At 45.1% G+C, this 230,686-nt stretch carries 224 protein-coding genes and 1 tRNA gene (2 of these 225 only partly in view); 104 read left to right on the top strand and 121 right to left on the bottom strand.

All coding sequences use genetic code 11. The annotated features are described in order from the left end of the window. Positions 1-730 carry the 5' portion of a glycoside hydrolase family 130 protein gene (locus EWM62_RS05120; protein ID WP_129875582.1) on the bottom strand. It extends 320 nt beyond the left edge of the window, so only the first 730 of its 1,050 coding nucleotides appear in the window; its start codon is at positions 728-730; its stop codon lies beyond the left edge, outside the window. Between the two features lie 212 nt (positions 731-942). On the opposite strand from EWM62_RS05120, the gene EWM62_RS05115 reads away from it, so the two are divergent. Continuing rightward, positions 943-2,928 carry a PAS domain S-box protein gene (locus tag EWM62_RS05115; RefSeq protein WP_129875581.1) on the top strand — a complete coding sequence of 662 codons (1,986 nt, stop codon included), beginning with the start codon at positions 943-945 and terminating at the stop codon, positions 2,926-2,928. Between the two features lie 39 nt (positions 2,929-2,967). Here the strand turns inward: EWM62_RS05115 and EWM62_RS05110 are convergent, their stop codons facing one another. Beyond that, the gene (locus EWM62_RS05110; protein WP_129875580.1) at positions 2,968-3,903 is read right to left on the bottom strand and encodes a DUF6624 domain-containing protein; all 936 of its coding nucleotides are present in this window, start codon (positions 3,901-3,903) and stop codon (positions 2,968-2,970) included. Positions 3,904-4,042: 139 nt separating this feature from the next. Here EWM62_RS05110 and EWM62_RS05105 point away from each other — a divergent pair, with 139 nt between their 5' ends. Next, positions 4,043-4,375 carry an ArsR/SmtB family transcription factor gene (locus EWM62_RS05105; RefSeq protein ID WP_129875579.1) on the top strand — a complete coding sequence of 111 codons (333 nt, stop codon included), beginning with the start codon at positions 4,043-4,045 and terminating at the stop codon, positions 4,373-4,375. 1 nt (position 4,376) lies between these two features. Continuing rightward, positions 4,377-4,811, top strand: coding sequence for an SRPBCC family protein (locus EWM62_RS05100; protein ID WP_129875578.1), 435 nt, complete (start codon positions 4,377-4,379; stop codon positions 4,809-4,811). Positions 4,812-4,875: 64 nt separating this feature from the next. Here the strand turns inward: EWM62_RS05100 and EWM62_RS19230 are convergent, their stop codons facing one another. The 4 genes from EWM62_RS19230 to EWM62_RS05085 all read right to left on the bottom strand — a co-directional run bounded on the left by EWM62_RS19230 (position 4,876) and on the right by EWM62_RS05085 (position 7,453). Next, positions 4,876-5,406, bottom strand: a complete 531-nt coding sequence (locus EWM62_RS19230; protein WP_162499780.1) for a hypothetical protein — start codon at positions 5,404-5,406, stop codon at positions 4,876-4,878. A gap of 98 nt (positions 5,407-5,504) precedes the next feature. Next, the gene (locus EWM62_RS05095; RefSeq protein ID WP_238989283.1) at positions 5,505-6,059 is read right to left on the bottom strand and encodes a DUF6428 family protein; all 555 of its coding nucleotides are present in this window, start codon (positions 6,057-6,059) and stop codon (positions 5,505-5,507) included. Between the two features lie 54 nt (positions 6,060-6,113). Continuing rightward, positions 6,114-6,443 (bottom strand): ArsR/SmtB family transcription factor, encoded by a 330-nt coding sequence (locus EWM62_RS05090; RefSeq protein ID WP_129875576.1) that lies wholly within the window; start codon positions 6,441-6,443, stop codon positions 6,114-6,116. A 65-nt stretch (positions 6,444-6,508) separates the two neighbouring features. Then, a complete protein-coding gene (locus EWM62_RS05085) occupies positions 6,509-7,453 on the bottom strand; it encodes a Smr/MutS family protein (RefSeq protein WP_129875575.1) in 945 nt (314 codons plus the stop codon). A gap of 130 nt (positions 7,454-7,583) precedes the next feature. On the opposite strand from EWM62_RS05085, the gene EWM62_RS05080 reads away from it, so the two are divergent. Further along, positions 7,584-8,087 carry a DUF892 family protein gene (locus EWM62_RS05080; protein ID WP_129875574.1) on the top strand — a complete coding sequence of 168 codons (504 nt, stop codon included), beginning with the start codon at positions 7,584-7,586 and terminating at the stop codon, positions 8,085-8,087. A gap of 215 nt (positions 8,088-8,302) precedes the next feature. Next, positions 8,303-10,195 carry a M1 family metallopeptidase gene (locus tag EWM62_RS05075; protein ID WP_129875573.1) on the top strand — a complete coding sequence of 631 codons (1,893 nt, stop codon included), beginning with the start codon at positions 8,303-8,305 and terminating at the stop codon, positions 10,193-10,195. Between the two features lie 233 nt (positions 10,196-10,428). Here the strand turns inward: EWM62_RS05075 and EWM62_RS05070 are convergent, their stop codons facing one another. After that, on the bottom strand, positions 10,429-10,794 hold the full coding sequence (locus EWM62_RS05070) for a YtxH domain-containing protein (RefSeq protein WP_129875572.1): 366 nt from the start codon (positions 10,792-10,794) through the stop codon (positions 10,429-10,431). Between the two features lie 151 nt (positions 10,795-10,945). On the opposite strand from EWM62_RS05070, the gene EWM62_RS05065 reads away from it, so the two are divergent. Continuing rightward, positions 10,946-11,188 (top strand): hypothetical protein, encoded by a 243-nt coding sequence (locus EWM62_RS05065; RefSeq protein WP_129875571.1) that lies wholly within the window; start codon positions 10,946-10,948, stop codon positions 11,186-11,188. A 312-nt stretch (positions 11,189-11,500) separates the two neighbouring features. Here the strand turns inward: EWM62_RS05065 and EWM62_RS05060 are convergent, their stop codons facing one another. The 4 genes from EWM62_RS05060 to EWM62_RS05045 all read right to left on the bottom strand — a co-directional run bounded on the left by EWM62_RS05060 (position 11,501) and on the right by EWM62_RS05045 (position 15,927). Next, entirely contained in the window at positions 11,501-11,695 is a 195-nt protein-coding gene (locus EWM62_RS05060; RefSeq protein WP_067057762.1) for a cold-shock protein, read from the bottom strand. Between the two features lie 100 nt (positions 11,696-11,795). Then, the gene (locus tag EWM62_RS05055) at positions 11,796-12,935 is read right to left on the bottom strand and encodes a GAF domain-containing protein (protein ID WP_129875570.1); all 1,140 of its coding nucleotides are present in this window, start codon (positions 12,933-12,935) and stop codon (positions 11,796-11,798) included. 364 nt (positions 12,936-13,299) lie between these two features. Then, on the bottom strand, positions 13,300-14,517 hold the full coding sequence (gene lysA, locus EWM62_RS05050) for a diaminopimelate decarboxylase (RefSeq protein ID WP_129875569.1): 1,218 nt from the start codon (positions 14,515-14,517) through the stop codon (positions 13,300-13,302). A gap of 99 nt (positions 14,518-14,616) precedes the next feature. Further along, a complete protein-coding gene (locus EWM62_RS05045) occupies positions 14,617-15,927 on the bottom strand; it encodes an aspartate kinase (RefSeq protein ID WP_129875568.1) in 1,311 nt (436 codons plus the stop codon). An 88-nt stretch (positions 15,928-16,015) separates the two neighbouring features. On the opposite strand from EWM62_RS05045, the gene EWM62_RS05040 reads away from it, so the two are divergent. From EWM62_RS05040 to EWM62_RS05015, 6 genes are all read left to right on the top strand, one after another. Then, positions 16,016-17,425 carry a phosphohexomutase domain-containing protein gene (locus tag EWM62_RS05040; protein ID WP_129875567.1) on the top strand — a complete coding sequence of 470 codons (1,410 nt, stop codon included), beginning with the start codon at positions 16,016-16,018 and terminating at the stop codon, positions 17,423-17,425. Between the two features lie 224 nt (positions 17,426-17,649). Beyond that, on the top strand, positions 17,650-18,171 hold the full coding sequence (locus EWM62_RS05035; RefSeq protein WP_129875566.1) for an RNA polymerase sigma factor: 522 nt from the start codon (positions 17,650-17,652) through the stop codon (positions 18,169-18,171). Further along, positions 18,152-18,421, top strand: a complete 270-nt coding sequence (locus EWM62_RS05030; protein ID WP_129875565.1) for a hypothetical protein — start codon at positions 18,152-18,154, stop codon at positions 18,419-18,421. The genes EWM62_RS05035 and EWM62_RS05030 overlap by 20 nt, the downstream gene beginning before the upstream one ends. Positions 18,422-18,439: 18 nt before the next feature. Beyond that, positions 18,440-19,126 carry a ClpP family protease gene (locus tag EWM62_RS05025; RefSeq protein WP_129875564.1) on the top strand — a complete coding sequence of 229 codons (687 nt, stop codon included), beginning with the start codon at positions 18,440-18,442 and terminating at the stop codon, positions 19,124-19,126. A 490-nt stretch (positions 19,127-19,616) separates the two neighbouring features. Continuing rightward, on the top strand, positions 19,617-21,017 hold the full coding sequence (locus EWM62_RS05020; protein WP_129875563.1) for an alpha-L-fucosidase: 1,401 nt from the start codon (positions 19,617-19,619) through the stop codon (positions 21,015-21,017). Positions 21,018-21,120: 103 nt separating this feature from the next. Beyond that, positions 21,121-22,422 (top strand): zinc dependent phospholipase C family protein, encoded by a 1,302-nt coding sequence (locus EWM62_RS05015; RefSeq protein ID WP_129875562.1) that lies wholly within the window; start codon positions 21,121-21,123, stop codon positions 22,420-22,422. Here the strand turns inward: EWM62_RS05015 and EWM62_RS05010 are convergent, their stop codons facing one another. Genes EWM62_RS05010 through EWM62_RS05000 form a run of 3 tightly spaced genes read right to left on the bottom strand, consistent with a single transcriptional unit; the run spans position 22,423 to position 33,867 of the window. After that, positions 22,423-23,163 (bottom strand): 4'-phosphopantetheinyl transferase family protein, encoded by a 741-nt coding sequence (locus EWM62_RS05010; RefSeq protein ID WP_129875561.1) that lies wholly within the window; start codon positions 23,161-23,163, stop codon positions 22,423-22,425. It abuts the gene before it with no gap. 20 nt (positions 23,164-23,183) lie between these two features. After that, positions 23,184-27,215, bottom strand: coding sequence for a non-ribosomal peptide synthetase (locus tag EWM62_RS05005; protein WP_129875560.1), 4,032 nt, complete (start codon positions 27,213-27,215; stop codon positions 23,184-23,186). A gap of 1 nt (position 27,216) precedes the next feature. Beyond that, positions 27,217-33,867, bottom strand: a complete 6,651-nt coding sequence (locus tag EWM62_RS05000) for a polyketide synthase (RefSeq protein ID WP_129875559.1) — start codon at positions 33,865-33,867, stop codon at positions 27,217-27,219. 413 nt (positions 33,868-34,280) lie between these two features. Here EWM62_RS05000 and EWM62_RS04995 point away from each other — a divergent pair, with 413 nt between their 5' ends. From EWM62_RS04995 to EWM62_RS04985, 3 genes are all read left to right on the top strand, one after another. Continuing rightward, positions 34,281-34,919 (top strand): hypothetical protein, encoded by a 639-nt coding sequence (locus tag EWM62_RS04995; protein WP_129875558.1) that lies wholly within the window; start codon positions 34,281-34,283, stop codon positions 34,917-34,919. Positions 34,920-35,083: 164 nt separating this feature from the next. After that, positions 35,084-35,398, top strand: coding sequence for an ArsR/SmtB family transcription factor (locus EWM62_RS04990; protein ID WP_129875557.1), 315 nt, complete (start codon positions 35,084-35,086; stop codon positions 35,396-35,398). Between the two features lie 2 nt (positions 35,399-35,400). Next, positions 35,401-35,895 (top strand): SRPBCC family protein, encoded by a 495-nt coding sequence (locus EWM62_RS04985; protein ID WP_129875556.1) that lies wholly within the window; start codon positions 35,401-35,403, stop codon positions 35,893-35,895. A 45-nt stretch (positions 35,896-35,940) separates the two neighbouring features. Here the strand turns inward: EWM62_RS04985 and EWM62_RS04980 are convergent, their stop codons facing one another. The 3 genes from EWM62_RS04980 to EWM62_RS04970 all read right to left on the bottom strand — a co-directional run bounded on the left by EWM62_RS04980 (position 35,941) and on the right by EWM62_RS04970 (position 38,763). Beyond that, positions 35,941-37,428, bottom strand: coding sequence for a serine hydrolase domain-containing protein (locus EWM62_RS04980; protein ID WP_129875555.1), 1,488 nt, complete (start codon positions 37,426-37,428; stop codon positions 35,941-35,943). Between the two features lie 112 nt (positions 37,429-37,540). Continuing rightward, positions 37,541-37,837, bottom strand: coding sequence for a PH domain-containing protein (locus tag EWM62_RS04975; RefSeq protein WP_129875554.1), 297 nt, complete (start codon positions 37,835-37,837; stop codon positions 37,541-37,543). 62 nt (positions 37,838-37,899) lie between these two features. After that, positions 37,900-38,763 carry a glycoside hydrolase family 25 protein gene (locus EWM62_RS04970; protein ID WP_129875553.1) on the bottom strand — a complete coding sequence of 288 codons (864 nt, stop codon included), beginning with the start codon at positions 38,761-38,763 and terminating at the stop codon, positions 37,900-37,902. 76 nt (positions 38,764-38,839) lie between these two features. Here EWM62_RS04970 and EWM62_RS19225 point away from each other — a divergent pair, with 76 nt between their 5' ends. Continuing rightward, positions 38,840-39,001: a hypothetical protein gene (locus tag EWM62_RS19225; RefSeq protein WP_162499779.1), complete on the top strand. Its 162-nt coding sequence runs from the start codon at positions 38,840-38,842 to the stop codon at positions 38,999-39,001. An 11-nt stretch (positions 39,002-39,012) separates the two neighbouring features. Here the strand turns inward: EWM62_RS19225 and EWM62_RS04965 are convergent, their stop codons facing one another. Then, positions 39,013-39,276: a hypothetical protein gene (locus tag EWM62_RS04965; RefSeq protein ID WP_129875552.1), complete on the bottom strand. Its 264-nt coding sequence runs from the start codon at positions 39,274-39,276 to the stop codon at positions 39,013-39,015. Positions 39,277-39,374: 98 nt separating this feature from the next. Here EWM62_RS04965 and EWM62_RS04960 point away from each other — a divergent pair, with 98 nt between their 5' ends. Further along, positions 39,375-39,614: a hypothetical protein gene (locus tag EWM62_RS04960; RefSeq protein WP_129875551.1), complete on the top strand. Its 240-nt coding sequence runs from the start codon at positions 39,375-39,377 to the stop codon at positions 39,612-39,614. 37 nt (positions 39,615-39,651) lie between these two features. On the opposite strand, the gene EWM62_RS04955 is transcribed toward EWM62_RS04960, so the two are convergent. The 3 genes from EWM62_RS04955 to EWM62_RS04945 all read right to left on the bottom strand — a co-directional run bounded on the left by EWM62_RS04955 (position 39,652) and on the right by EWM62_RS04945 (position 42,491). Continuing rightward, a complete protein-coding gene (locus EWM62_RS04955) occupies positions 39,652-40,491 on the bottom strand; it encodes an SGNH/GDSL hydrolase family protein (RefSeq protein WP_129875550.1) in 840 nt (279 codons plus the stop codon). A 130-nt stretch (positions 40,492-40,621) separates the two neighbouring features. After that, positions 40,622-42,235, bottom strand: coding sequence for an eCIS core domain-containing protein (locus EWM62_RS19460; RefSeq protein WP_203234991.1), 1,614 nt, complete (start codon positions 42,233-42,235; stop codon positions 40,622-40,624). Between the two features lie 182 nt (positions 42,236-42,417). Beyond that, positions 42,418-42,491: transfer RNA gene (locus EWM62_RS04945), tRNA-Arg, on the bottom strand. A gap of 457 nt (positions 42,492-42,948) precedes the next feature. Between EWM62_RS04945 and EWM62_RS04940 the strand changes: the two genes are divergently transcribed. After that, positions 42,949-43,809: an N-acetylglucosamine kinase gene (locus EWM62_RS04940; RefSeq protein WP_129875549.1), complete on the top strand. Its 861-nt coding sequence runs from the start codon at positions 42,949-42,951 to the stop codon at positions 43,807-43,809. 143 nt (positions 43,810-43,952) lie between these two features. On the opposite strand, the gene EWM62_RS04935 is transcribed toward EWM62_RS04940, so the two are convergent. Then, positions 43,953-44,648, bottom strand: a complete 696-nt coding sequence (locus EWM62_RS04935) for an NUDIX hydrolase (RefSeq protein ID WP_129875548.1) — start codon at positions 44,646-44,648, stop codon at positions 43,953-43,955. A 130-nt stretch (positions 44,649-44,778) separates the two neighbouring features. Here EWM62_RS04935 and pfkA point away from each other — a divergent pair, with 130 nt between their 5' ends. From pfkA to gap, 3 genes are read left to right on the top strand one after another with little or no spacing between them, the layout of a single operon-like run. Continuing rightward, positions 44,779-45,765: a 6-phosphofructokinase gene (pfkA, locus tag EWM62_RS04930; protein ID WP_129875547.1), complete on the top strand. Its 987-nt coding sequence runs from the start codon at positions 44,779-44,781 to the stop codon at positions 45,763-45,765. Further along, entirely contained in the window at positions 45,765-46,613 is an 849-nt protein-coding gene (locus tag EWM62_RS04925; RefSeq protein WP_129875546.1) for a hypothetical protein, read from the top strand. The genes pfkA and EWM62_RS04925 overlap by 1 nt, the downstream gene beginning before the upstream one ends. Before the next feature lie 7 nt (positions 46,614-46,620). Next, a complete protein-coding gene (gene gap, locus EWM62_RS04920; protein ID WP_129875545.1) occupies positions 46,621-47,616 on the top strand; it encodes a type I glyceraldehyde-3-phosphate dehydrogenase in 996 nt (331 codons plus the stop codon). Positions 47,617-47,691: 75 nt separating this feature from the next. On the opposite strand, the gene EWM62_RS04915 is transcribed toward gap, so the two are convergent. Further along, positions 47,692-50,097: an ABC transporter permease gene (locus tag EWM62_RS04915; protein WP_129875544.1), complete on the bottom strand. Its 2,406-nt coding sequence runs from the start codon at positions 50,095-50,097 to the stop codon at positions 47,692-47,694. Positions 50,098-50,324: 227 nt separating this feature from the next. On the opposite strand from EWM62_RS04915, the gene EWM62_RS04910 reads away from it, so the two are divergent. Beyond that, complete coding sequence (locus EWM62_RS04910; protein ID WP_129875543.1) at positions 50,325-51,203, top strand: polyphosphate kinase 2 family protein; 879 nt, start codon at positions 50,325-50,327, stop codon at positions 51,201-51,203. 222 nt (positions 51,204-51,425) lie between these two features. Here EWM62_RS04910 and EWM62_RS04905 read toward each other — a convergent pair whose 3' ends face one another. The 5 genes from EWM62_RS04905 to EWM62_RS04885 all read right to left on the bottom strand — a co-directional run bounded on the left by EWM62_RS04905 (position 51,426) and on the right by EWM62_RS04885 (position 61,063). Continuing rightward, positions 51,426-51,617: a hypothetical protein gene (locus EWM62_RS04905; protein WP_129875542.1), complete on the bottom strand. Its 192-nt coding sequence runs from the start codon at positions 51,615-51,617 to the stop codon at positions 51,426-51,428. Positions 51,618-51,619: 2 nt separating this feature from the next. Continuing rightward, positions 51,620-53,785, bottom strand: coding sequence for a 1,4-alpha-glucan branching protein GlgB (gene glgB / locus EWM62_RS04900; RefSeq protein ID WP_129875541.1), 2,166 nt, complete (start codon positions 53,783-53,785; stop codon positions 51,620-51,622). 250 nt (positions 53,786-54,035) lie between these two features. Continuing rightward, a complete protein-coding gene (locus EWM62_RS04895) occupies positions 54,036-56,450 on the bottom strand; it encodes a glycoside hydrolase family 31 protein (protein WP_129875978.1) in 2,415 nt (804 codons plus the stop codon). 222 nt (positions 56,451-56,672) lie between these two features. Then, positions 56,673-58,388: an alpha-amylase family protein gene (locus EWM62_RS04890; RefSeq protein ID WP_129875540.1), complete on the bottom strand. Its 1,716-nt coding sequence runs from the start codon at positions 58,386-58,388 to the stop codon at positions 56,673-56,675. Between the two features lie 362 nt (positions 58,389-58,750). After that, positions 58,751-61,063: a glycoside hydrolase family 65 protein gene (locus EWM62_RS04885; RefSeq protein ID WP_129875539.1), complete on the bottom strand. Its 2,313-nt coding sequence runs from the start codon at positions 61,061-61,063 to the stop codon at positions 58,751-58,753. A 208-nt stretch (positions 61,064-61,271) separates the two neighbouring features. Here EWM62_RS04885 and EWM62_RS04880 point away from each other — a divergent pair, with 208 nt between their 5' ends. Then, positions 61,272-62,363 (top strand): hypothetical protein, encoded by a 1,092-nt coding sequence (locus EWM62_RS04880; RefSeq protein WP_129875538.1) that lies wholly within the window; start codon positions 61,272-61,274, stop codon positions 62,361-62,363. A gap of 117 nt (positions 62,364-62,480) precedes the next feature. On the opposite strand, the gene EWM62_RS04875 is transcribed toward EWM62_RS04880, so the two are convergent. Both EWM62_RS04875 and pyrR read right to left on the bottom strand, forming a co-directional pair. Beyond that, positions 62,481-63,404 carry an aspartate carbamoyltransferase catalytic subunit gene (locus EWM62_RS04875; protein WP_129875537.1) on the bottom strand — a complete coding sequence of 308 codons (924 nt, stop codon included), beginning with the start codon at positions 63,402-63,404 and terminating at the stop codon, positions 62,481-62,483. A gap of 165 nt (positions 63,405-63,569) precedes the next feature. Next, positions 63,570-64,115 (bottom strand): bifunctional pyr operon transcriptional regulator/uracil phosphoribosyltransferase PyrR, encoded by a 546-nt coding sequence (pyrR, locus tag EWM62_RS04870; protein ID WP_129875536.1) that lies wholly within the window; start codon positions 64,113-64,115, stop codon positions 63,570-63,572. 136 nt (positions 64,116-64,251) lie between these two features. Between pyrR and EWM62_RS04865 the strand changes: the two genes are divergently transcribed. Further along, on the top strand, positions 64,252-66,984 hold the full coding sequence (locus tag EWM62_RS04865) for a carboxypeptidase-like regulatory domain-containing protein (RefSeq protein WP_129875535.1): 2,733 nt from the start codon (positions 64,252-64,254) through the stop codon (positions 66,982-66,984). A gap of 6 nt (positions 66,985-66,990) precedes the next feature. Here EWM62_RS04865 and EWM62_RS04860 read toward each other — a convergent pair whose 3' ends face one another. The 3 genes from EWM62_RS04860 to EWM62_RS04850 form a co-directional block, all read right to left on the bottom strand. Next, the gene (locus EWM62_RS04860) at positions 66,991-67,869 is read right to left on the bottom strand and encodes a glycosyltransferase family 8 protein (RefSeq protein ID WP_129875534.1); all 879 of its coding nucleotides are present in this window, start codon (positions 67,867-67,869) and stop codon (positions 66,991-66,993) included. Between the two features lie 121 nt (positions 67,870-67,990). Next, the gene (gene rpsA / locus EWM62_RS04855) at positions 67,991-70,000 is read right to left on the bottom strand and encodes a 30S ribosomal protein S1 (protein ID WP_129875533.1); all 2,010 of its coding nucleotides are present in this window, start codon (positions 69,998-70,000) and stop codon (positions 67,991-67,993) included. Between the two features lie 202 nt (positions 70,001-70,202). Beyond that, positions 70,203-70,880 carry a hypothetical protein gene (locus tag EWM62_RS04850; RefSeq protein ID WP_129875532.1) on the bottom strand — a complete coding sequence of 226 codons (678 nt, stop codon included), beginning with the start codon at positions 70,878-70,880 and terminating at the stop codon, positions 70,203-70,205. Positions 70,881-71,057: 177 nt separating this feature from the next. Between EWM62_RS04850 and tyrS the strand changes: the two genes are divergently transcribed. From tyrS to EWM62_RS04835, 3 genes are read left to right on the top strand one after another with little or no spacing between them, the layout of a single operon-like run. Beyond that, positions 71,058-72,341 carry a tyrosine--tRNA ligase gene (tyrS, locus tag EWM62_RS04845; protein ID WP_129875531.1) on the top strand — a complete coding sequence of 428 codons (1,284 nt, stop codon included), beginning with the start codon at positions 71,058-71,060 and terminating at the stop codon, positions 72,339-72,341. A gap of 37 nt (positions 72,342-72,378) precedes the next feature. After that, on the top strand, positions 72,379-72,873 hold the full coding sequence (gene parS, locus EWM62_RS04840) for a type II RES/Xre toxin-antitoxin system antitoxin (RefSeq protein WP_129875530.1): 495 nt from the start codon (positions 72,379-72,381) through the stop codon (positions 72,871-72,873). Beyond that, positions 72,873-73,325, top strand: a complete 453-nt coding sequence (locus EWM62_RS04835; RefSeq protein ID WP_129875529.1) for an RES family NAD+ phosphorylase — start codon at positions 72,873-72,875, stop codon at positions 73,323-73,325. The genes parS and EWM62_RS04835 overlap by 1 nt, the downstream gene beginning before the upstream one ends. Before the next feature lie 78 nt (positions 73,326-73,403). On the opposite strand, the gene EWM62_RS04830 is transcribed toward EWM62_RS04835, so the two are convergent. Together EWM62_RS04830 and EWM62_RS04825 are read right to left on the bottom strand one after the other, a co-directional pair. Next, positions 73,404-74,066 (bottom strand): PH domain-containing protein, encoded by a 663-nt coding sequence (locus tag EWM62_RS04830; RefSeq protein ID WP_238989282.1) that lies wholly within the window; start codon positions 74,064-74,066, stop codon positions 73,404-73,406. A 60-nt stretch (positions 74,067-74,126) separates the two neighbouring features. Beyond that, entirely contained in the window at positions 74,127-75,113 is a 987-nt protein-coding gene (locus tag EWM62_RS04825; RefSeq protein WP_129875527.1) for a long-chain-fatty-acid--protein ligase, read from the bottom strand. Between the two features lie 139 nt (positions 75,114-75,252). On the opposite strand from EWM62_RS04825, the gene EWM62_RS04820 reads away from it, so the two are divergent. Next, positions 75,253-75,927: a lipid-binding SYLF domain-containing protein gene (locus EWM62_RS04820; protein WP_129875526.1), complete on the top strand. Its 675-nt coding sequence runs from the start codon at positions 75,253-75,255 to the stop codon at positions 75,925-75,927. A gap of 50 nt (positions 75,928-75,977) precedes the next feature. Here EWM62_RS04820 and EWM62_RS19220 read toward each other — a convergent pair whose 3' ends face one another. Beyond that, positions 75,978-76,118, bottom strand: coding sequence for a hypothetical protein (locus EWM62_RS19220; RefSeq protein ID WP_162499778.1), 141 nt, complete (start codon positions 76,116-76,118; stop codon positions 75,978-75,980). 19 nt (positions 76,119-76,137) lie between these two features. Between EWM62_RS19220 and EWM62_RS19215 the strand changes: the two genes are divergently transcribed. Further along, positions 76,138-76,284 (top strand): hypothetical protein, encoded by a 147-nt coding sequence (locus EWM62_RS19215; RefSeq protein WP_162499777.1) that lies wholly within the window; start codon positions 76,138-76,140, stop codon positions 76,282-76,284. Positions 76,285-76,286: 2 nt separating this feature from the next. Here the strand turns inward: EWM62_RS19215 and EWM62_RS04815 are convergent, their stop codons facing one another. Next, entirely contained in the window at positions 76,287-76,490 is a 204-nt protein-coding gene (locus EWM62_RS04815) for a sigma factor (protein ID WP_129875525.1), read from the bottom strand. 122 nt (positions 76,491-76,612) lie between these two features. On the opposite strand from EWM62_RS04815, the gene EWM62_RS04810 reads away from it, so the two are divergent. Next, positions 76,613-77,071 (top strand): hypothetical protein, encoded by a 459-nt coding sequence (locus EWM62_RS04810; RefSeq protein WP_129875524.1) that lies wholly within the window; start codon positions 76,613-76,615, stop codon positions 77,069-77,071. Between the two features lie 246 nt (positions 77,072-77,317). Here EWM62_RS04810 and EWM62_RS04805 read toward each other — a convergent pair whose 3' ends face one another. From EWM62_RS04805 to EWM62_RS04785, 5 genes are all read right to left on the bottom strand, one after another. Beyond that, positions 77,318-77,866 carry a hypothetical protein gene (locus EWM62_RS04805; RefSeq protein WP_129875523.1) on the bottom strand — a complete coding sequence of 183 codons (549 nt, stop codon included), beginning with the start codon at positions 77,864-77,866 and terminating at the stop codon, positions 77,318-77,320. 3 nt (positions 77,867-77,869) lie between these two features. After that, positions 77,870-78,208, bottom strand: a complete 339-nt coding sequence (locus EWM62_RS04800) for a hypothetical protein (protein WP_129875522.1) — start codon at positions 78,206-78,208, stop codon at positions 77,870-77,872. Positions 78,209-78,211: 3 nt separating this feature from the next. Continuing rightward, positions 78,212-80,644, bottom strand: a complete 2,433-nt coding sequence (locus EWM62_RS04795) for a penicillin acylase family protein (protein WP_129875521.1) — start codon at positions 80,642-80,644, stop codon at positions 78,212-78,214. Between the two features lie 112 nt (positions 80,645-80,756). After that, the gene (locus tag EWM62_RS04790; RefSeq protein ID WP_129875520.1) at positions 80,757-81,320 is read right to left on the bottom strand and encodes a thermonuclease family protein; all 564 of its coding nucleotides are present in this window, start codon (positions 81,318-81,320) and stop codon (positions 80,757-80,759) included. Between the two features lie 146 nt (positions 81,321-81,466). Then, positions 81,467-81,820, bottom strand: a complete 354-nt coding sequence (locus EWM62_RS04785; RefSeq protein ID WP_129875519.1) for a VOC family protein — start codon at positions 81,818-81,820, stop codon at positions 81,467-81,469. A 96-nt stretch (positions 81,821-81,916) separates the two neighbouring features. Here EWM62_RS04785 and EWM62_RS04780 point away from each other — a divergent pair, with 96 nt between their 5' ends. Next, the gene (locus EWM62_RS04780) at positions 81,917-82,171 is read left to right on the top strand and encodes a (2Fe-2S) ferredoxin domain-containing protein (RefSeq protein ID WP_129875518.1); all 255 of its coding nucleotides are present in this window, start codon (positions 81,917-81,919) and stop codon (positions 82,169-82,171) included. Here the strand turns inward: EWM62_RS04780 and EWM62_RS04775 are convergent. Both EWM62_RS04775 and EWM62_RS04770 read right to left on the bottom strand, forming a co-directional pair. Further along, entirely contained in the window at positions 82,168-82,698 is a 531-nt protein-coding gene (locus tag EWM62_RS04775) for a ferritin (RefSeq protein ID WP_129875517.1), read from the bottom strand. The genes EWM62_RS04780 and EWM62_RS04775 overlap by 4 nt on opposite strands. A 124-nt stretch (positions 82,699-82,822) precedes the next feature. Next, a complete protein-coding gene (locus tag EWM62_RS04770; RefSeq protein ID WP_129875516.1) occupies positions 82,823-83,191 on the bottom strand; it encodes a hypothetical protein in 369 nt (122 codons plus the stop codon). Positions 83,192-83,289: 98 nt separating this feature from the next. On the opposite strand from EWM62_RS04770, the gene pgmB reads away from it, so the two are divergent. Then, positions 83,290-83,940: a beta-phosphoglucomutase gene (gene pgmB, locus EWM62_RS04765; protein ID WP_129875515.1), complete on the top strand. Its 651-nt coding sequence runs from the start codon at positions 83,290-83,292 to the stop codon at positions 83,938-83,940. A 32-nt stretch (positions 83,941-83,972) separates the two neighbouring features. Further along, positions 83,973-84,695, top strand: coding sequence for a subclass B1 metallo-beta-lactamase (gene bla, locus EWM62_RS04760; protein WP_129875514.1), 723 nt, complete (start codon positions 83,973-83,975; stop codon positions 84,693-84,695). Between the two features lie 40 nt (positions 84,696-84,735). On the opposite strand, the gene EWM62_RS04755 is transcribed toward bla, so the two are convergent. Both EWM62_RS04755 and EWM62_RS04750 read right to left on the bottom strand, forming a co-directional pair. Continuing rightward, positions 84,736-85,101: a hypothetical protein gene (locus EWM62_RS04755; RefSeq protein WP_129875513.1), complete on the bottom strand. Its 366-nt coding sequence runs from the start codon at positions 85,099-85,101 to the stop codon at positions 84,736-84,738. 103 nt (positions 85,102-85,204) lie between these two features. Continuing rightward, positions 85,205-87,619 (bottom strand): ABC transporter permease, encoded by a 2,415-nt coding sequence (locus EWM62_RS04750; protein WP_129875512.1) that lies wholly within the window; start codon positions 87,617-87,619, stop codon positions 85,205-85,207. A gap of 297 nt (positions 87,620-87,916) precedes the next feature. On the opposite strand from EWM62_RS04750, the gene EWM62_RS04745 reads away from it, so the two are divergent. Next, positions 87,917-89,131 carry a multiheme c-type cytochrome gene (locus EWM62_RS04745; RefSeq protein WP_129875511.1) on the top strand — a complete coding sequence of 405 codons (1,215 nt, stop codon included), beginning with the start codon at positions 87,917-87,919 and terminating at the stop codon, positions 89,129-89,131. A 57-nt stretch (positions 89,132-89,188) separates the two neighbouring features. Here EWM62_RS04745 and EWM62_RS04740 read toward each other — a convergent pair whose 3' ends face one another. The 7 genes from EWM62_RS04740 to bglX form a co-directional block, all read right to left on the bottom strand. After that, a complete protein-coding gene (locus EWM62_RS04740) occupies positions 89,189-90,739 on the bottom strand; it encodes an FG-GAP repeat domain-containing protein (protein WP_129875510.1) in 1,551 nt (516 codons plus the stop codon). Between the two features lie 15 nt (positions 90,740-90,754). Further along, complete coding sequence (locus tag EWM62_RS04735; protein ID WP_238989281.1) at positions 90,755-92,074, bottom strand: vanadium-dependent haloperoxidase; 1,320 nt, start codon at positions 92,072-92,074, stop codon at positions 90,755-90,757. A gap of 17 nt (positions 92,075-92,091) precedes the next feature. Continuing rightward, positions 92,092-95,667, bottom strand: coding sequence for a VCBS repeat-containing protein (locus EWM62_RS04730; RefSeq protein ID WP_129875508.1), 3,576 nt, complete (start codon positions 95,665-95,667; stop codon positions 92,092-92,094). A 79-nt stretch (positions 95,668-95,746) separates the two neighbouring features. Then, complete coding sequence (locus EWM62_RS19455) at positions 95,747-96,769, bottom strand: RagB/SusD family nutrient uptake outer membrane protein (RefSeq protein WP_203234999.1); 1,023 nt, start codon at positions 96,767-96,769, stop codon at positions 95,747-95,749. Then, the gene (locus EWM62_RS19450; protein ID WP_203234989.1) at positions 96,721-97,581 is read right to left on the bottom strand and encodes a RagB/SusD family nutrient uptake outer membrane protein; all 861 of its coding nucleotides are present in this window, start codon (positions 97,579-97,581) and stop codon (positions 96,721-96,723) included. Before EWM62_RS19450 ends, EWM62_RS19455 begins: the two co-directional genes overlap by 49 nt. A gap of 30 nt (positions 97,582-97,611) precedes the next feature. Continuing rightward, positions 97,612-100,857 (bottom strand): SusC/RagA family TonB-linked outer membrane protein, encoded by a 3,246-nt coding sequence (locus EWM62_RS04720; RefSeq protein ID WP_129875507.1) that lies wholly within the window; start codon positions 100,855-100,857, stop codon positions 97,612-97,614. Between the two features lie 792 nt (positions 100,858-101,649). After that, complete coding sequence (bglX, locus tag EWM62_RS04715) at positions 101,650-103,959, bottom strand: beta-glucosidase BglX (RefSeq protein ID WP_203234988.1); 2,310 nt, start codon at positions 103,957-103,959, stop codon at positions 101,650-101,652. A gap of 185 nt (positions 103,960-104,144) precedes the next feature. Here bglX and EWM62_RS04710 point away from each other — a divergent pair, with 185 nt between their 5' ends. From EWM62_RS04710 to EWM62_RS04695, 4 genes are all read left to right on the top strand, one after another. After that, positions 104,145-104,906 (top strand): NUDIX hydrolase, encoded by a 762-nt coding sequence (locus tag EWM62_RS04710; RefSeq protein WP_129875506.1) that lies wholly within the window; start codon positions 104,145-104,147, stop codon positions 104,904-104,906. Between the two features lie 151 nt (positions 104,907-105,057). Further along, positions 105,058-105,918 carry a YitT family protein gene (locus EWM62_RS04705; RefSeq protein ID WP_129875505.1) on the top strand — a complete coding sequence of 287 codons (861 nt, stop codon included), beginning with the start codon at positions 105,058-105,060 and terminating at the stop codon, positions 105,916-105,918. A gap of 153 nt (positions 105,919-106,071) precedes the next feature. Continuing rightward, positions 106,072-106,803 (top strand): DNA-formamidopyrimidine glycosylase family protein, encoded by a 732-nt coding sequence (locus EWM62_RS04700; protein ID WP_129875504.1) that lies wholly within the window; start codon positions 106,072-106,074, stop codon positions 106,801-106,803. A gap of 142 nt (positions 106,804-106,945) precedes the next feature. Then, a complete protein-coding gene (locus EWM62_RS04695) occupies positions 106,946-107,131 on the top strand; it encodes a hypothetical protein (protein ID WP_129875503.1) in 186 nt (61 codons plus the stop codon). 13 nt (positions 107,132-107,144) lie between these two features. Here the strand turns inward: EWM62_RS04695 and EWM62_RS04690 are convergent, their stop codons facing one another. After that, on the bottom strand, positions 107,145-108,470 hold the full coding sequence (locus tag EWM62_RS04690; protein WP_162499776.1) for a serine hydrolase domain-containing protein: 1,326 nt from the start codon (positions 108,468-108,470) through the stop codon (positions 107,145-107,147). Positions 108,471-108,608: 138 nt separating this feature from the next. Further along, entirely contained in the window at positions 108,609-109,256 is a 648-nt protein-coding gene (locus tag EWM62_RS04685) for an ankyrin repeat domain-containing protein (RefSeq protein ID WP_129875501.1), read from the bottom strand. 105 nt (positions 109,257-109,361) lie between these two features. Here EWM62_RS04685 and EWM62_RS04680 point away from each other — a divergent pair, with 105 nt between their 5' ends. From EWM62_RS04680 to EWM62_RS04670, 3 genes are all read left to right on the top strand, one after another. Beyond that, complete coding sequence (locus EWM62_RS04680) at positions 109,362-109,892, top strand: hypothetical protein (RefSeq protein WP_129875500.1); 531 nt, start codon at positions 109,362-109,364, stop codon at positions 109,890-109,892. Positions 109,893-109,975: 83 nt separating this feature from the next. Beyond that, the gene (locus EWM62_RS04675) at positions 109,976-112,546 is read left to right on the top strand and encodes an FtsK/SpoIIIE family DNA translocase (protein WP_129875499.1); all 2,571 of its coding nucleotides are present in this window, start codon (positions 109,976-109,978) and stop codon (positions 112,544-112,546) included. Between the two features lie 80 nt (positions 112,547-112,626). Then, entirely contained in the window at positions 112,627-113,298 is a 672-nt protein-coding gene (locus EWM62_RS04670) for a LolA family protein (RefSeq protein WP_129875498.1), read from the top strand. Positions 113,299-113,322: 24 nt separating this feature from the next. Here the strand turns inward: EWM62_RS04670 and EWM62_RS04665 are convergent, their stop codons facing one another. From EWM62_RS04665 to EWM62_RS04650, 4 genes are all read right to left on the bottom strand, one after another. Next, complete coding sequence (locus EWM62_RS04665) at positions 113,323-114,240, bottom strand: DUF72 domain-containing protein (RefSeq protein WP_129875497.1); 918 nt, start codon at positions 114,238-114,240, stop codon at positions 113,323-113,325. A gap of 117 nt (positions 114,241-114,357) precedes the next feature. Beyond that, the gene (locus EWM62_RS04660) at positions 114,358-115,119 is read right to left on the bottom strand and encodes an SDR family oxidoreductase (protein WP_129875496.1); all 762 of its coding nucleotides are present in this window, start codon (positions 115,117-115,119) and stop codon (positions 114,358-114,360) included. 219 nt (positions 115,120-115,338) lie between these two features. Then, positions 115,339-115,725 carry a helix-turn-helix domain-containing protein gene (locus EWM62_RS04655; protein ID WP_129875495.1) on the bottom strand — a complete coding sequence of 129 codons (387 nt, stop codon included), beginning with the start codon at positions 115,723-115,725 and terminating at the stop codon, positions 115,339-115,341. A 264-nt stretch (positions 115,726-115,989) separates the two neighbouring features. Beyond that, on the bottom strand, positions 115,990-117,603 hold the full coding sequence (locus EWM62_RS04650; protein WP_129875494.1) for an amidase: 1,614 nt from the start codon (positions 117,601-117,603) through the stop codon (positions 115,990-115,992). 131 nt (positions 117,604-117,734) lie between these two features. Between EWM62_RS04650 and EWM62_RS04645 the strand changes: the two genes are divergently transcribed. The 3 genes from EWM62_RS04645 to EWM62_RS04635 all read left to right on the top strand — a co-directional run bounded on the left by EWM62_RS04645 (position 117,735) and on the right by EWM62_RS04635 (position 123,219). Next, a complete protein-coding gene (locus tag EWM62_RS04645) occupies positions 117,735-119,168 on the top strand; it encodes a helix-turn-helix domain-containing protein (RefSeq protein WP_129875493.1) in 1,434 nt (477 codons plus the stop codon). A gap of 140 nt (positions 119,169-119,308) precedes the next feature. Next, positions 119,309-121,369, top strand: a complete 2,061-nt coding sequence (locus tag EWM62_RS04640; RefSeq protein WP_129875492.1) for a hypothetical protein — start codon at positions 119,309-119,311, stop codon at positions 121,367-121,369. 92 nt (positions 121,370-121,461) lie between these two features. Continuing rightward, the gene (locus tag EWM62_RS04635) at positions 121,462-123,219 is read left to right on the top strand and encodes a DUF2961 domain-containing protein (protein WP_129875491.1); all 1,758 of its coding nucleotides are present in this window, start codon (positions 121,462-121,464) and stop codon (positions 123,217-123,219) included. Here EWM62_RS04635 and EWM62_RS04630 read toward each other — a convergent pair whose 3' ends face one another. The 3 genes from EWM62_RS04630 to EWM62_RS04620 form a co-directional block, all read right to left on the bottom strand. Further along, a complete protein-coding gene (locus EWM62_RS04630; protein ID WP_129875490.1) occupies positions 123,220-123,729 on the bottom strand; it encodes a hypothetical protein in 510 nt (169 codons plus the stop codon). A gap of 66 nt (positions 123,730-123,795) precedes the next feature. Next, positions 123,796-124,299 carry a hypothetical protein gene (locus EWM62_RS04625; RefSeq protein WP_129875489.1) on the bottom strand — a complete coding sequence of 168 codons (504 nt, stop codon included), beginning with the start codon at positions 124,297-124,299 and terminating at the stop codon, positions 123,796-123,798. Continuing rightward, complete coding sequence (locus tag EWM62_RS04620; protein WP_129875488.1) at positions 124,296-125,585, bottom strand: alkaline phosphatase family protein; 1,290 nt, start codon at positions 125,583-125,585, stop codon at positions 124,296-124,298. Before EWM62_RS04620 ends, EWM62_RS04625 begins: the two co-directional genes overlap by 4 nt. 169 nt (positions 125,586-125,754) lie before the next feature. Here EWM62_RS04620 and EWM62_RS04615 point away from each other — a divergent pair, with 169 nt between their 5' ends. Together EWM62_RS04615 and EWM62_RS04610 are read left to right on the top strand one after the other, a co-directional pair. Next, a complete protein-coding gene (locus EWM62_RS04615; RefSeq protein WP_238989280.1) occupies positions 125,755-126,720 on the top strand; it encodes a glycoside hydrolase family 5 protein in 966 nt (321 codons plus the stop codon). A 49-nt stretch (positions 126,721-126,769) separates the two neighbouring features. Further along, positions 126,770-127,228 (top strand): hypothetical protein, encoded by a 459-nt coding sequence (locus tag EWM62_RS04610; protein ID WP_129875486.1) that lies wholly within the window; start codon positions 126,770-126,772, stop codon positions 127,226-127,228. Here EWM62_RS04610 and EWM62_RS04605 read toward each other — a convergent pair. From EWM62_RS04605 to EWM62_RS04595, 3 genes are all read right to left on the bottom strand, one after another. Beyond that, a complete protein-coding gene (locus tag EWM62_RS04605) occupies positions 127,225-127,647 on the bottom strand; it encodes a BLUF domain-containing protein (RefSeq protein ID WP_129875485.1) in 423 nt (140 codons plus the stop codon). The genes EWM62_RS04610 and EWM62_RS04605 overlap by 4 nt on opposite strands. Before the next feature lie 80 nt (positions 127,648-127,727). Further along, positions 127,728-128,489 carry an MBL fold metallo-hydrolase gene (locus EWM62_RS04600; RefSeq protein ID WP_129875484.1) on the bottom strand — a complete coding sequence of 254 codons (762 nt, stop codon included), beginning with the start codon at positions 128,487-128,489 and terminating at the stop codon, positions 127,728-127,730. Further along, on the bottom strand, positions 128,486-128,758 hold the full coding sequence (locus tag EWM62_RS04595; protein ID WP_129875483.1) for a hypothetical protein: 273 nt from the start codon (positions 128,756-128,758) through the stop codon (positions 128,486-128,488). Before EWM62_RS04595 ends, EWM62_RS04600 begins: the two co-directional genes overlap by 4 nt. A 182-nt stretch (positions 128,759-128,940) precedes the next feature. On the opposite strand from EWM62_RS04595, the gene EWM62_RS04590 reads away from it, so the two are divergent. Further along, positions 128,941-130,074: an acyltransferase family protein gene (locus tag EWM62_RS04590; RefSeq protein WP_129875482.1), complete on the top strand. Its 1,134-nt coding sequence runs from the start codon at positions 128,941-128,943 to the stop codon at positions 130,072-130,074. A gap of 43 nt (positions 130,075-130,117) precedes the next feature. On the opposite strand, the gene EWM62_RS04585 is transcribed toward EWM62_RS04590, so the two are convergent. Beyond that, a complete protein-coding gene (locus EWM62_RS04585; RefSeq protein WP_129875481.1) occupies positions 130,118-130,339 on the bottom strand; it encodes a PspC domain-containing protein in 222 nt (73 codons plus the stop codon). 1 nt (position 130,340) lies between these two features. Then, positions 130,341-131,627, bottom strand: a complete 1,287-nt coding sequence (locus EWM62_RS04580; RefSeq protein WP_129875480.1) for a DUF2851 family protein — start codon at positions 131,625-131,627, stop codon at positions 130,341-130,343. A gap of 189 nt (positions 131,628-131,816) precedes the next feature. Here EWM62_RS04580 and EWM62_RS04575 point away from each other — a divergent pair, with 189 nt between their 5' ends. Continuing rightward, the gene (locus EWM62_RS04575) at positions 131,817-133,118 is read left to right on the top strand and encodes an MFS transporter (RefSeq protein ID WP_129875479.1); all 1,302 of its coding nucleotides are present in this window, start codon (positions 131,817-131,819) and stop codon (positions 133,116-133,118) included. Positions 133,119-133,252: 134 nt separating this feature from the next. On the opposite strand, the gene EWM62_RS04570 is transcribed toward EWM62_RS04575, so the two are convergent. The 9 genes from EWM62_RS04570 to EWM62_RS04530 form a co-directional block, all read right to left on the bottom strand. Then, positions 133,253-133,942, bottom strand: coding sequence for a DUF1345 domain-containing protein (locus EWM62_RS04570; protein ID WP_129875478.1), 690 nt, complete (start codon positions 133,940-133,942; stop codon positions 133,253-133,255). A gap of 142 nt (positions 133,943-134,084) precedes the next feature. Next, entirely contained in the window at positions 134,085-134,282 is a 198-nt protein-coding gene (locus EWM62_RS04565; RefSeq protein ID WP_129875477.1) for a YwbE family protein, read from the bottom strand. A 111-nt stretch (positions 134,283-134,393) separates the two neighbouring features. Then, complete coding sequence (argH, locus tag EWM62_RS04560) at positions 134,394-135,728, bottom strand: argininosuccinate lyase (RefSeq protein ID WP_129875476.1); 1,335 nt, start codon at positions 135,726-135,728, stop codon at positions 134,394-134,396. Between the two features lie 242 nt (positions 135,729-135,970). Then, complete coding sequence (locus EWM62_RS04555; protein WP_129875475.1) at positions 135,971-137,035, bottom strand: M20 family metallo-hydrolase; 1,065 nt, start codon at positions 137,033-137,035, stop codon at positions 135,971-135,973. Between the two features lie 378 nt (positions 137,036-137,413). Beyond that, positions 137,414-137,764 carry a single-stranded DNA-binding protein gene (locus tag EWM62_RS04550; protein ID WP_129875474.1) on the bottom strand — a complete coding sequence of 117 codons (351 nt, stop codon included), beginning with the start codon at positions 137,762-137,764 and terminating at the stop codon, positions 137,414-137,416. A 99-nt stretch (positions 137,765-137,863) separates the two neighbouring features. After that, complete coding sequence (locus tag EWM62_RS04545; protein ID WP_129875473.1) at positions 137,864-138,235, bottom strand: response regulator; 372 nt, start codon at positions 138,233-138,235, stop codon at positions 137,864-137,866. 230 nt (positions 138,236-138,465) lie between these two features. After that, positions 138,466-139,119 (bottom strand): response regulator transcription factor, encoded by a 654-nt coding sequence (locus tag EWM62_RS04540; protein WP_129875472.1) that lies wholly within the window; start codon positions 139,117-139,119, stop codon positions 138,466-138,468. A 133-nt stretch (positions 139,120-139,252) separates the two neighbouring features. Next, positions 139,253-140,503, bottom strand: coding sequence for a DUF2130 domain-containing protein (locus tag EWM62_RS04535; protein WP_129875471.1), 1,251 nt, complete (start codon positions 140,501-140,503; stop codon positions 139,253-139,255). Positions 140,504-140,714: 211 nt separating this feature from the next. Then, positions 140,715-142,355: a gliding motility protein RemB gene (locus EWM62_RS04530; protein ID WP_129875470.1), complete on the bottom strand. Its 1,641-nt coding sequence runs from the start codon at positions 142,353-142,355 to the stop codon at positions 140,715-140,717. A gap of 235 nt (positions 142,356-142,590) precedes the next feature. Here EWM62_RS04530 and EWM62_RS04525 point away from each other — a divergent pair, with 235 nt between their 5' ends. Continuing rightward, a complete protein-coding gene (locus EWM62_RS04525) occupies positions 142,591-145,611 on the top strand; it encodes a DUF2723 domain-containing protein (RefSeq protein ID WP_129875469.1) in 3,021 nt (1,006 codons plus the stop codon). 68 nt (positions 145,612-145,679) lie between these two features. Here the strand turns inward: EWM62_RS04525 and EWM62_RS04520 are convergent, their stop codons facing one another. From EWM62_RS04520 to EWM62_RS04505, 4 genes are all read right to left on the bottom strand, one after another. Then, positions 145,680-146,120 carry a lipocalin-like domain-containing protein gene (locus EWM62_RS04520; protein WP_129875468.1) on the bottom strand — a complete coding sequence of 147 codons (441 nt, stop codon included), beginning with the start codon at positions 146,118-146,120 and terminating at the stop codon, positions 145,680-145,682. A gap of 83 nt (positions 146,121-146,203) precedes the next feature. After that, entirely contained in the window at positions 146,204-146,665 is a 462-nt protein-coding gene (locus EWM62_RS04515; protein ID WP_129875467.1) for a DinB family protein, read from the bottom strand. 44 nt (positions 146,666-146,709) lie between these two features. Further along, entirely contained in the window at positions 146,710-147,201 is a 492-nt protein-coding gene (locus EWM62_RS04510; protein WP_129875466.1) for an isoprenylcysteine carboxyl methyltransferase family protein, read from the bottom strand. A 4-nt stretch (positions 147,202-147,205) separates the two neighbouring features. Next, positions 147,206-148,264: a type III polyketide synthase gene (locus tag EWM62_RS04505; RefSeq protein WP_129875465.1), complete on the bottom strand. Its 1,059-nt coding sequence runs from the start codon at positions 148,262-148,264 to the stop codon at positions 147,206-147,208. Positions 148,265-148,389: 125 nt separating this feature from the next. On the opposite strand from EWM62_RS04505, the gene EWM62_RS04500 reads away from it, so the two are divergent. The 3 genes from EWM62_RS04500 (at position 148,390) to EWM62_RS04490 (ending at position 150,190) form a co-directional block, all read left to right on the top strand. Then, positions 148,390-149,166, top strand: a complete 777-nt coding sequence (locus EWM62_RS04500; protein WP_129875464.1) for a DNA-formamidopyrimidine glycosylase family protein — start codon at positions 148,390-148,392, stop codon at positions 149,164-149,166. 225 nt (positions 149,167-149,391) lie between these two features. Beyond that, a complete protein-coding gene (locus EWM62_RS04495) occupies positions 149,392-149,868 on the top strand; it encodes a ferritin-like domain-containing protein (RefSeq protein WP_129875463.1) in 477 nt (158 codons plus the stop codon). 1 nt (position 149,869) lies between these two features. Then, complete coding sequence (locus tag EWM62_RS04490) at positions 149,870-150,190, top strand: hypothetical protein (protein ID WP_129875462.1); 321 nt, start codon at positions 149,870-149,872, stop codon at positions 150,188-150,190. A 616-nt stretch (positions 150,191-150,806) separates the two neighbouring features. On the opposite strand, the gene EWM62_RS04485 is transcribed toward EWM62_RS04490, so the two are convergent. From EWM62_RS04485 to EWM62_RS19210, 3 genes are all read right to left on the bottom strand, one after another. Next, positions 150,807-151,484: a YoaK family protein gene (locus EWM62_RS04485; RefSeq protein ID WP_129875461.1), complete on the bottom strand. Its 678-nt coding sequence runs from the start codon at positions 151,482-151,484 to the stop codon at positions 150,807-150,809. 152 nt (positions 151,485-151,636) lie between these two features. Beyond that, positions 151,637-152,026 carry a hypothetical protein gene (locus tag EWM62_RS04480; RefSeq protein WP_129875460.1) on the bottom strand — a complete coding sequence of 130 codons (390 nt, stop codon included), beginning with the start codon at positions 152,024-152,026 and terminating at the stop codon, positions 151,637-151,639. 39 nt (positions 152,027-152,065) lie between these two features. Then, positions 152,066-152,698 (bottom strand): HAD family hydrolase, encoded by a 633-nt coding sequence (locus tag EWM62_RS19210; protein WP_162499775.1) that lies wholly within the window; start codon positions 152,696-152,698, stop codon positions 152,066-152,068. Positions 152,699-152,907: 209 nt separating this feature from the next. Here EWM62_RS19210 and EWM62_RS04470 point away from each other — a divergent pair, with 209 nt between their 5' ends. Continuing rightward, the gene (locus tag EWM62_RS04470; RefSeq protein WP_129875459.1) at positions 152,908-153,783 is read left to right on the top strand and encodes an AraC family transcriptional regulator; all 876 of its coding nucleotides are present in this window, start codon (positions 152,908-152,910) and stop codon (positions 153,781-153,783) included. After that, the gene (locus EWM62_RS04465) at positions 153,780-154,223 is read left to right on the top strand and encodes a DUF983 domain-containing protein (RefSeq protein WP_129875458.1); all 444 of its coding nucleotides are present in this window, start codon (positions 153,780-153,782) and stop codon (positions 154,221-154,223) included. The genes EWM62_RS04470 and EWM62_RS04465 overlap by 4 nt, the downstream gene beginning before the upstream one ends. 425 nt (positions 154,224-154,648) lie before the next feature. On the opposite strand, the gene EWM62_RS04460 is transcribed toward EWM62_RS04465, so the two are convergent. Then, on the bottom strand, positions 154,649-155,005 hold the full coding sequence (locus tag EWM62_RS04460; RefSeq protein ID WP_129875457.1) for a response regulator: 357 nt from the start codon (positions 155,003-155,005) through the stop codon (positions 154,649-154,651). An 82-nt stretch (positions 155,006-155,087) separates the two neighbouring features. Beyond that, entirely contained in the window at positions 155,088-157,703 is a 2,616-nt protein-coding gene (locus tag EWM62_RS04455; RefSeq protein ID WP_129875456.1) for a PAS domain-containing sensor histidine kinase, read from the bottom strand. A gap of 391 nt (positions 157,704-158,094) precedes the next feature. Here EWM62_RS04455 and kaiC point away from each other — a divergent pair, with 391 nt between their 5' ends. The 5 genes from kaiC to EWM62_RS04430 all read left to right on the top strand — a co-directional run bounded on the left by kaiC (position 158,095) and on the right by EWM62_RS04430 (position 163,002). Beyond that, complete coding sequence (kaiC, locus tag EWM62_RS04450; protein ID WP_129875455.1) at positions 158,095-159,846, top strand: circadian clock protein KaiC; 1,752 nt, start codon at positions 158,095-158,097, stop codon at positions 159,844-159,846. Then, positions 159,846-160,136: a circadian clock KaiB family protein gene (locus EWM62_RS04445; RefSeq protein WP_129875454.1), complete on the top strand. Its 291-nt coding sequence runs from the start codon at positions 159,846-159,848 to the stop codon at positions 160,134-160,136. Before kaiC ends, EWM62_RS04445 begins: the two co-directional genes overlap by 1 nt. A gap of 18 nt (positions 160,137-160,154) precedes the next feature. Then, positions 160,155-160,481: a circadian clock KaiB family protein gene (locus tag EWM62_RS04440; RefSeq protein ID WP_129875453.1), complete on the top strand. Its 327-nt coding sequence runs from the start codon at positions 160,155-160,157 to the stop codon at positions 160,479-160,481. A 3-nt stretch (positions 160,482-160,484) separates the two neighbouring features. Then, a complete protein-coding gene (locus EWM62_RS04435; protein WP_129875452.1) occupies positions 160,485-162,131 on the top strand; it encodes a PAS domain-containing sensor histidine kinase in 1,647 nt (548 codons plus the stop codon). A 76-nt stretch (positions 162,132-162,207) separates the two neighbouring features. Further along, positions 162,208-163,002, top strand: coding sequence for an enoyl-CoA hydratase/isomerase family protein (locus EWM62_RS04430; RefSeq protein ID WP_238989279.1), 795 nt, complete (start codon positions 162,208-162,210; stop codon positions 163,000-163,002). Between the two features lie 76 nt (positions 163,003-163,078). Here EWM62_RS04430 and EWM62_RS04425 read toward each other — a convergent pair whose 3' ends face one another. The 3 genes from EWM62_RS04425 to EWM62_RS04415 all read right to left on the bottom strand — a co-directional run bounded on the left by EWM62_RS04425 (position 163,079) and on the right by EWM62_RS04415 (position 164,721). Then, a complete protein-coding gene (locus EWM62_RS04425; protein WP_129875451.1) occupies positions 163,079-163,414 on the bottom strand; it encodes a hypothetical protein in 336 nt (111 codons plus the stop codon). Positions 163,415-163,508: 94 nt separating this feature from the next. Further along, positions 163,509-163,802, bottom strand: a complete 294-nt coding sequence (locus EWM62_RS04420; RefSeq protein WP_162499774.1) for a chaperone modulator CbpM — start codon at positions 163,800-163,802, stop codon at positions 163,509-163,511. Between the two features lie 4 nt (positions 163,803-163,806). Further along, a complete protein-coding gene (locus tag EWM62_RS04415) occupies positions 163,807-164,721 on the bottom strand; it encodes a DnaJ C-terminal domain-containing protein (RefSeq protein ID WP_129875449.1) in 915 nt (304 codons plus the stop codon). Positions 164,722-164,839: 118 nt separating this feature from the next. Here EWM62_RS04415 and EWM62_RS04410 point away from each other — a divergent pair, with 118 nt between their 5' ends. From EWM62_RS04410 to EWM62_RS04390, 5 genes are all read left to right on the top strand, one after another. After that, positions 164,840-165,919 carry an acyltransferase gene (locus EWM62_RS04410; RefSeq protein WP_129875448.1) on the top strand — a complete coding sequence of 360 codons (1,080 nt, stop codon included), beginning with the start codon at positions 164,840-164,842 and terminating at the stop codon, positions 165,917-165,919. Between the two features lie 140 nt (positions 165,920-166,059). Next, positions 166,060-166,395 (top strand): cupin domain-containing protein, encoded by a 336-nt coding sequence (locus EWM62_RS04405; protein ID WP_129875447.1) that lies wholly within the window; start codon positions 166,060-166,062, stop codon positions 166,393-166,395. 53 nt (positions 166,396-166,448) lie between these two features. Continuing rightward, positions 166,449-166,958, top strand: a complete 510-nt coding sequence (locus EWM62_RS04400) for a GNAT family N-acetyltransferase (protein ID WP_129875446.1) — start codon at positions 166,449-166,451, stop codon at positions 166,956-166,958. 266 nt (positions 166,959-167,224) lie between these two features. After that, on the top strand, positions 167,225-167,584 hold the full coding sequence (locus tag EWM62_RS04395; protein WP_129875445.1) for a DUF1493 family protein: 360 nt from the start codon (positions 167,225-167,227) through the stop codon (positions 167,582-167,584). A 50-nt stretch (positions 167,585-167,634) separates the two neighbouring features. Next, complete coding sequence (locus EWM62_RS04390) at positions 167,635-169,617, top strand: glycoside hydrolase family 97 protein (protein WP_129875444.1); 1,983 nt, start codon at positions 167,635-167,637, stop codon at positions 169,615-169,617. A 20-nt stretch (positions 169,618-169,637) separates the two neighbouring features. On the opposite strand, the gene EWM62_RS04385 is transcribed toward EWM62_RS04390, so the two are convergent. Continuing rightward, complete coding sequence (locus tag EWM62_RS04385; RefSeq protein WP_129875443.1) at positions 169,638-170,195, bottom strand: YdeI/OmpD-associated family protein; 558 nt, start codon at positions 170,193-170,195, stop codon at positions 169,638-169,640. 155 nt (positions 170,196-170,350) lie between these two features. Here EWM62_RS04385 and EWM62_RS04380 point away from each other — a divergent pair, with 155 nt between their 5' ends. Next, complete coding sequence (locus EWM62_RS04380; RefSeq protein ID WP_129875442.1) at positions 170,351-171,550, top strand: ROK family protein; 1,200 nt, start codon at positions 170,351-170,353, stop codon at positions 171,548-171,550. A gap of 52 nt (positions 171,551-171,602) precedes the next feature. After that, positions 171,603-171,959: a hypothetical protein gene (locus tag EWM62_RS04375; RefSeq protein WP_129875441.1), complete on the top strand. Its 357-nt coding sequence runs from the start codon at positions 171,603-171,605 to the stop codon at positions 171,957-171,959. A gap of 75 nt (positions 171,960-172,034) precedes the next feature. On the opposite strand, the gene EWM62_RS04370 is transcribed toward EWM62_RS04375, so the two are convergent. The 6 genes from EWM62_RS04370 to EWM62_RS04350 form a co-directional block, all read right to left on the bottom strand. Further along, positions 172,035-172,835: an alpha/beta hydrolase gene (locus EWM62_RS04370; RefSeq protein WP_129875440.1), complete on the bottom strand. Its 801-nt coding sequence runs from the start codon at positions 172,833-172,835 to the stop codon at positions 172,035-172,037. Positions 172,836-172,939: 104 nt separating this feature from the next. Continuing rightward, positions 172,940-173,599, bottom strand: a complete 660-nt coding sequence (locus tag EWM62_RS04365; RefSeq protein WP_129875439.1) for an MBL fold metallo-hydrolase — start codon at positions 173,597-173,599, stop codon at positions 172,940-172,942. A 48-nt stretch (positions 173,600-173,647) separates the two neighbouring features. Then, positions 173,648-174,292: an HAD family hydrolase gene (locus tag EWM62_RS04360; protein WP_129875438.1), complete on the bottom strand. Its 645-nt coding sequence runs from the start codon at positions 174,290-174,292 to the stop codon at positions 173,648-173,650. A gap of 61 nt (positions 174,293-174,353) precedes the next feature. Then, positions 174,354-174,506 carry a hypothetical protein gene (locus EWM62_RS19205; protein ID WP_162499773.1) on the bottom strand — a complete coding sequence of 51 codons (153 nt, stop codon included), beginning with the start codon at positions 174,504-174,506 and terminating at the stop codon, positions 174,354-174,356. A 171-nt stretch (positions 174,507-174,677) separates the two neighbouring features. Further along, positions 174,678-174,881 carry a hypothetical protein gene (locus EWM62_RS04355; protein WP_129875437.1) on the bottom strand — a complete coding sequence of 68 codons (204 nt, stop codon included), beginning with the start codon at positions 174,879-174,881 and terminating at the stop codon, positions 174,678-174,680. A gap of 88 nt (positions 174,882-174,969) precedes the next feature. Further along, positions 174,970-175,452 carry a VOC family protein gene (locus tag EWM62_RS04350; RefSeq protein ID WP_129875436.1) on the bottom strand — a complete coding sequence of 161 codons (483 nt, stop codon included), beginning with the start codon at positions 175,450-175,452 and terminating at the stop codon, positions 174,970-174,972. A 131-nt stretch (positions 175,453-175,583) separates the two neighbouring features. On the opposite strand from EWM62_RS04350, the gene EWM62_RS04345 reads away from it, so the two are divergent. The 3 genes from EWM62_RS04345 to EWM62_RS04340 all read left to right on the top strand — a co-directional run bounded on the left by EWM62_RS04345 (position 175,584) and on the right by EWM62_RS04340 (position 176,894). Next, positions 175,584-176,237 (top strand): Pr6Pr family membrane protein, encoded by a 654-nt coding sequence (locus EWM62_RS04345; RefSeq protein ID WP_129875435.1) that lies wholly within the window; start codon positions 175,584-175,586, stop codon positions 176,235-176,237. 194 nt (positions 176,238-176,431) lie between these two features. Then, positions 176,432-176,593 (top strand): hypothetical protein, encoded by a 162-nt coding sequence (locus EWM62_RS19200; protein WP_162499772.1) that lies wholly within the window; start codon positions 176,432-176,434, stop codon positions 176,591-176,593. Between the two features lie 37 nt (positions 176,594-176,630). Next, positions 176,631-176,894: a hypothetical protein gene (locus EWM62_RS04340; RefSeq protein WP_129875434.1), complete on the top strand. Its 264-nt coding sequence runs from the start codon at positions 176,631-176,633 to the stop codon at positions 176,892-176,894. A gap of 50 nt (positions 176,895-176,944) precedes the next feature. Here EWM62_RS04340 and EWM62_RS04335 read toward each other — a convergent pair whose 3' ends face one another. Continuing rightward, complete coding sequence (locus EWM62_RS04335) at positions 176,945-177,793, bottom strand: glycoside hydrolase family 16 protein (RefSeq protein ID WP_129875433.1); 849 nt, start codon at positions 177,791-177,793, stop codon at positions 176,945-176,947. 105 nt (positions 177,794-177,898) lie between these two features. Between EWM62_RS04335 and EWM62_RS04330 the strand changes: the two genes are divergently transcribed. Both EWM62_RS04330 and EWM62_RS04325 read left to right on the top strand, forming a co-directional pair. After that, positions 177,899-178,171 (top strand): hypothetical protein, encoded by a 273-nt coding sequence (locus tag EWM62_RS04330; protein WP_129875432.1) that lies wholly within the window; start codon positions 177,899-177,901, stop codon positions 178,169-178,171. Then, entirely contained in the window at positions 178,120-179,148 is a 1,029-nt protein-coding gene (locus tag EWM62_RS04325; RefSeq protein WP_238989278.1) for a metallophosphoesterase, read from the top strand. The genes EWM62_RS04330 and EWM62_RS04325 overlap by 52 nt, the downstream gene beginning before the upstream one ends. A 201-nt stretch (positions 179,149-179,349) precedes the next feature. On the opposite strand, the gene EWM62_RS04320 is transcribed toward EWM62_RS04325, so the two are convergent. Continuing rightward, positions 179,350-180,363, bottom strand: a complete 1,014-nt coding sequence (locus EWM62_RS04320) for an ABC transporter ATP-binding protein (RefSeq protein ID WP_129875431.1) — start codon at positions 180,361-180,363, stop codon at positions 179,350-179,352. A gap of 217 nt (positions 180,364-180,580) precedes the next feature. On the opposite strand from EWM62_RS04320, the gene EWM62_RS04315 reads away from it, so the two are divergent. Continuing rightward, positions 180,581-180,793 (top strand): hypothetical protein, encoded by a 213-nt coding sequence (locus EWM62_RS04315; protein ID WP_129875430.1) that lies wholly within the window; start codon positions 180,581-180,583, stop codon positions 180,791-180,793. Positions 180,794-180,803: 10 nt separating this feature from the next. Here the strand turns inward: EWM62_RS04315 and EWM62_RS04310 are convergent, their stop codons facing one another. The 4 genes from EWM62_RS04310 to EWM62_RS04295 all read right to left on the bottom strand — a co-directional run bounded on the left by EWM62_RS04310 (position 180,804) and on the right by EWM62_RS04295 (position 184,476). Next, entirely contained in the window at positions 180,804-181,313 is a 510-nt protein-coding gene (locus EWM62_RS04310) for a GNAT family N-acetyltransferase (RefSeq protein ID WP_203234987.1), read from the bottom strand. A gap of 6 nt (positions 181,314-181,319) precedes the next feature. Next, entirely contained in the window at positions 181,320-181,700 is a 381-nt protein-coding gene (locus tag EWM62_RS04305) for a helix-turn-helix domain-containing protein (RefSeq protein ID WP_129875429.1), read from the bottom strand. A 47-nt stretch (positions 181,701-181,747) separates the two neighbouring features. After that, positions 181,748-181,933, bottom strand: a complete 186-nt coding sequence (locus EWM62_RS04300; RefSeq protein WP_129875428.1) for a type II toxin-antitoxin system HicA family toxin — start codon at positions 181,931-181,933, stop codon at positions 181,748-181,750. A 146-nt stretch (positions 181,934-182,079) separates the two neighbouring features. After that, complete coding sequence (locus tag EWM62_RS04295) at positions 182,080-184,476, bottom strand: glycoside hydrolase family 3 C-terminal domain-containing protein (RefSeq protein WP_129875427.1); 2,397 nt, start codon at positions 184,474-184,476, stop codon at positions 182,080-182,082. A 172-nt stretch (positions 184,477-184,648) separates the two neighbouring features. Here EWM62_RS04295 and EWM62_RS04290 point away from each other — a divergent pair, with 172 nt between their 5' ends. Both EWM62_RS04290 and EWM62_RS04285 read left to right on the top strand, forming a co-directional pair. Continuing rightward, positions 184,649-185,101, top strand: coding sequence for a DUF2147 domain-containing protein (locus EWM62_RS04290; protein WP_129875426.1), 453 nt, complete (start codon positions 184,649-184,651; stop codon positions 185,099-185,101). A 63-nt stretch (positions 185,102-185,164) separates the two neighbouring features. After that, entirely contained in the window at positions 185,165-185,635 is a 471-nt protein-coding gene (locus EWM62_RS04285) for a DUF2147 domain-containing protein (RefSeq protein WP_129875425.1), read from the top strand. A gap of 74 nt (positions 185,636-185,709) precedes the next feature. Here EWM62_RS04285 and EWM62_RS04280 read toward each other — a convergent pair whose 3' ends face one another. Both EWM62_RS04280 and EWM62_RS04275 read right to left on the bottom strand, forming a co-directional pair. Then, complete coding sequence (locus EWM62_RS04280; protein WP_129875424.1) at positions 185,710-186,285, bottom strand: YceI family protein; 576 nt, start codon at positions 186,283-186,285, stop codon at positions 185,710-185,712. A gap of 98 nt (positions 186,286-186,383) precedes the next feature. Next, entirely contained in the window at positions 186,384-187,172 is a 789-nt protein-coding gene (locus EWM62_RS04275; protein WP_129875423.1) for an alpha/beta fold hydrolase, read from the bottom strand. Positions 187,173-187,289: 117 nt separating this feature from the next. Between EWM62_RS04275 and EWM62_RS04270 the strand changes: the two genes are divergently transcribed. Then, positions 187,290-187,922, top strand: coding sequence for a hypothetical protein (locus EWM62_RS04270; RefSeq protein WP_129875422.1), 633 nt, complete (start codon positions 187,290-187,292; stop codon positions 187,920-187,922). A gap of 168 nt (positions 187,923-188,090) precedes the next feature. On the opposite strand, the gene EWM62_RS04265 is transcribed toward EWM62_RS04270, so the two are convergent. Together EWM62_RS04265 and EWM62_RS04260 are read right to left on the bottom strand one after the other, a co-directional pair. Further along, entirely contained in the window at positions 188,091-189,194 is a 1,104-nt protein-coding gene (locus EWM62_RS04265; RefSeq protein WP_129875421.1) for a Gfo/Idh/MocA family oxidoreductase, read from the bottom strand. A gap of 69 nt (positions 189,195-189,263) precedes the next feature. Continuing rightward, complete coding sequence (locus EWM62_RS04260; protein ID WP_129875420.1) at positions 189,264-190,079, bottom strand: N-acetylmuramoyl-L-alanine amidase family protein; 816 nt, start codon at positions 190,077-190,079, stop codon at positions 189,264-189,266. A gap of 216 nt (positions 190,080-190,295) precedes the next feature. On the opposite strand from EWM62_RS04260, the gene EWM62_RS04255 reads away from it, so the two are divergent. The 6 genes from EWM62_RS04255 to EWM62_RS04230 all read left to right on the top strand — a co-directional run bounded on the left by EWM62_RS04255 (position 190,296) and on the right by EWM62_RS04230 (position 195,006). Continuing rightward, on the top strand, positions 190,296-190,628 hold the full coding sequence (locus EWM62_RS04255) for a hypothetical protein (protein WP_129875419.1): 333 nt from the start codon (positions 190,296-190,298) through the stop codon (positions 190,626-190,628). Positions 190,629-190,785: 157 nt separating this feature from the next. After that, positions 190,786-191,487 carry a tRNA (5-methylaminomethyl-2-thiouridine)(34)-methyltransferase MnmD gene (gene mnmD / locus EWM62_RS04250; RefSeq protein ID WP_129875418.1) on the top strand — a complete coding sequence of 234 codons (702 nt, stop codon included), beginning with the start codon at positions 190,786-190,788 and terminating at the stop codon, positions 191,485-191,487. A gap of 103 nt (positions 191,488-191,590) precedes the next feature. Then, positions 191,591-192,394, top strand: coding sequence for a nucleoside triphosphate pyrophosphohydrolase (gene mazG, locus EWM62_RS04245; protein WP_129875417.1), 804 nt, complete (start codon positions 191,591-191,593; stop codon positions 192,392-192,394). A gap of 66 nt (positions 192,395-192,460) precedes the next feature. After that, entirely contained in the window at positions 192,461-192,886 is a 426-nt protein-coding gene (locus EWM62_RS04240) for a hypothetical protein (RefSeq protein WP_129875416.1), read from the top strand. A 142-nt stretch (positions 192,887-193,028) separates the two neighbouring features. After that, a complete protein-coding gene (locus EWM62_RS04235; RefSeq protein ID WP_129875415.1) occupies positions 193,029-193,583 on the top strand; it encodes an RNA polymerase sigma factor in 555 nt (184 codons plus the stop codon). Beyond that, entirely contained in the window at positions 193,576-195,006 is a 1,431-nt protein-coding gene (locus tag EWM62_RS04230; protein ID WP_129875414.1) for a porin family protein, read from the top strand. The genes EWM62_RS04235 and EWM62_RS04230 overlap by 8 nt, the downstream gene beginning before the upstream one ends. Positions 195,007-195,085: 79 nt before the next feature. On the opposite strand, the gene EWM62_RS04225 is transcribed toward EWM62_RS04230, so the two are convergent. Further along, positions 195,086-196,306, bottom strand: a complete 1,221-nt coding sequence (locus tag EWM62_RS04225) for an ABC transporter permease (RefSeq protein WP_129875973.1) — start codon at positions 196,304-196,306, stop codon at positions 195,086-195,088. A gap of 85 nt (positions 196,307-196,391) precedes the next feature. On the opposite strand from EWM62_RS04225, the gene EWM62_RS04220 reads away from it, so the two are divergent. From EWM62_RS04220 to tnpA, 3 genes are read left to right on the top strand one after another with little or no spacing between them, the layout of a single operon-like run. Then, a complete protein-coding gene (locus tag EWM62_RS04220) occupies positions 196,392-197,636 on the top strand; it encodes an exo-beta-N-acetylmuramidase NamZ family protein (RefSeq protein WP_129875413.1) in 1,245 nt (414 codons plus the stop codon). A 26-nt stretch (positions 197,637-197,662) separates the two neighbouring features. Beyond that, positions 197,663-198,580 carry a methionyl-tRNA formyltransferase gene (fmt, locus tag EWM62_RS04215; protein ID WP_203234986.1) on the top strand — a complete coding sequence of 306 codons (918 nt, stop codon included), beginning with the start codon at positions 197,663-197,665 and terminating at the stop codon, positions 198,578-198,580. Positions 198,581-198,587: 7 nt separating this feature from the next. Further along, complete coding sequence (gene tnpA / locus EWM62_RS04210; protein ID WP_129875412.1) at positions 198,588-199,049, top strand: IS200/IS605 family transposase; 462 nt, start codon at positions 198,588-198,590, stop codon at positions 199,047-199,049. Positions 199,050-199,283: 234 nt separating this feature from the next. Here tnpA and EWM62_RS04205 read toward each other — a convergent pair whose 3' ends face one another. From EWM62_RS04205 to EWM62_RS04195, 3 genes are all read right to left on the bottom strand, one after another. Beyond that, on the bottom strand, positions 199,284-199,931 hold the full coding sequence (locus EWM62_RS04205; protein WP_129875411.1) for a hypothetical protein: 648 nt from the start codon (positions 199,929-199,931) through the stop codon (positions 199,284-199,286). Between the two features lie 59 nt (positions 199,932-199,990). Next, positions 199,991-200,827: an aminotransferase class IV gene (locus tag EWM62_RS04200; RefSeq protein ID WP_129875410.1), complete on the bottom strand. Its 837-nt coding sequence runs from the start codon at positions 200,825-200,827 to the stop codon at positions 199,991-199,993. A 98-nt stretch (positions 200,828-200,925) separates the two neighbouring features. Further along, a complete protein-coding gene (locus tag EWM62_RS04195; protein WP_129875409.1) occupies positions 200,926-201,981 on the bottom strand; it encodes an RluA family pseudouridine synthase in 1,056 nt (351 codons plus the stop codon). Between the two features lie 78 nt (positions 201,982-202,059). Here EWM62_RS04195 and EWM62_RS04190 point away from each other — a divergent pair, with 78 nt between their 5' ends. The 4 genes from EWM62_RS04190 (at position 202,060) to EWM62_RS04175 (ending at position 206,449) form a co-directional block, all read left to right on the top strand. Continuing rightward, complete coding sequence (locus EWM62_RS04190) at positions 202,060-202,968, top strand: 1-aminocyclopropane-1-carboxylate deaminase/D-cysteine desulfhydrase (RefSeq protein ID WP_129875408.1); 909 nt, start codon at positions 202,060-202,062, stop codon at positions 202,966-202,968. Positions 202,969-203,215: 247 nt separating this feature from the next. Further along, positions 203,216-204,538, top strand: coding sequence for an L-lysine 6-transaminase (gene lat / locus EWM62_RS04185; RefSeq protein WP_238989277.1), 1,323 nt, complete (start codon positions 203,216-203,218; stop codon positions 204,536-204,538). A gap of 165 nt (positions 204,539-204,703) precedes the next feature. Beyond that, positions 204,704-205,144, top strand: a complete 441-nt coding sequence (locus EWM62_RS04180) for a hypothetical protein (RefSeq protein WP_129875406.1) — start codon at positions 204,704-204,706, stop codon at positions 205,142-205,144. Positions 205,145-205,471: 327 nt separating this feature from the next. Beyond that, complete coding sequence (locus tag EWM62_RS04175; protein ID WP_129875405.1) at positions 205,472-206,449, top strand: IS110 family RNA-guided transposase; 978 nt, start codon at positions 205,472-205,474, stop codon at positions 206,447-206,449. A 183-nt stretch (positions 206,450-206,632) separates the two neighbouring features. On the opposite strand, the gene bshB1 is transcribed toward EWM62_RS04175, so the two are convergent. Genes bshB1 through EWM62_RS04160 form a run of 3 tightly spaced genes read right to left on the bottom strand, consistent with a single transcriptional unit; the run spans position 206,633 to position 208,493 of the window. Further along, positions 206,633-207,358: a bacillithiol biosynthesis deacetylase BshB1 gene (bshB1, locus tag EWM62_RS04170; protein ID WP_129875404.1), complete on the bottom strand. Its 726-nt coding sequence runs from the start codon at positions 207,356-207,358 to the stop codon at positions 206,633-206,635. Positions 207,359-207,371: 13 nt separating this feature from the next. Then, positions 207,372-207,875 carry a glutathione peroxidase gene (locus tag EWM62_RS04165; RefSeq protein ID WP_129875403.1) on the bottom strand — a complete coding sequence of 168 codons (504 nt, stop codon included), beginning with the start codon at positions 207,873-207,875 and terminating at the stop codon, positions 207,372-207,374. Next, positions 207,876-208,493, bottom strand: coding sequence for a DUF4294 domain-containing protein (locus EWM62_RS04160; protein WP_129875402.1), 618 nt, complete (start codon positions 208,491-208,493; stop codon positions 207,876-207,878). It abuts the gene before it with no gap. 107 nt (positions 208,494-208,600) lie between these two features. Between EWM62_RS04160 and EWM62_RS04155 the strand changes: the two genes are divergently transcribed. The 8 genes from EWM62_RS04155 to EWM62_RS04120 all read left to right on the top strand — a co-directional run bounded on the left by EWM62_RS04155 (position 208,601) and on the right by EWM62_RS04120 (position 215,519). After that, complete coding sequence (locus tag EWM62_RS04155; RefSeq protein WP_129875401.1) at positions 208,601-210,823, top strand: RelA/SpoT family protein; 2,223 nt, start codon at positions 208,601-208,603, stop codon at positions 210,821-210,823. Between the two features lie 142 nt (positions 210,824-210,965). Continuing rightward, positions 210,966-211,436, top strand: a complete 471-nt coding sequence (locus EWM62_RS04150) for a Fur family transcriptional regulator (RefSeq protein ID WP_129875400.1) — start codon at positions 210,966-210,968, stop codon at positions 211,434-211,436. Between the two features lie 2 nt (positions 211,437-211,438). Continuing rightward, positions 211,439-211,732, top strand: a complete 294-nt coding sequence (locus EWM62_RS04145; RefSeq protein ID WP_129875399.1) for a DUF6922 domain-containing protein — start codon at positions 211,439-211,441, stop codon at positions 211,730-211,732. After that, on the top strand, positions 211,687-212,316 hold the full coding sequence (locus EWM62_RS04140; protein WP_129875398.1) for a nucleotidyl transferase AbiEii/AbiGii toxin family protein: 630 nt from the start codon (positions 211,687-211,689) through the stop codon (positions 212,314-212,316). Before EWM62_RS04145 ends, EWM62_RS04140 begins: the two co-directional genes overlap by 46 nt. Beyond that, on the top strand, positions 212,316-213,593 hold the full coding sequence (locus tag EWM62_RS04135; protein ID WP_129875397.1) for an adenylosuccinate synthase: 1,278 nt from the start codon (positions 212,316-212,318) through the stop codon (positions 213,591-213,593). Before EWM62_RS04140 ends, EWM62_RS04135 begins: the two co-directional genes overlap by 1 nt. A gap of 76 nt (positions 213,594-213,669) precedes the next feature. Beyond that, entirely contained in the window at positions 213,670-214,938 is a 1,269-nt protein-coding gene (locus EWM62_RS04130) for an anthranilate synthase component I family protein (protein ID WP_238989276.1), read from the top strand. Between the two features lie 54 nt (positions 214,939-214,992). Then, positions 214,993-215,229: a hypothetical protein gene (locus tag EWM62_RS04125; RefSeq protein WP_203234985.1), complete on the top strand. Its 237-nt coding sequence runs from the start codon at positions 214,993-214,995 to the stop codon at positions 215,227-215,229. Next, positions 215,211-215,519, top strand: coding sequence for a PIN domain-containing protein (locus EWM62_RS04120; RefSeq protein ID WP_129875395.1), 309 nt, complete (start codon positions 215,211-215,213; stop codon positions 215,517-215,519). Before EWM62_RS04125 ends, EWM62_RS04120 begins: the two co-directional genes overlap by 19 nt. A 69-nt stretch (positions 215,520-215,588) precedes the next feature. Here EWM62_RS04120 and EWM62_RS04115 read toward each other — a convergent pair whose 3' ends face one another. The 5 genes from EWM62_RS04115 to EWM62_RS04095 form a co-directional block, all read right to left on the bottom strand. Then, positions 215,589-216,338, bottom strand: coding sequence for a YqjF family protein (locus EWM62_RS04115; RefSeq protein ID WP_129875394.1), 750 nt, complete (start codon positions 216,336-216,338; stop codon positions 215,589-215,591). Between the two features lie 242 nt (positions 216,339-216,580). Next, positions 216,581-217,384 (bottom strand): M48 family metallopeptidase, encoded by an 804-nt coding sequence (locus EWM62_RS04110; RefSeq protein ID WP_129875393.1) that lies wholly within the window; start codon positions 217,382-217,384, stop codon positions 216,581-216,583. Between the two features lie 6 nt (positions 217,385-217,390). Then, on the bottom strand, positions 217,391-218,038 hold the full coding sequence (plsY, locus tag EWM62_RS04105) for a glycerol-3-phosphate 1-O-acyltransferase PlsY (RefSeq protein WP_129875392.1): 648 nt from the start codon (positions 218,036-218,038) through the stop codon (positions 217,391-217,393). A gap of 148 nt (positions 218,039-218,186) precedes the next feature. Continuing rightward, on the bottom strand, positions 218,187-219,029 hold the full coding sequence (gene nadC / locus EWM62_RS04100; protein WP_129875391.1) for a carboxylating nicotinate-nucleotide diphosphorylase: 843 nt from the start codon (positions 219,027-219,029) through the stop codon (positions 218,187-218,189). A gap of 41 nt (positions 219,030-219,070) precedes the next feature. Beyond that, positions 219,071-219,469, bottom strand: coding sequence for a DUF4783 domain-containing protein (locus tag EWM62_RS04095; protein WP_129875390.1), 399 nt, complete (start codon positions 219,467-219,469; stop codon positions 219,071-219,073). Between the two features lie 65 nt (positions 219,470-219,534). On the opposite strand from EWM62_RS04095, the gene gpmI reads away from it, so the two are divergent. Both gpmI and EWM62_RS04085 read left to right on the top strand, forming a co-directional pair. After that, positions 219,535-221,088 (top strand): 2,3-bisphosphoglycerate-independent phosphoglycerate mutase, encoded by a 1,554-nt coding sequence (gene gpmI / locus EWM62_RS04090; RefSeq protein ID WP_129875389.1) that lies wholly within the window; start codon positions 219,535-219,537, stop codon positions 221,086-221,088. Beyond that, the gene (locus tag EWM62_RS04085; protein WP_129875388.1) at positions 221,075-221,632 is read left to right on the top strand and encodes a hypothetical protein; all 558 of its coding nucleotides are present in this window, start codon (positions 221,075-221,077) and stop codon (positions 221,630-221,632) included. The genes gpmI and EWM62_RS04085 overlap by 14 nt, the downstream gene beginning before the upstream one ends. Here EWM62_RS04085 and EWM62_RS04080 read toward each other — a convergent pair. Further along, the gene (locus EWM62_RS04080; RefSeq protein WP_129875387.1) at positions 221,629-222,255 is read right to left on the bottom strand and encodes a tetratricopeptide repeat protein; all 627 of its coding nucleotides are present in this window, start codon (positions 222,253-222,255) and stop codon (positions 221,629-221,631) included. The genes EWM62_RS04085 and EWM62_RS04080 overlap by 4 nt on opposite strands. 264 nt (positions 222,256-222,519) lie before the next feature. Here EWM62_RS04080 and EWM62_RS04075 point away from each other — a divergent pair, with 264 nt between their 5' ends. The 5 genes from EWM62_RS04075 (at position 222,520) to EWM62_RS04060 (ending at position 228,411) form a co-directional block, all read left to right on the top strand. Further along, the gene (locus tag EWM62_RS04075; protein ID WP_162499771.1) at positions 222,520-223,614 is read left to right on the top strand and encodes a DegT/DnrJ/EryC1/StrS family aminotransferase; all 1,095 of its coding nucleotides are present in this window, start codon (positions 222,520-222,522) and stop codon (positions 223,612-223,614) included. 188 nt (positions 223,615-223,802) lie between these two features. Further along, complete coding sequence (locus EWM62_RS04070; RefSeq protein WP_129875385.1) at positions 223,803-224,126, top strand: hypothetical protein; 324 nt, start codon at positions 223,803-223,805, stop codon at positions 224,124-224,126. 1 nt (position 224,127) lies between these two features. Then, positions 224,128-224,265: a hypothetical protein gene (locus EWM62_RS19195; protein ID WP_162499770.1), complete on the top strand. Its 138-nt coding sequence runs from the start codon at positions 224,128-224,130 to the stop codon at positions 224,263-224,265. Positions 224,266-224,621: 356 nt separating this feature from the next. Then, positions 224,622-227,099, top strand: a complete 2,478-nt coding sequence (lon, locus tag EWM62_RS04065; protein ID WP_394342847.1) for an endopeptidase La — start codon at positions 224,622-224,624, stop codon at positions 227,097-227,099. Between the two features lie 349 nt (positions 227,100-227,448). Further along, entirely contained in the window at positions 227,449-228,411 is a 963-nt protein-coding gene (locus tag EWM62_RS04060) for a lipid A deacylase LpxR family protein (protein ID WP_129875383.1), read from the top strand. Here the strand turns inward: EWM62_RS04060 and arfB are convergent. Then, positions 228,408-228,818, bottom strand: coding sequence for an alternative ribosome rescue aminoacyl-tRNA hydrolase ArfB (arfB, locus tag EWM62_RS04055; protein ID WP_129875382.1), 411 nt, complete (start codon positions 228,816-228,818; stop codon positions 228,408-228,410). The two genes, EWM62_RS04060 and arfB, sit on opposite strands and share 4 nt — an antisense overlap. A gap of 118 nt (positions 228,819-228,936) precedes the next feature. On the opposite strand from arfB, the gene cmk reads away from it, so the two are divergent. Further along, positions 228,937-229,611, top strand: coding sequence for a (d)CMP kinase (cmk, locus tag EWM62_RS04050; protein WP_129875381.1), 675 nt, complete (start codon positions 228,937-228,939; stop codon positions 229,609-229,611). Positions 229,612-230,138: 527 nt separating this feature from the next. On the opposite strand, the gene EWM62_RS04045 is transcribed toward cmk, so the two are convergent. Both EWM62_RS04045 and EWM62_RS04040 read right to left on the bottom strand, forming a co-directional pair. Further along, positions 230,139-230,591 carry a deoxycytidylate deaminase gene (locus tag EWM62_RS04045; protein WP_129875380.1) on the bottom strand — a complete coding sequence of 151 codons (453 nt, stop codon included), beginning with the start codon at positions 230,589-230,591 and terminating at the stop codon, positions 230,139-230,141. Positions 230,592-230,685: 94 nt separating this feature from the next. Beyond that, position 230,686 carries a 1-nt sliver of an MFS transporter gene (locus tag EWM62_RS04040; RefSeq protein ID WP_129875379.1) on the bottom strand. The gene runs 1,757 nt beyond the window's last position, so a 1-nt sliver of its 1,758-nt coding sequence is all that appears in the window; its start codon lies off the right edge, out of view; its stop codon straddles the right edge of the window (only 1 of its three bases is visible, at position 230,686).

The following is a 230,686-nucleotide window of genomic DNA, read 5'->3' as shown; positions in this document are numbered from 1 at the left end:
CACGGGCGCTGTCCCACATGCCCGGCCGGGTTTTAACAATACATTTATGGTTGCCCCAGTGGTCGCCATCGGGCGATTGGGCTATCCAGATATAGTTGCCGCCAATATCTACACTGCTGGGCCGGTGCAGGGCATAATACAATCCGTTTATTTTCTCTTCAAAAATGGCGACGTCCTTGTTATGCGGTGGCAATATCATCCCATGCGATTGAAAGGCTTTCCAATCGGTTGTGGTACGCATGCCCACGCCCACCCCGCTATCAGATACGGCGGTAAAAGTTAAATAATACGTTCCTTGCAAACAGGTAACCCGGCAATCTTCAATCCCGAAGGTTTGCAGCGGGCCGCTGCCAAATAATTTATTATAATCCTCCGGCTCGGTAAAATGCACGCCATCATCGCTGTTAAGCAGGCGCAGGTGCGATAAGGTGGTGAGGTAATCTACCCCCTTATACCTTACTACCCTGGCATCGGTAGCTATCAGGTCGGCATCATCCAGGGCAATTTCCATGATCTGCGTATCGCCGGTTGCGGTCAGTATCGGGAAGGATACATGTACCTCGCTTTGCTGCGGGCGCTCGGCAACCCTCACCAATAGCCATATCTTGCCATCAAACCTAAAAACACCGGGGTTTAATAAACAGGCTATATGCAGGCCTTCGCTGGTGGCTTTAAGGTCTTTTGGCGCCAATAAGGGGTTTTGCGGGAAACGTTTTGCAATATCTGCCATAAATAGTTGTTATGTATCCCTAACATTTTTGCCTCTTAATGGTTTATATCTAACATCAATTACTTTTTTGGAATAGTGTTGGCAGATAACTCTGCCAAGTATATTACCCGTTGCCTTTTCTATTTTTATGATGAAGTAATTATATTTACACATTTTGGGAATGGTTTCATATTTATATAGTGACACCGCCGAAACCATACACTGCAAAAGAAATGACAAACCCGGTAGCGAACACACAACTATCTTATGCCCATTTTAATACCCTGCCCGTTGCCGTGTACACCTGCGACAATGACGGCCATATCACATCGTTTAACGATGCAGCGGTTAAATTATGGGGGCGCACCCCTGAAAAAAACAGCGAGCTATGGACCGGTGCCAAAAAAATATTTACAACAGATGGGCAAGCCCTTCCTTTAGATACCTGCCCTATGGCACGGGTTTTAAAAGGCGGCGATGCTATTAACGGCGAAGAAATTATTGTAGAACGCCCTAACGGAACACGCCTGAACGTATTAACGCACCCCGTACCTGTATTTGATACGGAAGGCCGCCTTACAGGCGCTATCAATACACTATTAGATGTTACTGAACAAAGAAACAGCGAGCGCAAACAGGCTATGCTGGCCTCTATAGTTACCACATCAGACGATGCCATTGTAAGTAAAACACTGCAGGGCATCATTACCAGTTGGAACGGTGGTGCGGAACAATTATTTGGGTACACCGAAACCGAGGCTATAGGCAGCCCCATCACCATGCTGATACCGCACGAACGGCTACAGGAAGAAACCGAAATACTAACTAAAATAAGAAACGGCGAAAAAATTGAACATTACAAAACTTACCGCTTACATAAAAACGGTTTCGAGATCCCGGTTTCTTTGGCCATATCGCCCATTAAGGACCTGAAGGGTAAGGTTATCGGCGCATCAAAAATTGCCCGTAATGTTTCTAAACAGCAAATGGCCGAAAATACACTGCAGCAATATGCCGAAAACCTGGAGGTGCTAAACTCTATTGGCAAAACCATATCAGAAAAACTGGATGTGCAGGAGATACTGCAAAAAGTTACTGATGCCACCACTACCCTTACCGGAGCGGCTTTTGGCGCATTCTTTTATAACAAGCTGGATGATCAGGGCGAATCGTACATGCTGTACACGCTATCGGGTGCGCCGCGGGAGGCATTCGAAAAATTTGGCATGCCGCGCAACACTGACGTTTTTGCGCATACGTTTAATGGTTTAGGTGTGGTGCGGGTTGATGATATTACCAAAGACCCGCGCTATGGCCATAACCGCCCGCATTACGGCATGCCTAAAGGGCATTTGCCTGTAGTAAGTTACCTTGCTGTACCGGTTATGTCAAAAAACGGCACAGTTATAGGCGGGTTATTTTTGGGCCACCCCGAGGTTGCCCGGTTTACCCGTGAGCACGAAACGCTGGTATCTGGCGTGGCATCGCAGGCCAGCGTTGCGCTTGATAACGCTAAATTATACGAGGAGATCCAGGTACTCAACTCAAAAAAGGACGAATTTATAGGCCTTGCCAGCCACGAGCTAAAAACCCCCATGACCAGCCTTAACGGCTACCTGCAAATTATCGACCGCAGCCTGGCAGCCGATGACAGGAATAAAACGTTTATTCAAAAAGCGCTATCGCAAATAAACAAACTGTCCGACCTGATATCAGACCTGCTTGATGTTTCTAAGATAGAGGCCGGTAAGCTGCCGTTCTCTTTCAGTGAGTTTAACCTGCCGCACCTGGTTGATGAAGTGGCCGACCTGATGCAGTATTCAACCAAATCGCACCGGATAATTATTTGTTCGGATATTGACGAACTGCTTGTTAACGCCGATAAGCAACGGATAGAGCAGGTGATCATCAACCTGATATCAAACGCCATTAAATATTCGCCGCAGGCCGACCTGATCAATATCTCTGTATCAAGATCAGAAGATAAAGCAACAGTAACCGTACAGGATTTTGGCCTTGGTATAAGCAAGGAACAACAGGAACGTATTTTCTCGCGCTTTTACCGTGTGGACGACCTGGCATCGCATATCTCTGGCCTGGGCATAGGCTTATACATCAGCCACGAAATTATTGCCCGCCACCAGGGCCGGCTGTATGTAGAAAGCGAACCCAGCAAAGGTTCAACTTTCAGCTTCGAGATCCCGCTTAAACAGGGTTAATTACAGCACCGCACTTTTAGTGCGATGCTGTACTATTTATTATTGTTCGGGTACGGTGTAATCCAAACCAAAGCGTTTGGCGTAATCTTTTAGCGGCTCTAAACCTACTTCGGCGCGGCGCTTATCTACGTTAGGTTCATCTTCAATAGGGTCAAATTTCATTTTACCCTCTGCATCAGACCGTAGCTGGCTGCCATACAATTGCTTTTTCCCTTCGCGCACGTTTATACGGTCTTCCAGCATAGCCAGGCTGGATGCCCTCAGCTTTTTGCTTTTTACGGCCTCGCGCATAAGGGGTAAGTATTGCTTTTGAGTGGCAAGGTCGGCGTGCTGTATTACCAAAAACAGGGTAACTGTACCTAAAGCGCCAACTTCATCGGGGCCTGCCCAACCATGCTTATCCAGTATCTTTTTCACCTTCATCAGGTTAACGGAATCCTGCAAAGCTATAGTTTTAAAAAGCTCTTTTACCTGCGGCGACTGCAGTCCATAGATCTTAGCCAGGCTGTCTATTTTTTTACGCCCGCTCTGGTCGTCGGCATAAATGGTTTCCAGTTCTCTCACCAGCGGCTTGTTTAGTTTTTCCTCGGCCTTCTCTTTATTTTTAGCCACCGTAGCAATCAGCGTTGCCCAGCGTTTATTGTTATGCAAGCTGTTCAGGTCGGTATCGGTAGTGATGTGGGCGTAGTTGTTGTATGCCATTAGGTTTACAACACGGTCTAACTGGTAAAACGCGCTATCGGCATTACCGGCCAACGCCCACGAACAGGCTGCGTTATACCTGTCGTCGCTAAACCCTTTCCACCCATTAACTTTAAACGCGTTGGTATAAGTTTGTGCCGATGCCCGGTAATTTTTTGCCTCGTATAAGGCAAATGCTTTTTTAATTGAATCGGGATAACCCCCGGTGTTTTGCGCCAGCGCTGTACGAAACAGCATTAAATTGACGGCGATAATTGCGATTACAGTTCTCATGATATGTTTACATTTAATTTTGTTACGAAACTATCGTAATTATACGAATATTTCGTAACAACAAAAAATATTTAACATTTGTTTGCGTAACCAAAAGGTATCATATACATTTGCGTAACCGAACGGTAACACATATAAAATGAGACGAGATGTATTCCAGGCCATTGCCGACCCTACCCGGCGCCAGATCATAAACCTGCTTGCCGCGCGGCAGATGAACCTGAACGCCATTGCAGATAGCTTTGAGATAAGCAGGCCTGCAATATCAAAACACATTAAGATACTTACCCAGTGCGGGCTTATTACCATTAAACAGCAAGGCCGCGAACGCTATTGCCGGGCCGAACTTAAAAAGCTGGAACAGGTGGCTAAATGGACAGGCCAGTACCGCGCATTCTGGACCGGTAAACTGAATGCCCTGGAAGACTTTTTGGATAACGAGCAAATTGAACAAAAACCAAAACTTAAATAACATGGAAGCAAAACCATTAATAGTTGAGCGTACGCTTAACGCCCCGGTAAGCCGCGTTTGGCAGGCCTTAACCGATAACGAAAAAATGAAGAAATGGTATTTTCAGCTGGAAAGCTTTGAGCCGCGCGTTGGCTTTGAGTTTAGCTTTAGCGGGCAGGGCAGCAAGGGCGAAAAGTACACGCATAATTGCCGCATTACCGCTGTGGAACCCGAGAAGAAACTGAGCTACACTTGGGTTTATGAGGGTTTTGATGGTCATTCGGAAGTGAGTTTTGAATTGTTCCCCGAGGGGGATAAAACGCTTGTACGCATTACGCATACCGGGCTGGAAACCTTCCCACAGCACGGGCCGGATTTTGCCGTGGAAAGCTTTACCAAAGGCTGGAACCACATACTGGGCATCAGCCTGAAGGAGTTTGTTGAAAAGGAAGATTAATAAAAAAAAAGACCGGTGAAAGCATACGCTTTACACCGGTCTCGCATTTATACATATTATTTTATTACCTGCCTGTACGCGGCACAGTTGGTGCTGGTGGCGGGGTTGTAGTTGGTGTTGTTGGCACCTGGTTTGGGGTAGCCGGAGGCGTACCTGTTGGTGTTGTAGGTGTAGCCGGCGGCATGGTTGGTGCAGTTGGACTGTTTGGCACCGTTGGGTTTGTTGGCACCGTTGGGCTTGTTGGCACAGTCGGACTGGTTGGTAGAGTTGGATTAGTAGGGCTGGTTGGCTGTGTAGGGTTAGTTGGTGTTATAGGGTAACTTGGGTTAGTAGGGTTTGTTGGGTTATTTGGTATAGTAGGTGTGGTAGGGCTTGTTGGGCTCTGCGGGTTTGTTGGGTTTGGCGCTATTGGTGATGGCGGTGTTGTAGGATTAGTTGTTTTTGGGGCCTTTTTCTTTTTAGGCACAGTATCCTGATTAACGGTTAAATTACCGGTTGAAAATTTTGCTTTGTGTGTGTTGTGTCCTTTTGCCGCCGCATAATTAAATGCACATGCGGCAATAGCCGTCGCCATTATTAAACTTAACTTTTTCATGGTATATATTATTTAATGGTTTATATTTATTAACTATAGAATAACATATACTATGCCAAAGAGTCCAATCAGAAGAAAATAAAAAATAACAGGATTCATTAACAGCATCCCGAGCCCGGCGTGCAGCACGCATCGGCAGTAAGGTTTTGTAATTGTATCAATGGTTTGGTTTCTGTAACCGGGCTACAGCATTCATCACCTTTTTCGTCCGGGCCGCAATTGCCGCCGCGTTCTACGGCCTTGCATTGTACCGTATCGGCACGCAGGTCAACCACCAGGTTATCGGCATCAATTATTAATGCTTTAGGCAGCATCTGGCGGGTATCAAACCGCGTATTACCAAACTCTATCTTCACTATCCCATCAGGATTTAAAGGCAACGCCTTTTCTACAACATGGATAATTGAAAGTGCTTTGCTTACCTGCATTGCCCTTTCCTGCTGCTCGCCTTGTGGTTCATATAACTGAACAATGACTTCTGTCCAGCTATTCAGCACCCCGCCGCAATCAACAGATGTTATGGGTGCCTGTTTAACTTCGGTAATGTGATAAGCGGCATCAACCCATTGGTTTTGGGCATATTGAAATTGCAGTATAAGATCGGGGTTTGCCTGTAGCTGCTGTTTAAAATCAATCCATTTTAAGTTTTCCATCATTATACAGTTTAAAATCAATCGCAATATTACGATTGATTTGGTTAAAAAATTTTAGCAGCAATTATTCGCGCCCTTATACGACGCGAACAGCGTATTTATTTCGTTTTGCAGGTTCTTCCAGGCAATGGGTTCGATGCAGTAGCAAATGCTCACCCCTTCTATAGTGCCTTGTATCAGCCCGGCATTTTTAAGCTCTTTTAAATGCTGCGATATGGTCGCCTGGGCCAAACCCAGTTCGTCTACAAGGTCGCCGCAGATACAGGCGTTGGTTTTTAGAAGATGCTGCAATATGGCAACACGCGCCGGGTGTGCAATTGCTTTTAGTTGCAGCGCCAGCTTATTCTGTTCCTGGTTAAATATTGCTGTTTTGGTAATGCCCATATATCAATCGCAATATTACGATTAATAATTAAAAAACAAATACTCTAATAATAAATTCAGCAAACTTACTTCAACACCACTTTCGTAGCACCGTACCCAAACTTCTCTTTCCGGGCATCCATAAAGGTTTGCACCTTGGGGTGCTTGCTTAGCAATTTATGCAGCTCGTGTTTCAGTATGCCGTTACCTGTACCGTGGATGAAAGTAATATCGGGCATCTGGTGCACTATGGCGGCATCAAGCGCCTTTTTGAAGTGATCGGTTTGGATGTTCAGGATCTCGCTGCTGCCTAAAAACTGGTAGTCGTCGCGCAGTTTTTCTATATGCAGGTCAAGCTCGCTTACCGGTTTGGCAACGATTTGCGTTTTTTCTTCGGCAGGTTTAAAAAAACTTTCCTTTAGTTTTTCGGCATCAATGATCAGTTCGGGTTCATCCAGCTGTATCATCCAGCCCTGCTGTTTTATAAAGGGCACCATCTTTTTAGCGCCTGCAAAATCCTTCGCCTTAAATTGCTGGCTTACATTCAAAGGGGTTACCGATGGCTTGTTTTGTTTGGTATAAAACAAAACCTGGAAAATTAGCTTTGGCCATAACTGCAGGTCGGATAGTTTAGCGGAGTAAACTTTAGCTACGCCGCTTGGTTCGATAACGCCGGCAAACTCGCCTTTGTTATCTTTTTGCTGCTGAGCGGTAACCGAGGCAAGCAATTGGTATGAAGTTTCGTTCACAAGGTATAAATGCACCAGCGCCTGTGCCTTTACATCGGCCACAACGGCTATGTGTACACCTTTGCTTTTAAACTCGCCGGTTGGTTTTGCCTGGGGGATATACTCTTCATCGTGGCTTTGGGCGCCGTGGCCATGCACATAAGTTACTTTACTGGCCAGTACCGGTATCTCAAAATCATCCTCAACGGTAACACCTATCATCTGCTCGTCGATTATTTTGGTTACATAGCCTTCCAGCTTTTCATCAACAAAGCGCACAAAATCGCCTAATTTATATCTCATACTGCAATAATAAGCAGCATTCATTAATAAACCATACGCCAATTATTAAACTTACCTTTAGTATATAATTGTTTCTTTATTGAAAAAGAAAACAGATTTTTGTGTTAGCCGATCACGATTAATTAAGCATATGGAACCCAAGACCCCTAAAACCCCGGACGCGCCTTTTTTAAAGCAGATTTTCCTGCATCATTTAACCCGCATATACAACGGCAAGTGTTTTTTACGCGACAGGACATCGCACCTTATGGGCCTTGCATCGTTTAAAGCCCTTGAACTGGCCATTGGCGAATTTGGGGGCGATGTAAAAAAACAAATAGAACGCATGGAAGAAATTTATAAGCTGATAGGCGAAAAACCTTCTGCCGAAGTTTGTAACCCCATCAGGTCTATTATAAAAGATGAATTTTGTTTAGACGATGGACAAGACGTGCCCCTGTTGAACGACCTTGACATTATGCTTTACCTGCAGATACTGGAGCATATCAACATTACATCGTACCGCATGCTTATTATGATTGCCAAGCTGCTGAAGTATGACGAAGTAAAACAATTGCTGACAGAAAACTTTGATGAATCGGCAGATAACGACAAGCTGTTTACGCTGATAGCTAAAGAATATGTAACGGGGTAAACGTTAAAAATCCGTATAAATAACAAAACCGGACCATAAGGCCCGGCTTTATATAGTTATTTAATACCCCTACTAAAATAACTTGATACAAAGGAAAATAATTAAACGCCCGCAAACAAGCGTTCATTGTAACAATTCGTTTACCTGAATAGTCATAACAGATACCGATATATAACCTACATTTGTTTTACTGATCTTATAAAAACTTATCATTTATGTTAAAAAAAATCCTGCTTACCGCAGCTTGCAGCGTAGCGCTGTTACAATTACAGGCGCAAAGCCTTTACATGCCACGTGATATTAAAAAGGCATTTGATAACGGCACCCGCAGCGCCGATGGCAAACCCGGGGCCAAATACTGGCAAAACCACGCGCGTTACAATATCTCGATAACGGCAGCCCCGCCTTTAAGCACCGTAAAAGGCACCGAAACTATTACCTACATCAACAACAGCCCGGATACCTTAAAAAGGCTGAACATGAAACTGATCCTGAACATACACCGCCCCGGCTCGGCCAGGATGGGTGATGCCGGGCCTGATTATTTAACTTCGGGCATCCAGGTAGATACTTTTCGTGTTGGCGGCCAAAAACGCCCTTGGAACAACGAGCAGGCATCATCTACCAACTTTGGAGTTGCCTTGCCAAAACCACTGATGCCGCACGACTCGGTACAGATGAGCATTGCCTGGCACTTCGACGCTTCAAAACAAAGCGGCCGCGAGGGGCAGATAGACTCCACCAGTTATTACCTGGCTTATTTTTACCCGCGCGTATCTGTATATGATGATTACAACGGCTGGGACCGTGTAGCTTTTACCGACGCGCAGGAGTTTTACAACGATTTTAACGATTACACCCTGAATGTTACCGTACCAAAAAACTTTGTGGTTTGGGCTACCGGTACCTTACAGAACCCAACACAGGTATTACAAAAAGAATATGCCGACCGCCTGCAACGGTCAATGACCAGCGACAGCACTATTCATGTGGCTACCATTGATGAAATTACAGGCAACAAAGTTACGGCGCAAAACGCCATGAACACCTGGACATGGACGGCAACCAACATCAGCGATGTGGCTGTTGGCCTAAGCAACCATTACATTTGGGATGCGGGCAGTGTTATTGTTGACCAAAGCACCGGCAGGAGAGCAAGCATGCAGGCTGCCTACTCGGTTAAGGGTACCGATTTTAAACAATCTGTACAATATGGCCGTAACGCTTTAGGCTGGTTTAGCCACAACTGGCCGGGCGTGCCTTATCCGTTCCCAAAAATGACGGCGTTCCAGGGCTTTGCCGATATGGAATACCCGATGATGGTGAACGACAGCCAAATGGGCGACCCGGGCTTTGCACAGCTTGTGCAGGACCACGAGATAGCACACACCTGGTTCCCTTTTTACATGGGTATCAACGAAACCCGCTTCGCGTTTATGGACGAGGGCTGGGCTACCACCCTTGAGTACCTGATAGGCACCGCCGAAAAAGGCAAAGCTAAAGCCGATGCGTTTTACAAACAGTTCCGTATCAACGGCTGGATCAACAACCGCTCCAGCAACCAGGATATCCCGGTTATCACCCAAACCAGCGAACTAACCACCGGTTACGGTAACAATGCTTACGGCAAACCGTCGTTAAGCTACCTGGCCTTAAAAGATATGCTTGGCGACGACCTGTTTAAAAAAGCCCTGCATGGCTACATGGACCGCTGGCATGGTAAACACCCTGTTCCATGGGATTATTTCAACTCGATGAGCAATGTATCGGGCCGTAACCTTACCTGGTTCTTTAACAACTGGTTCTTCACCAATTACTATAACGACCTGGCTGTTAAAAATGTAGTTACCGGTAAAGATGGCTACACGTTTACAGTTGCCAACATAGGCGGCTTTGCAATTCCGTTTGATGTGGTTGTAACTTATGTCGACGGCACTACAAAAACCATGCACCAAACGCCTGCCGTTTGGGAGAAGAACCAGAAACAAACGCTGGTTACCTTTAAATCGGTAAGGGGCAAAAGCTTAAAATCTATCGCTTTAGATAACGGTATTTATATGGATGCTAACATGAAGGATAACACCTGGGCACCTGCTGCTAAAAAGTAAGCTACCCTGGTTTGATATTGAAAACGCCCGGCCGTAGGTTGGGCGTTTTTTGCGCTTCATTTTTACGCGTCTACAAACATGTCATTGCGAGCGATAGCGTGGCAATCTCATAGGACAATCGGATATGCTGAGATTGCCGCGTCGCTATCGCTCCTCGCAATGACATTATTTTAAACCAAAAAGCCCTCCCAACTTTCGTCGGGAGGGCTTTTACACATGTATGGTTAAATACCTTACGCGTTCTGGATAGAATTATTCCAGTCGTTAGCGGTACTTTTTACTTTTGATTTGGCAGCATCAGCGCCGTTTTCAGCATAGCTGGTTGCTTTTGACCTTGCGCTGTCAATAGCATCGTCGGCATCATTCACCGCTCCCGAGAACCTCGATTTTACAGAATCAACCGTGTTGCTGGCGTATTCTTTAACGTTATCGGCAGTGCTCTGCGCTTTGTTTTTTGCTTTGTCAACAAGGTCGTTTACATAATCAGCAATGTCGCCTCTTAGTTCTTCACCTTTTTCTGGGGCCAATAATAATCCTAAAGCGGCGCCCGCTGCAGCACCCACTAAAAGTGCTGCTATAATTTTTGCTTGATCTTTCATGTTATTTACTTTTTAGTAGATGATTTGTACATAGGTTAACAAATACCATACCGCACTGTTTAAATTATTTACATTAAGTTTAATAAAGCACATTTAGGGATGATATCCATTTATATCCACACGGGGCACGGTTTTAGCTATCAGGGGCGTTATGGATATAACCTCCCTGATAGATTCTACACGATCGGTACATTTCCGTAAAATGTTTTACCTGATAACTATTGTACTGGCTATAGTGCTGATTGTACTTAAATATCAACTGCTGCCTTATATTAACAGGAAGGAAAGCTTAGCCGACAGGCTGCTGCGACGCATTTTAGACACTTTGATAATTATACTGTTTATAACTATCGCACTGGCAACGGTAACTTTCTGGATGAGCGGCAACGAATAAAATTTCTTGCTGTCCCACTAAATATTACACAAACGAGAAATCTTAGTTAAATAATTGATAATCAATATTTTATTGATTTGACTTTTGCTAAAAAATAGTCAAAATAAAATTATAAATAATTGATTATTAATTGGTTGCAATTTCAAAAGGGTGTCCCACTCATTTCTGAATGGGACACTTTGATTTCGGATTTTAGAATTACGATTTCGGATTCTGTTCCCTCCCTACGGCAAAAAGTAAAATCATAGCACAAAAAAAACATCCGCCTTATGGGCGGATGCTTTCTGTAACATTTAGTGGATTAATATATAATTAAACAACCTTTACGTTTACTGCGTTTAAGCCTTTTCTTCCGTTTTCTACTTCGAACTCAACTTTATCGTTTTCACGGATTTCGTCGATCAGACCTGTTGAATGAACAAATACATCGGCACCGCCACCATCTGGTGTGATAAAGCCAAAACCTTTTGTTTCATTGAAAAATTTTACTGTTCCTTCTTTTTGCATTACTTTATTTATTATTAAAGTGCGCAAGGTAGGCATAATTATCCACATTACAGCAAAAGTGCTTTAAACGCGGGTGATACGGATGTTATTGATATATGAATTACGCTACAACAGCCAGGTGCCGGCCATGCAGGGTATTCTCAGAATCCTTAACAATGCCGCGGATCTTTTCGTCCAGCTCGTTAACGGTAAGTTCCATCATATCAAAATAGTTGAAGGAAACATTTTCCATTTTGATGAGGTCCATAATACCTAACAGCGATGCCACCGGCCGGCGCAGCTCGTGCGATTGGATAATGGCTATGCGGTTAAGCGCCTCATTCTGGACATTGATATAGGCTTCCTGCTTTTTATGATGGGTAATATCTGTAGAGTTTAGCGCCACGCCTATTACATCGCCCGTTTTATTCCTTACAGGGATAAAGGTGGTAACCTTCCAGCAGGCGTTTGTGGTGCCCGGCATCAGCATCCACTCGCGCTTTATCGACCGGCCCGTAAGGGCTATGCTAAAATATTTTTTAAACTGGTTTAATATAGTTGGGTCGGTAAAATCCAGCAGGCAATCGCCATGTGATATTTTACGGCGGTAAGCAGCTTTAATAAAGGCTGCGGCAGATTTGTTAAAGGCAAGCACTTCGTAATTACGGCCAACCAATATATGGGTATCGTTAGAGCTATCAAAGATCGCCTTCAGCTTCAGCTCAGATTCGCTTATGGCGGTTGCATGCTTCAGCTCTTTTTCGCGTTGTTCTGCAAGCGTGTTCAGGCTCCAGTTAAGTTCCATTAAATTAACAACCTGTTTGCCCATTACCTGTAGCGCTTTTTGCTGATGGGGGGTTAACTCTCTCGGCTGCATATCTATCACACACAAGCTGCCAATGGCGTAACCATCTTTGGTTATTAAAGGCGCGCCGGCGTAAAAGCGTACAAATGGTTCGCCGGTAACCAGCGGGTTGGAGCAGTGCTCCGGGTGGGCTTGCAGATCGCCAATTATGTTTAAGTGCTGGTGTTTAATGGTGTTGTTGCAAAAAGACATCCCCCTGGGTGTGCATTCCACCTCGGTACCAACCGATGCCTTAAACCATTGGGTATCGTTATCAAGCAGGGTTACAAGGGCCACCGGTGTGCCGCAAATTTGGGCTACCAGGGCAACAATCTCATTCAGATCGGTAGTAATACTTGTATCAAGTTGCTTAAACCTTTCTACAGCCGTAAGGCGTTGTTGCTCGGTATATTTCATTTATAGGCAGGTTGAATAATATATTTATCTAACTAACTAAAAAACTTTCATTTATACAGGCAATATGCAAAATTGTTTACAGCCGCGGTATAATAATAATTATTCTAATAAGGAATATTATAAATACGATAATAATACCCCCGCGGTTTGCGCCGAAGCATGCTAATTTTATCTCCACAAAAAAAGCCCCGAAAGCGTTAACCAACGGGACCTTGCTAAATACCTTAATACAACGTATAACCACTATCGTGATATTAATTATTTAGCCACTCGATCTATAAGACTACCTGCTTATAACCAATCAAAAAAGCTTGTATAATTAATATACGCTTATAACGCGGGTATGGTTTGCTGTGGATATAACTTATTCTGAATAAACCGATTGCACCTGGTCGCGCAGGTTATAATGCGATGCCATAACCTCGCCGTAAGCGCCTGCCGTGCGTATGGCGATCAGGTCGCCACGATACGATTGCGGCAAGTCAACATCTTTCCTAAAGCAATCCGTGCTTTCGCATATTGGGCCTACAACATCGTATTTTATTGGGGGTGCGGGGTGCGGGGTGTTCGGTGCGCCGTCATGCGCCACTTCTCCATCCGGCTCTCCGCTCCTCTCTCCCCGCTCCCTGCTCAAATTCTCAATAGCATGGTACGCCTGGTAAAGCATAGGGCGCATCAGTTCCGTCATGCCGGCATCCAGTATTAAAAAATTCTTTTTCTGGCCGTTCTTTACGTAAAGCACCCTCGATATTAATGATGCCGATTGTGCAACCATGGCGCGGCCAAGTTCAAAATGCACCTCCTGGCCCGGTTTAACCTTCAGGAATTTGCTGAACACTTTAAAGTAGCTTTCAAAATCGGCGATGCCGTTGGTATCGGGGTTATAATAATCAACGCCCAGGCCGCCGCCGGTGTTTAATACTTTTATCGCGAAGCCGTGGTCTTCAAACCAATCCTGCATTTCGTTAATGCGGGTACACAGGTTGCGGTAAACCTCCATATCGGTAATTTGTGAGCCGATGTGGAAGTGGATGCCTAAAAATTTAAGATTGGCGCATTTGCGCAGCGTTTCGGCCACATCATTTAGCTGCCAGGTGTTGATGCCGAATTTATTTTCGTCGAGCCCGGTAGTAATAAAATGGTGGGTATGCGCATCCACATTGGGGTTGATACGGATGGCGATGCCCGCAACTTTGCCCTTATCCGCAGCTAATCCGTTGATAATTTCCAGCTCCTGAACCGATTCTACGTTAAAGCAGAAGATATCAGCATCCAGCGCCAGGTTAATTTCCTTATCAGATTTACCTACACCTGCAAACACCACCTTGCCTTTATCAAAGCCATGCTCTAATGCCGATTTCACCTCGTTACCGCTTACGCAATCGGCACCAAAACCAAAAGTTTGGATCATATCCACCACCTTTGGGTTAAAGTTAGCCTTCATAGCATAATGCACATGAAAACCATATTTTGACGATGCATCCCTGCAGGCATCAAGCGTTTGCCGCAAAACACCCATATCGTAATAATAAAATGGTGTTTCGGTATCGTTAAAGCGCTGTATAGTATTGTTGTTGAACATGTAGCCCCCTCTAAATCTCCCCCGATAGGGGAAACTTTTATTTATCTTAATTGAACAATTCTAATGCCCTCTCCTTCGGAGAGGGTTGGGAGAGGCTTCCTAAAACAGCCTGCTATGCAAACTCCTCAAAACCTCTACCTTGTCTTCTGTTTTTACCAGTAAACTCATATTATGGTCGCTGCCACCGTATGATATCATCCTTACCGGGATGTGTTTTACCGCTTCCAGTACGCGCGCCGCGTAACCGTGCTTTTCGGCACCAAAATCGCCAACTACACAAATAATGGTATGGTTTACATCAATATCTACCGAGCCATAAGCGCCAAGTTCTGTGGTAATCTCGCCCAGGTAAGTGGTATCGTCAATGGTTAACGATACCGCCACCTCTGATGTGGTGATCATATCTATCGATGTGCGGTAACGCTCGAACACCTCGAACACACGGCGCAAAAAGCCATGCGCCAGCAACATGCGGCTGCTTTGGATCTTAACGGCGGTAATGCCATCCTTTGCCGCTATCGATTTGATCTTATCTGTTTCGCTGGTGTTTGTTATCAGCGTACCGGCAGCCTGCGGGTCCATGGTGTTCAGCAACCGCACCGGGATCTTATACTTTTGCGCCGGGAACACGCTTTGCGGGTGCAGGATCTTTGCCCCAAAGTAGGCCAGCTCGGCAGCCTCGTCAAACGATAACTGGGCGATGGGTTTGGTATTGCTCACAATGCGCGGGTCGTTGTTGTGCATCCCGTCGATATCCGTCCAGATCTGAACTTCTTCGCTGCGGATGCCTGCCCCTATTAATGATGCGGTATAATCGCTGCCACCGCGGCGCAGGTTGTCTATCTCGCCAAAGGCATTACGGCAAATAAATCCCTGTGTGATGAACAGGTTCACATCCGGGTGTTTGTCCAGTAACGGGGTAAGCTCGGTAGTAATATGGTCAACTATGGGTTCGCTGTCCTCGTCGGTCTTCATAAAATCAAGCGCCGGTAATAAAACCGATGGTACGCCAATTTCTTTCAGGTAGATATGATACAGCGTGGTTGACAGTAACTCGCCCTGCGCTAAAATAATTTTATCCTCTATGGGGGTAAACAGGTCGTTGGCAAAACTGCTCAACAGCCTAAAGTGGTAATCAATAACCTCTTTACCCTGCTCAAATGTTTCGGGCTTTTTTAAAAGCTCCTTAATAACAGCCTCGTACTTATCCTTTAATATGGCTATTAAAGATGCTGCCTTCGCCTTATCGTTTGTAAGGTAGGCCTGGCCTATTTCTACTAAATTATTGGTAGTGCCCGACATGGCCGACAGCACCACAATTTGCCTCTCCTGGGGGTTAATTATATCCAGCAGCTTCTGCATACGGGCAGCACTCCCGACCGATGTTCCGCCAAATTTTAAAACTTTCATTATTTGTTTCCGTTTACCATAAAACATTAATATTCTTGTATGAATATTGAGGCGCTAAAAATAGGATTTTAAACCACTTATATCTAAAATGAGCAAAATAAAATTTGGAACAGATGGCTGGAGAGCGATCATTGCCGACGACTTTACCGTTGAGAACGTAAAACGAGTGGCCTATGCAACCGCATTGTGGCTGAAACAAAACTTCGAAAAACCAAGCGCCGTTGTAGGCTGCGACCCGCGTTTTGCAGGGCCTATGTTTGCAGATGTTACCACTTGCGTACTGGCATCGCAGGGCATAAAGGTTTTCCGTGCCGAAAACATGTTCATATCAACCCCGATGATATCATTGGGTACTGTGCGCAAACAGGCATCTGCCGGTATCATTATTACGGCAAGCCACAACCCGCCTGCTTATAACGGATATAAGATAAAGGCCTTTTACGGCGGCCCGGCCACACCGGATGATATAGAGAAGGTAGAGTCGCAGATCCCGGATACCATCAACCTGGAGCTAAAATCGGTTACGGATTACGTTACTGATGGCCTGGTTGAGTACATTAATCTTGAAGATATGTACGTAGAGCATGCCGAAGCCAGCTTTGATATTCCTGCCATTCGCGATAGCGGCTTGCAGTGGGCATACGATGCCATGTACGGTGCCGGCCAGAATGTGATGCGCCGCCTGTTCCCCGATATTACCTTTTTACATGCTGATTATAACCCAAGTTTTGACGGCCAGGCCCCCGAGCCTATCCAGCGCAACCTGCAGGAGTTTGAACAATTGATCAAACTATCTGAAGGCGAAATTGCCGCCGGTTTGGTTACCGATGGCGATGCCGACCGGATTGGTTTATACGACGGCGAAGGCAACTTTGTAGATTCGCACCACATCCTTCTATTGCTGATCCATTACATGTATAAAGTAAAAGGCGAAAAGGGCGAGGTTTACTCCACCTTTTCGTGTACCAGCAAGATCCAAAAGCTTTGCGATGCTTACGGCTTGAACAATACGGTTACCAAAATTGGCTTTAAATACATTTGCGACCTGATCGTTAATAGCGGCAAACCTTTTATGGTGGGCGGCGAAGAATCGGGCGGTATCGCGGTTAACGGCCACATCCCCGAGCGCGACGGCGTTTGGATAGGGCTGATGATATGGGAATTTATGGCCAAAAGCGGCCGCAGCCTGCAAGACCTGGTACAGGAAATTTACGATGTGGTTGGCAAATTTGCCGTAGAGCGTTACGACCTGCACGTTACCGAAGAAAAGAAACAACAGATCATCAGCAACTGTAAAAGCGGTTTCGCTGCTTTTGGCAACCTGAAAGTAACCCGCACCGAAGACCTTGATGGTTATAAATTCTTCTTTGAAGACGAAACCTGGGTAATGATCCGCCCATCTGGTACAGAGCCGGTGCTGCGTGTTTACGCCGAAGCGCCAAGCACTGCCGAGTCGTTTAAGATATTGGATATTGTTAAAGCAGATCTATTGAAATAATTAGATTTGACAACTTTTGAAAAGTTGTCAAATCTTTAAATATAAAGGCTTGCTTCGGCAAGCCTTTTTTGTGGCCTCTCCCCGGCCCTCTCCTTCGGAGAGGGAGGCAAAAGAAAGTTTTTAAGTCCTCTCCTTCGGAGAGGGTTTGGGTGAGGCCAAAATAATTTCTAATTTTCCGGTGATATATCACCCCATCCGCACACATAGTATTAAACGCAGGTATCATGGTAAAAACGGCAAACAGGGAACAATCACTAATGGAGCTTTACAAAAGCGCCTTCCCGGCGGTGGCTAAGTATGTGGCCAGGCTGGGCGGTTCATTTGATGATGCCAGGGACGTGTTCCAGGATGCGCTGGTGATTTATTATGAGAAAGCTGTTTGCGGCAATTTAAACGCCGCGGATGATAAAGCTTATTTGTTAGGCATCGCGAAGCACCTTTGGTTTAAAAAGTTCAGGGAGGGCAATGGCACCGTGCCTTTGCATGATGAGCTGCTCAACCTTGCCGATGAAGCCGAAGGGCAGGTTTCAACCAACAAAGTATTACAATACCTGCAAACTGCCGGCAAACGCTGCATGGAGCTGTTAAGCGCCTTTTATTACGATAAATTACCAATGAAGGAAGCTGCCGAACAATTTGGTTACGCCGGCGAACGCTCGGTTACCGTACAGAAATACAAATGCCTGGAAAAAGTAAGGGACACCGTTAAACAACGATCATTAAGCTATGCGGACTTCATTGAATAACATCAAAGAGATTGACGACCACGTGCTGGGCCTTGCCACCCCGCAGGACGGCCTGTTGTTTGAGGCGAAGATGATATTGAACCCCCAACTTAGGGCTGATGTATTTTGGCACAAACAAACCCTAAGCCTGGTGCAGCAATACGGCCGCACGCAATTACGCGCCGATATCGAGGCGATACATAACCAACTTTTTACCCAACCGGAGCATCGAAGCTTCCGCCAAACTATCCTGCGCTTTTTTAAACGCTAACCTTTAAATTTTTGAAAAATGAATACCAACGAGTTCCGCAAATACGCGGTGAGGCACCGCCATGTCCAAAGTTTACATGTAGACAGGTTTATAGCGCAGGTAAACAACAGTTGCATAACGGCCATGACACCTGCCATTATGGAGGAGCGGCAAATGAACATTACCCAGATGGACGTATTCTCGCGCCTGATGATGGACCGCATCATCTTCCTGGGAACAGCTGTCGACGACCATGTGGCCAATATCATCCAGGCGCAACTGCTGTTCCTGCAATCAACCGATGCTAAGCGCGATATCCAGATCTATATCAACTCGCCGGGTGGTTCGGTTTATGCCGGGCTGGGTATTTACGATACCATGCAATTCATCTCGCCCGATGTTGCCACCATTTGTACCGGTATGGCGGCATCCATGGCGCAGGTATTGCTGTGCGCAGGCACTAAGGGTAAACGGGCTGCCCTTCCCCACTCCCGCATCATGATGCATCAGCCGTCGGGCGGCGCGCAGGGTATGGCATCAGATATCGAGATAGCCGCTGTGCAAATCGCCAAAATGAAAAGGGAGCTTTACGAGATCACAGCAAAACACACCGGGCAGGATTACGAAACCGTTTACCACCTGTCCGACCGCGACCACTGGATGATAGCCGCCGAAGCCCTGGAATTTGGAATGATTGATGAGATTTTGGGTGCAAGGGAGAAATAGAATTATATCTAAAACCATTTGTCATGCTGAGCGATAGCGAAGCATCTATTCGCAGATATGCATCTCCGCCAAGCACAGTTCGCTAATAGATCCTTCTCTACGTTCAGGATGACAAAAAAGAAAATCTCCCGTCCTCGCAGGGTCTTCTGCAAGAGACCCTGCGCCCTCATGCAATTTACTATTTCAGGATGCAGGCTGCTTGTTGATGACAACACCACAAGGGCGGAAAGAATGTTAGCATATCTACTGAATTAAACAAAAACCGCACCTATCCATAGCAATTAAACTAAAGGTAATGGTGGCACTACTATGTCAGTAATAAATACGATAAGATATTTATTATCAATTATTTACAAAAACTAACAACATGTGTGCAATCGTGAACGTGAACATTTTCCGCCTACTTACCTCAGATTTTACAACTTTTAGAAAGTTGTCAAATCTTTACCCAATAATCGCTTACTTTGGGTTTACCATCTGCGTTCATCCCATGAAGAGACTACTTACCGCTATCATCCTGCTTACAGGCATCATTTATAAAACATCGGCACAAAATAACGAGGTGGTTACCACTACGGCCAATTACACTTCGCTGCAGCAAAAATTTGTAGACCTTAAGTTTGGGATGTTCATCCACTTTAACATGCCGACCTACATGGATGCCGACTGGCCCGACCCGGAAGCGCCTGCATCGGCATTTAACCCCACAAAACTAAACGCCGACCAATGGGCCAAGGCCGCCAAAAGCGCCAATATGACCTACGGCTGCCTTACCACCAAACACCACAGCGGCTTTTGCATCTGGGACACCAAAACCACAGATTATAACGTAATGAACAGTCCGCTGAAGCGGGATGTGGTAAAGGAATATGTGGATGCCTTCCGCAAGAACGACCTGAAGGTGATGCTTTATTACAGCATCCTGGATACGCACCACAAACTACGCCCGCATAGCATCACCCAAAAACATTTTGAAATGGTGAAGGCGCAGCTTACCGAGTTGCTGACCAAGTATGGTAAGATTGAAGCGATTATTATCGATGGCTGGGATGCGCCGTGGTCGCGTATTAGTTATGACGATATCAACTTTGAAGATGTTTACCATCTCATTAAATCTATCCAGCCCGATTGTGTGCTGATGGATCTTAACGGCGCCAAATACCCCGCCGAAGGCCTTTTTTACAGCGACATTAAAACCTACGAGATGGGTGCCGGTCAGAGGATCTCCAAAGAGAATAACATTATGCCATCTTTAGCGTGCCTGCCCCTGCAAAGCAGCTGGTTCTGGAAAACAAATTTCCCAACTACAGCGGTAAAGGATCCGGCTAAAATGGTTACCGAGCTTACCACCCTAAACAAAGCCGATTGTAATTTCATCCTTAACGTTGCCCCAAACCGCGACGGTTTGTTTGACGATAACGCCCTGGTGGCTTTAAAAGAGATAGGCAAACTCTGGAAAAACGACGGCCCGGCGCCAAAGCTGGCTGCAACCGGCGCGCCTATCATATCCAGCAACCTGGCCAAAAACAAACCATCAAACTCCAGCTGGAGCGAGGATATGGATATTATGGATTTCGCTAACGATGATGATTTCACCACCTCGTGGACATCGAGCGCTACGGTTAAAGCACCCTGGTACGAGATCGATTTTGGCCACGATACGGAGTTTAACACTATTGCCATTACCGAGAAGAAACCAAACATCACCGCCTACCATTTAGAATACCTGCAAAACGGCGTATGGAAACCTATCCTGGAAGGCAACACTACTTCCCGCGTAAAGATCCATCGCTTTAACCGCGTTTGGGGTACCAAAGTGCGCATCATCATCGATAAAGCCGAAGGCCAGGTTTCGATTGCGGAGTTTGGGGTTTATAACGAGCGGAGGTAGACGGCTACACAAAACAGCGTAACGTAACTATTACATCATTTGGATGCTTATTTAAAACCATTGCCTGTATATTACCGTTTATCGCATAGTTTAACCAGTGTTCATGTCAGCCGTTCTTAAGTCGTTCCGTAAATACTTCTTTGTTACCATACTATTTTCGCTTAGCGGCTTAACTACAAAGGCATACTCCATATTGGCCCACGAGGCTATCATCGATGCTTCTTGGAAACCGGTGCTGATGCCCTTGCTTAAACAAAAATATCCCGACGTTACCCGCGAACAGTTGCTGATGGCCCACTCCTACGCTTATGGGGGCAGTATTGTGGCCGACATGGGTTACATGCCCTTCGGTAACGGCTTTTTCACCGACCTGGTGCACTACGTGCGCAGCGGCGATTTTATACAAGCCCTCCTTAACGATGCGCAAAACCTTAACGAATATGCCTTCGCGCTGGGTGCGCTATCGCATTACATGGCCGATAAGTACGGGCATTCCATGTCAACCAATCGTAACGTGCCCATCATCTACCCCAAGCTTCAAAAGCAATTTGGCAGCGTGGTTACTTATAACGACGATCATACTTCGCACAGCCGCATGGAGTTTGCATACGATGTGTTACAGATAGGCCAAAACGGCTACACATCCGAAGGGTATAAGGATTTTATCGGCTTTAATATGGCAGTACCTGTATTGGAAAGGGCATTTTATGAAACCTACGGCCGCCGGTTAAACACCATATTCTCTAATATCAATTCGTCCATCAATACCATGCGCTGGGGTGTGCGCAACCTGTTCCCCGTGCTTACCAAATCGGCTTACAAGGCCAACCAAACCGATATCGAAAAAATGCACCCCGGCATTACCGCGCGCAAGTTCCAGTACAAAATGAGCAAAAAAGCGTTCAACCTGCAATTTGGTAAAGAGCGGCAGGAGCCGAAATTTCTTGCCAAAGTGGTTGTATTTTTAATAAAGATATTGCCGAAAATAGGGCCGCTTAAAACGCTTAAGTACAAATCGCCGGGCGAACAGGGACAAAAATTGTTTGCCCTAAGCTTTGACGCTATATTGAAAAACTACAACATCGCGCTTAACCAATTAAGCAAAGATCAACTGGTATTACCTGATATTGATTTTGATACGGGCAACCCTACCCACCTGGGCGAGTATCCGCTGGCTGATAAAACCTACGACAAATTGCTGGAAGAGTTGCAGGAACAACAATACAAGAACGTTACCCCGCAACTTCAAAAAAGCATTGCCGACTTCTACAGCACCGCCGATACTACTTTGATGGCCGCAAAAGACCCGAAAAAATGGCCGGAAACTGCTGCGAGGATAAAAGAGATCGCACTTTTAAAACCTATGCCGCAGGAAGCGATACAATCGCCGGTTTCCTCAGAATAGCTACGTATTTGCATCAAAAAATAAAAAAAATTGCCCCGCATCCTCCGCAGCAACACTACCTATATAACCCGGGTTTACAAGAAAGCTGTTTAGCTGCCAGTTTTTATCGGCACCAATGACTGATCGTGATAAAGTATGTTCACCATCAAGCGATGGGGTTAACTGCAGGTGTTCGCCCAGGCCCTGCCCGGTAGCTTTCAGGATGGCTTCCTTACGTGTCCAAAGGGTGAAGAACCTTTCTGCAGCATTGTCATGGTTGATATATGCAATTTCATCGTTACTGAAATTGTCCGGCAGGATATCGCGAAAGCTGAAATTATTATCAATAAACTCCACATCGGTACCTATGGGTGATGCGGCAATGGCCAGCAAGATCCAATCGCCCGAGTGAGAAAGGTTATAGTGGATGGTATCGCCATTATTGCCAACAACGTGTGGCTTTTTGTTATCACCTAAAACAAATTGCAGCGCGGCGGGCAGAAGATCTAAATATCTGCCCAATATGATGCGCTGCATGCCCCTACTAATAATAAACCTGTACGTATCCTTTTGCTGTTTATACCTGCCGGCGCGCAGGGTTTCTTCGGGGTTTAGCAGGGCTTCAAATTGCTCTAAGCGTTTCAGGTTTTTGCTGATGCAGATGCGCCATACATGTACCGCGTTACCGGTAACCCGTAATTTTGGATCGCCCGGCTGCTGCCAGTGTACCTCATTTAAATACCGGTTTGTTATGGTGCCCAAAGCTTTGCTAACGCGATGTGTTAATTGATCTTATCCAGGCAATCCTGCAGTATCTCCGCAAAGATCTTATCGTTAGGTTCCTTAAATATGGTATTGTGCTCGCCCGGTACTTTGTGGATGTTCACCCCTTTTAAAGCGTAGGGTTTCCAGCCCATGTACTCGTAATCATCCAAATGGAACGACCTTATCTCGGCACGGAAAAGTTCGATAGAAATATCATACGGCTGGATCCTGTAATGTTTTTGGGCGATGTGGTTCATATCGTCTATCTTGTTGGCATAACCAAAAAAGCCGGTCTGCTTTTGTTCGCTGCCAAACTTTAGTTTCCATAGAAGCCTTATTGCACCGCGTTCAATGGCCTCGGCACGCTTTTTAACCGTTTTTTGAAACCCATCCTTAAACGTTACAGAATGCCACACCTTACGGGCAAAATATAACCCCCGCTTAACATATTTCACCAGTAATGGGTCATAGTAAGGGGTACGGTAAGCGTAGGTATCAAACATGGCCAGCATCCGCACATCCTTATTCAGCGCTTCCAGTTGCCTGGCCATTTCGTAGGCTATGATGCCTCCAAATGAGAAGCCGGCCAGCGCGTACGGCCCATCCGGGTTTTGCGCCCTTATGGCCGAAATATAATGTGCCGCAATATCCTCTATCCTGTTTAACGGCTCGTCTACACCGTTTAAGCCTTTGGCCTGCAAGCCGTACACCGGCTGATCGGCATCCATGTGTTTGGCAAGGGTGTTAAACAATAATACGTTTAACCCGGCGCCATGCACAATGTAGATAGGTACTTTAGTACCGTTGGGTTTTATTGGCACCAGCGAATCCCAGGTAATGGATTTGCCGTCCATCTCCAGCATCAGCGATAGTTTCTCTACTGTTGAGTTCTCAAACAAGATAGCAAGCGGCAGGCGCTTGCCTGTTTCCTTCTCTATCCTCGCCATTACCTGTACGGCTATCAGCGAGTGGCCGCCAAGCTCAAAAAAGTTATCGTGTATGCCCACCTGCTCAATACCCAAAAGCTCGGTCCATATATCGGCTACCAACTTCTCTACATCCGTGCGAGGGGCGATAAACCTGGTGGTTTCAACAGTAGCTATATCCTGCGCCGCAAGTGCTTTTTTATCAACCTTTCCGTTCGGCGTCATCGGCATGGCATCAATAACCACAAAGTTATCGGGTACCATATAATCGGGCACCGATGCCCGTAAATTCGTTCGCCATTCCTGTATCAGCCCGGTATTGTCTTCGGCCTGCTGTACACCCTCTTTTAAAATAATGTAAGCAACCAGCTTATCCACACCATTTTTATCGGCACGGGCAATTACTACCGCTTGTTTTATGGTTTCCTCTTTGGCCAGGTTAAATTCTATCTCGCCTGTCTCGATACGGTAACCGCGAATTTTAACCTGCGCGTCAATGCGCGACAGGTACATCAGGTCGCCATCGGGTGTAAACGAGCCCAGGTCGCCGGTGCGGTACATTTTCGCCCCCGGTTCGTCCGAAAACGGATCTGGAACGAATTTTTCTGCTGTCAGTTCAGGCTGGTTCAGGTAACCTTTAGCCACCCCTTCGCCTGCTATATAAATTTCGCCCGCGGCACCCGGCACCAGCGGGTTTTGGAACTGATCTAAAATATAGATGAACGTATTATCGATAGGCTTACCTATGCTGATGAAACCATCATTAGCGGTAATTTCTTTCAGGGTAGACCAGATGGTGGTTTCCGTTGGCCCGTAAACATTCCACAGGGATGCCGACCTTTCTAAGATGCGCTGCGCCAGGTCCATCGGCAGGGCCTCGCCGCCGCAAATCACCTTTATTTTTTCTTTATCCCAGCCGGCTTCCAGCATAATACGCCAGGTATATGGCGTGGCCTGCATTACGGTTATCTTTTCCTTACGGATGATGTCCAATAGCGCATTACCATCTTTTGCAGTAGCAGCATCGGCCAGCACTATTTGCGCGCCCGTTATCAGCGGCAGCCAAAGCTCCAGCCCGGCAATATCAAAGCTTATGGTGGTAACGGCAAGCAGCTTGTCGGCGGCGGCAAGCCCCGGCTGCTTTTGCATGCTGTACAAAAAGTTAACCACGTTGTGGTGCTTTATCTGCACCCCTTTTGGCTGCCCGGTTGAGCCTGATGTGTAAAGGATATAGATCAGGTCCTCGCCTGTTACTTTTACATCGGGGTCGGTGGTTGGATAACTGTTAAGGCCCGGCCAGATGTCGTCAAGGATAATTTCTTCGGCGCCCGATTCGTATTTGCCCTTGTAGGTTTCTGAAGTAAGCAGCACCACCGCGGCCGAATCTTCCAGCATGTAATTGATGCGGTTGATAGGGAACGCGGGGTCGAGCGGGATATAGGTTGCGCCCGCCTTAATAATGGCCAGCAATGCCACAACCAGCTCTGCCGACCTATCCAGCGACAGGGCAACCTTATCGTTCACCCTTACGCCGTTCTCTATCAGCACAGCCGCCAATTGGTTGGCCTTTTGGTTTAGCTGCGTATAGGTAAGCTCTTCGTTTTTAAATTTAAGGGTGATACTGTTTGGATATAGCGACGCCGTTTCGCTGATGACCTGGTGCAACGGCTTTTCCTTCGGATAATCAACCTTAGTATCGTTCCATTTATCCAATTGTTGCTGTATCTCCGCGGCGTTCATAACCGGTATCTTCCCGATAAGGGTATCCGGCGCTTTCACTACCTCACGCAGCATGTGCTCAAACTCGTCCATAAAACGGCTGATAGTAGCGAGCCCGAACAGTTGCGTATTGTACGACCACTCCAGCGTTAGCGTACCCTTATGATCTGTTATATTCAGGAAGATCTCGAAAGTCTCATATTCGCGCGGGTTGTTGATGTAGCGGTGCTTCAGGTTATGGAAGCCTATACCCTCGTCCATCCCGATATCGATATTGAACACCACGGGTACCAATGGCAAACGTGACGGGTCGCGGGGGATGCTTAATTTTTTAAGCAGGCTGCCAAAGGTATATTGCTGATGGTCGTAAGCATCAAGTACTTCGCTTTTGCGGGCCTTCAAATAATCTACAAACGATTGATCGCCTTTTAGGAAACTGCGCAGCGGCAGCAGGTTTACGCAATGCCCAACCAAACCAAAATTCCCTGTGGCGGATTGCCCGGCAGCCGGCAGGCCGATAATGATCTCGTCCTGCCCCGTCAACTGGTGCAGAAAGACCTCGAATGAAACCATTACCGTGGTAACAAAGCTGCTGCCGGCTTTGCGGGCCAGTAGTTTCAGGTCGTTTACCAACGCGGCATCCAGGCTAAAATCGGCGCGGTTGCTTTTATAAGTACGCGGCGATGGCCTTGGGTTATCGGTAGGTAAATCCAACAAATGGTTGCTGCCGATGTATTGGTCTACCCAGTATTTTTCTGTTGCCTGGTGCTCCGCACCTCGCGATGCTTCAATTTCTTCGATGGCGTACCGGCTAAATTGCGGTGCAGGCGGCAGGTTTGGTGTTTCGTTTTGCGCAAAGGCCGAGTATAGCTTACTCAGGTCCTGCATGATGATCCCCACCGACCAGCCATCGCACACAATGTGGTGCATCAGCAGTACTACGTAGTGCTCATCGTAGCTTAGTTTTAATATGGCGGCCTTGTAAAGCGGACCGTTCACCAGGTCGAGCGGGGTAATAGCCAGCTGCCTGTTGTAGTTTTTTATAAAAAGTTTGTTCTGTTCATCGTCCTGTAACGACAGGTCGTGATACTCAACATTAATTTCGGGGTTGTTATAAACGATGATATTGGCACCATCAGCGCTAAAAACAGTGCGCAAAGCCTCGTGCCGGTCTGATAAAGCCTGCAAAGCCTTCATCATGGCATCCTTATCAAACGTGCCGGTTAGTACAATGGACGCCGAATCGTTATAGGCGCAGTTGGCATCATTGCCGCCAATAAGGCACGACGTCCAGATCTCGGTCTGCGGCTCGGTAGCCGGCGCAACCAGCAGTATCTCGGGCCCTGCGAACGGGTCAAATTCGTCGGGACTAACCTGGGGGGAATATGTAGCAGTCTGGTCCAAATTACTCGCCGTTTAAATTTATTTGAATGTATTTGCCAAGATTGCTCTCGTCCTTTACAAACCATGCCGGGTTGCCGTCCTTATCGCGGCCAAGCCTGGCGCCCTCTACAGGCGGCGTGTTAGCGTTGGTTATTGCCGGGGCATTGGGTGTAGCCAAAGATATAACAGGCGCTGTATTTTGCGCCTTAAAAAATCCGGCTTCGGTCATTTCTTCAACGCTTTCGCCAAATTTGGCTATCATCGTGTCTACATCCTCCTCGGTATGCGCATCGGTCATAAAGCAAGGGAAACCATCCAGAATGTGGATACCTTTTAAGCGCATCAGCGTAAACAGCAATTCGCTGTAAGGGATATCTTCCAAAAACTTTAACCGCCATAACGAGCCATAGCCCACTACGGTTAACGGGATGTTGTGTTTTTTGCAAAAGGCGTCCATACCCTCCTTTAAACGGGTGGCAAGGCCTGTAAGTTTCTGTTGCAGGGCCGGGCCGCGGTCTTTCATGTATTGTAAGGATGCTTTTGCTGCCGCCAAGGCAAGCGGGTGCCTTACAAACGTACCCGCGAAATAGGTCACCCCTACTTCGGGAACAGAATCATCTCCAAACTCCCAATAGCCGCCATCAAGAGCGTCCATGTATTCTTTAATACCGCAGATGGCGCCAACCGGCATACCGCCGCCAATAACCTTACCGTATGTACCGATATCGGCCTTTACGCCAAATAGCGCCTGCGCCCCGCCCGGATGGAAGCGGAAACCGCTGATCACCTCGTCGAAAACCAAAGCTATTTTGGCATCGGCGGTTACAGTCCTCAATTCTTTCAGGAACTCTATGGGTTGAAACTCGGGCCTGCGGCTTTGCACCGGTTCTACCAATACGGCGGCAATTTCACCGGCACGTTCCTTTATTATTCTTAATGCTTCGTCTGTACCGTAATCCAGTATCAGCATGCTCTGCACGTTCTCGGGCAAGATACCCGACGCGGCAGGGACTGTTTTCAGCTTTTTAGTGCCGCGGACGATCACCTCGTCCATAATACCATGGTACGAACCGCTGAACGCCACTATAAGCGAGCGGCCGGTAACCGTACGGGCTATGCGCATAGCGCCCAACACCGCTTCTGAACCGGTATTGCACAAGCCTGCACGGTCGAAGTTGGTAAACTCGCACATCATTTTGCAAACGCCGCCGGCCATTTCGTGCTGCGGGCCAATCTCGTAACCCAGTTCTAACTGCTCCTGGATGGCATTTTTTAAAACATCGGGCTGGTAGCCCAGCATGTTAGAGCCAAACCCGTTCAGCGCGTCGATATATTCGTTGCCATCCACATCCCAAAGGCGGCTGCCTTTTGAGCGGTTGATCACTATCGGGTAAACAACTTCCTTGGTCAACGGCCTGAAGCCGCTTACCACGCGCGGGTCGGCCATATAGGCGCGGTGCTGCTGGGTTTGCTCCTTGCTTTTTTTGGTTTTAGCGTTATATGCTTTGGTCAGGTCGGCCAAAAAAGCCATTTGCTTATCATCCAACTCCTGCACCTTGCGTTCGATGCGGGCGGTAGCGCCAAATGGTTTTTTTATCTCCACCATTTCTTCCGGCGTGATATCCGGTTCCTGGTCTAACGCAGGCGGAGCAACAGGCGCGCCCTTCATATCGTTAAATGGCGGCGGCGGAAGGATAACCTGCGTCATTTTAATATCGCCACCCTGCAAAAAGGCTATTTGGTGCGCCAAAGATTGCAACTGCTGCGAAATGTTATGTAACGAAATATTACTGTTTCCGTTTGATGCAAAAGGTATACTTTGTACCTGTGCCTGGCGCTGTGCTTGTTGTGGCTCAAACTGGCCTGCGGGCAGGTTCTTATCCAGGAAATCGGCCAGCAGGTTAATAGAATTGTATTCCTCGAACAGTTTCCTGAAGGTGATGGTAACGTTGAATGTTTTTTTAAGATTGGTAGCAATTTGTGTTAACAATAACGAATCGAAACCAATTTCGGGGAAGCTCAGATCTGCAGATGCCTTATCGATCTCGATACCTGATGCATCTTCAAAAATTTCGTGCAGCTTATCGGCCAGCAAATCTTTTCTCATTATATTATTTTGTATAATATTTTCGGTTGTATTTGGTTGTGGTACATCCGGCACAATTTCTTCCGGTTGGTAATTTACTGTTCCTGTTTGATTAATTATTACAGGCTCTACCCAATATTTTTTATGATCGAAGGCATAGCCCGGCAGCCTTAATCTTTTATAACGCCCGCTATAAAACGTTCCCCAACCGGGCTCTACGCCGTTTAGCCATAACTGGCCAAGCGCTTTTAATACCGATTGATACTCGGGCATATCGCCGCTGCCGTCAATACCGGGCACGGTTGCGACCGGGTTTTCCGCGGTTTGCTGCGCGGCTAAGGTGGCCAGCGTACGGCCGGGGCCAACCTCTAAAAACAGGCGGCCGTTATCTTCGGCCAGGGTATCAATGGCATCCGCGAAGCGCACGGTTTTACGGAGGTGCTGCGCCCAATATTGAGGGTCGGTTGCTTCGGCTTCGCTGAGCCATTTACCTGTGGCGGTTGATACAATGGGTTTAACCGGCGCGTTTATTTTTACCGACCGTACCACCTCCTCAAACGGCACCACAATATCATCCATCATGGCCGAGTGGAAAGCATGGCTGGTTTGCAATAACCTGCCGGGGATGCCTTTTTCTTCCAGCACTTTGGCAAATGCGGCAACCGCATCCTTTTCGCCCGCTACCACCGATAGTTTATTGCTGTTGATAACGGCGATAGAAAGGTTTGCCGGTAAGATCTTCTCCAGTTCGGCAGCGGTGGTACGTACCGATAGCATATCGCCTTCGGCAACGCCGCTAACCAGTTTGGCACGCTCAGCGATCAGCTTCAAGGCATCGGGCAGGTTAAAGATGCCTGCAAAATGCGCGGCTACAAATTCGCCTATACTGTGCCCTACAAATACTGATGGCGTTATTCCCCAGTTCATCCACAGCTTAGCCATGGCATACGAGGTGATGAATATAGCAGGCTGGGTATAAAAAGTATCTTTCAGTTTTTCTGTGGCTTCCGCAGATGCATCGGCATAAATAATATCGAGGATATCTTCATGCGCTGTGCCTTTCAGCAATGCCACGCACTCGTTAACCGCACCGGCAAAAACGGGTTCCTGTTCATAAAGCCCTCGGCCCATGTTCAGGTACTGCGCACCCTGGCCGGGGAACATGAAAACTATTTCGCTTGCCTTTTCAGTCAGGGTTTTTGAATTGGATGGGTCGCGTTTAAATTTGGTGAGTTTATCCAGCAGGTCGGCCCTGTCGGCTGCCAAAATAAAATTTCGTTCTTTAAAATCTGTACGGGTAGTATGCAGGCTCCGGGCAATATCATCAACTTTAACATCTTCGTTCTGTTCAACATAATAATACAGTCTGTCGGCCCATTTACTGGCGCTGGTTGCCGTTTTTGCCGACCAGCTGATCAATGACAACAGGCGGCTTTCGCCAAGCGGCTGCTCTATCCTAACGTATTCTTCCAGTACGGTGTGCACGTTGGTACCGCCTACGCCAAACGAGCTTACCCCTGCCCTGCGCTTGCCATCGCTTTGCCAGTTGGTAAGGCTGGTGTTCACAAAAAACGGACTATCAGCAAAATCGATATTGGGGTTTGGTTTGGTATAGTACAGCGATGCCGGGATCTGCTTGTGGAACAGCGCCAGCGTGGTTTTTATAAAACCCGCTACACCCGCCGCGGCCACGGTATGCCCCATATTGCTTTTTACAGATCCAATGGCGCAGTACTGGTTCTTTTCCTGCTTGCCAAAGGCAAGGTTAAGGCCTTCAATTTCTATCGGGTCGCCTAATGCTGTGGCGGTGCCGTGTGCCTCTAAATAAGTGATGGTTGCCGGGTCTACGCCTGCATCGGCTATGGCCATGGCAATAGCGCCGGCCTGGCCGACCGCGCTTGGTGCGGTAAAGCTGCCTTTGTCGCCACCATCGTTATTCAAACCTACGCCTTTTAACACGGCGTAAATGGTATCGCCATCGCGCTCGGCCTCTTCAAGGCTTTTTAACACCACAACGCCTGCCCCATCGCTAAACACGGTACCGTCGCTATCGGCATCAAACGAGCGGCAATGCCCGTCGGCACTGAGCATGGTGCCCTGCTGGTACAAATGCCCGCTTTTTATGGGTGAGCTGATGGACGTGCCGCCTGCCAAAGCCACGTTACACTGCCCGTTGCGGATGCTATCCGCTGCCTGTACTATGGCAAGCAACGATGTAGAACAGGCCGCATGCACACTTACTGCCGGGCCGTTCAGGTCCAGTTCGTAAGCGGTGCGGGTGGCTATATAATCTTTTTCGTTAATGGTTGAGGTGAGGAAACTGCCAACGTTCTCGATCTTTTGGGTGTTCGAAATTACATTGTTAGTGTAATAAGTGTTGTTGCCCGTACCCGCGAATACCCCAACCGAACCTGTATATTTTGCCGGCAAATGTCCGCTGGTTTCCAGCGCCTCCCAAGCCAGTTCTAAAAAAATACGGTGCTGCGGGTCCATCAGCTCGGCCACTTTAGGGCTGACACCAAAAAACGCCGCGTCGAAACCTTCGGAATTTTCTACTATCCCTCGTGCTTTAACATAGTTGGGCGCGTTCCTTATTTCATAAGGGATACTTTGGTCAAGTTCTTCATCGGTAAAGAACGAAGTAGTTTCGCGGCCTTCGGTCAATACCTGCCAAAATTCGTAAATGTTATTGGCCCCCGGGAAACGGGCGGCCATGCCTATTACGGCTATATCGTTACCGGTTTTGTCTTTTTTAGGTTTAACTGCAGCAATTTTTGCCACTACCTTATTGCCTTCTAAAAATGCTGCTATGCCGTTTACCGTAGGGTACTGGTATAGCTTGGTTATGGGCAGGGTGTAATTATGCTGTTTTTTTAACCCGGCAACAGTTTTAAGCGCCAGTATGGAGTTGCCCCCCAGTTCGAAGAAATTATCGTAAATGCCAACCTTATCCAGTTGCAGCAGTTCGGCCCAAAGGGCGGCGGTGTGCTTTTCGGCCGGTGTGACAGGGGCCTGATATAATACTGATAGCTCGGGACGTTTTGTATCGGGGGCGGGCAGTGCGTTGCGGTCTACCTTGCCGCTGGTTGTTTTGGCAAAGCCATCCACCCAAACAAATGCCGAGGGCATCATGTAATCGGGCAGTTTTTTTTCTATGCTATCGCGAAGAAAAGCGATATCCTTTTTTACGCCCGATGATACCAGGTAAGCCACCAAACGTTTTTGGCCCGGTACATCCTCGCGGGCTACCACTACAGATTGCTGGATGCCTTCCAACTGGTTCAGCACCACTTCTATCTCGCCTACCTCCACCCTGTTACCACGAATTTTTACCTGCGTATCGCGGCGGCCAAGGTATTCTATATTGCCGTCGGGCAGGTAGCGGCCCAGGTCACCACTGCGGTAAATGCGGGTGGGTTTACCTGCGGCGTCCGTCCAGTTTATAAATTTTTCGTCGGTCAGGTCGGGGCGGTTAAGGTAACCGTAAGCCAAGTTGATTCCGCTGATGCAAAGTTCGCCCTGTTCGTCTTTTGCAACCTCTTTCAATTGCTCGTCCAGTACATTGATGGTTACATTATCCATTGCCTTGCCGATGGTAGGCAATAGCGGCCAGTTTTCGGCAGGGCCTTCCATTTTAAGGGCGGTGCTGCAAACACTGGCCTCGGTTGGGCCATACATGTTATAAAACACACAGCCCGGTAAAGCCTGGAAGAACCGTAAAACCTGCGGGGTAATTTTAAGCTGCTCGCCCGCGCTAATCACTTCCTGTAACGAGGCAGGAAAGTATTGCCCGGCATCCGCAGCTTCGGTAAAATATTGCAGGGCTACAAAAGGCACGTTGATCCGGTTTACCTTTTGCTCATCTACATATTGTAAAAGCTTTAAGGGATCTATGCGGGTCTCATCCTCCACCAAAACCAATGTACCGCCAATGCACAGGGTACAAAAGATCTCCATTACCGATGCATCAAATATCAGCGGCGAAAACTGCAATGTTTTGTGCCCCACGCCCAAATAAGGCGAAATGCGCTGATGCCAGTTTATTAAGTTTACCACACCCACATGCCCTACGCAAACGCCCTTGGGTTTGCCTGTAGAGCCCGATGTGTAAATGATATACGCGACCTTAGTTTTAGCGGCCCCGCCTATGGATTCCATAGCGGTGACTTGCTCACCAGAATCAATTACATTTTTAACAAGAGCGCTAAAAACAGACTTATCCTTTTCGGGTGCCAGGATAGTGTCCATACCACAATCGGCCACAATATCCTGCAGGCGGTCGGCGGGGAAGGTTGGGTCTAAGGGCAGATAAGCTTTGCCGGCTTTTAAAATGGCAAGCAGGCTGACAATGGTTTCGATAGAACGGGTAGCGCTTACGCCGATAACCAGCGAAGCAGGGGATACTGATACAAGAGCTTTTGCCAGTTCATCGGCCCTGGCGTTCAGCTCTGCATAGGTAATTTTGTTATCACCAAATTGCACCGCGGTAACTGTCGGGTTCTGCTCTGCCTGTTGCTCAAACAAATGATGAATAAACACATCATCCGTTGAAATATTAGTGTACTTATTATTAGTAAGAATATCCATTAAGTTGTATAAGTAAGTTAACTTTTCAGGTTTAGCTGTCAGTTACCCTGGCGACGTTTTAAATCGGGATTAAGATATAAAATTTAATTTTATGAGCCTGCACAGGGGCAAAAAAAATTCATTGAATTTTCATATTAAATCAAAGTTTAATATTTGCTTAGGCAGTCGGCCAGCTATAACTTTCACTTAATTTTATGCCTTAAACGCAATTAATATCTAACAATTGGAAAGCACCATTTTGTTTATTATAAATAGAAAACAACAGTTGCTTATTATAGCTACAGGTTGTGGCGCAACAAATTAAATTACCTTTCATATATGTATATAAAAAGACTAAAAAGTACAAGTATATCAGGCTGCATTTTCATAGCTTTATTCAAGGCAATATCTGCCCCATCAAACACCAATAAATTATGAAAAACCTGGTTACAGCATTCCTTTTATTTGTTAGCAGCGCATGCTTTGCGCAAACCGGCGCTTTGGGCATATTTGACGGGCACAAGGATGTTGGCAACCCCAAACTTGCAGGCTCATCAACCTATAATAAGGCCACAAAAACTTATACGCTACGGGGCGCGGGTTATAACATCTGGTTTGCAAGGGACGAGTTTCAATACCTGTACAAAAACATAAAAGGCGATTTTACCGTAACGGCCAACTTCGCTTTTGTGGGCGACAAAGGCAACAATCACCGTAAAATTGGCTGGATGATAAGGCAATCCACCGATGAAAAAAGCATCCACCTAAGCGCGGTTCAGCATGGTGACGGGCTGGCGGCAATGCAATGGCGCGTTAACACCGGCGAGGATATGAAAGACCCCGAAGGCGAGATATTTTTCCCTGAGAAGAAGGTTTTTGGCGTGATCCAATTAAAACGAGTTGGCAAAAAACTGATCATGAGCGTTGGCGACGCGGGCGGCCCGCTAAAAGTTGTAGGCGAACATACCATGGATAACATGCCTGACGAAGCGCTGGTAGGCCTGTTCATCTGCTCGCATGACCCGGACTCGATAGAGGAAGCAAAGGTTTGGAATGTGGATATAAGTAAGTAGTTGCTACTTTATAATGATATAATCCCCTTTAATTATTTAAAGGGGATTTTTTGTGCCGATATTTTTGCAATGGGTTTGAAACATTATCCTCAAAAAAAATAAAATAAATTTGCGCAACCGAATGATTGCATTTATATTTGCAACCAAACGATTGCAAATTATATATGAGACGAGATGTATTCCAGGCCATTGCCGACCCTACCCGCAGGGCTATATTGAGCTTGCTTGCCCTGCATGCCATGACCCCAAACGCGGTTGCCGAACATTTTGACAGCAGCAGGCAGGCTATATCCAAACATATCAAGATCCTCACCGAATGCCAATTGGTAAGCCAAAAACAAACCGGCCGCGAGATACATTACCATTTTAACCCCGAAACCATGAAAGAAGTAGACATATGGATGGAACAGTTCCGCAAGCAGTGGAATAGCCGCTTTAGCCAGTTAGATGAAATATTGAAAAACCAAAACAACAAATAGTTATGATAAACCACGAAGCTGTATTTACAAAAGACATAGCAAACAAAAAGCTAAACGTAGTAAGAAGTTTTAACGCGGGCCTTACGCAGGTATGGCAGGCATGGACAAATGCCGAGATACTTGACCAATGGTGGGCGCCAAGGCCATACAAAGCCATAACCAAAAGCATGGATTTTACCGTAGGTGGCCAATGGCTCTATTCGATGAAAGGCCCAGAGGGCGACGAACATTTTTGCAGGGTTGATTACAAATCCATCGACCCGCAAAAAAGCATCAGCGCCGCAAGTATGTTTTGCGATGAGAATGGAAATGTAAACCCCAATTTCCCGGTAATGTGCTGGAAGCAGGACTTTAGTGAGGCAAACGGCGTTGCTACGGTTAACGTTGAAATAACCTTTGATAAAATCGAGGACATGGAAACCATTATTAAAATGGGCTTCGAGGGTGGCTTTAACATGGGCTTAAACAACCTTGATGAGTACCTGGCCGGTAAATAATCATAATAAAGGGCGTTAAGCAACCAATGCTTAAAGTCTTTTATATTATTTAGCAGAAAGCGCCTTTATCCTATCCGCAGCATTCTTATTCCCGCTGTTTAGGGCTAATGATCTTTTGTAGCTCGCCAAAGCGGCTGTGTTATCTTCCAGCATTTCCTGTATCTCGCCCAGGCTGTCGTAAGCGTTGGCGCTTTGCGGGTACAGCGATGTATTCAGTTTAAAAATGGCAAGGGCATCTTTAGCTTTTTTCTGGCTAATGAGTTGGTAACCCCAGGCGTTCAGTTCGTTCTCGTTGAAATTAAGCGTGGCGTCCTTCTTTTTTAAGCCGGCGGCAGCAGCATCCGCTTTATCAAAGCCTTGTTTTAAAAGGGCAAGCCTTAATTGTTTTAACGCCGGTGATAAGCCAAAGCCATTGGCCTCGTGCATTTCGGGGATGTAATAGCCCGCAATTTCGTCTATCATCCGTTCGGGGTTCGAGCCCATCAGGTTGGTAAGGACCACTATCGAAAGGTCATCCTTCAGGTAAACAAATAAACCCGACCTGCCGCCGCCAACCGGGCCTACAGCAGGGTGCTCTGCCCGTGTTACTGTAGGCCAGCCAAGCGCGTATCCGTTAGTAAGCGCGTTAAAGCCGCCTATTTTGCCATTGTTTAAAATAGCCGGAGACCAAAGTGCATCCAAACTGCTTTTTTGTTTCAGCAACTTTCCTGCTTTAAGCGCTATGATCCAGTTAGCCATGTCGCCTGCGGTTGATAAGATCCCCGCGGCCGTTCTGAAAAATACCGGGAACTGGATATAGGCGATACCAGGCTTGCTGTTGCGCACAAAATTATTGCCTACCTGCCTGGTCATGGTGTAAGCCCCGGCATAATTAGGGATCACATCGTACGAATCGCCATAGCGGGTCAGTTTCATCCCGGCGGCTTTAAACTGGTTATCTTCAATAAATTTAGTAAAATGCACGCCGCTAAGTTTGGTAATGATCTTACCCAGGATAACGTACCCCGTTTGGTTATAACTGAATTTTTCGCCCGGCTTATACGCTACCGGTAACGCGGTTACCAGCTTCCATGCTTCGGCTTCATCGTTATGGCCCAATACCTGTTCTTCAGCGTCGAGGATATCCGGCAAGCCGGATGTATGCGTAAGTACCTGCTGCAGGGTAATGTTACGCCAGGCGGTGGGCAGGCTATCTATGTACATCGAAACAGGGTCGGATATTTTCAGCTTCCCTTGTTCGGCCAGTTGCATTACGGCTACGCCTACAAATGCCTTTGTAATGGAGTTGATGTTGAACAGGCTTTGATCTGTTGCCGGGATATTGTATTCTAAGTTCGCGGTGCCATAAGTGCTAAGCTTAACGATAGCGCCGTTCCTGATAACGGCTATCTGCAAAGCAGGGATGCTGCGCTGCTGCATTTTAGCTTTTATAAATACATTTATACTATCTGATGCGGATGTTTGCGCGAGTGATATGGCCGGAAGCGCGATGATAAGTGCGAAAAACGCGATCGCGATATTTTTGTGTTTCATGGTTTGGTAATTGTATCAGTAAGATAGGTGCCAGGCAGTGAATGTTACAGCTCACCAGGCATAAAGTTAAAAGCCTTTCCGGATAGTAAGGAAAGGCTTTTAATTCAGCAGGTTAAAATTTACTTCGCGACCTGCTGCGGCCCTCCTCTATAAAAGCCTTTATTTCGTTTACATCGCTTTTAGAGAAGCCGTGCGCCTCTACCTTGTTACCGCTGTGGTAAAACCTGATAGTAGAATAGCCAATTAAGGGCGTATCTATCTCTACCGCCGATATGCTGTCGTACGCGATAGTTGTGGTATCGCCGCTGAACAGGCCGGGAATCTTTATAGTGATGCCGCTCTCTTCGGTGATGATCTCTGCCGGGAAGATCTTATTCCCTTCCGACAGGCGTGATGCTACGTATTTCATGTTATGGGGTTTTAAAGCTATAATACGGCGCAATATATAACATTAGTATGCTTATGCACTATTTACTTATTTGATATGAACCGTTTAAAGGCAAGGCTGTCGCCTTTAAAAACATCAAAATCAACCGTGTGGCCTATACCGTTTACGTGGCCGGTTTCCGAGTGCTGCCAAAACTTCCAGTTGGTACCAGCGCTTACGCTTAACTTGTCGCGGTTGTAATGGGCTATCCACAAGGGATAATCATCAAAATATCCTGCAAGGTAATCGCGGTAAAAGCTGATGCCGGTGTAAATAATCGGCGTTTCGCCGGTCTTATTTTCTACGTATCGCAAAAAGTCCTTCAGTTCTTTACGCATGGCGGCAGGGGTTTTGCCATCCAGCCGCTCTACATCGGCCACAGGGGGCAAGCCTCCACTTTCGAGGGATGAATTCTGGATAAAGAAACGCGCCTGCCACAGCCCGCTCTTTTTGGGGCGGAAGAAATGATATGCCCCGCAGGCAATGCCCGCTTCTTTGGCCTCTTTCCAGTTACGTTTAAAGTAGGGGTCAGCGGTTAGCAAACCTTCTGTTGCTTTGATGAACGCGAAACGGATACGTACGCCATCTTCTTCCATTCTACTTACCCTTTCCCAGTTTATTTTGCCCTGCGCGTACGATACATCAATGCCGTGCACTTCGTAATTGGATGGGATCTTGATACCAAAACTTTTGTAGGTGCGATAGTTAGGATCCTGGCCAATGTCCCTTATCCACCGCCAGGTGTACGATGCTGTTTTAATAATGTATGGATAGTAAAACGGCGATAACAACAGCAAAGCAACAACCGCTATCAAATAATATTTCAGGCGCGACGGGGCTTTGGAGTTCTTCTTCCTACCGGTGGTTTTCCGTTTAACAGTCGAGATAGCTTTCTTCTTTACAGGCACGCCCAAAAGTAAGAAAATTGAAGATGCGGGTTGAGGTTATTCCAAACAAACCTGCGGGCCGTCTTGTTCCTGATACATGAGCAAGCAGCACAAAACCACTCCAAATGAACCCGAAGAAATGCCGGTTAAAAAGGAACAGCCCGAAATAAAGCAGCCCCATGATCCCAAAACAACCGAGATACCTGAAGAAAGCCCCGATGAATTTCCGGATGAGGTGCCGCCGGAGGAAGGAAAGTAAGTTCTTGGTACCTATTCAACATCCTCATCACCTATATTCCGCGGATGAGAAGCCTCTATCTTATCGGCCAGCAAATGCAGTATATCTTCGGCTATGTGGCCGGGGTTTTGGCATATGTGCAAAAGATGGTGCGTGTCCGGCTCAATACTGGCTACATAAACACCATTTTCAAACACCCGATACTTACAGCTACCATCCTTATGATGTGGGTATTCCCCAATTTCGAACCGATGCGTTTTGGTATCTTTTGTAATTGCTACTTGATAACTTTCCATATGTTTATAACTATCCAAAAAAACAATTGTTTAGAATTTAAAGCGGGCACGGGTTTTGTATTATCCTGAACATGAACAGTATATAAAAGAGTAAAGCCATGATGACCTCGGATAAATTTAACGCTTTAGGATATCTTGAAAAAACAGAAGCTGTTTTAAAAGGTACTTTTTTGGCCGACAGGCTTAACGATCGCCATTACATCAGGCTTTACAACCTCGATAGCTTTTATGTAGAAGTTTTTTTTGACGACCACAGTCACATCATCACCCATTTCCGCGCTTTTGAGCATACCCTTTTTGTGCTGCCTTATTTGGACGACCTGCAAATTGCTGTATAAACATAGCATACACAGCAGCCGGTCAGGCAAATTCAAATTAATTCATAAACCGTTTAAACTCCGCAACTACAGCTTTTGCAATCACCGCGCTGCCTTTATCTGAAGGGTGCAAGCCGTCAAATGTCAGGTTAATGGCCTCTGTTGGATACGGGTACTCGTCAGTAGCCGGGTTAAAGAGAATGGTTGTTGACAGGGGATATTTATAATTGGTATATGCACCAGTTATGGGGTCTTTCAGCCTTTTAAACTTTACCATGTTTTTAATGGTAAGCGCTTTGTTGTGGTAAAGATCAACAACGGCGATGTGCGCGGAGTTGCCTATAGCTTTTATAGCCTCTGCAACAGCTTCCAGCGATTGGCCGTTTAAAGGCTTGTACGAGCCGTACGCGTTGTTCTTCGGATCGTTTATGTAAACAAAATCGGCGCGTTGCATAGGGGTTATCAGCAGGATCTTTGCTTCGGGGTTCAGGTTATGCAGTTTATTGATGATGATACGAAATGAGCCGTATATAGTTGTGTTGCCGGTACTGTTTTTATAATCATCCAACGTGCCAACCGGCCTGCCCTGCCACCAATCGTTTGTTCCTAAAAACACCGAATAGATATCTGCCTTTACTAAGCCTAATTTCTCGATGTTATCAGCAATGCCACCTGATGTCCAGCCGTTATACCCTTTGTTAATGTAGTGCACGTTGGGCATTTGTTCGGTTACCTGTGTTAAATAGCCGCGGGTAAGCCTGTTGGCGGTCTCGTCCTTATGGTCGTTTAAATAGGTGATCGAATCGCCAATGGCAACCCATGTGGTTTCCTTGTCCTTAAATGAACTGAATGTGTAAACGGCTATAAAAAAGATGAGTGATGTTTTAAATAATTTCATTGGTGATGTTGTTAATAACTGACACTCCAAGTTGTGCCTTGTAATTATAACAGATAAACCTTAATTAATCAAAAAGCCTCAAGATCTTTCGGCTTAAGGCTAATTGATAAATCCGTTACAGGCACACGTTTTAAAACTTGCCTATCCCGTCGTATACTTTGTCGTTTGTCTTTAAAAAGCTTGCCGCCTCTTTTTCAAGGTTATCCTGGTTGTCTTTAAATATCTTATACACTTGCCTGTAATCGGCATACTGGTCTTTTAAAGATTGCGTTTTTTTCGGGTTATTGTTATCGGTATCCTTTTCCTGGGAAACACTAACATCCAATGCGTTAAAATCATTAACACGTTTACGGCTGTTTAAATCTGCTATATGCCCGGCTTCCGGCAAAACACCGATAGCCGGCTCGTGTGGTGTACGCCATGCATCTACAACATAAGGAACACCTTTAACTAATACTGTTACAAATACGTGGTCTTTGATGAAGCCCAGGGTTGCCTTCAGGATGTTAGCAGGGTCGTTTTGCCTGATCAGTCCATAAGCGATGGAAGCATAATCTTTACATACCCCTGCCATCTGTATAATTTGTTCTTCTTCCGAATGTGCGTTTAATGCCCGCGCCTGCTTACTAACTATCATCATAATGCGCTCTACTATAGCCGGATGGACGTAGTTTGAATCTATCAGCAAGCCACGGCTTTTCATTAATGATGAAAACGTTTTGACCAGGTGCTGCTGGCATAGGTACATATCGTTTGTTAATCTACTTACCTGTGGGTGTTCTTCGATCCTGTTGATGGCTACAGGAATAATTTGCCGGGTTTTGGCCACAACTGTATAAAGGAAATGCAGCTGCTCTTCTTTTGAGTTACCGATGCTTACCTGCCAGGCGTTTGCATCTTCCCTTTGAATTTCCTCTTCAATAGCTGCTGAGCTATCAGCGCCCCCTGCCTGGCAATGCTTTTTTACCAGTGCAACAAGCGCCGCATCGTGGTTATATGTTCCTTTTTCGTATTCTTCAAATATAGCCTGCTTGTTTTCTTCAGATAATTCAGCATAACGTTTGTCAACGCTTTCCAGTAACGATTTTATTTCGGCCGGATCTTCGGTATCTTCCGTCCCCCAGTCATTAACATCTATTTCTACCCTTTGAACCGGTTTGGATTGCACAGATCCTAAATTTGCAGAATTACCTACTACTTGCTTGGAAGGAACGCTTAAGCCTAAATTTAATGCCTTTCCGCCCATCAAATCGGCTTCTTTTTCTAAACCTGTATTATCGTTTATATCAACTTTACCTTTTAATTGTGTTGTAGGCTTTACCCTGCCCTGCTTCTGCTGCACTACATGCCAGGCTTCGTGCGGTAAATGTTTTTCCTGGCCGGGGCCAATGTGTATATCTGTACCCTGGGCGTAAGCCAGCGCCTTAAGCTGCGCCGGTTTTGATGAATTGTAATGAACCTTCACATCGCTCATCGAATAACCCGAAAAGTTTTCTATCCCGCTTTTAAGGCCGTCGGGCAATCCTGTATTATCAGCCTTTTTTTGAATGGGGGGCGGGTTTGCTTGTATATTTGTTGTACCGGGGATATTGTTGGCGGCTTCCCGCATTTTTCGCTGTGCAACAGCAGCCGGGCGGTTATCTGCCAGCTGAAACGAAAACTGACCGCTACTCTGCTTTTGAGAAGCATTGCCGGCCTTTGACAGGCCATCGCTTTTTTGTGTTTTGCCGGTATAGGTATTCATAATGCCTTATGTTATTATAACATAATTGTAACCGGCTATGAAATTACACATTGGATTATTAAACAGCAAATTATCAGCGAATTATATCGGGGAAATAGCGCGATAATTTATAAGGACAGGAGATCGTTACAGGAATAAAAGGTATTAAACAAAAAAAGACACCCTAAAGTATCTTTTTTTTGTGATCCCATCAGGATTCGAACCTGAGACCTACAGATTAGAAATCTGTTGCTCTATCCAGCTGAGCTATAGGACCATCGCTTTGAATAATCGTAATGATTTTTTCGCGGTGCAAATATGCGTATTTTGGTTGAAAACGACAATAGCCCACGGGCAAAATCGTATGCAGGTTTTGCGCGGCCATACTTGTTCAACCAGGTTAAAATGATGTTAAAATATATTTAACCGCACAAAAAACAGCACCCATTAATAATTGTTAAAATATTACATATAATTGCATTCAATTATAAACCGGTGTTAATTAATTAACATAGCATTTTATATGTAAAACAGACAAATATTATTTTATGGTTTAACTTTTTAATTGTGCCTTTTGCTAAAATTTATTTTTTGGTAAAAAAGTTAAAATTTACACACATATACTGAGTTTTAACTTGTTCGGCACTACATTTTTACTTTTTAAAATTAAGAAGTGTTTTTTTTACAATAAGTTAATCATACTTTTAACCCAATTTTTTTTTAAAACTTATTTTATGATCATAATTGCTGACGGTGGCTCCACCAAAACAAACTGGTGTTTAGTTACCGAAGATGGTAAAAAGGTGTATTTTAACACCGAGGGCTACAATCCTTATTTTTCGGGCACTGATTACATTATTCAATCGTTAAAGGAAAGCCTGCCTACCGATCTTGAGAAGGATAACATTACCGAGGTTAATTACTACGGCGCCGGCTGTTCTACTCCCGAGATGCGTAAGATTGTTGAGGATGCCATGAAGGCGGTTTTTACAAAATCAAAGGTTTACATCGGCCACGATCTGCTTGCTGCCGCACGTGCCCTGCTGGGTAATAACGAAGGCTTTGCCGCCATATTAGGTACAGGTACCAATACTTGTTTATATGATGGCAAAGAGGTGATTAACAACATCGATTCGGGCGCTTATATCCTGGGTGATGAGGGAAGTGGCTGCCACATTGGTAAAAAATTACTGGTTGATTACCTGCGCGGTTACATGCCCGAAGCGGTACGTAAGAATTTTTGGGAAACCTTTAAACTTACGCCCGATGATATCAACGAGATTGTTTACACCCAGCCGCGTGCAAACCGTTTTTGCGCAAGCTTCAGCAAATTTGTTTACGATAACATTGTGAACATCGAATATTCGCGCAACCTGGTACGTACCTCGTTCGAGGATTTCTTCCGCAACCTGGTTACCCATTACCCCGATTATCAAAAATATACTTTTAACTGCATAGGCTCGGTAGGTTACAATTTCCGTAACGTGCTTGAGGAAGTTTGTACCGAAAACGGCATGACCGTTGGTAACATCATCCGCTCGCCTATAGATAACCTGGTTAAATACCACTTAGATTTGGCGCCAAGCCAATTGTAGGTTTTAGAGATTCAAGAAGTCAAGATATAAGAATCAAGATTTTTCAAATAAAAGAAGCCCTGTCGGTATCGACAGGGCTTCTTTTATGAACTATATTTTATTTTCAGTCTTGATTCCTGATTCTTAATTTCCTGACTCTCTCCCTACTTATCCAGGTTCAAGTCGTTCTGGAAAATTTTGGTGTATTTGCGGCGGTCAAACTTGTATAATTTGGCGGCGCGGTACGATACGCCTTTTTGCTTCTCGTCAAGTTCTTTCAGGAAACCGTAGCTCAGCATCTTCTTACGGAAATTACGTTTATCCAGCTTTTTGTTCAGCACGGCTTCGTATAACGATTGCAGTTGGGTGAGCGTAAACTTCTCGGGCAGCAGCTCAAACGCGATAGGCTGATAGTTTAGCCTGCGGCGGATCTTGTTAAAGCCAGTTTCAAAAATTTCGCTGTGGTCAAATGCCAGCTTAGGCAAATCGTTCACCGGGTGCCAAAAGGCGTTTTTAGCGTATTGGGTTACCGGCTTAACCTCTTTTTGCCCGTTTATACGTATCAGCGCATAGTAGGCAACCGTTATTACACGCCCCTGAGGGTGCCGGTTAACTTCGCCAAAGGTGTGAAACTGCTGCATGTGCAGATCGCGAAGGCCGGTAAGTTCGTATAAGATACGCTCGGCGGCATCGTCAATGCTCTCGTCCTGCTCAACAATGTATCCCGGTAAGGCCAGCCAGTCTTTAAAGGGCTCTTCATTACGTTCTATAAGTAATATTTTCAGTTCTCCGGCTTCAAAACCAAATATGACACAGTCTATAGAAAAAACTGAGTTAAATGTAGGTAACTTTACTTCCAAGGGATTGGGCTTTTAGGTTAATTGTTTTTAAAGATATATCCTTAATTTTTAATGTAAAAATAATATAAATAAATTTAATGGTGTAAATTTGACACACTATATTCGCACCTACAAATTTACTTGTGTAAAGATGCATAAAATTTCAAAAATAGCAGTTCTTACTTCAGGCGGTGATGCCCCCGGCATGAACCCCTGTATAAGGGCTGTAGTACGTACCGCTATATATAATAACCTGGAAGTTGTGGGAATACGCCAGGGATACCAGGGGCTTATCGACAATAACATGTACGATATGAACACCCGCTCGGTAAGTAATATCTTAAATTTTGGCGGCACCATATTAAAAACTGCCCGGTGCCTTCCCTTCCGTACGGATGAGGGGATGGAACTGGCTTACCAAAACGCTAAAGCAGCAGGCATTGATGGCATTGTAGTTATTGGCGGCGATGGTACCTTTACCGGCGCCCTGCGTTTTTCAAAAAAATATCCTGATATAGCCGTTATTGGCGTACCGGGCACTATTGATAACGACCTGTACGGATCTACCTACACCTTAGGCTTTGATACTGCTACCAATACAGTAATTGAGGCTATTGATAAGATCCGCGATACGGCCGATGCGCACGACCGCTTGTTCTTTATCGAAGTAATGGGCCGCGACTCGGGTGCTATTGCCCTTAGGGCAGGCATCTCATGCGGAGCAGAAGCTATTTTACTGCCCGAACGTGATACAGCTATTGATAAACTGATAGAGAACCTAAAAGCCGGCCAGTACAATAAAAAATCGTCGAGCATTGTAATTGTGGCCGAAGGCGACAAAAGCGGCGGCGCTTATGACCTTGCCGAAGCCGTTAGAAAACAGGTGAAGTTTTACGATATAAAAGTTACTATATTAGGCCACTTGCAACGGGGGGGTAGCCCGTCGGCATTTGACAGGATCTTAGGCAGCCGTTTAGGCTATGCCGCTGTTAACGCCATGATAGATGGCAAAACACAAATGATGGTTGGGCTTGAAGCCAACCACATAAAATTAACAAGCCTTGAAGAGGCGCTAACCCAGCATCAGTTTAAGTTAGAAGCCGACCTGATGCAGATGGCAGACATATTATCAATTTAATGATTGCAGTTGTTTACAGTGGATCAAATAACGCCGGCTGGCGATTAGCCGATAAGGGACGAACGGTTGCCTCGTTCAATACCGCCGCTATTAATCCCTATTTTAACGATGAAAAATACATCGTACACCTGCTCAACAAAAACATAAACCTTATACACCACGCCGAAGAAATAAAACGTATTTACTTTTTTGGCGCGGGGGCATCGTCTGATGAGCTGAAACAGATTGTACAAAACGCTTTCGCGGCATTTTTTAAATTTGCCAAAATTACCGTTGGGCACGATATTGAGGCTGCTGCCATTGCCTGCTGCCGTAACACGCCGGGCATTGTAAGCATTTGCGGCAGTGGCAGCAATGCCGCCTGGTACGATGGTAAAAAGGTAAAACCAAATAACTATGGTTTAGGTTACATATTGGCCGACGAAGGATCGGGCAACTGGCTGGGAAGGCAGCTTATAAAAGGTTTTATGAACGAGACCCTGCCCGTAAACATCCGCAAAAAGTTTGTACAGCGCTATGATGCCGACCGTAAAACCCTGCTGGAAAAAGTTTATCGCCAAAAACAGCCTGCATTGTTCTTAAGCTCGTTCGCCGATTTTTACCTGGAGAATAAACAGGATGCTTATATAAAAAATGTTGTTACCACCGGCTTTGGCAAACTTATACAAACTTACCTGGTGCCCCTGCACAAGCAGTACCCCGAAGCACCCATACATTTTGCAGGCACCGTAGCAGCCAACTTTCAGGAATACCTGTATGAGGCTGCTGAGGGCACAGAAATTAAGATAACTGATATTATTAAAGAACCCATAAACCATTTATTGACGTATTATTCAAATAAAAATTAGAAAAATCATGAAAATAGGAATCAACGGCTTTGGCCGTATCGGTCGCTTAGCTTTTAGGGCCGCAATTGAAAGAGAAGGTGTTGAAGTTGTTGGTATCAACGATTTAGTTGAGCCCGACTACATGGCTTACATGTTAAAATACGATTCAACCCACGGCCCTTTCAAAGGTACTATCGCTGTAGAAGGCGGCCATTTGGTTGTAAACGGTAAAACTATCCGTGTTACTGCCGAAAAAGACCCTGCAAACCTTAAATGGAATGAAGTTGGTGCCGAAGTTATTATCGAATCCACAGGTTTATTTTTAACATTAGATACCGCACAAAAACATATTGATGCCGGCGCTAAAAAAGTGGTTATGAGCGCCCCTGCAAAGGATGATACCCCTACTTTTGTAATGGGTGTAAACCACAAGCTGTTAAAAGCTGATCAAAATATCGTTTCAAACGCGTCATGTACTACCAACTGTTTAGCGCCTATAGCTAAAGTATTGGATGATAAATTTGGTATCGAAGAAGGTTTGATGACTACCGTACACGCGGTTACTGCTACTCAAAAAACAGTTGACGGCCCATCGGCTAAAGACTGGAGAGGCGGCCGTGGTGCTTACCAGAACATCATCCCTTCATCAACTGGTGCTGCTAAAGCGGTTGGTTTAGTATTACCTCAGTTAAAAGGTAAATTAACAGGTATGTCGTTCCGTGTTCCGGTTGCCGATGTTTCTGTTGTTGACCTGGTTGTGCGTTTAAAAAACTCTGCTACTTACGAGGATATTAAATCTGCCATGAAAGAAGCATCAGAAGGCGAACTGAAAGGCATTTTAGGTTACACCGAAGATGAGGTTGTATCTGAAGACTTTAAAGGAGATGCACGCACATCTATTTTTGATGCAAAAGCAGGTATCGCACTTAACGACAAATTTGTTAAGGTGGTATCATGGTACGATAACGAGTGGGGCTACTCAAACAAACTGATAGACCTTGTTCAGGAAATTGGCAAACTGTAAGTTAGCTTATCGCCCAAATAAAAAAACCTCCGGGAATTAATTCCCGGAGGTTTTTTTTATGAAACCGGATTAGCATCACTCGGTTTTAAGGCTTTTAACCGGGTTCATTAAAGCTGCCTTAACGGTTAGTAACGATACGGTTGCGAAAGCGATAATAAATACCACTATAAACGGGATAATAAATAACACCCAATTTATACTAAGCCTAAACGCATAGGTTTGCAGCCATTTGTTTATTGCATACCATGCCAACGGTGCCGACACGATAAATGCAACAACTACCAGTATAGCAAAATCTTTATACAGCAATTGCAAAATGCTGTTTACGCTTGCGCCCAATACCTTCCTGATACCAATTTCCTTAGTACGCTGAACAATGGTGTATGATACAAGCCCGAACAAACCCAAACAGGCAACCAATATGGCAATAAAAGTAAATATCCCAAACACCTGCCCAAAGCGTTGATCGGCCTGGTATTGCTTGTTAAAATGCTGATCAAGAAAAAAGTAATCGAACTGGTCGTTAGGGAAATACGTTTTCCAGTAGTTCTTTAGCAGCGCTACTGTTTGCGGGATATTGGCAGCGTTTATCTTAACCGAAAAGTTACTGCGCAGATCTGGAATGCAGCGAAATATCAATGCATCATAGCCATCGCGTAACGATTGCTGATGAAAATTTTCTACCACCCCTACAATGGTATAGGTTTTACCCCAAAAATCTATTTGTTTACCAACAGCCTGCTCTGGTTTAGTAAAACCCATTTGATCAATAGCTTTTGAATTAAATACTACCGCAGCAGTATCTGTACCAAATTCGCTCGAAAACTTACGCCCTGCAAGTAGCTTTACATCGTAAAACTTCAAGTAATCGTAATCGCCACCAATAACACGGTATTGTTTGCCCTGGGAATCATCGGCGCCATGGGGTTTAATACCCCCGGCATTCCATGGTACGGCTTCGCCCGGGACACTGGTCGAAACTGTTACACCTTTTATTTGCGAATTGGTTAATATATCAGCCTTAAATGACGTCATATTGCGGTAGAACGAATCAATTTTAGCGATTGGCGGCTTTATTACTATGGTTTGATCGATATTAACACCCAGGTTTTGTTTTTGCATGTACTGGATCTGCCGGTATACTGTTAACGAACCTATCAATAAGAAAATTGACGCTGCAAACTGAAAAACTACCATCCCCTTGCGCAAAATAACACCGCGCGGCGACGCTGATAATTTACCTTTCATTACTTCTACAGGCTTAAAAGATGAGAGCACTATAGCCGGGTAAAATCCTGATAGGAAAGAGCCTGCTAAAAATATACCTGCTACAGTTATCCAAAAACCGGCATTTAAAAACAAACTGAAATTTACGTGTAAACCTGATATACTTCCAAAAGTTGGCAAAAATATGGCTATGAGTATAAAAGCCAATAGTAACGATAAAAGGTTAAGCAACCCTGCTTCCAGCATAAACTGCATGATAAGTTGCTTTTTTGCCGATCCTAATGTCTTGCGCACGCCTACCTCTTTAGCCCGCCCAATCCCTTTGGCTGTAGCTAAGTTTATATAGTTGATCCAGGCAATAATAATAACAAATATGGCTATTCCCAAAAGCAGGTAAACGGAGTTACCATCGCCATTGGGTTGCAGTTCGAACATAAGGTTAGAGTATAGGTGAATGCTTTCTACCGGTTGCAAGGTATATACCCCTCCTTCGCCTGCACTTTTGTAAGGCTCATAAGCCTTTTTAACAATGGGTATGAACTTCGCCTCTAATGCCCTGGGGTTAACGCCCGGTTTAAGCAACAGGTAAGTTGTGCACCCATCGTTCATCCACCTGTCATCAATACCCGGAGCGTAAATTTTGGATAACGTTGCCCACGATTGCAAAAAATCCATTTTCATATGGGTGTTCTCGGGCATGTCTTTCATTACACCCGTAACTTTCATCCCCTTATCATTATAAATTTTGATGCTTTGCCCAACGGGATCCTGATCATTAAATAGCTTTTTCGCTATACTTTCTGATATAACTACGGTATTGGGTTCGGCCAGGGCGGTTTTAACATCTCCTTTAATTAATTGGTACGAAAAGATGTTAAAGAAAGAACTGCCTACAAAATAGTTATTTGCAACGGTCATTTTCTGGTCCTTATAGCTGAGTAAGATATCCCCGGCGGGCGATATTTTCACAACATCTTCTATTTCGGGTAGATCTTTTTTAAACACTGTACCCGGCGCAAAAGCCCCTCCGGCCCATCTTGTGCTTAATTTTCCGTTATTATACCGGTCTTGGTTGATGCGATAAATACGTTCTTTCTTTGCCTGGAAATTATCAAAACTAAGTTCAAATTTAACGTACTGTAAAATTAACAGGCATGCAGCCATACCAATGGCCAGCCCGGTAATATTAATAAACGAAAATGCTTTGTTTTTAGTAAGATTGCGAAAAGCGACCAACAGGTAATTTTTAAACATAAGTAAGGGATTTTAATTACCTGAACCATTTACATGCCTATGATATAAATAGTTAATAATCAATAATTTAGTTGTTTTATAAATACAATTGTGTTCGGTTATGATACAATTGTTGTGCGTTTACGAACAGGTTATAAATTGCCGGCTGGCACATTTCCCCCGTGTATCATAGTATAGTGTTCCATCTGCAAAACATTCTCTCCTGTTTTAAACTTAATATAACACCTATGAAAGATATCATCAACCGCTTCAAGATCAGCAACACAAAAAGTTTCTCGTTAGATAAATACGACACCGGCGACACGGCCGGTTACGAGAAGGAAACCGCGGAAGAATTACTTGCCGATCTTATAAAAGACATCGCTAAATTGCAAACAGAATTATACGCGGCAAACCGTCAATCGCTGCTCATCATCTTCCAGGCGATGGATGCCGCGGGTAAGGACAGCGCTATCGCGCACACCATGTCGGGTTTAAACCCGCAAGGCTGCCAGGTGTATAGTTTTAAACAGCCCACCAGTGAAGATTATGAGCACGATTTTTTATGGCGGCACTATAAAGCCCTGCCCGAACGCGGCCGCATCGGCATCCATAACCGGTCGCATTACGAGAACGTGCTGGTTACCAAAGTACACCCCGAGTTTATCCTGAAGGAAAACATCCCCGGTATCGGCAAAGTAAAAGACATCAGCAAAAAGTTTTGGGACCAGCGTTATGAAAGTATCCGCGATTTTGAAAAACACCTCAGTGCAAACGGCACGGTCGTTATCAAATTCTTCCTGCATCTCTCAAAAGACGAGCAGAAGAAACGCTTTTTAAAACGAATTGCCGACCCGGACAAAAACTGGAAATTCGCATCCGGCGATATTAAAGAACGCGCTTTGTGGAACGACTATATGAAAGCCTACCAAACCGCCATTAAAGAAACCAGCACCGCCGATAGCCCATGGTATGTGGTGCCCGCCGATAAGAAATGGTTTACCAGGATAGCAATATCTACCATTATCCTGCAAATATTAAAGGGTATGAAGTTAGAATACCCTGTTTTACCAAAAGAGGAAATGGAAAAGTTGGATGAAACGAAAAGGATTTTGGAGGAGGAGTGAAAACCTCAATAACATATCATTACGAGCATAGAGCGGCAATCTTAGCGTATCCGCTTGTCCACTGAAATTGCTACGTCGCTACCGCTCCTCTCAAATAACATCATTGAAGATTTGTCATCCTGATCCGTTAGCCAACGAAGTGGATCTGTTAGCGAACTTTGCAATCGCCCACACCATATCGCGAATAGATGCTTCACTGCGTTCAGCATGACAAGTGGTTCCCTACATCAACTCCCCGTCATTCTTTACATGCCAGGTTTTATAGGCCATGTAATAAAGCAGCAAGGTTGGTATCACATAAAAAAGCGCGCCGCTGCGGTTATAATCCGGGTAAGCCGATATAATGCTGTAAACCAATAAGGCCAAGGCAACTGTGCCCCCTACCAAATACAAATAGAAAAACTTACCGGCCATAATTATTTGCTTTTTGTTTTTTTCTTTACGGCTTTGCCGGATACTTTTTTGAATATAGCCGCGCCTAATGGTGGTGTGGTAACGGTCATGGAGTTATCCCTTCCATGCCAGCCGGTATCGTCCGTGCTAATCGGGTCGAAGTTGATCAGGCCGCTTCCCCAGAATTTTTTACTATCCGAGTTGAATATTTCCTGCCATTGGCCGGCAGCCGGCATACCTATGCGGTAATTGGCATGCACAACCGGTGTCATGTTCAGCACAACCACCAGGTCGTTTTCCCGGTCAATTCCCTTACGGGTAAAAACAATAACAGAATCCTCCAGGTTACCGGCATCTATCCATTCAAACCCCGTCCAGTCAAACGCTTTTTCATATAGGGCAGGTTCAGATCTGTAAAGGGCGTTAATAGCTTTAACCGCTTCTTTGATACCATTGTGGCTATCGTACTGCAGCAGGTGCCAGTCTAACGATTTTTCAAAGCTCCATTCGGCGCTCTGGCCAAACTCGCTGCCCATGAACAACAGTTTTGTACCCGGATGGGTAAACATAAAGCTGTATAACAAGCGCAGGTTGGCAAACTTTTGCCATTCGTCGCCGGGCATTTTGTTCAGCATCGATCCTTTCCCATACACCACCTCATCGTGCGAGAATGGCAGCATAAAGTTTTCGGTGAAGGCATACACCATGCTAAAGGTTAGCTGGTTTTGGTGGTATTTACGATGGATAGGGTCATGCGCGAAATAATCGAGCGTATCGTGCATCCAGCCCATCATCCATTTCATACCAAAACCTAAGCCACCTGTATAAACAGGGCGACTAACACCTGAAAATGAGGTTGACTCCTCGGCGATGGTTTGCACATCGGGGAAGTTGCTGTAAACGGTAGCATTAAACTCTTTCAGGAAGGATATGGCTTCCAGGTTCTCGTTACCGCCAAATACGTTTGGTTCCCATTCGCCGTGGTTACGCGAATAATCCAGGTAAAGCATGGATGCAACAGCATCAACACGCAGGCCATCAATGTGGTACCGCTCTAACCAAAACAATGCGTTGCTTATTAAAAAGGCACGCACCTCGTTACGGTCGTAATTAAATATGTATGATTTCCAATCAGGGTGAAAGCCTTTGCGCAGATCTTCATGCTCATAAAGGTGCGTACCGTCAAAATTGTACAGTCCATGCGCATCGCCGGGGAAGTGCGAAGGCACCCAATCCAGTATTACGCCTATGCCTGCCCTGTGGAATTGCTCTACCAGGTACATCAAATCCTGCGGGGTACCGTAACGGCACGATGCCGCGAAGAAACCGGTGATCTGGTAGCCCCAGCTGGGATAGTACGGGTGCTCCATTAATGGCATAAATTCTACATGCGTAAAGCCCATTTCCTTTACATAAGGCACCAATGTTTCGGCCAGTTGGCGGTAGCTTAAAAACTCTTCCGGGCTTTCGGGGCTGCGCGCCCACGATCCCAGGTGCATTTCGTAAACCGAGTAGGGCTTATCTAAAGCGGTGTACTGGTGGCGGTCGGCCATCCATTGTTTATCGTCCCACTCGTAAAAAGTATCGGCAACTATGGAAGCAGTACGCGGGGGCAATTCCCAGCGTAAAGCAAACGGGTCGCTTTTCTCCAGGTCTTCGCCGGTAGATGCTTTGATAAAATATTTATAGGTTTCGCCAACACCGACGTTCGGGATAAATCCTTCCCAGATGCCGGATGCATCCCATCGGTAATTCAGCGAATGCGAGCCTTTGTTCCAGCCGTTAAAGTTGCCGATAACCGCTACATATTGCGCGTTTGGTGCCCATACGGCAAAGTAAGTACCCACTACGCCTTTATGTTCTACCACGTGCGAGCCCAGCTTTTCGTAAAGCTTAAAGTGCTTGCCCGATTTAAACAGGTCGATATCAAAATCGGTGAAGCGGCTGTATGGTTCAACGGTTTTCAGTTCGTTATTCTCGATAATTTCAAGTGGCTTGGATTTTTTAGACGCAGCCGGCGTTTTTTTGGCGACCACAGGCTTTTTAACCTTGGTTTCTTTAGATACAGATATCCCTTCAGCTTCGGGCCAGGTCTCTTTTGCCGCAGCTTTTGGCTTGGTTGCTTTATTTGCCTTGATAGGTTTCGATTCCGTTAGTTCAGCATCTGATTTTAAAGTTTTCTTTGCCATAGTTACGATAGCACCTGCGCGCTTAGGTTAGTTGGTTAGCCGGAACCGCGGTTCCTGTATCAAATATATCATTATTGAACATACAATAATGGCAGATGTTTATATAAAAGCGATTTAACCTGCGGGTTTTAAGTTTAACCACAAAGCACACAAATAAAAAACCACAAAGTGCACAAAGTTTAGCACTTACAATCTTCGTGACCTTTGTGCAAAAAACTTAGCGCTCTTTGTGGTTGAAATATCTACAGACCTACTTAAATATCTCTATCTGCTTAAAATTCTTACTGAACTTAAACTCATAGGTTTTATCGGGGTTCGAGCTGATGATGCCTATTTCCTTGCCATCGGCAACAACCTTTGCAGGTTTAAACGGAAGGCCGTTTATTTTAAAATGATAGCCTTCATAGCGTGGGGTGTACAAGCCTTCCATGCTTTGTTTGATGGTTAGCTTAGCGGCATCGCCGTTCACCACAAATTTCTTTTCGAGGTAGATGTCCTGCTCGTAGGCAAAAGTTTCGCCGTAATCTTCAAACAGGAACGAGTTCACCTCGTAATCGCTGTAGTAAATATTAAGCTTCACTTCTTCAATTTCCTTTTCGCCGGTGTACTGCATTACCGGGTATTCGGGGATCACCGAACCCGCTTTGATAAATATCGGCATAATATCCAAAGGCGTTGGCACAACAACTTCTTTACCACCCTCAACCATCTCCAGCGTCCAGAAATCGTACCAGGTACCTTTTGGCAGGTAAACCTTGCGGCTTTTTTGGCCGGGTTCCAGAACCGGGCATATCAGGATCTTGTCGCCGTAAGTAAACTCGTCCTGGCGGAAATGGTTCGAAATTTCTTCCTGCTCGTGCATTACCAGCGGCCTTAATATCGGAAAACCGTAACGGTGATGCTCCCAAAATGCCGAGTACAGGTAAGGGATCAGCCTATAACGCAGTTCGATAAATTTACGGTTGATGGAAGTATATGGCTCGCCAAAGCTCCATGGCTCGCGTTCCTTGGTATCACCTGCCGAGTGCGCGCGCATAAACGGCGAAAACGTACCCATTTGGATCCAGCGGGTAAAGAGTTCGCCATCGGGCTCGCCGCTAAAACCGCCAATATCTGTACCGCAAAAGGAAATGCCCGAAACCGAAAGCCTTTGCAACTGGATGTTACCCAATTTTAAGTGCTCCCACGATGCCACGTTATCACCCGTCCAAACGGATGAGTAGCGCTGCACGCCCGAGTAACCCGCGCGGGTAATGGTGAACGGGCGCTTGTTTTTCATTTGCTTGCGCAAACCTTCGTACGTGGCACGTACCATTTGCATACCGTAAACGTTATGCGCCTTGCGGTGCGACCCGCGGTAGCCATCGTACTGGTGGCGCACATCATCCGGGAAGGTACCCGAACCAAACACGGCAGGCTCGTTCATATCATTCCAAACTCCGGCTACGCCTGTTTCAACCAGTTCGTCGAACAGATCGCCCCACCAGGCACGGACCTCGGGATTGGTAAAATCGGGGAACTGGCAGCGGCCGGGCCAAACATGGCCTTCCATAAAGTAATCGTCGCAGCGGCGGCAGAAATATTTTTTCTCCTTACCCTCTTTAAACACCGAGTAGTTATCATCCACGCGGATTCCCGGGTCAATGATCACCACGGTTTTAAACCCGTTGGCAGCCAGGTCGGCTATCATTTTTTTAGGGTTAGGGAAATATTTAGGGCTCCATGTAAAACAGCGGTAGCCATCCATGTAGTCGATATCCAGGTAAATACCATCGCAGGGGATCTGGTTCTTACGGAAACCGTTGGCTATAACCCTCACCTTATTTTCGGGGTAATAGCTCCAGCGGCATTGGTGATAGCCCAACGCCCAAAGCGGCGGCATAGGGTGCGTACCGGTTAGCAGGTGGTAATTTTTCACCACGTCCATCATATGCGGCCCGTGGATGTAATAATATTGCAGCTCGCCGCCATCCGCCCAAAAACTTGTTTTGGTAGCATCTTCTGATCCAAAATCAAAATGCGCCTTAAAGGTATTGTCAAAGAAAATACCATGGGCTATATTATCGCTTACGCTGATATAGAACGGAATGGAGCGGTAAAGCGGGTCCTGGTTAAAACCGAACGAGTAAGCATCGGTATTCCAGTTTTTTAAACGTTTACCACGCAGGTTAAATTCGGTAGCCTTATCGCCAAGCCCAAAAAAGCTCTCCTGCTGTTCGCAGGTTTTAGTGCAATACACGTAGTAGCCGCCAAACTGGGTATTCTCTTCCCAGTGCATGGGTACCGCATCGGCGCTGGTTACGTGGTCGTCCTTATCCGAAAACGAGATGAAAAAATCCTGCTTGCGGATGTGGCAGTTTACAGCCGGGGTTGATACGCGAAACTCCAGTTCGTTCTCTGACAAGGTAAACTCAACGTGCGCATGTGGCAATTCGGGCACAGCGTACGAAAACTCTTCCAGGAATACGCTGTGCGGCGCAAGGCGTACACGGATAATTTCGTTGGTGACTATTAAAACCTCAACCCTGGCATCGCCATCTGTAAAGAATATCTTATTGCCTGCTTGTTCTGCGTGGTTAGGTGTGCCCAGGTACTTTTTTACAATGGGCTTTATGCCATCGGCGGGGTTATTTAGGTGGTGGAACTCTTCATCTTCCAGTATCATGTCCTCTACCTGGAGCAGTCTGGCCGTTATCAGCTCCGGGTTTGGATCGGGTATATTTTCTGCCATGTTTAAATCAAATTCGAGATGCTTTTTAAGCCTGGGCTAATAAAGCAAGGGGTATTGTATGTGCTAATTTATGTTAACAGCTAATAAACGATTATTTCCGCTATTTTTCAAGCTATAATTAAGCCATTTATCCCCAAATATTAATTTTTAAAAGAATTACAATTTTAGCAATAAACCGCTGCAGGCGTTAACAGTTATGGGTATGCCTGAAGTAATATTATCGGTATGAAAAAAAGCTCCGTTTAAAAGATCCGCGTAATCTCCTGCCCCACTAAGGCCAAATTGTGTAAGCAAATCCACAGGGATCTTAATATCCATGCTGCGTTCGGCGCGGTTAAAGTTGGCTATCACCACTACTTTTTGCTGCGCGGTATAACGCAGGTAGATATAAAGCATGGTATCAAAGCCCGGCTGGTGCTCGTTGGCTATCATCAGCTCATAAAAAGCACCGCTGCTTAGGGCTTCGTTATCTTTTACAATATTCAGCAGCTTATTGTAGAAGTTTCGCAGGTTGTCTTGTGCCGGTGTTAATTGAGCGCCGTCAAATGAACCGTTGTTCATCCACTGTTGATGCGCGGGCACGCCCCAGTAGTCAAATATGGTTGTACGGCCATCGTCACCGCTAAAACCCGACGCACCTTCGGCGGGTTCGCCCACCTCCTGCCCATTATAGATCATCACCGGGCCGGTAGCCAGCGTAGCGCTTACGATCATCCCGGGGATTGCCAGGGCAGCGTCGCCCGCGAAATGGTGGCTGGCTATGCGCTGCTCGTCGTGGTTTTCCATAAAACGCAGCATGTGTTGGTCTATACCACGGCAGTGGTTGTTCCAAACCCCGTTAATTTCCCAAGTGGATGCGCCCGGCTCGTTGCAGGTTAATCTGCGGATGGCATCGTACAGGCCAACCTTATCGTACAGGTAATCGAACCCGCCGTTGTGGATGTAATTGTAGTATTGGTTTTTATCATACGCCTCCCCGATGAAGATAAGACCGGAGAATTTATTTTTTAGCTGAGGTATCAACCAAGCCCAAAACTCAACGGGCACCATCTCTATCATATCACAGCGGAAACCATCCACGCCCATATCTGCCCAGTAGCTTAGAATATGAAGCATTTTATGCCATAACGGCGGGATATGGTCAAAGTAGGATTTCTTACCATCAAGATAGTAAACGCCATAGTTAAGCTTAACGGTCTCGAACCAGTCGTTGATGGATGGCGCGGCGTTAAACACATCATTCCCGGTTGCTTTAGCCGGAAACTCATTAAACTTACCGTCCTTTAACGGCGACGTAAATTCATCGCCACCGGGGTTGTAACCGCCGGGTACTACAAAAGGCTGACCGGGAATGTAATAAAAATCGTTATCGGGCGAAAAGTTCATGGTATTATCATCATCCTCGCCAAAATCGCGCACACCATCCGGTTTTACATCCGAGGCGTAGGTACGCGCCACATGATTAGGCACAAAATCGATAATAACCTTTAAGCCATTCTGATGCGTACGGCCAACCAGTTCTTTAAACTCCGAGATGCGGAATTCCACATCAGTTGCAAGGTCGGTAGCAATATCATAATAATCCTTAATAGCATATGGCGACCCCGCACGGCCTTTAACAACATCGGGGTCATCGGGTTTAATGCCGTGGGCCGAGTGGTCTGTCATGGTGGCGTGCTCAATTACACCTGTGTACCAAACGTGGGTAAAACCCATCGTTTTTATTTCGACAAGAGCCTTATCGGTAATATCGTTTAGCTTACCTGTGCCATTTTCTTCAACCGAACCGTAAAGCTTGTTGGTGGTGTTTTTATTGCCGAATAATCGCGGCAGCAACTGGTAAATAATTAGTTTATGGTTGGAGACAGGCATTTAAGATAATTTATAAAATCTATTGATTTTGGCACGATGGGCCATGAACCCGCCAATACTCGAAAAAACAAACAGAAGCGGTACCGTTAACAGAAAATCAAGCGGCTGAAGCCGCAATATGGCAACTGCAACATACAATATAAAAACAGTTACCCAGGGTATTAACAAAGCTTTATGAATACCATACCTGCCCTGTTGAAGAGGCAAAAACTTAAGGGTTAAATAGCCTGTGCCGGCTGCAATACCTAAACACAAAATAACAATTATCAACCCCACAAAAAACATCACGGTAAATATAATATTCAGCAGGAAACAAATCCCAGTCATGATACCGATGCCGATAATTACCCAATGCAAACTTCTCATTTCGCGTTTACTATTAATTGGTTATTTGCTTTAACAAAAACCTCGTTGCCGTAAACTTTTAGCTTATGATCAGCCGCCGAAAGGTTTTTAATTAAAACCCCATCCCCGCTTACCTTTACCTTCAATAACGCTCCCCTAAAACCCACCTGGAAAGAAAAAGCCTTCCATTGGTGCGGCAACAGTGGGTTAAACGACAACATACCATCCTTCACCCGCATGCCGCCAAAACCTTCTACAACAGACATCCAGGTGCCGGCCATCGAGGTGATGTGGCAGCCATCCTCGGTATCGTTATTATAATCGTCTATATCTAATCTTGAGGTGCGGAGGTAAAACTGGTAAGCCCGCTCAATATCACCCAGCCTGGCGGCTAATATGGCGTGTACGCAGGGGGAAAGCGACGACTCGTGCACCGTCCTTGGTTCATAAAAATCATAATTCCTTCGGATGGTATCCAAGTCGTAATTATCCTCGAAGAAGTAAAGGCCCTGCAATACATCGGCCTGCTTAATGTAAACCGAGCGCAGGATCCTGTCCCAGCTCCATTTTTTAACCAGCGGCTGCTCGGTAGCGGGCAGATCTTTTACTAAGATCTGTTCTTTATCCAAATAGCCATCCTGCTGTAAAAAGATGCCCAGTTTATCATCATGCGCGAAATACATTTTGCCGATGATGTCCGCGAATTTCTCGCACTCCTGTTCTTCGCGGAAGCTGATCTTTGCCACCAAGTCATTGTATTTCGGCTGATTAGCTTCTTTCACCTTGCCAATGGCTTCGATGGTATATTTTAAGCACCAAACTGCTATGGTGCTGGTATACCAGTTGTTGTTAACGTTGTTTTCGTACTCGTTTGGCCCGGTTACCCCAAGCATCACATATTGCTGTCGCCCGTCGGACCAGGTGATCCGCTGTGCCCAGAAACGGGAGATGGCGATCAAAACTTCCAGGCCGTAATCGGTTAAGTAGGCTTCGTCGCCGGTATAACGCACATAGTTAAAAATAGCATAAGCGATAGCCCCATTACGGTGGATCTCCTCGAAGGTTATCTCCCATTCGTTATGGCATTCGGTGCCATCCATAGTAACCATGGGGTATAAAGCTGCGCCATCTTTAAAGCCAAGTAATTTGGCATTGTCTATTGCCTTACCTAATTGTTTGTAACGGTACAGCAGCAAGTTTCGGGCTACCTTTTGCTCGGCAGTTGCCAGGTAAAAAGTCACGCAATATGCCTCGGTATCCCAATAGGTCGATCCTCCGTACTTTTCGCCGGTAAAGCCTTTGGGGCCGATATTTAGGCGGTCGTCCTCGCCGGTATAGGTTTGGTTCAGCTGGAATATATTAAAGCGGATGCCCTGCTGCGCGGCGGCATCGCCCTCTATGATGATATCGTTGTGCTCCCACTTTTTGGCCCAAGCCGCGGCTTGTTCGGCAAGCATGGTATCGAAGCCTTTAGCGCTGATGATAGCCAGCACATCTGCCGAGCGTGTAACCAACTCGGCCGCCGGGTAGTTTTGCGAAGATACGTTCACCGCGTATTTGGTAAGCGTAATGCTTTGTCCCTGCTTTGCCTGCAGCTTAACTTCAGCAGCTATATATTTTTCCTTTTGGATGGGATTTGATATTATTTCTACGGGCTTACCCTCTTGCTCAACTGTAAATTTCATCGCGGTAGCAACCTCGAAACCTGTTTTTTTAGTGCGCAGTTGTACGTAACCGTTATCAGTGTCTATCGCTTTGCTTACTTCATCCCAAAACTTCTCGTCGTAGTTAGCGTCTTTGTTTACAATGTCACCATCGATGAACGGTGTTAAGGATATCTCGCCCTCAAAATTCAAAGGGGTGATGGTATATTTTATCGCTCCGGCCTCATCATCAACCATACTGCAAAAGCGGATAGCTTCCACATCCACCTCTTTACCCGAGGCAGTTTTGGCGCGGAAATTCCGTTGCAGGTAACCGTCCTTCATATTCAGTTCCCGGCGGAAACTCAGCACTTCGCATTTGGCCAGGTCGAGCTGCTCGTTGCCCAGCCAAACATCAACACCTATCCAGTTGGTGGCATTTAAAACTTTGGCAAAATACTCGGGATAGCCATTTTTCCACCAGCCTACGCGTGTTTTATCGGGATAATAAACACCGGCCACATAGTTGCCCTGCAGGGTTTCGCCGCTGTAAGCTTCCTCAAAATTGGCGCGCTGCCCCATACGGCCGTTGCCCAGGCTAAAAACACTTTCGGCAACCTTATTATAATGCGGATCGAACCCTTCTTCGATGATCTTCCACTCGTCAACCTTAAAATATTCTTTCATTGCTATATGCCGGCCATAGTTTCCGCTAAAATAGCAGAAACATTGATAGCCTCACCTAAATCTTCTTTAAAGGAGAGGACTTTTTATAAACACCCGGAGCAGGTAAAAATATTGTACAGGGTGTAAAAGGGTGTAGAAAAAGCTAAAAATAACTTATCTTAAGCCCGGTATGGTCATTAACTTGCCCTAAATTTAAACCCTCCGCATTATGCAGCCATTTGTAGAATTAATACACGCTTCAAAAGCCCCTGCCCCACCCGCAGGTACACGGCCCGGTTGGGCAGCAAGTCCTGATACGTTCGATTTTCGTGAGCAGGTCCCCGTACTGGTCTGGGGAGGCTACCTGTATTGGACATTTGAATATCTCGATAACCGGATGGGGTTCGCTGTTGTAGCTTCTGATCACGCCGGTAGCATTGTAAAACAATGGGAAAAGCAAGGCCCGCGTTACATCTGGGACATTACTTTAGAACTCGGGGGGAAAAGCGTAACTTTTTGGGGGCAGGAGAATATAAAACTGGTAGTTAAATTAGAAGACCTGCACGTAAGCATAGATCAATATTACAGCCTTTATCCCCCGCCGGTTATAAATTTGGTTCCGTTTTCTGAGGCACCGGCCGTGCCTCCCGGCCTGTTTAGCTTTTGGCAGTTAGATTCGCACCCCACCGCGCGGCAATCTGGCATACCGGTACTCGCCTTTGAGGATCATACTTATCGCGTTTACGAGTATCCGGACAACCGTACTGCTTTTGCCTTGATAGCATTTAACAAGGATGGAAAAATTGTAACCGACTGGGAACTACAAGGTGCCCGGCACATTACTAATTTGGTTGTAGACCTGCAAAACAAACGGGTTAATTTTACAGGACAGAGCGACAAAACAGTAACCCGCACCTGGGATGAGCTTAGAATTAGCGGCCCGGGGAACGATGCTGCCAGTTCGGGAAAATTTGCGCAAATGGAAGTTAAAGAGGTAGATGTAAAAACCGCACCTGCCATACCCGGTGATCTGGAAATGGAACGCACTTGGACAACCGGGCCTAATGCGCATAACGATAGTAAATATTGTACGGTGTTGCTTTATCAGGGCAATACTTACTGGGCATTTGATAACCAGCATAACGAGAACAGTATAGGTATTGTAGCCTATGATAGCAATGGCAACCTTGTTAAACACTGGAAAAAACCGGGCACACGTTATTTATGGTCGGTTTCTGTAGACCCAAGGCGTAAAACCGTTACCTTTTGGGGACAGGCTAACCAAACAGTAGTTATGGGCTGGGATGAACTGAAAGTGTAGCTATACATAATACTTAACATGGGTACCATCTGAGCTTGTCGAAGAGTACGCGGTGGGGTATAGTCCGCCAATGGTTTGACAGGCTCACCATTAACATCTTGCGCAACGGGCAATTACTTATGGTGTTTGCCCTGCCAATAAATACAGTACTGCCATACGTATGGCAACGCCGTTCTCTACCTGGTCCAGGATGATGGATTGTTTGCTGTCGGCTACGTCGCTGGTAATTTCCACGCCACGGTTTATGGGGCCGGGGTGCATTACAGTGATCTCTTTGTCGAGCGAGTCGAGGATCTGTTTGTTCAGGCCATACATCATGGTGTATTCGCGCAGGCTGGGGAAGTACTTGATGTCCTGGCGCTCCAGTTGTATACGCAGCATGTTGGCCACATCGCACCAGTTTAAGGCTTTTACCAGGTTATGCTCCACCTTTACGCCAAGCGAGCCGATATATTTAGGGATAAGCGTTGTTGGGCCGCAAACCATTACTTCGGCACCAAGTTGTTTAAGGCAAAGGATGTTCGACAGGGCCACCCGCGAGTGCAGGATGTCCCCTACTATCACCACCTTTTTACCTGCCACATCACCGTAACGCTCGCGGATAGAAAAAGCATCCAACAACGCTTGTGTAGGGTGCTCGTGCGCGCCGTCGCCGGCGTTCACTATCTGGGCCTTTACATGCTTGGAAAGGAAGATGCCCGCCCCTGCGTATGGATGGCGCATAACTACCATATCCACCTTCATGGCCAGTATGTTATTTACAGTATCTATCAGGGTTTCGCCTTTGCTTACCGACGATGAGGAAGCCGCGAAGTTCACCACATCGGCAGAAAGCCTTTTTTCGGCCAATTCAAACGATAAACGGGTACGGGTAGAGTTTTCGAAGAAGATATTGGCGATAGTTACATCGCGCAGCGAAGGCACCTTTTTTATCGGCCTGTTAAGCACCGTTTTAAAATTATCGGCGGTCTCAAATATCAGTTCGATATCCGACCTATTCAAGTCCTTAATTCCTAACAAATGCCGTGTGCTTAGCGCCATGTTTATTTTTTATGAATTATTTAAGCTATGTCATTGCGAGCGATAGCGTGGCAACCTCTTCGCATGCTTAGCTTTCATGCATTGCTAAGAGTTTGCTTCGTCGTCCCTCCTCGCAATGACATTTTTATTTTTTGTTATCGTAATTCTAAAATCGTAAATCTAAAATCACTTCGCCTCCGATACCAGCACTATCCTGTCCTCGCCGTCGGTTTCCTTCCAGCTCACTACCACTTTTTGCGATGCGATGGAGTCCACCTCGATACCTACATAATCTGCCGCTACCGGGATGTGCCTGGAGTACCGCCTGTCAACCAGTGCCAGCAACTCCATCTTTTCGGGGCGGCCAAATGCCTGCATAGCATCCATAGCCGCGCGGATGGTGCGGCCTGTCCACAGCACATCATCCAGCATAATTACTTTTTTGCCCTCTATAATAAAATCTATTTTGGTTTGATTAGGCACCAGCGGCGAACCCTGGCGGCGAAAATCATCGCGATAAAAGGTGATGTCCAGGTCGCCCTGTTCTATATTGCTGTCCGGTAATATCTTTCTTAGTTCTTCGGCTACGCGCTTGGCCAGGTAAATCCCCCGTGGCTGTATGCCTATTAAAACTGAGCCTGAAAACTCGTTATGATTTTCAATTAACTGACGACATAAACGCTGAATAGTGATTTGGAATTTTTGACCGTCGAGCAGCGTTAAGTTTTGCATCGTATGGGTGGATTTGGGCAAAGGTAAAAATTATTTTGTGTTTAGGATAAACAAATATATTAAACCCGTAATTGAGGGTTTGAATTTACAACCGCAATTGCCTAAATTTAAGCTACCATTTAACGGCATCTGTTGCATGCTTTTTAAAAAATCATATCCTAAAATATATACCCTTATTATATTACTGCTATGCCTGTTTTTTTGCAACGCGCGCGGCCAGGATAAAACATCTGCTACCAAAAAGATCATAAGTACTGTTGAAGATTATCGCAACCTATATCCATCAGAAAAATTATATATAAAGTTAGACCGCCCCAACTACACCGTTACCGATACTATTTGGTTTAAAGCGTGGTTATTTAACGCCGCATTATATACCCCCTCAAAATTAAGCGCCAAATTATATGTAGAACTTATTAACGATAGCAGCATTGTAGTAAAACGTTTTGCCATACCGTTAAAAATGGGTTTAGGGTACGGGCAAATTGCCCTTAACGAGCAACTTGGCGAAGGCCGTTACACGTTGCGTGCTTATACTAACTGGATGCAGAATTTTGGCCCGGGTGCCTTATTTAGCAAAATGTTATACATTGGAAAACCTTTAACTGCCGGTAACTGGCTGATAAACGAGCAGCACAATATTACATCCACAAATAACTTAAACTTAGCTGTAACACTAACCGATATTAATAATTTACCTGTAAGCTATAAAGATGTTGAATTAAAGCTGATGGAGGGCAACAGCACACTGTTCAAAAGCAATTATTTAACAGGCGATGACGGTATGCTTCACAGCCAGGTTAAGCTACCTGCCAATGTGCAGGAAAAGCAATTATCCTTACACATTACCGATAAGATCACTAAAAGCACATTTAGCCTGCCATTTTACCCCGGTGGTACCATGCAGGATATCGACCTTCAATTTATGCCCGAGAGCGGCAATATGGTGGCGGGCTTAACAAACAGGGTTGGCTTTAAGGCAATTGGTAAAGATGGGTTAGGCGTTGATGTACAAGGCATTATTAATGATAGTAAAGGCAACCAGGCCGGAAAGTTTAAAAGCACCCGGAAAGGTATGGGTAACTTTATATTGCTCCCACAACCTGGTGAGGCCTATACTGCTAATTATTGGGTTAATGGCATTAAACATGTTGCGCAATTACCGGGAGTTATGCCGGCAGGCATTATACTAAAAGTGGATAATCTGGCTAACGCCGATTCTGTTTTTATACATATAACAGCTACGCCCGGCATTGCGGCTGCAAACAGGCAATACGTTTTGTTGGCACAATCGGCAGGCGGGGTGTATTTGGGGGCGGCGCTTAACTTGCAAAAGGGGTTTTATAACATGGCCTTTGCTAAAAGCATTTTTGTATCGGGCATTATAAACTTTACGTTGCTTGATGGCACACAACCCCTCGCGCAGCGCAAAATATTTATCGACCACCATGACCGTATGGTGCTTAATATTGAGCCCGCGCACGCTACCTGGCTGGCAAACGACAGTATATCCGTAACATTAAACGCATTAGATGCCGCAGCTAACCCTGTAAAAGGCAGTTTTGCTGTGTCGGTAACAGATGATGCGTTGGTAAAGCAGGATTCGTTACAGGAAAATATGGAAAGCCGCCTGCTGCTTACATCCGAGCTTAAGGGCAATATAGAAGAACCTTCGTGGTATTTTAGAGGAAATGACCCGCTAACTGCTGTAGCGCTGGATAACCTGATGCTGACACAGGGGTGGACAGGTTTCGACAATGCCATTTTTGCACAAATCCCTGCAACCCCTAAATTTTTAGCCGAACCGGATAACGCTTTAACAGGCCGTGTAACCGGGTTATTTAACAATCCATTTAAAAACGCGAAGGTTAGCATCTTCACTACCAATAAAAAATATAGCATCATATTGATTGATACCGTTACCGATGCAAACGGGCGGTTTAAGCTAAGCAATCTGCCGCTGGTTGATAGCATAATTTATCATATTAAAGCTACCGGCAAAAACGGCAGGGAATTAGGCGCTAAATTCGATCTGGATGTATTTAAACCTGCACCGATAACTAAGTCGGAAGGGGTTATGCCGATGCCCTGGTATGCTCAGCATACCGACCCGGCTATGATCAGATTGTATAGCAATCCCCCGCAAACGCTACCAGATCTAAACCCGGACGAGGTTAAAGGCCGGCTTTTAAAACAGGTTGTTATTAAAGGCAAAAAACCTATCGACCCGAAAACGTATATACCAATGATACGGAAGGTTATTAACGAAAAAACACTGTTAGAAGCAGGGAACAAGAACCTGCGCGACCTGCTTGCCGAAAAATTCAACAGCCTGCATATAGTAGGTTATTATAGCCCCGACAAGGAAACGGAACAATATCTTATCGGCCATAATATTTTAGTTGATGTACAGGTTGATGGCCAAAGCATGCGCCAAACATATCGTGAGCAATTTGTTTCAACCCTTAGGTTGTTCCTTTATAATATCCCGGCGTCGGAGATCAAAAATATACGCATATATGATGGTTTTTACGCTGTTATCACTATTGAAACACGCGGCGGTACAGGCTTAAATACTATGCCCACTCCCGGCCTTATTGTGTATCGGCCTATTCCGTACAACCTTGCTGTGCAATTTTACACCCCCCGTTATAAATTAAATAATCCTGCCTTAAATAACCTACGCCCCACTCTTTATTGGCACCCTGATTTAGTTACTGATGCCAGCGGCAAAGTTACCCTGTATTTTTATGCCGGCAACAAACCATCAACTTATACCATTAACATTGAGGGGGCAGATATGCTTGGCCATTTTGGCGCGCAAACATTAAAAATAAATATTGCATCTAAAACCACGGCGAGTAAGTAGTATATCCTAAACGTGTAATAGCATAAATCTTATCTTCCTGAAGATGCGCCAGCTGCGGGGCAGGTCGGGCGGGTAATAAAACCGGAAGGATGTTAGCCTGAGGTATTTGTAATACAAATGGCGGGCAGGATGCTTGCTGCGATAGAACCACGGTTTGCCATCGCCCCCGCCGGTGTAATGTACTACCACCGGGTTTTTGATAGCCTTATGCAGCAGCAGATCTATAGATGCTGCCGGGTAAAAACTGGTTTGCACGTTAAATTTATAGTCCAGCCGGTAAAAATTGCCCTTTATTGTTGCGTTAATGGCATCCTGGTCCCATAACTCGCAGAGTTGGGGATGTGTATGCAGGAACTCTGATATCTGTTCTGTAAGGCCCTTTTGCCTGAAATAGTCCAGGTTGAAGAGAATAACACCGGCGTTTATATACAACTGATCATCCCGCATCCCAAGTCCGTGTTTTTTGTCAGTAAATACACCCGGCTCGGGCACCGCCGCGAGTGGGTGGTCGCTAACGTCGAGGTTTAATATTTCGCTGATATCGCCATCTATCACGATATCCGAATCCATAAAAAGCACCTGCTTAAGGTCCTTTAGCAGGTAAGGCAGCCAAATCCTGAAAAAAGTGGCTGATGTAACATGGTCTGTGGATTTTAACGGTAATTGTGGCGGCAGCAAGGTATTATCAAAAGCCACAAAATGCAGGTTGATATGGCTTTTTTTAAACTCCCTGCGCATCCGGCTAATGTTTCGGTGGCTTAGTCCATCATAAATGCAGTATACATTAACCGCAGATGGGATATTTACGTCAAGCGATCTTAACATTACACACGCGTGCTGAACGTAGTTATTATCGATGGTTATAGCTATAGAATTTAAAAACATATCAACTACATAGGTATCTTAAATTATACGCGCAAAGTTAAAATTATAACAGGCGAATATATCATAACAAAAAAAAGCCTCCCGATAAATCGGGAGGCTTTGGTATATAAACTTTAAAAGATTAAACCTCTTCGGTTTCTTCAGCAGCAGGGGTTTCAGCTTCCGGTTCTGCTTTTTTAGCAGCAGGGGCAGCAGCAGGCTTTTTAGCCGCTTTGCTTTCTGCACCTTCCATTTGCTCTTTTAACTGAGCAAGTACGCTAAGGTCACCTAAAGTTGATTTCTCTACCGATTCTTTCACTTTCTTAACCGCGTTGTTAGCAGATTTTGCTTCCTTTTTACGGTTTTCAAATTCCTGAACACGGGCATCAGTACGAGCTTCTTCCCATATACGTGAGTGTGAAATAACGATACGTTTGTTCTCTTTGTTAAACTCAATTATCTTGAATTCAGCAGTTTCTTCAGCTTTGATAGCTTTACCGTCCTCTTTAACCAGGTGTTTGGTTGGGCAGAAGCCTTCAACACCGTAAGGTAAAGCTACGATAGCGCCTTTATCAGTTACCTTTAACACGGTACCTTCATGTATCGAATCGATAGTAAAGATAGTTTCAAAGGTATCCCAAGGGTTTTCTTCAAGCTGTTTGTGGCCTAAGCTTAATTTACGGTTTTCGATATCAAGCTCAAGAACTACTACGTCTAATTTTTCGCCAACCTTAGTAAATTCGTTAGGGTGGTTTACTTTTTTAGACCATGAAAGGTCAGAGATGTGGATCAGGCCGTCAATACCGTCTTCCAGTTCAACAAACACACCAAAGTTGGTCATGTTTTTAACTGTAGCAACGTGCTGTGTACCAATAGCGTATTTAGCGCCGGCATTTTGCCATGGATCAGGAGTCAATTGTTTGATACCCAAGCTCATTTTGCGCTCGTCGCGGTCTAAGGTTAATACCTGTGCTTCAACTTCGTCGCCAACTTTCAGGAACTCCTGAGGGTTACGCAGGTTTTGAGACCATGACATTTCTGACACGTGGATCAAACCTTCAACACCCGGGATAATTTCTAAGAACGCGCCGTAATCAGCAACAGTTACAATTTTACCTTTAACCTTTGAGCCGATAACCAATTCGGTATCAAGCGACTGCCAAGGGTGCGGGGTAAGTTGTTTTAAACCTAAAGCGATACGTTTTTTCTCGTCATCAAAATCCAGAACAACAACGTTGATTTTCTGATCCAATGCAAGAACTTCTCTCGGATGCTCGATACGGCCCCAAGATATATCTGTAATGTGCAGTAAACCGTCAACACCACCAAGGTCAATAAATACACCAAAGTCGGTAATGTTTTTAACGGTACCTTCCAATACCTGGCCTTTTTCAAGTTTGGCCACAATTTCGGTTTTTTGGTTTTCCAGATCGTCTTCGATAAGCACTTTATGCGATACCACTACGTTTTTAAACTCGTGGTTTATCTTAACAACTTTAAATTCCATTGTTTTGCCCACATAGATATCGTAATCCCTGATAGGTTTGATATCGATCTGTGAACCTGGTAAAAAGGCTTCAACGCCCATTATATCTACAATTAAACCACCTTTAGTACGGCTTTTAACAAAACCTGTGATGATCTCATCGTTATCCAGAGCCGAATTAATGCGCTCCCATGATTTTTGAGTTTTTGCACGTTTACGTGATAATACTAACTGACCGTTAGCATCTTCTTGCGACTCTACAAATACTTCAACTGTGTCGCCAACCTTAAGGTCTGGTGTATCACGGAACTCAGAAACAGATACCAAACCGTCAGATTTAAATCCGATGTTTAATACCACATCTTTGTTATTGATATTTACAACTGTACCGGTGATGATCTCGCCTTTAGTAATAGAGCTGAACGTTCCATCATAAAGTTTTTCTAATTTCTCGCGGTCGCTATCGCTGTAATTACCAAATTTTTTGTCATCTGCATCCCAGTCAAAATCCTGATCTGGTGTAACAGCGATCTGAGATTTGATCTCTTCGATTGATATTGAATCAGCTTCTGACTCAATTGTTTCTTTTTCTGCGGTTGCCGTAACTGCACCCAGTTCAGCTTCCTTAGCTTTTAATTCTTTTTCTGCTTCTTGTTTTTTTGCCATTAATAAATTTTACTCCTTTTTCCCAACACTTAATTGGGACTGCAAAGGTACGGATATATTTTTTACAGATAAAAATATTTTAAGTGTTAATTATTGGTTTTTAAGCACTTTTATTGAAAAAGCAGCGTATTTTGAAAGGTTTCGACGCGGATCAGGACTAAACTTGCCGATCTGTTGCAAGATACATGGCTGATAACAGCGGTTATTCTTCTGTAGATTTAAACTTTTCTGCGATCTCGTTATAAATACTCATAAAGCTGGCTATCAGACCAAGGCGGTAATTTAACAGCAGGTCTGTCATCTCAACTTCCTGCTGCGGTGTAAAGGGGTTGCGCCATACCCGCATGCAAATACGTTTAAGCGCGTAGGTTATCTGCTCTATATTAATATAAGTATTTAAATAACGGCTGCGTTTAAATTCGGCATAAAACTTAAAGAAAACATCGGGGGTTTCCATCCCTGCAAAACGCAGGAACTCGCGTATAACCGCTTCGTCGCAGCTATCCAGGTGATCGTAAAAATCGCTTACGCTTATTTCGTTGGTGGTGATGAGCAGGTTATCCAGGATCAACTCAATGGCAATATGCCCCAAAAAGAATGGCTTTACCGGCGATTCTACAATAACAGGCGCGAGCAGTTTTTTCAGGTTATGCGAATGGGTGAGGAAAAATTCGGCCGAGTGGAAATACTTATCAACCAGCAAATGTTTGTTCCACCCTTGTATGATGGAGTTTACGTTCGGGTTGGCATGTGCCAGTTTTTCGGGGTGCAGTACTATGGTTTTATCCGCGTTCTTTAAAAGATCGGGCAGTACGGTACCTAAGGTAAAGTAGCAATCGGTGGTATGTTTGTCGAAATAATAGTGCGAAAGAAAATTCATAGATAGGCGTTAAACGTCTGTTTGGAACAAAGTACAAAACTCGGGCTGTAAATAAAACGGTTACAACAGATATTATAATATAATGACCATATAATAACTCAGTTTTAACAACTACCCATCAAATAATTATTCTATTATCTTTGCCATCCCGATGAAATCGGTTTTAAATTACACAAGATGAATTTTGTTGAAGAATTACGCTGGAGAGGCATGCTGCACGATATTATGCCCGGCACCGAAGAACTATTGAATAAAGGTATGGCTTCGGGATATATTGGTTTCGACCCTACTGCCGATTCGCTGCATGTAGGCCACCTTACCCAGATCATGACACTGATACACTTCCAGCGCGCGGGCCATAAGCCTTACGCCCTGGTTGGCGGCGCTACCGGTATGGTGGGCGACCCATCAGGCAAATCTGCCGAACGTAATTTATTAAGCGAAGATGTGCTTAACCATAACCTTAGATCGGTACAGACACAGCTCGAGAAATTCCTTGACTTTAACAGCGGCGCGAACAGCGCCCAAATGGTAAATAATTACGACTGGTTTAAGAGCTTTACTTTCCTGGATTTTATCCGCGATGTAGGCAAACACCTTACCGTTAATTATATGATGGCAAAGGATTCGGTTAAGAAACGCCTGGAGGGCGAAACAGGCATGTCGTTTACCGAATTTACTTATCAATTGGTGCAGGGATACGATTTTTATTACCTGTGGAAGCATAACAACTGTGTGCTGCAAATGGGCGGCAGCGACCAGTGGGGCAACATTGTTACCGGTACCGAGCTGATCCGCCGTAAGGATGCGGGCGAGGCGTATGCCTTAACCACCCAATTGATCAAAAAAGCGGACGGCACCAAATTCGGTAAAACCGAAAGTGGAGCGGTTTGGCTTGACCCTGCACGCACATCGCCATACCAGTTTTACCAGTTTTGGTTAAATACTACCGATGTTGACGCTAAGGCGTATATCCGCATATTTACTTTATTTGAGCGCGAAGTTATCGAGGCCATGGAAACAGAGCACGATGCCGCGCCGCATACCCGTGTACTGCAAAAGGCCCTGGCAAAAGACATTACCCTGCGCGTACATGGCGAAGCAGGCTTTGAAAAAGCCATTAAATCAACTGAGTTTTTATTCGGCAATACCGGTATCGAGTTTTTAAGCGAGCTGAACGATGATGAACTATTGGCCATATTTAGTGGTGTTCCCAACTTCACTATTGCTAAAAGCGAACTGCAGGCAGGTATAAACGCCACAGAATTGCTGGCTGGCAAAACCGCTGTATTTCCATCTAAAGGCGAGGCAAAAAAAATGATACAAGGCGGCGGTGTAGCTATCAATAAAGAGAAAATAACCACAGCAGACGATGTGTACAACGCTGGTAACCTTGTCAATAACAAATACTTAGTAGCACAAAAAGGAAAGAAGAATTATTTTTTAATTGTTGTAGAATAATTTTGATATTAGACATTTGGTAATTATATTTGTATAAATGTCGTACAAAATAAAACATACTGCAAAAAACGAGGTTAATGAACCTATGGCAATGTATATTACCCAGGTATCATCAACCCCGTTTTATAATTTATTAGGTGGTGCAAAAGCTGCAACCACCTCTTCAGATTTTGACATTATTAAACTGGCGCGCCAGGGCTTTCCAAAAAAGGCTTTGCTTGCGCTGGCCAAAAAAATATCCTTAAACATCCAGGAGTTAGCCAGCATCCTGCATATTTCAGAGCGCACTTTACAACGTTACGAGGATGATGCTATCATTAAAACAGAATATGCCGAAAAGGCCGTTGAACTTGTTCGCCTGTATACCCGCGGCGAGGAGGTTTTTGGCTCGATAGATAAATTTAAGCTTTGGATGAAAACTCCGGGCTTGATATTTAACGGCGAGGCCCCCGTTACTTTTTTAGATACTTCTGCCGGTTTTGATATGGTTTTTAAAGAACTTGGCCGTATAGAGCACGGTGTTTTCGCTTAATGATACTCTACCGTATTTCTCACTGCAATTACATTAAAGATTTAAACGGTACCGGCGCGCGCTTATACGGCGGCCGCTGGAACAGCGAGGGTAAATCAATGGTTTACCTGGCATCGTCCCGGGCTTTGGCTGTGCTGGAGGTATTGGTGCACCTTTCCCCACTATTATTGCCGGATAACTTTTGCATTGCCGAAGTTGAAGTGACCGGGAACAGCATCCTTACACTTGATGTAAAAAGCTTACCGGCAAACTGGCAGGATGCTTCATCGCCCGCTGCATTAAAAACATTGGGTAATCAATTTATTAAAGAAACTAAGTATTTAATGATGAAGGTGCCATCATCTATTATACCCGAAGAATATAATTATCTGCTAAACCCCTGGCACCCTGATATAAAAAAAGTGAATATTATTAGTACCCGCCCATTTAGTTTTGACGACAGGCTGTTGTGATAGAGATTAGTAAATAGAGATCAGAGATTAGGCTTTTTCACAACTAATCTTTAATTTCCAGTTTCTAATCTCTTTCCCCTAAAAGTCGCTTAATAACTCTAATTTCTTGTGATTATATTCCTCCTGCGATATCAGACCGCTCTCGAAAAGGGTTTTTAGCCGCTTTAATTTTTCGGTCAGTTCATCCTTTTTTGGCTCTTCCTGAACAACTGGGGCAGGCGGCGGTGTTGGAGTTGCTGGCGCTGCTACCGGTTGTTGCTGTACGGGTGGCTGGAAACCTGCATGCGACGTATGATCGATATTTACCGCGCCGGATTCAGCACGTTTTTCTTCCAGCTCGCGCAGCCGGCGTGCTTCGCGCTCGGCTTCTTTACGTTCCTGGGCGTATTGGTATAGTTTACGGGCCTGTACCTTTGGCAGGTAATCAACACCCATTTCGGTGCCTATAGTGGTTTTAGCGCTAAATACGGCACCTATAATTTCTTCTTTGGTGTAAACGTCAACAATATCCTTCCACACAAAATCAACAAACTTGATAGACAGGCCAAGGTTTGCCGGGGTAAAGAAAAGGAGACGTTTGTTGGTGATGGCTATGCAATCCGGAAATAGGTTTACGATAGGCTTTTTTTGTACCGCTATATATATGATTTCCTCGCCGGTTGTAAGCAGATCAACCAAACGGCTGTGCACTTTTTCAACTGCTTTAGGGTCTTGCTCGTCGCGTAAGAATTTGTCGATCATGATCATTGTTGTTCTATTAGGTCGCAAAAATAATAATATTAGTTGCTAATTAGATAAATGTTAGGCAATAAGCAAATTACAACCGCGGATATCGGAGTTATCAAAACGGCCTAATACTTCAAAGGAGCCATCGGCATATGTCCTGCCCAAATCCTGTGTGGCAATAAACGAACAGGAATTGATGTTAGCTAAGTCGATGATATTGATACCGCCTGTTTTACCGGTACCTATTAATGTAAATGGGTCGTTTGTATCGCGGGTGATGATCTTCATCCAGGGCGGGCAATAAAAAACCCCTTCTCCTTTTGAGTAGGCCTGCGATAAAAGCTCCGTCATGCCATACTCCGAATGGATAGCATCAACACCAAACCCGGCGCACAACGTTTTATGCAATTCCTCGCGGATCATCTCTTTTCGCCGGCCCTTCATACCTCCCGTTTCCATCACGATCAATTCGGGGAAATTGATTTTGTAAGCGTCAACAAAATCTAAAAGGGCGAAGGTTACCCCTATTAGCAAGGTTGGCTTGCCAGCCAGCTTTTGCGCCTGCAAGGTTTTGTAAAGCTCTTCATGGTCGTACATGAAAAAGCCGCTATCGGGATTAGCTGATTGGTTTATCAGATCCTGCGCCATATAAATGAGCGATGATCCCTCCCGCTCTAAGTACGACGGCAGCAGGGCTAAAATCGTGTAATCTTTTATATCGCCATAAAATAAACTGAACGCCCGGCGGAAGCTTTCCTGATACCAGCTAACATCGGTTACATGGTGGCGGCTGGTGATCATCCCGGTGGTGCCAGAACTTGTAAAAACCAATTCATCCGACTCGGCAGAGGTAACCACAGGGTGCGATTTAAAGAACTCGACCGGCATAAAGGGAATCTGGTTAACCGATTTTACATCAGCGGAATTTATTTTCAAGCCGGATACAAATTCGCCATACACCTGGCAGTTTGCCGCCTGGCATTGAAACACCTGCAACACGGTTTCCACAAAAGCTTGCTTATTATTTATGGCGAATACCTGCTGTTTACCGGGTTTTATCATGCTGTTGGCAAAGATAGTGCAGATATGCAGATTTATGATGTGCAGGTGAATGTAAATATTGCTTTATGGTGGTGTAATTTTGTACAACAAATATTCCGAATTGGAGTTATAGGAAAACATATCCACAACATATACGACAATGAAAACATTAAAATTATTTAGCTTACCTATACTGCTAAGCGCTTTTTTTATACTGGCATCAGCCAAACCTGCCGACGATAAAGGCACAGAAAAAATTCACGATGCTACCAACGTATTAAAAGCCTTTGGCAAAATGAAAGAAAGCATCCCGCATCAGCTGCTGGAAGAATACGAGGGCGTGGTGATCATCCCTAAACTGATCAATGCCGGTTTTGGAATTGGCGGCAAACGCGGACAAGGCGTTGCGATGGTTAAACTGGCCGACGGCAAATGGAGCGACCCGGTATTTATCACGCTTACCGGCGGCAGTATCGGTTTCCAGATCGGTGTACAATCGGTTGATATGGTGTTGGTTTTCCGTAATAAAGGCGTTTTGGCCAAAGTGGAGAACGGCGATTTTACCATTGGCGGCGATGTATCGGCAGCAGCAGGCCCGGTTGGCCGCAGCAGTACCGCCAGCACCGATTATAAATTACAGGCCGAGGTTTATTCCTACTCGCGCAGCAAAGGCTTATTTGCGGGTATCAGCATCAATGGCTCTAATCTTGCTATTAACAAAAGCGCCAATGCAGCGTATTACGGCGAAGATTCTGCATCTGGCGATATATTTGCCCGCTCTACAGATAAATCTGAAGCGGTAACGCAGTTAAAGGCTACGTTAAACGCGTTGTAGTTAAACAAAATTTCAACAAAAGCTCCGGCCGAGTGGTCGGGGCTTTTGTTTTAAGCTTCCTGCTCAAAATCTTCTATCTCATTTAAAAAATTATGTGCCGAGTTTGCCTGGCGCCAGCCAGTACCGGCCAGCAGGTTTTTACCTACGCTTTCGCTGATGTTTTTTGCACTGAGCAATTTAAATACCCACACTGCCAATGGTATTAAAACTATGCCCACCACCACGTTCGACAAGAAATATAACCTGCGCTGCGGCTCAAACAGATCGATATGTAAAAACGCTTACCAGCCACCAACATCATCACAGGGTAAGCGGCAAAAGCACAAACGCGTATTTGGTGTAGTTTACCATGTATAGCTTTAATTACTCCATTTCCTTCTGGATAGGCGCAATGCATCGTCGTACTTATCGTACGAGCGCCAAAGCTGGATAATAACTTCTTCCTGCACCAAGTCTTTACGGTCTTCAGGATCGCTGCAATAGGTGTTGCATACCTTAAAAATGAGTTTTTTATTGTGCTGTATAAGATGTAAAAATTGGTCTTTATTGACCTGCAAACTCATTACTATTAATTATTTACACCATTATTCGCTAAAGCGGGTGAATAATCACAAACAATATAAAATAATTTTTCGGGATGGGTGGCTGAGGTTAAGTCACTGCGGAGAATTACTATCTTTAAGCCATGGAAGCCGTTATCGTCAAAAATAAATTTATCCCAAGAGATATAATTTCGATAGTTATATTATTTGCTTTTATCTGGTTCTCCCTATCACCGGGCCATTACAAAAAAGGGCTTATTAGTGACAATTTATTCCAGGTCATTATCTATCTGTTCATTGTGATAATTTTGTGTGGTCTCTTTCAAACTCTTTTCGGTTCTATACTATTCATGGTTACCGACAAAAAATTAGTAATCGAAAAGAAATGCCTTATTGCATATTCTAAAAAGCAATATCAAATTGACAAAATCTCACACTTAAGGCTCATCAAAGACGCAAAATCAAATACTGCTTGGGGATTTCAGGGCTTCAGGTTTTACTTCAATCAAAGGGCAATTTCATTCATGCACGACAAAAAACAGAAAGTTATAAAGATGGAGATTTCTGATAATGCTTTTAATAATTTAAAGATGCTATTTTGAGTAGCCTATGTTAATTTGTTTCCGGCAAGAGCCGAACGACTGCGGAGGGTATAAAATAATTTTGCATGGTTTTCACGCGCTACACGCGTGTGCCGACAAGCCGATTAACTGTCAAAAACTACCGCAATCGCTCGGCTCCTGCCGAGTGATCATTATTATAAGGCCTCCGGCCTGAACTCGGTAAGGGGGCGCGACGCCGCTTAATAAGTGTCACTCGGCTGTAGCCGAGCGACCGCGGAGATCAACTTAAGATACCACGTTATATTTAGCCTCAGCTATTTTTAAAAGTTCGTTAATCTCATCCCCTTCATTACGATAATATAATCCGATACTGCCTGTATAATGGAAATAGAAAACAATATCATACTTTTTGGAAAAAAAGATAGGACTATAAGGCGCGACATGGTTTGTTATACAAGGTACAATCACAGACAGGAAACCCTCCCAACTTTGCACTTCACATGCTCCTTTGTAGTAAGTAGGTATTTCAGAGTCTTTCAACATCGTCAGATACTTCTGAGTTTCTATTGATTTACCCTGTAAATCGTAATTGTATAAACCTCTGTGAATATTCCAGGTATCAAGGCAGAAGTCTCCCCACGAGTTATTAAAAACTAAAATATTTTGTTTCAAATCCGAAAACAAAGTTGCAAACATATTAGTCAAGCCCATTACTGGCTCTTCATCATCAGCTAAATAAATTTCTACTCTCTTTGCATCACTTTCTGGCAAGTACGTTAAATTAATCCAATCAAATGGGAAAGAAATATCGGTTATAGTTTGGATTATTTGCATTGTCTACCCTTTCTCAAAAGCCCTCTTCACCAACGAGCCCGATAGCGCCGACATCCCTCCTGCCAGGCCGCCTATTAAAGCGGTTACGGCCAGCAGCAAGCCCCAGTTGGGTAAATGAAATACATGTGCTACGCGGGTTGCCAGGATATGATCGTTTGGGAAGCTTTTTAACAGGGACAGTGCTATCCAGGCTATGGAGATGCCTGCAAAGCCACACCAGAACGCCCAGCTCGATCTTTTACCGAAAATAAGGGCAGCGCCAAAGGCCAGTATGCAGCCCACCCACCATGGGAAAAGGTAGCCGCTTATAAAAGAGAGTAATAGTATAACAGGGAACAACATATCTTATTTACTTAAGGTTAGTGTTTGTTTTATCCGGGGCGATGTTGCCGTTGGCGATTGCAGGAATAGGAGTTCTTTCAGCTTGCCATCCTGCCAGGTTTTTAGCATATCATCGTAAAAGAAGCTGCCGGGGTTGCCCGATTGCCCGCCGGGGATAATGCCATACCCCTTAACCTGCGGGCCAAGCTGTACCACCATTCGCCACGATGGGCCGTGCCCGTCTACCAGCGCGTTTACAACCGAACTATTACCACCCGAGGCAAAGTTACCCGACCCTAAGCCCGGTACGTGGCCCAAATGCATTACCTCAAATGGTTTTACCTTACCCCATTGCCAGTCGGTGCCTATTTTACCATGATTTTTTACCAGCTCGTTTACCGCGGCGTTAAACGATGCGCTTAGTACATCAACAGCGGTTTCTTTAACAGGCGTACGCTTGTTATCAAACCAAACCGAATTAGGTTCATTTATCAGCAACATTTCTGTCCGGTCTACACTCGGAAACTGCATAACCGTTTTTTTATCGCCGAAGTTATCGCCCCAGGTAAAGGCATAGAACTTTACAAACCAGGTATTTATAATGCTTGCCCCTACCGAGTTTGCGCTGAAATGCTTATCCCATTTTTTAACGCTGTCCAAAGCGGCCAGTTGCGTATCGTCCAGTTTACTGGCATCAAGGTATTTGAGCATGGTTGGCAAAATATCCTGCGCGCGGATGCTGTAATCGTCCATTTGCAAAACGCGCATGCTATCCGTGGTAGCTTTGGTCATGGCTGCAAGGCGGTCATTAATGCGTTTACCACGCTCGTAACTTTCAAATCGCCAATTGATGTAATATGGGTACGTTTTATCGGTTGATGATTGATTTGCCGAGCTTACAAAGCCACGCGGCGGGTTTTTCACAGTTGGGTTTTGCTCGGCAGGGATCCAGCCGTGCCAGTCGTTGGCAGGGTCGCTGCCATCCATAATAAACTTACCCTGGTCTTTATACTTCAGCGGCAGCTTACCATTTGGTGTAATGGCTATATCGTTATCCGCGGATGCGAAAATAAAGTTCTGCGCCGGGGCGGTAAAATACTTTAAAGCTTCGCGATAGTCGGCATAATTTTTTGCCCGGTTAAGCAGGTAAAAAGTTTTAAACTCGTCGCTTTCGTCGTGCGCAATCCAGCGCAGGGCATTACCCACAGGGATATTGGGGCGGCCTTTTTTGGCGATCTCGGCATTATCATAAACTACCGGGCCATGGTGGGTATATAAAACGGTATCGACCATTGGTTTTTGCCCGCGGATGTTTATTACTTCAACCTTGCGGGTAACCTTATTCCATGTGTTGTTATACCAATACTCGGCGCGGCTGGCATCCTTAAATTTTACCTGGTACCAGTCAAGCACATCGGCATCAACATTGGTTACGCCCCAGCTTACCTTTTGGTTATAGCCAATTACCACGCAGGGGGCACCCGGCAGGGTAACACCATATACGTTTACACCCGGCGCGGTCATTTGCATCTGGTACCAAATGGATGGCAGTGTAAGATTAAGGTGCGGGTCGTTTGCCAGTATGGGGTAACCCGATGCCGTTTTTGAACCGCTAACGGCCCAATTATTACTACCGATGCCTTCCACCCTTTCCCTATCTTTCATCCCGGCCAGCATTTGTGCTTTAAATGCGGCGGGCGGCGCGGGTATAGGCAATGGTTTAAAATCCCATTTTGTACCTGCCGGGATGATGGGGTCTTCGTGCGTGGGATAATCGGGAAAAAGATCGTTGGTAATTTTTGCGCCAAATTTATTGAGTACGTTGGTCATGGCCAGTTCATCCGACCCACCCGCTAATGTTTCCGACATCAGCTTTAACAGGTACGCCGAATTAATGGGCTTCCACTCCTCGGGCGCGTAGTTCAGCAGCTTAAATTCGATAGGGTAACCTGCGGGTGTAAGGCTTTTAATATAGGCGTTAACACCATCACTGTAAGCGCTTATCACTTTGCTCATCACAGGGTCCTTCATGATGCCCTGCAGGGTATGCTCTGCACCAAAGGTCATGCCCATGCGGCGGTGGTAACGGTCCAGTTCAAGGGCTTTGGGGCCAACAACTTCTGATAGCCGGCCTGCCGCGCTGCGGGTTTGGATATCCATTTCCCAAAGGCGGGCCTTAGCGGTTAAATAACCTTGAGTATAGTAAAGATCGTGGTCGTTCTCCGCGAAAATATGAGGCACCAGATCCTCGTCAAACTTGACGGTAACCTTGCCCTGCAGGCCTTTAAGCTTTAAATTTTGTGCTGGGATGATATTCTTGCTTTCGGCGTTCTGCCAGAAACCGGTGGATGGGTTCAGGAATTCGCCAAGCGGCGGGATATCTCCAAATTTGGTTTGCAGCGCCCAAATTAGGGCAACGGTGAATAACATGGAAAGGATAGCCTTAAATACTTTCATAGATTAATTAGTGATTTAGTGAATTATTGATTTAGTGATTGCCGGAACTCGGACCTTCACCTTTACAATAAACACTAAGATTTCAAGGCAAGTTACGTATTACTATGCGGATTTAGAATGCTACCGTGTCGCGCTTTTTGCGGGGTTTGCGTTTCTTGTATGGTTTTTTAATTTTTTTAACCTTCTTTTCAACTTTGTGGGTTTTCGCTTCTTTCCTGAAATTCCAGGGCGGGGTTGGGTTGGCATCCTGCCACAGGCCAAGCCTGCCTTCGCGGGCGTGCTGTTCCAATACGGCCAGCGCCATGTTTTTAGAATATGCCCGGTATTGCCAGGCGTAACCCTGCTTAACAATTTCGTAATTTACGCTTGTGCCGTTTTCCAGCTCCACCTGGCCTACTGTGCGGCCGTAGCGATCGTGCTGGTTGCCAATTAGCTTCACCATTTTACCAAAGCAAAGGTCGGAAGTAAACTGCTTGGCGGCCTGCCCAAATGCCTGGCTTTTTTCGGGGGCGTCTATCTCTGCAAGCCTTACGGTGATGCTTTGGTTATCGGGCGAAAGCAGCACCATGGTATCGCCATCTTTAACGCCTACTACCTTGTATAGCGTTTCGTGTTTATTGCAGCCTATTGATAGAATAAGGACGAAAAGATAAAGGAGAAAGGACTTTTTGAGCATGGGCGAAGATAATATTCTTGTCCGTTATTGCGAGCGATGGCCTGGACAACTGACCGAAGGGAGCGAAAATCATTAAGACGCGAAGTATCGCGTCAGTACGGCAGATAACTGTAGAGACGCGAAATATCCCATCTGCTTATATTTGATTATTCCCCATGCAGGCTCCAGGCATTACCATCCGGGTCTTTAACCGTAGCAAAACGGCCCCAGGGTGTTTTACTGGGCGTTGCAACCTCAACACCTTCGGCGCTAAGCGCAGCTATTGATGCTTCAATGTCCTCACATTTTATCACGAAGCCCTGGATACTGCCCGGTGTAAATTCGGGGAACCAGTTTACCAGGGTAATGTTTGTGTTACCTTCGGGCAGCCCCATCTGGATCCAGTTGGCACCGCCCTGGTACGGGGCTTCAACAATAATTTTAAAACCCAGTTTTAGGTAAAACTCCTTAGCAACCTGCTGATCTGTTACGGGTATAGAAATAAGTTCGATCGATCTCATCACATTAATTGGTTTTAACTGTTCATACTTAGTCAGTACAATCCGTATCAAAAATAAAACTGATATTTGATTGTTAAATATAAGTAGAAAATTGCGATGGGTAGATTTACCGTACCGGATAAAGTGTTGTTTGTATGTACAGGGAGCAAATGCGGTAAGCGCGGCGGGAAGGATATGTACAAAACCGCCCGCAAATTTGCTAAACACAGCAATCAAGATATCGAAGTATTCAGGATAGAATGCACAGACCGGTGCGAATACGCACCGGTCTGTACTATATCTCCGGGAAATATCTGGTTAAAAGAATATTCGGAGAAAGATGTTTTAAAGCTTTTGTTAGCTAAAGATTAAGCCTCGCTGTTGTATTTAATATCGCCAACGTGCTTATCAATCTGCCACCTGCCGGTACCTTCTTCGCCAATAACTTCAAACAGTTCAATTGCACGGCGAGCTTTGTATTCTTCTTCGCGTTGCTCTTTCAGGAACCAGTTTAAAAATTCGTTGGTTACAAAATCCTGCTCTTTTAAGCAGCGGGCATAAATATTTTTGATAGACTGGGTAACACTAATTTCCTGGTCAAGCGCTTCTTCAAACACTTCACGGAACGAGTTGTACTCCTGTTTAATGCCGGTTATCTCTGGTGAGATGGCATTGCCGCCCATATCCAGTATATATTTATAAAATTTTAACTGATGTTGTCTTTCCTCTTCGGCCTGTTTAAAAAAGTAATCAGATGAGTAGTCGAAACCGTTGCGGTTACACCACGATGCCATGGATAAGTAAACAGCTGATGAATAAGCTTCTTTTTTAACTTGCTGGTTTAAAAGCATTTCTACATCTGCAGAAATAAGGCTTCGTACGCGGATAAGATCTTTCATGTTGATAATATTTAGAACCGATTAAACAAGGCAACAAACGTGCCGACTTAATTAGTTGTACAATAATAACGCTATAAATGAGCAGGTAACGAAAATAAAGACAATATGAATTCAGTCTAAATTACTAAACAGCAACGCGATAGATGCGGTCTTGCAGGATGCTGTTCAATTGCAGCATTACAAATGTACCTTCTAAAATTTCTTTCAGGGCGATAATTTGCATCAGCGTAAGAATGTAGGTGTGGTCGCAGGCGCAGATAAAGATGATCTCTACGTCGGGGTCTTTGGTGGTTTCTAACAGCTTTGCTTCAATATCAACATTGTAAACCGCCTTTTTCAGCTTCAGTAAACAACGGTAATCAAATTTGGCAACTTTACCGGCAAAATCAACATACCAGCAACGCTCTGCATCGCACTGGTAAACAGCGCCTGCTTTGGTGGCAAAAACATCTGCCCAGGTATTAGTTTGCGGATCTATTAGAGTTGTAACCATTCGACTTTACAAAAGAACGGACTATTTATAATTAATCCAAATAATGTGGATAATTTATTTATAATGATTATTAACAAGGCAACTGATAACTTTACCCCATGAAGATCGAAGCCTGCATTTTTGACCTGGACGGTGTTATTGTTGATACCGCTGTGTATCATTACGAAGCCTGGAAACGGCTTGCCAACCAAATGGGCTTTGATTTTACCGAACACCAGAACGAGCAGCTTAAAGGGGTAAGCCGCATGGCATCGTTGGAGTTGATATTAGGCTGGGGAAACATTACCAACAAAACCGAAGCTGAAAAACAGGAACTGGCCACCCTTAAAAACAATTGGTACACCGAAATGATAGGCCGGATGACACCCGCCGAAATATTGCCCGGCGCGCGCCAATTTGTTCAAGCTTGCCGCGATGCAGGTTTAAAAACGGCAATCGGCTCGGCCAGTAAAAACACGCCGATTATCCTGAATAAATTAGAGTTAACACATCTGTTTGATGCCATCATCGACGGCAACTGTGTAAGCACCCCCAAACCCGACCCCGAAGTTTTTTTAAAGGGGGCACAGCAACTGGGTGTATCGCCATCGGCTTGCGTGGTTTTTGAAGATGCCATAGCCGGTATAGAGGCAGCCATAAGCGGCGATATGAAAACCGTAGGGATAGGGTCTCCGAAGATGCTTACCCGCGCGGATATGGTAGTTAGCGGCCTGGATAAAATGAGCTTAAATATGCTTGAGGAATTGTAATTATTGTTGAATTGTTAGATTGTTGAACTGTTATGAAAAGTTTCGCGTTTATATTTTGCTTATTTATTTCAACTATGGCCATGGGCCAGCAGCCTGTTCAGAAAATTGAGATAAAACATCTTACCAAAAATTATTACGTATGCACATCATACGGTTACCCCGATGGCGACGAACCTTACCCGGCCAATAATTTGTTTGTGGTGACAGATAAAGGGGTTATCCTGGTAGATACGCCCTGGGGCGATGAACAAACACAACAACTTGTAGACAGCCTTAAGCAGCGTTTTAATAAAAAGGTAATATTTTGTATAGCCACTCATTTTCATGACGATTGCGTGGGCGGGTTTAATATATTAAAAAAACAGGGCGCTAAAACCTATACCAGTAAACAAACTTACGCGCTTGCCAAAAAAGAAAATAACGAGCTGCCGCAATACACTTTTACCCGCGATACCACTTTCAATATTGCAGGTGTAACGCTCAAAACCTATTTCCCCGGCGCAGGCCATACGCAGGATAACATTGTGGTTTGGCTTCCTCAGCAGCAAGTGCTTTTTGGCGGTTGCCTGGTTAAAAGTTTAGCGGCCACTACCAAAGGCTTTACCGGCGATGCCGACCTTAAGCAATGGCCACTATCCATCAAAAATGTTGCTTTTAAATATAAAAACGCCCGCTATTTAATTCCGGGGCACCTGGGGTGGCAGGGCGGCACAAAGCAATTAGCCTACACGCTGCAAATACTTAGTAAAGATTAGCCGCTCTTCTCCCTGCTAATGCGTACAAGTTTACCCGCTGTTATTCCGGCTTTGACTTTTTGCGTTCTTTAACAATGCTTTGTACGGCCCGGGCTATAAATTCCTTTTGCTCTAAGTTTAAATCCGTAACCTGGCTGCCGCCGTCAAACTCGTAGCCTATCCTCCCCTTCCCATTATCCTTAGCTTTAAAGCGGCGCCCGTTTTGTTCAAACTCCAGGTAGCCATGGTCAGATATGTATTCAATACCCTTCGCGTTTTCAGTAAACACCACCTTGCCCGAGTATTTTATCTTCTGATAAAAATTATCCGTTTTGTTAACTATAGTTGTTGATTTATCCCAATCGCAAGCCGCTACTGTGCCTATTATTATTAATGCCAGTACTACTATTTGTATTCTTTTGTTCATTGTAATTTAAATTGATAAACAAAAATACACATTACATGGTATTATGCAATACATAGTACTATTAAAAAATATAAATAGTTAATAATCAAGGCTATTATTTTAACTATTCGCTTCGTAAGCTTTTAACCGGGTTTACTAATGCTGCCTTTATCAATTGGAAACTTACCGTTGCTAATGCTATACAGATGGCTATCCCTCCTGCCAGGACAAATATTCCCCAATGCATCTGGATTCGATAAGTGTAATCCTGCAGCCATTTGCCCATTACATACCAGGTAATGGGTGTAGCTATAATGAAACCTATAAGTATCATCACCACAAACTCCTTAGAGAACAGATATACAATACCTGATACTGATGAACCCAGCACCTTGCGTATGCCCACCTCTTTTATCCTTTGCACAGTCATAAAAGATGCCAGCCCGTATAAGCCAAGGCAGCTTAATAGTATGGCAACTGCCGCAAAGCATTCGTAAATTTTGGATAGTTGATTTTCCTGTTTGTAAAACCCCGCTATCCGCTCGTCGAGGAACTCATACTCAAAAGCATAATCGGGATAAACTTCGTTCCAAAGCTTTTCGATGCCTTTTAAAGATGACGACATATTTGCCGATGACAATTTGATATTGGTAATCTCGTACTGCCGTTTCAATGTCGAGATAAGCAATGGCGCGTAATCATCCTTAAACGACCGGTTATGATAATTCTTTAATACCCCTACTATCCTGCCTTTAGCAAAGGTGCCTAAAGCAATTTGCTTGTTAAGCGCGTCTTTAGGGTTAACTATCCCCAGCTTTTGGGTAAGCGCTTCGTTTACTAAAAACTCCCTGATGGTATCCGATGCTGCAAAATTTCTCCCGGCTGCAAGCTGCAGCTTATAGGTTGGTATATATTGCTCATCGGCCATTTTTATGATCGAGTAAAAATCTACCTGCTTAACGGCGTTCTCATAAGTAAACATGGTCCAGTTAGCATCTTCGCCCGCCGGTATGTTCGAGCTAAAGCTCACCTGCTCTACCCCGTGTATATCTGTTAATTGTTTTTTAAGATACTCCAGCTTACTTATGCCGGCGCTATCTGCCGGGAAAGGCACATTCACTATAGCATCTTTGGTAAAGCCCATGCTTTCGTGGGTAAAATAATTCATTTGCTTTACAATGATTACGGTACAAATAATAAGCCCCTGCGCTATAATAAACTGAAATATCACCAAAGCATGCCGAAGCGATACGCCCCTGCCGCTTTTAAATGCCACCTTGCTTTTTAAGGCGTTTATGGGGTTAAATCCCGAAAGTACAATTGAAGGGTAAAAACCTGCAATTAAAGTAACAGCGATGGTTAATATAGCCACAAACGCGGCTACGTTAAATTGCAGCAGCATCCCCGCGGATAGCGAAAGGTCCATTATTTTGCCTACCATTGGGATGGCCAACATACTTATACCTGCCGATAGTATCAGCGCCAATAGTACGATCACCAGCGTTTCGGTTAAAAATTGCATTTGAAGCTGCCCGCGGTTACCACCAAGTACCTTGCGCACTCCCACCTCTTTTGCACGGTTAACCGCCTGCGCGGTAGCCAGGTTCACAAAATTTACGCACGCAATGATCAGTATAAATATGGCTATCATCCAAAGCATGCGTATCATTTGCGGGGTAATAGTAGTATTGGAATAGTTGCCTACTTTGCCATCGTAATGAACCTGGCTTAGAGGCTGGGCAACTTCGCTATCCTTATTATCGGGCGAGTGATACTTTTTAACCAATGCCCTTAGCTTTGCGGTAAATTGATCGCCGCTTGCGTTGGGCTGTAATAACGCGTAGCACCCAAAACTACCATTTGTACCGTTCCATTCTTTTGATTTAAGCATATCCGCAGTAAAACCTGTACCTAATGATGCAACAATCCCCAGCTGAAAATCGGTATTTTTTGGCACGGGTGCTAAAACCCCTATCACTTTAAGCACATCCTTATTGTTCCACCTTATCGACCGGCCTGTCGCTTCCTTCCAATTGCCAAAATACTTGTCGGCCATTTCGCGGCTTAAAATAACTTCGTTGGGGTTTTTAAGGGCCGTTGTTATATTGCCGTCTAATAATTTAAAGTCGAATATTTTGAAGAAGGCCGGGGTGGTAAAAAATATACCGGCGCGCTCCCTAAACTTTTTCTCTATCCCGCCATCTTTGGTTAACACCTGAAACTGTTCGTCGCCGGGATTGTAAATTGGCGCTGCTTCCTGTACTTCGGGTATCTCAGTTTTAAGCGATTGGGGTATGGCATACGATACACCCTTTCCGTAAAATATCTCCTTTGAATCGGCATGATGATATTCTGTAAGCAGGCGGTAGATCCTGTCCTTTTTACTATGGAAATTATCAAAACTCTGATGGAACTGTATCAGCACAAAAATGACCAGGCAAATGGCAATACCCGAGCCCAGGCCTATGATATTGATAAAGGTGTACGATTTGTGGCGTGCTACATTGCGCCAGGCGGTTTTGAATAGGTTTTTAAGCATAGCAAAATGGTTTAAATGTGGTTTTTGAGTGGGACGTTTAATTTTTTACAAAGCAGATGCCATTCATAAAAATGCGCTTTTTGATATCTGAAGGGCATTTTTTAATTATCAGGTGTTCGATATCGGACACTTGTACGTACGGTTTCGTACTTTAAGTTTGATCAAAATACCGGAGAGATCTAATTATTAAAATCAACTAATGGCAAAACATTACCTTTTGTAACAAAAAACTTATTTTAACGCAACGATAGTTTCCTGATTATTGATTATCATTAACAAATAAACCAGTAAGCCCTGATGTATAAAAGGAAATTATTTTTGTTGCCTGTTTTCCTGTTTCCACTGGTGGTAATTTTATCGCAATGCCTAAGCACTACCGAAGCCCATGACCCTCGAGGAGAGGCTTATGCCGGCGCTAAAACCTGCATCAGCTGCCATAAGGATATCAGCAACAGCTACCTGCATATGGCGCATAACATAGCGTCATCGCCGGCATCAACCCAAAGCATACATGGCAGTTTTTTACCGGGCCAAAATAGTGTTACATATAACGACCACACTAAGGTAATAATGACGCAAACCGATAGCGGCCTTTACCAAACCACTTACATTAACGGCCAAAAAACAGAAACCGCGCGTATGGATATTGCTACGGGCGGCGTTAAGGGCGAAAGCTACCTGTACTGGAAAGAAAATGAGCTGTTTCAGCTGCCTGTATCATTTGATAACACCAAAAACCACTGGATAATAAGCCCCGGCTACGATACCATTATGGCTACTTACGACAGGAGTATAAACATACGCTGCCTGGAGTGCCATGCATCAAATGCCAAAACCGAACCGGGCAAGGTGCCGAGTTTTGCTGGCGATGTGATAGGTTTTCAAAAAAACTCCCTGATATTAAGTATCGATTGCGAGCGCTGCCACGGCGGGGCTAAGCAGCATGTGAATTTTCAGACGGCAAATCCCGAAGTTAAAACGGCAAAGTATATCACCAAAATCAGCGCTCTAACACGCGAACAAAAGGTAGACCTTTGCGGTACCTGCCACTCGGGCACGCAAACGCAAAATGCCAAATCGATATTTGATTTTAAGCCAGGTGATAAACTCACCGACTATAAAAAGCATGCGCCCTCTGCCGGCCCGGTAGACCTTGCCCACCTTGATGTGCATGGCGACCAGCTGGATATGTTAAAAACCAGCAAATGCTACATCAGCAGTAAAATGGATTGCGGCACATGCCATAACACCCACAGAAACGAGCGCGGGAACGCGCTGCTTTTTGCGCAACGATGCCAAACCTGCCACAAGGCAGCAAGCCATAATGTTTGTAAGATGACCGGCAAGATGGATGCTACCCTGCTGCAAACCAAATGCATATCGTGCCATATGCCTGCCCTGCCCACAAAAGCTATTATTAACGATAACGAATCGGTGTTGATACACACCCACCACATTGCGGTTTACCCCGACGAAATAACCAGGGTTACCAATTACCTTAAAAATAAATGATGGTTATCATATCCCAAGTGCGGATATAATAACCATCATCTGATAATTTTTAAATCGCTATTTTTTGGTGTGATTTTCCAATACTATAAATGGCAGATGCTCATCCCATGATGGGGAGAAGTTTGGCTGAAGCAAAAACCCGCTGGCGTAATTACCCAATATAATATCGGGTTTACCATCTTTGTTAAGGTCGCTTACATCCATGGTCATCCAACGGCCATACTGGCTAACCGGTACGGCATGCGGTTTAAACTGCATAGCTTTTTCCTGCTCAAAATAAATAAATTCTTCTGCAGGGTTGCTCTTCATATCGGCAAAAAAAGCTATGGTGGCAATGTCAATATCACCATCGTTGTCAAAATCAGCAGCTATGGCTTTGGTAGCGCCATTTATCGGGTAAAACCAGCTTTGTTTAAAATTAAAATCGCCTGTATTTTTAAAAATGTATAACCCGTGGTATGGCTTAAGTATGCGCGAATCGCGAAAGTTATACCCGCAGGTGTAGATCAGGTCGGGGTTGCCGTCATGGTCGATATCGGTAAGCTGGAAGCTGGTAGAACCGTACACAGGCGGAAAACGCAACAGATCTTTACTTTTAAAGCCGCCTTTTTTATCATTTAAAAACAGCGTTAAACCTTCGTCGCCACTGCCAAATAAAACCATAATATCTGGGTAGCCGTCTTTATTAAAATCCTGTGAGATGGCTTGCACCGCGCCGGGCCGCTCAGATATGGTAAATTGCTTATACGATTTATCGGCCGCTTGTTTAAGCAGGTAAACACCACCCTTTAAATGCCCCTGGCCGCATACAACTGTTTCGTTTTTGCCGTCCTTATCAAAATCGGCGCTGATTGTTTGAACCGGGCGCGGCAGATCTAATGCTATTTGCTGTGGCTGTTGCTTGCTATCAGTAAGGTTTACACTAAATACCCTCCCGTTAGGGTAATCAACAGGATCTATACGGCCAATGCACGATATAATGGCTGTTTCAACACCCTGCGCATCCTTTACAAAATCGGCGTTTACCGCAGGCGATGACAGCTCCGCGATAGTTTTTGCGGTAAACTGTTTATCCCACTCGGTTAATTTGCCCGATACAACATCGCCGGTATATATTTTACCGGTTACAGGGCTCGCTGCTGCCATTGTTGTAAAGCAAACATCGTTAACCCGGTCGGGCTTTTTCAGGCTAAAACCGGCCCAATCTTTTACCAGGGCAACCGGGCGCTTAGCAGGCATCAGGGTATCGGGTGCCAGTTTGTTATAGTAATCAACAATTGCCTGCCAGTGAACGATGGATATACCCCCTGTATCTTTGGGGTCTTTATAAAAATCGGGGCCGTAAGTAGATATACCCAGGTACTTTGACATTGCAGGCAGGGTATGCATGCGCCATACATTTTTTGTAAGTGTATTTACCGGCACAAGCGAGTGGCATTTTGTGCAGTGCAGCTGTACCAGGTGTTTGCCGTCGGCAATGGTATCGCCGGTAAGCTTATAGCTGGTATTTGTTTTACTCTTGCAACTATCCAGCACCGTACTTAATGATAGTAATGCAACCCCTGATAATATAAAGGATGTAAATAAAAAGGTCTGCTTTAATTTCATAAAAACAATAGTTGCTTAGTCATGTAACTTTAAATTATTCCAAATAAACTCGCCAATTTTACGGCCTTGTACAGCACCCTGATCTACACTGTATTTGTAGTGAATACCACCATAAAACCTGCTGATAGAAGTTTCATCGGCTGCCTTTAAAAACGATTTGAAATGGCGTTGCATGCCAATATAGCGCAGGTCGCTGGTGTCGTCGTACTCAAAATTATCACCAAATATGTGCGTTAATACCACAGCGGCAGCCCCGCTGATATCGCTATGCCCGCTTGGATACTCGGGGAACGGCGGTGTCTGTAAAAGGGGAAGCCATTTATCGTCAATTTTATCGTTTATAACGGTGACAGGCCGTATGTACTCGGTAGTATATTTTACCTGCCATCCGCATATAAAAGCATCATATAATGCTATAGACGTTAACGCGTAAGCCTGTGCCGTTTTTACGGCGTCGGCTTTGGTTTTTTTACATGCAATTGCTGCAATACCTATCCAATGGCCGCCCGGCGTAATTTTTTTGTTAACAAACATCATATGCCCGTTATGCTGTATCACAAAAGGGTTATCATCCCAAAACCTGGCAATGGTAACCTGTTCGGGGGTAAGTTTTTTACTTTGCTCGTAAACAGCAACGTTCTGTTTAAAATATTCGCTGTTTTTGTCTTCGCTAAAAGGCGGTGGTGGCGGTAACGGAAAATCTGACGATGACCTTACCACAAAAGTTTCCATAGTGCCCCAGCAAAATTCAACACCATCTAAATAATCGGGCGCGGTAGGGCGCCATTTACCGTTATCGGTCGTCCCCAAAAACCTTGGTTTACCCCTTGTTTTGGCATAATTATCAAATTTAGAACGGGCTAATATCGCCCCTCCCATTTTTTCGCCAAAGGCAACAGAGCGGGCATAAACCGAATCTTCAAGGTTATCTTTATACATCGCGAAAACCTTGTCTTCATATCGTTTTAGCGTATCTACCGAAAATGTTACTTTATGCGCAACTGTAAAAAATGCTTTTGTGGCTGCCAGCGCATAATTATACTTTTGGCCTTTTTGTGGTTGAGGCAAGGCTTTAAAACCTTTTATTTGCGCGGCGATAGAAGCGTATTTCGGGTTCTCGAAACGAATAGCCTCGTATGCCGCAAGCGTGGTATAACCATATATGCGGCTTGCAACAGGCGGGCTAAACACATCGTAAATAATTACCTGGGTTAACTGGTCAACGTTTTGATGCAAAACCTCGGCATCGCTAATACGGGCTATTTTGTTTTTTTGCTTGCAGCTTACAGCCAGCAAACAAAATATAGCTGCAATAAAAACTTTAAAGTATCTCACGTTCATCGGCTATAAATTTATTGTAAAGGTATATGTCTGGTACGGCCGGTATTATCGGTTATGGTAACAGTGGCCATAGAAGCATTTGTATTAAAAAACCGGCCAGATTGCGACAAAAAAGACCCGCCGTTATAAAACTCCAGCCTGGAAGTTTTGCCATTTTTATACTTTATTGTGGCAAACATATCTAACGGCTGTACAGCAACTGTGCTGACAGGCTTTTTTAATTTGAAAACTTTTAGCGCATCCTTATACTGGGTTGCCGCTAATAAATAACCGCCGCCCGCGCCGCGCAGCTTTACCAAAGCTTTACCATCACCGGGGATGTATAAACCGCTTTGCATAATGCTTAGCGGTTTAAAGCCGCCCTTGCCATCACCTTTTAATAACAGGCCGTTAAAGGCATCGTACCTGCCGGTGCTAACTTCAGTGCCGTAATCGTTACCGTTAAGGGCTACATCAAGGTTACCATCGCCATCAAAGTCATCTACAATTATACCGGCCAGCTGCGATATCTGTGCCTCTACAGGTAATGGTATCATCGTGAATTTTCCGTGCCCATCGTTACGCAGGTAGCAAGATTGCAACTCGTTAGCCTTTAACCTGATGGCGCCCTTACGCATCTCGGGCGTTACCACACTATCCATGGTTGATACTGCAAACGATTTATAATTTTGATATTTTATCCTCATGCTGATGATCTGCTTAACAAGATCGTCCCGATTGTGTGTAGGGAACTCTTTCATCACACCGTCTTTATCTTTCAAAAATACCGACGGGATGGCGTCATAGCTGTTATTGTTATCAAAATCTTTAGCGGTTACATAAGCAGGGTATTTATCTGTCGCTTTATAAAAAGTATTTAACCCGGTATTACCAACAATGTAATCTATATCACCATCGTGGTCAAAATCGCCGCCGGCTATAGTATTCCACCAGCCAAGTTTATTGGCTATACCGCTTTTAGCTGTCTCATTTTTAAATACTCCGTGGTCGTTTTTCATAAAGGTAACCGGCATCCATTCACCGGTTATTACCAGGTCGGGCCAGCCATCGTTATCATAATCTGTAAACGATGCATCGCATACCAGGCCCAGGTTTGTAAGGCCTTTGACAGCGGTTGGCGTTACATCGGTAAATTTGATCCGCCCCTTTTTACTATCATTACGTAAAACAAAGCTCGACACCGGCTTAGGGTAGTTCCACGGATCGACCCTGCCCGATACAAACAGGTCAAGCGAGCCGTCCTTATTATAATCAACCGCCTTTACACACAACTTACTGGTAAAATTTGCAGGCAGGGCATCTGTTTGGAGGGTAAAGTTCCCTTTGCCATCGTTTGAATACAACCTGTCCTGGTACGATTTTGAGTTTGGTTCGGCTTCGTATCCGCCACTCGCGGCATACAGGTCAAGGTCGCCATCGCCATCGGCATCAAAAAGTAATAAGCCTTCGTCTTTATAATTACTTGCCGGCTTTGCGCCTGCTTTTAAAAGATCGCGCTGAATAAATTTACCGTTTGCCTGCTGTAAAAATAACTGGGCAGGGTATTTTGAGGTACCGCCCACAACCATATCATCATAGCCGTTGCCGTCTACATCGCCTACTGCAATGGCCGGGGCATACTCTGATAATTTATGCGGCAGTAGTTTTTGTACATTAAAATCGGCAAAGTCTGCATCGTTATGTTTATAGTTTATACCTAACGATGCTGTTACTTCGCTAAATAACGATTGAGTGTTAACCGGCGAAACATTAAAATTATACGGACTTTTTGCGTTATTAATATCAACCTTAAGCACTTGGTCGGCCTTTACGTTTGTTAAGGTTTGCTGTTTGCCATTTTGCCATTTTATTACAACCGAATCGATACGGGTAACTTTACCTAACCCAAAATGGGCGATATTCTGTATGGTTGACAAGTATCCCCTAAACGGTGTATTTTCATATACCTGGTGTTTGCCGTGGTCGTAATAAATATCGGCCCAGGCCCCTATACCATCTTTATTTTGCGGGCCGCCTTTAAACTGTACCTGCAAATAATGATTGCTGGCCTTATCATTCTGGCGCGCGGTATTTTTATAAACAAAGGCTTCATCGTCAATATTATTGATGATCATATCCAGGGTGCCATCGTTATCAAGGTCGGCATAAGCCGCGCCGTTAGAGAACGATGCTATATCCATACCCCAGCTTTTGGTTACATCTTCAAACTGCAGCTTGCCATTGTTCCTGAAAGCGTAGTTTGATATTTTTACAATAGGTATTTGATCGAGTATTTGCTTTTTGCTGGCAATGATATACGATTCGTTCCTGAAGGTAACGAAGTCTTTGTCGGTAACATCGCGCGGGTAGCCGTTGGTTACTACAAGGTCCCTAAAGCCATCGTTATCAAAATCGGTTATCATTGGCCCCCAGCTCCAGTCTGTTTGCGCTACGCCGCTTAAAAAGGCCACCTCGCTAAAGGCAGGCGCGCCTATAGAATCGTTCTGGCCTAAACGCGGGCCCTGGTTAAGCTGTAAAGTATTGTGGTTATATTGGTATTGATATCCGTAAGTGTCAAAGTTTCGGTATAACTGGTACGCTGTACCCGGCATAAACATTTTTTTGCGATAGTTATCTTCGGGATCCATGTCAAGTTCAAAAACATCTGCAAGGCCGTCGTTATTTATATCCTGCACATCCTGGCCCATGGCGCTTGTGGCAGTATGTTTAAAATATTCTTTAGTACGATCGGTAAACGTACCGTCGTGGTTGTTGATGTAAAGTATATTGCTTGGTAAAAAATCGTTTGTAACGTATATATCCTTCCATCCATCGCGGTTTATATCAACAATGCTTGCAGCATGGCCATAGCCTTCTATCAGTATCCCCGCCTGTTTGGATACATTGGTGTAAACCCCGTGTTTTAACTTAGGATCGTAATCGTTTCGGTAAAGCCTGCCTGTATTGCGGCTTGACCCATCTTTTATAATGGGCCTGAATGAACTTGTGTTATCAGTGGACTGCGCCTCGTTAACGGTAAGGTACATATCCAGGTCGCCATCGTTATCGTAATCAAAAAACGACGCCATGGTAGAGTGTACATTTATATTAAGGCCGTATTCTTTTGCCGATTCTTTAAAGATGGGTACGCCGTCTTTATCCACCCCCTGGTTTATGTAGAGCAGGTTTAACCTTTTTACCGAATCATTTAATAATGTATTACATACATAAATATCTTTTAAGCCGTCGTTATTGATATCAACAACAGCCACACCGCGGCCCCATCCGCCTTTGCCGCCTACACCAGCCTTTTCGGTAACATCGTTAAACTTAAAATCGCCTTTGTTTATGTAGAGCCGGTTTGGTACAGCATTGCCAATAAAGTATATATCCTGCAATCCGTCGTTGTTAAAATCGCCTATACCAACACCGCCGCCATTGTAAATATTAAGCTTATCAAGGGGGTTTATGGTATCGTTTTCAACTATTTCGTTATTGAATTTTATGCCCGAATGTGATGAGGAGATTTTTTCGAACATGGTTGCCTTTTTACACGAGAATATAAAAAGCGAGGCAATAATAAATAGCAGGTATTTAAGGGGTTTCATGCAACGATATTAAGAAATATATTAATAAAAAAAGAGGGGAAGATAAAATATCCCCCCCTCTTTTATAGGTTGCTAAAAATTAATAACCTGGGTTTTGTTTCAATTTTTTACCCGGAGATAAATCTATCTGTGGTTGTGGGATCGGGAAAAGTTCGTTCCTGTTTGAAGTGAACTTTGCAACCTTCATAACCGCTGATTTGAAGCTATCGCCAAAATCACGTGTGTTTTTCAGGAATTTTTCAATTTCTGTTGTCATTACACTACCTGCAGGGCCGCCGTTAACAGCATCCCAACGAGATAAGTCAAAGAAACGATGGCCTTCCATACCTAACTCAAGCTTGCGTTCAAAGTAAACCGCTTTGCGGGCATAAGCCTGGCCGTTTGCAGTAAACTGGCCTGTGTATAAACCTACTTTGTAATTTGCAGCAAACTGGCTATTATCAACTTCTGGTTTAGTAGCATCACCGCCGGTGTAACCAGTTAATTTACCTCTAACCCAGCCGCTTTCGTCAGCAGCGCGGGCCCTTACCTGGTTAACGTAACCTTCTGCAACACCAAGTTGGTTTGCTTCAACGGCACACTCAGCAGCCCATAAAAGCACATCAGCAAAACGGATAGCGTTGTAGCTGTTTGAAGTTGACTGGTTTGCAGCCCAACCGCCGTATGAATCTGAAGTGGTTGATTGTGCAGCTTTGTAATAAACGTTTTTGATTGGCAGGTACGGACCACCGTTTGGCTGGTCACGAGCCCATGCAGAACCCGGGCAAATTCCCCAGTCTAAGTATGGGATACCACGACGGCCAACTGACCAGTCTAACCTTGCATCAAGCGCTTCATTACCTGGGGTAAACACTACATCCGCAGCTACACCCTGGTCATTTTTAATGTAATCGTTTTGGTAGGTATCCAATAATGGCAAACCATTAGCATCAACTTTAAACGAGTTTACAAAATCAAATGTTGGCTGGAAGAAACCGCAGCATCCTGCAGGGCCACCAGAAGGGAAGTTTAATACACTACCCGCGTTACCATTTAAACCATTTGCACCATCTTTTACAGATGTTTGTACAACAAATACGCCTTCGGGGCCATTTTGGTTGATGGGTTAAAGTTATTGGCATATTTGCCTAAAGCATAAGCAGCGCCCGAACTTGTTTTACCGTTAGCAATTACATCTTTAAGGATGGTAAAAGCTTCCGGATATTTGTGATCATACATAAGTGCTTTTGCCTCGAAAGCTAAAGCAGCCCATTTGTTTGCACGGCCGATTTGTGGCTGTGTTTCCGGAAGATCCGCTGCAGCAGCAGCAAAATCCGCTGCTATTTTATCCCAGATAGGGCCTGTATTCTCTACATCGTAGTTATTTGCCGCGTAGGTTATCGTTTCGTCAACATACGGAACATTTTTCCAAAGCTTAGCTGCCTCCAGGTGGTAATAACCACGCAGGAATTTTGCTTCAGCAACATATTGCTTAATCTGATCATCTGTAACCGAACCATCTTTTACAGTTGGTATCAAACGCAATACATCGTTTGCACGTTGTACACCAGCATAGCAAACACGCCATTTGTGGTCAAGGTAATCGTTTGAACCTGTTGCGTTGAACGCTTCAAGGTTTGCCGCAGCGGGCTGGTCACCCGGGTTAGAACCTTTAAAGGCCTCACCTGCAACAACGCTACCATAGATCCAGTTATCGGTACCGGTTTCCCATGGGCTACCCTGCTGTCCGTCGTAAACGCCGTCGGCCAATGAGTATGCACCAATTAATACACCGTCTACACCTGTCCTGGTTGCAATTACCTCGGGGGTTAATGAGCCAATGGCGGGCGAATCGAGAAACTTCTTACATGAATATGATGAGGCCAACAGTAGTACTGCCGCCGGGATCATTATTTTTAATTTCAAATTTTTCATAACTATAATTCTTTTATGTAGTTAACTATTTTAGAATGACAAGTTTACACCTAATATAAACCTGCGCTCGTTGTTAGGATAGTTACCTAAGTCGATACCCGGGCTGTTCCTGTCAACAGACTGTAGTTCCGGATCAAGGCCTGTATATTTTGTAGCGGTAAATAAGTTTGTACCCTGTACATATACGTGTAACTTATCAACACCAATGCTTTTTAACATATTAGCACCAAAGGTGTAACCAATTTGTACCGAACGCAGTTTCAGGAATGAACCGTCTTCTATGTAGTAAGAACTGATCGCATCGGCAGTACTGAAGTATGTTGTTTTTTCAAGTATCGGAGTTTTAGCATTTGCATTTTGTGCAGCTGATTTTGCCGGATCCCAGGCATTGTACAAAAGGTCTTTGCTTTTGTTACCTGTTTGTGAACCGTAGAAGTTAGTCCAGTATTTGATAGAGTTGTATACTTCGTTACCTTGTGAACCGTATAATACAGCAGAGAAATCAAACCCTTTGTATTGAGCGCCTAAGTTAACACCGTAAGTAAAATCGGGGTTAGGGTTACCAATAAAGGTACGGTCGTTATCATCAATTTTGTTATCGCCATTAATATCAGCGTAACGGAAACGACCAGGGGCCGCGTCTTTTTCGTATGGTGATACGCCGCCAAATACGTCAGGTTTCTGAGCTGCATTTAATGCATCAATTTCTGCCTGAGTATTCCAGTAACCAATTACTTTGTAACCATAGAACTGACCTATACTTGTGCCCACGTCATTTTTAACAACGCTACCGTTACGTATGCCTGTTGTAAAGAAGCTTGCACCAAGTTCGGTGATGGTGTTTTTAACGGTTGTAACGTTTGCACCAACGCTGTAAGTAAGGTCGCCTGCCTGGCCATGGTAAGTTGCACTGATATCAACACCTTTGTTTACAACTTCTCCAATGTTAACTGTAGGGCGGCCACCGCCACCAACTGTTGCTAAAAGGTCTAAGTTTTGCAATAGGTTGCTGATAGTTTTCTTATAGTATTCTGCAGTAATGTCTAAATGACCAAATAAAGATGCATCAAAACCTACGTTCATTACTTTATCGCGCTCCCAGGTAGTTCTGATGTTACCTAAGTTTGAAAAGTAACCCGGGGTAATTGAGCTTGAAGAACCATCAATTGGATAAGCAGAGCTACCAGGGCCGCCACCAGAGCCATTGTAAAAGCTGTTACGGGAAACGTTACCATTGTAACCGGATACACCGTAGCTACCGCGGATCTTCAGGTCATTAACCCAGGTAACACCTTTCATGAATTCTTCCTGAGATGTACGCCATGCTAATGATACTGAAGGGAAGGTACCGTATTGACGGCCCGGATAGAACACCGAGCTACCATCACGACGGATAGTTGCACCTAAGATATATTTATCAGCAAAGGTGTAATCTAAACGGCCGAATAAAGATAATGTCCTGTTAAGATCGCCATAACCGCTGTTTGCAGTTGTACCGCTTGTTCCGTTTGAAATGTTTGCGTAAAACGGATCAAGAGAGAACAGGTTTTGTGTAGACGCGTTAATTTCGCGGTAGTTATATTTTCTTGCCTCGAAACCTGCTAATAAATTGATAGCGTGCTGGCCAAATGTTTGTTTGTAGTTAATGGTGTTACTCCAGTTAAACCTGGTATCGTATGACGAACCTTCGTTGTAGCTGTTGTTACCACCATGTGCTTCACCGCTATCGTACTGGCGGTAGCCTATGTTGTAATAGTACCTGTTGTTAATTTCGGTACTGAATGATGTACGAACTGTAAAGTGTTTCAGGAAATCTACCTCGCCAAAAGCTGTACCTTGCATACCCCATAGGTTTGTGTTGGTTGTTGTTTGGCGCTCCTGCATACCTACCGGGTTAAGTGCGTTACCTAATGCGGCAGGGCCTGCATAAGTACCACCTAAATTACCTGCAATATCACGTACCGGGATAATTGGAAGCGTACGGTAAGTTTCAGAGATTGGGTTACCTTCGGCCTGGTTACCACCTGCTAAACCACCACCACCATTTGGCGACTGGATATAGAAGAAGCTGAAGTTTTCGCCAACACGTACGTGATCTTTAACACTAAATGTAGTATTAACACGTGCCTGATACCTTTTAAAGTAAGTGTTTATTAAAGTACCCTGCTGGTTTGTGTAAGCAGCAGACATGAAGTAGGTATTTTTATCGTTTGCGCCACTTGCACTAATAGTGTGTTGTTGTAACGGTGCCGATTTAAATATCTCGTGGAACCAGTCTGTACCTGCGCCTTTAACAAATTTCTGGATCAGGTAATCCCTTGCAGGATCGTTATCCAGGTGATAATTTGGTAAAAATGCGCTTGCGTTGCTTTGGTTAAATACACCTTTAGCACCTGCACCTGATTGGTAACCGTAATCGTAAATTTTACCACTGTTACCTTTGATCAGGTCATTGTCAGGGTCAACCTTGGCAATCAGTGTTTGAAACTCATCGGCACCAAGTACGTTAAATACATTGCCGCTTTTTGGTTGCGTTGAGCCGTAAAATGCATCGTAAGAAAATACAGTTTTACCTTGTTTACCTTTTTTAGTTGTAACCAAAACAACACCGTTACCACCGCTTACACCATAAATGGCTGCAGCACCGGCATCTTTTAATACCGAAATAGATTCGATATCGTTAGGGTTAACGTTTGACATGTCTCTTGCCTGTAATCCATCGATTACATAAAGTGGCTGTGAGTTGCCAAAGTTACTTGCACCACGGATGATTACCTGTGCAGGAGCACCCGGCGCACCCTGTGTAATAACGTTTACACCCGCTGCCTGGCCTTGTAGTAAACTTTCTGAGCTTACCGAAGGAACCGATTTTGCAGCCGTAATGTTTACAGTAGTAACCGAACCGGAAATGTCCTTTTTACGTTGCGAGGTGTAGCCGGTAACTACAACTTCGTTCAACGCGTTATTGCCAACTTGCAAAACAACCGGAATTGATTCGCTTGCGCCAACAGTAACTTCGTTTGTTTGATAACCCAGGTATGAGATGACCAATACGTCACCCGGGTTTACATTGATGCTAAACTGTCCGTTAACATCTGTTTGCGTGCCGACGGTAGTACCCTTAACGCGCACGCTGGCTCCAACTACAGGCAACTTGTCGTCGCTGCCGGTAACCCTTCCAGTGTGTTTTGTTTGAGCTGTAACTACCAATGAAGATACCATGCAGCATAGTAGCAGGCATAGCGTTCTTCCTTTAAGGAGTAAACTTTTAAACATGAGATTGAGATTTAGTTGATTAATATATTTGATTTAAGAACGTAGTTCGATTGTTGGTGCTGCTTGCAGGGAATGACAGCAAAAGAAAAACCTGTAGAACTTTTTCTTTGAAAGGCCGGGCTAAACCCGGTAAACGTGAAGAGATCAAAAAGAAAAAATTGTAAAAGTTTTATCATATAGTTACACTATCCTGCCTAAAAAATTAATTCCGTTTGCCATACGATGCCCCATGTGTAAAGTACATCATTGCTATTTGTCCGTTAAGTTCAGTTGCCTTTCTTTAAAAAGAAAAGTTTATAATTGGTAATGCTCTAATATAAATAGAGTGTACACGTTACACAAGTTACATTTACAGAATTATTAATTATTTATTTATAAGTGAGTATATTAAACAATATTTCCAATTTTATAATAATTAATTATCGCATTGCTAATATTTTAATATTTTAAATAACAATATTGCAATGTAAAATTCTTGTTATAAAGGGTTTTTTTCAACAAAAAGAAGTTTTCTTTTACATAAATGCCCAAAAAGCATATCTGCCCCATCACATTTTAAAAAACTTCTTTTACTTTTTTAAGAAGTGTGCCATATAAAATAAACATAACATAAAATTAATGTTGAGTTTACATTTATCGGGGCAAAGGGTGCACCTAAATTTAACGCTTTTTTACACCAAGGTTTTTTAATAAATAATATACACTTTGTATAAAAAAAATATGCCTTAGTAATATTACCAAGGCATATTGATTTAAATTTTATATAAAATAAATTCAGCTTTTTAGCGACTATTATTTAGCCCACTGCACTTTAGCATTTTTTGTATCGGCCGAGCTTGTACCTATTTGTACAATAAATTCGCCGGCTTCCCAATCATACTTTAGCTGGCTATTATAAAATTTCAATTGCTGCGGCGTTATTTTAAAGGTAACTTGTTTCTGCTCCCCTGCCTGCAAATTTATCTTCTGGAAATCCTTAAGCTCTTTTACCGGGCGGCTTATGCTCGCGGCCGGGTCGCTAATATATAATTGTACAACCTCTTCGCCCGCATATGGGCCTTTGTTGGTTACAGTAACTGTAGCGGTTAAGGTTTCGTTTCCTTTTAATTTGGTTTTATTTAGTGTGATGTTACTGTAGCCAAAGCTGGTGTAGCTTAAACCATAGCCAAACGGATAAAGCGGATCGTTGCTGATATCCAGGTAATTAGATTTGAATTTGGTGGGGCCGGTTGAATATGGGCGGCCCGTATTTAAATGGTTATAATATAAAGGTATTTGCCCTACGCTGCGCGGAAAGGTTGTTGTTAACTTGCCCGATGGGTTGTAGTTGCCAAATAATACTTCGGCAATGGCGTTACCGGCCTCGGTGCCCGGCGCCCATACATTTAATATTGCCGCTGCATTATCATTTTCCCAGGTTAGGGTAAGCGGGCGGCCATTAAATAGCACTATAACAATAGGCTTGCCTAATTTTGCCAGGGCCTTTAACATTAGCTGCTGGCTTTCGGGGATACTGATATCAGACCGGCTCGACGATTCGCCGCTCATGCTTTGCGATTCGCCCACCACCGCTACAATGATATCCGATTTTTTTGCAGCCTTTACCGCGTCCTCGATCATATCCTCGGGCGATTGCTTATCCAGCCATACCATGCCCGGCCCAAAGTTAAGGCGTTTCATAAAGGTGGCATCATCTGTAATGTTACTGCCCCTTGCATAGTTGATCTTTACGTTATCGCCTACAATGTGTTTGATACCTTCTATTACGCTAACAGATTTTTCCCATTCGCCGCCTATTACCCAGGTGCCCAGCATATCCCTCTTGTTATCGGCCAGCGGGCCAACAAGCGCAATGCTGCCACCCGATTTTTTTAGCGGCAGTATCTGGTTAGCATTTTTTAATAGCACAAACGAGTGTTCGGCAGTAATACGCGCGGCCTTGCGGTTCGCCTCAGTCATTATTTCGGTCTTCTCGCGCTGCGGGTCGATAGATTTGTAAGGGTTGTCAAACAAGCCCAGTTTGTACTTGGCTTCAAGTACGCGGCGGCAGGCCATGTCAATTTCGGCCTGGGTAACTTTGCCTTGCTGTAATGATTTTTTCAGCGTGGTTAAAAATCCCTCACCAACCATATCCATATCCAGGCCGGCCTTTAGTGCCAGTGCAGATACCGTTTGCAGATCGCCAAGGCCATGGTTGCTTACCTCGTTTAACGATGTATAATCTGATACCACAAAGCCCTTAAAGCCCCATTGCTTACGCAGCAGATCTGTTAACAGCCATTTATTAGCGGTTGCGGGCACACCATCAACCACATTGAACGAGCTCATGAAACTGCCTGCGCCTGCCTCAAGGGCGGCTTTATATGGCGGCAAGTAATAATTGTACATACTTAAGCGGCTCATATCAACTGTATTGTATTCGCGGCCGGCTTCGGCGCCGCCATAAAGTGCGAAGTGTTTTACACAAGCCATAACCGCGTCGGCATTTTTCATGCTGGTGCCCTGGTAACCCTTAACCATAGCGGCAGCCACTTTACCACCATACCATGGGTCTTCGCCGCTGCCTTCAGATATCCGGCCCCAGCGGGCATCGCGGGCAATATCCACCATTGGCGAAAACACCCAGTTCAAACCTTCGGCAGTTGCCTCTTTGGCCGCAATATGCGCTGCCTGCTCTATCAATGCCAGGTCCCAGGTGGTTGACATGCCCAACGGGATAGGGAAAATGGTACGGTGCCCGTGTATTACATCTAACCCAAATATTAAAGGGATGTGCAGGCGGGTACCTTTTACCGCTGCCTCCTGCATTTTGCGTACGTTATCAGTTCCGTATAAACCAAATATTCCGCCTATAGCACCTTTTTTTACACCATCGCTAATGCCGTTGTTGGTTACCGAGCCTGTGATAGCCATACCGCCTGTTACCAGGTTTAACTGGCCGATCTTTTCATCAACGGTCATTTTTTTCATTAAACCGCTTATAAAGGCATTCATTTTTGCGGTTTCGGTTTGTTTTTGGGCTACAGCGTTGCTAAAGGGCAGGCAAAGCAGCATAGCAGCGCTTAGGTAAGCAACAGGCTTAGTGGTAAAATATTTTTTCATTAAAAGCGGTTTTTTGATTGAAAGGCCATTACCATTTAAATAATGTTAATTTTTGCATTATTAAATTACTGTAAAACTTATTAGCTATAATTGGTTTTTAAAAATGCTTAACACATGGTGTAATTGGTACACAATTGTAAATATTAAATTTAAACAATCAAAGTAATTTTTTATCAATAACATAAATGCTAACTAAGCAAGAGCTGGAAGAATTTTGGGCCGGGGCCGGAAAGATGTACCTGAACCACATATCTATTGATTGTGTGGTGTTTGGTTTTCATGAAGGGCAGATGAAAGTGCTGATGCTAAAAAGCAACAACGAAGAGGCCTGGTACCTGCCGGGCGGCTTTGTGCAAAAGCAGGAACCCATTGAAAATGCCGCCGACCGCATACTGAAAGAGCGTACCGGCATTGATGAGATTTTTTTGCAGCAGTTTCATGTTTTTGGAGACCCCGACCGCTCTAAGGTGCATAACGAGATGTACAAGGATATGCTGCCGGCCGAAAAAAACTTTTTTGCGCAGCGCTTTATTTCTATTGGTTATTATGCTTTGGTAGATTTTTTTAATGTTATACCAACCCCCGATGATTTTTCGGAAGTGTGTACCTGGCGCGATCTTAACGACCTGCCCAAGTTTCAGCTTGACCACGAGCTGATATTTAAAACGGCTTTAGATACCCTGCGCCTGCAACTGAACTACCAGCCTATAGGTTACAACCTGATGCCCAAAGAGTTTACCATGCCCGAATTGCAGAAGCTTTACGAGACCATCCTGGATAAAAAGCTGGACAGGCGCAACTTTCAACGCCGTATGCTGGGCTTTGGCATATTAAATAAACTGGAAGCTACCCGCAAAGGCGGCGCCCACAAAGCCCCCTACCTCTATTCGTTCGATCTGGATAATTACCAGGCCGCGCTGAAAGAAGGATTAAAAAGCGGCTGGTAGAAAGCCTCTCCCCAACCCCTCCCCGAAAGGGAGGGCTTCATAAAAACATATTTTCAAAAAGTCTCCCCTATCGGGGGAGATTTAGAGGGGGCTTAACATTTTTTTACTATCTTAACCACTCATCTAATTGGTTACTGTATAAAATAGCACTATGAAGTTCAGGGGCGCGTTTGTCGATTCATTACTTATTGTTTTAGGCATACTATCTGCCGGTATGGGCTTAAAGGGCTTTTTGCTGCCCAGCCACTTTATTGATGGCGGTGTAACAGGGATCTCCATTTTAGTTGCCGATGCCACCGGCTTACCTTTATCTATACTCATCTTCATCATCAATATACCGTTTTTGTTTTTGGGCTACCGCAAGCTTGGGATAGGCTTTGCCTTAAGGAGCGCGGCTGCTATTGGAGGGCTTTCATTGGCGCTGGCCTTTATGCATTTCCCGGATGTTACGCCCGACAAACTGCTTACAGCGGTGTTTGGAGGTGTATTTATAGGTGCCGGTATCGGTATGGCTATCCGTGGCGGCGCGGTGCTGGATGGCACCGAAATTGCCGCCCTGCTGGTTAGTAAAAAAACACAGGTGGTACGCGTAAGCGATGTGATACTGATACTAAACGTGATCATATTTGGGGCGGCTATATTGCAGTTAGGGGTCGAGAAGGCTTTATACTCCATCCTCACCTACCTGGCGGCATCTAAAATGATCGATTTTATATTGAACGGACTGGAACAATACACCGGCATGACCATCGTATCCGCCAAAGGCGAAGAGATCCGGATAGCCATTACCCAATCGCTCGGCCGCGGTGTTACCGTATACCAGGGCAAAAGCGGGTACGGCAAGGACGGGCACATTAACGCGCCCCGCGAAATTATATTTACCGTGGCTACCCGTTTAGAGGTGCCGCTTTTAAAGAAAGAAATATTAAGGATAGACCCATCTGCCTTTATTGTACAGCAAAGCGTTGACGATACCACAGGCGGGTTGCTTAAACGGAAAAAGGGGCATTAAGCCCCCTCCAGCCCCCCCTGTCCCAAGCACCCTTTTGAGAAGGGGAACAGAATTTAGGATGTGCGAGTACATTGGCGAAAAACAATATCATTTTTAATTGTTTTTAAAAAGCTCCCCGTTAACCAACGGGTTGGGGGCTTCAAACAAATTAACATGCCTGAGGGGCCAAGCATACTTATATTAAAGGAAAAGGTAAAGCAATTTAAGGGCGACAAAGTTATAGCCGCAAGCTGTAACAACGGCACTCTGGATACCAACATCCTTACCGACCAAACAATCATCGATTTTAAAACCTGGGGCAAGCATTTCTTGATCTGTTTCCCAAAGTTTACCATCCGCATCCACATGATGATGTTTGGCACCTACCGCATCAATTCGCACACAGAAAAACCGCCCCGCCTGCACCTGCAGTTTGAAGATGGCGAACTTAACTTTTACGCCTGCCTGCTGCAGTTGATCGAAGAACCACTCGACGAGGTTTACGACTGGCAGGCCGACATCATGAGCGATAAGTGGGACACCAAAAAAGCCATCAAAAAGATGAAGGATATTCCTGATTTGCTGGCCTGCGATGCCCTGATGGACCAGCACATCTTTTCGGGCGTGGGTAATATCATTAAAAACGAAGTACTGTTTCGCAGCCGCATCCACCCGGAAAGCGTTGTTGCCGCCATACCGCCAAAAAAGGTTAAGGAAATGATAACCGAAGCCATTATGTACAGCTTTGAATTTTTGGAGCAACGAAAAGAAGGCACTTTAAAAAAGCACTGGCAGGCTTATCATAAAAAAGAATGCCCGCGCAACCACGTACCATTTATTAATAAAGATACCGGCAGATCGCGCAGGGCAAGCTTTTATTGCGAGTTGTGCCAGGTGAAGTATTGAATATCACGCTTGTTGTGGTGAGTCTGTCGAACCATTCGCGAGTTGTGCAAAGCGTCTAAGTCTTCGACAAGCTCAGACTGACAATCCCTTAACAGAAACCAATTTAGTTTTCCCTTGTTTAACTATCACTAATCTTACGATCATGAAAACAATAACCATTGAAGGCAATCCCGCATCATTAACCGCTATTATGGTACCCCGCGAAGCCGAGTATCACGACCACGAAACCATCCGCATCGATTCATCAGACGATTACGCATCCGTAGAAAAAACCATCTTCCGCGTGGTGGACGGCGGCGAGGATAAATGGGAACTGCAGTTTGAATAATTGTAAAACGCCCTTACTCTTTTGTAAATACGGTGGTATTGCCGTTTTGCTTTAGGGTGAACTGATTTTTAGCGGTATCAAATTCTATTACTATACCTGCCGGTTCAAATGTGAACACATCTTTAACGGTGGTTTCAAAAGCGATTGCAGCCTGCCCCGTTGCCGTGCCCATAAGGGTTGTGTTATTTTTGGTGAATGTGATTTTTAGCGGAAAACCGGGGCTCGAATACACGCCCAGGTACTTATCCAGGTCGACACTGCTCAGGGCAAGCGGTTTGGCAAAAACAGGGAGCGCATAAGGCTTGTTAAAATAGATCCTCAGCGCATCCAGCGCTATTTTTTCTGTAGAAATTGACCCGCCGTTCGCCGTATAAGATACAGCCACTTTATCCCCCGGGAAATAAGAAAGTATTGACCGGTAGGCATCAATTGCCCCGGTATGCCCGTAACCGATTTTATCATCCAGGTTTGATTTACCCATGGCAAAGCCATAACTTTCTGCTACAGGCATCATTTTTTGCAGGCTTGCATTACTAATCAATTTCCCCGAAAAAAGCGCGTCGGCAAATTTCACCAGGTCGGCAGGGGTCGATTCTATCGCGCCGGCACCTGCTGGGATGCTCATATCCGTTTGAGGCCCTTCCTGCCACCCGCCGTTATATTTATAGGGCAGCGCCTCGCTATTGGCCACATTTATTTTGCCGCCATAGTAAGTATCTGCCAGGCCTATTTTCGAAACAATGCGCTCCTTAATTTCTTCCGCATAAGGCTTTCCGGTAATTTTTTCGATGATGTAGCCAAGCAATACAAAATTGGTATTGCAATAGGCATATTTTTCACCGGGCTCAAAATCGGGGGCCATAGCCGCCATACGGGAAAGCAGTTGCTCGTGCGTTTGCGGCGTGGCCATATAGCCGCCATAAGCAGGGTCATTGGTAAAATTGTGCAGGCCGCTGCGGTGGCTCAGCATCATAGCAACGGTTATTTTACCGGCGTTTGGCATCTGCGGGTAAAATTTATCCAATGTTGTTTCTACGGTTAATTTCCCTTCTTCGGCCAATTGCATAACAATAACCCCGGTAAACATTTTAGTAATAGAACCGATGCGATATTTGGTTTTGGTATTCGCCGCGATCTGTTTACCGGCATCTGCATAACCAACGGCTTTTTGATAAACAATTTTTCCGTTTTGGGCTATGGCAATGCTCCCCATGGTTTTATTATTGGCAGCCAGCACATTCAAAAAACTATCTAATTTGGCGCTGTTTATCGTTTGCGCGCTCGCCGCAAAATTTAAACCACCGATTGCCAATATCAGAGCAAGTAAATTTCTCCTCATGATCATACGATTTAATATTGGATTGATCTCGCTCCGGATTGTTACAATGGCCTTTTTTAACCGCAATAAAATCAGTGGCTTACTCAGAAACCAAAAGAACATCCTTTGTCCTTTCATCTTTCTGTCTTATGTCAGATTTTATGTCAATATCTCGGCTATTTCGTCATAACCTTTTTCGCGGGCAAGGTCGGCGGGGAGTTTTCCGCCTTCCATACGGATATCAACATGCGCGCCTTTTTCCAGCAGCAGAATCAGCAGTTCTAAATTACCGTTTTGCGCGGCGGAGTGTAATGGAGTACTGCCTGCAGACTGCCTTACGTTTACATCGGCACCGTTCTCTATCAGCATACGGGCGGTGCTGGTAAAATTACCCGCCGCGGCCGAGTGCAGGGGGTAAACGTTAAACCCGTTATCGCTGGGGCGGTTAACGTCGGCACCTTTCAGCACCAGGTAACGCGCAATATCAAAACGGCCGAAGTAGCTGGCAAGGCCCAGCGCGGTAAAGCCATCATCGGCATAAGCGTTAATTCGTTCAGGATGAGTATAAACTATGTGCGCAACTTCATCAAACCTATCGGCAGCTGCCGCCTCAAACAGGCTGATGTCGCTGGTATGTTTCAATAAAATATTGGTAACGGCCGGTTTATGATAATAGCAGGAAAGCATTAACGGCGATACGTTAAGGCTTGTTTTTGCTTTAGCCAGTTCGGGGTTGGCAGCCAGCAAAGCGTCTAAAGCATCCGTATCGGCATTGGCAATAAATTCTTCCAGTTTTTCAACGCTCATTTAATTCAATATTACTAAAAAAACCGTAGTGTGTAAACTCCTTAAATTAATAATTTTATAAAGTTAAACCATTTAAATACTGGTCGTGATACCAGCCCTGATTTTATGAAAAGAATATTGCTTATTCTGATTGCCGCTTTATCTACCAGTTGCCTTTATGCTCAAAAAAGCGGATTTGACGAAATTCAAATCAATGGTAAGTTCAGTGAAATTAAGTTGCTCACAAAGTACAATATATCAAAAGATACATGCAAATATTGCTGGATAGTAAAGAGCGACAGCATGAAGATATTTTTAACAGACATTGACCGTTTGGAGATCAAGGTTAACAAAAATGACACTATTAAGGTGATAACAGCTTTTAGTAAGCCGATGCGGTTTAGATATTACAAGTCTTGGTCAAACAAATTAACTGACCTCTTTAATTACATTAATGTCGATTTAAGAAAAAAAGGCTCAGGCTACTATTCCCATGTGCCTCAATATAAGGTGATGCAGGTTTGGATTATTAAAGAAGAAAAAACAGCAATGTTTTTCGAAACCATCAAACCTGACTTTCTTTTTAAAGATTTTGTTGGCACTTACGTATTTTGGTGGATAGAGGACAAGAACGGCGTCGCAGATATAACTTATTGATGTACTAACTCTTCGTAAAAAATTAAAAAATATCTGTTTAATCTAATAACTTTATATTTGCAATTAAACGCTCAAAATACAGGATGCCGATTAAAGGAAACCAGTTCAGATCAAACAGTTTTAAGGAAGAGAACCAGCCGCGCAAACCGGGCGTAAAACCCGAGAGGGAAAGGCCTGCCAAACAGCCCACCGAACGCCTGCCTTTATTTGACCTGCGCGATGGCCGCGTGATAAAAATAGCCGGGCTGATATTTTTGGTGTTATCGGTATTTTTCCTCATCGCGTTCACTTCGTACCTGTTCACCTGGTCGCAAGATCAAAGCTACGTTTCAAAAACAAACGGCGGTTGGGGCAACCTTTTCAAAACCACAAAAGAGTTATTGGAAAACGGTGTTGCCAACCCCATGGTTGATAACTGGCTGGGTAAATTTGGCGCCCTGCTGTCCAATCAGTTCATATTCGAGTGGTTTGGTATAGCATCGTTCCTTTTTGTATTTGTGTTTTTTATTATCGGCTTTCGCCTGCTGTTCAAAATAAAGTTGTTTTCGGTTAGTAAAATGCTGGCCTATACCTTTTTCAGCATCATCTTCATATCGGTTACGCTTGGTTTTTTTCACGCGTTTATTGTTGCCGATACGCCGCATTATTTAGAAGGCAATTTTGGTTTCTGGACAAACCGTTTGTTAACCGCGCAGGTGGGCCAATCGGGCACGGGTTTTATATTGCTGTTTTTGGCATTAACCGTGCTTATCATCGCTTACAACATCGATTTTAAACTGCCGCAGCGCCGGGAAAAACTCTCATCTGTAGCCATAGATGAAGTATCGCCCGAGCCGGTTGAACTGGTTGACGAGGAAATTTCGTTACCGGTAGAATGGCCTCGCAATGGCAACCGCGCTAAAGATGTGCTGGCTAACCAGCCTGTACCCAGCACCGAACCACTAAGGCAGCAGCCTTTACAGCAAACCCCGGTTTTTCACGAGCCTGTGGTGTTAAGGCCCGATAACAATAACCATGAGCCGGAAGAAGAGAACGAGATACCGCTTACCATTGATGTGGAGCGCCCTACCCCTATCTTAAACATCGAAAAAAGCGACGACGACAAGGCCAAAAGCCTGGTTGACCAGTTTGGCACCTACGACCATAAACTTGACCTTGCTACCTACAAATATCCAACTATCGACCTTTTGGAGAATTACGGTTCATCAAAAATCGCGGTAAATTCCGAAGAACTGGAGGCCAACAAAAACAAAATTGTTGAAACGCTTAACCACTATAATATCGAGATAGATAAGATAAAAGCTACCATTGGGCCAACAGTTACGCTGTACGAAATTATCCCCGCGCCGGGTGTGCGCATCTCCAAGATCAAAAACCTGGAGGACGATATAGCGCTGAGCCTTGCGGCTTTGGGCATCCGTATCATCGCCCCTATGCCGGGCAAGGGTACCATCGGTATCGAGGTGCCAAACCAAAACCCCGAGATGGTGTCCATGCGTTCTATCCTCGCTACCGAAAAATGGCAGAATAACACCATGGACCTGCCCATCGCCCTTGGTAAAACCATATCCAACGAAGTGTTTATTGCCGACCTTGCCAAGATGCCCCACTTACTTGTCGCGGGTGCTACAGGGCAGGGTAAATCGGTGGGTATCAACGCTATATTGGTGTCGCTGCTTTATAAAAAGCACCCTGCCGAGCTTAAATTTGTATTGGTTGATCCTAAAAAAGTGGAGCTTACCCTTTTCCGGAAGATAGAGAGACACTTTTTAGCCAAGCTGCCCGATGAGGCCGACGCTATTATCACCGATACCAAAAAGGTGGTAAACACGCTTAACTCGCTTTGTATAGAGATGGACCAGCGTTATGATCTGCTTAAGGACGCGCAGGTGCGTAACTTAAAAGAATACAACACCAAGTTCATCAACCGTAAAATAAGCGACCCGGAAAAACACCGTTACCTGCCATTCATCGTACTGGTAATTGATGAGTTTGCCGATCTGATGATGACCGCCGGTAAAGAAGTAGAGCAGCCCATAGCCCGTATAGCGCAGCTTGCCCGCGCGGTGGGCATCCACCTGGTTATAGCCACGCAAAGGCCATCGGTTAACGTTATTACGGGTACTATCAAGGCTAACTTCCCGGCCCGCTTGGCCTTCAGGGTATTGTCAAAGATAGATTCGCGCACCATACTGGATGCCGGCGGTGCCGATCAGCTGATAGGTCGCGGTGATATGCTGCTCTCTACAGGCAGCGACCTGATCCGCCTGCAGTGCGCTTTTGTGGATACGCCTGAGGTTGAGCGCATATCCGACTTTATTGGCAACCAGCGCGGCTATCCATCGGCCATGTTCCTGCCGGAGTATGTGGGCGAAGGCGAAGCAGGCAGCAGCCCCAAAGATTTTGACCCGGACGACCGCGACCCTATGTTTGAGGATGCCGCAAGGTTGATCGTATTGCACCAGCAGGGCTCAACATCGCTTATTCAGCGTAAAATGAAGCTGGGCTATAACCGTGCAGGCCGTATCATCGATCAGTTAGAGGCAGCAGGTATTGTTGGCCCGTTTGAGGGCAGTAAGGCCCGTGATGTGCTTTATCCTGACGAGTACAGCCTGGAACGTGCCCTGGAAGAGCTGCAAAAACCACGCGATTAAACTAATTTAGTTTACAACACTCTAAACCATTATAAGCCATAATGGTTATTGCCTGTGAGCTTAAATTGAACTGAACGAACATGAAAAAATTATTCATCTACCTTATATTATCAATCCTTACGGTTACCACCGCGTTTGCACAGAAAGATGCTGATGCCAAAGTGATACTGAACAAGCTGAGCAAACAATACCGCGCCTACGATGCCGTTAAAACAGATTTTACACTGACTATTGATAACCAGCAGGCCAACGTGAAAGAAACGCAGACAGGTACGCTTATTTCGCGTTCAAAGGTTAACAAGTATAAGGTTACGCTATACGCCCCGGCTAAAAAGACCATTATGCAGGAGATCATCAGCGATGGCAAAAACCAGTGGACTTTCCTAAAAGATGCCAACGAGGTACAGCTAAACGTTGCCGATAACAGTGAAGAAGGCTTTAACCCGGCCAAGATCTTTACCATGTACGAAAAAGGGTATAAATACATCTACACCGGGCAGCAAAAAACTTCAGGTAAAATTTACCAGGTGGTCGACCTTACTCCAGAAGACAGTAAAAAGAACTTTTTTAAAGTAAGGCTGATGATAGATAAGACAAAAAACCAGCTATCAAGCGCCCAGATCTTTGACAAGAACGGCAGCAAATACACCTATGCCCTGCGCACCTTTACCCCTAATTACAAGGTTACAGATGCCGCCTTCACATTCGATAAGAAAGCCTATCCGGGTGTTGAGTTGGTTGATTTGAGATAAAGAAAGAGTTAAAACGCTAAGGGATTACCCAAACAATCCCTTATCCCTGTCAATAAATTGCGGGCGGTGGATGTTCAGATCCAGTTTCCCGTTCAGTTTTTCAATTACATAATCGCATAGCTCAGGCGAATATCGCTCGTCGTGCTGGTGCATAAAAAACCAAACGGATCGCAGGCCCTGCTTTTTCCAATCGGCTATGCGCTCTACCCATTCATCGCAGCGGGCGTAATCTGTGGGGTGCAGGCTGTTACCCACAAAGCGGATGAACGCGTGCGGGGTAGGCAGCAGCATGTGCAGGCAATCGCGGCGGCCGCTGGCATCAGTTATAATAGATCCAATATTCAATCGCTTAAACAGGCTAAAAACAGCATCGCGGCTTTCGGGTACGGCAAACCAATCCTTATGGCGCAGTTCTACAAACACCGGTACATCCGTTGGCAGTTGTTCCAGGTAGGCAGTAAGTTCGGGTAAGTTTTTTGGGGTAAAGTTATCGCTCAGTTGCAGAAACAAAGGGCCAAGCTTATCGCCAAAGGCCATAATGCCCTCGTAATAACTGGTGGTTATCTCCTCGGCATTTTTTAACCTGCGGATATGGCTGATGCTTTGAGAAAATTTGGGGCAAAACTTAAAGGCCGGGTTTGCATCAGCTTTTTGCTTCCATTTGCCAATAGTATCGGGGCCATAGGTTTGATAGAACGTGGCGTTAAGCTCGATACAGTTAAAGTGCTTTACATATTCATCTAAAAAGTTGGCATCCTTGGTTTTTGGCGGATAGATCTTGCCTACCCACTCCTTACGGCCCCACTTGGCGCAGCCTACATGTACTTGTAAGGGCTGGCTTTTATCAGCCGACTGCAGCGTATCCTGGGTAAATGCCGGGTCGGGCGACAGGGTAAAATCCACCAAGGGCAGTTCATTATCGGGTACGCGGCCAAATTCCATAATATAAGTATTGCTTTATGCCCGAAGATACAGCTATCGTGCCAACAAAAAAAGGGAACAGCGTTAACCGCTCCCTTTTGTACTATTTTATAATTTAAGTAAGCAACCACTCACCAATTACAAAAACATTCCGCCCGATGCTTCTATCCTTTGCGCGTTTATCCAGCGTGCATCCTCAGTACATAAAAAGGCAATTACGCCGCCAATATCGTCCGGCTGGCCGGGGCGGCCAAGCGCGGTTATGGATGAAATAAACTCGTGCATTTTGGGGTGGCTTTCAAAAGCTTCTTTGGTAAAGTCGGTTTCGATAATGCCCGGCGCAACCAGGTTGGCGGCAATACCGCGGCTGCCCAGTTCTTTAGCCAGGTATTTTGTAAATACCTCGATAGCGCCCTTCATAGATGCATAAGCCGCGTAACCCGGTGTAGCAAAACGGGTAAGCCCCGTTGAAAGATTAATGATACGGCCACCATCGACAATAGTATTAAGCAGGGTTTGAGTTAAAAAGTAAACGCCCTTAAAGTGAACGTTAAACAAGTTATCAAAGTCCTCTTCGGTGGTTTTGGCAAATGGCGACGAGGCATCAATACCTGCATTGTTCACTAAGAAATCGAAGGTGTCCCTGCCCCATTTCTCCTGCAATGTAGCGGTTAGCTGCTGTTTAAAGGCCTCAAAAGTTTTTATTTTTGAAGTATCTAATTGTAAGGCCGCGGCGGTTTGGCCGGCCAGTTCAATTTGGTTTACCACCTCGTCAGCTTCTTCTTTTTTGGTGCGGTAGGTAACAATAACATCTATGCCTTTGCCTGCTATTTTTAACGCGGTGTTTTTACCAAGGCCCCTGCTGCCGCCTGTTATTAATGCTATTTTGTTTGTGCTCATATTTGTTGTGTTTTAATACACTACAAAGGTGAGGGCAAAACGTTGTTAAAAAATGGTGACAGGTACAGATAAAATGGTGACAGGTACAGTATTTTTAGTTTAACAGGCTTATCTGTTATCAAACGAAATGCATCTATTCGGAGACATGCATTTTCAATAGCATAATTCGCGAACAGATCCACTCCGTTGGCTAACGGATCAGGATGAAAGACGGATTTATTATGAAGGTTCAGACAACACCATTTCCTTATACTCTTTCGGCGTTATCCCCTCAAAACGTTTAAAAAACTTGGTGAAGTTTGATGCATCAAACGTAAGCTTAAAGGCTATTTGTTTTATGGGGATATTTTGCTGCAGCATCTGTTTGGCCAGGGTCATTATCTTTTCCTCGAAATAAAAGCATGGCGATTTTCCCGTGGTTTGTTTGATTGTATTGGTTAAATGGGTGGGATGGATATGCAAAATGCCGGCAATATCCCTTATCTCGAACATTTCGGTAACGCGCTCCTGCATTACATCGTCCAGGTGTTTGTCAACCTCTTTCAGAAAGTCCGCGAAGATCTCGTGCCTGCGGCTGAATATTTTTTTGGGAACAGGAGTGGGCATGTTACAGTTTGCAGTTATGAGTTTGCGGTTAGCAGATACTAATTATATAATTAATAGATTTAGATATGATTGTCAAATATATTAAGATAACCCTTGCGGTTATAGGATTTCTATTTGGTGGGTTTTTAATTGGGTATGCCTATTCAACGCAAATAGGCGATGGTCAAATCAACGGTTTTTTAATGATACTGGGTTTGACCCTTTCAGGCGGATGTATATTATACTTGTTTATTAAATTTGTGAATGCGGTAACCTCGTAATATATTAAACAAATAGGTCTGGTCTAAACTTCGGTGCAACTCTTTTTTTAGATGCCTGCTCATAAGCATAAGCCAGCTTGATGAGTTCGCACTCGCTCCAGGCGGTGCCTACAAAGGACAGGCCCATCGGCAGGTCGTGCCAAGCACCCATCGGCACCGTGATATGCGGATAACCCGCCATAGCGGCAGGCCCCGAGAACGAAAACCCGTTATCATAATCGCCGTTGATCAAATCTATACAAACCGCGAAGCCATTGGTAGGCGCAATTAAGGCATCCAGTTTATTCTCTCTCAGCAAACCGTCGATCCCTTCCCTGCTGTATTTGGTTGTTTTACCAACTGCATCTAAATATTCCTTGCTGTTCAGGTCGCCCTTTGTCTGTGCGTATTCGGCGGTTTCCTGTTTAAAAAATGGCATGGCCTTATCCTCATTCTGCTTGTTAAAGGCAATAACATCGGCAAGGTTTTTCACTTTGGCACCGGCTTTATCCAGGTAACGGTTAAGGCCGTCTTTAAATTCGTAAAGCAGCACCGTAAATTCGGCGCCGTCAATGGGTTTCAGGCGGGTATCTAAATCCACTTCTATAATTTCTGCACCTTGCTTTTTAAGGGTTTCAATCGCAGCTTTTAGTAATTTATCGGTAGATGATGGCAATTTCTCAATTTTCACCAGGCCAAGCCGTTTGCCTTTTAGTCCGTTAACGTCCAGGTATTTGCTGTAATCCTTTTCAGGCTTGCTTTTAAGGGTCGCGTCGTCTGCGGTATCTGCACCGGTAAGCGCCCCAAGCAGTATGGCGGCGTCTTTAACGGTGCGCGCCATAGGCCCGGCGGTGTCCTGCGTTTTTGATATGGGGATAATGCCGCTGCGGCTCCACAAGCCAACGGTAGGCTTGATGCCCACCAGTCCGTTTACCGATGATGGCGAAACAATAGAGCCATCCGTTTCGGTACCGATGGATATAGCGCATAAATTGGCAGCAGTTGCCGCGCCCGATCCGGCGCTCGAACCGCTTGGGTTCCTGTCCAGCACATAAGGGTTTTTGGTTTGCAGGCCGCGGCTGCTCCATCCACTTGTGGAACGGCTCGACCGGAAATTAGCCCACTCGCTCAGGTTGGTTTTGCCCAGCAGTACGGCACCCGCCTGGCGCAGCTTGTGCACAATAAAGGCGTCCTGCTTTGCAAAATGATCGCTCAGGGCCAGCGAGCCTGCCGTGGTGTGCATATTGTCGCCGGTATCTATATTATCCTTTATCAGCACCGGGATGCCGTGTAAAGGGCCGCGCAGCTTGCCCGCCTTGCGCTCCTTATCCATATTATCGGCCATATCCAGCGCGCTTTTGTTCAGCTCGATAATGGCGTTTATTTTAGGGCCGCTTTTATCTATGGCGTCTATTCTTTTTAAATACAATTCTGTTATGCTGCGCGAAGTATGTGTACCGTTTTCCATCTTTTTTTGCAGATCGGCAATGGTGGCTTCGTTTAGTTCAAAATCGTCAGTAAACGGTGTGGTGCCATCCGTTTGTGCCTTATCAGCAGGTTGCGAACATGATACCGCGCCAATGGTAGCCAGGCCTATGCCTGCAAGTGTGCCTGTTTTTAAAAAGTTTCTTCGTTGCATGATAGATAAGATTCTATCGCACCAAATTAACTAATTGAAAGGGTTAATAAAAGGCTGTGCTGTAACAAAGCAGATAGCAGCAGGATGATTTTACGCCAAAGGTTGATTATATTAAGCCCACAATTAACCTGATGCGTTTAAAGTGCTTTTTATGCCTGTTCTTGCTTGTTTGCCTGGCTGTTACGGCTAACGCTTACAAAATTATCGCGCCCGAACCGTTCAGCATAGCGGCTAAAAATTATATAAAGCTGCAGGTACTGGCCGATAAAGGCGACACCGCGCCCGATTCGGTGGTGTTTGAAGTGCTTTATAATTCGGGCAACCTGCTCAGGCGCAAGTCTGACGCCTCGCTTTCCATGGTCATTACCCTTAACGATTTTAACGACGGGGTTTTTTATGTGAAAGCGCGGGTGTATCACAACGGTAAGTGCGATATACTAAGCAGCAAGTTTGACGAAGCAGGTGTCCCGGTTATTTTAGACAGGCACAGCGCTTATAACGAAACCACCTATCAATCGGCTTACAAGGCAGCCAAACAGCCACAGCAATACAGCTATACATGCAATAACAATAAGCTAAAATTCAACAGCCGCTGGGATGTCGACTCGCTATATTTTGATTTTGAGGTGCAGGACGCCAACCTTAATTACGTTAAACCGGGCTACATCAGCCTGTTCCAGACAAAAAAATACCTGCGTACGCTGTGGGATTCGGATTGCATCGAGATAGGCCTCGATATGCAGCACGACCGCTCGGTATGGAAAAAGGAGGACGACTACGAGTTATTGGTTGATGTTACAGGCAATTATAGCGGTAACCGCTGGGATGCGGGTCGTAATTTCTTTAAAAACTGGGGCAGGCATACACGGGTTAAGGTGAAGCAGCAGGGAACCTTAAATAATAACCAGGATATCGATAAGGGGTACACCATATCCATAGCGATCCCATGGGCCGAGCTAAATTATAAGCCCGTTGCCAATACTACCATCGGTTTTGATATCCAGCTTTACGATAAAGACGCGCAACTTGACGAAGCCTTCCGCACCAGCCTTAGCGGCACCAACCCCGAATCGAACGATAATACCAGCGAGTGGACCAGCCTTACGCTCGCCCGCGAAAGCAGTAATGCCAAATTCTACCTGTTGGGTATTATACCGCTATTGGCCTTACTTTGGATGATTACCAGAAAGCGTAAAGATCCCGCTGTACCCATACCCATGGCCGAAGAAGCTATTAACCATCCGCCTGCTTACAGCGAAAGCATCCGCAAGGCGATAGACCTGATACATGCGCATTACCACGATCCTCATTTATCGCGGCAGCAAATAGCGGGGCAGGTTTTTATCAGCGAAAAATATCTAAGCTCACTATTCAATAAGGAAACAGGTGTGCACCTCATCCACTACATCAACAAATACCGGGTTGATAAAGCTATCGAGCTTTTACAACATACCCGGTTATCTGTATCAGAAATTGCCTTTAAAGTGGGCTACAACTCACTGCAGAATTTCAACAAAAACTTTAAAGCAATAAGCGGCAAGGCACCCTCCAACTATCGGCATTAGCTGTAAAAACGACTTTTGTTGTAATACTAAAGTCGTTTTTACATGGCTTTGCGACTTTTGTTGTATAGCCAAAATATCATCCCGCATCTAAATTAGGTGAAGCAGAAAGCCATACATCTGCACCAATTTTAAACCGATTTATGATGAAAGTTTTTACCCTACGCGCACTTGCCATAGTGTGTTGTTTGCAGGCACCTGCACTTGTGTTAAAAGCACAGCAATTAATTAACCAACGCCAGATAACCCTGCTGGAACAGGCTAAACGCCCTAACGACCTTTGGCCCCGCGGCGACGGCCACATCCTAATTGCAGAACCGGGCAGCCCCTTGGCCCAAAAAGGCTATGAAGAACCCGGAGGCAGCTTTAGCCCAGGTCCCGGCAGCTTTGGCGTAACCATTTGGGTAATGGATAAAAACAAAAAGCTGATAGCCACCAGCGATAATATCCCTATGGATAAGATAAAGCAGGCTTATGTGTTTAAGGCTAATAACAGCATCCCATCGGTAGAAACTATTACGCCTTATTACACCTGCACCTGGACATATGTTGAGGCCGGCAGATGGGAGTTTGATTTTAAGAACAACGGACAGGAAGATTATACTTACCATATAGTTACCCGCAGCGTAGGCCCCGCAGGCGGCCCGCTTACCACCGCAACCTGGGAGGGTGACCGCCTGCTGCTTAATCGCCGTTATATAATCACCTTAACTACGCAACCTAAACAAGTTTTAGTAGGTAACGAGGCCGCCGGCGAACTGCAAAAGGACATCCCGGTGCAGCCAACTGTTACCAACGCCGATGGCTGGGCTTTTGCAAGGCTTAACATGGGCAATGTGCCATTCTCCTTAAAAATAAACGATACCAAACCGCAGTTTAACAGTCCGTTGCCGTATACCCGCACCACACAAGGGTTTGGCATGCAACTGCCTGATAAGGCTTTCGAGCATTCGTTGCAGGCGCAGATAAGCAACCTGATGATGGGCTATATAGGCAAACAAACCGGTCCCGGCGAACCGATAAACTACCCGCTTGCCTGGGAGCGCGACGGCGCTTACTCGCTGGTTGCCATGGCCAAAAGCGGCCACCTGGAGACAGCCCGCGAACTTTCTAAATACTTTGCCGAGAACGACTTTTTTGGAGGCTTTGGCGCAGAAGGCGATGCACCGGGTTCGGCTATTAACGCGCTTATCGAGGTAGCTTATCTGATCAACGAGCCATCGTATTACCAATACGTTTGGCCGCATATAAAACGTAAGCTAAAGCTTATTGACGAGATGCGGAACGCCAAAACCGAGATCTATAAGGATTTTATTGGCCCGCTGGCACCGCATATAGAGCATGATGTAAAACGCAGGCAGCTGATTGCCCGCCCATTCACCGAAGGCCTTATTGTTGGTACCATGGATAACCATTTCCCGGTGCTGTACATTAATGCTATCAGCTACCGCGGACTGGTGCAGGCATCGCGCCTGGCCAAAAAGTTTGGCGAAACCGCGCTGGCCGACTCATGCCTGCAAAAGGCGGCAGCTGTTAAAGAGGCCTGGCAGGCCGGTTTTGGTAAAGACAAATACGAGAACGAGCGCAATTTTATGATAAGCGTTTGGCCATCGTGGATCACCAATAAGGATAACGCCTTGTTCCAAAAGAAGATTGAAGATAAACATGTGGAAGAATGGGGTAACGGCGATGAGCCCAAGGCCCGCCCGCTGTGGACGTATTTCCAGGCGGCAGAGGCACACCAGTGGCTATACCTTGACCGTACCGACCGCGTGTGGCAAACGCTGCACTACTTCTGGAACAACCAGTGTGCACCCGGCCTGTACACTTACTGGGAAGGCGATGGTGAAGAAAACACCTTCCGCCAGTGGGAAAACTACCGCGGCTGGCTAAAGCCTAAATACATCACCCCGCATTACTGGACAGCATCAGAAATGCTGCTGCTTCAGCTGGATATGCTGGTTTACGTGAACGAGGCAAAAGGCGACGACTTTGAATTTGTAGTAGGCGCGGGCGTGCCGGCGGCATGGCTGAAAGAAGGCATGTCTATCAAAAACTTCCATACCAAGGCAGGCAACGTAAGCTGGGAATACAAAAAGAACGTATTGAATGTAACTATTGAAGGCGCAGCAAAAAAATACGCGGTAAGGCCGGGTGTTGCTTTTGTAAATGCCAAAACCAAACTGAATTTATCATACAAATAAGCTTTTATTATGCGTAAATTAAATATCGTTACCATTATATTGTTGGTTTGCGGCTTGCAGGCATCGGCCCAACAACAAAAAAAGGGCTTGCATTGGCGCAAAGCTTCGCCGACCTGCCCTTGTACAAAACGGGTACGCAAACCTACCAGTACTCCAGCACCGACCCGAAGGAAGACCAGTTTAAAGATTTTGGCAACTGGCTTTACACCGCGCCCGATAGCGGCGCGGTACTGGCCGATATAAAAGGCCCGGGTACCATTTATCGCATCTGGTCGACAGGGAACATTGGCGATACCAACCGTATCAAAATTTATATCGACGGTGAAAAAACGCCGCGCATTAACCAAACCTTCAACCAGTTTCATAATAAAAAGCCGTTGCGCGATAAACCGCAGGTAGGTTCGGGAGCGGGGGATAATTACCTGGCGTGGTGGAGCTATATGCCGATCTCGTTCCGCAAATCGATAAAGATCGTGCGCGAGGGCAATTTCAGGCCGTTTTATAACATAGCCTATCATACTTATACCACTGCCGATGGGATAGAATCATGGACAGGCAAGGAAGATTACCGCCCTATGGAGAAGATGTGGAACAACCCCACCGCCGACCCTAAACCGGCAGTAGGCAACATCAGCAAAAAACTTAAACAGAAGTTAGCTGCAGGCGATTCTGCCTCTATTTTCAGTTACAATGGCGCGGGGTATATAGCAGCCATCAAAATAAAAAATTATACGCCCGATAAAAACCTGCGTATAAAAATGTACTGGGATAACCAGGCGGTGCCGGCCGTAGATGCGCCTTTAAAATGGTTCTTCGGGTCGATAGATAATGGCGGCGACCTGAAAGCGTTGGGTGTGGGTACCGTAAATAACAACGGCTATTGTTACTTCCCGATGCCATTTTGGAAGCGGGCGCGCATAGAGTTGGTTAACATGGGCGATAAGCCAACGGGCGATATGGATATCGAAGTGCAGTATAATAAAAAGGCTTATCCGGCAGCATCGGCAGCTTATTTCCATGCTAAGGCCAACGAGGTAGATAAGCCCGGTCAAAAATATACCTGCCTTAAAACCACCGGCCGCGGGCATGTGATAGGTATGGCCAAGCGGATGCCAAAAGGCGGCCATGCCTGCGAAGGCGACGAGGTGTTTTACATCGATAATCGCAAGTTCCCGGACATTTGGGGAACAGGGGAGGAAGATTATGCCAATAACGCCTGGTGGCGTAACAAATACAACTCCTACCCCACCCACGGTTGTATTGGTAACGACTGCTATTACCGCATGCACTATCCCGATGTTATTACTTACGAGCAAGCCTTTGATATGGAGTTTGAAAGCTGGGAAAATTACTACATAGCCAGTTTAGTATGGTATTACGAGGGTGCGCAGCCTTCGCTTAAGCAAACCGATTCGGTGGATATCGGCAATAGCGTTTCCGAGCAAAAACACCAATACCGTATTACAGGGCAAACCTGGGCCGGCGAAACAAGCGGTAATTACCCCGGCAAACGTATTTATGATGTAAAGGAAACCAACAGCGGCAAGCAGTTTAATAAAAGCAGCGCCTTTACTATCGCCATAAACAAAAATAATAAAGGCGTAAGGCTGCGCCTGCTTACACAGCATACCAATATGCAGGGCGTAAGGGTTTGGGTTGACGGCAAGCCGGTTACAGAGCGGCCCTGGGTAATTGTAAAGAACAATTACGAAGCGGTTTGGATAGATACTGATTTTGAGATCCCGGCGGCTTACACGCGCGGAAAATCTAAAATAAATATAAAACTGGAGCACCTGCCGGGATATGCCAACTGGACGGAATACAAATACAATGCATTCAGCTACCTGTAGCTAATTCGGTAAAAACTCGGGTTTTACAGGCGCGGGGATCAGCAGTTCGATATTGTAATCGGGCAGTAGTTTTCGCAACACTTTGGGCGGTATGTTGCCTACATCCATAAAAGTCCAGATTTTGCCTTTGTCTTCGCTGATTGCTAACAGATAAGAGCGGCTCATATACCGGCCATAACGGGTTTTTAAAATTATATTTTCGGGGAGCAGGCAGTGTAATTGGCTGCCTGCTTTATAAATTGGGCCGGGCAGCTCAACCGAGCCATCAAACCCTACAACGCCCTGCTTTTTTAAATTTGCTATGCGTTCGGCTATCAGCTTCTGCATTTCCACCCGCCCGCCCGATAATTCTACCAGTTTGGGATAAGTATAGTCAATTATGGTATTATAATCGCCGGTAAAAGTAGCCTTTGCAAAGCGCTCGGCTTGCTTTTTTATCAAAGCGGTATCCTGCGCGGCAGCAGCTAAGGGCAAAACAAAAAGCAGCAGAATAAATTTCTTAAAGCACATGGTATTAAACGGCTAAGCCGGATTAAATATTTCCCTACACGGCAGTATCAAAATCAGGTTGCCTTATTACAGCTTTACGGGCTGCGCAGGCTGTGGTATAATAAGGTTATTGTTAAAGTTGGGGAACAGGGTTTTGATCGAGGCCATGGTGCCCTGGTTAAGATCCAGGAAACTCCAGTTTTTACCACCATCCTGGCTAACAGCCAATAAATTACTGGTAGCCGAAAAACGGCCCTGTGAAGTTTTCATGATAAGATTTTCGGGGATAAGGCAGTGGATCTCGTTGCCCGCCTTATAAAATTTGCCCGGTGAACCAATGGTTACCTTTTCAAACAAAAAACCCTGCGCCTTCATCTGGTTGATACCGGCGGTCATCATTTTAAGCATTTTGTCTTTGCCGCCGCCCAGCGTAACCGCACGGGGATATGTGTTGGCAATAACGGTTTTAAAATCGCTGTTAAGCAGTGCTTTGGCAACAACATTGGCCTGGCGCTTAACTGTGGCGGGGTCCTGTGCAAACAGCGCGACAGGTAATATCAGCAGTAAGGTTATTTTAATAATTAATTTCATCTTTTGTGTTTATGGATTTTCCTGACCAGTATTTTACGTGCAAGTTCATCAGTGCCGTCAATTTTACCGTTGTGTTTAATGCCCAATATCTCACTAATTAAATTAAATACCGAAACATTTTTAAAAGCAGGCACAATAAGGCGCTTTTTAAAGGCCGGCCCCCAGGCGTAAAAGCTGGCTTGCATCTCCTTAACAACCGATGGATCGTAACCATGCCAGCCGGGATTTATTTTTTTGCCGTTGCTCCAAAGCTTAAAAATTTGGGGGAAACGCGGCACCAGCAAAATATCGCCTATACGGTTATGCCAGTCGTCGGTAGTGCCATAATGCAGGTGTGCAGGCACATTGGTCTTCAAGTAAACATCGTACCCATCGGCTTCTGTTTTAAGGGCGTTATAGGTACCCTGTATATCCTGTTTGTTTTTAGCATAAAGTTCCACCAAAATACCATCGCCCGATATTACAAATTTTGAGGTATCGATAGCCGCAGGTATGCCAATGGGGTTTTGGTTATCAACCTTAGCCATGCCGTGGTCTGATACAAAAATAAAGTTCACATCCAGCCCGGTGGTTTTTACGGCCTTTTGCAGCTCGTTAACCGCCGAATCTACAAAATGCACCTCATGTTCAGTCTCGGGCGACTCCGGCCCGTAAAGGTGGGCGGCGTGGTCAACCTGCGGAAGGTAAAAAGTGATCAGGTGCGGGCGTTCGGCCGGGGGCAGTTTCAGCCAGTTAACAACCGTTGCTATACGGTTATTTATATCTATCTTTTCGTTGTAAACGTAGTAATATGTAGGCTTTATGCCTTGTATCTCGGCTTCTGATGCGACCCAGTAAAAGCTGGCCGATAACATTTTTTGCTGCTCGGCCAGTACCCAAAGCGGGGCGCCGCCATACCAGGTACCATCCGCAACTTTTTCCTTATTACCCATGGCGTACCTGTCGTTACGTGCGCGGTCATAAAAAGTATTGTTAACCAAGCCCGAATGCGACGGATACAACCCGCTGACAATGGCATAATGATTTGGAAAAGTAACCGATGGGTATGACGGTATCATTGATGCTGCGCTTACCCCCTTGCCGCCCAATCTTATCAGGTTTTCGGCATGGTAGCGTCTGGCAAAATCGTACCTGAAACCATCGGCAGAAATTAATACCACATAAGGCTTTTTTTGCTGCGCGATGCTATTTTTACGGTTAGGAATAATATGCTGGGTTGTATCCTGGCTATACCCGTTTAACATGATGAGCAGTAAGGCCGGCAGCAGGAAGCTATATTTTTTCATTTGGAAATTAATAACCAAAAATAGGCAAATAAGGTTAAGGCAAGGATATGTTAACGTTAAAGTTGCACCTCCGCAATGCTGCACTACTCCATTTTTAACATAGTCTAACTGTTTTTTTGCAAAACCATTGATTGCCGTAACCAATTAATTAAACTTGTTTGGTATGAAGATGAAAGCTTTATTAATAGTGGCCGGTATTTTTGCATATACGGCGGTATTGGCGCAAACGCCTGTTGCTGTAAACGGTGCCCTAACGGTTAAAGGGAACAAGATCGTTAACAAAAATGGCATACCTCCGCAGCTACGGGGCATCAGCCTGTCGTGGAGTTTATGGGCAGGGCGAAAATATTACAACCCCGCGGTAGTAGACTGGCTATCGTCTGATTTTAAGGCTGCCATCATCCGCGCATCTATGGGCGTACAGCCTGATAGCGGTTACCTGCAGCAGCCCGAAGCACAAAAAAAATTGATAGTTGATGTGGTTGACGAGGCCATTAAACAAGGCGTTTATGTATTGATAGACTGGCACGACCATAACGGCCACCTGCACATCCCGCAATCGAAGGCTTTTTTTGCAGAGATGGCGCAAAAGTATAAGGGCGTACCCAATGTTATTTACGAAATCTGGAACGAACCCGCCCGCATCGGCTGGGATACGGTAAAGAACTATTCGGTACAGGTGATTGCCGAGATTCGCAAGTACGACCCGGATAACCTGATCGTTGTAGGCAGCCCAAAATGGGACCAGGATGTTGATGTAGCCGCCGCAAACCCCATCACCGGCTTTAAAAATATCGCTTATTCCTTTCATTATTACGCAACCGACCCCAACCACCAGGATGGGTTACGCGCCAAGGCAGATAAAGCTATAAAAATGGGCCTGCCGCTTATTGTTACCGAATGGGGTGTAGGCGAATCAAACGGCGACGGTAAGTTTGATTTGGCGATGAATAAAAAATGGATGGACTGGGTAGAAAAGAACAAATTGAGCTGGGTAAACTGGAACATTACCGATAAAAAGGAAACCACCGCAATTTTACAGCCACAAGCGCCGGCCAACGGCGGCTGGACTGCAGCACAACTCAGCCCCGCCGGTGCATACATCCGCGATCAGCTTAGGGTACTGAATAAATAATTGTGTTTGAGGGTATTTTGCCTGTGTATTAAAACACTTATATTTATGCATGGCACAGGGCAGGGCATATCTTGTAGTATTGTTGGCATTATCCCTGCTGGCCTGCAATACGCATAAGCAGAAGATCTACACCAGTGAGTGCGCGCCTGATATCAAATTCAAAAAAGTTAATTTCCGCAACCTTATCGATAGCATTAAGCTGTACGATAAGCAATACGTAGAAGTTTCGGGCAGGTACCTGGAAGGGAAGCATATATCCGCCCTGGTAAACGACAGCACATTTTCTGACCACGGTAACAGCCGGTCGCTTTGGGTTAATTTTACACAGGAATGCCCGCTATACCTGAAAGGGAAAAATACAGGGTTATTTGAAACCGAAGATGGCGAATATAATAAGATCAACAACCGGCAAATGACCATTCGCGGACGCGTAGAGCTGCAGAAAAAAGGCCACAAAGAAACCTATCGTGCCACTATTAACGAGGTAAGCTACCTGGAACTGGATTAATAGCTCATACTAAGCTTATTGCTTTCGATAAAGGTTTTAAGGGTAATAACAGCAGCACCGCTATCACCCTTAGCTTCTATTTTATCTGTAGACCGCAGGTACCCGATCAAATCGGCAAGTTTATCGGCCTTTGGGGTATAAAAACCCATTGACCAATCGGGGAAATTCCTCTGCTGGATAGGTTCGTCGATCAATGTTATCAGGTTTTTATGCTTGGGATCTGTTTCAATTTTCGACATGATAGTATCAACATCGCCAGCCTCACCTTCAAGTACCTGAATAAACGTGCCATCGCTGTAAAGCAAAACACCGGTAACATGATGTTTTAAATTATTGTTGCGTGCGGCGGTAAGTATATTAATAAGTTGTTCGTCTTCCAATAGCTTTACAGCCGTACTTATATAAACAAGATTTTTCATAACAATAGAATGTAACGCAAGGTAAGGGTTTGCCTTGAATGAAAAAATAAATCCTATAAATAAACAACAAAAGAATAGTGTTAGATCTCCAGCTGCAACCCATCGTAAGCCAACGCAATGCCTGCCGGGAGTTCCTTAGTGATATCGGCATGCCGGCCAAGGCGGTGGCTGATATGTGTAAAGTAGGTTTTTTCGGCTCCGATGTGCTGCGCGAATTTGATGGCTTCATCCAGCGTAAAATGCGAAATATGCTTTTCTTTCTGCAAAGCGTTTATCACCAGTATTTTTGATCCGCGGATCTTTTCCACTTCCGCATCAGATACCGTTTTGGCATCGGTGATGTAGGTAAAATCTTTAATGCGATATCCTTTAACGGGTAGCTTGTAATGCATCACCTCGATAGGCGTAATGTGCACATTTCCTACATCAAAGGGTTGCAGATCGATGGTATGCAGGTCTATCTGCGGGATACCGGGGTAGCCCCTATCATCAAAAATATACGGAAACTCGCGGCGCAGGGCCAGTTGTACGCGTTCGTCGGCATAAATTTCTACCGGGCCCTGCTGCTTGTAGTTAAACGCGCGGATATCGTCCATCCCGGCAACATGGTCTTTGTGCTCATGGGTAAAAACAATAGCATCAAGGTGCATTACCTTTTGCCTAAGCATCTGGTACCTAAAATCCGGCCCCGAATCAATAACGATCACCTTGCCATCGCCCTCTACCAAAATAGAAGTGCGCAGGCGCTTATCACGCTGGTCGGCAGATGTGCACACCTCGCATTCGCAGGCAATAACAGGTACGCCCTGCGAAGTTCCGGTCCCTAAAAAAGTAATGGTCACAGCTGCAGGGTTGTTTGTTTTAACTGGTGCAAAAATGCAGCCTGTTTATCATCTAATAAATTATAATCTACCTCTAATGTGCGGGCAAGCCCGGCTACCGATGCTATTTTACTCTCCAGGTTGGCAAACTTGTTTACCACAATCACGCGGCTGTTCAGCAGCATGCAGGCGCCGGTTTTAAAATTACCTTTCTCGTACCTAACCCGGTAACCTGCTGTTTTAAGCAGCATCTCCAGCTTTTCGAGGGTGTGGTTGGTAATGGTAAGCATCTTTTCAAAAATAGTAACATTTACCGTTACAGCGGTAAAATGTTGTAAATAGGTTAAACATGCGTTATCAACAACTTTTTAAATAAATTTAAAAAGACGTATTACATTTTGTATTTCAGTTTAATAATTTACTATATTGGTGCAATAAATCTCCTGATATAATTTAACCATTTGTACCCATTATGAACCCAAAATCCGAACGGTTCCTTTCGCTTGATGTGTTTCGCGGAATGACCATTGTTTTTATGATCATTGTAAATACACCGGGCAGCGGCGCTACCGCTTTTGCGCCGCTTAACCACGCCGTTTGGTTTGGCTTTACCCCTACCGACCTGGTGTTCCCTTCATTTCTGTTCGCGGTGGGTAATGCCATGAGCTTTACCATGAAAAAGTTTGACGGACTGAGCACCGGAACAGTGCTTTACAGGATATTGAAACGCGGTTTGCTTATATTTTTAATAGGTTACCTGATGTACTGGTTCCCGTTTGTTGATCACGGCGCCAACGGCTGGACGCTAAGGCCCATTAGCGAAACCCGTATTATGGGCGTATTACAGCGTATAGGGCTTTGCTACATATTTGCATCACTGATCATCTACTTTGTACGTAATAAAACAGCCGTTATTGTAATCAGCATATTGCTTTTGGTGGGTTACCAGGTGTTACTGCTTGCCTACGGCGACCCGGCTGCACCTTACGCCATGCTTACCAACGCGGGCACCTACCTTGATAAATTCCTGTTAGGCGATAGCCATCTTTACCACGGCGAAGGCGTTGCCTTTGACCCTGAAGGCATCCTGAGCACTTTGCCATCGATAGTAAACGTTATTGTTGGTTATTACGCCGGTAAATTTATTCAGGAAAAAGGCAAGGGGTACGAAACCATCGCGCGTTTATCGTTAATGGGCGCTGTATTCATTTTCATCGCCCTTACCTGGAACATGAGCTTCCCGATAGGTAAAAAACTTTGGACAAGCCCTTTCACCCTGCTAACTACAGGTATAGATATGATCATGATCTCGGCCCTGATCTACGCGGTTGAGGTGCGCGCCTGGAATAAATTTAACTGGACATCCTTTTTCACCACAGTTGGTAAAAACCCGCTGGCTATTTATATCCTGTCAGAAATTTTGATCATCGCTTTCTGGATGATCAGCATCGGCAATAAGAACCTGATGGCCTGGATAAACGATGTGTTTTATCAAAAGATAGCACCGGGCGCCGTAGGTTCGTTGCTTTTTGCAATTAGCTACATGATGATATGCTGGTGCGTAGGGAAAATACTGGATAAGAAAAAGATATACATACGGGTATAAGTATACACGTAACACAGCCGGGAAAGCAGAAATTATAACAGGATCACATGTCCACAGCACGTGTGCGGCTGCGTTTGATATAATTGCGAAAATCGAGCACGATGCCGGCAAAGAAGTAAAATATCAACGGGAAACCTACTGCCAGGAACGATGAATAGATAAAAAAAAGCCTGATCTTACTGATAGAAATATTAAAACGCCCGCCCAGGTAGGTGCACACCCCGAAAGAGTAGCGCTCAAAAAAGGTGATGATCCGTTGTAACATATTAGCTGGGTTTTAATATTTTTATACCAACGCCGCATTGCAGGCATTTCTTATGATCGCAATACGTATTTTTTAGTTCGAGCAGTGCCTGCGACTCAAAGGCGGTGTTGATATTCACCCCTAAGGTAGCAAAATCCGCGGTAATATTATTTTGCTCTGCCGGTATATTCTCCAGCAATTTTAATGCCCGGCTTACAAAATGCTGCAATTTCATGTGCCTGCCATAGCTAAACAGGAATAACACCACGGTATTTAGCAGGATGGTATCAATAGATCCCTGCCCCAAACTTTTACCTGCGGGCGCCGACTCCTTATCAAAACGGTAGTGCGTTTCCCAGTAGGGGTTTATTTTGATGTTGGCAAACAGGTCGCGCAGATCTTTAATTTCCCTTATCTCCAATATCTTCGAGAACAGGTGGTTTGACTGCACCACGAGCGCGGCAAACTGAGCCAGCCTGATAGTCGGGAAGTTTTGGGGCCGCATCCGCAGAAATTTCCATAAGTGGTTTTCTATGGCCTGAAGGCTGTATTTTTTAGCCAGGTAATCGTGCTCTTGTTTTAGCTTGCGCGGATAATCGTCCTGTAATTCATCGGCTAAAAAGCCCGCCTGTCCAAATATCAGCGCCTCTATCTGCATGGCGCTATTTTTATTTTTGGCCAGGATGCTCTGCGGCAGTGATTTCGCCATCAGCTCGAACGGCAGGGCATTGGTTTTAAACCCAAAGTTTGCTGCTAAGAATTGGTAAAATGTCTCTTCCCAATCGCCGCGGTTTTTCTCTAAAGCCGCTACTACCGCTTCCGACCGTTTCTCTAAACGCTCTACCAATATCCGCGTGAGCCAGTTTTGCATGGTAAGCCCATCCACTGTAGCAATTGTAGCCTCGCAAGGAATAATGGCTTGATTGCCGAAAACGAGATTATGGTAGCGGTTATACAGGTCGGGCGAGATCCGATCCTTCAGTTCCAGCGTGGGCACCCGGCGGCCATCAGCCCTAAACAGCGGCTCATCATCGCGGTAAACTACGTGCAGTATCACATTGTCGTAAGCGTTGTCGGTGGTATGTCCATGCCGCTGCCAGTCGGACGAGGAAAGGTGCAGCTCGGCATTGCCCGCCCAGATAGTTTCGCCCACGCGGATGCGTGCGTTCTGGAAATCGGGCCCGGCGTGGGTGTTATGCAGCCCTGCCGAATATACTTCCATTTCCTCACCCTCTGTTGTGCGCAGGTTGATCCGGTCGAACAAGCGAAACTTCCATACGTAATGCAAAAAGTCCTCGGTGAAAAGCATGAGGGAAGGTAGGAATTTTGGAATTATGATTTCACAGATTTTATGATTTATAGGATTTTGTTATCCTGAACGTAGTGAAGGATCTATAGGCGACATGCTTATCGGGGATTAGATGACCTCTCCGTTGGCCAACGGATCAGCATGACAAAAAGGAATTTATCATTATCTTGCCCCATTAAACCATACCACATGAATACCAACACCATCCCCGAACCAGTAACCACTCAAAGCCGTGTATGGTCCATCGTTGGCGGCTCGCTGGGTAACTTAGTGGAATGGTACGACTGGTATGTGTACTCGGCCTTTTCGCTTTATTTTGCAAGCTCTTTCTTCCCCAAAGGCGACCTTACCGCGCAATTACTTAATACCGCGGGCATTTTTGCCATCGGTTTTTTAATGCGGCCTATTGGCGGCTGGCTGATGGGCACTTACGCCGATAAGCATGGGCGAAAAAAAGCGCTTACCTTTTCGGTTTTGCTAATGAGCGCCGGCTCGCTGATCATCGCTATAACACCAGGTTATGACAGTATTGGTATTGCAGCCCCTGCATTATTGGTTTTGGCCCGTATTATACAGGGCCTTAGCGTGGGCGGCGAATATGGTACCAGCGCTACTTACCTCAGCGAAATGGCTACTAAAAAAGATCGCGGTTTTTATTCCAGCTTCCAGTACGTAACGTTGATAATGGGCCAACTGGTGGCCCTGGGCGTACTGATATTATTGCAACGCGCGTTCCTTACCGAAGATCAGCTCCACGCCTGGGGATGGCGTATCCCGTTTGCAGTTGGTGCTGCGCTGGCCCTTGTGGTGATGTATTTAAGGCGCAGCTTGCAGGAATCGGTAACCTTAAATAAAAAGGAAGATGTAGACCAAAACGCCCGGGGTAGTTTAAGGGCGCTGGCGCAGCACCCAAAGGCTATTTTTACCGTTATCGGCCTTACAATGGGCGGTACGGTGGCATTTTATACATTTACCACCTACATGCAAAAATTTTTGGTGAACACCAATGGTTTCAGCAAGAATGAGGCTACACTGATATCAAGCCTTACACTTTTTGTTTTTATGCTGATACAGCCCTTGTACGGTTGGGTGTCTGACCGGATAGGCCGCAAGCCCATGCTAACCACTTTTGGGATACTGGGTACGCTCACCACTATACCCATCTTTACTTACCTGAGTGTAACCCACAACTTTTGGGTAGCCTTCGCGCTGATCATGCTGGCTTTGCTAATTGTGAGTAATTACACGGCCATCAACGCTGTTGTAAAAGCGGAGTTGTTTCCCGCGCACATCCGTGCACTGGGCGTGGGCTTCCCGTACGCCATAGCCGTTTCCATTTTCGGCGGCTCGGCAGAGTGGATCGCTTTAAAATTTAAAGAATACGGCCACGAGAACTGGTTTTACTGGTATGTTACGGGATGTATAGTGGTATCGTTAGTGGTGTATACTACGATGAATGATACCAAGAAACATTCGAAGATAGAGGAGTAAAGCCCCCCTCTAAACGATGTAGCCCTCATGAACACCAAAATATACACTTCGTGAATAATCTCCCCCGATAGGGAAGACTTTAATATAATAAGTTGTAAGCTCCCTCTCCTTCGGAGAGGGCTGGGGAGAGGCCCCTACTTCGATACCAGCCCCGAGATCACATTGATACTTAAGGCCACAATAGCGGTATTAAACGCGAAGGCGATGAGCCCGTGAGCCCAGGCCAGGCGGCGGATGTGCTTGGAGGAGATCTCCACATCCGATACCTGGAAGGTCATCCCTACTACAAACGAGAAATATACAAAATCGAGGTAATCGGGCTCTTTGTCGTCGCCCGGAAATTCAAGGCCGCCAAGCGGTGTTTTTTTGCCGTCGTCGGTGTTATAAAATAAATGGGCATAGCGCATGGTAAAAACGGTGTGCACCATCCACCAGGAAACAATCACAGCAGCCATTGCTAAAATAATATAACCGGCAACCGTATCGTCAGGTTCGCCTTTGGTTGATTTTAGTAGTAATATTATCGCCACCAAACTCACCAGCGAAGCCGCCATTACAAAAACAAATATCATTGCACGGCTGCTGTCTTCCAGGCTTGCAATTTTGCGGATGTCTTTTGGATGTGCCCACAGGATGGTTACCCAATCTAATACGATGATGCTTAATGCAATGGCTATCCAGGTTATTAAGGTTACCGCAGGTACCGATGGGTTGTGCCTCACAAAAAAGAAGGTTATTGCCCCTATCAGCAATGATAAGTACAGCTTGTAATGCGCATCAAGGCTTAGCAGCAGGTTTTTTTTAGGTTCGGTAATGTGTTGCATTAGCTTATAGTTGATGGTTCATGGTTCATAGTAGCTGCAATTAGTTCATGGTTGATAGTTCATAGTTCATAGTTCATGATAGTTACTTAGTTAGTTGATTGCGTTTCCTTTCAACTATGAACCATGAACTATTATCTATCAACTAAAATTCAACAATCTCCGCAACGCGGCCTACCTGCCCGTCTTCCAAGCGTACTTTTATGCCGCGCGAATGGTAGGATGAACTGGTGAGCAGATCTTTCACCACGCCGCGCGTAAGCTTGCCGCTACGCTGATCTTTTTTGAGGATGATATCAACTTCCAGTCCGGGGTATATATCGTTTCGGTTTTGTCCGTTCATGATGTTTAATGATTACACCGATTTATTAATTGATTTTACCAATTTACCAGATAGTTTTAGCTCTTTCTCCTTCTTCCGGACTTTTTGACTAAAGACTTTCCGACTTAAGACTTACTTAACTAACCAGCTAATAGCATCCTCAACCTTTTTAAAGTCGAAACTGCTAATTACCTTATCCATCGCTTCGGTTATCTGCTGGTTTTGCAGGTTACCTATGCTGCCTTCGTGGGTGTGGTTAACGGTTTTATCGGGGTTAAAGTTTCCGGCCTCAATGTCTAATCCTATCTGTTTGTAAGCATCACGAAAAGGCGTACCATTCAATACCGACTTATTCACTTCTTCTACGCTAAACAAGTAGGTGTATTTGGGGTCATCCAGAATGTTTTTATTTACGCTGATGTTTTGCAGCATAAAGGTTGCCATTTGCAGGCAATCTATCAGGTCGGTAAACGCCGGGAACAGCAGTTCTTTAAGCAATTGCAGCTCGCGGTGGTAGCCCGATGGCAGGTTGGTGGTCATTAACGCTACATCATTCGGCAGGGCTTGCAGGCGGTTACATTTACCACGCATGATCTCCCAAACATCCGGGTTTTTTTTATGCGGCATTATGCTGCTGCCGGTGGTCAGGTTTTCGGGGTAGCTCACAAATGCAAAGTTTTGGCTCAGGTACAGGCACTGGTCCATAGCCATTTTGGCTAAAGTTGCCGCAATGGATGATAGTGCCTGCGCAATAACGCGTTCGGTTTTACCACGGCCCATTTGCGCGTAAACCACGTTATGGTTCAGGCTTTCAAAGCCAAGCAGGTTGGTGGTCATCGTCCTGTTCAGCGGGAACGACGAACCATAGCCCGCGGCAGAGCCTAATGGGTTCTTATTGGTGATCTTCCAGGCGGCTAAAACCATTTCCAGGTCATCAACCAATCCCTCGGCATAAGCGCCAAACCACAACCCGAAAGACGACGGCATGGCTACCTGTAAGTGCGTATAGCCCGGCAAAAGCACGTCCTTATGCTGTTCGCTCAGCTGTACCAACTGGCGAAATAAGGTATCAGTCTCACTAACCACCTGCTGCAACTGGTGGCGGAAGAATAGTTTCAAGTCAACCAAAACCTGATCGTTACGCGAGCGGCCGCTGTGAATTTTTTTACCGGCTTCGCCAATGCGGCGTGTAAGCAGCATCTCTACTTGCGAGTGCACATCCTCAACGTCGGCTTCTATCTCAAAGTTGCTATTCTCAATCTCGGTGTAAATGGTTTTCAGTTCATGCTGCACCAGCATCAGGTCGGCGGCATCCATCAGGCCTATAGATTGCAGCATTTTGGTATGGGCAAGCGACCCCAGCACGTCAAAAGCGGCCATTTGCCTGTCCAGCTCGCGGTCGCGGCCAACGGTAAAGTTTTCTACCAGCTTATCAACGTTTGTGGTTTTTTGCCAAAGCTTGCTCATGGCACAAATATATAATTAAATGCGTTTTGTCTTGAACCGGGATTACACAGATTTAAACGATTTTTTGGATTCAAAATAACCCTTGTCATTTCAAGAACAAGTATTTTTAATTCCCTCCCCGGGGACGGGCGTGATGGGATAGCGCGGTGGCAGGGAGGGGTTTAGCCGCTACGCATTTAGGCGATTGCACTGCTCATTAATAGATCCTTCACTATCGTTCAGGATGACAAGGCCCTTTAAAATCAAATTATTTTCTCCAACATTTCAATATACATCTCAATCCCCTCGGCTATTTCATCTACATAAATAAACTCATCGGCCATGTGCGAACGGGCCGAATCGCCTGGGCCTACTTTGATGGATGAGATATCCAGCAGGGCCTGGTCTGATGTAGTGGGCGAGCCGTAGGTCTTTCGGCCCAATGCCACGCCTGCCTGTACAAAGGGGTGGTTTTTGTCTATCGACGATGGTTTTAAGCGGATGCTGCGGGGTTTTACATCGCAGTTAACATGCTGCCGGATGATCTCCAGTACTTCTTCGTTCCGGTAGGCATCGGTTACTCTTACATCAACTGTAAAAGTACAGCTTGCAGGTACCACGTTATGCTGCGAGCCGGCGTTGATAATGGTTACCGACATTTTTACCGGTCCGAATAGTTCCGATTCCTTTGGAAATTTATAGCTGCGGAACCATTCGATATCGGCAAGGGCTTTGTAGATAGCATTCTCACCTTCCTCGCGGGCGGCGTGGCCTGCTCGGCCATGGGCAGTACAATCTAAAACCATCAGGCCGCGTTCGGCAATGGCAAGGTGCATTTGGGTGGGTTCGCCTACTATGCCAAAATCAAGCGGACCAAGCTCGGGGATAATGAGTTCCAGGCCATTTACGCCCGAAATCTCTTCTTCGGCGGTGGCGGCCAGGCAAAAATTATATTTCAGGTTTTCCCGGTCGTGGTAGTACAGGAACACGGCTATCAGCGATACCAGGCATCCGCCGGCATCGTTGCTGCCCAGTCCGAATAGTTTGCCGTCATCAATTTTGGCGTCGTATGGGTCGCGGGTGTAGCCGCTGTTGGGTTTTACGGTATCGTGGTGCGAATTGAGTAGGATGGTTGGCTTATCCGCGTCAAAATGCCTGTTCCGTGCCCATATATTGTTGAGTTTACGATGCGTTTGTACCCCGTGCTGCTGCAAGGCCTGCTCTATCAGCCCGGCGGTGCGGTCTTCTTCTTTACTGAACGATGGTATGGATATGAGTTGTTGCAGCAGCTGTAGAGCCATCTGCGACAATGCGGTTATGTCGGCCATATGTAGCGGGGAATATTCCCGATGTTGAAACGGTAAAAGTAGGGATTTTGGTGTAAGGGAACAAAGGGGCAATAAACCTTTGTCAGTCTGAGCTTGTCGAAGACTTACTATCGCTAATGGTTTGACAGGCTTACCATGAAAAATGACGTAAAATGTTCACGTTCACGCGCGCACAACCAGCGTGAACAAACGTGAACACTTGATAATCAGAAGTTTAATAAAAAAACTACTGACAAAGTACCGACACCATTTATTCGGGATAAAATGGTATAATTTAGGCAAAAAATAAGCCGGGCTGTCCCGGCTTGGAGTATTTTTTTCTTAAAGCTTCAGCATTTTCTACCCAAACTTACAAAATATTCCTAATAGTTATATTTATTAAACCGGTTCCGCTATCAGTTTAAGCACTTCTATCTTGCTAACTAACACCTCAACGTTATAACGTTTAATTCTATTCTCGTCAACAAAGGATGAAGTATGGATCCTGCCCTCTAAATAGATTATCTGGCCGGGCAACAATTGCAGCTTATCTAATGATAAAAGTTTCTCAGGTACTTTTATTTTATGATACTCGCTGTGTTCGACATTTAAAACGCCTTTTTTGATAGATTCGGTAGTTACCAGTGTAAAATGCAGGTAGTTTTCGATCGTATCCTTTTTGTATATAAAATCGTCGCCGGTAATCTGCCCTAAAAGTAATACTTTGTTAATACCCGAGTTGCTAAGCATCTGTTATCCCTTCACTAAATTTTGCCGGGCAAAATTTGTCTTTCCAAAAAATATCAGAATTAGTATTAATACTATTTAAAATGGTGTTAAATACGTATTTCATATAACTGTATTTATACAATATTTATTTACCTCGGCTAACAGCGTATTAATATCAAACGGTTTAGCTATAAAACTATCGTAACCGTAGTGGCCTAAAGAGTTTAGCACATTTGTATATGCCGATACCATTATAACAGGCATATGAGCGGTTTTATCGTGATGTTTTAACTGATGGCAAAGCTCGCCGCCGTTTATGCCGGTAAGGATATAATCTATCAGAACTACATCGGGGTTGTATGCAGCAACATCATTTAAAATATCGCTGGTGCACTGTAATGTTTTTACTTCAAAGTTTTCGTATTCAAAAACTTCTTTCATTACATCAAGTACACCGGCATCATCATCTACGATAAGTAAACGTTTATTCATTTGGAGCCGGATTAAATATTATGCTATGCTTTTTCTTTATCCCTGCAGAATTTGGGATCATTCCTAACGAGCGGGTACGGGCATTTTTTAAAATGCCACTTATTAGACTATAAAGGTCAGCATATGAATATCACGCGAAGCCAGTGTAAATACGGTATATTATCGTGTTTGTACGATATATTATCGTATTAGGATAATATAACTCTCTAAAATTAATGCCTGTTGTTAAATTAACCGATGATCCGGTTTAAAACAGCATACCTGATAAGCGCCGCGGTATTGCGGGTACCGGTTTTTTCCACAAGGTTTTGGCGATGGCTTTCAACGGTACGTTTACTGGTAAAAAGCTTGTCGGCAATTTCCTGATTGGTAAACCCCTGCGATACCAGAGACAGCACTTCTATCTCCCGGTTTGACATATCGATATTTGATGCATCGATATTTGAATTATTTACTGCGGAGTGCAATAATTTATCCAGCAGGGTTAAAGCAACCTCGTTACACAAGTATCTTTCGTTTGTAGCAGATACATGCCTGATACCATACACCATTTCGCCCGCGTTAATGCTTTTTAACATATAGCCCGTGGCGCCGGCTTTAAAAGCATGCAGGATGTTATCGATCCCGTCCATACGGGAAAGGATGATCACTTTTATATGGGGATGGTTTTGTTTAACCTGGCTTAATAGTTCGAAACCGGTAACAGGGGCCATGTTAATGGCTGTTATAATAATGTCGGGGCTTTGGCCCTCTTTAAGGAGCTCTAAAACCTTCTCGCCATCGCTTGCTTCGGCAATAACTTCAATATCGTTTTCTTTTTCTAACAGAACTTTAATGCCATTGCGCACGACATTATGACCTTCGGCCAGTATAATTTTAATCATTACAGGAGTACTAAAAACTTAGCGGGGATGATAAAATGACCGGGAAGTATAATGGATGAGTAGCTAATAAAGTACTAACTTACGTATAAAGGCTTACATAAGGGGTATAAATCTTTTTTAATAGTATAAATACTTAATCTAACAGCAAAGTTTCGTCCCCATCGTCGAGGCTTAACTGTATCACATCGTTGCCGGCAATACCTTCTATCGATCCTTTGATGTGGGCGGCGTTCAGTAGTACTTTTTCCAGCTGCTTTTCGCGGGCTTTCCAGAGTTTTTCCATGGCGTCGCGCTCCTTTTGGATGGACAGGCGCATGCTCATGTACCCCTCGCGGATGGCTTTCCATTGCTCGGAAAACTCGCTGCTGGTAAGGTAATCATATAACAGGTGCATTTTATCGCCTTTATTATCCTGCGCTTTGGCCATGTTGGCCAGTTTTATAACCCCATCGCGCAGGATGTATGACACGGCCTTAAGCTCATCAAAACTACAGATCCACACGCCGTCCTTCTCGCCAAAGCAATCCATCCCCTTGGGGTAGCATTGGGTAACTATAACAGCTACATCAACGCCCTGGGCGCGCATATCTTTCTTAAGCTTATCTATCCAGTCGCCGCCAAACGCGCTGGTGCGCTTACTTTCGTAAATAATACGGCCACACGCCTGCCCAAACTGGTTGCGTACGGTTTGCACACAATCCGCCCCGCGAACGCCCTTACCTACCTCGCTGATCAGGTCGAACGGGAAATAGCTGCGCAACTGTTCTTCCAATATCAGCTCCTGCACCTCGCCCTGTAACTGCATCGAGCCTTGCTCGGCCTTGCGTTTCATTTCTTCGGCAAGTTTCTTTTGGTCGTCCAGCTGTTTTTCAAGCTCTTTTACCTTTAGCTGGTATTCGGTATCTTTTATATTGTGCTTTTCGTTTTCCTGCTTGCGGATCTGCTCGCTCAACTCGGCGCGCTGCTCCTGCAATTTGCGCTGCAGGCCAATCTCCATTTCTTCTTCCTTTTGTTTAAGGGATTGCTCGCGCTGTAAAAACTCCAGCTCCTTCTGGCGCGATTCCTTCAGCTTTTCGGCGCTGGCGTTTACAGATTGTTGCAGCATCAGCAACTGGTTCTCAAAGTCGGATGCGATGGATTTGCGCAGGTTCTCTTCCAAAGTAAGCTGTAAAGCCTTCTTTTCGCCGGCAAGGCGTTGTTCAAAGGCCTCCTGCTGTTTTTTTTCGCGGGTTGTAAAATCCGCTTCTTTTTTCTGAAACTCTTCTTCTTTCTGGCGGGTATAATCCTGCATTTTCAGCCTTAGCTGCTGCTTGTATTCCTCGGCCATAACTTCCTCGATAGGGAAACCATGTCCGCAGCTGGGGCACTTAACTTCTGTAGCCATAATATCAAAGATAGGGAAAAAGCCTCTCCCTGCCCTCTCCGAAGGAGAGGGTTCTGAAAAATTTTTGCGTAGCCGCGGGATCTCACAGCGTGGACCCTGCGGATGCCTTACATGCGTGCGGAAAAGCCCCCTCTAAATCTCCCCCGGTAGGGGAGACTTTACTTGGTTCTTTTTTTTAGCCCTCCCTTCCGGGGAGGTTTGGGTGAGTTTCTTAAAAATCGTGATACAAATTCCTGAAGCTGCTTCGTAGCCCAAAGGAGATAATGGCGGCATTTTTTGTACCCAGGTTGTTTGATTCCCGGCGATAAATACCACCCAGTTCAAAACGCAGGTTATACTTGGGGTTCACCATAAACGCTATGGTGCCCTCGGCATAATACAGGTTGGTGCTAATGCCCTGCCCTACGCCGGTTGTGGTAACTGTTGGTATCAGTGGTTTTGTTACGTCCTTACCGTTGTTTTCGCCTGTGGCATCCAGCCCGTATTTGGCATACATCAGCTGACCCTGAAAATCGAAACGGCCGGCCGAATAATTAAGAATGCCGTTCAGTTCCCTGAAGTTGGCACCAAACGGATCGCCCAGGGGCTGACTGAAATAAGTATAAGCGCTGATAGATCTGGTATCGGCATACGTGTATGGCTTAACCGTGTTGTATTCAACCAGGTAATTAAGGTCTTTTACGCCAAAAATATCGGCACCGCGGATACCAACCTGGTAACCGTTGGTAGTGCCTTTGAACGCGTCGGTAGCTTTGATCCTGTCTATCAGTAGCTGGCCATATATGGCCGATTTATCAAATATTTTATACTTGCCGGTAAACCCAACCAGCGCGTTGCCCGGTTGGTTTGAAGGCCCCAGGCCGCTTGCAAAAACAAGCGGGTTAATAAAGTTAACATCAAAACCACGGCGGTTGCCCTGGTCGTCGGCTTCGGGTACTATGTAAGCGTTAAAAAACCCTAAAGACAGGCTGTTGTTTACGTTCCAGTCGAGGTAGTGGAACAGTCCCCATTTGCGGCGGTTGCCGCCAAAACCGTCAAACTTTGGCTCGTTAATATCCTGCATGTAGCTCCACATCATCATGTACTGCACTTTACCCACATTGGCAGTTAAGCGTAAAAACGGGTATGGCGCGGCATAATCTGATAATAATAACGAGCGGTAACCATCACCAATAAAAGTTTTATCCTGCCCTAAAGTGATATTTAACTGTTTTATAGGGGTGTACGACAGGAGGGCTGTGGCGTACGAATAATCGCGGTAGGTTTTACTTGCGGCCCTGTCATATGCCTGGCCGGGTATAAAGCCTATAGATTTTACGTAGTCGGTATAATAATTAGGGAAAGCGGCCTGGTTTTCGTAACCGCTGGTATAGAACGAGAACTTGGTACCTACCGTACCGCCAAACTGAAACCCGCGGGTATTTAACCCTATTTTTGAATTAGGGCCAAAGCCGATGGGCTTAAAGTTTACCTTTTGGTTTGTTTTATCCTGAAAATCGTGACCGAAGGTGTTCTCTAACAATATATCGCCGTAAAAGGTGTATTCTTTGGTTTTGACATCAATTAAATGCTCGTTAAATATTTTACGCAGGAACCAGTTCTTACGGGTGGTATCAACGCCCAGGTTCATCAGTTGATTGTTACGTACGCTTAGGGTGCTGTCTATCAAAAACGGGCGCAGCGCGGTATGCATGCCATTATCCTTTGAGTATACATCGGCATTAAACTTTTGATACAACTGGTACGATTGGGGCAAATAAACAGACTGCGCTTTGGTTACCGCTGCCGATAACAGGATTACGCACAACATTAAAGTTATTTTACCTGCCAGCTTTGTATAGTTGTTTTGCATACGCAACAAAATAAGTGTTATTTATTTAAAATATGAAATCTAAAAAGCCTCTCCCCCCGCCCTCTCCGAAGGAGAGGGAGCCAGGATGCACTTTGTCTTTAAGCCAGCTCCTACACAGAGGGTTTGGGTGAGGCTGTTAATTTCTGTTAAATTTCTCACGGCCTTGTGTAAATATAGCTATCAAGCTACAAAAAATACTGATATTTGCCCCCACTTAATATTACCTATTACAAGGATGCAATACAATAAAATCAATAACCTTTTTGGCTGGCTTTGCTTTGTTATAGCTTCAGCAACCTACATCTTAACGTTAGAGCCATCAGTAAGTTTTTGGGATTGCGGAGAATTTATTTCGTGCGCGTACAGGCTGCAGGTATCGCACCAGCCGGGGTATCCTTTGTTTGCCATGCTTGGCAAAGTATTCTCGCTGCTATCGCTGGGCGATAACACTAAAGTGCCGTACTTTACCAATATGGGGTCGGCCATTGCAAGCGGGGCGGCGGTAATGTTTTTATTCTGGACCATCACCGCCATGGCCAAAAAGATGCTGGCCAATGGCAAACGTAATTTTGGCGATGCGCAAACCACCGTTATTATGGGCGCGGGCCTGGTTGGCGCGCTGGCCTTTACCTTTACCGATACGTTTTGGTTCTCGGCTGTAGAAACCATCGTTTTCGCGCTATCGCAGCTTTGCATATCTATTGTTTTTTGGGCTATTTTAAAGTGGGATGCCCACGCCGATGAGCCCGGTGCCGATAAATGGATCGTTTTTATAGCCTATGTTATGGGGCTATCTATAGGTATCCACCTGCTTAACCTGTTAACTATTCCGGCTATAGCGCTGGTATACTATTTCCGCAGGTACAAAAACATTACTGTAAAAAGCGCCTTTTTGGCTTTCCTGGTTAGCGTTGCCATACTTGGTTTTGTACAATATGGCATAAGGGGCTACACTATTAAATTCGCCGCCTTTTTCGATCTGTTTTTTGTGAACACGCTTGGGCTTGGCTTTGGCAGCGGAGCGCTGTTTTTCTTTGTACTGCTGATAGCCTGTATTGTGGGCGGTATCTTATACAGTATCCGCAAAAATAAGCCAACGCTAAACCTGGCTTTCCTGTGTGTGGCTTTTATTTATTTTGGATATGGGTCGTTCGCTTATATCCCCATCAGGGCAACTGCAAATACCAACCTTAATAACTCGCACCCCGATAACGCCTTTACGCTTTACGGCTACTTAAACCGGATCCAGTATGGCGAAAACCCGCTGATAACCGGGCCATATTTTGATGCGCAGATAACGGATCAGCACGAGGGCAGCACCATTTACCGCAAGGGGCCTACTAAATATGAAATTGCAGGTAAACGGTCGACCTATGACTATGACCATACTACCTTTTTACCGCGCATGTACAGCACCGACCCCAGCGACGTAGAGTTTTACCGCGGCTGGCTGCAGATCCCCGAAGGGCAGGCGCCTACAGCAGTTGATAATATTAAATGGATGGCCAGCTGGCAGGTGTACCAGATGTATTTCCGCTATTTTTTATGGAACTACGTTGGCCGCTATAACGACCAGGACGGCCAGCAAAGCACCGAGAGCATTGACGGTAACTGGACCAGCGGCATCTTCGACGGCGGCAGGCATCTGCCAAAATCTGTGGTGGATAGCCCAACATACACACCTTTATATGCCCTGCCATTAGTATTAGGGTTGATAGGGATGGTTTACCAGATAGACCGCAAAAAGAAAGATGCCCTTATTATTGCCCTGCTTTGGTTTTTTACCGGCCTGGCGGTTGTACTTTATGTAAACCAGCCATCGGTGCAGCCGCGCGAGCGGGATTACTCGTACGTGGGCTCATTCTACGCGTTTGCCATATGGATAGGCCTTGGCGCTATTGCCATTGCCGACCTGATAAGCCGCAAGCTTAATGCCCGCACATCGGCTTACATTGCTACCGGCGTTTGCTTACTGGCCGTACCGGCGCTAATGGCCGTTAAAGAGTGGCCGGGGCACGACCGCTCTACCAAAATGACCGCGCATGATATGGCTTATAACTACCTCATCTCCTGCCCGCCAAATGCCATTTTGTTTACTTATGGCGATAACGACACCTACTCGTTATGGTACGACCAGGAAGTAGAAGGCATCCGCCCTGATGTACGCATCGTGAACCTGAGCCTGTTTAGCGGCGACTGGTACATCCGCCAGATGCAGAAGAAAATGAACCAGTCGGAGCCCCTGCCTATAACCATGCCGTATGATAAGTATAAAGATGGTATACGCGACGTTATTTACTACAACGATGCCAAAATTACCGGCCCTGTTGAGCTGAAAGAGGTTTTTGATTTCCTAACATCGGATGATGCGAGTGTAAAAGCGCAAAGCCAGGGCGGCGAATCTATCAATTACCTGCCTACTAAAAACTTTAAAATAACCGTTAACCCGGCTGATGTATTTAAAAACAAGGTGATCAGCCCCGAACAAAAGGACAAGCTGGCTACCACTGTGGAATGGAAATATACATCAAACTATGTTACTAAGGATAACCTGGCCATGCTGGATATTTTGGCCCATAACAACTGGAAAAGGCCTATTTGTTTTACTACGACTATTGGCAACAGCAACCTTATTGGCCTGCAGCCATACCTGTATAAAGAAGGCTTTACTTACCGCCTGCTGCCTTTAAAGGCCGATACCGCCAACCACGACCAGCTAAGCAAAACCAACAGCCTGGTGATGTACGATAACATGATGAACAAGTTTAAATACGGCAAATTTAAAACAGCCAAATACCTTGACCATGAATCGACCAACATGTTTTACCCGGTGATGTTAACCACCTTTTTAGACCTGGCCCAAAACCTTGTAAAGGAAGGCCATAATGATATGGCGCTTAAACTGCTGCACAAATGCGACGATGAACTGCCCGAAGACCTGTACCCATACATTGATGTTACTGCCCGTAAAATGTTCCTGGCGCAAACGGCTTACCGGTTAGGTGATTTTAAACTGGGCAACAAATTTGTAACCAATATTGATAAGTTTTTGGTTGACCAGTTGGATTACAACTACCATTTGTTAAAAGATGATGTAAACAGCGTAAACGCCCGCGATGTGCAAATTGGCATGCAGGTACTAAACGGCATGGCCGAATACACTAAAACTGCAAACCAAACCGCCTTAAGCAATAAACTGGAGGCGCAGGTAAAAGATTACGCTACTAAGTTTGCGCCGATACTGGGGCAGCCATAAGTAAAGCATACAAAGCAAAAATGCCCTGCACGGTAATTCCGGCAGGGCATTTTTTTTGAGGCAAAATACTATTGCGGGTGAACGTAAAGGATGGTATCGGCAAGGTCGCTGTTGATCATTTTGAGGCGCGTTGCCGAGGATTCAAGTATGGCATCTTTACGCACGCTGCCATCCTGTTTGGTAAACTCCATGGTTTTGCCATCGGCTGATAAAGCCCATTTACCTGGTTTGCTGCCCTGCGCCGAAACCGTCTCATAGGTATGGTCGGCTTTAATGTTTAACCTGATGCTTTGCACCATGCTAACGATCATATCTTTTTGAGCATTGATCTGGTCTTCGGCATCCGGATTTGTTTCTACCGCTTTGGCAATAACCTTTTTTACGGTAGCTTCTACACGCGAATCATCAATTTTCCAGGTACCAACCAGGTCCTTTTCAGATGTTGATACAATGGTAAAAGCGGATAGTATAGCCGTTGCCGCCACTGCTGTAATTAATTTAAATTTCATGCTTTTTAGTTTGTTTGTTTTGGATAGTTTTTAAACTTCTTTGTTACAAACATATCGAATATTTAAATACAATTTCTTTTGAGTTAAGATAAAAAATCTCTCATCTGATGAGGTAACGGATAAGTGCCGGCCATACGCCGCATCAAAACAACTTCGCCCACATGGAAGGATAGGTGGATGGAAAGGTCCTGCACAATTTTTAGCTTTTGGCTGATGCCGGGGGCTTTTTCATCAAACAGTGATAGTTCCATGGCCAGTATTTGCTGCTGACCTTTAAAAACCGCAAGTGCTTTATCTAATTCATCCTGCGTGGCGGGTTGCTGTTCGTTTATCCAGGTTTCCTCCTCGTTCAGTATAATAGCCTTATCGATATTTTTGATCTGCGCAAGCTGGTAACCCTGCCACTTAATTAGATGGTTTAAGATCTGCCAGATGGTTTTTGGAGCGTTAGCCGGAGCGGTGTTTATATCGTTTAACGTAAGGTTATCAAACACTTTAAAAGTATCGAAAGAACCGGCGAATAAGGTTTGGAATTGGTTTGGCATAAATCAATATATAGTACTAAGCTAAATAAATTCGGCCCAAAATATCACATCGCCAAAACCTCATTCTCCTTTTTAATACGCACGGTAAGCATTAGGGCATTCAGGATAGTGAACACCACAGCCGTGTAATATAGGCCGAACGCCAGAGGGATTATGGCTATCTCGCATATAACAATGATGTAGTTAGGGTGCTTAATGTACTTGTAAATGCCCGTTGCAACCGGGCGTGTGCCGGGCACCTTGTAAATTTTGGTATTCCAGTAATGGCCAAGGGTAGATATTACAATTACTTTGACAATTATCAATACAAAAAACAGCACGATAAGCGGGTAGCTCACAATGGTATCATCGCGCCATATATATTCGGCTATTACCGAAATGATGAACGCGGTATGCAGCGTTACAATAAACGGGTAATGCTTTTTCCCATACTCTACCGCGCCGTTTTTAAGCAGCCATTTTTCGTTTTTTGAGGATACGTACAATTCCGCCAGCCGCTGAAAGATAAGGAACAATATAAAAATGATGAAGATCATGCGCTTAGTTTTTCATATTTAACAAAACCATTTCGCTGCTAAAGCCTGGCCCCATGGCCAGCATTAGCCCATAACCATCGGTAAAGCCATGGGTTATAAACCGCTCCAATACGTAAAGCACGGTAACGCTGCTCATATTGCCATTATCGTTCATCACCCCACGGGTGTTTTCTAAAAAGTCGCCCTCAATTTGCAGGGCATCCTCGTAAGCGTCCAGCACTTTTGTGCCGCCGGGATGGAAGATGAAGTTTTTAATATCGCCTAATTGCAGACCCTGCTTCGCCAAAAACTCTTCTATATCCTTGCTGATATTCTGGTGGATAAACGTAGGGATATCTTTAGAAAAAACCACCTTAAAACCATCCTCTCTAAAGTCCCATCCCATCACATCTAAAGAATCGTAATACAGCTTACTGCTGGCTGCTTTTATGTCAAGCCGGTGCCTGCCCAGCTTGTGGTTATCGCCCTTGATGATACAGGCCGCTACCCCATCCGAGAACAAGCTGGACCCTATAAAATTGCTTTTGCTGTAATCGCTTTTGATGAGCGTGAGTGAGCATAGCTCCACTGCAACCAGCAGCACCACGGCATAGGGGTTGGCCTTTGCCGCCAAATTTGCCTTTGCCATGCCTGCAACCCCACCCGCGCAGCCCAGGCCCCAAACAGGCGTACGGTTTATATGCGGGTTCAGCTGCATCTGGTTGATGATCAGCGCATCAATACTGGGTGTTGCCAGCCCGGTGGTAGATACGAATATGATATCGGTAATATCATTTTTGAGGATGCCTGCTTTGGATATAACCTCCTCAATAGCCTGTACCGAGTATTGCAGCGACAGCTTAATATATTCATCATTACGCTGCTTAAAGGTGGTGGTTTCGGCGTAATAGTTTAAGGGCTTTACAAAGTTGCGGGTAACTATCCCGGTGTTATCAAACGCCTGTATCAGCCTGTCCACCTGGGGGAAATTCACCGAGAACATATCCCGGGCCTGCCCCTTCACTTTTTGCTGGTCAACCTTATCCGGTAGGTCTATTTTAGAAACTGCTGCTATATATGGCATTCGTAATTAGTTAAACAAGCTTTTATAACAGATACGTTATAAAAACGGCTTTGGTTGACAACTTTTAATAAAGCCTATTGTTTTATTTATACCGAAGCTTAAATTCGTAAACAAAAAAACACACCATGCCCGAACTACCCGATCTGCAGGTCTTCAGCCTTAACCTTGATAAAAAATTGAGCGGCAAAACCATTAAGCAAATTACCGTACACAAAGCGCCCAAGCTGAATGTGACCCATAAACAATTGCAGGACACCCTGCATGGCCAAAAGCTAAGCTCGGTTTACCGCGATGGCAAAGAACTGTTCTTCAAATTCAGTGAAGGCGATGTGCTGGGCCTGCATCTGATGCTGCATGGCAAGCTGTTTTTGTTTGAGGGGAAGAACAACAACAAATACCCCATTATAGAATTGTTGTTTACAGATGATACCGGCCTTGCGCTGACCGATTTCCAGGGCATTGCCAACCCTACCCTTAACCCCGGGGCCAAAGACGCGCCCGATGCCCTGTCGGCCGATGCTGGCCTGGATTATTTGAAAGGGATCCTGGCTAAAAAGAAAACCAATATCAAAACCATACTGCTCGATCAAAAGATCATCCGTGGTATTGGTAACGCTTATGCCGACGAAATTTTATGGGACGCAGGTATTTCGCCATTTTCGGTAAGTAAAATGATCCCCGAAGGGAAAATAAAAGATCTTGTGACATCTATCCACGATGTATTGAAAAATGCCGAAAAGGAGATCATCAAAGCCAACCCTGATATCATCGCCGGCGAAGTGCGCGATTTTATGCTGATACACAATGCAAAGAAAAAGCACAGCCCCAAAGGCGCCCCTATATTGATTGACGAAAAATCAAGGAAAACGTATTATACCGAAGAGCAGGAGTTGTATAGTTAAGTTCACCCTACTAAACCAGGTTGTCATCCTGTCCAAAGGACTCCTTCGGAGAGCGATAGCGAAGGATCTATTCGCCAACTATGCATGGCGGTTATCATATCGGCGAACAGATGCTTCACTATCGTTCAGCATGACAATTTCTTTTATACACCCTGTATAAATTTTCTACAAACTTAAAACATTTAACTCAATCGCTATGTTTAGCAGAAACAAACATCTACAAACATGGGAACTTTACAGCATATACAACACCAGATCTCGGCCTTAAACGACCTGATCAAGATAAACAACGACCGCGTAGCGGGTTACCAAAAAGCCGTTGAAGGCGCAGAAGATATAGCCTTGAAAACTGTTTTTGAAGGTTATATAGACCAAAGCAAGAGCTACGTTAACGAACTGAACGATTACATTCATCAATTGGGTGGCTCGCCAACAGATGGCACAACCCTATCGGGCAAGTTTTACCATGCCTGGATGGATGTTAAATCGGCCTTCACCAAAAAAGACAGCCACTCGGTACTGTCCGACTGCGAATACGGCGAGGATGTGGCCAAAAGCGCCTACCGCAAAGCGTTGGACGATAAGGAACTGATTTGGGAAGATGAAAAAGTGGTGAGCCTGCTTAACAACCACATGAGCGGTTTAAAAATAGCGCACGATGCCATTAAGGCCCTGCGCGATTCCACCAAAGAAGTAGCTTAACATGGACAGCCCCGATCAGGATTTTTTAAAAGACTATAAGCCCCTGCACGTACCGCATAAGTACGATGCAGGCGCTTCCCTGCAGGATAATGTGGTTTACGCGCTCGCCCAGCTGGAATATGCCACCGCCCCTGAAGTTGCCGCCAAAATGGATGAATTTGAGCCGCAAACAGACAAAGCCACCCATCTGCAGCAAACCCGCAAGGTATTAGAAGGACTGTTTAAAAAAGGACTTATAAAAGGCAACGACGATGCCGAAAGGCAATATAACCTCAGCAAGATCCTCACCCCAAACTCGGGGAAAGCAGATCCGTTGTTTTAGGGAATGGCAATTACAAGCGATAGTGTGGCAATCTCTTTAGGATAGATTGCGAATAAGTGCTCCGTTAGGAATGGCAGTAAATAATATTGGCGTCAGTGGATGTTACTTTCTTTTCTCTCAAAAGAAAGTAACCAAAGAAAAGTCGCAGCTGCGTCCTGTTCTGTGAAAGTTAGTGCTAAGGCAGTTTCAGTGCCACCCGAACATGCCAATGCTGCATTTTGAGCTAACGTTCCGTTTGTCAGGCTCCAAATATAAGCTCATGAAAAAAGAGCGTTGGCCCAAATGTCAGAGTGAGCGGGCCGGGTGTATGGCAGGAATGGCGGTTTAGCTTTTTTCGATGGATTGAAGCGCAGCGAACAATCGAGAAAAAAAGCGTTAAGAACCGGCAGGGCGGGTTGAAGCATCGCTCTGACTTGATCTTTTGCTTCTTTTCTATCAAGAGAAAAGAAGTAGCCTCCGCGGCAATGAGCGGCGGATTACTGTAATGACAAACTAAGCATTAGTAACCCCGATTTGCCGCCCAGTTGGTGTTGTCACCAATTTATTCTTAATTTGCTACCAAGCGGTTGTCCCTATGGGACATGACTTCTATAGGCCACCGGCCCAACTAATCCCCTCACAACAGCACCATTAACAATATCAGCGGTACAAAATAAAACACTCCAAACTCGTATTTATTAAAAAAGAAACCGCCAACCAGGCCGCCTATAAAATAAAAGGCAAGTACGGTAACGCGTACAAATATACGGTTACGTATCTCGCGGTCCTTTTTAGTGCCCAGGTAATAATATTCGGCGACTTCGCTGCCCAGGTCCGTAAATAAACTTGCCAAACTGGTAGATTTGATCAACCCGCCGGATACTATCGATACCAGCCCGGTTTGCAGGCCCATGGCAAATATGGTGCAGCTGATAACTACCTCGCGCTCTATCTTGGTTTCCATATAAAAGTTATGCCCGTAAATGGCAACAAAAAGCAGGATCACAATTTCCAGTATCACCGGGAAGGCGTGCGCCTTGTACTGGTTTTTTTTACCAAACGATTTTACCGTAAAGCTGGACACAAACGCCCCTAAAAAGAAGAGCAGCATCCAAATGCCGAATACAACTATCTCGTAAAAATTCTGGGTAACCAGGTTCTTGGCTAAATTAGCCATATGCCCGCTGATGCTGGATGTAAATGCGAAGAACGACACCAGCCCGGCAACGTTAATAATGCCTGCCGCGAACGCGGTTGATGATGCAAGGCCAAGGTTTTGTTTAAGGGTGCGCTCGTGTTTTGCGTATCGTAACATGTATAATGATCAGGTAATTCTGATACTAAAATGTACAATAAACCTCACACAAGGGTGCAATTACGGCTAACTTAACAATAACTTCATATTGCAAAGCCAAATGTAAATTTGATGTTAAAACAGTGTTATTTCAACATTAAGGAAAGGGTATTTTACGGTGCTGTTGGCGCAACCGGCGTAACCGACATTACGCTATCAACCACAAAATTACTAACCCCGCGCCACGGCAGGGTGTGGATATATTCTTTGTAATGCAGTTCCAGCATGGCGCCGGCGCTATGGTTAAGTTTATCGGCCACCTTTGGGTCCGTTACCGAAAACATAAATTCGTTTGACGAAATATTGCCTTGCGTTTGGCTGCGGATACCGCTTTGGATCAGCCGGCCTTCGTAGGTCTTAAATATGTAGCCTTTTTTTACAAAATAATTCATGGTGCCGGCCTTTGTGCCTTCGCCAAAAACAAAGTAATAGCGGTAATAAAATATACCGCCAAGCACTACTATCAAAACCAGGATTATAATGGGTAAAACGCGACGCTTCATGATGTTGTGATTATATAATAAAGATAACCTAATTGGCGCTTATAAGTTCACAAAATAATTCACCAGCGAAGTAAAATCGTCAAACTTCAGGTCATAATCGTCCGTTTGGCCAAAACCGTAGCTTACAAACACAAACGGCACGCCGGCCAGGCGGCTTTGCTGCCCGTCGCCCTCAGTATCGCCTACATAAACCGGATTTTTAAGTCCGTGCTTATCCATCAGCAGCTTTATGTTATGGTTTTTGGGCATAAAGTTTACGCCATGGGCAAGTTCGTCTTTTATCAGGTCGTCGATCCCCGCCCAATCGATAAACTGGCGGATGATGCCTTTGGCACAATTGCTTAATATAAAAAGCGGGTATTTTTCGGCCAGCAGTTTCAGTCCGTCTATAACACCGTTGTACAAAATGCCACCCTTCTCGCTAATGAGGTTGTGGCGCCTGCCGTTTACCATGTTATAGATCTCCACACGTTTATCGTGGTCAAAATCGGGCATTAAAACCTCAATCACTTTCTTGCCTTCCCAACCCACCATGCCGGCTAAAACATCACGGGTAATGGTTATATCAATCCCCTGCTCGGCAAAAACAACATTCCACGAGTGGGCGTAAGTGTCAACGGCATCCCAAAGGGTGCCATCCATATCAAAAATAAGGCTATCGGGCTTTTGCATGGGGTGAAATTAATAAAGATTATTCATTTGCGATTATTAACCACAAAGAACACAAAGAGAAAATCACAAAGTACACTGAGAAAAGCTTTGTGCGCTCTGTGTTAAACTCCGTGTCCTTTGTGGTTAAATTATATCACAATCAGTAAAAAATACCATAACAACCCGATTAAACACCATTGCCGCAACCAATAGTTAAGTACCTTTGTGGTATGAAAAAAGCGTTCCCGGTTTATGATATCTGCTCCCTGGCTGACCATCAGCACAGCGACCTGCTTATCAGCCGCTTTGCGCCCTATTTACAAAAACACCAAAACCTAAGCCTGCCGCATAAGCACACTTTTTACCATGTGGTATTATTTACCGAAGGGGCGGGTAACCACTCTATAGATTTTACCGGCTTTGCGGTTAAGCCCTACCAAATTTACTTTATGGCGCCGGGGCAGGTGCACCGTTGGAATTTTGAAGGGCCGGTAGATGGTTATATCATCAATTTTTCGGCGGAGTTTTTCCAGTCGTTTTTGCTGCGGCCGGATTATCTGGAAAGCCTGCCCTTTTTTAGCGGTAACGTTGACGACGAAGTAATTAACCTGAAACCCGAGATCCACCAGCAGGTAGTAGCCCTGTTTGAACAACTGATAACCGAAAGCCAACAAACCGGCCGCATGGGCATGGACCTGATCCGTACGCTGATGCTGCAATTGTTTATATTGGTAGCGAGGCAAAGCGCGCACAGCAGCCAAAACACCGCGCCTACCTACAATTATACCCTGCTGCAAAGCTTCAGGAAACTTACGGATAAAAACTTTGCTACATTGCGCCTGCCGAAAGATTATGCCGCGCTGCTGTACATCACACCCAACCATTTAAACGCTTTGTGTAACGATATGCTGGGCATACCGGCGGGCGAGGTGATCCGCAACCGGGTGATACTGGAGGCCAAACGCCTGTTGGTAAACCTTGACCTTAACATTACCGAAATTGCCGGCAAGCTCAACTTTGCCGACAACTCCTACTTTACCAAATTCTTTAAAAAATACACCGGACTTACCCCCGAGGATTTCCGGAAAAACCCCATAGCACAATGACACCGACAGATATTAAACCCGCCAAACCGGTACACGTTTTAGAAGCATTTATAAAAGCCAAATGCCCGCGCTGCCGCCGTGGCGATATTTACAGCACCCCTACATACAGTTTCGGCGGACAAAAAATGCACGAGCGCTGCTCGCATTGCGGCCTCCATTACGAGCGCGAACCGGGATACTGGTACGTGGCCATGTTTGTAAGCTATACGTTTAACGTAGCCGAAATGATAACCTTTGCTGTAGGCCTGCATATTTTAACCGGCTCAAATTCGCCGTGGCTGTATGTTGCGGTGTTGATGGGCGTTATATTATTGCTGTCGCCGTTTAATTACCGGTATTCGAGGGTGGCATTGCTGTACTGGCTAACACCGGGGCTAAATTATGAAGCCTGGAGAACAGAGGACGCCCCCCAGCCCCCTAAAGGGGGAGAAGAAAAATAGTTTGAGCGTTTCCTACGGCCGGGCTTTTCGCTCATACTGCACAGGCGTTAGCCACACGGCCGGTATCCGCTGCAATCCCTAACGCTTTTTTGTCTGAACCCGAATTTTCAGAATTAAAGAATTTTCAGAATATTTTTCTTCGAGCCCGACGAACCTAACGATAACCTATAACTGCGACATAGCGTAACACACGGGTAGCACTGCAACTGATAAAGCACTAACTTACAAAGGGTGTTACCAAGTCGCGACTTTTCTTTGGTTACTTTCTTTTGAGAGAAAAGAAAGTAACATCCACAGGCTAACAATATCATTCACTGCCATTCCTAACGAAGAACTAATTGGCGACTTGTCCTCCGTGCGATTGCCGCGCTATCGCTCGCAATGACATGGTTTTTAATGATATTACCCCATAAAAAAAGCTAACCTTAATGCGTTAGCTTTTCTATTTTCTGTAACAGCACATCCATTTCAAATGGTTTAGCCAAAAAATCATCGGCGCCGGCGGCTAACGCCGATGCTGCTATATCGCGGCTTGCCGATACCATTATTACGGGGATGTTTTGGGTAGCCCTGGTGGCCTTTAACTGGCGGCAAATATCGCGGCCATCTTCGCCGCTCATCCAAATATCAAGCAAAAGCAGGTCGGGCAGTTCGTCCTTCATATCAAGCACAGTAGAGCCGTCGACAGTGGTAGTTACTGTATACCCCTCAAACTGAAGCAGCATTTCTACAGCATCAACAATCCCGGGGTCGTCGTCGGCTATCATTATTTTCTTGGGCATCTGGCTAATATCTATTACAGCATTTTGAGCACAAAAACCGTACTCAAGTTTAACTCGCCGTTAAAATTTTGTTTCGTTAATATTACGTTTCATTTGTAACAGGTAACGAAAAGCAAAAAACAGACCCTTTTCCTTCTGTGCTGTTTACCCACATTTTACCACCTTCGCGCCTGATTATCTCGTTAGAGATGTACAATCCAAGCCCCAAACCGGGGAAAGTATGCTGCTTGCTCCCACTTACGCGATAAAACTGTTCAAATACCTTTTCCTTTTTATCCTCGGGGATGCCGATGCCAAAATCTTCCACGCAAACGGTAACCATATTATCCTCGCGCTGGGTGCTGATGATGATGCGGTTGCTATGCGGCGAGTATTTAATGGCGTTAGTTATCAGGTTTGTCATTACCTGCCCAATGCGCTCCTTGTCAGCGTATATTTTGCCGGTTTCCCGGAAATCCATCACCAGGATATGCTTATTTGTGGTGTGCTGCAGGTCCTGCACGGTTTCCTGTATCGCCAGGTTAAAATCGAACCAGATTTTATTGAACAAGATACGGCCCGAGTTTATCTTGGTTACATCCAGCAGGTCGCCTATTAAATTGGTGAGGCGGTTTAGCTGCGCGTCCATTTTCATTACCATGGCGGCTTTCTTTTCCTCCCCTTCGCGGCTCAGCATAGCGCCAAGCACCTGGGCATAGGCTTTTATACTGGTTACCGGGGTTTTTAATTCGTGGCTGGCAATGCCCAAAAAATCATCTTTTTGGCGCTGCAATTGTTTTTGCTCGTCGATATCGGTATTGGTGCCAAACCAGCGTACAATTTCACCATCTAAAATAAAAGGCAGGGCGCGGGCAAGGTGCCATTTATACTCTCCGTTTTTATCGCGCAGCCTAAACTCGTACTGGTAAAGGCTACCCGTTTGCAGGGCTTCCATCCAAGTACTGATACACCCCTGTTCATCATCGGGATGTACGTTGCTAAGCCACTTAGCGCCAATAATATCGTCCATAGGCAATCCGAAGAAATCGACGGTTTGCTGGTTCACGTAATCCAGTTCGCCGTCGGTGGTGGCTGTCCATAGCTGTACCGGCATAAAATCGGTCACAAATTCAAACTGCTTTATCTGGTCGTTAAGCTCGCCGTTTTTTAGTTGCAGCTCAATATCGGTAATGGTTTTTTCAGTAACATCTGTACAGGCGCCTATGTAGCCCATAAACTGGCCCGCATGGTTATATTGCGGGTGGCCTGTAGCAATACACCACCTGATCTCTCCATTTTTACGGCGGATCCTGAAGTCGACCTCGTAAGGCTGCTGCAATTTCAGGTCTTCCAGGAATTTTTCTGCCACGCGGTGCCTGTCTTCGGGTAAAATAAAAGCCAGCCAGCCTTTACCCAAAATCTCTTCGTTTGATTGTCCTGTCCATGTCGTCCAGGTTTTATTGGCGTAGATTATCATCCCCTTATCGTCCGACATCCAAAGCGCTGCAGGGGCGGCGCTGGTTATATTTTGCAGCAGGTGTTCGCTATCAATAAGCGCTTGTTTGCCGGCAATTTCGGCGCGCAGGTCGCGGGCAATGGTTGCCCTGCCCTGCGTATTCCCCCCGGGGCCGTAAATGTACATGGATGTGCCGTAAACAGGGATAGCCCCGCCGGTTTTAAAGTGTTTATATAAGATCTGGCCGCTCCATTTACCATGCTTTTCCAGCGACCGGTTCACCCCTTTATTAAGTTTTTCCATTTCGCCCGGCATAATAAACGCCGAGTTATGCGGCAATGCATCCCCATCATCCAGCCCAACCATTTTACGGCCAACAGCGTTTACGTAGGTAACATTGCCGTCGATATCCGAAAGGCTGATAAAATCCGACGTATTATCTATCAGGGTTACCAGTTTGCGCTGCTCTTCTTTATCCCTTACCTCGTTCGACATATCCAGCGTGGTGCCTGCAAAGCGTATGCAGTTGCCCTTATCATCAAAATAAGCCTTGCCCTTGCTGCGCAGCCAGCGCACCTGTTTATTTGCCGGGTCAATAATCCTGAAGGTCTCGTCATAAACGCCGCCCCCCTGCGGGTTAAGCGCTTCACTCACTTTTTCCTCTATTCTTAAAAGATCATCAGGATGGATGTGGGTTAACACGTCGCTGTACATGGTAACCTCGCCTTTGGCAAAGCCATGCAGCGTGTTACAGCGGTCGTCCCAGGTTACGGTTTCGCTTGTGGGGTCCATATCCCAGGCCCCCAGTTCGGCCGAATCAAGCGCAAAGCGCGAACGTTCTTCGGCTTCGGCCAGTTTTTGGCGGGTAAGTACCAGTTCGGTAACATCTTCGGCAGTATTCAATATCCCCCATACCCGGCCTTCATCATCCTTAAGGGGTTTATATATAAAATTAAAGTAAAAGGTTTGCAGCCGCCCGCCCGATAAAAGGTCGACCCGTTCTGCGTGGGCTTCATAAGACACGCCGGTTTCAAAAACGTTGTCGAGGATATCACAAAAAGGCTGGCTTTCCAACTCGGGTAAAGCCTGCCTGAAGGTTTTACCAATAACAGACCTGTCCCTGTCCCAAACCTTTAATATGGCATCGTTAGCTAAGGTTATTACAATATCGCGCCCTACATATAACCCTACAGGCGATGGCGACTGATCTATGATCGTTTTAAAAAGATTTTCGTTTTGTATAGGATAGCTGTAATTTTCCATTCCCCGGGTAGAAAAACATAGTAAATATACGGCAATAAATATTGGGCTAAAAAGCTTATTTGGCCATAATGCAATGCAATAATAATTTTTATGTTTGATTAATGCTAATCTGTAATATCCTCAAAAGAATGGCTCAATAAAACGCCATTAATATAACATGGGTAATTTAAATGAATGTTAATTATTTTATTTAAGGATTATAGTTTACGGCAGGAAATGTAAATAAAATGTTATAATCCAAACAAATACAATTTTACGTAGTTAAGCCGGAATAATTTTAGAAGATATATTAAATTATAATTGAGTAAGTTAGGCCTATAACAGTCAATTAGTATTGCTTAGTAAGGTATAATTTATACTTTTATGAAACTATTGAAAAATTTTAGATTGCATGAGTAAATCTCAAAAAAAGAAAGAACCTGTACTTTACGGCACTTTACCAAAGGCGCTTACCGGTATTACAGGGCTTGATGAAATAACCGGTGGCGGTTTACCACTTGGACGCCCTACACTAATATGCGGCGAAGCCGGCTGCGGTAAAACACTAATGTCGATAGAGTTTATCGTACGCGGCGCCGTGCAATATAACGAGCCCGGTGTATTTGTGGCTTTCGAAGAGAAATCAGATGAACTGGCCATGAATGTGGCATCGTTAGGCTTTGACCTTAAAAAGCTACAAGCCGAGAATAAACTAAAAATTGACCACGTACACATTGACCGCAGCGAGATAGAAGAAACCGGCGAGTATGACCTTGAGGGGTTGTTTATACGCTTAGGTTACGCCATTGACAGCATCGGCGCCAAGCGCGTAGTGCTGGATACATTGGAGAACTTATTCTCAGGTTTGGATAACCAGGCGGTTTTACGTACCGAACTGCGGAGGCTTTTCACCTGGCTTAAAGAAAAAGGTGTAACAGCCATCATCACCGGCGAACGCGGCGAAGGATCGTTAACCCGCCAGGGATTGGAAGAATACGTATCTGATTGTGTGATATTGCTGGATAACCGCGTGGTAAACCAGATAACTACCCGCCGCTTGCGTGTTATAAAATATCGTGGCACGGTGCACGGCACAAACGAATATCCGTTCCTGATTGATGAAGACGGCATATCGGTACTTCCTGTTACATCGCTTAAGATGGCCAATAAGGTATCTACCGATAGGGTATCAACCGGTGTGTCGGGTTTAGATAATATGCTTGGTGGGAAAGGCTTGTACCGCGGCGGCAGCGTACTGGTATCGGGCACAGCCGGCACGGGCAAAACAAGTTTGGCGGCATCTTTTGCCAACGAGGCCTGTAACCGCAAGGAAAAGTGTGTTTACTTCGCGATGGAAGAATCGCCGAACCAGATCATCCGTAATATCCGTTCGATAGGCATCGACCTGCAAAAACATGTAGATAGCGGCTTGCTTTACTTTAACGCATCAAGGCCAAATTTATACGGGTTAGAGATGCACCTGGTGGCCATGCACAAATGCATAAAACAATATAAGCCAAGCGTGGTTATCATCGATCCTATCACCAACTTCATCAACATCGGGTCGGTAAGTGAGGTAAAGAACATGCTGGTGCGCATGATAGACTTTTTACAGGAGGAGCAGATCTCGGTAATGTTTACCGCCCTATCCTTAAATACCATTGTAAACGAACAAACAGACGAGGGGGTATCATCATTGGTAGATGCCTGGATCCTGGTGCGCGATATCGAATTTAACGGCGAACGCAACCGCGGCTTATACGTGATGAAATCGCGCGGGATGAAACACTCTAACCAGGTTCGCGAGTTTATCATTACCGATACCGGCCTGCAACTCGTTGATGTATATTTAGGCCCCGACGGTATCCTTACCGGATCGGCCCGCGAGCAGCAAATGCTGCTCGAACGAACAGGTGAGGCTATCCGTAGCAGCGCTGTAAACCGTAAAGACAGGGAAATTATCCGCAAACGCAAAGTACTTGAGGCTAAAATTGCCAGCCTGCATACTGAGTTTGAATCGGTTGAGGAAGAGTTGAACAAGGTGTACCTGGAAGAAGAACTAAAAAAAGAAATATTAAATAAAAACCGCGAGGAAGTGATGAGGATGCGCAGGGGCGAAACCGCGGAGAATAAAGAAAAAACCAAAACATCCCGTAAAAAATAATGGTAAAGCGAATTGATAAAAAGTGGGAGCTTAGGCTATATGTGGCAGGTAAAACACCGAAATCTGTAGCCGCGCTTACCAACCTGAAAAAATATTGCGAAGAGCATTTAAAGGGGCAGTACCGTATAGAAGTAATTGACCTGTTAGAACAACCGCAGTTGGCCGAGGGCGACCAGATCCTGGCCATACCAACACTGGTAAGGAAAGTACCTGAACCTATCCGTAAAATAATTGGTGACCTTTCTAACGAAGAAAAGGTATTGGTTGGCTTAAACATTAGGCCGGCTTAATTGTACTAACAGGTAATTATGGCCGATAAGAACGAGGGTTTGAACAAAAAAAATAACGATACTGCGGCCGGGGCTTATGTATTGCGCTTATTTATAACGGGAGCGTCCCCTAACTCTATCCGCGCGGTAGAGAACGTAAAATCTATTTGCGAGAAATACCTGAACGGTAATTACGAGCTTGAAGTTATCGATATCCATCAGCAGCCCGAACTTGCCGAGGGAGAAGATGTAATAGCCGTACCCCTCATGATCAAAAAAGCCCCCTATCCCGAACGCAGGATGATTGGCGATATGAGTGATACCCACAGGGTTTTAAAGGGGCTTGGCCTGGCAAATAACAGTTAAATTATGGAGCAGCAGAATCATTCGGAAGAAATTCAGGAACTGCGCTTTCAACTGGAAGAAGCGCAGGAAACCATAAACGCCATACGCACCGGGCAGGTTGATGCCCTGGTAGTAAAAGACACCGACGGCCACCAGTTGTATACGCTAAAAACAGCGGACCAAACTTACCGCGTTTTTATTGAGAAAATGAGCGAGGGCGCGGTTACCATTAACCGCGATGGCATTATACTTTATTGTAATACCCGCTTTGCCGTAATGGCAAACACCCCGCTCGAAAAAGCCATTGGCGCCCCCCTTGAAACCTTTGTACCTGCCGGGTCAAAAGATAGCCTTGAAAAAATTATAAACAACGGCTGGGAGGAAGATTGCCGGCAGGAAATTTTATTAAAAGATGGCGACGGTAAGGATATGCATTGCCTTTTCTCGTGCAATACCATTGAGCTGGATACCGGCGCGGCCCTTAGCATCATTATTACCGACCTGAGCGTTTTAAAAGATACCGAGAAACAATTACAACAGCGTAACGAGCAGCTGGAAGAATCGCGGGCCAATACAGAGAAACTGAACAACACGTTAGAAGCAACCGTAAAAGAGCGCACACACGACCTGGTAATAAGCCGTGAGCACTTTAAGCTGCTTACTAACAACATTGTACAAATGACCTGGACCAACCTGCCCGATGGTAATGTAAACTCTTACAACCAGCGCTGGTACGATTACACAGGTAAAGATTTTGAAACTACCGGGGGCTTTGGCTGGAAGGAACTGGTACACCCCGAAGACCTGGAAGAAACCGCTAAAAAGTATTACGCTTCATTAGAGAGCGGTGAGATGTTTGAGGTAGAGAACCGCTACCGCCGGCACGATGGTGTTTATCGCTGGCACCTTAACCGTTCCCGTCCGTTGAGGAATGATGCGGGCGAGATCATTTTTTGGGTAGGCACCGCTACCGACATTGAGGACCAGAAACGCGAAATGGACCGCAAGGACGAATTTATAGGAATTGCCAGCCACGAGCTTAAAACCCCTTTAACCAGTTTAAAGGGCTATCTGCAGCTTATTGAAGGTTATAAACAGGAAGAATTGCCACCCACTGTTAAGCAATATATTGGCAAAGCAGGGGTATCTATCAATAAGCTGCAAAGCCTTATTAACGACCTGCTTGATGTAAGTAAGATAAAAGCAGGCCGGTTGGAGTATGCTTTGGCTGATGTAAATATTACCGACCTGGTGAACCAATGTATAGAGAATGCCGAGCATGTATTCCCTTCCTATCAATTCGAAAAGCAAATAGCCGGTAACTACATTGTAAAAGGGAATACCGAACGCCTTGAACAGGTGTTGATGAACCTGCTGAACAACGCTGTAAAATATTCGCAAACTAATAAAACGGTTATCATTGCTGTACAAGAGCGTGATAATAACGTACGGATTTCTGTTACCGACCGGGGTATAGGTTTATCAAAAGACCAGCAAAGCCGCATATTCGAGCGCTTTTACCGGGTAGAAGATAAAAAGAACATGACCAGCGGCTTAGGCATGGGGCTATACATCTCACACGAGATCATTAGCAACCATAATGGCACCATCGGTGTTGAAAGCGAAGCCGGCCAAGGCTCTACCTTCTATTTTGAACTGCCGCTGGTTTAACTACGTACTATACATACGCCGAATATAAATATCATTTTTCCCGGTTTGCAGGCTCGTAAAATTTACGGATATTGCCATGCATTTATCTCAATCGCACATCATGACCGATAGCCAAAACGGAAACGTTGTTATTAACACCAGCCCCGATGGTATTGCCACTATAGGCTTTTACCACCCCGCGCAAAACTCGCTTCCGGCCCACTTGCTGCGGGCCCTTACCGACAAAATAAACGAAGCCAGCGCCAACGCGCAAACCAAAGTAATTGTATTGGAAAGCGCCGGCGAACGCACGTTTTGCGCCGGTGCCAGTTTTGATGAACTGCTGCAGATAAAAGATAAGGAAGCCGGGGCCGTATTCTTTTCAGGGTTTGCCAATGTGGTAAATGCCTGCCGTAAATCGCCCAAGATCATTATAGCCCGTATACAGGGCAAAGCTGTTGGCGGTGGTGTAGGCCTTGCCGCCGGCGCCGATTATTGCCTGGCTACCGAGGCTGCATCTATCAAGCTAAGCGAACTTGCTATTGGTATCGGGCCGTTTGTAATATCACCTGCGGTGATTCGCAAAATAGGGCTGCCTGCCTTTTCGCAATTAACCATCCGCGCGGTCGATTTCCAGTCGGCGCAATGGGCTATGCAGAAAGGGCTATATAACGAGGTTTACGCTGATATAAAGCAACTGGACGAAGCCCTGGATATGTTGACCCACAAACTTGCATCGTATCACCCACAGGCGCTTATAGGCCTTAAACAAATTCTTTGGGAAGGCACCGAAGACTGGGACCAGCTATTAACAGAACGCGCAGCCATCAGCGGCGAACTGGTTTTATCAGAATTTACGCAGCAGGCATTAAATGGTTTTTTGAAGAAATAAGCCCGGCAATAGCGTTAACAGCAAAAAACCCTCCCGACGATCGTCTAGAGGGCTTTTTATTTATATATCGAGGGGATTAGTGCCTTCCGTGACCATGGCCGTGACCATGACCCGGGCCTCTGCCATGACCGGGATTTCCGCGGTAGTAATGTTTGTTATAAACCACATGGCGGCGATAAACCGGGCGTTCGTAATAACGGGTGTGGTAAACCGGGCGTGCGTAGTAACGTGTTGCATATACCGGGCGCTCGTAATAAACTACACGCTGGTAGTCGTCGTAATAATAAGGCCTTTCAACATATCTTACGGGGTGGCCTAAATTTATTCCTATACCTACACTAACCTGCGCTTTTGCAAGCTGCATGCTAAAGGTTAATACTAATGCAATTATCGAAATTTTAATGATCTTCATGGTAGTGAATTTTAATTAACAATTATCGTTCATTTGTATCTATGACACGATAACTGTACCAGGGTTTAATAAAAATCCACCTTTTTTTGAAACACTATCCTTCGTAAACCCGCAGTTTACTCCTTAAAACACTCATTTCCTGCTGCATATCCTCCAGTTTTTGCAGCAAATTATTTATGGTTGCAATGCCCGGTTCGTTTATCTCCAGCTCGTTATGCAGGCGTACCAGCTGCTCCAGTTTCCGGATCTCGTCAACAGGGATGCAATTGGTTTTGTTAACGGTTGTTATCTTCACCAGCCCGGCATCGGCCAGGTAATCAACAAAGGTGTATTCCACATTGTGGTACACACAAAAATCGGTTACGGTTATCAAATTTTCGGTTCTCATAGGTTTATGATTTAGCCAGTTCTTCAAATAACTCTTTTTGCTTTGCGGTAAGCGTGGCCGGCAGTTGCACATTATAGGTTAGGTACAGGTCGCCAAACTGACCATCCTTTTTATATAACGGTACGCCTTTGCCCTTTAGTTTTACTTTGGTGCCCGGCTGTGTACCCGGCGCCACTTTTAACTTCACCTTGCCGGTTAGGGTATCGGCGGTAATTTCGCCGCCCAAAACTGCGGTGTACAGGTCAAGATCAATAGTGCGGTACAGGTCGTTGCCCACACGTTTAAATTCGGGGTCGTCGGGGATGGAAAAGGTGATGTACAGGTCGCCCGCGGGCGCGCCGGTACTGCCCGCGCCGCCATGCCCGGTAATTTTGATGGTTTGCCCGTTCTCTATCCCCGCAGGGATGGTAAGGCGGATGTTTTTACCGTTAACGGTAATGGTTTGCTTTTTCGATTCCAGTATATCGCGCAGGTTTAGCTGCAACTGGGCGTTCATATCCTGCCCCCTATATCGTGCCTGCTGCCTGCCGCCACCGCTGCCCGGAGGCCCGCCGCCAAACATCGAATTAAAAAATTCGGAGAAATCGCCACCGCCCCCGCCAAAGTCGAACCCACCAAAGCCCTGTGCGCCACCACCGCCACCGTAGCTCCGCTGCTGGCTTTGCTGCCTGGCCTGCTGTTCGTACGCTTCGCTGTGCTGCCAGTTTTCGCCATATTTATCATATTTCTTTCGTTTTTCGGGGTCGCTTAAAACCTCATTGGCCTCGTTGGCCAGCTTAAATTGCTTTTCGGCCTCGGGGTTGTTGGGGTTAAGGTCGGGGTGGTGTTTACGGGCAAGCTTGCGGTACGCGCTTTTAATTTCTTTTTCAGATGCGCCTTTGTTTACGCCCAGGATCTTATAGTAATCAATAAATGCCATAGCTTATTACAATGTATTGTTAAAACGCCTAAGTGTGGGCTAAGTTTTAAATCGCTGTATAATTTACGTGTGTTTTACATAAATTACGGCACTAATTAATTAAAACCCAGTAGCCCTCATGAGCACCACGAATTTAGCTTTTAAAAGTAGCCCCACCGCATATTTAAACGTACTAAGAATATTTGCCTGCCTGATGGTGCTTACCGTACACTCGGGCGAGTTCTTTTACATTGGCGCGGGCGGCAGCATCGTTCGCGAAAACCATGTTTGGGTTAACAATTACGGCAGCTTTATGCGGGCATGTGTACCGCTTTTTGTGATGATATCGGGTTACTTACTGCTGCCGATAAAAGAAGCGCCGGGCATATTTTACAAACGCAGGTTTACAAGGTTGCTTATCCCTTTTTTAATATGGAGCGCTATGTACGCCATTGTGCCTTACCTGTTGGGTGCCGTTACGCTTAACCAGGCCATCAAAAACTTTGTAACCATACCCGTTAATTTTAACGATAACGACGGCCACCTATGGTACGTGTACATGCTGATAGGGCTTTACCTGTTTATCCCGGTGCTATCGCCGTGGATCCAAACGGCTTCCAAGCAATTTAAGCTTGGCTTTTTGGCCATATGGGCGGTAACACTGTGCATCCCATACATCCACACTGTTTACCCCGAGGTACTGGGCGAAGCATTCTGGAACAAATATTCGGCCGGGCATTATTTTTCGGGCTACATCGGCTACCTGGTGCTTGGCCATTACGTAAAAGAATATGTAAGCTTGTCGAAAACAAGCGGTTTTGTAATTGGGTTGGTGCTGCTTGTTATAGGTTATGCTATTACCAACCTTGTTTTTGCCCACCAGCTGCCCTTTGCGAAGGATCTGCCCGAACTGGAGTTATCATGGGCATTCCCAACCATAAACGTTGCCTTAATGACGCTGGGGCTGTTTCTGATGTTCCGCGTTATCACGTTTAAAAGCGCGGCAGCAGAAAGCTTTTTTGCCAAAGTATCCGGCCTTACCTATGGCATGTACCTGGCGCACATATTAGTGCTTAACCAGTTGTATCCTATCATCAACAACTGGCTGCAAAGCGTGGTGCTGGTGATACCGGTACTGGCCATTTGTACGTTTATTGTAACCTATATTTTAATAAAGCTTTTATCGTATTTACCTGGGAGCAAGTATATCGTTGGATAACCGGGATGAAGAGATTTTTGCGATTTAATGGATTTTTTTGGCGTTGCCTGCGGCCGGGCTATCCACTCATACTGCACAGGCTTTAGCCACGAGGCCGGTATCCGTTTCTATCCCTAACGCATTTTTACTAATTTACACTCATGAATACCAACATCTACCAACAATTCGCCGATATAAAAACCAAAGAAATTGCCCCCGGCTTTTTCTCCAAACTGATCCATACCGAAAACAACACCATCAACTTTATCGAGGTGGCAGCCGGTAATACGGTGCCCGACCATGCACACATCCACGAGCAATGCTCTTTTGTTATCGAAGGGCAGTTTCAGCTTACCGTTAACGGCGAGGTGCGGGTACTGGATGCAGGTACTTTTGCCGTTATCCCGCCAAATGTGCGACACAGCGGTTTAGCCATAACCGATTGTAAGCTGATAGATATATTTAGCCCGGTGAGGGAAGATTACAGGAATTTGTAATTAACAGCATAGTTCGGTTATTGCCATTTACCACGATTTTATAAATTTGCGGCATGTCTGTTACCATAGCAACCCTTACCGATGTACCCGAGCTTGTTGTGCTCATCAACTCCGCCTATCGTGGCGAAAGCTCAAAAAAAGGCTGGACCACCGAGGCAAACCTCATCAGCGGGCAGCGCATAGATGCCGAAGGCGTTGCTGAGCAAATAAACGACCCGGAAGCCATCATCCTTAAAAACACCAACGACGACGGCCTGATAACCGGCTGCGTGTACCTGCAAAAACAAGGCGAAAAAGTTTACCTGGGCATGCTTACCGTATCGCCCGAACTGCAGGCCGGGGGCCTTGGCCGCAAACTTTTAGAAGCCGCGGAGGATCATGTACGCAGCATTAATTACCACACCATTGTGATGACGGTTATTACCACCCGTACCGAACTGCTGGAGTGGTACTACAGGCGCGGCTACACTAAAACGGGCGAAGTAATCCCATTAAAGATCACAGAACGCAACGGCATATTGAACCAACCTGTTGACATGTTTAGGTTGGAGAAGAAGATCTAATTTATCAAGCAAGGGGCCGTGCGATCCGATAGCTATCGAATCCTTCCAACCGGAAGGTGCAGGAAGGGGTTTAGCCGCTTTGCAAACCCCTCCTCCAAAGGAGTCCTTCGGACCTGCCACCGCTCAACCAACCGCACCCTTCCCCAGGGAAGGAATAGGAATGGTTAATAAAAGTTAAAATTTTTCGATTTAAAAAGCCTTTTATTATTTTTATCCTGCAACGCCGGGCAAAAAGCGGTGTCCTTTAAAAACTATTAAGGCATTGTATGGAGCAAATTCAACCGCAGTTAAAAAATTTTATAATTGATTACTGTAACCGGTATAAAGTTTACCGGGTTGACCCAACGTTACTTAACGCGGATACCAGCATTGACCTGGACCTGGATATTTACGATATAGAGATAGACCTTTTCCTGACCGAATTTTCAGAACATTTTAACATCGACAGATCTAAGTTCAGCTGGTATAAATACGGTTACCCAAAAGGTTCTGCCAGGGTACGTATGCTAAAGCTGATGTTTGGCTACAAGCGCCCCTGGGTTAAAAAACTGGCCGGATATTGCTATAAACCGAAGTTTAAAGTGGCTGTATTAAACCAGGCTTTACAAAACGGCAGGCTGGTGTAAAACCGGGTAAAATTATTTACTTTTAGATATCGCCCATTAATCTAAAAGAGATGCCTGCTTTAATAAAAAATTTCCTGCTGTTGTTTTTGCTGATACCGGCTATCGTTTTGGCAAAAGGCCCCGTCAGTATTACGTCGCCCGATAAAAACATCAATTTTAAACTCAGCACTGATAAGGCCGGCTTATTTTATAGCATTACCTATAAAAAATTTCTTTTAGCCGATAATTCCCGGCTCAATATCAGCTTTAAACAAGGTGGTATCTTTAATAACAATTTAACTTTATCGCCTGCAAAAACCGCTAAGCTGACTGAAGATTACGAACTGATAACCGGCAAAGCAAGTAAAGTACACAGCGAATGCAACCGTATTATACTACCCGTTACGGAGCAAAGCGGCGCAAAACGCAGGCTCAATATCGAGGTGCGGGTGTTTAATGATGGCGTGGCTTTCAGGTATGTATTACCGGCGCAAAATAACCTGCAAAGTGTGGATATAACCGACGAGGTTAACACCTTCAATTTTAAGCAAGACCCAAAAGTAACCGCACTTATCTTACCCAATTACACCTCTTCGCACGAGGGTGTGTACACCAAAACTACCCTCAGTAAATTGCAGGCCGATACATTAATGGATATGCCCGTGCTGTTTGAATTTACCAATGGCATACACATAGCCGTTACCGAAGCCGCGCTGCACGATTATGCGGGGATGTATCTTATTAAACATAACAATGTTATCGAAACCCGCTTGTCGCCCCTGCCAGGCCAGCCCGATATTAAAGTTAAGGCCAAATTGCCGCACCAAAGCCCGTGGCGGGTAATGATGATAAGCGACCGTATAGGCGCGCTCATCGAATCGAACATACTAACTAACCTTGCCGAACCTAATAAGATCAAAGATGTTTCGTGGATAAAACCGGGCACAACCACCTTCCCCTGGTGGAATGGTAACGTAGTACCCGATACCATAAACGCGCCGGGCAATAATTACGTAACTAATATGTATTACGTTGATTTTTGCGCCAGAAATAACATCACCTATCACTCGGTAGTGGAGTATGGCCTGCACGAATGGTATGTGAACGATGGGGCGGGTTTTCAGCCCGGCCCAAATGCCGACCCGTCGCGCGCGGTGCCCGGCCTTGATATGCAGCAACTATGCGATTCGGCGGCTAAGCGTGGTGTAGGCATACGGGTTTGGGTGCATTTTTACGCCTTATATCCAAAGTTGGAACAAACTTTTGCGCAGTACGAAAAATGGGGCATAAAAGGTTTGATGTGCGATTTTATGGACCGCGACGACCAGCAAATGGTAAACATGCAGGAAGAAGTATTGGCTTGCGCCGCAAAGCATAAGCTGCACATACAGTTCCATGGGGCATATAAACCAACCGGCAACAACCGCACCTGGCCAAACGAACTTACCCGCGAGGGCACACTGAATTACGAAAACGATAAATGGGGCAACCGCGTTACGCCCGATAATGATATTGACATACCGTTTACCCGCCTGCTGGCCGGCGCTACAGATTATCACTTAGGTGGTTTCCGGGCCGCTACACCTCAAAACTTCAGGACCCAGTATACACGGCCTATGGTACAGGGTACACGCTGCCATATGCTGGGCATGTACGTGGTATTGGAAAGCGCCCTGGGCATGGTTTGCGATTACCCTGATGCATATACCGGCCAGCCCGGTTTTGAATTTTTGAAGGAAGTGCCTACCACCTGGGACGAAACCCGCGTGCTGGATGCAAAAGCGAGCGAATATATTGCCATAGCACGCCGCAAGGGCAGCAACTGGTATATCGGTGCTATAACCAACCATTCGTCGCGCAAGCTAAATACAACTTTGGATTTTTTAGGTGATGAAACTTATATGGCCGAAATATACAGCGACGCCCCTGATGCAGATAAAGATGCTAACCACCTGGTTAAAGAAGTTAAGCAGGTAAATAAACAAACCACCTTAAACATGCTGCTGGCGCCCGGCGGCGGGCAGGTGGTACATTTGTATCCTTTAAGGCGATAGCCGTACAAATCTCAGCGCATCTACGCAACCCTCTCCCCCTTTTCACTTGCTGCTATTAACGTTGCAAGCCTGCTTAGTTGAGTTTTCTCCTGCTTGGCGGTCATTATCCTGTAGATGAGCTGTTTTTTATACCAGGGCGCCTGCGCCATAAAAAACTCCCATGCTTTTTTATTGGCTTTAAATTGCTTTTCGTACCCGGACTTTAATTCGATTGCCTCGTTCTCGAAACTGTAAATGGCCGATCTGCTTTCCTGCCGCTTGGCATACGCTGCCAGCCCGGCCGGCTGCATCAGGCCTTTGGCGGTTAGGTCTGCTACTTTTTTGATGTTTACGGCGCTCCATATACTGCTTGCTTTGCGTGGTGTAAAGCGGATGCTGTAACTTTCGGTACCTATGGACCTGCGCACACCGTCTATCCAGCCAAAGCACAGGGCTTCGTCTACCGATTGCGGCCAGGTAATGCTGGGTTTGCCGCTGCCTGTTTTATAGAAACCTACCAATAGTTCGGTTTCCTGATGAGCGTGTGCCTGCAGCCAGGTTCTAAAATCGGCCGGTGTTTTAAAAAAGCGGGGTTCCATAAAGCTAATATACAATCAACCATGATACAACACCACCGATGCACGCATTAAATTTAAATTTTAAAAAGTTTTTCAACTTATTGTAGTTTACTGCATTATTTATAATTTTATAGCAGAAAATATACCCCAACTATTTAAAGGCAAGCAGATACTTAATGGAAATAAAAAGCACGGGAGTAAAAAGCGGATGGTTAAAAAATATGATCATTAAAAGGTTATATTTTGATAAAGCGATGTCGTGCGCGGGATTAAGCCAGCTTTTTGATAAAAGCATCCCATCGATAGCCAAGGCTATAAACGAGTTGATCAAAGAAGGTTTTGTGATCGAGCAGGGTTACGCACCTTCAAGCGGCGGCCGGCGCCCCCTAATGTATGCCATTAACACCAATGCCATGTTTATACTGGCAGTAGCTATGGACCAGCTATCGGCACGCATCCAGCTTATCGACCTTAACAATAACCCTGTTGCCGAAATGGCAACGGTAGAGCTTAAGCTGCATAATAACGACGACGCGCTGCCGCAGCTCATCAGTCATTTAAATAATTATGTTGAAGAAAGCGGTATAGCCAAAAAGAAAATAGCCGGTATTGGTATAGGCATGCCCGGCTTTATAAACGCGGTTGAAGGTATTAACTATACCTACCTTGATGCCGGCGGCGAAAGCCTGAGCAAATACATCGCTAAAGAAACCGGTATCACTACTTATATTGATAACGACAGCAGCCTGATAGCCCTTGCCGAGCAAAAGTTTGGCATTGCGCGCTCGCAACAGGAAGTAATGGTGATAAACCTGGGCTGGGGTATTGGCCTGGGGATGATCATCGACGGGAAGATCTTTCGCGGGTATAATGGCTTCGCGGGCGAGTTGAGCCACATCCCCTTATCAGATAACGGCGCTTTATGCGTTTGCGGCAAGCGCGGCTGCCTGGAAGCCGAAGCATCTATGCTGGTAGTAGCCGAAAAGGCCGAGGAAGGCATCAAAAAAGGGCGTGTAACCAGCCTTAAACCGCACAACGGCCAATCAAAATTAATGGGCGAAGACCTGATGGAAGCCGCCAACCAGGGCGACCAGTTTGCTATAGAACTGCTTACCGATGCCGGTTATAAAATTGGCAAGGCGCTGGCTATCCTTATACATATCATGAACCCGGCCAACATTGTACTAAGCGGCCGCGGCGCTAAAGTTGGCAAAATATTGATGGCCCCGATACAACAGGCCCTGCATAAATATTGTATCCCGCGCCTTTCATCGGGTACCGAGCTGCTGATATCGTCATTGGGCTTTGATGCCGAACTGATAGGCGCCGCCGTATTGGTTATGGAGAACTTTGATAAAGAAGAACGGGCGAAGTAGTTTGATGAAAAGTGAGGGTTGAATTGCTGTAATGAAGGCTTAAATTTAATATATGATCAGGAACATATCATCAGTTGTAGCAGGGTATTCAATATTCGCGGTTAGCTCGGCTATGCTGTTTATTTTAACGGGGCATAAGCCACATGGCGAGGCCACGATAACATTTAAAATAGCAACAGCAGTTTACGGCATGGTCTTCTCGGTTTTGGCAGGTTTTGTTTTGCAATTGATAGCCACGCAAAAAACGCTTATGTTAAACTACATTTTGGCTGCGGTGATATTTGGTTTTGCCGCCATATCGCTGGCAACAGCATCGGGCACACATTGGACACAATTGTTCGCCATGTTTATCTTCGCGCCGGTATCGGTTTTGGGTGGATATTTAAAACTTAGGGGTGTTGGGGATTAAAAATCAACCCACAAAAAAACTCCCATGCGCCACACACCGGCACATGGGAGTACATCACCCTGCTTAAAAATATGATCAATTTGCCTCGATATGGTTGGCATTGTATTTAAGGGTTTCGTGTTGGTCCAGCCATTCGGCAATATAAGCGGCAACTTCCTGCCAGCCTTCCTGCCCGCAGATCCAATGGCCGCGACCGGCAAATTCTTTGTAATCTGATATACTTACCTCATCATCGTAAGCTTCGGCGTTGCGTTTGCAAAGTTCGGCGGGTATTATCTCATCCTTTTCGGCACCTATAAACAATAGTGGTGAGTGCGGCATTTCGGTATCTATTTCGCCATCATCGCCCATGCAATCGCGCAGTACGTTGCGGCTGTCGTGGGTAGCGGTTTCTTCAAAGGCTACCCTGGTATCTTCCATACTCATGGTGTTGCAAAACGACTCGTGGAAGCTTTCCAAATCGGTATAAAATGGTTCGTTGCCTTTAAAAGGATTGGCAATAAGGGCGCTGTTCTTCATAAAGCCCCAGTCAAAAGCCAGCATAGCATTGGGCGCTACCGAACTGATAGGCACACCCAGATCTGCAAGCCCCTTAGCAACCATCAGCTGCACTATCAGCCCGCCTACCGAGTGGCCTATTAAAATAGGCGGCTCGTCCTGTACGCGTATCAATGCTTCAATGTTCTCTGTAATGTTCGCCAGGTGAAGGTCGCCCAAACCTTCGGGTGGGTAGTTGCGCAGGTCTTCGGGCTCGCCTTCGTGTTTTGGCCAGGCAGGCGCAATGCAGTTGTAGCCCCTGTCGGTAAAATAGGCAACCCATTTATCCCAGCTTTTTGGGTTTTGGAACATCCCGTGGATGAAGATGATAGTTTTCATAAGTAGTTTAGTTTCAATAAACTCCCCCAAAAACATACCAAAGGTTTAATAAATTACCCAAAAGGAAAATATTTAGCACTCCTAAAAGTTTAACTAATTGTTTATCAAATGCTTACACTATGGCCTAATTTGTATATGCGATGAAAATTGATACCTGTTTTGCTAAAATGCTTGATATAATTTTCGTAACGCTGCTCAATAAAAAAGTCTTTCGCGTAGCCGTCATGTACGGGCAAGATATGTTTAGGCTTCACGGCGTCGGCAAAACCGGCTATGCGCAGTTCGTTAGCAAAGGGCGCCATAGTAACCAGTAAAAGCAGTTCGATACCGGTATATTTAGTAAGTTTATCCTCCATCGAATCAACAGGGTGAAGCACTTTATCGTTGATGATAAAGCCCGTCATTTGCGGGATGGGGTTGTCCAGCAGCGGCTCGTGCTGTACCGGGAAGGCCTCTAACTTAAACGGGCCTATGTTGTAAATACCTTCTTCCACCGGGCTATATTGCAAGCCTTCCTTTTGGATAGCGGTACCTACTTCCGTGTTGGTATAAATATTCGCATTGCTTAGCGCGATTATTTTTTTAAGGTTTGGAGTGTCGAGGTGGTCGGGATGGATATGGGTGATGATAATACTGTCCACATCGGCAAACATTTGTGGGGTAACTGCCCCATCCGCAAAGCTGAATTTCCCGGGGTCGAACAATAGTTTGTACCCATCCAGCTCGAAAACCAGGCAGGAGTGTAAGTATTTGGTGATCTTCATAGTATAGTGCTGATACAAATAAACTTACCGCACTGTAAAAAAGTTTGCCTAAAGCAACTCTTTTAGTTCTTCAAAACTATTAATGGTGGCAACCTGCCCGTCCGCTACAGTCCCAAACCCATAGGCTGCAAAAATGAACGGTACGCCAGCTTTAGTTGCCGATGCGTAATCGCCGGTGGTGTCGCCTACGTAAACAGGGTGCAAAAGGTGATGGTCGGTAACAATATCCTTAATGTTATCGGCCTTTGGGTTGCCTTTGGTGCCGTAACATTGATGCGCCAAAAAATAAGGGTGCATGTTATGCAGGTTTAAAAACAGTTCGATATAGCCGCTTTGGCAATTGCTTACTATGTAAAGCTTATACTTTTTGCCCAGGTAAGTAAGTGTTTCGGCAAGCTTAGGGTAAAGCGTACCGCCTTGTTTGTGCAGTATCTCCAGTTCGGCAACCGAGCACAGGTGCTGCACCTCGGCGCGTTGTTCAGTGCTTAATGTCGGGAACAGCGTTTCGAAGATCTTATCGTAGGTCATCCCGGTGATAGACTGTACGCGTTCGCGCGTCATTATCTCGTGGCTCATATAAGGGGCTTGCGCAAGCGCGGTTTGCCATGCCCGGGTAATGGTATCGGTGCTATCCCAAAGGGTACCGTCAAGGTCGAAAATTATACTGTCGAATTTATCTTTTAAGCTGTCCATTGCTGCGTTTTGTGCCGCAAAAGTAGCAGATTATTTTTTTTGGATGGTCGGCTAAAGGTAATTAGTATAGCGGGAACTGCCCAAAAGTGAATATGGCCGACATTACCGGAACAGCTAATAATAAAAACACCCTTGCCTGTTCTGTTTTGTCAGATTCGCCTTTTATAATTACGTGGTTTATATCGGTTAATATGGTTTTTATCGCGTTTTTCATGGTAAACATATTTAAATTGTGATTTATGTTTATGTGACCATGCCGGATTTGAAAGGTTTAAAGGATCGGTAATTGTAAAACAGATGTTACGAATGTCAGTCTGAGCTTGTCGAAGACTTAGCAACGCGGCTAATGGTTCGACAGGCTCGCTATAATAGTTTAGTATGTTACCTACTCCTTCTCGTACAACACCGTATTATGAATATTCCAGTCTTCAATATCAATAAGGCCGGGTTTGGTTTGGTAGTGGGTATCATCATTGGGGCACTTCACTACATAGCCACTATTTTCAATTAGCGCTATAATAGGGCGTGCCCCGCAGGTTTTGCAGGTTTTACAATAGATAGATTTGGGTATTGTTACATAGCCCTTCATAACATGATATACGCAGTTTTACTCCTGCTGGTTGTAGGTTTAAATGAAAACAGTTTGCCCGCGGGCGTTTAACTTTTATTACCGGAAATTACTTAGCGTCGTTTATTTCTATCCAATAACCATCCGGGTCCTGAATGTAAACCTGCGAAACACCATCAACACGATGCTCCACCTGGTTAGGTACGCCTTTCCAGTTAGAATACGGAATGTTTTTTTGCTTTAGCAGCGCAATAAATGGGGAGATAGCAGGTACGCTAAAGCAAATATGATCGGCGATAAGTTTTGGCGCGGTTGAGCACCCGGCTTGTATTACATGCATGGCAATATTGGGGGCTATGCTATACCACGTATGCACGGTATCTTTAAATGGGTTGGGTATTATTTTTAAGTTTAAAACAGATGTATAAAACTCATTGCTCTTTTTTAGGTCTTTTGAGCAAAGGGCAACATGGTTAAAACCTGTTTTGGCTGCAGTTTGCGCATTGCTTAGCAACGGAGAGCCTAATAAAAGCAAAGCCGCCACAGCAAAGGCGCCGTTTTTTAATGATTTAAATTGGATACGATTTAACATTTCAGGGATTGTTAATACGTGTTAAATATACACTTTGCAAAATAGTTTGATAAATTTTTCAAATAATTAATTGTAAAAATTACAAATATACTTACCTCCAATATTGTATTTTTATTAAAACCCCCAATACGATGAATAGTTTATCCGCCAAAAACAACGCAATTATTACTTTTAGCGCGTTAATTGCTTTAATTACCTGGTTCGCGCTGATACTGCAGTTTTATTTATCAATGACGGCTTATATGGCGCAGGGCCGTACGGTGGGCGGCGCGCTGGTAGAGTTTTTTACCTATTTTACCATACTGTGTAATATACTTACTGCCACAACGCTTACTGCTGTGGCTTTGCAGGGCTTTAACAAGAGCTTTTTTACTAAGCCGGGCGTTTTAACCGCGGCTGCGGTTTACATAAGTATTGTTTGCCTGGTTTATAATATCGCGTTAAGGGGCATTGCCCATCCCGTTGGCTGGGGCCGCGCTGCCGATGAACTGCTGCATGCCATTTGCCCGCCGTTGTTTGTGCTTTTTTGGATCATCAGCGTGCCCAAACCGGGCATTAGTTTCAAACATGCTTTTAGCTGGCTGTGGTACCCTTTCTTTTACCTGGTGTATGTACTGATCAGGGGGGCGTTGTGCGCACGTTACCCCTATTTTTTCCTGGAAGCTGATAAGCTGGGTTACCCTAAAGTGTTTTTTAATATTATTATACTGATGCTGGTTTTCCTGGCCTTTAGTATGCTGTATGTTTGGATAGCCCGGATAATTGCAAGGCGGGCAGCTGCGTAGCGGTGGCAAACAGCAGTACTGCCGGCCTGCTGGTAGCTATTATTTATCCATTTATCCTAATTTTCTGCAAACCAAATAATTACAAAATTTCTTTTGTAACGTTTTTATTGATGTTTATTGCCGTATTAAACTTTGCTGTAGTGCACAAGTTTAACTTATAACAAACAGCAATTAAAAAATTAAAACATAAGATCATGAAAAAGGAAATAGTAAGATTGTTGGCGCTGTTGATATTTGGCGCGGCAGCATTATCAAGTTGTTCAATTGAAAATCATCGCGGAAGGTATAATAACGACCGTTATCATCACGGCCGCCATTACGACCGTGACCATAATGATCATAACCGCGGCTATTAATTAACAGTAAGCACAACATACACATAACATATATACCATGAAAATTTTAAAAGTATTAGCCGTTGCCGTTTTGGCCACATTTGCCGTTGAAGGTGCAAAAGCACAGGTAGTAGTAAGCGCACATATTGGTACCCCGCCCCCACCACCCGTACGAACCGTAGTTGTGGAAAGGCCGGTTGAACGCCGCGTAGTAGTGGTGAACAGGTACCGCAGCCGCCCGCGTTATCGCCGTGCAGTAGTTGTTGCCAGGCCGGTATATTATCGCCCTCATCACAGGCGCGTGGTTGTAAGGCACTACTAATCAATATAAAAAGCGAAAGGCCTTCCTTATTAACAGGAAGGCCTTATTTGTTATTTGGTTACCAGCACCCAGTCTATATAAACCTTAGCGTTGCCGGTTTTTATTTTGTTAACCGATGCCTGCGATAAACCGTAGTACGGCTTATCAACCTTATTTACCGAATTTGGATAGCCGCCGCCCAGCGCAAAGTTCAATATCAAAAACTTAGGGTTATCAAAAGCCCATTTGCCATATTTTTGGGCCATTTGTTTGGTGGCGGTATAGGTTACTTTACCATCCACCTTAAAAGTGATGCTGTTTGCCGTCCAATCTACGCTGTAGGTATGCCATTGGGTGGCGTTGATACCCGAAGGGAAAGCTGCCCGGTAAACCAGCGGCGTATTACCAAAGTAGCCCGGCCCGTGCAGGGCGTGGCTTACCCAGGTGGCATCGCCAACGGTTTCCATAATGTCGATCTCGCCGCAATCGGGCCATTTGCCGTTGCCCAGCGCCCAAAAGGCGGGCCACATGCCGCCACCGCCGGTAACCTTCATTCGTGCCGATGCACTGCCATAGGTAAACATCATTTTATCGCGCGTGTTTATCCTGCCCGATACAAAATCGTATTTTTTACCTTCGGCACTGGTATGTCCGGGTTTATACAATGCTTTTAAAACAAGCGCCCCACGGGTAGCGCCTTCGGCTTTGCCGTTAATTGTGTATATGGTAGCTCCGTTATCTACATAAGCCTGCTGCTCGTCGTTAACGGTGTGGCCTGTAATTTCAACGTTCCATTTGTTGCGATCGAGCGTTTTGCCGCTAAAATCTTCAAAAAATACGGTATCCTTTTTCGGGGATTGCGCAATGCAGGCAGTAGAGGCCATTAACAAAGCGGATAAGAGGAATAAGCGTGGTTGCATGTAAGCTGATTTGATGGCTAAAAATAGGTAATAACCTGCAATCCTGTGTTTTTACAAACCAATTACCTTTCCTTTTTTATATTGCGGGCTAATGCCTGGCATCAAATGAAATTTTTAAAATTCTTTCTTATCATATCGGCTATAACCCTTTTAATGGACTGGTATGTTTTTAACGGCTTGCGCACCTTCACTGCCGACTGGCAATCCCGGCCGGCAAGGCAAGTGGTTACCCTTGGGTTCCTGGCAATATCGGTGGGGGTAACCGTTGTATTTCTGCTGGGGCTGGGCAGCATGAGCACCGCCCGCGGGATGACACCTTTCCACGAGTGGATGCTGAGCCTGTTCCTTACCTTTTTTATTACCAAGCTTTTTTTGTAATTGTACTCTCGCTTGGTGACCTGGGGCGCTTCCTGTATGGCATTGTGCACGCGGTAACTACCGACAGTAAAACCGGCGAAGCTTTTTTCCCCTCGCGCCGTAAGTTTATTACCGAAATTGCCATTTTGATAGCGGCTATTCCTTTTACGTCATTCTTTTACGCTATGCTTCGCGGCAAGTATGATTATAAGGTGCACCGGCAAACGATTTATTTTGACGACCTGCCCGATGCTTTTGACGGCTTCACCATTACGCAGCTGTCGGATATCCACTCGGGGAGTTTTGATAACGTTAAAGCCATGCAGCGGGGTATCGACCTGGCCAAAGCCCAAAAATCTGACCTGTTTGTTTTTACCGGCGACCTGGTTAACAACGCCGCATGGGAAATTGAGCAGTATATCGACCGTTTTGGAGCCATCAAAGCGCCATACGGTCAGTTTTCTATCCTGGGTAACCACGATTACGGAGATTACATCCATTGGGATACCGAGCAGGAAAAGCGTGCCAACCTGGCCAGACTAAAACAGCACCATGCCGACCTGGGTTACCGCCTGCTGCTTAACGAGAACGTGGTGCTTGAAAAAGGCGGACAAAAGATCTCGCTTATAGGTGTAGAAAACTGGGGCGAAGGTTTTATCCAGCTTGGCGATATTGATAAGGCCCTGAAAGGAGTTGATAAAGGTGCCTTTAAATTACTGCTCTCGCACGACCCAACCCATTGGCAAAAAATAGTGCGCCACCACCCTACCCATGTTCACCTTACCCTGGCAGGGCACACCCACGGCGCACAGTTTGGTGTAGAAGCCGCAGGACTAAAATGGAGCCCGGTAAAATACCGCTACCCGGATTGGGCCGGGCTTGCCAAACACGATAACCGCTACCTGTATATTAACCGGGGATTCGGCTTCCTGGCCTTTTCAGGCCGTTTAGGCATCTGGCCGGAAATTACGGTGTTAACATTGAAGAAGAAAGTTTGATTATAGAGGTTAGCTAATTAGAGATTATTTATCTAACATATTTGTAATCCTGAGGGGGGACTTACCGGAATTGCGGCGATGAGATGCTTCACTACCGTTCAGCACTGCAGTTTTATTTAGCTCGCTTTGAGTGATAATATCAACGAGGGCAGAACAACAACAGAAACTAACCTCTAATTAACTAATCTTCAACCTTTAACCTCAACTCAACCACCTCCCAAACTCGTAATACTTTTTAATGCTGATGCCTATTTTGCTGCCAACGGGGTGTTTGCCACGGGCGTAGTTGATGACACGGAGCGATACTTCCTCGCGCTCGATGATCAGTTCTTCAAAAAAGCCTTTAAACAGCACCTGTTTCACCGCCCACTTAGCGCCCATGCCTAAAGGGGAAATACTGATATGCTCGGCGTAAATAACCACCGTTCCGCGTTTGGATTTGATGCCGCATACTTTTGCCTGGGCGGCGGTAAGTTCGCTACAGCTCACCAATATTTTTGAGGTGTAAAGCAGCTTTGGGTCATGATAAAGCTCCTCGGGGGTGCCATATTCCACTATTTCACCTTCTTTTATCACAATAAGCTCGTCGGCCATCGAGAGCAGTTCGGCAGGGTCATGCGATACCAGGATCACGGTAACGCCCCATTCTTTTACTATCTGGCGAATATCGTGCTGCAGGCTTTCGCGATAGGCGGCATCTACCTGGTTAAAGGGCTCGTCCAGCATCAGCACCTCGGGGCGGTTTATCAGGGCTTTAGCAATGGTTACGCGCTGCTTTTCGCCGCCGCTAAGTTTGCCGAAGGGCTGGTCGCGCAGATCATAGATCCCCAGCAGGTTTAGGGCCTGCGTGGCTTTCTGTATCTTGTAATTAGCGTCCTCGGTAGGCAGGCCCCGGCCAACATTATCCCACACGCTTGCGCCCATGTCCATATCTGTATTGTCCTGGCTTACCATGGTAATAACCGTATGTGCCGATGTAATATGAGCGGTGCGCACGGGCAAAGGCTGGCCGTGGAAGAACACATCGCCCGAATCGGGTTTCATGGTGCCCGAGAGCAGTTTAAGCAGGGTGGTTTTGCCGCTGCCGCTTTCGCCCACAATGGCGGTTATTTTTCCTTTTGGTATAAAAACGGTGATATTATTAACCCCTGAAGACTTATCGCCAAAAAAGTTTTTGGTAACCGATATGGTTTCCAGTATCAGATCATCTTTCATTTTTATCCGCGGGGTGTGCTAATAGTTTAACTTGTCTCAAACCTAATCTATAAAACGGTATCAGCCAAAAAAAAGGAAAAATAGGGAATTGTCAATTTTCACCTTGAATAATAGCAAAGCATAGGGGTTTTTATGCTGTAGCTAATTCCCGCCTGCGCAAACAATTTAAGGCAAACGCATATTCACTAATAAATCCATAACCTTAAAATATACAGCCATGAACAAAACCATCGGAATAGTACTTATCGTTATCGGCGCGGCAATGCTGATATGGACAGGGTTTACCTATACCAAAAAGGAAAAGATAGTAGATGCAGGGCCTATACAGATATCTGCCGACAGGCAAAAAAGCGTTAATTGGCCGCCTTACCTGGGCGGGATATTATTAGTGGGCGGGATAGTTATTGTGGCTACCTCCAAAAAATCGTAACGTACGGCTGCTAAATTCCCATGCGCATGCCAACAAGGTGTTTGCTGAAACCTACCTTTTCGTAGGCTTTAACCGCGGGGGCGTTTTGGTCGTAAACCTGCAGGCGAAGCTCGGTTATCCCCTGCCTGGCCGACCAGCTTTTTAAAGCATCGATAACCAGTTTGTTTACCCCCTTGCCACGGTGCTGCGGTAATACATACATAAAGCCCAGGTAAGCATGGTGCTGATGCTTAAGGTAGATCTTTGATGTTTCGATACGTGCATACCCGCTGCCGATAACTTCGCCATCCAATTCGGCCACTGCCATGTAAATGTTTGGGGCGGTTATAAACTCGTTGAGGTCGTAATAGTTGATATGGTTGTCCTGCAGGGTTGGGTCGAACGGCCGCTCGGCACTGATAACCCCCTGCTCAAATTGCAGCAGGGTGTCCATATCGGCTAAGGTAGCTTCGCGGATAATGATGTTTTGCATAGGATCTGTATAAGCTGAGGGTGTCCAGTCGAAACGTTTGGGTGACATAACCTATTATCCGATTTGGAGTTCAGTTAATTCTTTACCAAGTTCCCTGATACCCAATAATATTTTCTCGACCTGCTTAACAGATGGTTTCTTTTGTCCGCCAACATATTGCGCCAATAAACTCTGGTTCATACCAACCCTTTCTGATAAAGCTTTGGCATTGATAACTTTGAAGTAATCAAAAAATTGAGGTAAATCAAGCGTGATGTTAATATCATTTAATGATATAGCATCTCCGCCCACTTCTTCCTGATAAAGATTAGTGGCTTCCAGAATATTTGATTTCAATTCTGTCATTGATTTTCCTGTAGTAAAAACCGGCAAGTCCTCTGCATAAGCAGAAAACCCGGTTGAAGTCTTTTCGACTATAAGATTAATTTTTTTCATCGCTTACAAACTAATTTATGATGATAAAAATTATAAAAATAAACAGGCTATTTTAATCCTGCTTGTTTCATAATACTGCTTGCAAGGCCCTTTCCAACTTCGGCAGCTCCATGATCGGGAACTACAAGTAAGCCTGGTTTGGTTGGGTGCGTCATAATCAAATGACTACCTTTTTGTCTTTTTATAACCCAACCATCGCGGTTGAGAATTCTTAAAAGTTCTGAACTTTTCATTTGTGTACCTAATGTTTAAAGAACATTCAATTTCCTGTTATTGATCAATACTTGGTTCGGTTAATCGCGCAATACATTCTATAAGGTTAGGTTGATACAAAAGTAATATATTTATTACTTACATGCAAATAAAAGTAATAAATTTATTACTCTACCGTAAACCCCTTCTTCAACTTAATATCTTCCGATGAACTTCCTATCCAAACCTGGAAGGTACCGGGCTCTACAGTCCAGTTCATGTTTTTATCCAGCAGGGCCAAGTCATCGGGGTGCAGGGTAAAGGTAACAGTTTTCTTTTCGCCGGGGTTAAGGGTAACGCGCTCAAAACCGCGCAGGTCGTACTCGTAGGTGGTTACCGTGCTGATATCGTCTTTAAGGTATAGCTGCACCACATCATCACCTTTGCGGCGGCCGGTATTGGTAACATCAACTGTAACGGTAACATCGCCCTGCGATTGGCCTTTCTCTGGTGATACCTGCAGGTTGCTGTATTCAAATTGGGTGTAGCTAAGCCCATAGCCAAACGGGTATAGTGCGCCGTTAACGCTGGTATGTCCCCAGCTGTTTTGTCCGCCCTGCCCTGCCTGCGAGTTTGGCTTGAACGGAAAGTTAAACTCTATCTGCCCGGTTGTTTTGGGGAAGGTGATGGGCAGCTTGCCGCCGGGGTTGTTATCGCCAAAAAGGGTTTCGGCAATTACCTGCCCGCCTTGTACACTGGGGAACCAGGCCTCTAAAATGGCCGGCACGTATTTATTTTCCCAGTTGATGGTAAGCGGCTGCCCGTTTATCATCACCATAACAACCGGCTTACCTGTTGCCTGTAAAGCCTGTATCAGCTTTAACTGGCGGCCCGGCAGGTTTAGCCCGGTGCGCGAAAGGCTCTCGCCTACCCGTTCGTTATCTTCGCCTACAACGGCTATGATAATATCTGACTGCTTTGCCTGCGCCACAGCCGAATCGATACCGGCCTGCTCGGCGACAGTTAGGGGTGTTTCGATGATCTCGCTCTCGGGCCAGGTGGCATCAATAATATTACAGCCCTTAACATAGTTAACTTTGGCATTGCCGCCCACATAATTTTTTATCCCCTCAAGCACGGTTATTACCGGGTTGTGCGACGGGCCGTACCTGCTGATGGCGTAATTGGTTTCGGCAGCCAGCGGACCGGTTACCAGTATGTTTTTGTATTTACTTTTATCCAAAGGCAGCAGGTTGTCCTGGTTCTTTAACAGTACCATAGCTTCGCGGTTCATTTGCAGGCTCATTTGCGCGGCAGCAGCTGTATGCACTATTTTATCGGCCGCTTTAGGGTCTTTTACATAAGGGTTATCAAACAATCCCAGGCGAAACTTCACCCGCAAAACATCCGCCACGCGCGAATCTATCACCTTCATCGAAATCCTGTTCTCTTTGATCAGCTCGCGCAGGGGCAGTATAAAAGTTTGCGGCATGGTAAAGTTGGTACGCACATTAAGCCCGGCCTCAACCGCCTGGCGCACGGCCTCTTTATAGTCGATTGCCACTTTATGTTTGGAGTACAGGAATTCTACCGCCTCGCTGTCAGATACCACATAGCCCTGGAAGCCGAACTTCTGCCGAAGCAACTCGGTTAAAAAGTAATAGCTGCCGGTGATGGGTACGCCGTCGTAATCGTTATAACTGCTCATCACGCCCATTGGGTGTGCTTCCTGAATCACCCGGCGAAACGGGTACAGATAGATCTGGTGCATCTCGCGTGGGGCTACATGCGGGTCGGTGCGGGCGCTGCCATCGCGGCCGCCTTTTGGCACGCTGTAAACGGCATAATGTTTCAGGGTTGATGCCACGCCTTCTTCCTGGATGCCCAGTACCATCTGTTTGCCCAGTTCGGCTATCAGGAAAGGATTTTCGCCATAGCATTCTACTACACGGCCCCAGCGCTGGTCGCGGGCGGGGTCAAGTATGGGCGCGTAAACGTTGGTGTAGCCAAGTGCTTTTGCTTCGCGGCCTACGGTTTGGCCTGCCTGGCGCACCAATTGCTTATCCCAGGTGCTGCCTATGCCGATGGGTGCAGGCAAGGGTGTCGCCCTATCGTGGTTTAGGCCGTGGATGCCCTCGTTGGTAAAATCGACGGGGATGCCCATGCGGGTTTCTTCTACAAACCACTTTTGCACGGTGTTTATGGCCGAGGCATGTTTGCTAAACGGGTAAGAATATTGGGTAGGCGCATCATCGGTATGCGAGGTAAGGTTGTTCAGCTCTTCGTCAATATTGGCGATGCCATCCTTCCAGATCTCGTTCTTCCAGCCGGCTACGGGCATTTCATCTTTAAGCACACGCTTGTAACCGTAAAGGGTAGCCATCTGGCATGTTTTCTCGTCAACGGTCATCTGGCTCAGCAGATCGGCAATGCGCTTCTCGATGTTTTGCGATGGATCTTCGAACACATCCATGCGGCCGTTCTTGTTAAAATCGACCCAGCCTTTGTGGTAGATGTTTTTTTGTTGTGCCGGTGCAGACAGGGCAAGCCCAAGCAACGGAAGCAGCAGTGGCAGTTTTTTCATCAGGTGACAGATGTATTGGTTTACATCTCAAATATATAAACTGCGCGGCGAATACGCCCTGCGGTAAATGAATAATTAACTATTACGTTTTCGGATGCGCCACCCCGGGAATATTTTTAATTTTGGCAAACAAAACAGCTGCATGTGTTATTGTAGCTGTTAATTATAGCCTATGCGGTACCTGTTTATATTAGCCATCACTTTACTTTCTGCTTTTACAACTATCAACCCCGATGAAGCGGTAAAAGCCAATACCATCTGCGGCAAATGGCAATCCAGCGAAAAAAACCTTACGGTTGAGGTTTATCCTTATAAAAACACCTTTAAAGCAAAGATAATATGGTTTAGCGGCGGGGTTTCAAAAGCCAAACCGATGGAAACCATTACCGATATAAAAAACCCTAACCCGGCCCTGCGCAGCCGAAAAGTACTTGGGCTTGATGTGGTGCAGGACCTTAAATATAACGCCGGGTCGAACTCGTGGGAGAGCGGCAAAATTTACGAAGTACAAAGTGGCAAATACTGGAGCGCCGCGGCATACATTGATAAAACCGGCCTGCTTAAGGTAAAAGGTTACTGGAAGGTTAAGTTAATAGGCAAAACCATGACCTTTAAACGCATATAAGTTGTTAAAAATAATCACCTGCTGTAAATATTTTATCGTTGATATTAACTACATTGCTTTTACATGGCAATGTTAACAACCCATCAGTTTCTTTGTAGTTTTTTAGCTTTTATACTGTACACCGGGGTAGCTTATCAAACGCCTGACATCCCTGCAGCCGACAAGGTTTGCGGCAAATGGCAAATGGTTGGCGAAAGCCTTATTATACAGGTATACAGGGATGGTGGCGAGTTTAAAGCAAAGATTGTGTGGTTTGACGACGAAGATGATACCAAACCTACTGACTACTGGAAGGATATCAGGAACCCCGACCCTAACCTGCGCAACCGTAAAATTTTAGGGATGAATGTTGTAGAAAAACTTGCCTACAATGCAAAAACCGACAGTTGGGAAGATGGTATGATATACGATGCCAAGCATGGCCGCCACTGGAACGCATCGGCATATATCAACAAAGAAGGGCTGCTTAAAGTGAAGGGCTACTGGCACTTTAAGTTTATTGGCAAAACCATCACGTTTAAGCGGGTAAATTAACGGCGGGCTTACTGTACAAAAAAATGCGGCCACCGATATACGATAGCCGCCTCTTCTGAATTATCTTAAAATTATTATTGTTTCAGGAACTCTCCGCTGGCATTCAATTCAACTTCGTCGCTTAGCATTGGTGAACCATATTTACTGCCGAAAGCAAAATCAGAACGTTTTATGGTACCTGTAATTTTAAAGCCGGCATCAAGGCCTTTTGTCATGGGGTGTGTAATAGTACCACGGTAAACTACATCTAAAGTAACCGGTTTGGTAACACCATGTAAAGTTAAGTTACCTGTTACTTTGTATTTGTTTGTACCTGCAGCTGCAACGTTTGTGCTAACAAAAGTTATAGTTGGATATTTTGCTACATCAAAAAAGTCGGCAGATTTTAAATGACCGTCGCGGTTGTCATTATCAGTGCTTACCGATGCAGTATTTGCAGAAAATGTGAATTTAGCATCGCTAAAATCGGGTTTTGCAGCTACTATAGTCGCATCAAAATCTTTAAATGTACCATCAACATCAGATACGGCAAGGTGGGTAATGGTAAACTTTACGTGCGAATGGGCTTTATCAGCTTTCCAGGTGCTTTGAGCAAATACAGCCGTTTGCATAAATAATGCTATTGCTGCCAGTGATAAGATCTTTTTCATGTGTTTATTTCAGTTTAATATTTTTTGAATGGGCCAAAGATATATAAAGATATCACAATAAGATGTTTAAACATCTTATTTGAAAAACTAATGACAAACTACTTATCTTCAAAAAAAGCATCAACCCGCTTATTAAATTCTGCAGCGTGTTCTATAAGCGTTCCGTGGCCCGAGTTTTTTACGATCCATAATTTACTGCCGGGAATATTCGCCTGTATTAAGCGGGTGTGTTTATCGGCAATAACATCGTGCTCGCCGGCGATAATAAAGGCCGGGCATTTAATTTTTTTGAGGTCGGCAAGTTTAAGGTTGGGCTGTTCCCAATCCAGCATAAACATTTTCCAGGCATTTTTTTCGGCTGCGGTGCGCCATACCCTGTTCTTGTTTTTTTCGTAGTATTTTTTTGAGCTGGGCCAGCCGTTGGGGTCGGCGTAGCTGGAAGCATCGGGCGTAATATTTGCCCCGGTTGCTGCAAATTTTATCACCTTACCCGGGTGGCGCATAGCCATGATGATGGCATTGATGCCGCCATCGCTCCAGCCTAACACGTAGGCTTTGGGTACATGCATTACATCAAGCAACGCTGCAAAATCATCGGCCATTTGTTCGAAAGTGATTGACGGGTTTGTGTCGATAGATTTGCCCTGCGAGCGGCTATCCACCAGTATCACCCTGTACTTTTTAGCGAAGTAAGGTACGTTCTCGCTAAAGGCGCTCATATCGCCGCCGTTGCCATGTATCATTAACAAAGGCTGCCCGCTGCCGTATTCTTCTACATAAAGCTTTATGCCGTGTACATCATAATACTTACCAACCGCGGCATTTTTGCCGTACGGTATTTTTTGCGCGAAGCTAAATGCAGCTATCAGTTGAGGTATCAGCGCCATTAATATTATTCGTTTTAAGTGCATGGGTTATTTTTAATAGTGGTAAATATACTAATCCCGTCGCTTTCATTTGCTTTTCATATTTGCCGCCTATATTAGCTTACTTATATCATCTGCATGCGTGCTACCCTCCTAACCTTAATTACCTGTTTATTTTTCGTTCAATTTTCTAAAGCACAAAGCGGCGGTTTTGTTATTAAGTTACGCACCATACGGCCATCAACACATGTATTCGGCGATAGCAGCAACGGGTCGGTTGGGGTAAGCCTGGGTTATGGCAAGGTATCTAAAGACGGCCGCCTGGGTGTCGACCTCACCGCCTTCGGAGATATCCTGGGTTATAAATTCGACCTGCCTAATGACAGGAATTTTGACGGCAGCACCATTTATACCGGTATAGCCATTACCCCGCGCTATTGCTTCAACCCTGATGATGATGTGCAGTTTTCGGTCTCGCTATCATTTAAAACCGGCTATAATTATGGCTCGGGGATAGTCAACCAATATAACTTTGGCTCGGACGACCGGCAGATAGAGAACCAAACGGTTAAGGCCGGATACAGCATGGAATACTCACCTGCGATAAGTATAGGCTTCCCCTTCGAGACCGGCAGTGTAGGGTTGGATATTGGTTATGATAGTACCGATTACGGCAGGGGTATCAACAAGCTACGATCCAAATATTATCCGCCCCTTAATATCCACTCGGATTGTATGTATGTGGGTGTTTTTTTCAGGTTTGGGCATTAAGAAATCGCTGCACCCCTATCGCTACCGCAATAGTAAATAAGTATGTCATTTCGATGAGCCGGGGGGGGGGCAAGCGGGCGAAGAGAAATCTTGTTCGATATGCAAGGTTTACCACCAAGCAAATGAACAAGACTTCTCACTATCGTTCGAAGTGACAGGGTTTATTTTTTAAATCTTTTCCCACTTACCGCTCTCCAAACTGCGGTAAATTGCATCAACCACCTTCATATCCTTTACGCCTTCTTCGCCGGGTACGCGGCTTGTTTTGTTCAGGGTAACGCAGGTGGCAAAATCATCCATTTGGGCGGCCTGCTGTATGATATTGTGGATCTGCATGGGTTTGCCGTTTACTTTACCGTCAAGTCCGCCGTAGCCATAGGCAGGTTCCAGTTCAAAGCTTCCTTTTTCGGCCGTCGCGCGCAGGTAGCCCCAATCGTGGTTGTAGCTGCTTTTGCCGGTAACCTTTGCGCCGCCGGGGAACTTAAGTTCCCAAAAAACCGTTTCATCAACCTCCTTAAAAAAATCGGGACGGGTTTTCTCCTGTGTAGCTTTGACAGCTACAGGCTCCTGCCCTAATGTGTAGCGCGCGCCCTGTATAGCGTAAATGCCCATATCCATTAACCCGCCCCCACCTGCCAGGGCCTTTTTTAACCGCCAGGCGTTAGGGTCGCCGTTGTAGGTGAAACCGTTGGCGGTATCCACCTTGGTTATCTTGCCAAAAACCTGTTTCTGACCAAGGCGCATCACCTCCTGCGTATGCGGCTCAAAATGCAGGCGGTAACCTATCGAGAGCAACTTGTTTGCCTGCTTACAGGCGGCAACCATTTCGCGGCAATCGGCAGCGTTTAGGGCCATCGGCTTTTCGCATATTACATGTTTACCCGCATTAGCCGCGCGGATGGTGAATTCTTTATGCATAGATACCGGCAGTACCACATACACAATATCAATATCTGGGTTGTGCGCTATACTATCGAAATTTTGGTAGTTGTAGATATTCTTTTGCGGGATGTTGTACTTTTTCGACCAGGTTTCAGCCTTCGCAGGGGTACCGGTAACTATCCCGGCCAAGTAACAATTTTGGGTATGTTGTAACGCGGGGGCCAGCTGCCCGCCGCTGTAACCGCCCAAACCAACCAGGGCAATGCCTAACCGTTTGGCAGGGTTTGCAAGGGCTAACGACGATAGGGCCGAACCCAATACCAATGCCCCTGCCCCTAATGAACCTGTACGTATAAAATCTCGGCGTGATGTTTTGATGATGGGTTTCATGGCGGTATGTTTTTAGTAAAGCTACCTAAAACACACAAAATTTGTACCGCTAAAAACTAATCCTCGCAATTATTGAAAGGTCTCTTTATATTTTTTTATAGCAGATAATATAGATTGTACAATATCGCTTTGCCCGCTGGCCGAGTTCAGGTACTTCTCGTCGGCCGGGTTATTGATAAAACCTGTTTCTACAAGCAGGCCCGGCATACCGCTTTGCTGCAGTACCAGTACACCCTGCTCGCGCACGCCAAGGCTTTTGCGGCCGTTATTCGTTATAAATTCGTGGTTAAGCAGGTTGCCAAAATGTACGCTCTGCTTGCGGTAGCGCTGCTGAAAAGCAGCCAGTACAATAGCATTTACGGCAGCATCTTCGCCGTAACCATTATATTTTTTCTGGTAATCCTTTTCTATAAATATCGAAGCATTCTCGCGCAGGGCCTCCATTTGTTCATCTTTGCGGTGAAAACCATATACAAGCAGCAAAACCCCGCGGCGCTTGCCCACTTTGCCCGGCGACGAATTGCAATGGATGGATATGAACAGGTTTGCTTTATTATCGTTGGCAATATCGGCGCGTTTGTGCAATTCAATAAACTTATCTGTACTGCGGGTCATGATCACATCAACGCCCCCCAGTTGGTCATTAATGGCAACCTTCAGTTTTTTGGCGATGCTGAGGGCTACCGTTTTTTCGTTAGAGTAGGCACCATGCGCGCCGGGGTCTTTACCGCCGTGGCCGGCATCAATAACTATTGTTTTAAATTTAAATGAGTGGTTGGCTTTGCTCGCCTTTTGAGAGCCTTGCGAAAACGCCGGCAAGGCAGCCAGCATCGATATAAAAATAACAGTATAACTAAGGGTAGCTTTTAAGTGCCTGGATAACATGGTGCAAATGTAAACGGATTGTTTTTAAATTTAACCCCTGGGCAGGTTTTATACCTGTTTTTTTCGTTTTAGCATCCCTCCGAGCGGGCAATTTTCTCCCTGTTTTGTACTTTTTTAAACCATATTTAAAAAATACGCAACCTTAGCATTACCATGTTCGTAATAATTAAAACCAAGCCGCTTGTCACGCATATACGATACACAAGGGACAATTATATGAACGATTTTCTTACTACATCAACCGCAAATTTCTTTTACTTCCTGTTAGCAGGGTCTGTTATTGTTTACCTGATACTTAAATTTGACAAGCGCAACAGGCAAAAACTAAACAAGGTATTATTGCAGGCGCAGGATGTGCAGCCTATGTACATGAAAAAATCTATCGAACATAAATTAAACGCGCTTAAAGCGGCAAACCTTGATGCCAAAGCAACCCGCAGTATTGTTGAAAAAGAACTGGATGAGTTGGTTGCCGATTACGATAAAGGCCAGATAAGCCTGCCCGATTATTGCAACAAGCTTAACCGCTTGCTGGCCATGACAGCGTAGTCCTATTTCGAATTTCGAATTTCAGATTTCGAATTTTTTTTCCCGGCTCATTTACTTCGCCCTTCGCTGTGTCTGCACGCGGTATTAATGGGGGCCGGTGTTCATCAGCGCGCCCGGAGTGTGAACCCACCTATTTTCCTTAAATTTGCTGTTGGATATGAGTACAGATCAACAGCCCTCCCATTTACAAATTGTGCCTACTGCCGATGGTTCTAATACCATTTACAACGCATTGGTGGGCGAAAATTATCACTCGCGTAACGGCGCCTTGCAAGAGAGCCAACACGTCTTCGTTAAATCGGGGTTAGCCTATTTTTTAGAAAACAACGGTACCGGCAATACATCCGTTTCTATCCTGGAAGTTGGTTTTGGCACCGGCCTTAACTTTTTGCTAACCGCCGATCATTGTATCCAACATAACATTAAGCTGCAGTACACCGGCATCGAGGCCTACCCTTTAATACCGGAGCTGATCAGTAATACCGATTACGACCAATACGTATCCAAACCCACCTGGGATAACTTTCTGCAAATTTACCAGGCTTCGCTATCCGCAGCAGTTCAATTGAGTAATATTATCCAGTTACAAATTGCTGCAACCCCGCTGCTTGATTTTTCTTCAGATACTAAATACGATATCATTTATTTTGATGCCTTCGCGGCGGCTTATCAACCCGAAATGTGGGATGATGAAGCCATTGCCTATACCCTTAATTTTTTAAAACCGGGCGGTGTGTTTGTAACGTATGCCATTACCGGTAACCTTAAACGCACCATAAAAGCTTTGGGATTAAAGGTTGAGAAAGCCCCCGGCGCACCCGGCAAACGCGAAATGCTGCGGGCGGTTAGCAGTTTGTAGTGGGAAGTGGGAAGTGGGCAAAATTACAAATCGCATAATTTAAAGTGCAAACTGCAAACTAATATCTGCAAACTGAATACCTTTGTTTATCTAACTAAATAAAATGCCGATAACTGCACCTGTTACCTCTTCTACTCCGTCCGGCGCTTTTGAACGCCTGCTTACCATCATGGACGACCTGCGCATGAACTGCCCGTGGGATAAAAAACAAACGCTGGAAAGCCTGCGGCATTTAACCATCGAGGAAACTTACGAGTTATCTGACGCTATCCTTAGCGGCGATATGGACGAAATAAAAAAAGAACTGGGCGATATTATGCTGCACCTTGTTTTTTACTCGCGCATAGCATCAGAAACCAGTGATTTTAATATCACCGGGGTACTAAACGGCATTTGCGATAAACTGATAAACCGCCACCCGCATATTTACAGCGATACCGAGGTGAGCAATGAAGACGATGTTAAACGCAACTGGGAACAAATCAAACTAAAAGAGGGCAATAAATCGGTATTGGGCGGCGTGCCTGCCTCTTTACCGGCGCTGGTAAAAGCATCGCGCATACAGGAAAAAGCACGCGGGGTTGGTTTCGACTGGGACAACAAGGAACAGGTTTGGGCCAAGGTTGAAGAAGAACTGCAGGAGTTTAAGGATGAGTACAATGTGGTTAACGAAAGCGCCATCGATCATGAAAAGGCCGAAGGTGAATTTGGCGACCTGCTTTTTTCGTTGATAAACTACGCCCGCTTTATTGGTATAAACCCCGAAGATGCGTTAGAGAAAACAAATCGCAAGTTTATTAAGCGTTTCCAGTATCTTGAAAACAAAGCTAAAGAGAGCGGCAAACAGCTGCATGATATGAACCTTGCCGAAATGGATGTATTTTGGGAAGAGGCTAAAAAAGTTTAATTACTTATCGCTTTATTGTAGCGTTTTAAAATTATGTACGTAATGTATGGTGTAATTCCAAATGATATGAAAAAACTGATCTATTTATTACCGCTGCTGCTAACCCTTGCCGCCGGTTGCTTTAACGACCATGGAGGCGAGGCTACCCCTGATCCGTCGGGCACATTCAAAGGGCAGTTCAGGCATATTTCAAAGCACGAAGATAACAGCCTTGATACTGTTAAAGCCGAGATCACAGTTATGATAGAGCCGGGTGTAGGCTACAAGGTGCTGGGTGATACTGCTACAGTACACGCAGGCAGCAAAGGGCATTATGGTATTGTTGGAAGCGGGATAATGTTTGTAGATGATACTTACCCTAAAACCGGCATACCTGCAAAAGCACATTTAAACGGCGAATATGTATTTGTTTACAATGGCAACGTTTTTCAGATGGCGAGATCAATAGGCGATACAGCGGCGTACCAGTACGACCTGAAAAAAACAAATTAATTATTATTATTACTGCAGGCACACATGGTTGGCATAGCTAAAGCTATGGGTGTTTGTGGTTAATAAAAATTGCCCGGGTTGTAACGTTTGTGATTTTGGTGCGTATTGTATAAATCAGCTTAAGCAGTATTAACAGTAATTAATGCATTTACTTCACCGCATTACTGAAGATGAGATAATCAGTAAGTGTAAATCAGGCAGCATAAAACACCAGGAATTACTATACAAACAGTTTTATGGCTATGCTATGGGTGTAAGTATGCGCTATAGTTTAAACGAAGATGATGCTTTAGAGGTTGTTAACGATGCTTTTATAAAAATTTTTAATAACATAAACACGTACAATACCGATAAGCCCTTCAGGGCGTGGCTGCGCACAATTGTTGTGAACACCGCAATTGACCGGCGCCGTAAAGAATTAAAACATCAAAACATCACAGATATTGAAGATGCCTATGGCGTAGGCAACAACGCCACTGTTATTGAAAGTTTAAATGCACAGGATATTTTAAAGCTGATGAAGCAATTGCCTCAAATACAGCTTACAATTTTTAACATGTACGAAATAGATGGTTACAACCATGATGAGATAAGCAAGATATTGAATTTGCCTGCAAGCTCATCAAGAGTTTATTTAAGCCGGGCTAAGGATAAGTTAAGGCATCTGTTAACAACTGAAACACGAAACCATGGATGAGCAGTTTGATAATAAACTAACCAACCACATTAGTGAGGTGTTTGATAACTACGAACACCCCGGTGTTGAGTATGGTTGGGAGCAGTTAAAGAAGAAACTGCCTGCCGAAGAAAAAGGTAAAAAAGTTGCCTGGCTTTGGTGGAGCAGCGCCGCGGCTGTTGTTTTAGTATTTTTGAGCATCGGTTTATGGTTCAATAACCAGGGCACCGGTGCAAATAATATTGCTGTAAAGCCTGCTATTAACAAACAGCAGCCCGCGCCTGTAACAGATAGCGCCCCGGCAAACACCGGCAGTACCGATACATCCTTAACTAAGCAGGCACCTGTGATGGCTAACAACGCCCCCGCGCCTGCTGCAAATAACAGCTTGGTAACGCCACGGCGCATTATTGAGCCCGGCGCAACTGCACCCGGTGTTTACAGCGCCGGTAATATGCCATCCAATACAAAAGCAAATACCTGGGTGGGGCACCCGCAGCCATGGCAGTTGCCATCTAATGGCATAGCGCAAACCGTGCCGGCAACAAACAATAGCGGCAAGCCTGCCATCGATACCCAAAAGGCAATTAACAGCGTTATTACAGATCAGCCTCAAATTGCGAGCAATACGCAGCCGGTTAACAATAATGTAGCACAAACACCAAATAATATTGCACCAGCTGACGGTGTTAAACAGCCACAGCCGACAAAACGCTCTATTGATGCCATGTTTGAGGCCGACCGCCTGCAGCAAACTGCGCGGAATAATAAAAAGGCTGATAAGCAAACCGATAAAAAGGTGAACTTTAGCGTTTACGCCGCTACCTATTTTAACTATGCCGAGGGCAGCACCAACCAAATAAACGCCGGTGCCGGTTTCACATCCGATTTCAAGCTGAGCAAAAACCTTAAACTATCAACCGGGATAGCCCTGGCCCAAAACTCGTTAAGTTATAATACAACTGCGCCGCAGGCCGCAACCAATACATTCGCGGCTGCAGCCCCGTTAAAACAAGAGGCGCTTTTTGGTTCATCTGCCGCGCTGGTGCCGGTTTTCAAAAATTACAATGCCAACCTTGTAGGCCTTGATATCCCTATCAATATAAAATACGAATTTAACCCGCAAAAAAGTGATGCTTATATATCGGCGGGGTTAAGTTCGGGTACTTTTATAGATGAGAATTACACTTACCGCTACACTTACGGTAATGGCGCATCTGCCCAAAACAGCCAGTCGGAGCAAACCGCGCACAACAGTTTTAACAGCTTTTACTTTGGTAAAACTCTTAACTTATCGTTCGGGCTTGGTTACCCTGTGGGTAACAACAGGCTTATTGTCGAGCCCTTTGTTAAGTACCCGCTGGGCGGGCTTGGCGCGCAGGATATCAGGTTTGGTGCCGGTGGCGTAAACCTCAAATTCAGCTTTAAAACGCAGAAGAAATAGTATTTGAGCGGGAGCGAAGCTTAAAGCTGCTCCTGCCTTTTTGATTTTGCTTTTTACTTTTTGATTTCAGCTTTCTGCCCTATTTAAACCTGATGGCTTTCACAGGCGATATGCGTGTAACCAGCATCGATGGGATTATAAGCACCAGCAAGCAAACTGTAAGTGTACCCAAATTGAGCAGGAGCACATCCATCCAAACAATTTTTATGGGTACAAAGGTCATGTAATAGGATGCCTGGTCCAGTTTAAAAAAATGTGTGGATTGCTGAAAAAAGCCTAAGCCAAGCCCAAAGGCGTTACCTAACAACAAGCCCACCCCAATAAGGTAAGCAGCATTGTACAAAAATATCTTTTGAATTGCCCAGTTACCCGCGCCCATGGCTTTAAAAATACCTATCATAGCCGTGCGCTCCAATATCATAATAAGCAATGCCGATATCATGTTGATAACGGCTACGGCAATCATCAGCACCAGCATTACCACGGCATTAACATCAAGCATGCCTAACCATTCAAAAATGGTTGGGTAATTTTCTAAGATGGTAAACGACCTTAGTTTGATGGGCAGTTTATTATCAATTTCGTTGGCTGTGGTGTTCAGCTTGTCAAAGTCCTTGATAATTACTTCATATCCGCCTATTTCACCATGTTTCCAATCGTTTAAACGCTTTATGAGTGCCAGGTCGCCAATTACAAAGGTTTTGTCAACTTCATCAACCCCCAGGTTAAATATGCCCACTATTTTAAGCTTACGCTGGCGCAGGGGCTCCTGCACAAAATACATTTTAAGGTCGTCGCCCGCTTTCAGCTTTAAGCGGTTGGCCGTTAACTGCGATATCATGATCTGTAGCTGCACATCGGTTGTATCGGTATAGTTGATAACCGTGCCCGCTACCAGCGCTTTTTTAAGATAATCCCAATTGTAATGCTTATCCACCCCTTTAAGCACTACGCCCTCTATTTCGTTATTGGCTTTGATGATACCGGGTTTTGTTGCGTAAGGATAAACAGCATCTACCTGGCTAACTGATTTAATATCCTTTACCAGGCCGGCACTATCCGCAAAGGTCGATTTCTCGTACGAGGTGTTGTTATCCGTTTTCACAATTTGGATATCGCCACCAAAACCCCTAACCTTTTCGCGTATTTCTTGTTTAAATCCTTTTATAACGGCCAGGGAAAGTATCATTACGCCCAGGCCAAGCATAATGCCAATAATGGCTATGCGCACAATTAATTTTGAGAAAGTACGCTTGCTCTTAAATGTAATACGACTTGATATAAACCCGGCGAAATTCAATGCTGAAATGATTTTTGTACCTTCGCAAAGATGCGTTTTTACAATAAACATACTGCTTTTAAATTTGCTTTAACATCAAAAACTTATGATAGGCATCAAACTATATATCCCGCTGGTAGCAGTAAGCCTGCTATTTTTTAAATGCGACAATTTTGCGCAAAGCCCTAAAGCAACCGCTAAAGTTGACAAAACGGTAGCCGTAAAAAAAATAATAGCTCCCATACTGCCTGCTGCCGACAGGCTTGACGCATACCTGCCTTACCTTAAAGGCCGCAAAATTGGGATGCTGATAAACCAAACGTCCATCATCGGCAGCAATAAAACGCCGCTGGTTGATAGTCTTTTAAAACTGGGGGTAGGTATTAAAAAGATCTATGGCCCCGAACATGGCTTTAGGGGTAACGCAAGCGATGGCGCACAGATAGATAACACCACCGATAAGGTGACCGGCCTGCCCGCCATATCGCTTTATGGCAAGCACTATAAGCCTACGCCTGCCGACCTGAAAGGTATCGACCTGATGATATTTGATGTACAGGATGTTGGTACACGCTTTTACACCTACATATCTACCCTGCATTATGTGATGGAAGCCTGCGCCGAAAACAATATCGAACTGATGATACTGGACAGGCCAAACCCTAATAGTGTTTATGTTGATGGCCCTGTATTGGATACCGCCAATTATCGGTCGTTTGTGGGGATGCACCCCATCCCCATCCTGCATGGCATGACCATAGCCGAATACGCCCAAATGATAAACGGCGAAGGCTGGTTAAAAAACAAAGTAAAGTGTAAGCTGAAGATCATCAAGGTGGCCAATTACGCGCGCGATATGGATTACATATTGCCTGTAGGCCCTTCGCCAAACCTGAACACGGCGCAGTCTATTTTATTATATCCGCATATCTGTTTTTTTGAGGGCACAAAGCTTAGCCTTGGTCGCGGAACGTTATTCCCTTTCCAGGTTATAGGCAGCCCGCTTTTAAAGGGTAAATACGATTTTTCGTTTAAGCCGGTAAGCATCCCCGGCATGAGCGATAACCCACCGTTAAAAGATACCGTTTGTTATGGGCTCGATCTTAAAAATTACAATATGCAAACCATCCGCAGCAGCGGAAAGCTTAATTTGGCGTGGTTGATTGATATGTACAACATATACCCGGATAAGGCCCACTTTTTTACACCGTATTTAAAAAGGCTGGCCGGGAACGACGAACTGAGGAAACAAATTATTGCAGGTAAAACCGAAGCCGAGATACGCCAAAGCTGGGAACCGGCATTGTCAAAATTTAAAGTAACACGCAGTAAATATTTATTATACAAATAGGTAGCTGCCAAAAACTGAGCGCGCAAATGAGAATTATATTTATGGGTACCCCTGCCTTCGCCGTTGCATCGCTTGATGCGCTGATAAAAGCCGGCAGCGATATTGTTGCGGTAATTACCGCACCCGATAAGCCTGCCGGCCGGGGCCAAAAGGTGAATCAGTCGGCAGTGAAGCAATATGCCGATGCCAACGGCATAAAAGTGCTGCAGCCCGAAAAGTTGAAGAACCCCGATTTTTTGCAGGAACTGGAAGCTCTTAAAGCCGATTTACAGGTGGTAGTAGCCTTCCGCATGCTGCCCGAGGTGGTTTGGAACATGCCGCCAAAAGGCACCATTAATCTGCATGCCTCGCTACTGCCGCAATACCGCGGCGCGGCACCCATTAACTGGGCCATTATCAACGGCGAAAAGGAAAGTGGTGTTACCACTTTTTTCTTGAAACATGATATTGATACCGGCGACATCCTGTTCACCGAAAAAGTTACCCTAACCGGCACCGAAACCGCCGGCGAACTACACGACCGCCTGATGAATAAAGGCGCGGGCCTGCTGGTAAAAACCGTTAAGGGCATTGAAAGCGGCCGTTATAACGAGCATCCGCAGGAACAACTTGCCGAGGGCATGGAATTAAAACATGCCCCCAAATTATTCAAGACGGATTGCCTGGTAGATTTTAACCAACCGGTTGAGCAGGTTTATAATTTGATCCGCGGCTTAAGCCCCTCGCCTACAGCTTATACAATATTGAATGATAAAGTGCTGAAAATATACAACGCCAATTACGAGCCCGGCGAGCCCGGAATTGCCGCCGGCGGGTTTATCACCAACAACAAAACCCAGTTAAAATTTGCCGCAAAGGATGGATTCATTATTGTTACCGATGTGCAGTTAGAAGGCAAAAAACGCATGAGTATAGAGGAGTTTTTGCGGGGGAATAAGTTGTAAAGGAACAATGTCAAATACCTACACCCAACTTTATATTCATATTGTGTTTGCGGTTAAAAACCGGGCTGCTTTATTGAGTACTGATTGGGATGAAAGGTTGCGATTGTATATTATTGCAACAGTTCAAAATAATGGGCATAAAATGTTAAGTATTAACAATATGCCAGATCATGTGCACATGTTCATCGGCTTAAATCCAGCGCAATCCGTTTCTGATTTAATGCGTTTAGTTAAAGGCGATTCTTCGGAATGGATCAATAAAGAGAGATTGACCAAATCTAAATTTCAGTGGCAGGAAGGCTATGGTGCGTTCAGTTACAGCAAATCGCAACTTGTTAAAGTTGTCAATTATATTAATAATCAGCAGGAACATCATAAGAAAACCACATTCTTGGATGAATACCGTCAATTACTGACCAGTTTTGATATAGCATTTGATGAGCGCTATATATTTAAAGAACCTGAATAGGTGACGGGTAGCTCCTACGGAGCAAAGCATTATTAATTTATTTGCTACAAAGCGGTAGCCCCACTGGGGCATGAAAATCTCTTCATATGTTAAATGCAACTGTTCCGTAGGAACAACCGCTTTGTAGAAAAAAGTCGGTGATTTTTTTGCTCCATAGGAGCTACCCTTCAACGCTACAACCAGCAACTAATTTAATTCCCCGGCAATTAGCTAACACAATAAACAAACATTCCCTTAATTTCCAATCACGCCCGCACCACCATATTTTTTACCCAATTTAATGGTTTTGGATTTTAATGATTTGGCTTGTTCATCTACGGCCTTTACCCTCTTTACATCGGGGATGTTGTTGTTTTGATATTTCACAATAACTGGCAGAGTGGCTACTATTTTTAAGGTTTCATAGTAATCCTTTATGGCAAAGTTTTGGCTGTCGATATCCTTGATCAGGATTTCGAACTCGTTTGCTTTTAATGCGTATTTGCCTTTTTCGGCGGCTAAAAGGGTTTTTAGCCTTTCTTTTAGAATCGGGTCTTCAATACGCTCCAAATTTTGATTTGCGGAACTATAATAACTCTCGACCTTAGCAGCGTAATTATTAAAGGCTACTAAACTATCGGGCTTACCTTCATTAAATTTTCCGAGCTGTGCTTCTAAACTTTGCAGATCGGATGTTTTCTTCACCAAATCTAAATATATGGCGTTAACCATGTTATCCGATGCATATCGTTTAAAACTTAACACATCACCACCGGATTCCTCTAAAGGTTCGGGTATATCGGTTTTTGACTGTTTAGCGGGCGAATCTGCCTTAGGGTTACACGCTGATAAAATAATTACTAATAGAGCTGAAAATGTTGATATTAAGGCGGGTTTTTTCATGGTATTAGATATATCCGTTTGATAACAAACCATGAAAATTGTTACAAAATTCCTCCCCCCTACAACTTATTCAACTCATCCATCAGCGCTTTGCTTACACGGTTAAAATACCGCTTTACGCCGTAACCCATAACCCATTGTATGCCCTTGGTGGCGTTGGTTAAAAAAACTTCGTCGGCCTGGTTTAATATCTCGGGGTTTATCTGGGCTTCGGTAATGGGGATGTTGTTTTCCCTGGCCAGTTTCATTACTACCTGGCGCATCACACCCTCTACACAGCCTTCGCTTAATGCCGGGGTGTACAAATGGTTTTGATACCAAACAAATATATTGGAGCTGTTGGCTTCACATAAAAACCTGTTCTGATTTATCAAAAACACGTCGTCCAGCTTATTCTGCTGTTTGTATATCCCCGCCATTACATACAAAAGCGAATTACAGGTTTTAATGTTCGATAACCAGTTTAGCGGCTTTGGCAGCTCGGTATAAACATCCATGATCAGGCCGCGCTCGTTCAAAAAGTAACGGGGCTCGTCTATCGGCTGGATCTCCAGGCAATAGGCCATTTTGTTTTGGGTGGGCGTGTAAAGCCCCTCGGCATCGCGGTAAACGGTTAGGCGCAAGCGGCCATGCTTTATTTTATTACGACGGGCCAGCTCTTCTACCTTCTCTTTCAAAAACCAGCCATCCGCCTGCGAGTAGCCATCAATCTTCAGGGCCTTCATCCCCTTTTGCAAGCGTTCGGCGTGCAGCTCGGGGAATTTGAGCTTTCCCTTCATCAGCCGCATACTCTCAAACAAACCATCGCCATACTTAAAGCCCCGGTTTGCAATAGTAAGCAGTATGCTGTCTGCAGGTAGTATTTCTCCGTTAAAATTTATGTAAACAGGCGGCATTTATGTACTGATTTTTGATGTGCAAATTTGCAGATTTCAAATGGTTAATATCAGTGCTATTAACGGGATTATTACAATTTAGATTGCGTAAATTTTAATTAATCTTCATTTGTGCCATCATTGGGTGTATTAGCGCTGGTGTACTTTTTCCACTTTTCCAACGCGCCTTTAAAATCATCAGGCAACGGCGCCTCAAAGTAAATATCCTTTTTTAGCGAGGGGTGCAAAAACCCAAGCGATTGCGCGTGCAAGGCCTGGCGCGGCATTATCTCAAAGCAGTTTTCAACAAACTGGCGGTACTTGCTAAATACGGTGCCCTTCAAAATTTTGTCGCCGCCATACATGGTATCGCTAAACAGCGGGTGGCCAATATGCTTCATGTGCGCGCGGATCTGGTGGGTACGGCCGGTTTCCAGTTTGCACTCTATCAGGGTAACATAGCCCATGCGCTCCAGCACCTTATAATGCGTTACCGCCCACTTGCCCTTCTCCGGGTCGTCGTATATCGACATCACCCTGCGGTCGTTAACACTGCGGCCTATATAGCCGCTAACGGTACCATCCTGCTCAATATCACCCCAGGCAAGCGCAATGTATTTACGGTTGATGGTATGGTCGTAAAACTGCTTGGCAAGGTAGTTCATGCTACGCTCATTCTTGCTGATGAGTAGCAGTCCGCTGGTATCCTTATCAATACGGTGCACCAGCCCCGGTCGCCCGTCGTTGCCCGGCAGGGTTGGCAACTGGTTAAAGTGATACACCAGCGCGTTCACCAGTGTGCCGGTGTAATTATTATAACCGGGGTGCACCACCATGCCGGCGGCTTTGTTCACTATCAGCACATCGTTATCCTCGTAAACAATTTCTATCGGCAGATTTTCGGGGTAAACTTCCGTATCCCGTGGCGGATGTGGCAACACTACCGATATCACATCCTGCGGTTTAACCTTATAGCTGGATTTGGCAAGCTTATCGTTCACCAGCACGTTGCCGGCTTCAATAGCGTTTTGTATGCGGTTGCGCGATGCATTCTCGATGCGGTGCATCAAAAATTTATCTATCCGCAACAACGATTGCCCCTTATCAACAACCACGCGCAGGTGCTCAAATAAGTCCTGTTCGTCGCTGTCAATTATGGCGGTCTCATCAATCATTTGGCAAAAGTAATGTTATTAGGCTTAAGCCCAAAGGCGCTATAATAATATATCGGCTTTACTTTATAAGTTTGCAGGGTGGATATCAGCCTCGACATATACAGCCCTACACAACCAATAGAAAGCAAACTATTTGCCGATAAAGGCATCAAGGTATTCATCAAACGCGATGACCTGATCCACCCTATCATCTCGGGCAATAAATGGCGCAAGCTTAAATACGTATTACAGCAGGCGCAGGCCCAAAATAAAACCCACCTGGTTACATTTGGCGGGGCATACTCCAACCATTTACTGGCAACAGCGGCCGCGGCGGCTAAATTTGGCTTTAAGGCCACCGGCATTGTGCGCGGCGAGGAGGTAGAGAACGATACCCTTTTCCTTTGCAAACTGCATGGTATGCAGCTGATATTTACCGACCGGGAAAGCTACCGTGATAAGCAAGCCTTATTCAACAAGTTTTTTGCTGATAACGGGCAGGCCTTTTTTATTGACGAAGGCGGAGCATCTGCCGAAGGCGCCAAAGGTTGCAGCGAACTGGTAGATGAACTTACCGAAACCTACGACCATATCTTTTGCGCCTGCGGAACCGGGACTACGGCGGCGGGTGTTATTAACGGTATTGCCAAAAATAATTTACCAACCCAATTTAATGCTATACCCGTATTTAAAAACGGTGAGTTTATGAAAGTGGAAATAGACCGTTTCCTGACCGCCCCGGCCAACTATTCTCTGCATCTGGATTATCACTTTGGCGGCTACGGTAAAACCACTCCCGAGCTTATTAACTTCATCAAGCAATTTGTAGTCGATACCGGCATCCTGATAGAACCCATTTACACCGGCAAGATGCTCTACGCCATCTTCGACCTCGCAGCTAAAGGCCACTTTACCCCCGGCAGCAAAATCCTGGCCATCCACAGCGGAGGTATTTGGGGGTTGTTGGGGATGAAGGATAAATTTAACCGGGATTTAGCGGATTTTTAGGATTAAGGGATTTGATTTGCACCAGCAGCATATAGGTAAGTTGAACCTCTTTTTCGTGCGTTAAAATCCGCCAAATAGTAAAAATCTACTTAATCCCGGTTCATACTCATTTGCCGTTTAGTCCAAAAAATAGGTTTAGTTCATTTAAAGTTACTTTTTAGCCAATCGGTATAAAAACCTTTAAAATATTGTTATTTAGGCCTTTTTATTAGATTTGTATAACCAATTTTTTCCTTTTATGTACAAAATGCAAGTAACTCCACAGAACGTTCAGGCTACCCTTAGCAAGCATATTTTGGCCGATGGTTTCGACCTTACCTTTGATATGGAAAAAAGCCAGGGCGTCCATATTTATGATGCCAAAAACAACCGCACATTATTAGATTTTTTTACTTGCTTTGCTTCTGTTCCGTTGGGTTACAACCACCCAAAAATGCTGAACGACGAAGGCTTCAAAAAAAACCTGATGCTGGCTGCCTTAACCAACCCGTCAAACTCCGACATTTACACCGAGCAATACGCCCAGTTTGTTGACACTTTTAGCCGCGTAGGTATCCCGGATTATTTACCCCACGCATTTTTTATAGCGGGTGGTTCGTTAGCCATCGAGAATGCTCTTAAAGTTGCGATGGACTGGAAAGTGCAAAAGAATTTTGCAAAAGGCCATACTACCGAAAAAGGCTTTAAGGTGATCCACTTTGAGAACGCTTTTCACGGCCGCTCGGGCTATACCTTAAGCTTAACCAACACCCAGCCGGTTAAAACCAAATGGTTCGCCAAATTTGATTGGCCGCGGGTATCGTTACCGGAGATCCACTTCCCTTTGACAGATGCCAACATCGGGGATCTGAAAGATCGCGAAGCAAAGTCCATCACCCAGATAAAAAAAGCATTTGCCGATAACCCTGACGATGTATGCGCTATTATTATTGAGCCCGTATTATCCGAAGGTGGCGACAAGCACGTTCGCCAGGAGTTTTTGGAACAATTAAGGGTGCTTGTGGACGAGAACGACGCCATGCTGATATACGACGAGGTACAAACCGGCGTTGGCCTTAGCGGTAAATTTTGGCTGCACCAGCACTTCGGCGAAAATGCCCGTCCCGATATACTGGCATTCGGCAAAAAAATGCAGGTGTGCGGCATATTGGCCGGCAAAAAGGTCGACGAGGTTGAGAACAACGTTTTCCGTGTATCATCGCGCATCAATTCTACCTGGGGTGGCAGTTTGGTAGATATGGTGCGTTCGTCAAAAATTATGGAAATAATTGAAGAGGACGGCCTTTGCGATAAAGCCGCCCAAACCGGCGAATATTTACAGACCAGTTTAAAAAATATCGCCGCAAAAAACAACCTCATTAGCAATGTACGCGGTAAGGGTTTGTTAACCGCATTTGATTTCCCGGATGCTAATACACGTAATACGTTCATTAATATCGGGTTGCAAAATAATATTATGTACCTGGGTTGCGGCGACCGCAGCATCCGTTTTAGGCCGGCGTTAATTATGGAAAAAAACCATATTGACGAGGGTATGAATATGCTGGAAGAGATATTACCTCAACTATAATAAAAATGTAATAATATTGCTACAAGCGCCTGTTTTGACACAAACGGGCGCTTTTTTTATTTATCAAATACTATAATTGCGTAAACACGTTAGTATATTATTATAAATGATGTTACATATACATTTTTAATAACGTATATATTGTAGAAAAGGATACTTAACAAAATGAGCAGACAAATTGAAAAATTAAAAAAACAGCTTACAGAGATCGCTGAGGTTGTTAATTCTTTCCAGTCTGAAGCTGTACAAGTGCGAGTGGTTGACAGGCTTTTAGACGAGATTATGGAAACAGAGCGGGTGGATACGGAAGGATCTGAAATTTTCAATAAGAGAGGCCGCAGGCAACCGAGAGAAAACGAAGTAAACGAACTGACGCAAAGCCGTAAAAAACCCGGCGCTACAAAGGTGCTTAATCAATTGCTTAGCAGCGATTATTTTAAAACACCACATTCGATATCATCCATAGCCGATTATTGCAAGGAAAAGTTCGATTCGGAGTTTAAAACATCTGAATTATCGGGCATCCTGTTAAAGCTTGCTAAAGAAAACAGGCTAAGGCGCGAAAGAAGCAACGAAAATAACCGCTTTGAATACGTAGGGGTTTAAACTGTAAAAGCTATTAAAACAAAGAAGGCTGCTCAAATTGAGCGGCCTTCTTTGTTTATTATACTTTGTAAGTCTTCAATATTGTCATCCTATGTTTGTGAGGTGATTGTTTATATCAGGAATAAGAATAATTTTATAGGAAGAAGAATAAAGGGTAAAGAGAAAAGATTAAGTCGTGTCATTGGCTGTAGGAAGCCGCTCACCATGCTAATCCCTTTACCCTTTGCTTACGAGCTTGAACAGTTCATTAGGCCGTTGAGCCTGAATGTAGGATTGATAAGCCAATAAGCAGTATTCTTCTACAAATATTACTCTTAAAACAAAGTTATGCAAACTCAGACAAATTACACAGGTATTGACATTTCCAAATCTTTCTTTGATGTAGCTTTTCTTCAGGCAGGTCGTTACACTTATTACAAGTTCAGTAATGACCGAGATGGCTTTAAGGCTTTATTAAAAGTAGTACCATCAGGCACTTGGGTAGTGATGGAAGCATCCGGTCCTTATTATCTTCAGCTGGCCTGTTTCCTTCACGATCAGCGGATAGCAGTAAGTGTTATCAACCCATTGGTTATCCGCCGTTTTAGCCAGATGCGGATGTCGCGGGCAAAGACAGATAAGAAGGATGCAAAGATGATAGCCGAGTATGGTAAAACGGAGCAACCTCCGTTATGGCAAAAACCCGAGCAGCATGTTATTACTTTGCAACAAATGGAAGCGTTATTAGCCAGGTTGCAAACGGAGTATACTTCTTTAAGCAATCAATTAGGCAGTTTCGACAGCAGTGGAATGCTGACGGGCCAATTAAGAAAACAAGTCGTAGCGGAACTTAAGCACAAACAGACTTTGGTCAAAAAGCTGACAAATCAAATGGAGCAGATCGCAAAACATCATTACTCAAATATGCTGGCTGATCTGGAAAGTATACCTGGTCTTGGTAAGAAAACGGCAATGATATTAACGGTACTCAGCGGGGGGTTCAGCCGGTTTGATGACTATCGTAAGCTAAGTTCTTATATAGGTATCTGCCCACGAATATTTGAATCCGGCACAAGTGTAAAAGGCAAAGCCAGGATCTGTAAGATGGGGATGTCCCGGATTAGGGCGACATTGTATGTCTGCTCGTGGAGCGCATCAAGGTGTAACAAAGCCTGCAGGGAGCTTTATGAGCGGTTGCTGGCAAAGGGTAAAGCAAAGAAACTTGCATTGATCGCTGTGGCCAACAAACTATTAAAACAAGCTTTTGCTATCGCTAGACAACAAACAAAATACCAGGAAAATTATTCAAATATCACTTGCTTTTAAACACAGTTCATGGTGAGCCTGTCGAACCATTAACCGCTCGTAAAAGTCTTCGACAAGCTCAGACTGACAGCTTTGGTTTGTCGCTTAAACCCCTCCCTGCCACTACACATTCCACCACACCCCTCCCAGGGGAGGGAATTGAAACCCGGACAGCCCTAATTTCTGATTTCCAGCCCCTAATCTCTATCGAAGGTCAAAAAGATTATCCACCCCTAAGATCTTCCTCGAAGTAAAGCCTTCGCCATACCTGGTGTTGATGCTTTTGCCAAACTCGCGGCCGCGGCCGTTTATCTGATCAATAAAATCGGGCGATGAGATGTAGGTTTGCGGCTCATCCTCATTCCACTCGGGATTGTGGAATTGAGAGCCGTAAGCATAAATACTTTCTATCTTTTTATCCCAAAACCCGGTTACATCCATAATAATATCGGGCTTGATGTACCGGTCTTGTATAAAATGCAGCACCTGTGTTGGGCGCCAGGGTTCCTGTAATATGCCATCCTCAAAAGTTTCTATCCGGCGTAGGCCCGATAAAAAGGTTGCTGCCTCTACCAGTTCATTGGCCCGGCCATGGTCGGGGTGGCGGTCGTGGTAGGCATTGGTAATAATTATTTCGGGCTGGTACCGGCGTATGGCCTCAATTATTTTTAACTGATACTGCTTTGTGTTTTCAAAAAAACCATCGGGCAGTTCCAGGTTTTCGCGTACGGTTAGCCCTAAGATCTCAGCGGCCTTAGCGGCTTCGCGGTCGCGGATCTCGGCGGTGCCACGGGTACCCAGTTCGCCACGGGTAAGGTCGGCAATGCCCACTTTGTGGCCAAGTTGCACATGTTTTAATATAGTGCCCGCGCAGCCCAGCTCAGCATCATCCGGGTGTACAGGTAAAACTAAAATATCTAATTTAAGCATAAAAATAGCGTAATTACTTAGGCCCAGCAGCCAGCAGGCGCTGTATCCTTTTCCTTATTTTGGAAGTTGTAGGTTTGGTAAACGGGTAAAAAAAATCTACCACATTGCCATTACGGTCAATAAGGTATTTATGAAAATTCCACCGTGGTTTCGAGCTAATGCTACCGTTCTCCTTTTTATCGGCCAAATACTTATAAAGCGGATCGGCATATGGGCCACGAACCCTTATTTTCTCGAAAACTGGGAAGTTGTTACCGTAATTACTGCAAAAGGCGGCGATATCCTGACCTTCAAGCGGCTCCTGCGCGCCAAAATCATTTGACGGAAAAGCCAATATCTCAAAATCCTTATCAGCAAATTCCTTTTTCAGATCAGATAGTTCCTGCAGTTGTGGTGTAAAGCCGCATTGCGAAGCAATATTTACAATCAGCAATACTTTGTTGCTATAATCAGCAAGGCTAATATGGTCGCCATCCAGTTTTTCAACTGTAAAACTGTAAATACTGTTTTTATCCATTTAATTTGAACTGGAAACATACCCTGCATCCCGCAGGATAGTTTCAATATCGCGTTGCTCGGCGGGGTCGTAGGTCTCTTTAAGGTTATGCCCAAACAAGCGGGCAACAGATTGGAACAGGAACGCGTTAAACCCACCCTTCAATTCTTTAGCTAAAGCAAAGCTGGTATTACCCGTTTCGCGGCTTACCAATTTAATTAACACCTCGCCCTGACTAATTGTCAGATTTTTGATATCCTTATTAAATAATGCCTTTATTTCACCTTCGCAGGCCTTCATCAATTCTTTTTGTTTCTTTTTATCGCCGGTAAGTGCAAGGTCGCGCTGCAACTGGCGGTAACGCTGACCGGCAAAACGCGCGTAAGGCAGCACTTTAATAACATTATAGCGCAGGCGCAGGTAATTTAACCTATCCTGCTCGCTTGCAAAAATACGGGTATCAACAATGCGCACCTCGGGCGCTACGATCCATGGTACAAGTTCGCCATCAAGCTTGGTCATGTATACCTTAATGGTATCATTTTTGCCAAGTATAACAGGTGCTGCGGGTTTCTCGTCCTGGGCTTTTAAGCTCCCAAGCACACAACACAATATCAACAGAGAAACAATAAATTTCATATTTTTACCTGATACAAAATTAACGCATTTTATTTTGTTATTTTATATAAACCTGCAATAATAAATATTGTTGCAGGTTTATGATAGTATAGAACACACGCTGATACATGAAAGACTTAGTGATTGACCTGGAAGCCGAAAAAAAAGAGATCCTGAAAAGGTACCGGGCATTGCTGCGCGCCAGTAAATCAACCTTGCAAAAAGGCGATAAACGCATGATACGCAAGGCCTTTGAAATGGCCCTTGAAAGCCATAAAGATATGCGCCGTAAAAGCGGCGAACCCTACATATACCACCCTATAGCGGTAGCCCAGATAGCAGCCGAAGAAATTGGCCTGGGTACTACATCTATTGTTTGCGCACTGTTGCACGATGTTGTTGAAGATACCGATGTTACGCTGGAAGATATTGAACTGGAGTTTGGTAAAAAGGTTGCCAAAATAATTGACGGCTTAACCAAAATATCGGGTGTGTTTGATACCAACAGTTCGTTACAGGCCGAAAACTTCCGTAAAATGCTGCTTACCCTTGCCGATGATGTAAGGGTGATACTGATAAAACTGGCCGACAGGCTGCATAATATGCGCACCATGGAGTTTATGCCGCGCGATAAGCAGCTTAAACTATCGTCAGAAACGGTGTACCTGTACGCGCCGCTTGCCCACCGTTTGGGTTTGTATGCCATTAAATCAGAGTTGGAAGACCTGTCCATGAAATACATGGAGCGCGAAACTTACCAGTTCATTAAAAACAAACTGAACGAGAAAAAGACCGAGCGCGAAAAATTCATTCGTGATTTTATTGAGCCGGTGCAAAAAGTACTGGAAGGACAAGATCTGCATGGCGAATTGTTCGGCCGCCCAAAATCCATCCATTCCATCTGGAATAAGATGAAGAAAAAGGCCATCCCCTTTGAGGAAGTGTACGACCTTTTTGCCATCAGGATAATTTTGGACAGCACACCTGAGAGTGAAAAAGCGGATTGCTGGAAGGCTTACTCGATAGTAACAGATCTTTACCGCCCAAACCCCGACAGGCTGCGCGACTGGATCTCGTCGCCAAAGGCGAATGGCTACGAATCGCTGCACACCACCGTTATGGGCCCGCGCGGGCAATGGGTGGAAGTACAGATCCGTACCAAACGCATGAACGAGATTGCCGAAAAAGGTTTTGCGGCGCATTGGAAATACAAGGAATCATCTACCGATAGCGGGCTCGATCTTTGGGTGCAAAAGGTTAGGGATATGTTGAAAAACCCCGACTCGAACGCGCTTGACTTCCTGGACGACTTTAAGATGAACCTTTTTAGCGACGAGATCTTCATATTTACCCCTAAGGGCGCGTTGATACAATTGCCGCTAAACGCCACCGCGCTCGATTTTGCTTTTGAGATACATACCGATGTGGGTGCAAGCTGTATTGGCGCCAAAGTAAACCATAAACTGGTACCGTTAAGCTACAAATTGCAAAACGGCGACCAGGTAGAGATCATTACATCGAGCAAACAGGCCCCTAAAGAGGATTGGCTTAACTTTGTGGTTACCGCTAAGGCTAAGGCTAAAATTAAATCGGCCTTAAAAGAGGAAAAGCGCAAGATTGCCGATGATGGCAAGGAAATACTGGAGCGTAAGATGAAATCGTTAAAGATCACCTACAACTCCGAGAATATCCACAAACTGAGTTACTATTTTAAGCTGCCATCCACGCAGGACCTTTTTTACAATGTAGCCAAAGGGCTTATTGATATGAAAGACCTTAAGGAGTACCAGGCATTAGAAAAAGTAGTTGAGAACAAGCCACAGGATAAAATAGAAAACGAACAGCTGCAAAGCCTTGTAAAAAATTTAAAAACCAAGGATAGCGATGTATTGCTTTTTGGCGAGGACCTGCAAAAAATAGATTACAAGCTGGCCAATTGCTGTAACCCCATCCCGGGCGATGATGTTTTTGGTTTTGTTACCGTGAGCGATGGTATCAAGATACACCGTACCAACTGCCCCAACGCGGCAAAACTGATGGCCAATTACGGCTACCGAATTGTTAAAGCTAAGTGGACCAAACAATTGGAACTGGCCTTTTTAACCGGCCTGCGCATTACCGGTATTGATGATGTGGGTTTAATAAACAAGCTAACCACCGTTATATCAAATGATTTTAAGGTGAACATCCGTTCTATTACGGTTGATAGTGATAACGGTATATTTGAAGGCTCGATAATGGTTTATGTGAACGATACCGAGCACCTGGATAACCTGATCAAAAAACTGAACCAGGTAAAGGGTATTACCTCTGTCATCAGGTTCGATTCGGTGATTGAAAAAGCGTCTTGATAGATAGGCAAGACATTTAGAGTCAAGAGTCAAGACAGAACAGTGTTGTGCAAAATCGCACTCATTTCCCGGCTCCTGAGTTCTTGATTCCTGGCTCTATTCTCCAAAATAATTAATACCTTTGCTTTGTTAATTTAACATTATGCCTGTACAGGAAACCATTGCGTTGGTGAAAAAGATTTTTGAGGCCTACCTCGAAAACAAAAGCCTGAGGAAAACCCCCGAGCGCTTTGCCATACTCGAAGAAATTTATTCGAGAAGCGATCATTTTGATGTGGAATCGTTATACATCCACATGAAGAATAAAAAGTACCGTGTAAGCCGCGCAACGGTTTACAACACCCTCGAACTTTTGGTATCGTGCGACCTGGTAACCAAGCACCAGTTTGGCAAAAACATGGCCCAGTTCGAAAAATCGTACGGCTATAAACAGCACGACCATATCATCTGTATCGATTGCGGTAAGGTGGTTGAGTTTTGCGACCCGCGCATCCAGCAGATCCAAAGCATGATGGGTGATATTTTAAAATTTGATATAAAACACCACTCACTAAACCTGTACGGTAACTGCATTAAGCTGCGCGATGGTTTTTGCGACAGAAAAGCACAGTAATAATGGATAAGCCTATTTTAAGCAAACAAGCATTTTGGGACGTTGATATGAATAGTATCGACTTTGAAAAACATGCTGTGCATGTAGTTGAGAAAGTTATAGAAAGAGGAAAAGCAGAAGATTTTGATAGCTTATTGAAATTTTATGGGTTTAAAAAAGTTGGGGAATTAGCCCAACAGGCACATTGGCTCTCTGACATCAGCATAAATTTTTGCTGCACCTTGTTTAAGGTTAAACCTACTGATTTTAAATGTTACGAAAAGAAACAGTTGAACCAGCTACACTGGAGCTTCTAAAAAAACTTGTTTCGATACCTGAATTACAGCAATTTAGATTGGCAGGTGGCACTGCACTCTCACTTTTTTACGGACACCGAAAATCAATCGATTTAGATTTCTTTACTGACACTCCTTTGGAAAAGGATTTATTGGTAGAAGCCCTTAATAATAACTTTGACTATATTATTACTACAAATAACAGGTTAAAATCAATTTATCAGTGTATTATTAACGATGTAAAGGTTGATTTTTTGGCTGTAAAGGACCCCTTTCTTTATCCAGCGCAAATTGTTGAAAACATACCATTCGCTGATATTAAAGATTTGATAGCTTTGAAGCTTAATGCAGTGAAAGGTAGAGGGCTTAAAAAGGACTTTTGGGATATAGCAAAACTTTTGCAATTCTTTTCCCTCAATGATCTTTTTCAGTTTTATCATGATAGATATCCATATGATGATACCTTTGCAGTTATTCGGTCGGTAGTTTATTTCTCCGATGCAGAGGATACAATTGATCCTGAATGTTTGGAAGGCATGACATGGACGAAAGTGAAAAGCACAATTGTAAAAGCATTAGACGATTATTATAAAAAGATAAATTAATGGCTGTTGACGTATTATTAGGCCTCCAGTGGGGCGACGAAGGTAAAGGAAAGATTGTTGATGTGCTTAGCGCAGGTTACGACCTGATAGCACGTTTCCAGGGCGGGCCAAATGCCGGCCACACCTTAGAGTTTGAAGGCAAAAAATTTGTACTGAATACAATCCCTTCGGGCATTTTCTTTGATAACACCATGAACCTGATAGGTAACGGTGTTGTGATAGACCCTATCACCCTAAAAAAAGAGCTTGATAAGCTTAAAGATGCAGGCCACGACCTGCTGGCCAAAAAGAATTTGATGATAGCCAAAAAGGCGCACCTTATTCTGCCAACCCATCAGTTGCTTGATGCCGCATCTGAAAAGAAAATGGGTGATGGCAAAATTGGCTCGACGCTAAAGGGTATCGGCCCAACTTACATGGATAAAACCGGCCGCAACGGTTTACGTATAGGCGACATTACTTTAGCCGATTTCAAAGAAAAATACCAGAAACTTGTTGATAAGCATACCTCAATGCTGCAAGCCATGTATGGTGAAGTTGCCGATTTCAGCGAACGCGAAGCCGCATTTTTTGAAGCTATTGAGCTGATCAAGAAATTCCCGCTGGTTGATAGCGAGCACCTGGTGAACCAATATATAAAGGACGGCAAAAAGGTTTTGGCAGAGGGCGCACAAGGCGCTATGCTGGATATCGACTTTGGTTCGTATCCGTTTGTAACCTCATCAAACACTACCGCGGCAGGCGCGTGTACCGGTTTAGGTATTGCCCCAAGCAAAATTGGCGATGTGATAGGCATTTTTAAAGCTTATTGTACCCGTGTTGGTGGTGGCCCCTTCCCTACCGAACTTAACGACGAAACGGGCGAAGAACTACGTCGGATAGGCCACGAGTTTGGCGCTACTACAGGCAGGCCGCGCCGTTGTGGCTGGATAGACCTGCCGGCGCTTAAATATGCCATTATGCTGAATGGTGTTACCCAACTGGTAATGACCAAGGCTGATGTACTAAGCGGTTTTGATAAGATCTACGCTTGTACCCATTACAACTATTTGGGCGAACAGATAGATTACATGCCCTACGATATTTGCTCGGTTGACGCCCACCCGGTACTGAAAGAAATTGACGGCTGGAACGAAGACCTGACCGGCATTACCGAACTGAACGAGATCCCGGCGAGGTTGCAATCATACATCAACTTTTTAGAAGCCGAGCTTGAAGTGCCGGTAAAATGGTTATCTGTAGGCCCGGATAGAAAGCAGACTTTGGTGTTGCACTAAAAGAATTTATCAATTAAACATACAAAAGGCCCCGATAAATCGGGGCCTTTTGTATTTACTTAACTATTTTTGTGGCGTGATAACCGAGGTAACCGACGTAGCATTATTTAAACAAAAGGCGCTTGCATGGGCAGCAAAATTTGACACCTTGTGCTATCTCGACAGCAATAGTTTTAACGACCCCTACGGCAAGTTTGATACCATTATTGCCATTGGTGCCAAAGCTGAACTAACTACAAATGCGGGCGATGCTTTCGCGCAGCTATCCGGTTTTAAAAACGCCAATTCCGGATGGATCACCGGCTTCCTTGGATACGACTTGAAGAACGAGGTGGAGAACCTACAGTCCAATAATACCGACCACCTCGATTTCCCCGATCTGTACTTTTTTGCGCCCGAGATATTAATCAGCATAACTGGAAATACGGTTGAGATAATTGGAGAACAGGCATCGAAAATATTAGAAGCCATAGAGAGACCCGAACTCTCTAAAGTTGAACAACAACCCGCTATTAACCTGCAACCGCGTTTCAGCCGGGCAGAATATGTCGAAACTGTAGAAAAGATCCAGCAACACATTATCCGCGGCGATATTTATGTGACCAACTTTTGCCAGGAATTTTATGCGGATAATACGGAGATAGAACCGCTATCTATCTTTCGGAACCTGAACCAATTATCGCCTACGCCGTTCTCTACTTTTTTTAAATGGGAAGGTAATTATATCATGTGCGCCTCGCCCGAGCGTTTTCTGGCAAAGCGGGGTAGCAAACTTATCTCGCAGCCTATAAAAGGTACCGCCAGGCGGGATGCGGATGATGTTATAGATAAAACCATCATCGAAGAACTGCGCAACCACCCAAAGGAGCTGCAGGAAAACGTGATGATAGTAGACCTGGTACGCAACGACCTCACCCACTCGGCCAGACCCGGCACAGTTAAAACCGAGGAGCTTTACGATATTCAAAGCTTTAAGCAAGTGCACCAGATGGTATCGACCGTAGTATGCGAACTGCGCGATGATGTATCCGCGGTCGAGGCCGTAAAAAATACCTTCCCCATGGGAAGTATGACGGGCGCACCCAAGATAAGTGCCATGCAATTGATGGAACGATACGAACGAAGCAAACGCGGCGTGTATTCCGGGGCAATAGGTTACTTTAGTCCGGATGATGATTTTGATTTTAACGTGGTGATCCGTACCCTGCTATACAACAGCGCCAAAAAATATTTATCGTTCCATGTAGGCAGCGCCATTACCTACCACGCTGATCCCGGGCAGGAATATGAGGAATGTTTATTGAAGGCAAAGGCTATATTGGAAGTGTTGGGGGTTACAAGATAATTGCAAATTGCCCGTTAAATTAAAAATTGTTATTTTTACTTAAATAGTAAAGCAATGTCATTACAATATATTTCTGATGATTCTGGTAACCACACCGCTGTAATTATCCCAATCAATGAATGGAATGAGATAACTGCTAAGCACGAGGATTTGAAACAATTGCAAGATAAACCCAAATCTACCCTGAAAAAAAAACCTTCGGAGTACGCCGGTACGCTTGATAAAGAGTTAGCGAAAAAAATGATTTTGGATATAGAAAAAGAGCGTGGAGAGTGGGAAAGACGTTTTTAATTGATACTAATATACTTTTAGAATATACCGCTGGCATTCTGCCGGAGGACATCACCCACTATATAAATAACATTATTGATGGAGGATTTTACACCTCAGTTATCAATCAAATCGAAGTTCTTGGTCACCCATCCGCCACTGAAGGGTTGTCTAACTTTTTAGATACGGCCACAATTCATCAACTTACAGAAGATGTCATCAAACAAACGATAGAGCTCAGAAAATTTAAAAGTGCGAAGCTACCTGATGTTATTATTGCGGCTACGGCAATAGTTATGGCCATGATTTAATTACACGTAATACTCGTGATTTTAAGAATATCGCCAATCTTGTGGTAATAGACCCTTACAACTTTTAATCTACCCCGGCACCACCGGATCTAACAATAGCTTATCCGCTATCCTAACCGCTATCTCCGACCCATTGGCCCAAAACGCCGAGAATGGTTTAGCACTCAGGTAAGGCACAAATGCATCGCCATATAATTCCCTTATATCGGCTTCAAAAACAAAATCTTTTACTTCGGCAATTTGCCAGGCGATATGCTCAACCTCGTACTGCATGGTCTTATAATCGGTGAGGCGGTTATAGCCCCAGTAATGTTCAAATATAAACTCTTCGGGGCTGCCGGCTTCAATTGGGATAAGGCTGTTACGAACAGTGGCGCCAAGCTTGTTCCATACTCCTTTTAGTTTCCACTCGTATAAGAATTGCGTATGGTTAGGGCCATCCCTGGTTACAGAATGCCGCATGGGCAGTGCGCGGTAATGTTCTTTATACAGGTTGTTTGCAATCAACACGATCATGCTTTTAGGCACTATTTCGCTTATAAATACCGCCCCGCGTTTCCATTGCTTACCATCAAAATGGCGCACGTAAAAGCGCAGGTTCACTTCTTCAAAATTCACATGGAATGGCCATTTTATGCCCAGCACCCGCGTATCCTGGAACATAAAACCTACCATGCTCACTAATGCCTTACCCTGCCAAAGGTCTATCTCAGTAGCAGCGGGCAAATAAGGTTTCAATATTTCGGGATCAACCTCGTAATTCAGCATTACCAGGTTACGCCACTGGGCCGTAAGAAAGCGGGATTTAGAAGTAGCCATGATGGTAAAACTGTTAATAGTGGGGTTTGTTTGATGGTTTTACTTAGTCGCTCGCGTCTTCACGAGTGACTACTATTATAAGGCCTCCGGCCGCCTGTGTTAATACAATTACTGCGGTCCGAGGCCGTGTAATAGTCCTCACTCGGCTGGAGCCAGGCGAGTGCAAAAATATCTATTTCATAAACAAGAAAGGCCACATCGAAATTAATCTCTGTGGCCTTTGTAAAAATCTTTATTGTTGTTTATTTCCCCTTATAATATTTCATTGCTTCGGGTATCAGCTTTTGGATATTGGCAATACGTGTAGCATCACTTGGGTGGGTGCTCAAAAACTCCGGCGGGGCGCCCTGGTTTTGGGCTGCCATACGCTGCCAAAAACTAACGGCCTGGCGCGGGTCGTAACCGGCCATTGCCATAAAGGTTAAACCAAGCCTGTCGGCTTCGTTCTCTTTATCCCTCGAATATTTTAAAGTAGCCAGCTGCCCGCCTACGCCATATAATGTACCGATAATAGCCTGCGTGGTTTGCGATTTGTTGCCGGTAGCCGCGCCAACCGCTGCACCGCCGGCCTGTACAGCCATTTGCTGCGAAAGCGCTTCGGCAGAGTGATGGGCAATAGCGTGGCCAATTTCGTGGCCCATAACGGTTGCCAGGCCGGCATCTGTTTGTGTAACCGGCAGTAAGCCGCTGTAAACGGCTACTTTACCACCCGGCATACACCAGGCGTTTATTTCTTTACTTTGTATAAGGTTAAACTCCCATTGGTAATTGTATTGGCCGGCGTAGCCATTAGCCTTTAAATAGCCGTCGATAGCTGTTGCCAACTGGCTGCCAATGCGTTTAACACGCTGGGCATCGGTGCCGGTATTAATAACTTTGGTGCTGGGGTCAGATAATAACTGCCTGTAACTTTGCGCGGCTGCAGGGTTTATCTGGTCATCGCTAACAAGGCTTAATTGCGAGCGGCCTGTTAACGGAACTGTAGAACAGGCATAAATGGCAATGGCAACTACAGCCAGTGCAAGGATGGGTCTAAATTTTTTCATGGTAAGTCAGGTAATTTTCTTTTTAAATAAATTAACTTTCGACTCTTTACCTTTTAATAAGCGTTCAATATTTTTTTGATGCGTTACCAATATCAGTATGCAAATACACATTCCATATATTATGACCGATTTAATATACACCGGGAAAATAAATGTTACACCGATGGGATATGTAAACCCTGCTAATATGGACGATAACGATACATACCTGGTTATCAGCAACGTTACTATAAAAACTAATACGCAAAGTAAAGCAGCCGGTAAGTTAATAGCTAATATCATTCCAAAAAGAGTAGCTATACCTTTGCCTCCTCTAAACCCTGCAAAAACCGGGAACAAATGGCCCATTACCGCAGCCACACCCAAGGCCAGTTCGTAGTTTGTAAATGCGATGGAATGGTATGCGCCTGTAGTGGTAACACCTATAACGTAAGCCAGGTTTGTAGCCGTCCAGCCTTTTAAAATATCAAGCAGCATAACCGGGATACCGGCCTTTTTGCCCAGTACCCTAAAGGTGTTGGTGGCGCCGGCGTTGCCGCTGCCATATTCACGTACGTCTACGTTGTAAAATGCCTGCCCTATCCATACTGCAGTAGGAATTGATCCGAATAGGTAAGCCAGAATAAGCGCTGAAATCGAGTAGATTGATAGCATCTGCCTGCAATATTATTAAATTGATGTTATACTACCGCAATATATCATTATAATTTTTAACTATTAAGCCCCCTCTAAATCCTCTCCAAAGTAGAGGACTTTAAAAACTTCTTTTAGAACCCTCTTCCTCGGAGAGGGCAGGGAGAGGCTATACAGCTTTTAAGCTGAGGTCTAAACTTTTTACAGAATGTGTAAGCGCACCTACCGATACATAGTCCACACCGCAATCGGCATAGTCGCGTATGTTATCGATAGTTATCCCGCCCGATGCTTCTGTAATGTAACGCCCCTGTATCATGCTCACTGCCTGCCTCAGATCGTCAAAATTAAAGTTATCAATTAAAATACGGTTTATATTGCCTGTTTGCAAAACTTGCTCCAATTCGTCCAAATTTCGTACTTCAATTTCAATTGCCAGTTTTCTCCCTGTATCTGCAAGATATCTGTTGGCGTTTTCAATAGCCTGGCGTATCCCGCCCGAGTAATCTACATGGTTATCTTTGATCAGGATCATATCATACAATCCAAAACGATGGTTGACTCCCCCGCCTATGCGTACAGCCCATTTTTCCAGGTACCGCAGGCCGGGTGTGGTTTTGCGTGTATCTAAAACTTTGGTATTTGTGCCCTGTAAAAGATGAACTATCTGGTTGGTATTGGTGGCAATACCGCTCATGCGCTGCATGCAGTTAAGTACTAATCGCTCGGCCTTTAAAATACTTTGGGCATCACCCTCTACTTCAAATGCAATATCCTTTGGCTTTACTTCGGCGCCATCGCTTAAAAAGATGTTAATTTTTAGGTTAGGGTCAACCTCATGGAATATCTCGGCAGCAAGTTCAACGCCGGCCAGTATGCCTGTATCTTTAACTAATAATTTTGCTTTGCCTTGTGTGCCTGCCTCAATGGTCGACAGCGATGTATGGTCGCCGTCGCCAACATCCTCACTTAAAGCATTTACTATAAACTGGTGTATAATTTCTTTATCCAAACCTTTGATTTTTGAGTTTCAAAAGTAAGAACAATTGATGATTAATTAGGTTTTTCAGTTTCAATTCGCAACTCAATGAGTTCCATAACCTTATTAATTTCCCTTAATGTATACGATACCCTAAACTTGCCTTTATCTGTAGTTAAAATAAGCACGCCGAAGTTATAATTGGGATTTGAGTTGATGCGGTGGAGCAGTTTTACCGATACCGGTTTATTCTCTTTAAAAAACTTCTCAAGGATCATTTCAGACTGCGCCTTCGAATAAACATTGGTTTCGTCTAAAATGCTGATATCAACATTACTGGCAAAAAATTTAGCTATTTCGTGGGTGTTGGCCTGCTTAATATATTCGGCGATTTTTTCAATGGTATCCGCGTTTGCCACCATAGGCAGCAGGAAAAGGAGGGTGAGTAGCGGCAGATATCTTAGTTTCATCATTATATATGACCATTAAACCCAAGAATTGTTGCACCTAAAAAAAATAAACCGGTGTTTAAACTACAATGTTTAAACGTTGCTTTTATATTTGCATTGTGGAAAACCAAAAAAAAGTTGCATTAATTATACTCGACGGCTGGGGTTACGGCCGTAACGATAAGTCGAACGCTATTGTGGCGGCAAATACGCCTTTCTTTGATTCGATGATAGCGCAGTACCCAAATTCAAAGCTCGAAGCATCGGGCCTTGCAGTGGGCTTGCCCGAGGGGCAAATGGGCAACTCGGAAGTTGGGCACATGAACCTGGGCGCGGGCCGCGTGGTTTACCAGGAACTGGGCCGCATTAACAAAGCCGTTATTGATAACGAGTTTATACAGAACGAAACTATACTTGATGCATTTAAATATGCTAAAGAAAACGACAGGGACCTGCATTTTATAGGTTTGGTTAGCGATGGCGGCGTACACGCCCACATTACCCACTTAAAAGGCTTAACCGATGCCACCAAAGCGCTGGGGCTGGAAAAAGTATTTGTGCACGCCTTTTTAGATGGCCGCGATACCGACCCTAACTCGGGTTTAAAATTTATAACCGACCTTGAAAATCACATAGCCGATTCGCCTGTGCGTTTAGCATCGGCCGTTGGCAGGTATTACGCCATGGACCGCGACAACCGCTGGGAACGCGTTAAACTGGCTTATGATCTGATGGTTAAAGGCGAAGGTACCCCTACCGATGATATTTTGGCTTCGATAGAAAAATCGTACGCCGATGGTGTTACCGATGAATTTATTAAACCCATTGTAAAGGTAGACGAAGCCGGCGAACCCGTTGCGGTGATAAAAGATGGCGACGTGGTGATCTGCTTTAACTTCCGTACGGATAGGGGCCGCGAAATTTCGCAGGCGCTTACCCAAAAAGAGTTCCCGGAGTATGATATGAAGCCGCTGGACATATTTTATGTCACCATGACATCGTATGATGAAACCTTTAAAAATGTAAAGGTGGTGTTCCGTAAGGATGACCTGAGCAAAACTTTGGGCGAGGTTTTAGAGGGTGCCGGTAAAAAACAGATCCGTATTGCCGAAACCGAGAAATACCCGCACGTTACCTTCTTTTTCTCGGGTGGCCGCGAAACGGAATTTAAGGACGAGAAACGCTTATTAGTGCCATCGCCAAAAGTAGCTACTTACGATTTGCAACCCGAAATGAGCGCCGAAGGTATCCGTGATGCCATTATCCCCGAATTGGAAGCCGGCTGGCCCGATTTTGTTTGTTTGAACTTTGCCAATACCGATATGGTTGGCCATACCGGCGTTTTTAGCGCCGTGATGAAAGCTGCCGAAACTGCCGACGCCTGCTGTAAAGCGGTTGTTGAGGCAGGATTAAAAACCGGCTATTCGTTCATCATCATAGCCGACCATGGTAACGCCGATTATATGATCAACGAGGATGGCTCGCCAAACACGGCACATACCACCAACCTGGTACCGTGTATTGTTATCGATAGTGATGTTAAACAGGTAAAAGATGGCAAACTGGGTGATATTGCACCTACAGTACTGCAAATTTTAGGTGTGCCAATCCCCGAAGAAATGACCGGTAATGTATTGGTATAAACCACTCAAAAAATATACTATTTATACAGGCGTGCTGCTGCTTTTGGGCGGCAGCTATGCTTGTAATAAACCCGAAATAAAAGAAACCGGGGCCGAATTGAAGTACTTTGACCTGAAAGGTTATTTTGGCAAACAGGATACCCTGCTTACCAAACAAAACCCTGAAGTAAATAAATCAGTTGCACACAACGGGGCGGCCGAAAATAAAAAAGTACACATAACCAGCTGGAAAAAAGAACTTAACCTGTTTACCGAAAGCGATATCAACAAACCTGCATGGAAATTAAGTTATAGCGTACAGGCAAATGACGACAGCATTGTTTACAAAGCCAAATTCCCCGAACTAAAAACCCGCGAAATAATTATCAGGAAAAAAGCCGGGGAAATAACCTCCATAGCTATTATAAATAATACCCGCAATATACTTTACAACACTACCGAAAAGCTGATTTACGCGCCGGGGTTGTATTACTTGATCGAAAAAATGCAGCAGGTAAAAATAATGGGAGCCAACGGCTACCGCATTAAAGGGGTGTTTAATTAATGATGGCCGGTAGCGGTAGCCAGCTTTTCTTTAGATAGTTCGATAAGGGTAGAAATGTCAGATCTTCCGGGGCTATCGTTCAATACCTTTTCCAGGTCGGCAATTGAGGCTTTTAACGAGTTGATACCACGGGCTTTATCGTAAGTATGCTGGTTTTGCTGCAACTTAAATTCGCCGTATTCGCGGTAGGCTATGCCGCGGGTTTGGTAGCACTTACCATGATCGTCAGGATCGATGGCCAGTGCTTTGGTAAGATCCAATATGGCGCCTAACAGGTACTTCTCCCGCTCGGCCGGCGACAGGAACGTATCCTTGCCCAAGTATCCTTTTGCACGTGCGCGGTAATAGTAGGCCGTAGCATCAACCGGGTTTATGAAGATAACCTTTGTGTAGGCTGCTATCGATTTGCGATAGTTTTCGCTGTGGTAATACGAGTAGCCCAGCATCCAATAAGCATTGGCGTTGGTAGAATCAACCATACAGGCCTTTTCCAGTTGTTTAACGGCCGATTTAAAATTTCCGTCCATAAAGGCCTGCTGCCCCAACTTTACATAGGCATTTTGTGCCGACGAAGTTTCGAGCGAGGTAAGTATGAAAAAAGAAATTATAGCCGATAGCCTCATATTTAATTAGCGGGTATTATCCATCAACAATACAATAACTATCAATACGTCAAATTATTATACAGTCCCCGCAAATTGTTAATAATTTTAGAATTGTATACAACTTATTTGAATAAAAGAATTTGCCCTGTTGCCCCGGCTTCAGCGGCAAACATAACCAATACCCAATTTTATTGCATCTTTGAACAAAGCAATACAGCAATGATTCCCCGCGGCAAACTCGATATAACTTATGCAGCCATTTTTAGAGGGCTGCTTTATTGTATGAGTGCTGATAAAGCAGACCGGCAGAACCGCGAAACTAATGACGGGCTGATATGCCTCTCGGTACGCACCGGGCTGCACCTTGTTTTAAGTGCACTTAACTATCCGCCCGGTTCCGAAATACTGGTTACCAATATCAACATCCCGGATATGTTCAACATCCTGGATGCGCACGGGCTAAAATCGGTGCCTTTGGCCCTAAATAAAAACACCCTTGGCATTAATGCGGAAGAGATGGAGAATGCCATAACCCCCAACACCAGGGCAATACTCATCACGCATCTTTTTGGTGCCATTATGGATACCGGGAAAATTGTCGCCCTTGCCAAAAAGCATAATTTAACAGTGATAGAAGATTGCGCGCAGGCATTTACCGGCGATGCTTACCGTGGCAACCCGCTTAGCGATGTGGTGATGTTCAGCTTCGGGTTAATTAAAACCAATACAACTTTAACAGGCGCTTTGCTGAAGTTTAACAATAACTGGATCTACAAAAAAGCTATTACTTTCAACAGCACCCTTCCTGTCCAGCTAACCGGCATATTCGCTAAAAAACTGCGAAAGGCTTTGATTATAAAATTGCTTACCACAAACGTTGTTTATACGCTTTTTTATAAATTTTGTATGGCAGGGGGCAGGGATTTTGATGATGTACTTGCCGGTTTTACCAAAGGCTTCCCCGGTGCAGAGGTTATGGAAAAGATAAGGTTCAGGCCGTGTGCGGGTAACATCGGGCTTATTAAATACCGTTTGGAATCATTTAACTCCGGTAATATAGAAAAACGCAGGAACAATGCGCTGCAAATACTTCAGCACTTACCTCGAAGCGTAAAAATTGGCAGCCTTAATAATTATAATTCGCACTGGGTTTTACCTGTAGAAACCGCAAACCCAGCCAAACTTATCGCTTACCTGCGCGCAAATGGTTTTGATGCTACCCAAAGGGCATCCAGCCTGGTCAAAATAACTGGCGGGGAGACAAATAGTCCTGATGAACTTAAACTGGAAAGCCTGGTGTATATCCCTGTGCAATCGCTTAATAAATCCGGCATCAATAAGTTGGGGGTGTTATTGAAACAGTTTTTCGCCAGGTAAAAGGCGACTGCGATACGTCCATCTAATTGTTAGATCTGATGCAATCGCCGGGCTATAGAAGATAGCGGATAACCGCACTTATCAAAATATTGTATAGGGCTGTGTCCGTATTATCCTACAATAGCTACCGCTAAGGCCTATTTTTATATCTGACTAAAGAATGGCATGCTTTTGGAATAATGACAGTCATGACACATTTTAAGGAAAACGCCTCTGTGATCTTTACAGACAAAGCGGGCAGGCAGATAGATACCTTCGTGATTTTTGATACCGACGAGGTAACCGGGTTAACCCACATTAACCATTGCAACCTGCGGGTTCCTGCTTCCAGCCTGGTGCTTCATTCAAAAACGGTAGGCACCTATCATATGCCGTTGGCCGATGCCTTCAGCTTTGAAATGCTGAGCAAGTTGAAAGCAAAATACAGCGAGATAGACGCGACCAAAAAGACCGTACCGATGAAAACGGAAATTCAAACCAACCCTATGTATTTACTTGCAAATGCTTCTTAACATGAAAATTGCTTATAAAAAATCAACAAGGACCGAAAAAACGAATTGCCTGGTGATCAACCTGTTTTTCAACCGTAAGTCGCCAACGTTAAAAGAGATCCATTACGCGCTAACGCAATTCCCGGGCAGATTTGCCTGATCTATATATAAAGCAAGAAAGCCCCGGTCAAAGCCGGGGCTTTTCTTTTTAAATGTGATTTTCTGATCTTTCCCACGGTGCGTGGACTGCGCAATCCGTTCCGCACCTGCATGACTTTTTTTCCACTTTGCGTAAATTTTATAAAAACCAACCCGAATTTATTTTATATCCGCAACGTTCAATAAATCAATACTTTATAAGCCATCGGCATTTACCATGGTTAATTAGCTTATATTGGCATAGCTCTTGAAACTGTATATTTGAATATATAACTATTGGTTATTGACCCGTATTTGTATGGGCGGAGTTTCCGTACCTGCCATTATGACGTTGTAACCATACATAAAAGGTGCTTGATGAGTTTTGACCCATTCGATTTTAAGAATACCATGCCTTCCATTAATGAAGACTCTGAATTTTTCCCGCTGATGTCGTCAGAGGATGAAGAGGAGATGAATAATGAGCAGGTTCCTGATATTATATCTATACTTCCGCTGCGCAATACCGTTTTGTTTCCGGGTGTTGTTATCCCTATTACCGTTGGCCGCGATAAATCAATTAAACTGATACGCGATGCCAATAAAGGCAGCCGCCTGATAGGCGTTGTTGCCCAGCAGGATGTAAGCATTGAAGACCCTACCTTTAACCAGCTTAATAAAGTTGGTACAATAGCCCTGATCATAAAAATGCTGCAAATGCCCGATGGTAACACCACCGTGATATTGCAGGGAAAAAAGCGTTTTATACTGAAAGAAGAGGTACAGAGCGAACCTTACATTAAGGCCACTGTAGAACCTTTTAAAGAGATAAAGGCCAAAGAAGATAAAGAATTTAAAGCCATGGTATCGTCTGTTAAAGACATGGCCATGAACATTATACAGTTATCGCCAAATATCCCGAGCGAGGCCGGTATTGCTATCCGCAACATCGAGAGCACATCGTTCCTGATCAATTTCATATCATCAAATATGAATGCGGATATGGCCGATAAGCAGCAGTTACTGCAAACCGCCAGCCTGCGCGACAGGATAAATATGGTGCTGGAGCATTTAACGCTTGACCTGCAGATGCTGGAGCTTAAAAACCAGATCCAGACCAAGGTACGCGTTGACCTGGATAAACAGCAGCGCGATTATTTCCTGAACCAACAGCTAAAAACCATCCAGGAAGAACTGGGCGGTACCTCGCCCGATCTGGAAATAGAGAACCTTCGCCAACGCGCGCTTAAAAAGAAATGGGCAAAGGAGGTTAAAACCCATTTTGCCAAAGAGCTTGAAAAACTGGCCCGCACTAACCCTGCCGCGGCAGATTATTCGGTGCAGATAAATTATTTGGAACTGCTGCTCGACCTGCCATGGAACGAATTTACTAAGGATAACTTTGACCTTAAACGCGCTCAAAAGGTACTGGATAAGGACCATTTTGGCCTTGATAAGGTAAAGCAGCGCATAATCGAATATTTGGCGGTACTGAAGCTAAAGCACAACATGAAGGCCCCTATCCTTTGTTTGGTTGGCCCTCCGGGTGTTGGTAAAACGTCATTGGGTAAATCAATAGCGAAAGCGTTGGGCCGTAAATATGTAAGGATGGCTTTGGGTGGCGTAAGGGACGAGGCCGAAATTCGCGGGCACCGTAAAACCTATATCGGCGCTATGCCGGGCAGGATCATCCAGTCGGTAAAAAAGGCAGGCGCGGCTAACCCGGTTTTTATTTTGGACGAGATAGATAAGGTAAGTACCGATTTCCGTGGCGACCCATCATCTGCTTTATTGGAGGTTCTTGACCCTGAACAGAACAGCACTTTTTATGACAACTACGTGGAGATGGATTTCGACCTGTCGAACGTGATGTTCATCGCCACCGCAAACTCATTGAGCAGCATACAACCTGCCCTGCTGGACAGGATGGAGATCATAGAAGTTAACGGCTACACCATCGAAGAAAAAACGGAAATAGCTAAAAGGCACCTGTTACCCAAACAACGCGAAGCACATGGTTTAACCGCTAAAGATGTGGTGATAAAAAGCGATGTTGTTGAAAAACTGATAGAAGATTACACCCGCGAATCGGGTGTGCGTGCTTTGGAAAAAAGGATAGGTTCGGTAATACGCGGCGTTGCCAAAAACATTGCCATGGATGAGCCTTATAACACGCTGGTGAGTAAAAAGGAAGTCGAAAAAATATTAGGTGCACCTTTTTATGATAAAGACCTTTACGAAGGCAATGATACCGCGGGTGTGGTAACCGGCCTTGCCTGGACATCGGTTGGCGGCGATATCCTTTTTATCGAGGCCAGTTTAAGCCCGGGTAATGGCAAGCTAACCCTTACCGGCAGCCTTGGCGATGTTATGAAGGAATCGGTAACCATCGCGTTAGCTTATTTACGCGCGCATGCCGGTTACTTTAACATCAACCCAAAACTGTTTGAACAATGGGATGTGCATGTACACGTACCTGCCGGCGCTACGCCTAAGGATGGCCCATCGGCAGGTATAACGATGCTTACCGCACTGGTATCGGCATTTACGCAGCGAAAAATAAAACCACATCTGGCCATGACGGGCGAGATCACCCTGCGTGGGCGTGTATTGCCTGTAGGCGGCATCAAAGAGAAGATCCTGGCGGCTAAGCGTGCAAATATCAAGGAGATCATCCTGTGCAGATCAAACCAGAAAGATATCCTGGAAATTAAGGAAGATTACATTACCGACCTTAAATTCCATTACGTTACCGATATGCGCGAGGTAATTAACCTGGCCCTGCTAACCGACCTGGTGAGCGAGCCGCTTGATCTGACGGTTAAAGAAAAGGAAGTTAAACCCGCATTGAATTAAAATTTAGGTTCACCTCTTGAAATAGGGTTATTAACACCTACCCCCCCCCTCTAAACAGGGGAACGAAACCGACAGGAAAACCCTGTCGGTTTTTTTGGTAATTCACCAACGTAAAAATAGTTTACGGAATAATTCATTTACCTTAGCGTAACTTATAAGAGCTTTAAATTTTTGCTATTGTTATCAACCAATTGATGGTGGCCTTTCATTTAAAGCGGGCGTGAGCCCGTTATTTAGCTCAGAAGAGTTTTTACCTTATTGGCCGTATGTAAGTTTTGGTTATGCGTTTTAAAATAAAGCGGGAAATTACCCCTGCTTTTTTTACATTAGCGCACCCTTTAATTTCAAAATGAAGAAGAAATTTTTCCTGTTAGCCTTATGCCTGCTTAGCGGCATTGGCGCATATGCACAAAGCCGCGGCAACGAAATAGGTTTTAAATCTGATAACGATTCTTTCCTCGGCCAGGGGTCAGACCGTTATTACACCAACGGCTTTTTCCTTAATTATCGCCACGCTATTGATGGCGCTAAGTTAAAAAGCAACATGGCGAACGCGGTGTTTGGGCTGGAGTTAGGGCAAAAGATCTACAATGCACAGTCGGGGCAATTACCTTCGGCAGCAGAGGTCGACAGGCCTTTCGCCGGATATTTATACCTTGGCGCTTCGGCAAATATTTTATACAAAAACGAAACCACCGTCAAATTAGGTGCCAGGGTTGGCGTTGTTGGCCCCGCAGCCGGTGGGTATGCAGTGCAGAAACTCATCCATAACACTTTTGGTTTTTACGAACTAAACAGCTGGCAATACCAGGTACGCAACGCTCCGCAGTTAAATTTAAGCGCCGAAGTAAACAAACTGCTTGCCCGTTCATCATGGGCCGATCTGACCTTTTCGGGCTACGTTAATACCGGCACAGGCTTTAATGCCGCGGGTGTAGGCCCGATGATCCGTTTAGGTAACTTTAACCAGTTATTTCAATCGGTAAGCACACAAAGCACGGTAAGCAAAAACGCAAATGCCGGTTTGCTGCACAAAAACGAGGTTTTCTTTTACTATAAACCTCAGATAAACGCGGTGTTATATGATGCCACCGTACAAGGGAATATTTTTAAAGACCACCCCGAACCCGGCACACAGGAGATTGTTGGCGATATTAACCATCTTGTTTTTAGCAACCAGCTTGGTGTAGCATTTACCACCAGCCGCTTTGTGTTTGATATTGGCGCGGTCATCAATACCCGCGAAGTGAAGCAGATGGTTAAAAGCACCCACCAGTGGGGGTCGGTAACGGTGTTGTACAGGTTTAATTAATAGTCAAAATCTTTTTTACGGTCGGCCTTTTTGGCCGATTGGATCTTTTTATTGCCCAGGCGGGCCAGTTTTGCCGCGCGGCTAACTTTGCTGGGTTTGCGCACTTTTGGTTTATGCAGGGCGTTTGTTAGCAATACGATCAGGCGTTCTACCGCTATCTCTTTGTTCAGGTATTGGCTGCGCTCTTCATCACATATTACCTGCACAAGGCCATCCTTATTAAAACGTGTTTGCAGCTTTTCATTCAGCAAAAGCTTTTCCTCATCGGTGAACAGGATGCTGCCATCAATAGAAAAAAGCAGTTCTACCTTGGTAGATACCTTGTTTACATTTTGGCCCCCTTTGCCCCCGCTGCGCGATGTTTTGTAAGAAATTTCCCGTTGCAGGTCGGCCTTGTTTAAGTTCATGGGGTTGAAGATAGTGAATTAGTGATTAGCGATTAGTTAATTAGTTAATAGTTATTCTTTCTATCTAATCACCAATCACCGGTTAACTAATCACTAAAATACGTAACTTCGTTCCCCGATGAGCAATAATATCGTGGTAGCTATCGACGGCTACTCATCATGTGGTAAAAGCACGCTGGCCAAGGCATTGGCCAAAAAGCTCCATTATATTTATGTTGATAGCGGCGCCATGTATCGTGCCGTAGCCCTGTATTTTTTAAGGAACAATATTGATACGCATAACCACGCGCAAATAGAAGAAGCCTTAAACAACATCCACCTCAACTTCCACTCGCGCGATTACGAAACTCATATCACGCTTAATGATGAGGAAGTTTCGGAAGAGATCCGCCAGATGCCTGTATCCGAAAAGGTGAGCGAGGTATCGGCCCTTAAGGAAGTGCGCCGCGAAATGGTGAAGCAGCAACAACGCATGGGCAAATCAAAAAATATTGTGATGGATGGCCGCGATATTGGTACCGCTGTTTTCCCGGACGCCCCCGTAAAAATATTCATGACCGCCGACCCGGCCGTACGCGCCCAGCGCCGTTATGACGAGATCCACCTGAAAAACCCGGATGTTACCCTGGAAGAGATCTTTGAGAACATAGCCCACCGCGATTACCAGGACACCACCCGCGAAGAAAGCCCCCTTGTACGCGCTAAAGATGCCATTGTGTTGGATAATACCAACCTAACACCGGATGAGCAACTGCAGTTTGCGCTTGATAAGGTAGAGGGGTTGAAGTTTTAAGTCGTTAGTCGAAAGTTCTAAGTCGAAAGTAAAGAGACATTTCCGCGCATCATTATGTGGAGTTATAGTGACGTAGAAATCTCTTTAGACTTATTGTCGATCAGTTCTTTGTTAGGAAGGGCAGTTATAAGTTGTAAAGCCTGTGGATGTTCATTTCTTTTTTGTCGCAAAAAAGAAACGAACCAAAGAAAAAACACGCGGCTGTACCGCGTCGCTGTCAAAGTATGTGCTAAGTCAGTGTCTGTACTATCCGCAACGCGCTAAGGCCGCAATAGTAGAGCTAACGTTCCGTTCGTCAGGCTTAGCCCCCAAAGCCAATTTCGTCAGATAAATAATGAACGAGCGGTGGCCTGACAGAAAAGCGGGCCAAAAGGTAAAGGCCTGTGCGGGGAAGCTTTTTTCTGTCTTGATTTTTGATTACTTTGTATCAAGACAAAGTAATAGCCCTCTGCGGCGAATGAGCAGGCAGACTTTAATTAAACCACAACCCTTTATACTTGGCTCTTGCCTCTTTATTTTTCACCCCCTTACTCTCCCGATTTTACCGCATTTACCCCAAACCTGTTCAAAAAATCAACACCTTCATCGCTGGCGAGGCCTTTGTACTGGGCGTACGATTTATCAAAGTAAACTTGTTTTATACCTGCGGAAAAAATGAGCCTGGCGCATGGCAGGCAGGGCGATAACGTGGTATACAGTGTGGCGCCTTCCAGGTTTGCTCCGTTCTTAACGGCGTAAAGTATAGCATTCTCTTCTGCGTGCAGGGCAAGAGAGCAGCTGCCTTTAGAGTCGCGGGCGCAGCCTTGTCCCGGCCATTCCTCGTCGCAGTTGTGGGTACCCGCAGGCGGGCCGTTATACCCAATGGATATAATGCGCGTGTCTTTAGCCAAAACGGCACCGACCTGGGCCTTAACGCAGTGCGAGCGTTTGGCCAGGTCGGTTGCCAGGTTCATGAAAATATTTTCGAAACTTGGTTTCATGTTGTATCATTGGGTCATTGGGTCATTGAGTCATTGCATCATTATTAAAAAATGACTCAATGACAGCGAAGCAAATGACACAATGATTAATAAAT

The sequence above is a fragment of the Mucilaginibacter terrigena genome, assembly GCF_004168255.1.
Taxonomy (GTDB): domain Bacteria; phylum Bacteroidota; class Bacteroidia; order Sphingobacteriales; family Sphingobacteriaceae; genus Mucilaginibacter; species Mucilaginibacter terrigena.
This window is presented reverse-complemented; position numbering and strand designations above follow the sequence as displayed.

Coding starts and splice junctions, on each gene's coding strand:
- EWM62_RS04155 (WP_129875401.1), top strand. CDS start 208,601: ATGAAAGACTTAGTGATTGACCTGGAAGCCGAAAAAAAAGAGATCCTG.
- EWM62_RS04350 (WP_129875436.1), bottom strand. CDS start 175,452: ATGTTAAATCGTATCCAATTTAAATCATTAAAAAACGGCGCCTTTGCT.
- EWM62_RS04780 (WP_129875518.1), top strand. CDS start 81,917: ATGGGTAGATTTACCGTACCGGATAAAGTGTTGTTTGTATGTACAGGG.
- EWM62_RS04740 (WP_129875510.1), bottom strand. CDS start 90,739: ATGAAATTAAAGCAGACCTTTTTATTTACATCCTTTATATTATCAGGG.
- EWM62_RS04135 (WP_129875397.1), top strand. CDS start 212,316: ATGGCTGTTGACGTATTATTAGGCCTCCAGTGGGGCGACGAAGGTAAA.
- EWM62_RS04895 (WP_129875978.1), bottom strand. CDS start 56,450: ATGATACTGGAAGATGAAGAGTTCCACCACCTAAATAACCCCGCCGAT.
- EWM62_RS04580 (WP_129875480.1), bottom strand. CDS start 131,627: ATGCTTTTCACCGAGGACTTTTTGCATTACGTATGGAAGTTTCGCTTG.
- EWM62_RS05095 (WP_238989283.1), bottom strand. CDS start 6,059: ATGGAAAACTTAAAATGGATTGATTTTAAACAGCAGCTACAGGCAAAC.
- EWM62_RS04530 (WP_129875470.1), bottom strand. CDS start 142,355: ATGCAAAACAACTATACAAAGCTGGCAGGTAAAATAACTTTAATGTTG.
- EWM62_RS04080 (WP_129875387.1), bottom strand. CDS start 222,255: ATGAGGCTATCGGCTATAATTTCTTTTTTCATACTTACCTCGCTCGAA.
- EWM62_RS05035 (WP_129875566.1), top strand. CDS start 17,650: ATGGTAAAAACGGCAAACAGGGAACAATCACTAATGGAGCTTTACAAA.
- EWM62_RS04545 (WP_129875473.1), bottom strand. CDS start 138,235: ATGAATAAACGTTTACTTATCGTAGATGATGATGCCGGTGTACTTGAT.
- fmt (WP_203234986.1), top strand. CDS start 197,663: ATGAGAATTATATTTATGGGTACCCCTGCCTTCGCCGTTGCATCGCTT.
- EWM62_RS04330 (WP_129875432.1), top strand. CDS start 177,899: ATGAAATTTTTAAAATTCTTTCTTATCATATCGGCTATAACCCTTTTA.
- EWM62_RS04670 (WP_129875498.1), top strand. CDS start 112,627: ATGAAAAAATTATTCATCTACCTTATATTATCAATCCTTACGGTTACC.
- EWM62_RS04465 (WP_129875458.1), top strand. CDS start 153,780: ATGACACCGACAGATATTAAACCCGCCAAACCGGTACACGTTTTAGAA.
- EWM62_RS04520 (WP_129875468.1), bottom strand. CDS start 146,120: ATGAAATTTAAATTAATTACAGCAGTGGCGGCAACGGCTATACTATCC.
- parS (WP_129875530.1), top strand. CDS start 72,379: ATGTCGTACAAAATAAAACATACTGCAAAAAACGAGGTTAATGAACCT.
- EWM62_RS04240 (WP_129875416.1), top strand. CDS start 192,461: ATGAAAAAACTGATCTATTTATTACCGCTGCTGCTAACCCTTGCCGCC.
- EWM62_RS04730 (WP_129875508.1), bottom strand. CDS start 95,667: ATGAAACCCCTTAAATACCTGCTATTTATTATTGCCTCGCTTTTTATA.
- EWM62_RS04835 (WP_129875529.1), top strand. CDS start 72,873: ATGATACTCTACCGTATTTCTCACTGCAATTACATTAAAGATTTAAAC.
- EWM62_RS04585 (WP_129875481.1), bottom strand. CDS start 130,339: ATGTTACAACGGATCATCACCTTTTTTGAGCGCTACTCTTTCGGGGTG.
- pgmB (WP_129875515.1), top strand. CDS start 83,290: ATGAAGATCGAAGCCTGCATTTTTGACCTGGACGGTGTTATTGTTGAT.
- EWM62_RS05055 (WP_129875570.1), bottom strand. CDS start 12,935: ATGAAATATACCGAGCAACAACGCCTTACGGCTGTAGAAAGGTTTAAG.
- EWM62_RS04865 (WP_129875535.1), top strand. CDS start 64,252: ATGCTTTTTAAAAAATCATATCCTAAAATATATACCCTTATTATATTA.
- EWM62_RS04060 (WP_129875383.1), top strand. CDS start 227,449: ATGAAGAAGAAATTTTTCCTGTTAGCCTTATGCCTGCTTAGCGGCATT.
- cmk (WP_129875381.1), top strand. CDS start 228,937: ATGAGCAATAATATCGTGGTAGCTATCGACGGCTACTCATCATGTGGT.
- bla (WP_129875514.1), top strand. CDS start 83,973: ATGAAAAGTTTCGCGTTTATATTTTGCTTATTTATTTCAACTATGGCC.
- EWM62_RS04220 (WP_129875413.1), top strand. CDS start 196,392: ATGATAGGCATCAAACTATATATCCCGCTGGTAGCAGTAAGCCTGCTA.
- EWM62_RS04165 (WP_129875403.1), bottom strand. CDS start 207,875: ATGGATAAAAACAGTATTTACAGTTTTACAGTTGAAAAACTGGATGGC.
- EWM62_RS04390 (WP_129875444.1), top strand. CDS start 167,635: ATGCCTGCTTTAATAAAAAATTTCCTGCTGTTGTTTTTGCTGATACCG.
- EWM62_RS05015 (WP_129875562.1), top strand. CDS start 21,121: ATGTCAGCCGTTCTTAAGTCGTTCCGTAAATACTTCTTTGTTACCATA.
- EWM62_RS04700 (WP_129875504.1), top strand. CDS start 106,072: ATGCCTGAGGGGCCAAGCATACTTATATTAAAGGAAAAGGTAAAGCAA.
- EWM62_RS04320 (WP_129875431.1), bottom strand. CDS start 180,363: ATGAAAGATGATCTGATACTGGAAACCATATCGGTTACCAAAAACTTT.
- EWM62_RS05025 (WP_129875564.1), top strand. CDS start 18,440: ATGAATACCAACGAGTTCCGCAAATACGCGGTGAGGCACCGCCATGTC.
- EWM62_RS19230 (WP_162499780.1), bottom strand. CDS start 5,406: ATGAAAAAGTTAAGTTTAATAATGGCGACGGCTATTGCCGCATGTGCA.
- mnmD (WP_129875418.1), top strand. CDS start 190,786: ATGAGTACAGATCAACAGCCCTCCCATTTACAAATTGTGCCTACTGCC.
- rpsA (WP_129875533.1), bottom strand. CDS start 70,000: ATGGCAAAAAAACAAGAAGCAGAAAAAGAATTAAAAGCTAAGGAAGCT.
- EWM62_RS05000 (WP_129875559.1), bottom strand. CDS start 33,867: ATGGATATTCTTACTAATAATAAGTACACTAATATTTCAACGGATGAT.
- EWM62_RS04200 (WP_129875410.1), bottom strand. CDS start 200,827: ATGCCGCCTGTTTACATAAATTTTAACGGAGAAATACTACCTGCAGAC.
- EWM62_RS04955 (WP_129875550.1), bottom strand. CDS start 40,491: ATGAAATTATTTAAAACATCACTCATCTTTTTTATAGCCGTTTACACA.
- EWM62_RS05090 (WP_129875576.1), bottom strand. CDS start 6,443: ATGGGCATTACCAAAACAGCAATATTTAACCAGGAACAGAATAAGCTG.
- EWM62_RS04675 (WP_129875499.1), top strand. CDS start 109,976: ATGCCGATTAAAGGAAACCAGTTCAGATCAAACAGTTTTAAGGAAGAG.
- bglX (WP_203234988.1), bottom strand. CDS start 103,959: ATGAAAAAATATTTTACCACTAAGCCTGTTGCTTACCTAAGCGCTGCT.
- EWM62_RS04305 (WP_129875429.1), bottom strand. CDS start 181,700: ATGAAAAAAATTAATCTTATAGTCGAAAAGACTTCAACCGGGTTTTCT.
- EWM62_RS04180 (WP_129875406.1), top strand. CDS start 204,704: ATGAGCAGACAAATTGAAAAATTAAAAAAACAGCTTACAGAGATCGCT.
- EWM62_RS04285 (WP_129875425.1), top strand. CDS start 185,165: ATGGCAATGTTAACAACCCATCAGTTTCTTTGTAGTTTTTTAGCTTTT.
- EWM62_RS04480 (WP_129875460.1), bottom strand. CDS start 152,026: ATGAAGCGTCGCGTTTTACCCATTATAATCCTGGTTTTGATAGTAGTG.
- EWM62_RS04990 (WP_129875557.1), top strand. CDS start 35,084: ATGAGACGAGATGTATTCCAGGCCATTGCCGACCCTACCCGCAGGGCT.
- EWM62_RS04485 (WP_129875461.1), bottom strand. CDS start 151,484: ATGTTACGATACGCAAAACACGAGCGCACCCTTAAACAAAACCTTGGC.
- EWM62_RS04075 (WP_162499771.1), top strand. CDS start 222,520: ATGAGTGCTGATAAAGCAGACCGGCAGAACCGCGAAACTAATGACGGG.
- kaiC (WP_129875455.1), top strand. CDS start 158,095: ATGAGTAAATCTCAAAAAAAGAAAGAACCTGTACTTTACGGCACTTTA.
- EWM62_RS19225 (WP_162499779.1), top strand. CDS start 38,840: ATGAGCAAGCAGCACAAAACCACTCCAAATGAACCCGAAGAAATGCCG.
- EWM62_RS05045 (WP_129875568.1), bottom strand. CDS start 15,927: ATGAAAGTTTTAAAATTTGGCGGAACATCGGTCGGGAGTGCTGCCCGT.
- EWM62_RS04540 (WP_129875472.1), bottom strand. CDS start 139,119: ATGATTAAAATTATACTGGCCGAAGGTCATAATGTCGTGCGCAATGGC.
- bshB1 (WP_129875404.1), bottom strand. CDS start 207,358: ATGCTTAAATTAGATATTTTAGTTTTACCTGTACACCCGGATGATGCT.
- EWM62_RS04680 (WP_129875500.1), top strand. CDS start 109,362: ATGAAAAGAATATTGCTTATTCTGATTGCCGCTTTATCTACCAGTTGC.
- EWM62_RS05020 (WP_129875563.1), top strand. CDS start 19,617: ATGAAGAGACTACTTACCGCTATCATCCTGCTTACAGGCATCATTTAT.
- EWM62_RS04505 (WP_129875465.1), bottom strand. CDS start 148,264: ATGCCATATATAGCAGCAGTTTCTAAAATAGACCTACCGGATAAGGTT.
- EWM62_RS04095 (WP_129875390.1), bottom strand. CDS start 219,469: ATGATGAAACTAAGATATCTGCCGCTACTCACCCTCCTTTTCCTGCTG.
- EWM62_RS04295 (WP_129875427.1), bottom strand. CDS start 184,476: ATGAAAAAACTGCCACTGCTGCTTCCGTTGCTTGGGCTTGCCCTGTCT.
- EWM62_RS05060 (WP_067057762.1), bottom strand. CDS start 11,695: ATGCAAAAAGAAGGAACAGTAAAATTTTTCAATGAAACAAAAGGTTTT.
- EWM62_RS04410 (WP_129875448.1), top strand. CDS start 164,840: ATGAGCACCACGAATTTAGCTTTTAAAAGTAGCCCCACCGCATATTTA.
- EWM62_RS04985 (WP_129875556.1), top strand. CDS start 35,401: ATGATAAACCACGAAGCTGTATTTACAAAAGACATAGCAAACAAAAAG.
- EWM62_RS04405 (WP_129875447.1), top strand. CDS start 166,060: ATGAATACCAACATCTACCAACAATTCGCCGATATAAAAACCAAAGAA.
- EWM62_RS04825 (WP_129875527.1), bottom strand. CDS start 75,113: ATGATAAAACCCGGTAAACAGCAGGTATTCGCCATAAATAATAAGCAA.
- EWM62_RS05070 (WP_129875572.1), bottom strand. CDS start 10,794: ATGAAAGATCAAGCAAAAATTATAGCAGCACTTTTAGTGGGTGCTGCA.
- EWM62_RS04265 (WP_129875421.1), bottom strand. CDS start 189,194: ATGAAACCCATCATCAAAACATCACGCCGAGATTTTATACGTACAGGT.
- EWM62_RS19460 (WP_203234991.1), bottom strand. CDS start 42,235: ATGAATACCTATACCGGCAAAACACAAAAAAGCGATGGCCTGTCAAAG.
- EWM62_RS04875 (WP_129875537.1), bottom strand. CDS start 63,404: ATGGCGCTAAGCACACGGCATTTGTTAGGAATTAAGGACTTGAATAGG.
- EWM62_RS04570 (WP_129875478.1), bottom strand. CDS start 133,942: ATGCAACACATTACCGAACCTAAAAAAAACCTGCTGCTAAGCCTTGAT.
- EWM62_RS04665 (WP_129875497.1), bottom strand. CDS start 114,240: ATGGAATTTGGCCGCGTACCCGATAATGAACTGCCCTTGGTGGATTTT.
- EWM62_RS19210 (WP_162499775.1), bottom strand. CDS start 152,698: ATGCAAAAGCCCGATAGCCTTATTTTTGATATGGATGGCACCCTTTGG.
- EWM62_RS05100 (WP_129875578.1), top strand. CDS start 4,377: ATGGAAGCAAAACCATTAATAGTTGAGCGTACGCTTAACGCCCCGGTA.
- EWM62_RS04965 (WP_129875552.1), bottom strand. CDS start 39,276: ATGGAAAGTTATCAAGTAGCAATTACAAAAGATACCAAAACGCATCGG.
- EWM62_RS04590 (WP_129875482.1), top strand. CDS start 128,941: ATGAACCCAAAATCCGAACGGTTCCTTTCGCTTGATGTGTTTCGCGGA.
- EWM62_RS04795 (WP_129875521.1), bottom strand. CDS start 80,644: ATGAAAGTATTTAAGGCTATCCTTTCCATGTTATTCACCGTTGCCCTA.
- EWM62_RS04085 (WP_129875388.1), top strand. CDS start 221,075: ATGTATTGGTATAAACCACTCAAAAAATATACTATTTATACAGGCGTG.
- EWM62_RS04980 (WP_129875555.1), bottom strand. CDS start 37,428: ATGAAACACAAAAATATCGCGATCGCGTTTTTCGCACTTATCATCGCG.
- EWM62_RS04115 (WP_129875394.1), bottom strand. CDS start 216,338: ATGGCTACTTCTAAATCCCGCTTTCTTACGGCCCAGTGGCGTAACCTG.
- EWM62_RS04395 (WP_129875445.1), top strand. CDS start 167,225: ATGGAGCAAATTCAACCGCAGTTAAAAAATTTTATAATTGATTACTGT.
- EWM62_RS19215 (WP_162499777.1), top strand. CDS start 76,138: ATGCCCACCACCACGTTCGACAAGAAATATAACCTGCGCTGCGGCTCA.
- EWM62_RS04640 (WP_129875492.1), top strand. CDS start 119,309: ATGATGAAAGTTTTTACCCTACGCGCACTTGCCATAGTGTGTTGTTTG.
- EWM62_RS04975 (WP_129875554.1), bottom strand. CDS start 37,837: ATGAAATACGTAGCATCACGCCTGTCGGAAGGGAATAAGATCTTCCCG.
- pyrR (WP_129875536.1), bottom strand. CDS start 64,115: ATGCAAAACTTAACGCTGCTCGACGGTCAAAAATTCCAAATCACTATT.
- EWM62_RS04375 (WP_129875441.1), top strand. CDS start 171,603: ATGATCAGGAACATATCATCAGTTGTAGCAGGGTATTCAATATTCGCG.
- EWM62_RS04690 (WP_162499776.1), bottom strand. CDS start 108,470: ATGAGGAGAAATTTACTTGCTCTGATATTGGCAATCGGTGGTTTAAAT.
- EWM62_RS04720 (WP_129875507.1), bottom strand. CDS start 100,857: ATGTTTAAAAGTTTACTCCTTAAAGGAAGAACGCTATGCCTGCTACTA.
- EWM62_RS04660 (WP_129875496.1), bottom strand. CDS start 115,119: ATGAGCACAAACAAAATAGCATTAATAACAGGCGGCAGCAGGGGCCTT.
- EWM62_RS04315 (WP_129875430.1), top strand. CDS start 180,581: ATGAACAAAACCATCGGAATAGTACTTATCGTTATCGGCGCGGCAATG.
- EWM62_RS04430 (WP_238989279.1), top strand. CDS start 162,208: ATGCATTTATCTCAATCGCACATCATGACCGATAGCCAAAACGGAAAC.
- EWM62_RS04695 (WP_129875503.1), top strand. CDS start 106,946: ATGAAAACAATAACCATTGAAGGCAATCCCGCATCATTAACCGCTATT.
- arfB (WP_129875382.1), bottom strand. CDS start 228,818: ATGAACTTAAACAAGGCCGACCTGCAACGGGAAATTTCTTACAAAACA.
- EWM62_RS04195 (WP_129875409.1), bottom strand. CDS start 201,981: ATGATTGATGAGACCGCCATAATTGACAGCGACGAACAGGACTTATTT.
- EWM62_RS04125 (WP_203234985.1), top strand. CDS start 214,993: ATGTCATTACAATATATTTCTGATGATTCTGGTAACCACACCGCTGTA.
- EWM62_RS04150 (WP_129875400.1), top strand. CDS start 210,966: ATGCCTGTACAGGAAACCATTGCGTTGGTGAAAAAGATTTTTGAGGCC.
- EWM62_RS04335 (WP_129875433.1), bottom strand. CDS start 177,793: ATGCAACCACGCTTATTCCTCTTATCCGCTTTGTTAATGGCCTCTACT.
- EWM62_RS04345 (WP_129875435.1), top strand. CDS start 175,584: ATGAATAGTTTATCCGCCAAAAACAACGCAATTATTACTTTTAGCGCG.
- EWM62_RS04420 (WP_162499774.1), bottom strand. CDS start 163,802: ATGAGAACCGAAAATTTGATAACCGTAACCGATTTTTGTGTGTACCAC.
- EWM62_RS19205 (WP_162499773.1), bottom strand. CDS start 174,506: ATGAAAAACGCGATAAAAACCATATTAACCGATATAAACCACGTAATT.
- EWM62_RS19200 (WP_162499772.1), top strand. CDS start 176,432: ATGAAAAAGGAAATAGTAAGATTGTTGGCGCTGTTGATATTTGGCGCG.
- EWM62_RS04775 (WP_129875517.1), bottom strand. CDS start 82,698: ATGAAAGATCTTATCCGCGTACGAAGCCTTATTTCTGCAGATGTAGAA.
- EWM62_RS04175 (WP_129875405.1), top strand. CDS start 205,472: ATGCAAACTCAGACAAATTACACAGGTATTGACATTTCCAAATCTTTC.
- EWM62_RS04415 (WP_129875449.1), bottom strand. CDS start 164,721: ATGGCATTTATTGATTACTATAAGATCCTGGGCGTAAACAAAGGCGCA.
- EWM62_RS04510 (WP_129875466.1), bottom strand. CDS start 147,201: ATGATCTTCATCATTTTTATATTGTTCCTTATCTTTCAGCGGCTGGCG.
- EWM62_RS05075 (WP_129875573.1), top strand. CDS start 8,303: ATGTTAAAAAAAATCCTGCTTACCGCAGCTTGCAGCGTAGCGCTGTTA.
- EWM62_RS04355 (WP_129875437.1), bottom strand. CDS start 174,881: ATGAAGGGCTATGTAACAATACCCAAATCTATCTATTGTAAAACCTGC.
- EWM62_RS04890 (WP_129875540.1), bottom strand. CDS start 58,388: ATGCCTGTCTCCAACCATAAACTAATTATTTACCAGTTGCTGCCGCGA.
- EWM62_RS19450 (WP_203234989.1), bottom strand. CDS start 97,581: ATGAAAAATTTGAAATTAAAAATAATGATCCCGGCGGCAGTACTACTG.
- EWM62_RS04515 (WP_129875467.1), bottom strand. CDS start 146,665: ATGCCAAACCAATTCCAAACCTTATTCGCCGGTTCTTTCGATACTTTT.
- gpmI (WP_129875389.1), top strand. CDS start 219,535: ATGTTTAAACGTTGCTTTTATATTTGCATTGTGGAAAACCAAAAAAAA.
- EWM62_RS04705 (WP_129875505.1), top strand. CDS start 105,058: ATGAAGTTCAGGGGCGCGTTTGTCGATTCATTACTTATTGTTTTAGGC.
- EWM62_RS04490 (WP_129875462.1), top strand. CDS start 149,870: ATGGACAGCCCCGATCAGGATTTTTTAAAAGACTATAAGCCCCTGCAC.
- EWM62_RS04565 (WP_129875477.1), bottom strand. CDS start 134,282: ATGAACGGACAAAACCGAAACGATATATACCCCGGACTGGAAGTTGAT.
- EWM62_RS05040 (WP_129875567.1), top strand. CDS start 16,016: ATGAGCAAAATAAAATTTGGAACAGATGGCTGGAGAGCGATCATTGCC.
- EWM62_RS04995 (WP_129875558.1), top strand. CDS start 34,281: ATGAAAAACCTGGTTACAGCATTCCTTTTATTTGTTAGCAGCGCATGC.
- EWM62_RS04620 (WP_129875488.1), bottom strand. CDS start 125,585: ATGAAAAAATATAGCTTCCTGCTGCCGGCCTTACTGCTCATCATGTTA.
- tnpA (WP_129875412.1), top strand. CDS start 198,588: ATGTCAAATACCTACACCCAACTTTATATTCATATTGTGTTTGCGGTT.
- EWM62_RS04785 (WP_129875519.1), bottom strand. CDS start 81,820: ATGAGATCGATCGAACTTATTTCTATACCCGTAACAGATCAGCAGGTT.
- EWM62_RS04615 (WP_238989280.1), top strand. CDS start 125,755: ATGAAAGCTTTATTAATAGTGGCCGGTATTTTTGCATATACGGCGGTA.
- EWM62_RS04400 (WP_129875446.1), top strand. CDS start 166,449: ATGTCTGTTACCATAGCAACCCTTACCGATGTACCCGAGCTTGTTGTG.
- EWM62_RS05105 (WP_129875579.1), top strand. CDS start 4,043: ATGAGACGAGATGTATTCCAGGCCATTGCCGACCCTACCCGGCGCCAG.
- EWM62_RS04610 (WP_129875486.1), top strand. CDS start 126,770: ATGGCACAGGGCAGGGCATATCTTGTAGTATTGTTGGCATTATCCCTG.
- EWM62_RS04960 (WP_129875551.1), top strand. CDS start 39,375: ATGATGACCTCGGATAAATTTAACGCTTTAGGATATCTTGAAAAAACA.
- EWM62_RS04460 (WP_129875457.1), bottom strand. CDS start 155,005: ATGCCCAAGAAAATAATGATAGCCGACGACGACCCCGGGATTGTTGAT.
- EWM62_RS04310 (WP_203234987.1), bottom strand. CDS start 181,313: ATGTCACCCAAACGTTTCGACTGGACACCCTCAGCTTATACAGATCCT.
- EWM62_RS04340 (WP_129875434.1), top strand. CDS start 176,631: ATGAAAATTTTAAAAGTATTAGCCGTTGCCGTTTTGGCCACATTTGCC.
- EWM62_RS04800 (WP_129875522.1), bottom strand. CDS start 78,208: ATGTTGTTCCCTGTTATACTATTACTCTCTTTTATAAGCGGCTACCTT.
- EWM62_RS04535 (WP_129875471.1), bottom strand. CDS start 140,503: ATGGCTACAGAAGTTAAGTGCCCCAGCTGCGGACATGGTTTCCCTATC.
- EWM62_RS04710 (WP_129875506.1), top strand. CDS start 104,145: ATGCTAACTAAGCAAGAGCTGGAAGAATTTTGGGCCGGGGCCGGAAAG.
- EWM62_RS04625 (WP_129875489.1), bottom strand. CDS start 124,299: ATGAAATTAATTATTAAAATAACCTTACTGCTGATATTACCTGTCGCG.
- EWM62_RS04270 (WP_129875422.1), top strand. CDS start 187,290: ATGCGTGCTACCCTCCTAACCTTAATTACCTGTTTATTTTTCGTTCAA.
- EWM62_RS04500 (WP_129875464.1), top strand. CDS start 148,390: ATGCCCGAACTACCCGATCTGCAGGTCTTCAGCCTTAACCTTGATAAA.
- EWM62_RS04525 (WP_129875469.1), top strand. CDS start 142,591: ATGCAATACAATAAAATCAATAACCTTTTTGGCTGGCTTTGCTTTGTT.
- EWM62_RS04370 (WP_129875440.1), bottom strand. CDS start 172,835: ATGAAAACTATCATCTTCATCCACGGGATGTTCCAAAACCCAAAAAGC.
- EWM62_RS04645 (WP_129875493.1), top strand. CDS start 117,735: ATGCGTTTAAAGTGCTTTTTATGCCTGTTCTTGCTTGTTTGCCTGGCT.
- EWM62_RS04365 (WP_129875439.1), bottom strand. CDS start 173,599: ATGAAGATCACCAAATACTTACACTCCTGCCTGGTTTTCGAGCTGGAT.
- EWM62_RS04275 (WP_129875423.1), bottom strand. CDS start 187,172: ATGGCGCTGATACCTCAACTGATAGCTGCATTTAGCTTCGCGCAAAAA.
- EWM62_RS04805 (WP_129875523.1), bottom strand. CDS start 77,866: ATGCAAATAATCCAAACTATAACCGATATTTCTTTCCCATTTGATTGG.
- EWM62_RS04385 (WP_129875443.1), bottom strand. CDS start 170,195: ATGGAACCCCGCTTTTTTAAAACACCGGCCGATTTTAGAACCTGGCTG.
- EWM62_RS04260 (WP_129875420.1), bottom strand. CDS start 190,079: ATGTTATCCAGGCACTTAAAAGCTACCCTTAGTTATACTGTTATTTTT.
- EWM62_RS04750 (WP_129875512.1), bottom strand. CDS start 87,619: ATGCTTAAAAACCTATTCAAAACCGCCTGGCGCAATGTAGCACGCCAC.
- EWM62_RS04905 (WP_129875542.1), bottom strand. CDS start 51,617: ATGGCCGGTAAGTTTTTCTATTTGTATTTGGTAGGGGGCACAGTTGCC.
- EWM62_RS04230 (WP_129875414.1), top strand. CDS start 193,576: ATGGATGAGCAGTTTGATAATAAACTAACCAACCACATTAGTGAGGTG.
- EWM62_RS04235 (WP_129875415.1), top strand. CDS start 193,029: ATGCATTTACTTCACCGCATTACTGAAGATGAGATAATCAGTAAGTGT.
- EWM62_RS04790 (WP_129875520.1), bottom strand. CDS start 81,320: ATGCTCAAAAAGTCCTTTCTCCTTTATCTTTTCGTCCTTATTCTATCA.
- EWM62_RS04770 (WP_129875516.1), bottom strand. CDS start 83,191: ATGGTTACAACTCTAATAGATCCGCAAACTAATACCTGGGCAGATGTT.
- EWM62_RS04595 (WP_129875483.1), bottom strand. CDS start 128,758: ATGCTTACCATTACCAACCACACCCTCGAAAAGCTGGAGATGCTGCTT.
- EWM62_RS04435 (WP_129875452.1), top strand. CDS start 160,485: ATGGAGCAGCAGAATCATTCGGAAGAAATTCAGGAACTGCGCTTTCAA.
- EWM62_RS04915 (WP_129875544.1), bottom strand. CDS start 50,097: ATGTTTAAAAATTACCTGTTGGTCGCTTTTCGCAATCTTACTAAAAAC.
- EWM62_RS05080 (WP_129875574.1), top strand. CDS start 7,584: ATGGAACCCAAGACCCCTAAAACCCCGGACGCGCCTTTTTTAAAGCAG.
- EWM62_RS04290 (WP_129875426.1), top strand. CDS start 184,649: ATGCGGTACCTGTTTATATTAGCCATCACTTTACTTTCTGCTTTTACA.
- EWM62_RS04550 (WP_129875474.1), bottom strand. CDS start 137,764: ATGCTTAGCAACTCGGGTATTAACAAAGTATTACTTTTAGGGCAGATT.
- EWM62_RS04070 (WP_129875385.1), top strand. CDS start 223,803: ATGACACATTTTAAGGAAAACGCCTCTGTGATCTTTACAGACAAAGCG.
- EWM62_RS04255 (WP_129875419.1), top strand. CDS start 190,296: ATGAACGATTTTCTTACTACATCAACCGCAAATTTCTTTTACTTCCTG.
- pfkA (WP_129875547.1), top strand. CDS start 44,779: ATGCATAAAATTTCAAAAATAGCAGTTCTTACTTCAGGCGGTGATGCC.
- EWM62_RS19195 (WP_162499770.1), top strand. CDS start 224,128: ATGAAAATTGCTTATAAAAAATCAACAAGGACCGAAAAAACGAATTGC.
- EWM62_RS05110 (WP_129875580.1), bottom strand. CDS start 3,903: ATGAGAACTGTAATCGCAATTATCGCCGTCAATTTAATGCTGTTTCGT.
- EWM62_RS04755 (WP_129875513.1), bottom strand. CDS start 85,101: ATGAACAAAAGAATACAAATAGTAGTACTGGCATTAATAATAATAGGC.
- EWM62_RS04145 (WP_129875399.1), top strand. CDS start 211,439: ATGGATAAGCCTATTTTAAGCAAACAAGCATTTTGGGACGTTGATATG.
- EWM62_RS04440 (WP_129875453.1), top strand. CDS start 160,155: ATGGCCGATAAGAACGAGGGTTTGAACAAAAAAAATAACGATACTGCG.
- EWM62_RS04455 (WP_129875456.1), bottom strand. CDS start 157,703: ATGGAAAATTACAGCTATCCTATACAAAACGAAAATCTTTTTAAAACG.
- lysA (WP_129875569.1), bottom strand. CDS start 14,517: ATGTTCAACAACAATACTATACAGCGCTTTAACGATACCGAAACACCA.
- EWM62_RS04815 (WP_129875525.1), bottom strand. CDS start 76,490: ATGAGTTTGCAGGTCAATAAAGACCAATTTTTACATCTTATACAGCAC.
- EWM62_RS04925 (WP_129875546.1), top strand. CDS start 45,765: ATGATTGCAGTTGTTTACAGTGGATCAAATAACGCCGGCTGGCGATTA.
- EWM62_RS04830 (WP_238989282.1), bottom strand. CDS start 74,066: ATGATCGACAAATTCTTACGCGACGAGCAAGACCCTAAAGCAGTTGAA.
- mazG (WP_129875417.1), top strand. CDS start 191,591: ATGCCGATAACTGCACCTGTTACCTCTTCTACTCCGTCCGGCGCTTTT.
- EWM62_RS04555 (WP_129875475.1), bottom strand. CDS start 137,035: ATGGCCGACATAACCGCATTGTCGCAGATGGCTCTACAGCTGCTGCAA.
- EWM62_RS04360 (WP_129875438.1), bottom strand. CDS start 174,292: ATGGACAGCTTAAAAGATAAATTCGACAGTATAATTTTCGACCTTGAC.
- lat (WP_238989277.1), top strand. CDS start 203,216: ATGCAAGTAACTCCACAGAACGTTCAGGCTACCCTTAGCAAGCATATT.
- EWM62_RS04745 (WP_129875511.1), top strand. CDS start 87,917: ATGTATAAAAGGAAATTATTTTTGTTGCCTGTTTTCCTGTTTCCACTG.
- EWM62_RS04140 (WP_129875398.1), top strand. CDS start 211,687: ATGTTACGAAAAGAAACAGTTGAACCAGCTACACTGGAGCTTCTAAAA.
- EWM62_RS04205 (WP_129875411.1), bottom strand. CDS start 199,931: ATGAAAAAACCCGCCTTAATATCAACATTTTCAGCTCTATTAGTAATT.
- EWM62_RS05115 (WP_129875581.1), top strand. CDS start 943: ATGACAAACCCGGTAGCGAACACACAACTATCTTATGCCCATTTTAAT.
- EWM62_RS04885 (WP_129875539.1), bottom strand. CDS start 61,063: ATGAAAGAATATTTTAAGGTTGACGAGTGGAAGATCATCGAAGAAGGG.
- EWM62_RS04850 (WP_129875532.1), bottom strand. CDS start 70,880: ATGAATTTTCTTTCGCACTATTATTTCGACAAACATACCACCGATTGC.
- EWM62_RS04940 (WP_129875549.1), top strand. CDS start 42,949: ATGATCATAATTGCTGACGGTGGCTCCACCAAAACAAACTGGTGTTTA.
- EWM62_RS05085 (WP_129875575.1), bottom strand. CDS start 7,453: ATGAGATATAAATTAGGCGATTTTGTGCGCTTTGTTGATGAAAAGCTG.
- EWM62_RS04820 (WP_129875526.1), top strand. CDS start 75,253: ATGAAAACATTAAAATTATTTAGCTTACCTATACTGCTAAGCGCTTTT.
- EWM62_RS04280 (WP_129875424.1), bottom strand. CDS start 186,285: ATGAAAAAGATCTTATCACTGGCAGCAATAGCATTATTTATGCAAACG.
- gap (WP_129875545.1), top strand. CDS start 46,621: ATGAAAATAGGAATCAACGGCTTTGGCCGTATCGGTCGCTTAGCTTTT.
- EWM62_RS04380 (WP_129875442.1), top strand. CDS start 170,351: ATGGAAATAAAAAGCACGGGAGTAAAAAGCGGATGGTTAAAAAATATG.
- EWM62_RS04160 (WP_129875402.1), bottom strand. CDS start 208,493: ATGAAATTTATTGTTTCTCTGTTGATATTGTGTTGTGTGCTTGGGAGC.
- EWM62_RS04605 (WP_129875485.1), bottom strand. CDS start 127,647: ATGAAAAATCTTGTTTATATAAGTACGGCTGTAAAGCTATTGGAAGAC.
- EWM62_RS04425 (WP_129875451.1), bottom strand. CDS start 163,414: ATGAAGATCATTAAAATTTCGATAATTGCATTAGTATTAACCTTTAGC.
- EWM62_RS04910 (WP_129875543.1), top strand. CDS start 50,325: ATGAAAGATATCATCAACCGCTTCAAGATCAGCAACACAAAAAGTTTC.
- EWM62_RS05030 (WP_129875565.1), top strand. CDS start 18,152: ATGCGGACTTCATTGAATAACATCAAAGAGATTGACGACCACGTGCTG.
- EWM62_RS04470 (WP_129875459.1), top strand. CDS start 152,908: ATGAAAAAAGCGTTCCCGGTTTATGATATCTGCTCCCTGGCTGACCAT.
- EWM62_RS04685 (WP_129875501.1), bottom strand. CDS start 109,256: ATGAGCGTTGAAAAACTGGAAGAATTTATTGCCAATGCCGATACGGAT.
- EWM62_RS04810 (WP_129875524.1), top strand. CDS start 76,613: ATGGAAGCCGTTATCGTCAAAAATAAATTTATCCCAAGAGATATAATT.
- EWM62_RS04630 (WP_129875490.1), bottom strand. CDS start 123,729: ATGTGCTTTAAGAAATTTATTCTGCTGCTTTTTGTTTTGCCCTTAGCT.
- glgB (WP_129875541.1), bottom strand. CDS start 53,785: ATGGCAAAGAAAACTTTAAAATCAGATGCTGAACTAACGGAATCGAAA.
- EWM62_RS04650 (WP_129875494.1), bottom strand. CDS start 117,603: ATGCAACGAAGAAACTTTTTAAAAACAGGCACACTTGCAGGCATAGGC.
- plsY (WP_129875392.1), bottom strand. CDS start 218,038: ATGCTATCAATCTACTCGATTTCAGCGCTTATTCTGGCTTACCTATTC.
- lon (WP_394342847.1), top strand. CDS start 224,622: ATGAGTTTTGACCCATTCGATTTTAAGAATACCATGCCTTCCATTAAT.
- EWM62_RS04575 (WP_129875479.1), top strand. CDS start 131,817: ATGAATACCAACACCATCCCCGAACCAGTAACCACTCAAAGCCGTGTA.
- EWM62_RS04495 (WP_129875463.1), top strand. CDS start 149,392: ATGGGAACTTTACAGCATATACAACACCAGATCTCGGCCTTAAACGAC.
- EWM62_RS04880 (WP_129875538.1), top strand. CDS start 61,272: ATGCAGCCATTTGTAGAATTAATACACGCTTCAAAAGCCCCTGCCCCA.
- EWM62_RS04860 (WP_129875534.1), bottom strand. CDS start 67,869: ATGTTTTTAAATTCTATAGCTATAACCATCGATAATAACTACGTTCAG.
- EWM62_RS04445 (WP_129875454.1), top strand. CDS start 159,846: ATGGTAAAGCGAATTGATAAAAAGTGGGAGCTTAGGCTATATGTGGCA.
- EWM62_RS05065 (WP_129875571.1), top strand. CDS start 10,946: ATGGATATAACCTCCCTGATAGATTCTACACGATCGGTACATTTCCGT.
- tyrS (WP_129875531.1), top strand. CDS start 71,058: ATGAATTTTGTTGAAGAATTACGCTGGAGAGGCATGCTGCACGATATT.
- argH (WP_129875476.1), bottom strand. CDS start 135,728: ATGAGCAAGCTTTGGCAAAAAACCACAAACGTTGATAAGCTGGTAGAA.
- EWM62_RS04045 (WP_129875380.1), bottom strand. CDS start 230,591: ATGAAACCAAGTTTCGAAAATATTTTCATGAACCTGGCAACCGACCTG.
- EWM62_RS04655 (WP_129875495.1), bottom strand. CDS start 115,725: ATGCCCACTCCTGTTCCCAAAAAAATATTCAGCCGCAGGCACGAGATC.
- EWM62_RS04300 (WP_129875428.1), bottom strand. CDS start 181,933: ATGAAAAGTTCAGAACTTTTAAGAATTCTCAACCGCGATGGTTGGGTT.
- EWM62_RS04110 (WP_129875393.1), bottom strand. CDS start 217,384: ATGAAAAAATTTAGACCCATCCTTGCACTGGCTGTAGTTGCCATTGCC.